General features: G+C 62.8%; 212 protein-coding genes, 1 tRNA gene and 2 pseudogenes (2 of these 215 cut by a window edge). 134 read left to right on the top strand and 81 right to left on the bottom strand.

Features of this window, described 5'->3' with window-relative positions; translation table 11 throughout:
- From ureE to JQ600_RS06905, 4 genes are all read left to right on the top strand, one after another.
- Positions 1–453, top strand: partial view of an urease accessory protein UreE gene (ureE, locus tag JQ600_RS06920; RefSeq protein ID WP_212390163.1) — the 3' portion only. It extends 132 nt beyond the left edge of the window; the window shows 453 of its 585 coding nt (coding positions 133–585); the start codon falls outside the window, past its left edge; the stop codon is at positions 451–453.
- Positions 434–1,162: an urease accessory protein UreF gene (locus tag JQ600_RS06915; RefSeq protein ID WP_212390169.1), complete on the top strand. Its 729-nt coding sequence runs from the start codon at positions 434–436 to the stop codon at positions 1,160–1,162. Before ureE ends, JQ600_RS06915 begins: the two co-directional genes overlap by 20 nt.
- A gap of 239 nt (positions 1,163–1,401) precedes the next feature.
- Complete coding sequence (ureG, locus tag JQ600_RS06910) at positions 1,402–2,040, top strand: urease accessory protein UreG (protein ID WP_212206340.1); 639 nt, start codon at positions 1,402–1,404, stop codon at positions 2,038–2,040.
- Positions 2,041–2,417: 377 nt separating this feature from the next.
- Positions 2,418–4,076 carry an HWE histidine kinase domain-containing protein gene (locus JQ600_RS06905; RefSeq protein ID WP_212267088.1) on the top strand — a complete coding sequence of 553 codons (1,659 nt, stop codon included), beginning with the start codon at positions 2,418–2,420 and terminating at the stop codon, positions 4,074–4,076.
- Positions 4,077–4,456: 380 nt separating this feature from the next.
- Here JQ600_RS06905 and JQ600_RS06900 read toward each other — a convergent pair whose 3' ends face one another.
- Together JQ600_RS06900 and JQ600_RS06895 are read right to left on the bottom strand one after the other, a co-directional pair.
- Positions 4,457–5,002: a sigma-70 family RNA polymerase sigma factor gene (locus tag JQ600_RS06900; RefSeq protein WP_211999750.1), complete on the bottom strand. Its 546-nt coding sequence runs from the start codon at positions 5,000–5,002 to the stop codon at positions 4,457–4,459.
- Positions 5,002–5,205: a NepR family anti-sigma factor gene (locus JQ600_RS06895; RefSeq protein ID WP_212267284.1), complete on the bottom strand. Its 204-nt coding sequence runs from the start codon at positions 5,203–5,205 to the stop codon at positions 5,002–5,004. Before JQ600_RS06895 ends, JQ600_RS06900 begins: the two co-directional genes overlap by 1 nt.
- 283 nt (positions 5,206–5,488) lie before the next feature.
- Here JQ600_RS06895 and JQ600_RS06890 point away from each other — a divergent pair, with 283 nt between their 5' ends.
- Positions 5,489–6,295: a response regulator gene (locus tag JQ600_RS06890; protein ID WP_192737177.1), complete on the top strand. Its 807-nt coding sequence runs from the start codon at positions 5,489–5,491 to the stop codon at positions 6,293–6,295.
- A gap of 223 nt (positions 6,296–6,518) precedes the next feature.
- Here JQ600_RS06890 and JQ600_RS06885 read toward each other — a convergent pair whose 3' ends face one another.
- Positions 6,519–7,565, bottom strand: a complete 1,047-nt coding sequence (locus JQ600_RS06885) for a low specificity L-threonine aldolase (RefSeq protein WP_212390164.1) — start codon at positions 7,563–7,565, stop codon at positions 6,519–6,521.
- A 188-nt stretch (positions 7,566–7,753) separates the two neighbouring features.
- Between JQ600_RS06885 and JQ600_RS06880 the strand changes: the two genes are divergently transcribed.
- The gene (locus JQ600_RS06880; RefSeq protein ID WP_212390165.1) at positions 7,754–8,707 is read left to right on the top strand and encodes a hypothetical protein; all 954 of its coding nucleotides are present in this window, start codon (positions 7,754–7,756) and stop codon (positions 8,705–8,707) included.
- Between the two features lie 263 nt (positions 8,708–8,970).
- Positions 8,971–9,381, top strand: a complete 411-nt coding sequence (locus JQ600_RS06875; protein ID WP_212267098.1) for a hypothetical protein — start codon at positions 8,971–8,973, stop codon at positions 9,379–9,381.
- Between the two features lie 739 nt (positions 9,382–10,120).
- On the opposite strand, the gene JQ600_RS06870 is transcribed toward JQ600_RS06875, so the two are convergent.
- A complete protein-coding gene (locus JQ600_RS06870) occupies positions 10,121–11,023 on the bottom strand; it encodes an alpha/beta fold hydrolase (protein WP_312010866.1) in 903 nt (300 codons plus the stop codon).
- Between the two features lie 221 nt (positions 11,024–11,244).
- On the opposite strand from JQ600_RS06870, the gene JQ600_RS06865 reads away from it, so the two are divergent.
- The 6 genes from JQ600_RS06865 (at position 11,245) to JQ600_RS06840 (ending at position 18,969) form a co-directional block, all read left to right on the top strand.
- On the top strand, positions 11,245–12,633 hold the full coding sequence (locus JQ600_RS06865; RefSeq protein WP_192740448.1) for a class II 3-deoxy-7-phosphoheptulonate synthase: 1,389 nt from the start codon (positions 11,245–11,247) through the stop codon (positions 12,631–12,633).
- Position 12,634: 1 nt separating this feature from the next.
- Entirely contained in the window at positions 12,635–12,988 is a 354-nt protein-coding gene (locus JQ600_RS06860; protein WP_192740447.1) for a diacylglycerol kinase, read from the top strand.
- Positions 12,989–13,032: 44 nt separating this feature from the next.
- Positions 13,033–14,784 (top strand): NAD+ synthase, encoded by a 1,752-nt coding sequence (locus JQ600_RS06855; protein WP_212489757.1) that lies wholly within the window; start codon positions 13,033–13,035, stop codon positions 14,782–14,784.
- A 93-nt stretch (positions 14,785–14,877) separates the two neighbouring features.
- Positions 14,878–15,825 carry a helix-turn-helix domain-containing protein gene (locus JQ600_RS06850; RefSeq protein WP_212386094.1) on the top strand — a complete coding sequence of 316 codons (948 nt, stop codon included), beginning with the start codon at positions 14,878–14,880 and terminating at the stop codon, positions 15,823–15,825.
- Between the two features lie 110 nt (positions 15,826–15,935).
- The gene (locus JQ600_RS06845; protein WP_212386093.1) at positions 15,936–17,354 is read left to right on the top strand and encodes an aldehyde dehydrogenase family protein; all 1,419 of its coding nucleotides are present in this window, start codon (positions 15,936–15,938) and stop codon (positions 17,352–17,354) included.
- 58 nt (positions 17,355–17,412) lie between these two features.
- Positions 17,413–18,969, top strand: coding sequence for a GMC family oxidoreductase (locus JQ600_RS06840; protein WP_212386092.1), 1,557 nt, complete (start codon positions 17,413–17,415; stop codon positions 18,967–18,969).
- 62 nt (positions 18,970–19,031) lie between these two features.
- On the opposite strand, the gene JQ600_RS06835 is transcribed toward JQ600_RS06840, so the two are convergent.
- Positions 19,032–20,234, bottom strand: a complete 1,203-nt coding sequence (locus JQ600_RS06835) for a DUF2865 domain-containing protein (protein ID WP_212269522.1) — start codon at positions 20,232–20,234, stop codon at positions 19,032–19,034.
- A 168-nt stretch (positions 20,235–20,402) separates the two neighbouring features.
- On the bottom strand, positions 20,403–20,711 hold the full coding sequence (locus JQ600_RS06830; protein WP_212386091.1) for a hypothetical protein: 309 nt from the start codon (positions 20,709–20,711) through the stop codon (positions 20,403–20,405).
- 286 nt (positions 20,712–20,997) lie between these two features.
- On the opposite strand from JQ600_RS06830, the gene cysS reads away from it, so the two are divergent.
- The 4 genes from cysS (at position 20,998) to JQ600_RS06810 (ending at position 25,139) form a co-directional block, all read left to right on the top strand.
- Complete coding sequence (gene cysS, locus JQ600_RS06825) at positions 20,998–22,413, top strand: cysteine--tRNA ligase (RefSeq protein ID WP_212489756.1); 1,416 nt, start codon at positions 20,998–21,000, stop codon at positions 22,411–22,413.
- A 117-nt stretch (positions 22,414–22,530) separates the two neighbouring features.
- The gene (locus JQ600_RS06820; protein ID WP_211996606.1) at positions 22,531–23,040 is read left to right on the top strand and encodes a GNAT family N-acetyltransferase; all 510 of its coding nucleotides are present in this window, start codon (positions 22,531–22,533) and stop codon (positions 23,038–23,040) included.
- Entirely contained in the window at positions 23,037–24,635 is a 1,599-nt protein-coding gene (cimA, locus tag JQ600_RS06815; RefSeq protein ID WP_212386089.1) for a citramalate synthase, read from the top strand. Before JQ600_RS06820 ends, cimA begins: the two co-directional genes overlap by 4 nt.
- Before the next feature lie 126 nt (positions 24,636–24,761).
- Positions 24,762–25,139, top strand: coding sequence for a VOC family protein (locus JQ600_RS06810; RefSeq protein ID WP_212386088.1), 378 nt, complete (start codon positions 24,762–24,764; stop codon positions 25,137–25,139).
- A 10-nt stretch (positions 25,140–25,149) separates the two neighbouring features.
- On the opposite strand, the gene JQ600_RS06805 is transcribed toward JQ600_RS06810, so the two are convergent.
- Positions 25,150–25,755, bottom strand: a complete 606-nt coding sequence (locus JQ600_RS06805) for a TIGR00730 family Rossman fold protein (RefSeq protein ID WP_212269529.1) — start codon at positions 25,753–25,755, stop codon at positions 25,150–25,152.
- 213 nt (positions 25,756–25,968) lie between these two features.
- On the opposite strand from JQ600_RS06805, the gene JQ600_RS06800 reads away from it, so the two are divergent.
- The 9 genes from JQ600_RS06800 (at position 25,969) to JQ600_RS06760 (ending at position 37,604) form a co-directional block, all read left to right on the top strand.
- The gene (locus JQ600_RS06800; RefSeq protein WP_212386087.1) at positions 25,969–27,915 is read left to right on the top strand and encodes an ABC transporter ATP-binding protein/permease; all 1,947 of its coding nucleotides are present in this window, start codon (positions 25,969–25,971) and stop codon (positions 27,913–27,915) included.
- A 57-nt stretch (positions 27,916–27,972) separates the two neighbouring features.
- Positions 27,973–28,677 carry a phosphatidylserine decarboxylase gene (locus JQ600_RS06795; protein ID WP_212269531.1) on the top strand — a complete coding sequence of 235 codons (705 nt, stop codon included), beginning with the start codon at positions 27,973–27,975 and terminating at the stop codon, positions 28,675–28,677.
- 79 nt (positions 28,678–28,756) lie between these two features.
- Positions 28,757–29,641: a phosphatidylcholine/phosphatidylserine synthase gene (locus tag JQ600_RS06790; protein ID WP_212269532.1), complete on the top strand. Its 885-nt coding sequence runs from the start codon at positions 28,757–28,759 to the stop codon at positions 29,639–29,641.
- Between the two features lie 97 nt (positions 29,642–29,738).
- Complete coding sequence (locus JQ600_RS06785) at positions 29,739–30,506, top strand: RraA family protein (RefSeq protein ID WP_249135727.1); 768 nt, start codon at positions 29,739–29,741, stop codon at positions 30,504–30,506.
- Positions 30,507–30,559: 53 nt separating this feature from the next.
- Positions 30,560–31,528: a tripartite tricarboxylate transporter substrate-binding protein gene (locus tag JQ600_RS06780; protein ID WP_212386086.1), complete on the top strand. Its 969-nt coding sequence runs from the start codon at positions 30,560–30,562 to the stop codon at positions 31,526–31,528.
- A 296-nt stretch (positions 31,529–31,824) separates the two neighbouring features.
- Positions 31,825–32,598: a motility protein A gene (locus tag JQ600_RS06775; protein ID WP_212031723.1), complete on the top strand. Its 774-nt coding sequence runs from the start codon at positions 31,825–31,827 to the stop codon at positions 32,596–32,598.
- Positions 32,599–32,631: 33 nt separating this feature from the next.
- On the top strand, positions 32,632–33,459 hold the full coding sequence (locus tag JQ600_RS06770) for a flagellar motor protein MotB (protein ID WP_212268907.1): 828 nt from the start codon (positions 32,632–32,634) through the stop codon (positions 33,457–33,459).
- 160 nt (positions 33,460–33,619) lie between these two features.
- A complete protein-coding gene (locus JQ600_RS06765; RefSeq protein WP_212268906.1) occupies positions 33,620–35,518 on the top strand; it encodes a potassium transporter Kup in 1,899 nt (632 codons plus the stop codon).
- Between the two features lie 154 nt (positions 35,519–35,672).
- The gene (locus JQ600_RS06760; protein ID WP_212386085.1) at positions 35,673–37,604 is read left to right on the top strand and encodes a potassium transporter Kup; all 1,932 of its coding nucleotides are present in this window, start codon (positions 35,673–35,675) and stop codon (positions 37,602–37,604) included.
- Between the two features lie 172 nt (positions 37,605–37,776).
- Here the strand turns inward: JQ600_RS06760 and JQ600_RS06755 are convergent, their stop codons facing one another.
- Positions 37,777–38,214, bottom strand: a complete 438-nt coding sequence (locus JQ600_RS06755) for a hypothetical protein (RefSeq protein ID WP_212489755.1) — start codon at positions 38,212–38,214, stop codon at positions 37,777–37,779.
- A gap of 329 nt (positions 38,215–38,543) precedes the next feature.
- Between JQ600_RS06755 and JQ600_RS06750 the strand changes: the two genes are divergently transcribed.
- From JQ600_RS06750 to JQ600_RS06730, 5 genes are all read left to right on the top strand, one after another.
- Positions 38,544–38,996 carry a GNAT family N-acetyltransferase gene (locus JQ600_RS06750; RefSeq protein WP_212386083.1) on the top strand — a complete coding sequence of 151 codons (453 nt, stop codon included), beginning with the start codon at positions 38,544–38,546 and terminating at the stop codon, positions 38,994–38,996.
- Between the two features lie 168 nt (positions 38,997–39,164).
- Positions 39,165–39,494 (top strand): rhodanese-like domain-containing protein, encoded by a 330-nt coding sequence (locus JQ600_RS06745; RefSeq protein ID WP_312010863.1) that lies wholly within the window; start codon positions 39,165–39,167, stop codon positions 39,492–39,494.
- A gap of 25 nt (positions 39,495–39,519) precedes the next feature.
- Entirely contained in the window at positions 39,520–40,689 is a 1,170-nt protein-coding gene (locus JQ600_RS06740) for an aminotransferase (RefSeq protein WP_192740427.1), read from the top strand.
- 5 nt (positions 40,690–40,694) lie between these two features.
- Positions 40,695–41,801 carry a polyamine ABC transporter substrate-binding protein gene (locus JQ600_RS06735; protein ID WP_212386081.1) on the top strand — a complete coding sequence of 369 codons (1,107 nt, stop codon included), beginning with the start codon at positions 40,695–40,697 and terminating at the stop codon, positions 41,799–41,801.
- A gap of 135 nt (positions 41,802–41,936) precedes the next feature.
- Positions 41,937–42,857, top strand: coding sequence for a threonine/serine dehydratase (locus JQ600_RS06730; RefSeq protein WP_283814646.1), 921 nt, complete (start codon positions 41,937–41,939; stop codon positions 42,855–42,857).
- A gap of 601 nt (positions 42,858–43,458) precedes the next feature.
- On the opposite strand, the gene JQ600_RS06725 is transcribed toward JQ600_RS06730, so the two are convergent.
- The 8 genes from JQ600_RS06725 to JQ600_RS06690 all read right to left on the bottom strand — a co-directional run bounded on the left by JQ600_RS06725 (position 43,459) and on the right by JQ600_RS06690 (position 50,951).
- Positions 43,459–44,394 (bottom strand): lipid A biosynthesis lauroyl acyltransferase, encoded by a 936-nt coding sequence (locus JQ600_RS06725; protein WP_212386079.1) that lies wholly within the window; start codon positions 44,392–44,394, stop codon positions 43,459–43,461.
- An 82-nt stretch (positions 44,395–44,476) separates the two neighbouring features.
- Positions 44,477–45,754, bottom strand: coding sequence for a beta-ketoacyl-ACP synthase (locus tag JQ600_RS06720; RefSeq protein ID WP_212268898.1), 1,278 nt, complete (start codon positions 45,752–45,754; stop codon positions 44,477–44,479).
- Positions 45,755–45,857: 103 nt separating this feature from the next.
- On the bottom strand, positions 45,858–47,060 hold the full coding sequence (locus tag JQ600_RS06715) for a beta-ketoacyl-ACP synthase (RefSeq protein ID WP_212268897.1): 1,203 nt from the start codon (positions 47,058–47,060) through the stop codon (positions 45,858–45,860).
- The gene (locus tag JQ600_RS06710; RefSeq protein ID WP_212268896.1) at positions 47,053–47,526 is read right to left on the bottom strand and encodes a 3-hydroxyacyl-ACP dehydratase FabZ family protein; all 474 of its coding nucleotides are present in this window, start codon (positions 47,524–47,526) and stop codon (positions 47,053–47,055) included. The genes JQ600_RS06715 and JQ600_RS06710 overlap by 8 nt, the downstream gene beginning before the upstream one ends.
- A gap of 9 nt (positions 47,527–47,535) precedes the next feature.
- On the bottom strand, positions 47,536–47,829 hold the full coding sequence (locus JQ600_RS06705) for an acyl carrier protein (RefSeq protein WP_192740419.1): 294 nt from the start codon (positions 47,827–47,829) through the stop codon (positions 47,536–47,538).
- 180 nt (positions 47,830–48,009) lie between these two features.
- Entirely contained in the window at positions 48,010–48,372 is a 363-nt protein-coding gene (locus JQ600_RS06700) for a hypothetical protein (RefSeq protein ID WP_212386078.1), read from the bottom strand.
- A 130-nt stretch (positions 48,373–48,502) separates the two neighbouring features.
- Positions 48,503–49,081, bottom strand: coding sequence for a peroxidase-related enzyme (locus JQ600_RS06695; protein WP_212386077.1), 579 nt, complete (start codon positions 49,079–49,081; stop codon positions 48,503–48,505).
- Between the two features lie 124 nt (positions 49,082–49,205).
- Positions 49,206–50,951: an ATP-binding protein gene (locus JQ600_RS06690; protein WP_212386076.1), complete on the bottom strand. Its 1,746-nt coding sequence runs from the start codon at positions 50,949–50,951 to the stop codon at positions 49,206–49,208.
- A gap of 462 nt (positions 50,952–51,413) precedes the next feature.
- Between JQ600_RS06690 and JQ600_RS06685 the strand changes: the two are divergent.
- A pseudogene (locus JQ600_RS06685) lies at positions 51,414–53,294 on the top strand (putative bifunctional diguanylate cyclase/phosphodiesterase); the annotation flags it as partial.
- On the opposite strand, the gene JQ600_RS06680 reads toward JQ600_RS06685, so the two are convergent.
- Positions 53,291–54,310, bottom strand: coding sequence for a helix-turn-helix domain-containing protein (locus JQ600_RS06680; RefSeq protein ID WP_212268893.1), 1,020 nt, complete (start codon positions 54,308–54,310; stop codon positions 53,291–53,293). The pseudogene JQ600_RS06685 and the gene JQ600_RS06680 sit on opposite strands and share 4 nt — an antisense overlap.
- A gap of 17 nt (positions 54,311–54,327) precedes the next feature.
- Positions 54,328–55,332: a transporter gene (locus tag JQ600_RS06675; RefSeq protein ID WP_212386075.1), complete on the bottom strand. Its 1,005-nt coding sequence runs from the start codon at positions 55,330–55,332 to the stop codon at positions 54,328–54,330.
- 457 nt (positions 55,333–55,789) lie between these two features.
- Between JQ600_RS06675 and JQ600_RS06670 the strand changes: the two genes are divergently transcribed.
- From JQ600_RS06670 to JQ600_RS06605, 14 genes and pseudogenes are all read left to right on the top strand, one after another.
- Positions 55,790–56,281: a hypothetical protein gene (locus tag JQ600_RS06670; RefSeq protein WP_212386225.1), complete on the top strand. Its 492-nt coding sequence runs from the start codon at positions 55,790–55,792 to the stop codon at positions 56,279–56,281.
- A 90-nt stretch (positions 56,282–56,371) separates the two neighbouring features.
- Complete coding sequence (locus JQ600_RS06665) at positions 56,372–57,289, top strand: formylglycine-generating enzyme family protein (RefSeq protein ID WP_212386202.1); 918 nt, start codon at positions 56,372–56,374, stop codon at positions 57,287–57,289.
- Positions 57,286–57,795: a hypothetical protein gene (locus JQ600_RS06660; RefSeq protein WP_212386074.1), complete on the top strand. Its 510-nt coding sequence runs from the start codon at positions 57,286–57,288 to the stop codon at positions 57,793–57,795. Before JQ600_RS06665 ends, JQ600_RS06660 begins: the two co-directional genes overlap by 4 nt.
- A gap of 14 nt (positions 57,796–57,809) precedes the next feature.
- The gene (locus JQ600_RS06655) at positions 57,810–58,271 is read left to right on the top strand and encodes a YidH family protein (RefSeq protein WP_249132885.1); all 462 of its coding nucleotides are present in this window, start codon (positions 57,810–57,812) and stop codon (positions 58,269–58,271) included.
- A 147-nt stretch (positions 58,272–58,418) separates the two neighbouring features.
- Positions 58,419–59,960: an arylsulfatase gene (locus tag JQ600_RS06650; protein ID WP_212386073.1), complete on the top strand. Its 1,542-nt coding sequence runs from the start codon at positions 58,419–58,421 to the stop codon at positions 59,958–59,960.
- Between the two features lie 106 nt (positions 59,961–60,066).
- Positions 60,067–60,435 (top strand): DUF1622 domain-containing protein, encoded by a 369-nt coding sequence (locus JQ600_RS06645; protein WP_212386072.1) that lies wholly within the window; start codon positions 60,067–60,069, stop codon positions 60,433–60,435.
- A gap of 58 nt (positions 60,436–60,493) precedes the next feature.
- Positions 60,494–61,442 (top strand): annotated as a pseudogene (locus JQ600_RS06640) (HAD family hydrolase).
- A gap of 10 nt (positions 61,443–61,452) precedes the next feature.
- The gene (locus JQ600_RS06635) at positions 61,453–61,962 is read left to right on the top strand and encodes a hypothetical protein (RefSeq protein WP_212489754.1); all 510 of its coding nucleotides are present in this window, start codon (positions 61,453–61,455) and stop codon (positions 61,960–61,962) included.
- A gap of 11 nt (positions 61,963–61,973) precedes the next feature.
- Positions 61,974–63,395 carry a DUF1254 domain-containing protein gene (locus JQ600_RS06630; RefSeq protein WP_212386070.1) on the top strand — a complete coding sequence of 474 codons (1,422 nt, stop codon included), beginning with the start codon at positions 61,974–61,976 and terminating at the stop codon, positions 63,393–63,395.
- A 79-nt stretch (positions 63,396–63,474) separates the two neighbouring features.
- Positions 63,475–64,995 (top strand): DUF1254 domain-containing protein, encoded by a 1,521-nt coding sequence (locus JQ600_RS06625; protein WP_212386069.1) that lies wholly within the window; start codon positions 63,475–63,477, stop codon positions 64,993–64,995.
- 9 nt (positions 64,996–65,004) lie between these two features.
- Positions 65,005–65,250 carry a DUF3302 domain-containing protein gene (locus JQ600_RS06620; protein ID WP_212386068.1) on the top strand — a complete coding sequence of 82 codons (246 nt, stop codon included), beginning with the start codon at positions 65,005–65,007 and terminating at the stop codon, positions 65,248–65,250.
- Positions 65,247–66,188 (top strand): HlyD family secretion protein, encoded by a 942-nt coding sequence (locus tag JQ600_RS06615; RefSeq protein ID WP_212386067.1) that lies wholly within the window; start codon positions 65,247–65,249, stop codon positions 66,186–66,188. Before JQ600_RS06620 ends, JQ600_RS06615 begins: the two co-directional genes overlap by 4 nt.
- A gap of 179 nt (positions 66,189–66,367) precedes the next feature.
- Positions 66,368–68,281, top strand: a complete 1,914-nt coding sequence (locus JQ600_RS06610; RefSeq protein WP_312017243.1) for an adenylate/guanylate cyclase domain-containing protein — start codon at positions 66,368–66,370, stop codon at positions 68,279–68,281.
- Positions 68,282–68,393: 112 nt separating this feature from the next.
- On the top strand, positions 68,394–69,653 hold the full coding sequence (locus JQ600_RS06605) for an MFS transporter (protein WP_212386065.1): 1,260 nt from the start codon (positions 68,394–68,396) through the stop codon (positions 69,651–69,653).
- Positions 69,654–69,672: 19 nt separating this feature from the next.
- On the opposite strand, the gene JQ600_RS06600 is transcribed toward JQ600_RS06605, so the two are convergent.
- Both JQ600_RS06600 and JQ600_RS06595 read right to left on the bottom strand, forming a co-directional pair.
- Positions 69,673–70,650, bottom strand: coding sequence for a tripartite tricarboxylate transporter substrate binding protein (locus tag JQ600_RS06600; RefSeq protein WP_212386064.1), 978 nt, complete (start codon positions 70,648–70,650; stop codon positions 69,673–69,675).
- 54 nt (positions 70,651–70,704) lie between these two features.
- On the bottom strand, positions 70,705–71,505 hold the full coding sequence (locus tag JQ600_RS06595; RefSeq protein WP_212386063.1) for a transporter substrate-binding domain-containing protein: 801 nt from the start codon (positions 71,503–71,505) through the stop codon (positions 70,705–70,707).
- 150 nt (positions 71,506–71,655) lie between these two features.
- On the opposite strand from JQ600_RS06595, the gene JQ600_RS06590 reads away from it, so the two are divergent.
- The 7 genes from JQ600_RS06590 to JQ600_RS06560 all read left to right on the top strand — a co-directional run bounded on the left by JQ600_RS06590 (position 71,656) and on the right by JQ600_RS06560 (position 77,599).
- Positions 71,656–72,369, top strand: coding sequence for a TetR/AcrR family transcriptional regulator (locus JQ600_RS06590; RefSeq protein ID WP_212464580.1), 714 nt, complete (start codon positions 71,656–71,658; stop codon positions 72,367–72,369).
- A 7-nt stretch (positions 72,370–72,376) separates the two neighbouring features.
- Positions 72,377–73,246: an amidohydrolase family protein gene (locus JQ600_RS06585; protein WP_249135724.1), complete on the top strand. Its 870-nt coding sequence runs from the start codon at positions 72,377–72,379 to the stop codon at positions 73,244–73,246.
- Positions 73,247–73,256: 10 nt separating this feature from the next.
- Positions 73,257–74,261 carry a tripartite tricarboxylate transporter substrate binding protein gene (locus JQ600_RS06580; protein WP_212386060.1) on the top strand — a complete coding sequence of 335 codons (1,005 nt, stop codon included), beginning with the start codon at positions 73,257–73,259 and terminating at the stop codon, positions 74,259–74,261.
- Between the two features lie 26 nt (positions 74,262–74,287).
- Positions 74,288–75,013 (top strand): PIG-L deacetylase family protein, encoded by a 726-nt coding sequence (locus JQ600_RS06575; RefSeq protein ID WP_212207387.1) that lies wholly within the window; start codon positions 74,288–74,290, stop codon positions 75,011–75,013.
- On the top strand, positions 75,010–75,702 hold the full coding sequence (locus tag JQ600_RS06570; RefSeq protein ID WP_212268861.1) for a 4-carboxy-4-hydroxy-2-oxoadipate aldolase/oxaloacetate decarboxylase: 693 nt from the start codon (positions 75,010–75,012) through the stop codon (positions 75,700–75,702). The genes JQ600_RS06575 and JQ600_RS06570 overlap by 4 nt, the downstream gene beginning before the upstream one ends.
- Before the next feature lies 1 nt (position 75,703).
- Positions 75,704–76,558, top strand: a complete 855-nt coding sequence (locus tag JQ600_RS06565) for a hypothetical protein (protein ID WP_212386058.1) — start codon at positions 75,704–75,706, stop codon at positions 76,556–76,558.
- A 90-nt stretch (positions 76,559–76,648) separates the two neighbouring features.
- On the top strand, positions 76,649–77,599 hold the full coding sequence (locus JQ600_RS06560; RefSeq protein ID WP_212386057.1) for a catechol 2,3-dioxygenase: 951 nt from the start codon (positions 76,649–76,651) through the stop codon (positions 77,597–77,599).
- A 25-nt stretch (positions 77,600–77,624) separates the two neighbouring features.
- Here JQ600_RS06560 and JQ600_RS06555 read toward each other — a convergent pair whose 3' ends face one another.
- A complete protein-coding gene (locus JQ600_RS06555) occupies positions 77,625–78,764 on the bottom strand; it encodes an acyl-CoA dehydrogenase family protein (RefSeq protein ID WP_212386056.1) in 1,140 nt (379 codons plus the stop codon).
- A gap of 83 nt (positions 78,765–78,847) precedes the next feature.
- Here JQ600_RS06555 and JQ600_RS06550 point away from each other — a divergent pair, with 83 nt between their 5' ends.
- Genes JQ600_RS06550 through JQ600_RS06530 form a run of 5 tightly spaced genes read left to right on the top strand, consistent with a single transcriptional unit; the run spans position 78,848 to position 85,063 of the window.
- Positions 78,848–79,714: a FadR/GntR family transcriptional regulator gene (locus tag JQ600_RS06550; RefSeq protein WP_212386055.1), complete on the top strand. Its 867-nt coding sequence runs from the start codon at positions 78,848–78,850 to the stop codon at positions 79,712–79,714.
- 50 nt (positions 79,715–79,764) lie between these two features.
- On the top strand, positions 79,765–80,574 hold the full coding sequence (locus JQ600_RS06545; RefSeq protein WP_312010862.1) for an enoyl-CoA hydratase-related protein: 810 nt from the start codon (positions 79,765–79,767) through the stop codon (positions 80,572–80,574).
- 45 nt (positions 80,575–80,619) lie between these two features.
- Positions 80,620–82,818, top strand: coding sequence for an acyl-CoA dehydrogenase (locus tag JQ600_RS06540; RefSeq protein ID WP_249135723.1), 2,199 nt, complete (start codon positions 80,620–80,622; stop codon positions 82,816–82,818).
- Between the two features lie 12 nt (positions 82,819–82,830).
- Positions 82,831–84,036, top strand: a complete 1,206-nt coding sequence (locus JQ600_RS06535; RefSeq protein ID WP_212386053.1) for a CaiB/BaiF CoA-transferase family protein — start codon at positions 82,831–82,833, stop codon at positions 84,034–84,036.
- 58 nt (positions 84,037–84,094) lie between these two features.
- Complete coding sequence (locus JQ600_RS06530) at positions 84,095–85,063, top strand: tripartite tricarboxylate transporter substrate binding protein (RefSeq protein ID WP_212386052.1); 969 nt, start codon at positions 84,095–84,097, stop codon at positions 85,061–85,063.
- Positions 85,064–85,093: 30 nt separating this feature from the next.
- Here JQ600_RS06530 and JQ600_RS06525 read toward each other — a convergent pair whose 3' ends face one another.
- The 9 genes from JQ600_RS06525 to JQ600_RS06485 all read right to left on the bottom strand — a co-directional run bounded on the left by JQ600_RS06525 (position 85,094) and on the right by JQ600_RS06485 (position 92,440).
- The gene (locus JQ600_RS06525; RefSeq protein ID WP_409363259.1) at positions 85,094–85,801 is read right to left on the bottom strand and encodes an SDR family oxidoreductase; all 708 of its coding nucleotides are present in this window, start codon (positions 85,799–85,801) and stop codon (positions 85,094–85,096) included.
- Positions 85,802–85,887: 86 nt separating this feature from the next.
- Positions 85,888–86,748: a VOC family protein gene (locus JQ600_RS06520; protein ID WP_212268852.1), complete on the bottom strand. Its 861-nt coding sequence runs from the start codon at positions 86,746–86,748 to the stop codon at positions 85,888–85,890.
- Positions 86,745–87,641, bottom strand: coding sequence for a VOC family protein (locus JQ600_RS06515; protein WP_212268851.1), 897 nt, complete (start codon positions 87,639–87,641; stop codon positions 86,745–86,747). The genes JQ600_RS06520 and JQ600_RS06515 overlap by 4 nt, the downstream gene beginning before the upstream one ends.
- The gene (locus tag JQ600_RS06510) at positions 87,638–88,321 is read right to left on the bottom strand and encodes a TetR/AcrR family transcriptional regulator (protein ID WP_212386050.1); all 684 of its coding nucleotides are present in this window, start codon (positions 88,319–88,321) and stop codon (positions 87,638–87,640) included. Before JQ600_RS06510 ends, JQ600_RS06515 begins: the two co-directional genes overlap by 4 nt.
- A 2-nt stretch (positions 88,322–88,323) precedes the next feature.
- Positions 88,324–88,638, bottom strand: a complete 315-nt coding sequence (locus JQ600_RS06505) for a non-heme iron oxygenase ferredoxin subunit (protein WP_212386049.1) — start codon at positions 88,636–88,638, stop codon at positions 88,324–88,326.
- Positions 88,639–88,646: 8 nt separating this feature from the next.
- Positions 88,647–89,408 (bottom strand): SDR family oxidoreductase, encoded by a 762-nt coding sequence (locus JQ600_RS06500; protein WP_212489752.1) that lies wholly within the window; start codon positions 89,406–89,408, stop codon positions 88,647–88,649.
- 14 nt (positions 89,409–89,422) lie between these two features.
- Positions 89,423–89,929, bottom strand: a complete 507-nt coding sequence (locus tag JQ600_RS06495) for an aromatic-ring-hydroxylating dioxygenase subunit beta (protein ID WP_212464565.1) — start codon at positions 89,927–89,929, stop codon at positions 89,423–89,425.
- A complete protein-coding gene (locus tag JQ600_RS06490) occupies positions 89,926–91,197 on the bottom strand; it encodes a Rieske 2Fe-2S domain-containing protein (RefSeq protein ID WP_212386046.1) in 1,272 nt (423 codons plus the stop codon). The genes JQ600_RS06495 and JQ600_RS06490 overlap by 4 nt, the downstream gene beginning before the upstream one ends.
- 31 nt (positions 91,198–91,228) lie before the next feature.
- Entirely contained in the window at positions 91,229–92,440 is a 1,212-nt protein-coding gene (locus JQ600_RS06485; RefSeq protein ID WP_212386045.1) for an NAD(P)/FAD-dependent oxidoreductase, read from the bottom strand.
- A gap of 214 nt (positions 92,441–92,654) precedes the next feature.
- On the opposite strand from JQ600_RS06485, the gene JQ600_RS06480 reads away from it, so the two are divergent.
- From JQ600_RS06480 to JQ600_RS06470, 3 genes are all read left to right on the top strand, one after another.
- Positions 92,655–93,650, top strand: a complete 996-nt coding sequence (locus tag JQ600_RS06480; RefSeq protein ID WP_212386044.1) for an amidohydrolase family protein — start codon at positions 92,655–92,657, stop codon at positions 93,648–93,650.
- Between the two features lie 104 nt (positions 93,651–93,754).
- Positions 93,755–94,153 (top strand): hypothetical protein, encoded by a 399-nt coding sequence (locus tag JQ600_RS06475; protein ID WP_212386043.1) that lies wholly within the window; start codon positions 93,755–93,757, stop codon positions 94,151–94,153.
- Positions 94,154–94,302: 149 nt separating this feature from the next.
- A complete protein-coding gene (locus JQ600_RS06470; RefSeq protein WP_212386042.1) occupies positions 94,303–95,520 on the top strand; it encodes an ABC transporter substrate-binding protein in 1,218 nt (405 codons plus the stop codon).
- Positions 95,521–95,545: 25 nt separating this feature from the next.
- Here the strand turns inward: JQ600_RS06470 and JQ600_RS06465 are convergent, their stop codons facing one another.
- The gene (locus JQ600_RS06465; RefSeq protein ID WP_212386041.1) at positions 95,546–96,556 is read right to left on the bottom strand and encodes an NADP-dependent oxidoreductase; all 1,011 of its coding nucleotides are present in this window, start codon (positions 96,554–96,556) and stop codon (positions 95,546–95,548) included.
- Positions 96,557–96,737: 181 nt separating this feature from the next.
- Between JQ600_RS06465 and JQ600_RS06460 the strand changes: the two genes are divergently transcribed.
- Together JQ600_RS06460 and JQ600_RS06455 are read left to right on the top strand one after the other, a co-directional pair.
- On the top strand, positions 96,738–97,709 hold the full coding sequence (locus JQ600_RS06460) for a tripartite tricarboxylate transporter substrate binding protein (RefSeq protein WP_212386040.1): 972 nt from the start codon (positions 96,738–96,740) through the stop codon (positions 97,707–97,709).
- Positions 97,710–97,813: 104 nt separating this feature from the next.
- The gene (locus JQ600_RS06455) at positions 97,814–98,716 is read left to right on the top strand and encodes an SDR family oxidoreductase (RefSeq protein ID WP_212386039.1); all 903 of its coding nucleotides are present in this window, start codon (positions 97,814–97,816) and stop codon (positions 98,714–98,716) included.
- 59 nt (positions 98,717–98,775) lie between these two features.
- On the opposite strand, the gene JQ600_RS06450 is transcribed toward JQ600_RS06455, so the two are convergent.
- Positions 98,776–99,294, bottom strand: a complete 519-nt coding sequence (locus tag JQ600_RS06450; protein ID WP_212268837.1) for a MarR family winged helix-turn-helix transcriptional regulator — start codon at positions 99,292–99,294, stop codon at positions 98,776–98,778.
- Positions 99,295–99,598: 304 nt separating this feature from the next.
- Between JQ600_RS06450 and JQ600_RS06445 the strand changes: the two genes are divergently transcribed.
- Complete coding sequence (locus JQ600_RS06445) at positions 99,599–100,480, top strand: SDR family oxidoreductase (protein ID WP_212268836.1); 882 nt, start codon at positions 99,599–99,601, stop codon at positions 100,478–100,480.
- 85 nt (positions 100,481–100,565) lie between these two features.
- Positions 100,566–101,366, top strand: coding sequence for an enoyl-CoA hydratase/isomerase family protein (locus JQ600_RS06440; protein ID WP_212386038.1), 801 nt, complete (start codon positions 100,566–100,568; stop codon positions 101,364–101,366).
- Between the two features lie 3 nt (positions 101,367–101,369).
- Here the strand turns inward: JQ600_RS06440 and JQ600_RS06435 are convergent, their stop codons facing one another.
- Positions 101,370–102,173, bottom strand: a complete 804-nt coding sequence (locus tag JQ600_RS06435; protein WP_212386037.1) for an enoyl-CoA hydratase/isomerase family protein — start codon at positions 102,171–102,173, stop codon at positions 101,370–101,372.
- A 222-nt stretch (positions 102,174–102,395) separates the two neighbouring features.
- On the opposite strand from JQ600_RS06435, the gene JQ600_RS06430 reads away from it, so the two are divergent.
- The 4 genes from JQ600_RS06430 (at position 102,396) to JQ600_RS06415 (ending at position 105,836) form a co-directional block, all read left to right on the top strand.
- A complete protein-coding gene (locus tag JQ600_RS06430) occupies positions 102,396–103,265 on the top strand; it encodes an SDR family oxidoreductase (protein WP_212268833.1) in 870 nt (289 codons plus the stop codon).
- A 68-nt stretch (positions 103,266–103,333) separates the two neighbouring features.
- A complete protein-coding gene (locus tag JQ600_RS06425) occupies positions 103,334–103,786 on the top strand; it encodes a MaoC family dehydratase (protein WP_192734589.1) in 453 nt (150 codons plus the stop codon).
- The gene (locus JQ600_RS06420; protein ID WP_212386036.1) at positions 103,783–104,658 is read left to right on the top strand and encodes a CoA ester lyase; all 876 of its coding nucleotides are present in this window, start codon (positions 103,783–103,785) and stop codon (positions 104,656–104,658) included. The genes JQ600_RS06425 and JQ600_RS06420 overlap by 4 nt, the downstream gene beginning before the upstream one ends.
- Entirely contained in the window at positions 104,655–105,836 is a 1,182-nt protein-coding gene (locus JQ600_RS06415) for an acyl-CoA dehydrogenase family protein (RefSeq protein ID WP_212268830.1), read from the top strand. The genes JQ600_RS06420 and JQ600_RS06415 overlap by 4 nt, the downstream gene beginning before the upstream one ends.
- Before the next feature lie 163 nt (positions 105,837–105,999).
- On the opposite strand, the gene JQ600_RS06410 is transcribed toward JQ600_RS06415, so the two are convergent.
- From JQ600_RS06410 to JQ600_RS06390, 5 genes are all read right to left on the bottom strand, one after another.
- Positions 106,000–107,145 carry an acyl-CoA dehydrogenase family protein gene (locus JQ600_RS06410; protein ID WP_212268829.1) on the bottom strand — a complete coding sequence of 382 codons (1,146 nt, stop codon included), beginning with the start codon at positions 107,143–107,145 and terminating at the stop codon, positions 106,000–106,002.
- 62 nt (positions 107,146–107,207) lie between these two features.
- Entirely contained in the window at positions 107,208–108,185 is a 978-nt protein-coding gene (locus tag JQ600_RS06405; protein ID WP_212386034.1) for a 3-keto-5-aminohexanoate cleavage protein, read from the bottom strand.
- Between the two features lie 38 nt (positions 108,186–108,223).
- Entirely contained in the window at positions 108,224–109,018 is a 795-nt protein-coding gene (locus JQ600_RS06400; RefSeq protein WP_212268827.1) for an enoyl-CoA hydratase-related protein, read from the bottom strand.
- Positions 109,019–109,036: 18 nt separating this feature from the next.
- Positions 109,037–109,795, bottom strand: a complete 759-nt coding sequence (locus JQ600_RS06395; protein WP_212268826.1) for a glucose 1-dehydrogenase — start codon at positions 109,793–109,795, stop codon at positions 109,037–109,039.
- Positions 109,796–109,884: 89 nt separating this feature from the next.
- Entirely contained in the window at positions 109,885–111,057 is a 1,173-nt protein-coding gene (locus JQ600_RS06390; RefSeq protein ID WP_212386033.1) for an acyl-CoA dehydrogenase family protein, read from the bottom strand.
- Positions 111,058–111,304: 247 nt separating this feature from the next.
- On the opposite strand from JQ600_RS06390, the gene JQ600_RS06385 reads away from it, so the two are divergent.
- The 8 genes from JQ600_RS06385 (at position 111,305) to JQ600_RS06350 (ending at position 119,965) form a co-directional block, all read left to right on the top strand.
- A complete protein-coding gene (locus JQ600_RS06385) occupies positions 111,305–112,603 on the top strand; it encodes an enoyl-CoA hydratase-related protein (RefSeq protein WP_212268824.1) in 1,299 nt (432 codons plus the stop codon).
- A 61-nt stretch (positions 112,604–112,664) separates the two neighbouring features.
- Positions 112,665–113,855, top strand: a complete 1,191-nt coding sequence (locus JQ600_RS06380) for a CaiB/BaiF CoA-transferase family protein (RefSeq protein WP_212268823.1) — start codon at positions 112,665–112,667, stop codon at positions 113,853–113,855.
- A gap of 31 nt (positions 113,856–113,886) precedes the next feature.
- Complete coding sequence (locus JQ600_RS06375) at positions 113,887–115,059, top strand: phosphotransferase family protein (protein WP_212268822.1); 1,173 nt, start codon at positions 113,887–113,889, stop codon at positions 115,057–115,059.
- Positions 115,060–115,418: 359 nt separating this feature from the next.
- Positions 115,419–116,276 carry a branched-chain amino acid ABC transporter permease gene (locus tag JQ600_RS06370; protein WP_212268821.1) on the top strand — a complete coding sequence of 286 codons (858 nt, stop codon included), beginning with the start codon at positions 115,419–115,421 and terminating at the stop codon, positions 116,274–116,276.
- Positions 116,273–117,322 (top strand): branched-chain amino acid ABC transporter permease, encoded by a 1,050-nt coding sequence (locus JQ600_RS06365; RefSeq protein ID WP_212386032.1) that lies wholly within the window; start codon positions 116,273–116,275, stop codon positions 117,320–117,322. The genes JQ600_RS06370 and JQ600_RS06365 overlap by 4 nt, the downstream gene beginning before the upstream one ends.
- Before the next feature lies 1 nt (position 117,323).
- Positions 117,324–118,022, top strand: coding sequence for an ABC transporter ATP-binding protein (locus JQ600_RS06360; protein WP_212386031.1), 699 nt, complete (start codon positions 117,324–117,326; stop codon positions 118,020–118,022).
- Positions 118,019–118,714, top strand: coding sequence for an ABC transporter ATP-binding protein (locus JQ600_RS06355; RefSeq protein ID WP_212489751.1), 696 nt, complete (start codon positions 118,019–118,021; stop codon positions 118,712–118,714). The genes JQ600_RS06360 and JQ600_RS06355 overlap by 4 nt, the downstream gene beginning before the upstream one ends.
- A 33-nt stretch (positions 118,715–118,747) precedes the next feature.
- A complete protein-coding gene (locus JQ600_RS06350; protein ID WP_212386029.1) occupies positions 118,748–119,965 on the top strand; it encodes an ABC transporter substrate-binding protein in 1,218 nt (405 codons plus the stop codon).
- Between the two features lie 83 nt (positions 119,966–120,048).
- Here the strand turns inward: JQ600_RS06350 and JQ600_RS06345 are convergent, their stop codons facing one another.
- The gene (locus JQ600_RS06345; protein ID WP_212489750.1) at positions 120,049–121,068 is read right to left on the bottom strand and encodes a zinc-binding dehydrogenase; all 1,020 of its coding nucleotides are present in this window, start codon (positions 121,066–121,068) and stop codon (positions 120,049–120,051) included.
- 232 nt (positions 121,069–121,300) lie between these two features.
- Here JQ600_RS06345 and JQ600_RS06340 point away from each other — a divergent pair, with 232 nt between their 5' ends.
- From JQ600_RS06340 to JQ600_RS06310, 7 genes are read left to right on the top strand one after another with little or no spacing between them, the layout of a single operon-like run.
- Positions 121,301–122,959, top strand: a complete 1,659-nt coding sequence (locus tag JQ600_RS06340) for an AMP-binding protein (protein WP_212386027.1) — start codon at positions 121,301–121,303, stop codon at positions 122,957–122,959.
- Complete coding sequence (locus tag JQ600_RS06335) at positions 122,956–123,717, top strand: SDR family NAD(P)-dependent oxidoreductase (protein ID WP_212386026.1); 762 nt, start codon at positions 122,956–122,958, stop codon at positions 123,715–123,717. Before JQ600_RS06340 ends, JQ600_RS06335 begins: the two co-directional genes overlap by 4 nt.
- Before the next feature lie 10 nt (positions 123,718–123,727).
- Positions 123,728–124,513 (top strand): SDR family NAD(P)-dependent oxidoreductase, encoded by a 786-nt coding sequence (locus JQ600_RS06330; protein WP_212268813.1) that lies wholly within the window; start codon positions 123,728–123,730, stop codon positions 124,511–124,513.
- A 38-nt stretch (positions 124,514–124,551) separates the two neighbouring features.
- Positions 124,552–125,802: an acyl-CoA dehydrogenase family protein gene (locus JQ600_RS06325; protein WP_212386025.1), complete on the top strand. Its 1,251-nt coding sequence runs from the start codon at positions 124,552–124,554 to the stop codon at positions 125,800–125,802.
- Complete coding sequence (locus JQ600_RS06320; RefSeq protein ID WP_212386024.1) at positions 125,799–126,839, top strand: phosphotransferase family protein; 1,041 nt, start codon at positions 125,799–125,801, stop codon at positions 126,837–126,839. Before JQ600_RS06325 ends, JQ600_RS06320 begins: the two co-directional genes overlap by 4 nt.
- Positions 126,836–127,522, top strand: coding sequence for a nitroreductase (locus JQ600_RS06315; RefSeq protein WP_212386023.1), 687 nt, complete (start codon positions 126,836–126,838; stop codon positions 127,520–127,522). Before JQ600_RS06320 ends, JQ600_RS06315 begins: the two co-directional genes overlap by 4 nt.
- An 18-nt stretch (positions 127,523–127,540) precedes the next feature.
- A complete protein-coding gene (locus JQ600_RS06310; protein WP_212489749.1) occupies positions 127,541–128,692 on the top strand; it encodes a CaiB/BaiF CoA-transferase family protein in 1,152 nt (383 codons plus the stop codon).
- 138 nt (positions 128,693–128,830) lie between these two features.
- On the opposite strand, the gene JQ600_RS06305 is transcribed toward JQ600_RS06310, so the two are convergent.
- Positions 128,831–130,498: a hypothetical protein gene (locus JQ600_RS06305; RefSeq protein WP_212489748.1), complete on the bottom strand. Its 1,668-nt coding sequence runs from the start codon at positions 130,496–130,498 to the stop codon at positions 128,831–128,833.
- Between the two features lie 354 nt (positions 130,499–130,852).
- Positions 130,853–130,926, bottom strand: a tRNA-Gln gene (locus JQ600_RS06300).
- Positions 130,927–131,128: 202 nt separating this feature from the next.
- On the opposite strand from JQ600_RS06300, the gene JQ600_RS06295 reads away from it, so the two are divergent.
- The gene (locus tag JQ600_RS06295; RefSeq protein WP_212386020.1) at positions 131,129–131,872 is read left to right on the top strand and encodes a spermidine synthase; all 744 of its coding nucleotides are present in this window, start codon (positions 131,129–131,131) and stop codon (positions 131,870–131,872) included.
- Positions 131,873–131,894: 22 nt separating this feature from the next.
- Here JQ600_RS06295 and JQ600_RS06290 read toward each other — a convergent pair whose 3' ends face one another.
- From JQ600_RS06290 to JQ600_RS06280, 3 genes are all read right to left on the bottom strand, one after another.
- Positions 131,895–132,473 (bottom strand): invasion associated locus B family protein, encoded by a 579-nt coding sequence (locus JQ600_RS06290; RefSeq protein WP_312010861.1) that lies wholly within the window; start codon positions 132,471–132,473, stop codon positions 131,895–131,897.
- Between the two features lie 125 nt (positions 132,474–132,598).
- The gene (locus tag JQ600_RS06285) at positions 132,599–135,745 is read right to left on the bottom strand and encodes a multidrug efflux RND transporter permease subunit (RefSeq protein WP_212386019.1); all 3,147 of its coding nucleotides are present in this window, start codon (positions 135,743–135,745) and stop codon (positions 132,599–132,601) included.
- Positions 135,742–136,911, bottom strand: a complete 1,170-nt coding sequence (locus tag JQ600_RS06280) for an efflux RND transporter periplasmic adaptor subunit (RefSeq protein ID WP_212386018.1) — start codon at positions 136,909–136,911, stop codon at positions 135,742–135,744. The genes JQ600_RS06285 and JQ600_RS06280 overlap by 4 nt, the downstream gene beginning before the upstream one ends.
- A 92-nt stretch (positions 136,912–137,003) precedes the next feature.
- Between JQ600_RS06280 and JQ600_RS06275 the strand changes: the two genes are divergently transcribed.
- From JQ600_RS06275 to JQ600_RS06245, 7 genes are all read left to right on the top strand, one after another.
- Entirely contained in the window at positions 137,004–137,318 is a 315-nt protein-coding gene (locus JQ600_RS06275) for a hypothetical protein (protein ID WP_212489747.1), read from the top strand.
- Positions 137,318–137,557 carry a hypothetical protein gene (locus JQ600_RS06270; RefSeq protein ID WP_212386016.1) on the top strand — a complete coding sequence of 80 codons (240 nt, stop codon included), beginning with the start codon at positions 137,318–137,320 and terminating at the stop codon, positions 137,555–137,557. Before JQ600_RS06275 ends, JQ600_RS06270 begins: the two co-directional genes overlap by 1 nt.
- A gap of 260 nt (positions 137,558–137,817) precedes the next feature.
- A complete protein-coding gene (locus tag JQ600_RS06265) occupies positions 137,818–140,364 on the top strand; it encodes a TonB-dependent siderophore receptor (protein WP_212386015.1) in 2,547 nt (848 codons plus the stop codon).
- 24 nt (positions 140,365–140,388) lie between these two features.
- Positions 140,389–141,078, top strand: a complete 690-nt coding sequence (locus JQ600_RS06260; RefSeq protein ID WP_212268803.1) for a Fe2+-dependent dioxygenase — start codon at positions 140,389–140,391, stop codon at positions 141,076–141,078.
- The gene (gene exbB, locus JQ600_RS06255; RefSeq protein WP_212386014.1) at positions 141,075–142,064 is read left to right on the top strand and encodes a tonB-system energizer ExbB; all 990 of its coding nucleotides are present in this window, start codon (positions 141,075–141,077) and stop codon (positions 142,062–142,064) included. Before JQ600_RS06260 ends, exbB begins: the two co-directional genes overlap by 4 nt.
- Before the next feature lie 3 nt (positions 142,065–142,067).
- On the top strand, positions 142,068–142,544 hold the full coding sequence (gene exbD, locus JQ600_RS06250; RefSeq protein WP_212386013.1) for a TonB system transport protein ExbD: 477 nt from the start codon (positions 142,068–142,070) through the stop codon (positions 142,542–142,544).
- A gap of 14 nt (positions 142,545–142,558) precedes the next feature.
- Positions 142,559–143,353: an energy transducer TonB gene (locus JQ600_RS06245; RefSeq protein WP_212386012.1), complete on the top strand. Its 795-nt coding sequence runs from the start codon at positions 142,559–142,561 to the stop codon at positions 143,351–143,353.
- A 73-nt stretch (positions 143,354–143,426) separates the two neighbouring features.
- On the opposite strand, the gene JQ600_RS06240 is transcribed toward JQ600_RS06245, so the two are convergent.
- From JQ600_RS06240 to JQ600_RS06185, 12 genes are all read right to left on the bottom strand, one after another.
- Positions 143,427–144,632, bottom strand: a complete 1,206-nt coding sequence (locus JQ600_RS06240) for a serine hydrolase (protein WP_212489746.1) — start codon at positions 144,630–144,632, stop codon at positions 143,427–143,429.
- Between the two features lie 352 nt (positions 144,633–144,984).
- Positions 144,985–145,164 (bottom strand): hypothetical protein, encoded by a 180-nt coding sequence (locus JQ600_RS06235; RefSeq protein WP_212268799.1) that lies wholly within the window; start codon positions 145,162–145,164, stop codon positions 144,985–144,987.
- Positions 145,165–145,451: 287 nt separating this feature from the next.
- On the bottom strand, positions 145,452–146,315 hold the full coding sequence (locus JQ600_RS06230; protein WP_212386010.1) for a tetratricopeptide repeat protein: 864 nt from the start codon (positions 146,313–146,315) through the stop codon (positions 145,452–145,454).
- 1,141 nt (positions 146,316–147,456) lie between these two features.
- On the bottom strand, positions 147,457–148,677 hold the full coding sequence (locus JQ600_RS06225; RefSeq protein ID WP_212388798.1) for an ABC transporter substrate-binding protein: 1,221 nt from the start codon (positions 148,675–148,677) through the stop codon (positions 147,457–147,459).
- Between the two features lie 344 nt (positions 148,678–149,021).
- Positions 149,022–149,225: a hypothetical protein gene (locus tag JQ600_RS06220; protein ID WP_212270317.1), complete on the bottom strand. Its 204-nt coding sequence runs from the start codon at positions 149,223–149,225 to the stop codon at positions 149,022–149,024.
- Positions 149,226–149,250: 25 nt separating this feature from the next.
- Positions 149,251–149,679, bottom strand: coding sequence for a hypothetical protein (locus JQ600_RS06215; RefSeq protein ID WP_312010971.1), 429 nt, complete (start codon positions 149,677–149,679; stop codon positions 149,251–149,253).
- 48 nt (positions 149,680–149,727) lie between these two features.
- Positions 149,728–150,408 carry a site-2 protease family protein gene (locus JQ600_RS06210; RefSeq protein ID WP_212388797.1) on the bottom strand — a complete coding sequence of 227 codons (681 nt, stop codon included), beginning with the start codon at positions 150,406–150,408 and terminating at the stop codon, positions 149,728–149,730.
- Positions 150,409–150,460: 52 nt separating this feature from the next.
- Complete coding sequence (locus tag JQ600_RS06205; protein ID WP_212388796.1) at positions 150,461–150,859, bottom strand: GFA family protein; 399 nt, start codon at positions 150,857–150,859, stop codon at positions 150,461–150,463.
- Between the two features lies 1 nt (position 150,860).
- Positions 150,861–151,607, bottom strand: a complete 747-nt coding sequence (locus JQ600_RS06200; RefSeq protein ID WP_212388794.1) for an SDR family NAD(P)-dependent oxidoreductase — start codon at positions 151,605–151,607, stop codon at positions 150,861–150,863.
- Between the two features lie 26 nt (positions 151,608–151,633).
- On the bottom strand, positions 151,634–152,365 hold the full coding sequence (locus JQ600_RS06195) for an SDR family oxidoreductase (RefSeq protein ID WP_212270313.1): 732 nt from the start codon (positions 152,363–152,365) through the stop codon (positions 151,634–151,636).
- Positions 152,366–152,484: 119 nt separating this feature from the next.
- Positions 152,485–154,305, bottom strand: a complete 1,821-nt coding sequence (locus tag JQ600_RS06190) for an IlvD/Edd family dehydratase (protein WP_212388793.1) — start codon at positions 154,303–154,305, stop codon at positions 152,485–152,487.
- Positions 154,306–154,500: 195 nt separating this feature from the next.
- Complete coding sequence (locus JQ600_RS06185; RefSeq protein WP_212388792.1) at positions 154,501–155,532, bottom strand: LacI family DNA-binding transcriptional regulator; 1,032 nt, start codon at positions 155,530–155,532, stop codon at positions 154,501–154,503.
- Between the two features lie 198 nt (positions 155,533–155,730).
- Between JQ600_RS06185 and JQ600_RS06180 the strand changes: the two genes are divergently transcribed.
- From JQ600_RS06180 to JQ600_RS06105, 16 genes are all read left to right on the top strand, one after another.
- Positions 155,731–156,798, top strand: a complete 1,068-nt coding sequence (locus tag JQ600_RS06180) for an ABC transporter ATP-binding protein (RefSeq protein WP_212034178.1) — start codon at positions 155,731–155,733, stop codon at positions 156,796–156,798.
- Between the two features lie 40 nt (positions 156,799–156,838).
- Positions 156,839–158,158 (top strand): ABC transporter substrate-binding protein, encoded by a 1,320-nt coding sequence (locus tag JQ600_RS06175; protein WP_212270310.1) that lies wholly within the window; start codon positions 156,839–156,841, stop codon positions 158,156–158,158.
- Positions 158,159–158,262: 104 nt separating this feature from the next.
- Positions 158,263–159,222, top strand: a complete 960-nt coding sequence (locus tag JQ600_RS06170; RefSeq protein WP_212270309.1) for a carbohydrate ABC transporter permease — start codon at positions 158,263–158,265, stop codon at positions 159,220–159,222.
- A complete protein-coding gene (locus JQ600_RS06165) occupies positions 159,215–160,150 on the top strand; it encodes a carbohydrate ABC transporter permease (RefSeq protein ID WP_212270308.1) in 936 nt (311 codons plus the stop codon). Before JQ600_RS06170 ends, JQ600_RS06165 begins: the two co-directional genes overlap by 8 nt.
- 205 nt (positions 160,151–160,355) lie before the next feature.
- The gene (gene denD / locus JQ600_RS06160) at positions 160,356–161,339 is read left to right on the top strand and encodes a D-erythronate dehydrogenase (protein WP_212388791.1); all 984 of its coding nucleotides are present in this window, start codon (positions 160,356–160,358) and stop codon (positions 161,337–161,339) included.
- Positions 161,340–161,486: 147 nt separating this feature from the next.
- Positions 161,487–162,389, top strand: a complete 903-nt coding sequence (locus JQ600_RS06155; protein ID WP_212388790.1) for a sugar kinase — start codon at positions 161,487–161,489, stop codon at positions 162,387–162,389.
- Positions 162,390–162,434: 45 nt separating this feature from the next.
- Positions 162,435–163,085, top strand: a complete 651-nt coding sequence (eda, locus tag JQ600_RS06150; RefSeq protein WP_312010970.1) for a bifunctional 4-hydroxy-2-oxoglutarate aldolase/2-dehydro-3-deoxy-phosphogluconate aldolase — start codon at positions 162,435–162,437, stop codon at positions 163,083–163,085.
- 55 nt (positions 163,086–163,140) lie between these two features.
- A complete protein-coding gene (locus JQ600_RS06145) occupies positions 163,141–164,310 on the top strand; it encodes an acetyl-CoA acetyltransferase (RefSeq protein ID WP_212388788.1) in 1,170 nt (389 codons plus the stop codon).
- 245 nt (positions 164,311–164,555) lie between these two features.
- Positions 164,556–165,758 (top strand): CaiB/BaiF CoA-transferase family protein, encoded by a 1,203-nt coding sequence (locus tag JQ600_RS06140; protein ID WP_212388787.1) that lies wholly within the window; start codon positions 164,556–164,558, stop codon positions 165,756–165,758.
- 11 nt (positions 165,759–165,769) lie between these two features.
- Complete coding sequence (locus JQ600_RS06135; RefSeq protein ID WP_192739714.1) at positions 165,770–166,936, top strand: acyl-CoA dehydrogenase family protein; 1,167 nt, start codon at positions 165,770–165,772, stop codon at positions 166,934–166,936.
- 145 nt (positions 166,937–167,081) lie between these two features.
- Positions 167,082–168,218 (top strand): thiolase family protein, encoded by a 1,137-nt coding sequence (locus JQ600_RS06130; protein ID WP_212388786.1) that lies wholly within the window; start codon positions 167,082–167,084, stop codon positions 168,216–168,218.
- Complete coding sequence (locus JQ600_RS06125; protein ID WP_212489745.1) at positions 168,215–168,565, top strand: Zn-ribbon domain-containing OB-fold protein; 351 nt, start codon at positions 168,215–168,217, stop codon at positions 168,563–168,565. Before JQ600_RS06130 ends, JQ600_RS06125 begins: the two co-directional genes overlap by 4 nt.
- A gap of 310 nt (positions 168,566–168,875) precedes the next feature.
- The gene (locus JQ600_RS06120) at positions 168,876–169,118 is read left to right on the top strand and encodes a hypothetical protein (RefSeq protein ID WP_212388783.1); all 243 of its coding nucleotides are present in this window, start codon (positions 168,876–168,878) and stop codon (positions 169,116–169,118) included.
- Between the two features lie 3 nt (positions 169,119–169,121).
- Positions 169,122–169,649, top strand: a complete 528-nt coding sequence (locus JQ600_RS06115; protein ID WP_212388781.1) for a carboxymuconolactone decarboxylase family protein — start codon at positions 169,122–169,124, stop codon at positions 169,647–169,649.
- Between the two features lie 12 nt (positions 169,650–169,661).
- Positions 169,662–170,114, top strand: a complete 453-nt coding sequence (locus JQ600_RS06110; protein WP_192739710.1) for a nuclear transport factor 2 family protein — start codon at positions 169,662–169,664, stop codon at positions 170,112–170,114.
- 60 nt (positions 170,115–170,174) lie between these two features.
- Positions 170,175–170,894, top strand: a complete 720-nt coding sequence (locus tag JQ600_RS06105) for a class I SAM-dependent methyltransferase (RefSeq protein ID WP_212388779.1) — start codon at positions 170,175–170,177, stop codon at positions 170,892–170,894.
- A 2-nt stretch (positions 170,895–170,896) separates the two neighbouring features.
- On the opposite strand, the gene JQ600_RS06100 is transcribed toward JQ600_RS06105, so the two are convergent.
- Complete coding sequence (locus tag JQ600_RS06100) at positions 170,897–172,153, bottom strand: Hsp70 family protein (RefSeq protein ID WP_212264948.1); 1,257 nt, start codon at positions 172,151–172,153, stop codon at positions 170,897–170,899.
- Between the two features lie 234 nt (positions 172,154–172,387).
- Here JQ600_RS06100 and JQ600_RS06095 point away from each other — a divergent pair, with 234 nt between their 5' ends.
- Positions 172,388–174,724, top strand: coding sequence for a Tex family protein (locus JQ600_RS06095; protein ID WP_212388771.1), 2,337 nt, complete (start codon positions 172,388–172,390; stop codon positions 174,722–174,724).
- Here the strand turns inward: JQ600_RS06095 and glsA are convergent.
- The 4 genes from glsA to JQ600_RS06075 form a co-directional block, all read right to left on the bottom strand.
- Complete coding sequence (gene glsA, locus JQ600_RS06090) at positions 174,721–176,568, bottom strand: glutaminase A (protein WP_212388769.1); 1,848 nt, start codon at positions 176,566–176,568, stop codon at positions 174,721–174,723. The genes JQ600_RS06095 and glsA overlap by 4 nt on opposite strands.
- Before the next feature lie 22 nt (positions 176,569–176,590).
- Positions 176,591–178,837, bottom strand: coding sequence for a TRAP transporter permease (locus JQ600_RS06085; protein ID WP_212264945.1), 2,247 nt, complete (start codon positions 178,835–178,837; stop codon positions 176,591–176,593).
- 62 nt (positions 178,838–178,899) lie between these two features.
- On the bottom strand, positions 178,900–180,063 hold the full coding sequence (locus tag JQ600_RS06080; RefSeq protein WP_212388767.1) for a TAXI family TRAP transporter solute-binding subunit: 1,164 nt from the start codon (positions 180,061–180,063) through the stop codon (positions 178,900–178,902).
- 158 nt (positions 180,064–180,221) lie between these two features.
- Positions 180,222–180,443: an acetyl-CoA carboxylase biotin carboxyl carrier protein subunit gene (locus JQ600_RS06075; RefSeq protein WP_192739703.1), complete on the bottom strand. Its 222-nt coding sequence runs from the start codon at positions 180,441–180,443 to the stop codon at positions 180,222–180,224.
- A 130-nt stretch (positions 180,444–180,573) separates the two neighbouring features.
- Between JQ600_RS06075 and JQ600_RS06070 the strand changes: the two genes are divergently transcribed.
- Both JQ600_RS06070 and JQ600_RS06065 read left to right on the top strand, forming a co-directional pair.
- On the top strand, positions 180,574–181,551 hold the full coding sequence (locus tag JQ600_RS06070) for an IclR family transcriptional regulator (protein WP_192739702.1): 978 nt from the start codon (positions 180,574–180,576) through the stop codon (positions 181,549–181,551).
- Positions 181,481–183,040 (top strand): acyl-CoA carboxylase subunit beta, encoded by a 1,560-nt coding sequence (locus JQ600_RS06065; protein WP_212264943.1) that lies wholly within the window; start codon positions 181,481–181,483, stop codon positions 183,038–183,040. Before JQ600_RS06070 ends, JQ600_RS06065 begins: the two co-directional genes overlap by 71 nt.
- Positions 183,041–183,172: 132 nt before the next feature.
- Here JQ600_RS06065 and JQ600_RS06060 read toward each other — a convergent pair whose 3' ends face one another.
- Positions 183,173–184,336: a patatin-like phospholipase family protein gene (locus tag JQ600_RS06060; RefSeq protein ID WP_212264942.1), complete on the bottom strand. Its 1,164-nt coding sequence runs from the start codon at positions 184,334–184,336 to the stop codon at positions 183,173–183,175.
- 226 nt (positions 184,337–184,562) lie between these two features.
- Here JQ600_RS06060 and JQ600_RS06055 point away from each other — a divergent pair, with 226 nt between their 5' ends.
- The 3 genes from JQ600_RS06055 (at position 184,563) to JQ600_RS06045 (ending at position 187,890) form a co-directional block, all read left to right on the top strand.
- Positions 184,563–185,345 carry an acetoacetate decarboxylase gene (locus JQ600_RS06055; RefSeq protein WP_212388766.1) on the top strand — a complete coding sequence of 261 codons (783 nt, stop codon included), beginning with the start codon at positions 184,563–184,565 and terminating at the stop codon, positions 185,343–185,345.
- A gap of 138 nt (positions 185,346–185,483) precedes the next feature.
- Positions 185,484–186,512 carry a transporter gene (locus JQ600_RS06050; protein ID WP_409363296.1) on the top strand — a complete coding sequence of 343 codons (1,029 nt, stop codon included), beginning with the start codon at positions 185,484–185,486 and terminating at the stop codon, positions 186,510–186,512.
- A gap of 25 nt (positions 186,513–186,537) precedes the next feature.
- Positions 186,538–187,890: a carbohydrate porin gene (locus JQ600_RS06045; protein WP_212388764.1), complete on the top strand. Its 1,353-nt coding sequence runs from the start codon at positions 186,538–186,540 to the stop codon at positions 187,888–187,890.
- 3 nt (positions 187,891–187,893) lie between these two features.
- Here the strand turns inward: JQ600_RS06045 and JQ600_RS06040 are convergent, their stop codons facing one another.
- From JQ600_RS06040 to JQ600_RS06025, 4 genes are all read right to left on the bottom strand, one after another.
- Positions 187,894–189,192: an MFS transporter gene (locus tag JQ600_RS06040; RefSeq protein ID WP_212264938.1), complete on the bottom strand. Its 1,299-nt coding sequence runs from the start codon at positions 189,190–189,192 to the stop codon at positions 187,894–187,896.
- Between the two features lie 114 nt (positions 189,193–189,306).
- Positions 189,307–190,500: an acetyl-CoA C-acyltransferase gene (locus JQ600_RS06035; protein WP_212388763.1), complete on the bottom strand. Its 1,194-nt coding sequence runs from the start codon at positions 190,498–190,500 to the stop codon at positions 189,307–189,309.
- Between the two features lie 177 nt (positions 190,501–190,677).
- Complete coding sequence (locus JQ600_RS06030; protein WP_212388762.1) at positions 190,678–190,863, bottom strand: hypothetical protein; 186 nt, start codon at positions 190,861–190,863, stop codon at positions 190,678–190,680.
- Positions 190,860–192,530, bottom strand: a complete 1,671-nt coding sequence (locus JQ600_RS06025; RefSeq protein ID WP_212388761.1) for an FAD-dependent monooxygenase — start codon at positions 192,528–192,530, stop codon at positions 190,860–190,862. Before JQ600_RS06025 ends, JQ600_RS06030 begins: the two co-directional genes overlap by 4 nt.
- A gap of 121 nt (positions 192,531–192,651) precedes the next feature.
- Between JQ600_RS06025 and JQ600_RS06020 the strand changes: the two genes are divergently transcribed.
- Complete coding sequence (locus JQ600_RS06020) at positions 192,652–193,467, top strand: enoyl-CoA hydratase/isomerase family protein (RefSeq protein ID WP_212388760.1); 816 nt, start codon at positions 192,652–192,654, stop codon at positions 193,465–193,467.
- Between the two features lie 53 nt (positions 193,468–193,520).
- Here the strand turns inward: JQ600_RS06020 and solA are convergent, their stop codons facing one another.
- Both solA and JQ600_RS06010 read right to left on the bottom strand, forming a co-directional pair.
- A complete protein-coding gene (solA, locus tag JQ600_RS06015) occupies positions 193,521–194,687 on the bottom strand; it encodes an N-methyl-L-tryptophan oxidase (RefSeq protein ID WP_212388759.1) in 1,167 nt (388 codons plus the stop codon).
- Between the two features lie 14 nt (positions 194,688–194,701).
- Positions 194,702–195,472, bottom strand: coding sequence for an enoyl-CoA hydratase (locus JQ600_RS06010; RefSeq protein ID WP_212489744.1), 771 nt, complete (start codon positions 195,470–195,472; stop codon positions 194,702–194,704).
- A 158-nt stretch (positions 195,473–195,630) separates the two neighbouring features.
- Between JQ600_RS06010 and JQ600_RS06005 the strand changes: the two genes are divergently transcribed.
- Positions 195,631–196,170: a PaaI family thioesterase gene (locus tag JQ600_RS06005; RefSeq protein WP_212388758.1), complete on the top strand. Its 540-nt coding sequence runs from the start codon at positions 195,631–195,633 to the stop codon at positions 196,168–196,170.
- A 66-nt stretch (positions 196,171–196,236) separates the two neighbouring features.
- Positions 196,237–196,851 carry a TetR/AcrR family transcriptional regulator gene (locus JQ600_RS06000; RefSeq protein ID WP_212388757.1) on the top strand — a complete coding sequence of 205 codons (615 nt, stop codon included), beginning with the start codon at positions 196,237–196,239 and terminating at the stop codon, positions 196,849–196,851.
- Positions 196,852–197,020: 169 nt separating this feature from the next.
- Here JQ600_RS06000 and JQ600_RS05995 read toward each other — a convergent pair whose 3' ends face one another.
- On the bottom strand, positions 197,021–197,935 hold the full coding sequence (locus JQ600_RS05995) for a LysR family transcriptional regulator (protein WP_212388755.1): 915 nt from the start codon (positions 197,933–197,935) through the stop codon (positions 197,021–197,023).
- A gap of 99 nt (positions 197,936–198,034) precedes the next feature.
- On the opposite strand from JQ600_RS05995, the gene JQ600_RS05990 reads away from it, so the two are divergent.
- The 8 genes from JQ600_RS05990 (at position 198,035) to JQ600_RS05955 (ending at position 207,340) form a co-directional block, all read left to right on the top strand.
- Positions 198,035–199,531 (top strand): CoA-acylating methylmalonate-semialdehyde dehydrogenase, encoded by a 1,497-nt coding sequence (locus tag JQ600_RS05990; RefSeq protein ID WP_212388753.1) that lies wholly within the window; start codon positions 198,035–198,037, stop codon positions 199,529–199,531.
- 21 nt (positions 199,532–199,552) lie between these two features.
- Positions 199,553–200,698 (top strand): isobutyryl-CoA dehydrogenase, encoded by a 1,146-nt coding sequence (locus JQ600_RS05985; protein WP_212489743.1) that lies wholly within the window; start codon positions 199,553–199,555, stop codon positions 200,696–200,698.
- The gene (locus JQ600_RS05980) at positions 200,695–201,768 is read left to right on the top strand and encodes an enoyl-CoA hydratase/isomerase family protein (protein ID WP_212388751.1); all 1,074 of its coding nucleotides are present in this window, start codon (positions 200,695–200,697) and stop codon (positions 201,766–201,768) included. The genes JQ600_RS05985 and JQ600_RS05980 overlap by 4 nt, the downstream gene beginning before the upstream one ends.
- Before the next feature lie 33 nt (positions 201,769–201,801).
- Positions 201,802–202,689, top strand: coding sequence for a 3-hydroxyisobutyrate dehydrogenase (mmsB, locus tag JQ600_RS05975; RefSeq protein ID WP_212388750.1), 888 nt, complete (start codon positions 201,802–201,804; stop codon positions 202,687–202,689).
- Positions 202,690–202,699: 10 nt separating this feature from the next.
- A complete protein-coding gene (locus JQ600_RS05970; protein ID WP_212388749.1) occupies positions 202,700–204,433 on the top strand; it encodes an AMP-binding protein in 1,734 nt (577 codons plus the stop codon).
- A 3-nt stretch (positions 204,434–204,436) separates the two neighbouring features.
- Positions 204,437–204,916 carry a MaoC family dehydratase gene (locus JQ600_RS05965; RefSeq protein ID WP_212264923.1) on the top strand — a complete coding sequence of 160 codons (480 nt, stop codon included), beginning with the start codon at positions 204,437–204,439 and terminating at the stop codon, positions 204,914–204,916.
- A 116-nt stretch (positions 204,917–205,032) separates the two neighbouring features.
- The gene (locus JQ600_RS05960) at positions 205,033–205,950 is read left to right on the top strand and encodes an SDR family NAD(P)-dependent oxidoreductase (RefSeq protein ID WP_212264922.1); all 918 of its coding nucleotides are present in this window, start codon (positions 205,033–205,035) and stop codon (positions 205,948–205,950) included.
- A gap of 151 nt (positions 205,951–206,101) precedes the next feature.
- A complete protein-coding gene (locus JQ600_RS05955) occupies positions 206,102–207,340 on the top strand; it encodes a TIGR03862 family flavoprotein (RefSeq protein ID WP_212388748.1) in 1,239 nt (412 codons plus the stop codon).
- 92 nt (positions 207,341–207,432) lie between these two features.
- Here the strand turns inward: JQ600_RS05955 and JQ600_RS05950 are convergent, their stop codons facing one another.
- The 3 genes from JQ600_RS05950 to JQ600_RS05940 all read right to left on the bottom strand — a co-directional run bounded on the left by JQ600_RS05950 (position 207,433) and on the right by JQ600_RS05940 (position 210,942).
- Entirely contained in the window at positions 207,433–208,512 is a 1,080-nt protein-coding gene (locus tag JQ600_RS05950; RefSeq protein ID WP_212388747.1) for a D-TA family PLP-dependent enzyme, read from the bottom strand.
- Between the two features lie 124 nt (positions 208,513–208,636).
- Positions 208,637–210,448 carry an ABC-F family ATP-binding cassette domain-containing protein gene (locus tag JQ600_RS05945; protein WP_212388746.1) on the bottom strand — a complete coding sequence of 604 codons (1,812 nt, stop codon included), beginning with the start codon at positions 210,446–210,448 and terminating at the stop codon, positions 208,637–208,639.
- 8 nt (positions 210,449–210,456) lie between these two features.
- A complete protein-coding gene (locus JQ600_RS05940) occupies positions 210,457–210,942 on the bottom strand; it encodes a YaiI/YqxD family protein (protein WP_212388745.1) in 486 nt (161 codons plus the stop codon).
- 175 nt (positions 210,943–211,117) lie between these two features.
- Here JQ600_RS05940 and JQ600_RS05935 point away from each other — a divergent pair, with 175 nt between their 5' ends.
- Complete coding sequence (locus JQ600_RS05935; protein WP_212388743.1) at positions 211,118–211,918, top strand: hypothetical protein; 801 nt, start codon at positions 211,118–211,120, stop codon at positions 211,916–211,918.
- Positions 211,919–211,920: 2 nt separating this feature from the next.
- Entirely contained in the window at positions 211,921–212,529 is a 609-nt protein-coding gene (locus tag JQ600_RS05930; protein ID WP_212388741.1) for a 2-hydroxychromene-2-carboxylate isomerase, read from the top strand.
- A 10-nt stretch (positions 212,530–212,539) separates the two neighbouring features.
- Here the strand turns inward: JQ600_RS05930 and JQ600_RS05925 are convergent, their stop codons facing one another.
- Positions 212,540–213,928, bottom strand: coding sequence for an FAD-binding oxidoreductase (locus JQ600_RS05925; protein ID WP_212264915.1), 1,389 nt, complete (start codon positions 213,926–213,928; stop codon positions 212,540–212,542).
- A gap of 1 nt (position 213,929) precedes the next feature.
- Entirely contained in the window at positions 213,930–216,305 is a 2,376-nt protein-coding gene (locus JQ600_RS05920) for a xanthine dehydrogenase family protein molybdopterin-binding subunit (RefSeq protein ID WP_212388740.1), read from the bottom strand.
- Positions 216,306–216,500: 195 nt separating this feature from the next.
- Between JQ600_RS05920 and JQ600_RS05915 the strand changes: the two genes are divergently transcribed.
- The gene (locus tag JQ600_RS05915; RefSeq protein WP_212264913.1) at positions 216,501–217,544 is read left to right on the top strand and encodes a Ppx/GppA phosphatase family protein; all 1,044 of its coding nucleotides are present in this window, start codon (positions 216,501–216,503) and stop codon (positions 217,542–217,544) included.
- Between the two features lie 212 nt (positions 217,545–217,756).
- Positions 217,757–218,443, top strand: a complete 687-nt coding sequence (locus tag JQ600_RS05910; RefSeq protein ID WP_212388739.1) for an RlmE family RNA methyltransferase — start codon at positions 217,757–217,759, stop codon at positions 218,441–218,443.
- Between the two features lie 213 nt (positions 218,444–218,656).
- On the opposite strand, the gene JQ600_RS05905 is transcribed toward JQ600_RS05910, so the two are convergent.
- The 4 genes from JQ600_RS05905 to JQ600_RS05890 form a co-directional block, all read right to left on the bottom strand.
- Positions 218,657–218,818, bottom strand: a complete 162-nt coding sequence (locus JQ600_RS05905) for a hypothetical protein (RefSeq protein WP_212034131.1) — start codon at positions 218,816–218,818, stop codon at positions 218,657–218,659.
- A gap of 30 nt (positions 218,819–218,848) precedes the next feature.
- Positions 218,849–219,016 carry a hypothetical protein gene (locus JQ600_RS05900; protein WP_212264911.1) on the bottom strand — a complete coding sequence of 56 codons (168 nt, stop codon included), beginning with the start codon at positions 219,014–219,016 and terminating at the stop codon, positions 218,849–218,851.
- A gap of 165 nt (positions 219,017–219,181) precedes the next feature.
- Complete coding sequence (locus JQ600_RS05895) at positions 219,182–220,804, bottom strand: ABC transporter substrate-binding protein (protein ID WP_212489742.1); 1,623 nt, start codon at positions 220,802–220,804, stop codon at positions 219,182–219,184.
- A gap of 320 nt (positions 220,805–221,124) precedes the next feature.
- A complete protein-coding gene (locus JQ600_RS05890) occupies positions 221,125–221,301 on the bottom strand; it encodes a hypothetical protein (protein ID WP_212034130.1) in 177 nt (58 codons plus the stop codon).
- Positions 221,302–221,475: 174 nt separating this feature from the next.
- Here JQ600_RS05890 and JQ600_RS05885 point away from each other — a divergent pair, with 174 nt between their 5' ends.
- Positions 221,476–221,814 (top strand): hypothetical protein, encoded by a 339-nt coding sequence (locus JQ600_RS05885; RefSeq protein WP_212388734.1) that lies wholly within the window; start codon positions 221,476–221,478, stop codon positions 221,812–221,814.
- 5 nt (positions 221,815–221,819) lie between these two features.
- Here the strand turns inward: JQ600_RS05885 and JQ600_RS05880 are convergent, their stop codons facing one another.
- On the bottom strand, positions 221,820–223,295 hold the full coding sequence (locus tag JQ600_RS05880; RefSeq protein WP_212388732.1) for an MFS transporter: 1,476 nt from the start codon (positions 223,293–223,295) through the stop codon (positions 221,820–221,822).
- Between the two features lie 136 nt (positions 223,296–223,431).
- Here JQ600_RS05880 and JQ600_RS05875 point away from each other — a divergent pair, with 136 nt between their 5' ends.
- From JQ600_RS05875 to JQ600_RS05860, 4 genes are all read left to right on the top strand, one after another.
- Entirely contained in the window at positions 223,432–223,680 is a 249-nt protein-coding gene (locus JQ600_RS05875) for a hypothetical protein (protein WP_212264908.1), read from the top strand.
- A 196-nt stretch (positions 223,681–223,876) separates the two neighbouring features.
- Positions 223,877–225,367: an IMP dehydrogenase gene (guaB, locus tag JQ600_RS05870; RefSeq protein WP_212264907.1), complete on the top strand. Its 1,491-nt coding sequence runs from the start codon at positions 223,877–223,879 to the stop codon at positions 225,365–225,367.
- A 139-nt stretch (positions 225,368–225,506) separates the two neighbouring features.
- A complete protein-coding gene (locus tag JQ600_RS05865) occupies positions 225,507–226,130 on the top strand; it encodes a hypothetical protein (protein ID WP_212388731.1) in 624 nt (207 codons plus the stop codon).
- A 161-nt stretch (positions 226,131–226,291) separates the two neighbouring features.
- Positions 226,292–227,311 (top strand): NADP-dependent oxidoreductase, encoded by a 1,020-nt coding sequence (locus JQ600_RS05860; protein WP_212489741.1) that lies wholly within the window; start codon positions 226,292–226,294, stop codon positions 227,309–227,311.
- 11 nt (positions 227,312–227,322) lie between these two features.
- Here the strand turns inward: JQ600_RS05860 and JQ600_RS05855 are convergent, their stop codons facing one another.
- Together JQ600_RS05855 and JQ600_RS05850 are read right to left on the bottom strand one after the other, a co-directional pair.
- On the bottom strand, positions 227,323–228,387 hold the full coding sequence (locus JQ600_RS05855) for a LacI family DNA-binding transcriptional regulator (RefSeq protein WP_212388729.1): 1,065 nt from the start codon (positions 228,385–228,387) through the stop codon (positions 227,323–227,325).
- A 150-nt stretch (positions 228,388–228,537) separates the two neighbouring features.
- Positions 228,538–229,224: the 3' portion of a succinylglutamate desuccinylase/aspartoacylase family protein gene (locus JQ600_RS05850; RefSeq protein ID WP_212388727.1), read on the bottom strand. 342 nt of this gene lie beyond the right edge of the window; the window shows 687 of its 1,029 coding nt (coding positions 343–1,029); the start codon falls outside the window, past its right edge; it ends in the stop codon at positions 228,538–228,540.

Here is a 229,224-nt window from a genome sequence, read left to right as displayed (position 1 = left end):
CTCGACCTGGAACACGCGATCGCGCTTCGCGGCGGTGACGCGCTGGTGCTGGAAGACGGTCGCCTGATCGAGGTGGTCGCCGCCCCCGAGCCGCTGATCGAGATCCGCGGCGCCGATCCGCTGCATCTGGTTCGCGTCGCCTGGCATCTCGGCAACCGCCATCTGCCGACCCAGATCATGCCGAAGGGCCTTCGCATTCGCCGGGATCATGTGATCGAGGCGATGGTGAAGGGCCTCGGCGCGCGCATCATCGAGATCGAGGCGCCGTTCGATCCCGAAGGCGGCGCCTATGCGGGCCACGCGCATGCGCCGGAAGCCGCGCATGGGCATGCCGGCCACGACCATTCCTCGCACGGTCACTCACACGATCACGACCACCACCATCATCATGATGAGCATTGCGACCACGATCACCACCACCACGATCATTCCCATGCTCATGACCACAAGTGAGCCCGTCCCGGCTGACGGGATGACGGCAGACGAGGGAGCGGCGCTGTACCGGCTGATGACGTGGCTGTCGCCGGCCTTTCCCGTCGGCGCGTTCTCCTATTCCAGCGGCATCGAATGGGCGGTGGAGGCCGGCGACATCACCGATGCCGCCTCGTTGCGCGAGTGGCTGACGGCGATGCTGGCCGACGGCTCGGGCTTTTGCGACGGCGTGTTTCTGGCGCAGGCGCACCGGGCGGCGACTGCAAACGACAAAGCCGCGCTGCGCGAGATCGCGGAGCTTGCCGCGGCCTTCGTGCCGTCGCGCGAGCGCCAGCTCGAAACCTCGACCCAGGGCCGCGCCTTCATCGACATCGCGCGCGCGGCCTGGACCTGCGACGGCCTCGACGGGCTGGTTTCAGCCTGTGGCGGTGCCACCATCTATCCCGTCGCGGTCGGTCTCGTCAGCGCCGCGCACAAGATTCCCCTGGCGCCGGCGATGCATGCGTTCCTGCATGCGGTGGTCTCGAACTGGATTTCCGCAGGCGCGCGGCTGGTACCATTGGGGCAGACCGACAGCCAGCGCATCCTGGCCGCGCTGGAGCCGGTGGTGGTCGCGACCGCGTCGCGCGCGCTGCAGGCCTCGCTCGACGATCTCGGCAGCGCGACGTTTCGCGCCGATCTCGCCAGCCTCCGGCATGAGACGCAGTATACGAGGCTGTTCCGGTCATGATGTACGACCGCTCTTCGCATCCGTCGTCCCCGCGACCCGTCTCCGCCAAGGCTTCGCCGGGGTTGTGGTATGAGGCTCGCCGAAGCTTTAGCGAAGGCGGCAGGCGGGGACCCATAACCACAAATGTTCGCGGTTATGCCGGGCTGGAGCTCCAGCTTGATACAACAACTGAATTCGGTGGTTATGGGTCCCGGCTCGCGCTTCGCTTGGCCGGGACGACAATTGAGGGAATTTTTTAAATGTCCAAATCTCACGGCCCGCTGCGTGTCGGCGTCGGCGGTCCCGTCGGCTCCGGCAAGACCGCGCTGATGGACCTGCTCTGCAAATCGATGCGCGAGCGTTACGACATCGCCGCGATCACCAACGACATCTACACCAAATGGGACGCCGAGTTCCTGGTGCGCTCGGGCTCGCTGACGGCGGACCGCATCGCCGGCGTCGAGACCGGCGGCTGCCCGCACACCGCGATCCGCGAGGACGCCTCGATGAATCTCGCGGCCGTGGCCGACATGCGCGCCAAATTTCCCAATCTCGATCTGGTGCTGATCGAGTCGGGCGGCGACAATCTGGCCGCCACGTTCTCGCCCGAACTCGCCGATCTCACGATTTACGTCATCGACGTCGCCGCCGGCGACAAGATCCCGTCCAAGGGCGGGCCGGGCATCACCCGCTCGGACCTGCTGGTCATCAACAAGATCGACCTCGCGCCGCATGTCGGCGCGTCCCTGGAAAAGATGGATACCGATGCAAAAAGGATGCGGGGTGAGCGCCCCTTCGTGATGACCAATCTGAAGAAGAGCGAGGGGCTCGAGCGCATCATCGGCTTCATCGAGACCAAGGGCGGCCTGCGCCCGGCGCCGAAGGCCAAGGCAGGTTAGAGGCAGGGTAGCGGCAGGTTAGAGGCGGGTTAACGCCGCCGGATTTGGTTAACGGCCGCGGCCCACGGCCCTGCGTCGGCGCGCCTTCTTAAATCCGCCATCACGGGGCGCGACGGTGGCGGGATGTCGCTTCTTGGATATTGCTGGGATGCCTGGAACCAAATTGGTCCGACTTCATTAGCATCTTCTGGCCCCGCGAAATCAGCGTTAACGGCGGCCACGTGTTGCCCGCTGCCAACCAGTTAGTTGCGTGCTGATGATCGCTCATTCATATTCGCCCGCGATCGGCCGTCGTCCGGTTTCTATTTCTTGCCGCCCCGGCAGACCTCGAATGCTTCCTTCACGTTTACGCCAACACTTCATTCCCGAGTAAGCGAGTGGTCCGGCTGGGTTTCATTATCGGCTTCATCGCGCTGATTGGAGGTCTGCTCTCCGGTCTTGCGGCCTATCGCGTCCATGAACAGGAAGTGACCCTTGACGGCATCGCGCTGGCGCGCGCCATCGACGTCCACGCCAGCCTGGTGCAGGACCGGCTGACCGAACGCGAGCTGCTGGCGCGCGTCGCCTCCGGCCTGTTTCGCGCGCCGTCGGTGCTCAAGGCCAACATGCTGCAGCCGCTGCGCGCGTCGATCTACGCCTTCAAGACCGATTTCGTGGTCGCCAACTGGATCGCGCGGCTCAAGCCGGATGAGCTGGAAGCGGCACGTGCGGTGCTGAAGAGCTCAGGGTTCACCGATCCGACGATTCGCGATTTCGACGACCGGCCGCTGGATATGAAGGCGATCGACAAGCCGATCAACGTGCTGATGGACCTCGAGCCGCGCAGCGCGGATACGCTGAGCTTTCCGGGCCGCGCTTACGACCGCCACTCGATCATCGGGCCGGTGCTGACGCAGGTGATGGAGGGCGGCAAGCCGGTGGCGTCTGACCCGATCCCGCTGTTGCGCAAGGATGGTCCGGTCGGAATCGTGCTCGCCGCGCCGGTCTATCAGGAAGGCTCCAGCGAGGCCGCAGGCTTCGTCACGTTCTCCTACGAACTGGCGACGCTGATGCTGACCAATGACGACCGGTCGCTGTTTGCGGTGGTGCTGAAGGACCCGAGTGACGCCAATGACGAATTCGTCGCCAACGACCAGGGTGCGGTCACATTGCAGCCGGTCAGGCCGGAGGGCCCGGCGCCGTCGATGGTTCGCACCGTGACCTTCGGTGGCCGCGACTGGTCGCTCGGCTATTACGCCAAGACCAACGTGGCCGTGCGGGCGCAGCAGACGGCGGTGATCGTGGCGGCGATCGGGCTGGCGCTGACCGGCATCGTGTGCGGCCTGTTCGGCTATGTCGCCTACAACAATTTGCGGCTCAGCCGCGAGATCCAGGTGCGGATCGGCTTCGAGCGGCGGCTGACGGCCGTGATCGACGAGCTCAACCACCGGGTCAAGAACATCCTCGCGGTGATCCAGTCGATCGTGACGCGAACGCTGCGCCACGGCTCCGACATCGACGTCTCGCGCGAACTTTTGATCGGGCGCATCCATGCGATGTCGAACGTGGTCACGCTGCTGAGCGAGAGCCAGTGGCAGGGCGTCAAGCTGAAGGGGCTGTTCGAGGCGCGCGCGATACCGCATGCCGATCGCATCGCGGTCAACGGCCCGGACATCGCGGTGAGCGCGCGCGCCGCGCAATCGCTGTCGCTGTTGTTCTTCGAACTGGCGTCGCATTCCGACGAGGGCCTGTCGCTGGTCGGCAAGCATCCGCATATCGTCGCGAACTGGGAAATATCGGGCGAGGAGCCGGATACGGTTTTCCATTTCCGCTGGGAGGAGTTCAACACGTCAGCGGCGACCCGGCGCGAGGACAGTGATTTCGGCCTGATCCTGCTCGACCGCGTGGCGCCGGAAGCGCTCGGCGGCACCGCCAAGCGCTTCTTCACCGATGTCAGCTACGTCTATGAGCTGACCGCGCCCATGGTCACCGTCGTCGACATGACCGAACGCGACCGCACCGAACAGCTCTCCGCCCCGGTGCGGCCGGTGAAGTAAGCGCTCCCTTTTGCGTTCGTGTACGCAAGAATTCTCCCCGTCATTGCGAGCGAAGCGAAGCAATCCATCTCGCCGCGGAAAAGCAGAAGTGGATTGCTTCGTCGCCGCGCTCCTCGCAATGACGGTGAATGTTGTCTCGTTCCAACGCGTCATCCGGAACCACTCCCGTCCCCCACGCATTTATTCGTATCAATCAGATGACGGACGGAGACCATCCATGGGACGCTATCTGCTGTTATGGGTGCTCGGCATACCTCTGCCGATTCTCGTGCTGATCTACGCCTTCGGCGGCCTGAATTAGACTGGAAACCCGGAACTTCCCGACAACAAAAAAGGCGGCCCGGTCGGGCCGCCTTTTGCGTCATGCGAACCGATGCATGTCAGCTGTTGCCGCCGATCACCGCGCGCACCGTGTTGTCGGGGCCGAAATCCTCGGCGCCGTCGACATAGAGCAGGGCGGAAAGCTTCGAGCGCGCGCGGTTGACGCGGCTCTTGATGGTGCCGACAGCGCAGCCGCAGATGGCCGCCGCGTCCTCATAGGAGAAGCCGGAGGCGCCGACCAGGATCAACGCTTCGCGCTGGTCTTGCGGCAGTTTGTCGAGCGCGACGCGAAACTCCTCGAACTCCAGATGCGCGTTCTGCGCCGGCTGGGTCTTCAGGGTTTTGGCGTAATTGCCCTCGGCGTCCTCGACCTCGCGCCGCCGCTTGCGATAGTCGGAGCGGAACAGGTTGCGCAGGATCGTGAACAGCCAAGCCGGCAGGTTCGATCCGGGCTGGAACGAATCGATGTTGGCGATCGCGCGCAGCAACGTTTCCTGCACCAGATCGTCCGCACGGTCGCCATTACCACTGAGCGAGATGGCGAACGCGCGCAAGGACGGTACCGACGCCAGGATGTCGTCGCGAAGTGAATCTGTGAGAGGCATTAGCTACCTCCATTGTTTTTGTCAGGTTCGCCGCCGCCCTGAGCGGCGGTCGCCGCCTCGGGCCCGTCGAGCTTCCGGATCAGCTCCGCAAAGCGGTCTGGTACCCCTTGGCGCACCACGTCGTCATACATGGCGCGCAGCTGGTGGCCGATTCTAGACTGGATCTCGGCATTGAGACCGCCCTGCTTCTTTACTTCTTTCATGATGTCATCCACGCTTCCCCGAGTGTTAAGTACCTTGTATTTCAAGACTTTTCCTCGAAATTAGGCCTTGGCCGCCCGCGCTCTTGGTCAAACCTAATGCGATGGGTTCAGAAAAGTTCCGAAATTAGGGAACTGTTTGAAGGAACTTTTTTGCCCCTCAGGCGTATTCCGGGATGACAGGGGAACCGGGTCGCCCCGTTTCAGGATAGGTTACGCCGGACCAGGCGTTCAGGTTCGACCCAGATGTGGCCCGCACAGGGCCTCAGACAAGGATGGAGTGGGGATGTCCCGATCACAGCTCGTTGCTGAACATTTGCCGCTGTTGCGGCGCTACGCCCGCGCGCTGACCGGAAACCAGTCGTCAGGTGACGCTTATGTCGGGGCCATGCTGGAGGCCCTGCTGCAGGATGGCTCGCTGCTCGACGAAAAGCACGGTCCGCGCGCCGGACTGTTCCGGCTGTTCACGCAGATCTGGAATTCAGTCTCGGTCAACGAGAACCCGGATGTTGCGACGCTGGCCCTGCCGTCGGAGCGCCGGCTCTCGAACATCACGCCATTGCCGCGCCAGGCCTTCCTCCTGCTGTCGCTGGAAGGCTTTTCCGAGGAGGAAGTGGGTTACATTCTCGGCACCGACATCGCCGAGACCCGCAAGCTTGCCGACGCCGCCGGCCGCGAGATGGCGGCGGAAATCGCCACCGACGTGCTCATCATCGAGGACGAGACCTTCATCGCGATGGACCTCGAGAGCCTGGTGAAGAATCTCGGCCACAACGTCATCGGCGTCGCGCGCACCCATGCCGATGCGGTCGCGCTGGCCAAGAACAAGAAGCCGGGCCTGATCCTCGCCGACATCCAGCTCGCCGACGGCTCTTCCGGCCTCGATGCGGTCAACGAGCTGTTGAAGGTGTTCGAGGTCCCCGTGGTGTTCATCACCGCCTATCCCGAGCGCTTCCTCACCGGCGAGCGCCCCGAGCCGGCGTTCCTGATCTCAAAACCGTTCCAGCCCGCGATGGTTTCGGCGGTGGCGAGCCAGGCGCTGTTCTTCCAGCGCAACTCCCGCAACCGCGCGCCACGGGCGGCGACGGGTTAGGTAGCAAAGCTATCGCTTGAATCGAAAACGGCGCGCTTCACGGCGCGCCGTTTTTCTTTGCGTCGTCCCGGCTTTCTTTCGTCGTCCCGGCGAAGGCCGGGACCCATACGCCGCGGCCCGAATTGTTGGAAACAAAGATAACGACTAGCGCGCGAGACAATTGTCGCCGGTGGTTATGGGTCCCGGCCTTCGCCGGGACGACAATAATTGTGAGCCGCGCGCCTTAACGACGCGCCCCGCTCACCTCCATGATATCGCGCACCAGCGCATCGACCCGTGCCGGATCGGCGTCCCAGGCGAACATGAAACGCGCGCCGCCGCCGATGAACGTATAAAATTGCCAGCCGCGCTGGCGCAACGCTTCCAGTCGGTCGGCGGAGGCGCGCAGGAAGACCGCATTGGCTTCGACCGGAAACATAGGCTTGAAATCCGGCAAGTCGGCCACCGCGGCGGCGAGCCGCGCGGCGCCGGCGTTGGCGTGCTGCGCATTGCGCAGCCACGCGCCGTCCTGCAGCAGCCCGACCCAGGGGGCCGCGAGGAAGCGCATCTTCGAGGCAAGCTGCCCCGCCTGCTTGCAGCGATAGTCAAAATCCTCGGCCAGACGCGGATCGAAAAACAGGATCGCCTCGCCGACCGCCATGCCGTTCTTGGTGCCGCCGAAACACAGCAGATCGACTCCGGCCTTCCAGGTCATCTCCGCCGGCGAACAGTTCAGCGACGCGCAGGCGTTGGCAAAGCGCGCGCCGTCCATATGAAGGCGCAGGCCGATTTCGCGGCAGGTCGCCGCCAGCGCCCGGATTTCACCCAGCGAATACACCTGGCCGGTCTCGGTCGGCTGCGTGATCGTGACCACGCGCGGTTTCGGGAAATGGATGTCGGATCGGCCGGTGGCCAGAGAGCGCACCTGCTCCGGCGTCAGCTTGCCGTCCTCGCTCGCCGCGATCAGAAGTTTTGAGCCGTTGGAAAAGAATTCCGGCGCGCCGCATTCGTCGGTCTCCACATGCGCCGACGAGGAGCAGATCACGCTGTGATAGGACTGGCACAGCGACGCCAGCGCCAGCGAATTGGCGGCGGTGCCGTTGAAGGCAAAAAACACTTCGGCGTCCGGCTTTTCGAACAACTCCCGGAACGCGTCCGACGCGCGCTGGGTCCAGGGATCGTCGCCATAGGCGGTCGCGTGCCCCTGATTGGCCTCCGCCATCGCCGCCCACGCCTCCGGGCAAATGCCGGCATAATTGTCGCTCGCAAACTGCTGGGGATTGGGGGGCATGGCGGGTCGCTTTCCTGATGTCATGGGCGCCATCGCTAGCATGAGGCCGCAACAGGCGCGAGGTTTGCCCCCCGAAAATCGCCAGAGAAAACAACGACTCGCAGGCGATGAACGCTTTGCACGGCTGGCGCCACTAAGCTCAGGACGGGCACTTGAGCCCAGCCCTCTCAACACCGGAAATCCATCCAATGAAGCGTCGAACGAAAGTTGTTTTGCTGGTCAGCGGCCTGCTGGTTGCGGCGGCCGCTTCCACGGTAGGCGTGCTGACGGTGGCGCTCGCGAAAGTGCTGGATCCCTATGATTATTGCGCGACCGGCTATTCACCGCTGGTCGTCCCGTGCGCCCTTCATTGGTCATCGCGGACCACCACTCAGGGGACTCCGGCAATCCCGTCGAACACGCCGCGCAAATTCCAGGCGAGCTATACCGACAAGACGGCATGGGCCATTGCTGACTGTCCGCAGAATGCCATCGGCAGGCGGCTGCTCTGCAGCGTCAGCTCGGACGCCAAGCCCGCAGAGGCCGCGAGCGACGATCTAGTCTCCGGCTTGCCGCGGCCCAAGCCCTGGGTTGTCACGACGGGCAAGAGTTCACGGTTCATTGACGCGGTTCACGTCGAAACGCCGCTCGATCTCGCAGGCACACTCCGCTTCTATCGCGAGGCACTCGCCAAGCGCGGCTGGACGGAAAATGAAGGCGCGGTCATCGAGCGAGACAAGGCCACGATCACGTTCGCCACCAAGGATGGACCGGCGCAGCTTCGGCTCACCCGCCAGGGCGACAGGACGATCGCCGATTTGTCGCAGCGCAAGCCTGCGGACGCGGATGGCGACATCCTGCCGATGCCAGGGCAAATGCGGCTGCGGCTTGGCAACGGCGCGAAGGAAGCGGCCGTCATCACCGTCAACCAGCAGACCATCAATTTGGCCGCTGGCGCCGGAGAAAGTTTGACTGACGATGCCCATAGCGGACGCAAATCGCCCAATGGTCAGGAAGTCAATCTGCCGCCCGGCAAATACAAGGTCAGCCTCAAGCTCGCGAGCGGCACGGCGCACAACCGGGAGTTCGAGTTCGCTGCCGGCGAGACCTGGGGCCTCGTGGTCGGCAAGGACGGCACCCCGCTCCCTGTGCAGCTTTATTGACGTGGGTGGCTCGGCTCGCGCCGATGTTCCTGAATTTTCAAAAAAAAGCGGGGCGCGACCGGCATCACCACGGTCGCGCCCCACATCACCGGTCTATGGGGCAGGGGGAATGACCGGCTTTTGGAAAGACTCACAAGCCGGGGAGTCGTTCCAGGCGCCGTCAAATATTTTCGTACACGGTTAAGTGATCGGTTGTCCGCCGAACCCGCACGGCCTGGTTCGTGTTGTGTTCATGATCGCCATGGGGCGAGGGACACACCAACATGTCACAGATTCATAAGGGAATTTTCGGCTCGCTCGCGATCGCTTTGACCCTTGGCGCGGGCGCGGTCCAGCTCGCATTCGCCCACGACCTGATCGGCAGTCGCCAGGCTACGGCCGCGGCGCCCGAAACCGGCGTCAATCGCGCCGGCAAGTCCGACCGCGCATCGGTTCCCGCGGCGGCCGGGCAGACCCAGACCATTGCGCTGCGCCACGACGGCGTCGCCGATACCTCGGTGCTGGTCCGCGTGCCTGTTGCGAAAGCGGTGCGCAACGAAACGCGCAATGGTCCGGCGCCGACACCGCCGGCGACCAAGCCCGCGTCCAAGAAAATCGCCATCGCCTGCGAGCCGCCGGTCAGCGTCCTGACCGACGTGGCCAAGCTGCTCCAGCCCGGGCGGTGCGTGACGTAAGGGGTTCTTGAGTCGTCTCTCCCCCTCGTCATTCCCCGATGCGCAATTGCGCATCGGGGAATGACGGCTGAGTGCCCGACGGGCAAATCAGTTCGGAGTTTCAGAAATCGTGTCAAGTAGAAAATTTCTGTAAATCAAAAATATTTCTGTTGTCGGCCGACCCAAATCAGTGCGCATCTATCGCCATCCCGTCCCACTCAGAGGGCGTCGGCCGTCGTCACGGACGTTGGACGGGTTGCGGTGGACGCTGGTTTACGCCTCGACGACGGCGTGGATAAGCGTACGGCAAAACCGTGTGGTCCTGGCACCCGTTGCAGGTGTCAAGCTGTCGGAGAAGCGCAAGCGGGAACGGCAGCGACGGAGTCAACCAAGAACTCGTCTCCGGGGAGATCACGGCATAAGCCGTAAAGCCATTGCGCAGGGAAGGCCGGGTGTTCTCCGCTGCCCTGTATGCTCGTGTGCACTTTGTTTTGTGCAAACCGCACGCGAGACCGCGGGTGCAGCGCGCACCCGGTCTTCCCTGCGCCCTCTCATTGGAGGGCGAGGAATTTCTGGCAAAGCTCGGGCGCAATGCGTCGCGAGAATGCGAAGCTATATCTACGTCGTCCCGGCGAAGGCCGGGACCCATAACCACAGGGAGACGTTTTGCGAAAGGTCTCTGCTACCGAGCTTCTATTGAGAGATCACGCGGTATGGGTCCCGGCCTTCGCCGGGACGACGAGTGGGACGACATCAACAACTACTCCGCCGCCTCGATCCATTCCGCCGCCCCACGCCACAACGTGTCGCGATGCTCAGGGCGGAAGAAACCAAAATGGCCGATCCGGCTGGCGCCGGTGTCCTTGGGTGTCACCGTGATGATCTCGGGCTTGATCGACGTAAATCCCGAGCACAGCAACTCCACCGCCGGCCGCGTCGCCCAGGGATCGTCAGACATGCTCAGCGCGCGCAACGCGCCTTTGTAGTTCGGAAAATTTTGCAAGGCCGCCAGATTCTTGTCGTCGAACATGTAGCGCGGGCTCATCACCCAGGAGACCCATTGCAGGAATACGTCCTTCGGCATGTCCATGCCGAGCCCGAGCCAGCCCGGCGTGTAGCCGAACGCGCGGGTGAGGAGGACCGCGGCATTGAGCATCGCATAGACGCGATAGCGCTCGGGCACCGCGATCAGTTTCCAGGTGCCGGCTTGGGCGGCGATAAACAGCGCGCGCGAAATCTCGGTGTTGTTCGGCAGCAGACCCAGCGCCTGGCCGCCAAAGGAATGCCCGACATAGGCAAACGGCAGCGCCTTGTAGCGCTCGCGCATCCAGGCCACCGCGGAGGTTACATCCTGCGCGGCCCAGTCCGACATCGAGGCCTTGAAGCCGACCAGCGATTTCGGCTGGTTGTAGCCGGTCATCGACTTCTGCCGCGAGTCGCCGGTGCCGCGGTAGTCATAGGTCAGCACCGCGCAGCCGCGCTTGGCGAGGTAGCCGGCAAAGCCGCGATAGACCTTGCGGTGGACCGCGGTCGCCGAATTGATCAGCACGGCGTGGCGCTTGGCTCCGCGCGGCAAGAACAGCGTAGCTCCCAGCGGATAGCCATCCGCCGCGGGAAGCGTGATATCGTCGATGAATACGTCGTCCAGCCCCAGCTCGGCCACCCGCGATTTCCTTCCTCGCTTTTCGCGATTTGGCCCTAACAAATGCGAATTCGGCTTTTGCTGCAAGGGCTTGACGGGGAGACCCGCAAGGCTTGACGGGGACACCCGCAAGGGCTTGACGGGGCAGGTGGAAATCTCATGGCGGTTGGCCATCGCCCTGTGTATAACCCGGCCCTTCGTAACTGCGGGTAAGTCGCGGTTTTTGCTCAGGAGTTAACGTCATGTCCGAGCGGTGGACACCCGATAGCTGGCGCGCCAAACCGGTGCTGCAGGTGCCCGATTATCCCGATGCCAAGGTATTGGCTGATGTCGAGGCGCAGTTGGCTACCTTTCCGCCGCTGGTGTTCGCCGGCGAGGCCCGCAATCTGAAGAAATCGCTCGCGCGCGTCGCCGCCGGCGAAGCCTTCCTGTTGCAGGGCGGCGATTGCGCCGAGAGCTTTGCCGAGCACGGCGCCAACAACATCCGCGACTTCTTCCGCGTGCTGCTGCAGATGGCCGTCGTTCTCACCTATGCCGGCGCGCTGCCGGTCGTGAAGGTCGGCCGCATCGCCGGGCAATTCGCAAAACCGCGCTCGTCGAACACCGAGAAGATCAATGGCGTCGAGCTGCCGAGCTATCGCGGCGACATCATCAACGACATCGCGTTCACGCCCGAGGCGCGCATCCCCGATCCGCAGCGCCAGTTGATGGCCTATCGGCAGTCGGCGGCGACCCTCAACCTGCTGCGTGCGTTCGCGACCGGCGGTTTTGCCAATCTCGGCAGCGTGCATCAGTGGATGCTGGGCTTCCTGAAGGACTCGCCGCAGTCACGCCGCTACAAGGAACTGGCCGACCGTATTTCGGACGCGCTGAACTTCATGCGCGCCTGCGGCCTCGACCTCGAAAGCCACCCCGAGCTTCGCGCCACCGATTTCTACACCAGCCACGAGGCGCTGCTGCTGGGCTACGAGCAGGCCTTTACCCGCGTCGATTCCACCACCGGCGACTGGTACGCGACTTCGGGCCACTTCATCTGGATCGGCGACCGCACCCGCCAGCTCGACCACGGCCATGTCGAATATTTCCGCGGCATCAAGAACCCGATCGGCCTGAAATGCGGCCCGTCGCTCAAGCCCGATGAACTCTTGAAGCTGATCGACATCCTCAATCCCGACAACGAGCCGGGCCGGCTGACGCTGATCAACCGCTTTGGTTCGGACAAGGTCGGCGATCATCTGGCGCCCTTGATCCGCGCGGTGCAGCGGGAAGGGCGCGTCGTGGTCTGGTCGTGCGATCCGATGCACGGCAACACCATCAGCTCCAATTCAGGCTACAAGACCCGTCCGTTCGACCGGATATTGTCGGAAGTGAAATCGTTCTTCGCCATCCATCAGGCGGAAGGCACCCATGCCGGCGGCATTCACCTGGAAATGACCGGGCAGGACGTCACCGAGTGCATCGGCGGCGCCCGCGCCATCACCGACGAGGACCTCAACGACCGCTATCACACGGTCTGCGATCCCCGTCTGAACGCCGAACAATCGATCGACATGGCCTTCCTGATCGCCGAACTGCTCAAGCAGGAACGCGCCGGCAAGGTCAAACCGATACCGGCAGCAGCGGGTTTCTGACTTGCTGCGACTCTGGCGCGCCACGATCAATACGCGTAACGGCCTCGCTTTTGCGATCCGGTCGGAGCAGGCCGTCCGCGAGGAACTGTTTGCGCTGGCGCTGTCGGTGCCGCTGGCCTGGCTGATCGGCGCCACCGTGATGCGCCGGGTGGAACTGGTCGCGGCGGTGGCGTTCGTCCTCGTCGTCGAGATCCTCAACACCGCGATCGAAAAGCTCGCCGACCGGCTCACCACCGACCATGATCCGCAGATCGGACGGGTCAAGGACATGGGATCGGCCGCGGTCGGCGTGGCGCTGTTGATGTCCGGCGCGTTCTGGCTGTTTGCCATCGCCGAACGCATAGGCGCGTTCTAAAGGCGGCGATTGAAGTTTCGGCGTGTGCAAGGCACCATTGGCGTATGAGCGAACCGAAATTCACAATTACACTCGCCCAACTGAACCCGACTGTGGGCGACGTCCCCGGCAACGCCGCGAAAGCGCGCGCCGCGCGTGAGCAGGCGAAAGCCGCCGGCGCCGATCTGCTGGTGCTGCCGGAGTTGTTCATCACCGGCTATCCGCCGGAAGACCTGGTGCTGAAACCGGCGTTCCAGGCGGCTTGCCGCGCGGCGGTCGAGGAACTGGCGCGCGAGACCGCGGGCGGTGGCCCGGCGGTGCTGATCGGCACGCCCTGGGTCGAGGACGGCAAGCTCTATAACGCCTGCGCGCTGCTCGATGAGGGCCGCATTACGGCTCTGCGCTTCAAGGCCAATTTGCCGAACTACGGCGTGTTCGACGAAAAGCGCCTGTTCGCACGCGGGCCCGCCGCAGGGCCGGTGACGGTGAAGGGAGTCCGGGTCGGCGTCCCCATCTGCGAGGACATCTGGCTCGAAGAATCAGAAGAATACGAAAATGTCGTCGAGTGCCTCGCCGAGACCGGCGCAGAAATTCTGGTGGTGCCGAACGGCTCGCCATACGCCCGCGACAAGAACGATCTGCGGCTGTCGATCGCGGTCGCCCGTGTCACCGAGAGCGGGTTGCCGCTGGTGTATCTGAACCAGATCGGCGGGCAGGACGAACTGGTGTTCGACGGCGCATCGTTCGCGCTCAACGCCGACCTTTCGGTCGCGACGCAACTGCCGGCGTTCGAGGAAAACATCACGACGCTGGTTTGGACCAAGGGCCCGGACGGGTGGCGCTGCAATGGACCGGTAGTGCCGCTGATCGAAGGCGACAAGGGCGATTACGCGGCGTGCGTGCTGGGCCTGCGCGATTACGTCCGCAAGAACGGCTTTCCCGGTGTGCTGCTCGGCGTCTCCGGTGGCATCGACTCGGCCTTGTGTGCGGCGATCGCGGTCGATGCGCTCGGCGCGGAGCGTGTTCGCGGCGTGATGCTGCCGTTCCGCTTCACCGCGCAGGTGTCGCTGGACGACGCGGCAAAGCTCGCGGCTGCATTGGGCTTCCGCTACGAGGTGTTGCCGATCGCGGACGCCGTGAACGGGTTCGAGAAGATTCTGTCCGGCACCTTCGCCGGCCTGCCGCGCGACATCACCGAAGAAAATCTGCAGGCGCGCACCCGCGGCACGCTGCTGATGGCGATTTCGAACAAGACCGGCGCGATGGTGGTCACGACGGGCAACAAATCGGAAATGTCGGTCGGCTACGCCACACTCTATGGCGACATGAACGGCGGCTTCAATCCGATCAAGGACATCTACAAGACCGAAGTGTTCCGGCTGTCGAGCCTGCGCAACGAATGGAAGCCGGACGGCGCGCTGGGCCCGTCGGGCGAGGTCATTCCGGTCAACATCATCGTCCGCCCGCCGACCGCGGAATTGCGCGAGAACCAGACCGACCAGGATTCGCTGCCACCCTACGAGATACTCGACGGCATCCTGGAACGGCTGGTCGAACGCGAGGAGCCGCTGGCTTCCATCATCGCGGCGGGTTTCCCGGCCGATGTGGTGACGCGGATCGACCGGCTGCTCAACATCGCCGAATACAAGCGCCGTCAGGCGGCGCCGGGCGTCAAGGTCACGGAAAAGAATTTCGGCCGCGACCGCCGCTATCCCATCACCAACCGTTTTCGCGACAACGGCAAGGCATTGCCGGCGCCTGACGAGAAACTGGTCGCCCGCGCGGGGCGCGCCTCGGCGGACGTGTTCGACGGCTAAGGCTTTGACTCCTCGTCTTCATCTTGCCTAGGATGGTACGCCTTTTGCTTGCCGGAAGGTTGTGGCCGTCCTGCACGAAGAAGGCCTTGGCTGATGATGCCGCCGTTTACGTCACGCTCCTATTTGGATGTCGACTCTTTCCAGGCCGACATCACCAGCGTTTGCGGTCATTTCAACGTCAGCCCGGCAAGCCGAAGCGGGCAGATGAAGGGGCGGATCGCACTGGACCGGTTTTGCGGCGTCGAGATCGCCTCCATCGGTCTCGATGCGGATCGCGTGGTGCGCGACCAGCGCGATATCAGGACCGATGACGCGGACTATTTCTTCCTGATCATTCAGTCCAGGGGCAGGGTTTTGATGCGCCAGGGCGGCTATCGCGCGCTGCTGCGCGAGGGCGACATGTTCCTGGTGGATTCGGCTGAGCCGGCGAGCTTCGAGTTTCAGGGCCGCTACGGCGAACAGATATCGTTGCATCTGCCGCGCGACGAAGTCATCAGCCGCTTCGGAGACAGCGTCCATGGCGGGATCGATCTCAGACGCGAAGATGCGCTGAGCCTTGCGATGCGCTCGGTCCTCGAGCGCATGCTCGATGGCCAGTCGGGCGGCAGCAATCGTCTCGCCGAAGCATTCTTTAGCGTGTTCGGCGCGTTTCTGTTCGAACGCCGCAATGGCGCGCGTCCGCAAATCGCAGATGATCGAAGCCTGATTGCCGCGGCGGTGCGTGCCATCGACTTGTACGCCAGCGACCCGGAATTCGGCCCCAAGCAACTTGCCGGTCATCTTGGCGTGTCGCTGCGCAAGCTGCAGCGTGAATTCAGGCAGATCGAGGAAACGCCGGGCCGGAAGCTGATGTCGACGCGGCTGGCGCGCGCCCATGAGGCGTTGCGGCGGCGATCGCCCGCGGCCGGACCGCGGACGGTAAGCGAGATCGCGTATGAGCAGGGTTTCAACGATCTCTCATATTTCTATCGCGAGTTTCGCAAGCGCTACGGCGTCGCGCCCGGCTGTGCCGCGCGCCCGGGGGGCAGCGCCGCGGATTGACGTTTCCGTCCATATCGCGCTGTCGCGTAGCTCCAAGACAGTCCCGCAAGCCGTTTTCCAATGTGCGTCATGCCGGCGAACCGCCGGCGGGCCACGGGGGAAACGACGGGATGCCCGAGACTGCAACAACCTATTCGATGGTCATCGACGGCAAGGCCGTCGCCGCCGCCTCAAGTTTCCCGGTGTCCAACCCGGCGACGGGCAAGATCGTGGGCCTTGCACCTAACGGCACCGCGGCCGACCTGGACAAGGCGGTCGCGGCCGCCGAGCGCGCCTTTCCGGGCTGGTCGGCAAGCCCGGATTCCGAGCGTGCAGCGGCCTGCGTGGCGATCGCCCGGAAGATCGGCGAGCATGCCGAAGAACTCGCCGCCCTGGTTACCCAGGAACAGGGCAAGCCGCTGAACGGCGTCGGTTCGCGCTTCGAAATGGGCGGGGTGCAGGCGTGGGCCGGCTATACCGCCTCATTGTCCCTGCCGATGCAGCTTCTCCAGGACAACAATGAGGGGCGGGTCGAGATGTACCGCAAGCCGCTCGGCGTGGTGGGCTCGATCACGCCCTGGAACTGGCCTGCCTTGATCGCCACCTGGCACATCCTGCCCGCCGTCCGCACCGGCAACACCGTCGTCGCCAAACCCTCGCCTTACACGCCGCTGTCGACCCTGCGCATGGTCGAATTGATCAATGAGGTCCTGCCGCCGGGCGTGGTCAACGTGGTTTCCTGCGACGATGCGACCAACAATCTGGGCGGCGCGATGGCGTCGCATCCCGGCATCCGCAAGATCGTCTTCACCGGCTCATGCGCCACCGGCTCGAAGGTGATGATGTCGGCGGCGGAAACCATGAAGCGTCTGACGCTCGAGATGGGCGGCAACGATGCGGGCATCGTGTTGCCGGACGTCGATCCAGAGGCCATCGCCGAAGGCCTGTTCTGGGGCGCCTTCATCAATATGGGCCAGACCTGCGCCGCGATGAAGCGGCTTTACGTGCATGAGGACGTGCACGACGCCGTCTGCGAGGCCCTGGTCGAATACACCAGGAAGATCCCAATGGGCGACGGCATGGACGAGAGCAGCATTCTCGGACCGGTCGCAAACAAGATGCAATTCGACAAGGTCAGCCGTCTGGTCGAGGACGCCAGGGGCAGGGGACGCGTCCTCCTCGGCGGCGCGCCGGCCGACGGGTTGTTTTTCAACCCGACCATCATCGCCGGCCTGACCAACGGCGATGCGCTGGTCGACGAGGAGCAGTTCGGCCCTGCGTTGCCGATCATCAAATACCGCGACGTCGAAGACGCGATCGCACAGGCCAACGCCTCCGAAAACGGACTTGGCGGCTCGGTCTGGTCCGCCGACATCGACAGGGCGCGCGAGATTGCCAGGCGCATGGAATGCGGTTCGGTCTGGATCAACAAGCACGGCATGATTCAACCCAACGCGCCATTTGGCGGGGTCAAGAAATCGGGTCTGGGCGTCGAGTTTGGCGAGGAAGGCCTGCAGCAATACACCGATATCCAGGTTGTATTCAGTTGAGTTCTCGCCGCCGATCGCCATTCACCAGCTCTCGTTTCGCTTGAGGAAGCACACGCCGATGACCAACAAACCGAACGGTAATCATGCACTCGACGGCACATTCGACTATGTGATTTGCGGCGCCGGCTCGGCCGGCTGCGTGCTCGCCAACCGGCTGACCGCCGATGGCGCCAGCGTGCTGCTGATCGAGGCCGGACGTCCGGATAATTCCGACATGATTTCGACGCCGCTGCGCCTGATCGAGTTGTGGCAGACGGAATACGACTGGGGCTACACTACCGCGCCGCAGCGGCACTGCCACCAACGCCGGATCTATTGGCCACGCGGCAAAACGCTTGGTGGTTCGTCATCGCTGAACGGCATGATTTATGTCCGAGGCCACGCCAGCGACTACGACGCATGGGCTTATGCCGGCAATCCCGGATGGGACTACGTCAGCGTGCTGCCCTATTTCAGGAAGTCCGAAGACTACCAGCGCGGAGAGCACAGCTTTCACGGCGTCGGCGGGCCGCTGCACGTCACGGCGGACTTCGAGCCGCATCCGCTGACGAAAGCCTTTGTCACTGCCGCGGTCGAGGCCGGCCATCCCGCCAACGACGATTGCAACGGCGCCGACATCATGGGCGTCGGCTACACGCATCTCACAACAAAGGACGGCCTGCGCCATTCCACCGCTGCGGCCTTCCTGCGTCCGGCGCTTGGGCGCAACAATCTCAGCGTGGTCACGGGCGCGCTGGTGCAAAGGATCGAGATCGATGGCCTTAGGGCGGTCGGCGTGAGCTACATGCAGGACGGCGCGTTGCATACGGTCAGGGCCAACCGTGAAGTGATCCTGTCGGCGGGAGCGCTGGAATCGCCCCGCTTGCTCATGCTGTCGGGCATCGGCGAGCGCGCACAACTCGAGGAATTTGGCATTCCCGTGATCAAGGAACTGCCGGGCGTCGGCAAGAACCTGCACGACCACACGCTATGCGCCATGATCTTCGAGGGCTCGAAGGAGATTCCGCCGCCGACCAACTTGGCCATTCAGCCGCTGCACGCCCACGCGTTCATGAAAACGGACGCGGCGCTGCCGGGCCCAGATCTGCAACCGCTGTTTTTCCACGTGCCCACCTATTTGCCCGAGCAGGAGGCGGTGACGCCGAATGCCTACACGTTGAACGCCGCCGGCATTCGCCCCACCAGCCGAGGTGAATTGCGTCTGACCAGTGCGGATCCACAGGCTCCGCTGATGCTCGATCCCAACCTTCTCGCGACGGATTACGATGTCGCGGCTCTGGTCAAGAACATGCGGATCAATCGCGAAATCGTAAAGCAGCCGGCGCTGGCCGAATGGACCGCCCGCGAGATCTATCCCGGTCCGGACAAGCAGACCGATGAAGAACTGGCCGACTACGCACGCAGCGCCGTGACCACCTATCACCATCAGGTCGGCACCTGCAAAATGGGGAGGGACGCCCTATCGGTGGTGGATCCATGTCTGAAGGTTCACGGCATTGCGGGTCTGCGGGTTGCTGATGCCTCGATCATGCCTCAGGTCACGTCGGGAAATACCAACGCGCCGACGATCATGATCGCCGAGAAAGCCGCCGACATCATCTTGTCCGGTTCGTGACGTGTGAGGTTGCGCACCGGCATCATCCCGTGATCCCGGTGCGGGACAGGATTACGCTGCAATTACTGTTTCGGCGGGATGAAGGTCGGCCCGACGGTGCGGATCGGCTTCTTCTCGTCCGTCGCGCCGGTTGACTCGGCGGCAGGCGCCGGAGTTGCAGGAGCGGGCGCGGCGGCCGTCGTGCCTGCCGGTGCCGTGCCTTTCTTGGCGACGGGGGCCGTCTTCTGCTGAGGCATCGCGCGCTGCTGCATCCTCTTCGCGCTCTCTTCGGTGACGATGATGTCGCCCTGCTGTTCGGCGGCGGCTTTCTCGTCGATCGATTTCAGCGCATCCGACCAGGTCTGGCCCGCGGCCTTGCAGGCGCAGGACGGATTGAACTCGGTGCGGAATTTGAACGCGTTGGGCAGCGACGAGTAGGGCTGGCCGCTGACCGAGACCGCCTGGTTGATGTCTTCGCCGGGATTACGAAAGGTGAACAGCGATGCTTCCGTTGCCGGGCACAGCGCCTTGCAGGTCTTCTCATCGTCCTGGAAGCGCGCCTGGTAGGTGGCGAACGAGACCGGGAAATAGGCGCCGTCGCAGGTGCGCACGCACACCGTGCGGAACGTGCCGGACGGCGCACCAAGATCGGCGCTCGGCGGAGGGATGGTGTTGTTGCCGAACAGATTGTCGATGAAGCTGCCCCCGCTGCGCGCGGCGGCGGCGTATTGCGGGCCGCAATTGTTCTGCGCGAGCGCCGTCAGCACCGAACGGCGCTGGTTTTCGCGGTCGGCGCCGCCGATGCCGCCTGAGCGCAACCGCTCGAGGCTGGTCGTCATCTGCTCGAGATTGCCGCGCATCTGCTGGATCTGGTTATTGACCGGTCCGCATTGTGCGGACTGGCCGTTGAACAGCGAGAAGAAGCCGGAACTTTCGCAGCCCATTCGCTTTGCTTGCATCGTGACGCGGTCAAGCTCGGCCTGCTGTTTGGTTGCCGCTTCCTGATAGCGGCGGATTTGTTCTTCCTTGGCGGGATCGCCGCCGCTGGCACCGCGGTCGACGGCTGCCAATTGTCCTTCAAGCCGGATGCAGATCGGGTTGGCTTGCGCGCCCTGTTGCTGCGGAGGCGGCGCTGCTCCGGGGGGCATTTGTGCGAGCGCGTCCATATTGGATTGCGCGGGATCGGCTTGTGCGGTCGCAGCCGAATTCGTCGCGGCGATGCCAGCAAGCAGCACGGCGCAGGTCAAAATCCACCGGGAGAAGGGAGTAGTCAGCGTCAGGGGCATGTCCAGCCATCAGAAACGAATCCGCGCGGCTTTGTAGCCGAAAAGGCGCGGCCAGGGCGGCATGGTGCGGCCGAGGCCGCATCCCATAGCTGCTTCTCGGGGCAGCGTCACGTCGTTTCCGCGGCGCCGGTGTGGCAATGCAGCAACGGCCCGTTGTGGCGATCCGGCTCAGCGCTGGCAGGTAATGGCGACGTATTCGTCACAACCGCTGCCGGTACACCTGTCGTTTCCGCCCCTCGGAACCGATCCGGTGATTTCATCGGGATCGACGCGGCGGTAGGCGGTGGCGGAAGCAAATTCGCGTGACTGGCAATAGGAGCGGGCGGCATGGGCGCCGCATTTGTCGCCCTTGGCGAGGCACTGGTCGATGCCGTAGCCATCGGCCTGGTTGGCAATGATGAAAACGCGGCTGTCGGCGTAAGCGGACGAGGCAGCGAGCAGAAATGCGCTGGAAATGAATGCTGATAAAAATCGCATGGGGCACCCAATAAGGGAAAGGGATCGCCCCTCTCAGATAAGCCCAAATGGTTAATAATGATTAACCATGAGCGTCTTGCCGGGCGTTTAGCGGCCAATTTGGCTCAAAAACGGGCGCTGGCGGCCTTGACGGCGTCCCCCGGGCTGGGACATGGTGGAACCATGAACGGTTTCCTCGCCATCTGCAGCATTTGCCGCGAGATTATTAGCTAGCGATTCGCTGGCTGAGGCCGTCTTTTCTCAAAATGAGATCACTGGACGCCCGGCCGCAAGGTACGGGATTCCCATGCAACTACGCCTCTACGATACGTTGACCAAGGAGAAGCGGCCGTTCACGCCGCTCGATTCCGATAACGTCCGCATGTATGCCTGCGGACCGACGGTCTATGATTTTGCCCATATCGGCAACGGTCGCGCCGCTGTTGTCTTCGACGTGCTGTTTCGCGTGCTGCGCCATCGCTTCGGCGCCGATCATGTGACCTATGTCCGCAACATCACCGACGTCGACGACAAGATCAACGTGCGCGCCGCGCGCGACTATCCCGGCGTGCCGCTGAACGAGGCGATCCGCAAGGTCACGGAAACCACCTATCAGCAGTATCAGGACGACGTCACGGCACTCGGCTGCTTGGCCCCGACCGTGCAGCCGCGTGCGACCGAGCATATCCCGGAGATGCGGGCGATCATCGAGAAGCTGGTTGCCGGCGGCTTTGCCTATGCCGCCGAAGACCACGTGCTGTTCTCGCCGCAGGCCATGAATGCCGCAAATTCGGTGATGCCGCGCTATGGCGCATTGTCGAGGCGCTCGCTCGACGAGATGATCGCGGGCGCCCGCGTCGACGTCGCGCCCTACAAGCGCGACAACACCGACTTCGTGCTGTGGAAGCCGTCCAAACCGGGCGAGCCGTCGTGGCCGTCGCCGGCCGGTATCACCGTGGAAGGTCGCCCGGGCTGGCACATCGAGTGCTCGGCGATGGCCTGGAAACATCTCGGCGAGAAATTCGACATCCATGGCGGCGGCATCGACCTGGTGTTTCCGCACCATGAGAATGAACTGGCGCAGACCTGCTGCGCCTTTCATTCCGACCGCATGGCTGAGGTCTGGATGCACAACGGATTCCTGCAACTCGAGAGCGAGAAGATGTCGAAGTCGCTCGGCAACTTCTTCACGATCCGCGAGATGCTGGCCGATTGGCCGGGCGAGGTGCTGCGCTTGAGCATGCTCAAGACGCATTACCGGTCGCCGCTCGACTGGACCACCAAGGGGGCGGAAGAAAGCGCCAGGACGCTGGACGATTGGTACGCCGTCGCAGCCGACGCCGACGCCGGTGAGCCGTCGCCCGCCCTGACCGAAGCCCTCTATGATGACCTCAACACGGCGCAGGCCATGGCAGTTTTGCACGGCCTGCGCAACGCAGCGGCGTCCGGTGGCGATCGCGAACGAAGCGAGTTCGCCGCGTCCCTTCGGCTGCTCGGTTTCCTGTCCGTGAGTGCGGCAGACTGGAAAGGTCGGAAACAGCAGGCGAGCGGCATCGATGCAGCGCAGGTCGATCGGCTGATCGTTGAACGCGCCGCCGCGCGGGCGCGTAAGGACTTCAAGGAGTCCGATCGGATCCGTGACGAACTCGCCGCGATGGGCGTTGTCATCAAGGACGGTAAAGACGCCGACGGCAAACCTGTGACCACGTGGGAGATTGTGTGATGACCAGACCCGATACGCCTTTCCCAAAACACTGGCGCTACTACATCTTCATCAAATGGGCCGTGATCGTTGCGGCGGTCGTGCTCGTGCTGAGATTGTTCGGAGTGTTTTGACGCGATGGGACAGTCGTTGCCCAAACCCGCACTACGGCCGTTTCTTGCGGCGGATACCCCTGTCGTGGCGGCGATCTTCGTTGCCGCGATCCAGGAACTGACCGGCGACGATTACAGCGAGGCGCAGCAGGAGGCCTGGGCGTCGGCGGCCGATGATGAGGAACAATTCGGCAAGAAGCGGGCCGGTGAATTGACCCTGATCGCGACGCTGCAGAATTCGCCGGTCGGGTTTGCCTCCCTGAAGGGCGCCGATCACATCGAGATGCTCTTCGTGCACCCCAGCGCGGTGGGGCAGGGCGTCGGCGCCATGCTGTGCGATGCGCTGGAAAAGCTTGCCGGTGCGCGTGGTGCCAAGATTCTTACCGTTGACGTCAGCGACAACGCGCAGGAATTCTTCCTGAAGCGCGGCTACGTCGGCAAGCAGCGCAACACCGTCACCATCAACGGTGAATGGCTCGCCAATACCACGATGCAGAAGACGCTGGCCGAGGCCGCGCCAGGAGCGCCACAATGAGCCGCGAACGCCTCTATCTCTTCGACACCACGCTGCGCGACGGCGCGCAAACCAACGGCGTCGACTTCACGCTGCATGACAAGCAGATCATCGCCGGCATGCTCGACGACCTCGGCATCGACTATGTCGAAGGCGGCTATCCCGGCGCCAATCCGACCGATACCGAGTTCTTTGCCACCAAGCCGAAGCTCGACCATGCGCGCTTTACCGCGTTCGGCATGACGCGGCGTCCGGGCCGCTCGGCTTCGAACGATCCGGGGCTGGCGGCACTGATCGAGGCCAAGGCGGATGCGATCTGCTTTGTCGCGAAAGCCTCCGCCTATCAGGTGCGCGTCGCGCTCGAAACCACGAACGAAGAGAACCTCGCCTCGATCCGCGACAGCGTGAGTGCCGCCAAGGCCGCCGGCCGCGAGGTGATGGTGGATTGCGAGCACTTCTTCGATGGCTACAAGGAGAATTCCGAGTTCGCGCTAGCCTGCGCCAAGGCGGCTTATGAGTCCGGCGCGCGCTGGGTCGTGCTGTGCGACACCAATGGCGGTACCATGCCGCATGAAGTCGAGACCATCGTCGGCGACGTGATCAAGCTCATTCCCGGCGGTAACGTCGGCATCCACGCCCATAACGACACCGAGCAGGCGGTCGCCAACTCGCTCGCGGCGGTGCGCGCCGGGGTGCGGCAGATCCAGGGCACGCTGAACGGGCTCGGCGAGCGCTGCGGCAATGCCAATCTCTGTTCGCTGATCCCGACCTTGCGCTTGAAGAACGAATTTTCGGACGCCTTCGAGATCGGCGTCACCGATGAAAAGATGGCGACCTTGATGAAGGTGTCGCGGACGCTCGACGACATGCTGAACCGCGCGCCGAACCGCCACGCCGCCTATGTCGGCGAAAGCGCCTTCGTGACCAAGACCGGCATCCACGCCTCCGCTGTCATGAAGGACCCGCACACCTATGAGCACGTGCTGCCCGAACTGGTCGGCAACCATCGCAAGGTGCTGGTGTCCGATCAGGCCGGCCGTTCCAATGTGATGGCCGAGCTCGACCGCGCCGGCATTCCTTACGAGAAGAGCGATCCGAAGCTGGCGCGGCTGGTCGAGGAGCTGAAGGAGCGCGAGGCGGCGGGTTACGCCTACGAATCCGCCAATGCGTCGTTCGATCTGTTGGCGCGGCGTACGCTCGGGCGGGTGCCGGAATATTTCCGGGTCGAGCAGTTCGACGTCAATGTCGAGCAACGCTACAATTCCAACGGCCAGCGCGTCACGGTGGCGCTCGCGGTGGTGAAGGTCGATGTCGCCGGCGAGCGGCTGATTTCGGCCGCGGAGGGCAACGGCCCCGTCAACGCGCTCGACGTCGCGCTGCGCAAGGACCTCGGCAAATACCAGACATACATCGAAGGCCTGAAGCTGATCGATTATCGCGTTCGTATCCTCAATGGCGGCACGGAGGCGGTGACGCGGGTGCTGATCGAGAGCGAGGATGAAAACGGCGATAGCTGGATCACGGTCGGCGTGTCGCCCAATATCATCGACGCCTCGTTCCAGGCGCTGATGGATTCGGTGGTCTACAAGCTGGTGAAATCAGGCGCGCCGGTGTGAGGTTTACTGTCGTTCCGGGGCGCGAAGCGAACTACGATGTGCAATGGCACATCTGAGAATCTCGAGATTCCGGGTTCGATGCTTCGCATCGCCCCGGAATGACGAGGCAGCAATCGAAGGTGCCGTATGCTCGATCACGTCTCCGTCGGCGTTGCCGATCTCGAACGCGCGGCGCGCTTCTATGAACCGACACTTGCCGCGCTCGGCCTGACCCGGCTGGTGACGCGCCCCGCGACCATCGGCTTCGGTAAAACCTATCCCGAATTCTGGATCAACCTGCGCGCCGGCATGCCGCCGGTCGCGCCGGAGAGCGGCGTGCACATCTGCCTTCGCGCGCGGTCAGCTGATGCGGTCGATGCCTTCCACGCCGAGGCGCTCAGCGCCGGCGGCCGCTCCGACGGCGCGCCAGGTGTCCGCCCGCACGACCGCGTGAAATACTATGCGGCGTTCGTCATCGATCCCGACGGCAATCGCATCGAGGCGGTGACGTTTCCGAGTGAATGAAGGCGCAAACCTACAGCCGTCGCGCGACGTCCGGCGCCATCTCCTGGGTGCCCGCGGGCGCAAGGGCTGCGGCGGCGCGCAGGCGAGGCAGGACGTCCTCGACGCGTTCGGCCTTCAGGACCTCGACGTCCAGGGCAGGGCGGATGAACTGATTGGCGCGCATATGCGTCAGCAACGCGATCAGCGGCTCCCAGAAATCGTCGATGTTGGCGAGCAACACCGGTTTGGTGTGCCGGCCGAGCTGTTGCCAGGTCATCTGCTCGACCAGTTCCTCCAACGTGCCGACGCCGCCGGGAAGGGCGACGAATGCGTCGGAGCGTTCGAACATCAGCCGCTTGCGCTCGTGCATGTCAGGCGTGACGACCAGTTCGGTAAGGTTCGGATTCATGCGCTCGCGGTTGGCGAGAAAATCCGGAATGATCCCGGTAACGGTGCCACCGTGATCCAGCACGGATTTGGCAACCGCGCCCATCAGGCCCACCGATCCGCCGCCATAGACGAGGCGGATACTGTTCTCGGCGAACACCTTGCCCAGCGCGATCGCAGCTTCCACGAAACGGGGGTTCGAGCCGGAGCCGGAGCCGCAATAGACGCAGACGGTTTTGATTTGGTTCATGCAATTTATGTGGCACTGCAGCGTAGAAAGCTCAAGTCCGAGATTATACTGCCACAGTGGTTTTGAACCCGAAATACGGGCAAACCGGAGAAAGTTTTGCCTTTCAAGGCTGTACGCGGCGTTTAAACGCTCTATATGACGAGCAGAATGACGATCAATGGAAACCATGTAACGGCGAACGGGCGCGCCATCAGACTTTTGGGCGCTTGATCCATGGCCGATACTGATTCGCGAGCCGACGAAGCGCCACTGCCCGATAGCTCCTCCCTCGAAAAGGCGACCCTGGTCGGGACGCTGGCGCATCTGTGGCCCTATATCTGGCCCGGCGACCGCGCCGACCTGAAAATGCGCGTGGTCTGGTCGATGGTGCTGCTGCTCGTCGCGAAGCTCGCGACGCTGACGGTGCCCTTCACCTTCAAATGGGCGATCGACGCGCTCAACGGCCACGGCAGTGCGCCGGTGGAACCGTCGAACTGGACGCTGTGGCTGATCGCGTCACCCTTGCTGATGACCGCAAGCTACGGCGCGGTGCGGGTGCTGATGGCGGTGCTGACGCAGTGGCGCGACGGCATCTTCGCGCGCGTTGCGATGCATGCGGTACGCAAGCTCGCCAACATCACCTTCGTACACATGCACGAGCTGTCGCTGCGCTTCCACCTCGAGCGCAAGACCGGGGGACTGACCCGCGTGCTGGAGCGCGGCCGCACCGGCATCGAAGTGATCGTGCGGATGGTGATCCTGCAACTGATCCCGACCATCGTCGAGGTGTCGCTGTTGATGGCGGTGCTGCTGTGGCAGTTCGACTGGCGCTACGTGCTGGTCACCGCGGTCACGGTCGTGATCTATATGTACTACACCTACATCGCGACCGAATGGCGGATCGAGATCCGCCGCAAGATGAACGATTCCGACACCGAGGCGAACACCAAGGCGATCGACTCGCTGCTCAACTACGAGACCGTAAAATATTTCAGCGCCGAGCAGCGCGAGGCCGCGCGCTACGACCGCTCGATGGAGCGCTACGAGCACAACAGCGTGAAGACCTACACGTCGCTCGCGGTGCTCAACACCGGGCAGGCGGTCATCTTCACGCTCGGTCTCACCGCGACCATGCTGATGTGCGCGATCGGCGTGCGCAACGGCACCAACACCGTCGGTGACTTCGTCATGGTCAACGCCATGATGATCCAGTTGTACCAGCCGCTCAATTTCATGGGCATGGTCTATCGCGAGATCAAGCAGGCGGTGATCGACATCGAGAAGATGTTCAGCGTGCTGTCGCGCAACCCCGAGATCAAGGATATCCCGAGCGCCGTGCCGCTGGTCGTCGGTTCGGGCAATGTGCGTTTCGAAGACGTGCGGTTTGCCTATGACCCCGAGCGTCCGATCCTGAAAGGCCTCAGCTTCGAGGTGCCGGCGGGCAAGACGGTTGCGATCGTCGGGCCCTCGGGGGCGGGCAAGTCGACGATCTCGCGGCTGCTGTTCCGCCTTTACGACGTTTCCGGCGGTCAGATCCTGATCGACGGCCAGGACATCAGGAACGTCACCCAGGCGTCGCTGCGCGCCTCGATCGGCATGGTGCCGCAGGATACCGTGCTGTTCAACGACACCATCCGCTACAACATCCGCTACGGCCGCTGGGACGCCAGCGATGCGGAGGTGGAGGAGGCCGCGCAACTGGCGCAGATCGACAGCTTCATCCGGATGTCTCCGCTGGGATATGAGACCCAGGTCGGCGAACGCGGACTGAAATTGTCCGGCGGCGAGAAACAGCGCGTTGCGATTGCGCGCACCGTGTTGAAGGCGCCGCCGATCCTGGTGCTCGATGAGGCGACCTCGGCGCTCGATAGTCATACCGAGCATGAAATCCAGGAATCGCTCGAGCGCGTCTCGCGCGGCCGCACCTCGCTGGTGATCGCGCATCGGCTCTCGACCATCGTCGGCGCCGACGAAATTATCGTGCTGGATCAGGGCCGCATTGCCGAGCGCGGCACGCATGCCCGGCTTTTGGCTTCCGGCGGACTTTATGCCAGTATGTGGAACAGGCAGCGCGAAGCCGAGGAGGCGCGGGAGAAGCTCGCGCAGATCGACGACGACAACGAGGCGCCCAACCGCACCCCGCCGCCGGTCCAGGATCCTCTGGTCACCGCTGCGGAATAATTGAAATACAGCTCGATCCCGAAAGAACGGGACCGGGCCAGCCAATAGTGAGCCTTGATGTCGATTGCCAATTCCATCCGCGCGCAAATCCCGCCGATCCATCCCGAGGGCTATCCCTTCATCGGCGGCTTTGCGCTTGCAAGCCTGGTCCTGTTCTGGATCTGGACGCCGCTCGGCTGGATCGGCACGATCCTGACGGTATGGTGCGCGCTGTTCTTCCGCGACCCCGTGCGCGTCACCCCGGTACGCGAAGGCGTCGTGGTGTCGCCGGCCGACGGACGGGTCTCGATGATCTCTCAGGTGTTGCCGCCGGCCGAGCTTGGTCTCGGCGACCGGCCGCTGCTGCGCATCTCGATCTTCATGAGCGTGTTCAACTGCCACGTGAATCGCAGTCCGGTGGCAGGCCGGATCGACCGTATTGCCTACCGGCCCGGCACCTTCATCAATGCCGAGCTCGACAAGGCCAGCGAAGACAATGAGCGCAACTCGCTGGTGATCTCGACCGCCAGCCATGGCCGCATCGGCGTGGTCCAGATCGCAGGCCTGGTGGCGCGACGTATTGTCTCGTTCGTGCGCGAGGGGCAGACGATCGGCGCCGGCGAGCGGTTCGGCCTGATCCGGTTCGGCTCGCGGCTCGACGTCTATTTGCCCGAAGGCGGCAAATCGCTGGTTTCCGAGGGCCAAACCGCGGTCGCGGGCGAGACCGTGCTGGCCGATCTCGGCGGCGCCAGCGAGCAGGGGCGGACCTTCCGCGCCGATTAACCATCCGAATGGCTGAGGCGCCTGCCGGCCGCCACAATGGCGGTGCAGGCTGGCGCTTGCTATATATTGGCGAGCCATGATGATACCCGATCCCAAATCTCCGGAAATGCGCCGCCGCCGGTTTCGTCCGATTCCGATCCGGATGCTGGTGCCGAACTTCATCACGTTGCTGGCGATCTGCGCCGGGCTGACGGCGATCCGGCTGTCGATCGAAGGCCGCATGGAGCTCGCAGTTGCCGCGATCGTTTTCGCGGCGGTGCTGGACGGGGTCGACGGCCGCGTCGCGCGCATGATCAAGGGCCAGTCGAAATTCGGTGCCGAACTCGACAGCCTCGCGGACTTCGTCAATTTCGGTGTCACTCCCGGCCTGATGCTGTATTTCTGGCAGTTGCATGAACTCGGCAATGGCGGCTGGATCGCGGCCATGGTGTATGCGATCTCAGGCGGCCTGCGGCTGGCGCGGTTCAACGCCAGCATCGACGATCCGAACAAGCCCGCGTTCGCGGCAAATTATTTCACCGGCGTTCCGGCGCCACTCGGTGCGCTGACCGTGATGCTGCCGATCTATCTGGTCTTTTTGGGCGTCCCGCAGCCGCCGGCCATACTGACCGCGTTCTATACGCTGCTGATCGGATTCCTGATGGTGTCGCGGCTGCCGGTGCTTTCCGGCAAGACCGTGCGCATGCGCGTGCCGCCGGAAATGGTGCTGCCGGTTTTCGTTTCGGTGGTGTTCTTCATCGCGCTGCTCGTGAGCTATCCCTGGTACATTCTCTCGGTCGGGACGGTGCTGTATCTGTTGAGCCTGCCGTGGGGCTGGAAAACCTATCGCGATCACGAGCGAAACGCCGCTGCCGCGCTGGCGGCTGCGACCACCGATGCCGCGGCACCCGCCGGTCCGGCAACCGTATTCCCGGCGGCTCCGGCCGACGCCGAGCATGACGATCGGCCGGCGCGGCTGAACTGAGCCGCCTGCACGACCTCCGGATACGAGCCTTCCGTTATATCTGCCATGAGCGCTGGCCGAGTTGGGTTCGACCCCAATCTCGGCTATAGGGCTTACGATGTCCGGCTGTCCAGAATTCCGGCCCAAAAATCAGGAGAGAAACGCAGTGACCCAGTCCGCTTCCGCCCCGCTACCGGCTTCCGTGCTTGAAGCGTTGGCCCGCTACGACACGCCGACGATCTGCAATGCGATGGAGATCGTGGCGCCTGAGCGCCGGCTGATCGGCTATACCACCAAGCCGCTGGTCTGCCCGTTTCCCAATCTGCCGCCGATGGTCGGCTATGCCCGTACCGTGTCGATCCGCTCGGTGCTCAAGTCCGGCCTTCCGGCCGATGAGCAGGCAAGGCGCCGCATCGCCTATTATGAATATGTCGGCACCGGCTTTGGTCCGCGCATCACCGTGATCCAGGATATCGACGGCGCCGACGTCGGCTATGGTGCGTTCTGGGGCGAAGTGCAGAGCAACGTGCACAAGGCGCTCGGCTGCCTCGGCGTCATCACCGATGGTTCTATCAGGGACATCCCGCAATGGGCGCCGGGCTTCCAGGCGCTGGCCGGATCGATCGGTCCGTCGCATGCCTGGGTGCATGCCGAGAGTTTTGGCGGCGAAGTGCGCGTCGCCGGCATGACGGTGCATTCCGATGATCTGATCCATGCCGACCAGCATGGGGCGATCGTGATTCCGATCGATATCGCCGCCAAGATTCCGGACGCCGCCGAACTCTGCGGCCGCCGGGAGACGCCAATCCTCGATATTGCGCGCAGCCCGGACTTCACGCTCGAGAAACTGAAAGAGGCGCTGAAGCGTTCCGCTGAAATCCACTGACGAAAACAACCACCGGCAAAAGCCGGGGTCATCAACAGGCGAGGGGAAACGTCATGAGAGCCTTTTGGGCGGCGCTGTCATTGCTTGTCATTGCCGGCGTCGCGGAGGTCGAGGCGCAAACCTATCCGTCGCGCCCCATCACGCTCGTCGTTCCCTTTCCGCCGGGCGGATCCACCGACGCAGCCGCCCGGATCATGGCCGAGCGGATGCGCGCAACGCTCGGCCAGTCGATCGTGATCGAAAATGTCGGCGGTGCCGGCGGCAGCATCGGCGTCGGTCGTGTCGCCCGCGCGGCGCCGGACGGCTACACCTTCGACATCGGGCAATGGGACACCCATGTCGGCAGCATCATCTACAAGCTCGACTATGATCTGGAAAAGGATTTCGAGCCGATCGCGCTGATATCAAACAATCCGCAACTGATGGTCGCCAAGAAGGATCTGCCGGCGAACACGCTTGGCGAACTCGTGACCTGGATGAATGCCAATCCCGGCAAGATCAATTTCGTCAACCAGAATGCGGCCGCCAATGTCACCGGCGTGATGTTCGAAAACCTGACCAAGCAGAAGGTGCAGTTCATTCCCTATCGCGGCGCGGGACCGGCGATGACCGATCTCGTCGCAGGCACCGTCGATCTATTGGTGGTGCAGGGTGCGGTGGCGCTGCCGCAAATCCGCGCCGGCGCGATCAAGGCGCTGGCCAATCTGTCGGTGGCGCGCTCCGCCTCGATGCCTGACATCCCGACGGCGGACGAGACCGGCGTGCCCGGACTTTATATGTCGGGCTGGTTCGGCTTCTGGGCGCCGAAGGGGACGCCAAAGGACATCATCGCCAAGCTCAACGCGGCCACCGTCGAGGCGCTGGCCGATCCGGCGATCCAGAAACGCTTTACCGAGCTCGGGCTCGACGTCGCCCCGCGCGCGCAGCAGACGCCGGAAGGACTGGCCGCATTCCAGAAGGCCGAGATCGACAAATGGTGGCCGATCATCAAGTCCGCCGGCATCGGCGTACAGGCGCAGTGAACTGACCGAGCGAGCTGATCGATTGAACTAACTGCCCCTGCGGTCCGCGGTGGCCGGCGCATTATGGTTAGCGAAAGGTTGCGATCGCGCCAGGGCCCTTGATCCGGCAAATGGCGCCGATATTTTGACGGATTCCTGCGCCCGGGACGTCGGCCCTCGCAATTGTACGGCACAGCCGCGCTTAACCTTTACGCGTCTTTAACAGCGCCGACGTAGGGTTCAATTGGCGCGGCCCCCTATGGGGTGCGCCACCGTCCAGGACGGGCAGGTCGTTCGCGTACGCGTCGGAGTTCAGAATGGATATCACCACGCTCATTGGCCTGGTCGCCGGCGCCATCGTGCTGTGCACGCTGATTTTGATGGGTGGCGATTTCCGGATGTTCTACGACATCCACGCCGTCATCATCATTTTCGGCGGCTCGTTCGCGGCGACGCTGATCCGGTTTCCGCTCAGCGCGATCCTGCATGGCATGCCGCTCGGCGCCAAATTCGCCTTCACGATGAGCCGTCTGTCGGCGCGCGACCTGGTCGATGAACTCGCCCGTATCGCGGAAATCGCCCGCAAGCAGGGTCCGGTCGGGTTAGAAAAGGTCGATACCAACGAGCCGTTCCTCGCCAAGGGAATCCGCTACGTCGCCGACGGTTACGATCTCGAATTCATCCGCGACAACCTCGAGCGCGATCGCGACAATTTTCTGATGCACCTGAACGAAGGTTCGAAGATCTATCGCGCCATCGGCGACTGCGCGCCGGCGTTCGGCATGATCGGCACGCTGCTCGGCATGGTGCAGATGTTCTCGAACATGCAGGATCCTTCAAAACTCGGTCCCTTCATGGCCGTCGCCTTGCTGGCAACGCTGTACGGCGCGCTGGTCGCAAACCTGATCTGTCTGCCGATCGCCGACAAGCTGCATGGCAAGCTGCTCGACGAGGAGACCAATCGCACGCTGATCATCGACGGCATCCTGATGATCCGCGACTCCAAGAGCCCGGCACTGGTGCGTGAAATGCTGCTGGCCTATCTGCCCGAGAAACATCGCCACGAGGAAGGCGAACTGGCTCCCGCCTGATCCTCAGGCAGCATCCAGGCGCGGACATAGAGCATGGCCAAGAAAAAACGCGAAGAGGCACATGGCGGTCACGGCTGGTTCGTGACGTTCGCCGACCTGATGGCGTTGCTGCTGGCCTTCTTCGTGATGCTGGTCGCGTTCTCGAGCCAGGACAAGGATAAGCTGAAAATCGTCGCCGGCTCGATGCGCGAAGCGTTCGGCGTGCAGACCGAAGTACGCTATTCCGGCATCGTCGAATCCGATGGTCTGCCGACGCGGCCGAAGATGAAGAACACCGCCCACATTTCGCCGGAAGACTCCTCCGCCACGCCGACCCCGGACGACAAGGAGCGTTCCCGCGAAAGCGGCGCCCGCATCACGGTCGATCGTGAGTTCGCGCTGGCTTCGGCGTCGTTGCGCCAGGCGTTGCAGGACCTGCCGGAACTGACCGAGATGTCCAAGCACATCATGTTCGAGGAGACCAGCCAGGGCCTCAATCTCGAGATCGTCGATCAGGAAGGGCGGTCGATGTTTGCCGATGGCTCCAAGGTGCCCCATGACCGCACCCGCCGGCTGATCCAGAAGCTCGCGGTTCCGCTGAAGGCGACGCCACTGCGATTGTCGATCGTCGGCCACACGGCGGCAGGCTTCCTGCCGGCGCGAAGCGATTATGGCGCGTTCGATCTTTCGGCCGACCGCGCCAACACGGTGCGTCAGATTCTGGAGCGCGAAGGCCTGCCGCCATCGCACGTCTTTGCCGTATCCGGCAAGGCCGACAGTCAACCGCTGTTTCCCGATGATCCGACGTTGCCGGCAAACCGTCGCGTGACCATCACATTAATGCGCGAAAATCCACCGCTTCCACCCGGTTTGAAGCCGTAATTCGCCGCAACTACCATCTTACCTCTCCAATAGTGTGATGAAATTTGCTTTGCTTGGGTGCCGCATCCCCAGCGGTGCTATGCTCGGCGATGATTGACAGGCGACGCAGAAGCGTCGATAGCCGCCCGGATCAAATAATTGAGAGCGTGTTTCCCGCGTCATGACTGTCAGCGCCACATCCACCGAGGCCCATGAGGGGCAGGTCACCTCAGGCTTTTGGGCCCTGACACTGGGCAGCATCGGCGTGGTGTTCGGCGACATCGGCACGTCGCCGCTGTATGCATTCCGCGAAGCCGTAACCCATGCGGCAGCCGGCGGGCCGGTGTCGCGCGAGATCGTGCTCGGCGTACTCTCCCTGATCCTGTGGTCGCTGTTCATCGTCGTGACCGCCAAATATGTGCTGCTGCTGCTGCGCGCCGACAATCATGGCGAGGGCGGCACGCTCTCCCTGATGGCGCTCGGTCAACGGGCGCTGGGCCGGCGCAGCTGGGTGTTGATGGCGTTGGGCGTCGTCGGCGCCTCGATGTTCATCGGCGATTCCATGATCACGCCGGCGATTTCGGTTTTGTCGGCTGTCGAAGGTCTCAAGCTCGTCGCGCCGGCGCTCGACCATTATGTGGTGCCGCTGACGATCTTCATTCTGGTGCTGCTGTTCTCGGTGCAGAGCAGCGGCACCGCGCGCGTCGCGTCGGCGTTCGGACCGGTCATGGTGGTCTGGTTCGCCACGCTGACGATTTTGGGCCTCATCCACATCAGCGACGATCCCACCGTTTTGCAGGCGATCAATCCCTATTACGCGATCCAGTTCGTGCTTTCGCACGGCATGATCGGACTGGTGACGCTGGGCCTGGTGTTTCTGGCGGTGACCGGCGGCGAAGCGCTTTATGCGGACCTCGGGCATTTTGGACGCAAGCCGATTCAGGCCGGATGGTTCTATCTGGTGATGCCGGCGCTTCTGATCAATTACTTCGGGCAGGGCGCCTTGGTGCTGTCCAATCCGGCGGCGATCGTAAGCCCGTTCTACCGGCTGGCCCCCGAAATCCTGCTGCTGCCGCTGGTGGTGCTCGCGACGGCGGCCACGGTGATCGCGAGCCAGGCGGTGATCACGGGCGCCTATTCGCTGGTGCGGCAGGCGGTGCAACTCGGCCTGTTGCCGCGGTTCGAGGTTCGTTACACCTCCGAGACCCATGCCGGGCAAATCTACCTGCCGCGGGTCAACCGGATGCTGCTGCTCGGAGTGATCCTGCTGGTGCTGCTGTTCCGCACCTCGAGCGGATTGGCGTCGGCCTACGGCATCGCCGTCTCCACCACCATGGTCGTCGACGGCATCATGGGCTTTGTCGTGATCTGGAAATTGTGGAACTGGCGCGCGGCGACAGCGGCCGCGTTGATCCTGCCGCTCGTCGTGGTTGATATGGCGTTCTTCACCGCCAACCTGTTGAAGCTGCTCGAAGGCGCCTGGGTGCCGCTGCTGTTCGGGGTCGCGATGGCGGTGATGATCTGGACCTGGCGCCGCGGCGCAGCGATCCTGATCGCCAAGACGAGACGCATCGAGGTGCCGCTGATCGACCTGATCAAGAGTCTCGAAAAGCGTCCACCGCACATCGTCAAGGGCACTGCGGTGTTTTTGACCAGCGATCCGAATTTCGTGCCCACGGCGCTGCTGCATAATCTCAAGCACAACAAGGTGCTTCACGAGCACAATGTGATCGTGACGATCGAGACCGCACAGACGCCGCGCGTCGATCCGGCCGAACGCGTCAAGATGGAGACCATCAGCGAAAAATTCGCCACCGTGCGGCTGCGGTTCGGCTTCATGGAATCGCCGAACGTGCCCAAGGCGCTGGTGATCGCCCGCAAGCTCGGCTGGCAGTTCGACATCATGGCGACCTCGTTCTTCGTCTCGCGGCGCTCGCTGAAGCCTTCGGCGCAGTCGGGAATGCCGCAATGGCAGGACCACCTGTTCATCGCGATGAGCCGGTCGGCCAACGATGCCACCGACTATTTCCAGATCCCGACCGGACGCGTCGTCGAGGTCGGAACTCAGGTAACTATCTGATTACCTAACGAAATTTCGGTCCGCTAAGCCCCCTGGAACCCATGCGCTGAATGCATATCGGAGGCCTGAATTCAGGCTAACCTATGCATTCACGACAGGAGTATAGGCCTGCACTTCCTGATTGTGCAGTGCGGCAAAAACCGAGGCCTGTCTGATGTCATCCCAGATTGCGATTACCGCGGCGGAAACGCCCGCGGCCAACGGGCATGGGGAAGCGCACTGCACCGCCGGCTTCAAGGCCCTGATGCTGGGCTGCATCGGCGTGGTCTATGGCGACATCGGCACCAGCCCGCTCTACGCGCTGCGCGAGGCCATTGTGGCGGCGAGCGGCAGCACAAGCAGCGCCGATCCTCAGGCGGTCCTCGGCGTTCTCTCGCTGATCCTGTGGGCGCTGGTCGTCGTGGTGACGCTGAAATACGTCGTAATCCTGCTGCGTGCGGACAACAACGGCGAAGGCGGAACGCTGGCGCTGATGGCGCTGGCGCAGCGCGGCGTCAGCAACAGCAAGGGCGCCGCCGCGATCGTGCTGCTCGGGATCATCAGCGGCGCGTTGTTTTACGGCGATGCCGTCATCACGCCGGCGCTGTCGGTGCTGTCGGCGATCGAAGGCATCAAGCTCGTCACTTCGACATTCGACCACTATGTCGTGCCGCTCACGGTGATCATTCTGATCGTGCTGTTCGCGGTTCAGTCGCGCGGCACCGCGCGGGTCGCCACGTTCTTCGGGCCGGTGATGTGCGTCTGGTTCGCGGTCATCGCCGTTGCCGCTCTGCCGCAGATCATGCGTCATCCCGAAGTGCTGCTGGCGCTCAACCCGCTCCATGCGGTTTCCTTCATGACCCATCATGGCGTGATCGGCTTCGTGACGCTCGGTGCGGTGTTTCTCGCCGTCACCGGCGCGGAAGCGCTCTACGCCGATCTCGGCCATTTCGGCAAACGGCCGATCCAGACCGCCTGGCTCTCCATCGTGCTGCCGTCGCTGGCGCTGAATTATCTAGGGCAGGGCGCGCTCCTGATCGGCGATCCCAAGACCATCGAAAACCCGTTCTTCCTGATGTTCCCGGATTGGGCGCTGATCCCGATGGTGGCGCTTGCTACGCTCGCGACCGTGATCGCGAGCCAGGCCGTCATCACCGGCGCCTATTCGCTGACGCGCACCGCGATCCAGCTCGGCCTGATGCCGCGGTTTGAAATCCGCCATACCTCGGAGTCGCATTCCGGCCAGATCTACATTCCGCGCATCAATCTGCTGCTGTTCATTTCGGTGATTCTGCTGGTGCTGCTGTTCCGCTCCTCCAGCGCGCTGGCCTCGGCCTACGGGATTTCCGTGACCGGGACCATGGTGGTCACGGCGATGATGGGCTTTGTCGTGGTCTGGCGGGTCTGGAAATGGTCGGCGGTGGCGGCCGCCGCGCTGATCGCGCCGTTCCTGTTCCTCGATCTCACCTTCCTTGCGGCCAATCTGCTGAAGGTGTTCGAGGGCGGTTGGGTGCCGCTGGCGCTGGGCGGCATCGTGATGCTGCTGATGTATACGTGGCGGCGCGGCAGCCGGCTGTTGTTCGAGAAATCGCGCAAGCTGGAATTCCCGCTGGTCGAACTGGCGGCGATGCTGGAAAAACGGCCGCCGCAGCGGGTCCCCGGTACGGCGGTGTTCCTGACCAGCGACCCCGAAAGCGCACCGACGGCGCTGATGCACAGCCTGAAGCATTACAAGGTGCTGCACGAAAAGAACGTCATTCTCACCATCGAAACCGCGCCGACGCCGCGGATCGATGATTCCGAACGGATCCGGATGGAGCAACTGAGCGAGACCTTCTCCAAGATGACGCTGCGGTTCGGCTTCATGGAATCGCCCAATGTGCCGAGAACGCTGGCGCTCGCCCGCAAGCTCGGCTGGCAGTTCGACATCATGGCGACGTCGTTCTTCCTGTCCCGCCGCGCGCTCAAGCCGGCCGCGCATTCAGGCATGCCGCGCTGGCAGGACCATTTGTTCATCGCGCTGAGCCGCAGTTCCAACGACGCCACCGATTATTTCCAGATCCCGACCGGGCGCGTGGTCGAGGTGGGAACGCAGGTGACGATCTAGGACGTGAACTCATATATCGAGATTGGCGGACGTCCGCTTTGTGCGCGCTACGGACTTAACTTGGACATCGCACCAGGCCCGAAAAGTGCCAAACTCGGACGTCGCAGCGCTATTGCAGAGAGATTCTATTGGGGCATCAACGCAGAAAAGTGTTTGCACTCGTGTCGGGCGGCTAGAAAGAAATGTTCCACATCGCGACGCCTACTTCGCTCAACCGCCCATCGGCATCGAATTCCAAGTCTACGATCCACTGTTTGTGTCCAAGGACGTTGGGCGTCGTCGTTTGACAATCGACAAAGTCTTTTCTGGTCCGACCGCTGTTCGGCATATTCGTCGATCCACGAGCCTCCGGAAAGCGTTGCCGCAGCCGGGTGTCTGTGATCGGCTCAGCGATAGTCTGGCAGCCGAGTCCCTCCCTGCGGAGCACTGCGATGGCTGATTCTCTTTCTGTTCTTAATGGCAATACTTCCAATAGCGCCTCACGTGCTGCTGCGGAGTCGTTTGTGCTGCTCTTTTGCCGGGCGCGCATTTCGCCAAGTAGGCGCTTTTCTTGATAAAAGCTCTCAACTTGAGCACTCTTGAACCAAGTCCAGAGCGACAGTGATGCCACCAGTACGGCTATGACAGCCGTTACTACAAGGCAGACCAGCAGCGCGCCTCTAACGACTTTCCGCACAGAGCTACCCATTTTGCGACAGACCGCGAGAAGACTATTTGGCAATTCCTAACAGTTTTTTGCCGATAGTTCCGGCAGGGTAACGTCCGAGTTGGGTCAATCGCGTCGATTTTGGCATTTCCACCGTATGTCTGGGCACGGGTCCAATCCCGGAAATGCCGTCGGTTTCGCCGGCTCGCATTAGGCTGCATTTGGTTGCATGAGTCCGCGCGCTGGAAGAACATAGGTGTATTTCACGTCTCATTGTAGGATCACTAGTCGACATGGGTGCAGTCGTTCACCGCTTGGCAACCCACGACGACGCGCCCCGTTTGTTCGAGGTACGGCGCCGATCGATCCTTGAACTGGCACCGCGGGGAATGTCGATCGCAAATGCCGAGGCGTGGGCGGCCCAGCTCAACCTCGCCGGAATGGAGCGGAAGCTTCGCGAACAGGAAATATGGATTGCGGAGGCAGAAGGTGTTGTGGCCGGGTGGGGCGGCATCCGCGGCGACACTCTCGAGTCGCTGTACACGGCCCCCGAATATGCCGGGCAGGGCGTCGGTGCCGCGTTACTCGACCGGCTCGAGGGACTGATGCGTGGACGGGGCTTTGAGACAGTTCGCGCGGAAGCCAGCCCAAATGCCATGGGGTTCTATCTGCGGCGGGGTTACAGGGTGACCGATTCGCTGACCCCGGTCGGCGCCTGGCCCATAGCAAGGCAACTTTCGACCTGAAAACACCGCCGCGAGAGAATATATGGCGCCATGCGCGGTGGCCGCGCGGCCCCGTTTGGTGGGCCCATTAAACCGTTCGCAGCGCTTGATTTTCGCCGCGCCAGAGGCGACTTTGGCGCCCGGCTGGCGGGCGGGACCCCTCAAAGCAGGATGTCGGGAGGATATTACGTGGCGGACCATCAGGTGCACGATTTGACGCCGGAAGAAGTCGCAAAGGGGATGGCGGAGGGACGCTATCTGCTCGTCGACGTGCGCGAGCCGAATGAGGTCGCCGTGGAAGCCTATCCTGGCGCCGTGGTGGTTCCGCTGCAGTCGTTCGATCCGGCGGCCATTCCGGACCCCAAAGGCAAGCAGGTGGTTTTCGCCTGCCGCTCCGGCAAGCGCTCGGTGACGGCGTCGCTGGCGGCGCAGGCCGCGGGGCTTCCCTATGACAAGCATTTGGCGGGCGGCATCATTGGCTGGAAGGCTGCGGGATTGCAGACCAAGGCCGGCGGTTGATTTTTCCAGGGACTGCTTTGAAAAAATGACCTCCATGAACAAGGTCTTCGCCGACCTTCCCGTCACCGTCTTCGAGGCGATGTCGCAAGCCGCGCGCGACAACAACGCCATCAATCTCGGCCAGGGTTTTCCTGATGATCCCGGGCCTGAGGATATCAGGCGCGCCGCCGCGGACGCGTCGATCAATGGCTATAACCAATACCCGTCGATGATGGGCATTCCGGAACTGCGGCAGGCGATCGCGTCTCACTATGGACGCTGGCACGGCCTCTCGCTTGATCCGATGAGCGAAGTGATGGTGACGTCGGGCGGCACCGAGGCGTTGACGTCTTCCATTTTGGCCGTGGTCGAGCCCGGCGATGAGGTCGTCTGCTTCCAGCCCGTCTATGACAGCTACCTGCCCATCATCCGGCAGGCCGGCGGCATCCCGCGGCTGTTGCGCCTCGAGCCGCCGGACTGGCGGCTCAGCGAGGAGATGCTGCGCAGCGTCTTCAATCACAAGACCAAGGCGGTGCTGTTCAACAATCCGCTCAATCCGGCCGCCGTAGTCTATCCGCGCGAGGACCTCGAATTGCTGGCGCGGTTCTGCCAGGAGTTCGACACCATCGCGATCTGCGACGAGGTCTGGGAACATGTCACCTTCGACGGCCGCGAGCATATTCCGCTGATCACGATCCCGGGCATGCGCGACCGCACCATCAAGGTCGGCAGCGCGGGCAAGATCTTTTCGCTGACGGGGTGGAAGATCGGCTTCGTCTGCGCCGCGCCACCGCTGCTGCGCGTGGCAGCGAAGGTGCACCAGTTTCTCACCTTCACGACCGCGCCAAATTTGCAGGCCGCCGTCGCCTACGGTCTCGACAAGCCGGCCGAGTATTTTTACGACATGCGCAAGGAGCTGGCGCGGAGCAGGGATCGCCTGACGAAGGGGCTCGAGAGCATCGGCTTTCCCGTCCTTAAATCACAAGGCACTTATTTCCTGACCGTCGACCTGTCGCCGCTCGGACTCAACGAGACCGACGTGCAATTTTGCCACCGCATCGTGAACGACTACAAGGTCGCCGCGATCCCGGTGTCGGCCTTCTACGAACAGGATGCCGTGACGTCGGTTGTGCGTTTCTGTTTCTCCAAGAAAGACGCCACCCTGGACACGGCGCTGGAGCGTTTGTCGGACGCGGTGCATCGCCGGAAGAGGTAGACGAGATGCACGACCGGACCCGCAATGTTGTTGGTTTCATTGGCGCGGTTGCCGCGATCCTGTTGTTGTCGCCGGCGCGAGCCGAAGAGCGCACGGTCAATTTCTACAATTGGTCGAACTACATGGCGCCTGGCGTGCTGGAGGATTTCACCAAGGAAACCGGCATCAAGGTAACTTACGACACCTTCGACGCCAACGAGACGCTGGAGACACGGCTGCTCGCTGGAAAATCCGGCTACGACGTCGTCGTTCCCACCGGCTATTTCCTGCAGCGCCAGATCACGGCAAAGGTTTTCCTCAAGCTCGACAAGTCGAAACTGCCCAACCTCGCCAACGCCTGGCCGGTGGTGACGAAGCAACTCGCGACCTACGATCCCGGCAATAATTACGGCGCCAATTTCATGTGGGGCACCACCGGGATCGGCTACAACGTCAAAACGGCGCAGAAGATTTTGGGCGCTGACGCCAAAATCGACAGCTGGGATATCGTCTTCAAGCCGGAGAACCTCGCAAAATTCAAGGATTGCGGCATCCACATGCTGGATTCCGCCGACGACATTCTGCCCGCGGCGCTTAGCTATCTCGGCATCGATCCGAACTCGACCAAGCAAGCCGATCTGGAAAAGGCCGCCGATCTCGTTACCAGAATCAGGCCCTATGTCCGCAAGTTTCACTCGTCGGAATATCTGGGCGCGCTGGCGTCGGGTGAAATCTGCTTCGTGGTCGGCTGGTCGGGCGACATCATGCAGGCGCGCAGCCGGGCGGCGGAGGCCAGGAACGATGTCGAGATCGGCTACACCATCCCGAAGGAGGGCGCGCAGATGTTCTTCGACAATCTCGCGATCCCGGCCGACGCCAGGAACGTGACGGAAGCCTATCAGCTGATCGACTATCTCTACCGGCCGGAGATCGCCGCCAAGAACTCGGATTTCCTGTCCTACGCCAACGGCAATCTGGCGAGCCAGAAGCTGGTCGATCCCAAAATCCTGGGCGACAAGAACATCTATCCGGATGAGGCGATCCAGAAAAAGCTGTTCGTGATCAACGCCCGCGATCCCGCGACCCAGCGCATCATCAACCGGCTCTGGACCCGGGTGAAGACCGGGAAGTAGAATCTATAGGCACGATCGCGCGGCGCAATATTCCAGGTCAGCATTCACGAGAAAAGTCGGACCGTCACAACAGCTGATTAGACACAGATGTGAATTCGCCCGATAAGTGGCGATGTTCATTCGCATTTGCCGCTAATGCCTGATCCTTCGGCCGTTCCTTCCGCCAGCGATCTCCAATTCATTGCTCGCCAAGTCTTAGAGACTCCTGTGCGATCCTCGCCCGTGCTGGACGCGCAGGTCGGGCGGATGATCCACGTCAAGGACGAGACCGTTCAACGCAGCGGATCGTTCAAGTTTCGCGGTGCCGTACTTGGGTTAAGAAACGCCGAGCGAGGTGTTGTTGCTGCCGGAGCAGGAAACTTTCCAATCGCGGTTGGTTTGGCGGCTCAGGTGCTCGACAAACCGGCCTGTCTGATGATGCCCGGCGACGCACCAGATCTCAAAAGAGAACAGGCGCGCAAAACCGGAGCTGAGATAAAGATTGCCGAGCGGTCGGAGTTGACTGCACGTGCGCAGGCGGAAGCGCGAGGACGCGGTTGGCGTAACCTGCATGCCTTCGAAGACATCGAGATGATTACGGGAAGCTATACGCTTGGTTCTGAGGTGGCAGCCGCCATTGAGGCGAGCAGTACTGCTTCCGATGCGGTGGTCGTGGCCTGCGGTGGTGGCGGACTGGCTGCGGGTGTGGCTCTTGCCCTGCGGTCGCGGTCTATTTCCGCTGCGATCTATGTTGTCGAGCCGGCCACCCACCGACGATATGCCCGGGCACGCGAAGCGGGGATGCCGGTCCGGATCGAACCTTCAGGGGATACGATATGCGATGCGCTACGCTCGCGTCAGATCGGGACGCGCGCATTCGAAATCCTGGAACGGTCGAATGTCCGGGTGTGCGCGGTCGACGACGAGCTTGTGCAGGGTGCAATGACGCTGCTCCACGAGACATGCGGCATTCGGGCGGAGCCAAGCGGAGCGTTGGCGATGGGAGCGGTCCTCGCAGGCGCCGTCGACAGCGAGCATTCGCGCGTGTGGGTCATTGCTTGCGGAGGAAACGTGTAGGTGCCGTCGGTAATGGACGGGATACACGCGCGTGGAAATACATGCCGTTGTCGGCAAGATTTTCCGGTGTGAAACTCCTTTCGCGGACAGGACACCAGCCGTTTCAGGCATTTCAGCTTGGTACAATGATTGCTTCCACCCTTGTCGCTGCGGAAGGGTATCGATGATTACGAGTATGGCGGGTGCCGGGAGTTATTTGCGTCCCGCGCAAACCTCATCGACGACGGTGTTGACGCGGGCCGACGCGTTACCCGTTCCCCAGGCAGATGCAAGCACCACCGTAAGATCCCGGATGTTGGTGCGCTACTGTTGCCGGAACCCGAGGCAGATTCTATAGCTGCCGCCGGGAGCATCACATGACCAACATCCTCACGTTCTTTTCAACGCGCACGCTGCTGCAGATCATCCTTGTCCTGGGGGCGACCGTCGCGATGAAGGCGTGGAACCTCGGCTTGGTGTTCGGCGGCTAAGCCAGCCTGCAGCCCGGATGAGTGAAGCGATATCCGGGGACACCACTGAGACCGGTCCTGGATATCGCGGAGCCTGTCATCGGGCGCGCATTCGCGCGACCCGTTGGCTCATCCGGGCTACCAGAGATGCGCTACCGCCACCTTCGGTGCAGCCACAGCCACTGGTCCGGATACTCGCGCACCCAGCCCTCGATGACAGAGGTCACGGCCTGCATCGTGCCGGCGATGTCGATCTGCCCCGATGCATCGCGCACTGGCTTGACCTCTTCGGAGAGTTCGGCGCGGAAGCGATGGTTGGGCAGGCGGATGATGCGCACGCCATGGATCGGGCATTCGACCTGGCGCACCAGGCGGGCCAGCGTCGGATTGGCCTTGGTCTTGCGGCCGAAGAAGGTGACGTCGACGCCGTTGGTCAAATACTGATCGACCAGCATCGCGACGTGCTGGTTGTTCTGCAGCGCTTCGGCGAGCTTGAGCGGCGCCTCACGGCCGGCCGGAATCAACGTGCCCATTTTGACGGCGCGGATCCGCTCGATCGCGCGATCGGCCGATTCGCTGTTGGGCCGCCGGAACAGGATCGCGCAATCGAGCCCGTGCGCGACGGCGCCGAGCGCCGGTATCTCCCAATTGCCGAGATGGCTCGCGAAGATGATGGCCGGCTTGCCGTCGTCCCTGAGCTGATCGAAGATCTGCTTGGTCCGCGCGCCGAATTCGACGCGGCTCGGCTTGTCCGGAAGATCGACGTCGTAATCCCAGATGTGATCGAGATGGGCAAATTCGGCGCCGATGCGGCCAAGATTGTCCCAGACGCCGGCCAGGATCTTCTCGATCTCTTCCGGCGATTTTTCCGGGAAGGCGGCCGTGAGGTTCTCGCGGCCGATCCGGTCCTCACGCAGCCTGCGGCCAATGAAGCGCGTGACGCGGCCGAAGAAATTGGCGGTCTTGTCCGGATCGAAATAACGCGTGGTGCGCAGCAGGGCGATCGTCAGCGCACCCACGGCGGCTTCCGTGGCCGGCTTGGCGGCGTCGCGCAGGCGCGCCTTGGTGCGAAGGAGCAGGCGGTTCATGGGGACTACGATAGCGTTTTCAAGCGAAGTGGATCCCGGTTCGCGTCAAGAAAACGCGTCAAAACAAGAGGCCACGCGGCTGCTAGGCCGGTTCACGCGTCAGGATCAGCGAGGCATTCTGCCCGCCGAATCCGAACGAGTTGGACATCACGGCGGTGACGCGGGCGTCGCGCGCTTGGTTGGCGACCACGTCGAACAAAATGGCCGGATCCGGAACCTCGTAGTTGATGGTCGGCGGAATCCGCTGATGCTCGAGCGTCAGCAGCGAGAACACGGCCTCGACCGCGCCGGCGGCTGAAATCGTGTGCCCGACCATCGACTTGTTCGACGACACCGGGATCTTCGGCAGATGATCGCCGAACACGACGGCGGTGGTGTTGTACTCCATCTTGTCGTTTTCCGGCGTCGCGGTGCCATGCGCGTTGATATGGTCGATCTGCTCCGGCTCGAGGCCGGCATCCGCCAGCGTCTTGCGCATGCAGCCGATGATCGGCTTTCCATCCGGGCTGGAGCGGGTGCGGTGGAAGGAGTCGGTCAGTTCGCCGCAGCCGGCGACGACGCCCAATATCCTTGCGCCCCGCGCCATTGCGGACTCATAGCTTTCCAGCACCATCGCGCCGGCGCCTTCCGCCATGACGAAACCGTCGCGGTTCTTCGAGAATGGTTTTGAAGCTGCTTGCGGCGGATCGTTCTGCGTCGAGAGCGCCGACAGCAGCGAGAACCGTACCAGGGCTTCCGGATTGACCGAGCCGTCGGTCGCCACGCACAGGGCGGCATCGGCGTCGCCGCGGCGGATCGCTTCGACGCCGAGCTGGATCGCGGTCGCGCCGGACGCGCAGGCGGTGGAGAGCGAGATCGGCGAGCCCTTGGTGCCGTAGGTCTCGGCCAGATGGCTTGCCACCGAGCCGAACATGAAACGGTGATGGAACGCCGAGAACCGGCCGCCGCCGCTGACCCGCAGCATGTCCTCATAGCCGAAATCGGTCTTTCCGATCGCGCGCCCGAGTTCCAGCCGCTGCGGCCACTCGACCTCGACAGGCGCCACCGCGAGGAACAGTGGCCCGGGGAAGTCGGCCTTGCCGCCGATGGCAGCCTGTTCAAGCGCTTCCTCGGTCGCCAGTTTAGCCAGTTGCTCGGTCAGTCCCGTCGAGGAGACGGGATCGACGCTGACGAAGTCGACCGTGCCCGCCATGGTCGACTTCAGGCCGTCGATCGGAAAGCGCGTCACGGTGCGAATGCCGGATTCGCCCGCGGTCAGCCTGGTCCAGTTGTCCTTCTTGCCGGCGCCAAGCGACGTCACGACGCCCATGCCGGTGACGACGACGATCGGCCTGCCGAATTTATCGCGTGGTGCTGACATGTTTCCCCCGTCGATGCTGCGCCGCAACTGCAAGCGCTCGCGCGCTCATTTCATGGTCTCGGCGTGATCCCGCCCGAACAGCGATATGGTTCCGGATCACGCGCTACTTGATGGCCTCGACCAGCGCCATGCCTTCGCCCTGCCAGTGACCGGCCCCGAGCACCACAATCTGGTCCGGCACACCAGGCTTTTCAACCTCGAGCCCGGTCGGATCGTTGGGCGGAAACAGCGCGCCGCGCGACAGCGACAGTGCCGCCAGCGCCAGTCCCAGCGGAAACTGGGTTTCCAGCGTGTGGCCGAACATCGTCCCGGTCGCGCGGACGGCAAAGCCGGGATGCTGGCGCAGGAATTCCTTTTCTTCCGACGTCACCGGTCCGACGCCGGTCGCGCCGGTAATCAGGTTGCCGGTATCGCCGGTGACGCCGAGCTTCGGCCACAACGCTTCCAGCGATTTCGTCACCGCGCCGGCTTGCTTGCGCTGGGCGAGGTCGGCGACCACCTTGGTCAGCCGGGCGTAGGGCTTGGCGCCGCGGGCTTCGGCGTGCTCGCGGGATTCCATCACCAGGAAGCAGCCGGCGGAACCAAGCGCGAAACCGCCTTTATCGTCGCGCTGCCACACCGGGGCGTATTTCTCGGTCAGATTGAAATCGCCGAATTCATAGAGGATGAGCAGATCGGGGCGCTCGCCATTATGCGCGGCGCCGACCAGTGCGATCTCGCTCTGCCCGGATTCGATCCGCGCCAGCGCGATCCGCGCCGCATCGATGGAGGCTGCTTCCTCGCCCATGAAGGTGCGCGAAGTTCCCGACACGCCATGGACGATGGCGATGTTGCCGGCGAGCAGGTTGGAGAGCTGGGCCAGAAACAGCGTCGGCCGCAAATCATTCATCAGCCGTTCGTTGAGGAAGGCCGGACTCGAATTACCCTTGGCGTCGGCGTTCATGATCGCGAGGTCGACGGCAATGTCGCGCTCGCCGCCGCCGGCAGCCACGATCATGTCCATCCGTCCCAGGATTTCCTGGTTGCCTTTGACGCCGGCGGAATCCAGCGCCAGCCCGGCGGCATAGGTGCCGATGCGCTGCCAGGCTTCCATCTGGCGCTGGTCGCCCTTTTTCGGGATCTGGGCGTCGAAGCTGACCGGGGCGAGGGGGTGGACGATGTAAGGCGCGAAGCGCTTGTCGTCGACATTGATGCGCTTCTGGTTCAGCGCATCCCAATGCGCGTCCAGTCCCTCACCGAGCGAGGACACGATGCCGATGCCGGTGATCCAGACTTCCTTGGCACCCGGTGCCGTGGGTTCAGTCATGCTTCAGCACCTGCATGGGGAACCCGATCTTTTCGGCCATCGCGTCCATGTGGACGCGAAAGGCAGGGTCGGGGAATGGGGTAAGGCCGAAGGTTATTTCAGCGCTGCACTTCAGTTCCTTGCCGATGCGGCCCTTCGCCTTGGTGACCGCAAAGCCGGAACCTTCGTGCTCGACCTTGGCTTCGATCGTCAGTAACTGACCGGGACTGACGAACCCCCGCATCTTGGCTTCCTTGACGATGGCCAGGAACGGCATGCGCTCGAACTTCAACACGCCGAGCAAAAGCCAGCCCGAACTCTGCGCCATCGCTTCGGTCAGCAGGACACCGGGCATGATTGGGAAGCCGGGGAAATGCCCCTCGAAAATGGTGTGCTTTTCCGGAACCTGGGCTTCGACCACAATCGTCCGTTCGCCGAGATTGAGGTCGACGATCCGATCGATCAGCTGGAAATAATCAAGGTCCATGGTGGGCGATTACGCGCCCGTGCCCGCGTTCTTGGCTGCGACCAGTTCGTCGATACGATCGGCGAGGTTCTTCAGCACGAAGTACTGTTCGGTCGTGGCCTTGCCGTCGTTGACCTCCTGGGTCCATTTTTCGAGCGGCATCTTGATCCCGAACGCCTTGTCGATGGCAAAGGCGATGTCGAGAAAGTCCAGGCTGTCGATGCCCAGATCGTCGATGGCGTGACTCTCCGGCTTGATCGTGTCGCGCGGAATGTCGCAAGTCTCGGCGATAATGTTGGCGATCTGATCGAATGTAGAAGACATCATTAAGCCTTTGATATATTGGAGATAAATCCGGGACGGCTTGGAGGAGGCGGGCGCGGCGTTTTTCCCCCGGCCGGAGTCGAGAGCCCGTATATCGGAGCGCAGCCCTGAGTTCAATGGAGGTTGGCAACCCCTGTGGGGACCGATTTATCGGCGAAAATGGCCGTTTAGGCCAGCATTCTAGGTGTGCGGCATCGCGGAAATCCGGGCGCAGTCCCGGCGTCCCATCAGCACGCAATCCTGGGTCTTGCGCAGATCGGCAATGCTGATCGCAAGCCATATCCCGATTACCGTCAGCGCCATCGTGAAGGCCAGGGCCGCAATGTTGGCCAGCATGCGATGACGGAAGTCGTCCAGCTCGTCACGGGACCGTTCGTAGCGGGACAGATCGTTTGCCGCCGGTTGGCCATTGGTCGGGGCGGGCGGCTGGGCATTGGCCGCGGCAGGCTCTTCCCGCCGGCTGGGGGGATGGGCCGAGGTGCGCGGCCGGAATTTGACCACGACGTGCTCGTCATCCCTTTGTATGGGCAGCTGGGGCTTCACTGCAGTCGGTCCGCAAAGGTTGTGGTGCTGTTTAGCATGCCGGCCGTGCTTCCAACATAAAATGTTGGTGCGCATTCACGCAGGCCCATCCCGGCAGAGTCTCATGGAACCTGCGTTTCACGACAGGGGCCTATTTCGGCAGCCGCCCCATCATGTAGAACTCGTCGTTCGGCCGCATCGCGGTGACGTTGGCCAGCCGGTTCGACAGCGCAAAGAACGCGGAAATCGCCGTCATGTCCCAGATGTCGTCGTCGGAGAATCCGTGGCCGGCGACTTCGGTAAAATCCTGTTCGGAAACCGTGTTCGCCTCCTGGCTCACCTTCATGGCGAAGTCGAGCATGGCGCGCTGGCGCGGCGTGATGTCGGCCTTGCGGTAGTTGACGGCGATCTGGTCGGCGATCTGCGGGTTCTTTGCCCGGATGCGCAGGATCGCGCCGTGAGCGATCACGCAGTAATGGCACTGGTTGGCGCTAGACGTCGCCACCACGATCATTTCGCGCTCGGCCTTGGTCAGGCCGCTGTCCTTTTCCATCAGCGCATCGTGATAGGCAAAGAACGCGCGGAATTCGTCGGGACGGTAGGCCAACGTCAGAAAGACGTTGGGAACGAAGCCCGATTTCTCCTGCACCGCCAGGATACGGGTGCGGATATCCTCCGGCAGCTCGTCGAGGGAGGGCGTCGGAAATCGCTTTGCAACAGGCTGCGTCATGGAATGGTTCCGGCTTTGGCCGCGCGATGCGGCGCTCGTGCCGGAACCATATCGCGTTTTTGAAGGATGTGGATACCGGTTCGCGCCGGGAAAATGGGCGGGAACGCGAGACCCGCCGAAGCTGTTAGCGCAACGGCTTCTTCAACAGCGAGAAGCGGTCGGGATCCAGGCCCAGCGACGGCTGCAGCATCGGCGCTTCGACAGAACGCGGTTCCAGCGTTCGTGCGGCCGGCCGTTCGTTGATCATGGGATCGTTGGGAACGTCGCGATGCGAGGTGGCGCCGCGCCAGCGGTCCAGCACGGCGCTGACGAAATGCATGTCGTGACCGGCGGCGACCGACGGCGCGGTCGCGATGGTGGCCTCGCTGCGCGGCAATTGATGGATCGGCACTTCCTTGAAGCGCAGCCGCGTCGGCAGTGCCACGCCTTCGCCGAACGCCAGCACTTCGCGGGTGCCGAGCGAGGGCACGAACGACAACAAATTGGCGGCGGCGTCCGAGACGGCCGAGCGCAGCAAGGCCTGATCGCGGTCGTTGGCAAGGCGCATCGCAAACAGTGTGTTGCACTGGGAGATGATGGTGGCGTCGAGTTCGGCCGGACGCTGCGTGACCAGGCCGAGATAGACGCCGTATTTGCGGCCCTCCTTGGCGATACGCGAGACCGCCTTGCGGGTCGGGCCGAAGCCGATATTGCGGTCGGCGGCGGCGTAACGGTGCGCCTCTTCGCAGACGAACAGCAGCGGCGAGACGCCGTCGCTCCAGAGGCCGAAATCGAACGCCATGCGGCACAGCACCGACACCACGGAATCGACGACTTCGGCGGGGAAGCCGGCGAGCTGCATGATGGTCATCGGCCGGCCATTGGCGGGCAGGCGGAACAGATGGCTGATGACTTCCGCCATGGTGTCGCCGCCGACATTGGCGTTGTCGAACATGAACGCGTAGCGCGGGTCGTTGCGCACGGTTTCGACGCGCGAAATCAGCTTGTGATAGATGATGCGCGACGAGCGATTTTCCAGCTTGCCCATCCGCTCGTCGATCAGCGAAATCAGATCGACCAGGCGATAGGGCACCGGCGTATCGACGGTGTAGCCGATCGCCTTGGGATCGATCCGTTTCAAGCCGACGCGGTCGGCGTTCTGGTATTGGGTGTAGATGCCCTTCGCCATCGGAATGACTTCGGCAAGAATATCGAGCTCTTCGGGCACGCCGGGGCGGCCGGCGAACAGGACGTCGACGATCTCTTCGAAATTGAACAGCCAGAACGGCAGTTTCAGGTTCCGCGGGTTGAGCACCAGCGCCCGGTCACCGAAGCAGCGGCCGTATTCGTTGTGGACGTCGAGCAGGAAGATCCGCAGGTTCGGCCGCGATTTGAGGATTTCGTTGAGCAGCAGCGAGACGCCGGTCGACTTACCGACGCCGGTGGAGCCGAGCACCGCGAAATGCTTGGAGAGCATTTCCTCGACGTCGACATAGGCGATGACCGAGCGGTCCTGTTGCAGCGTGCCGACATTGATCTGGTCCGAACCGGTCGGCGCATAGACCGTGCGCAATTCCTGATTGGTGATCAGCTCGACGGCATCGCCGATGGTCGGATAGTTGGTGACGCCGCGCTGGAATTTCGGGCGATCGCCGCCGAGGATTTCGCCGAGCAGGTCGACGCCCGCGCTGGCAATGTAATTATCGGAGCTCGGCAGGTCCTCGCAGGTTACGTCGGTGATCATGGCGACGATGGTGGAAGTTGCGCAGCGGATGCTGATGAAGCGGCCGACAGTGGCGCGTACTTCCGAGGTAGCCATCTGGCTTACCGCGAGAAGTCCGACCCGGGCGAGGGAGCCGCGCACCGAAATCACACGTCCGAAGGATGTCACGATGTTGAACCTGGCATGTCATGAGATTGGTCTGGCCGCATTATGGGCGGCCGGGACTAGCAAAACGGTTAAACCGCCGCCGTTCCAGATTGGCTAAATCTGTTGCATCCCGCTCAGGCTTCGTTTTGCAACAGGCGCCTGCCACGGCCACGACACGCCAGTTGTGCAGGAAAATCAGCGCTTTTCTGCATTTGTACGCCCGCGTGCGATCGGCTCTGGATTAATCATTCGTTTACCACATCGGGGGAGAGGCCGGATTTGATCGGGGGGCCGGCAACGTCCGGTACCGGACTCGAGATCAAGTGTCAGTCCGTGTATCGCGGTAACCGATTGCTAACCGCAAGTTGTAACCCGCCTTCCATTTGTCGTGCGTAACGATGTCACGCTGGGACGGACCAGGTGACTTTCGATAGCGGCCATTACATGCCGGGCGATTCTGCGAATCCTGTAGAGAAGACCGGGACGGTGAGGCGCCTGGCGCTTTGTGCTGTCCTGATCGCGGTGGCGATTTCGGCTGGCGTGGCGACATCGGCGTGGGAGCTTCGCGAACGCGTACTGCTTGCCCTCGTCGTGATCCTCGCACTCGTCGTCGCTCTGCTGCTGAGGCGCCATCGATTGTCCGACCAGCGGCTCGCGGCCGAACGGCGCCAGCTCACAGTTGCCGTGAACAATATCCCGCAAGGTCTTGTTCTCTATGATGCATCGGCGCGCATCGTCATTTGTAACCAGCCCTATATCGATATGTTTGGCCTGTCGCCGGATGTAGCGAAGCCCGGCTGCACGATGCATCGCTTGATCGAACACCGCAAAGAAACCGGCTCCTTTGACGGCGATGTCGACGCGTTCTGCAATGCCATCATCCGCACCGTGTCGCTCGGCAAAGCCACGCGGCAACTCACGGAAGCGCCCGGCGGCAGGGCGATCGAGATCGTCAACCGGCCGCTGAATGCGGGTGGCTGGGTGGCCACGATCGAGGACATCACCGAACGCACCCGCGCTGACGAGAAAATCGCCCATCTGGCGCATTATGACGGGCTGACCGACCTGCCCAACCGGCTCCTGTTTCGCGAGCGACTGGAACAGGCGCTGAAGGCGGTCCGACCGGGCGAACAGCTGGCGGTATTCTATATCGACATCGACGAATTCAAGAGCGTCAACGATGCCCTTGGCCATGCGATCGGCGATGAGTTGCTCAAAGGCGTAGGCGAAAGGCTGCGCTTGTGTCTGAAGGATACAGATGTGGCGGCGCGGCTGGGCGGTGACGAGTTTGCCGTGATTCAAACCGGTATCAAGAAACAGACGGAAACCACTCAACTTGTTGAAGGAATTTACGCGGCGATCAGGGCGCCGTTCGAGTGCGCGGGCCACCTGATCACAACAGATGCCAGCATCGGCATCGCGCTCGCCTCCGGCGATGGGCTCGATCTCGACCAGTTGCTCCGGAACGCGGACCTCGCGCTGTACGGCGCCAAAGGCGACGGACGGCGGACCTACCGCTTCTTCGAGGCCGGCATGGACGCCCGCGCCAAGGCGCGACGAGTCCTGGAACTCGAATTGCGCCAGGCGATATCAGATGGCGGCCTCGAGGCCCATTATCAGCCGGTGCTCAATCTGGAGGACGGCAAGGTCTCCTCCTGCGAAGCGCTGCTGCGATGGCGCCACCCCGAACGCGGCATGATTTCGCCCGTGGAGTTCATTCCGGTCGCGGAAGAGACCGGCCTGATCAACGAGCTCGGGCACTGGGTGCTCAATACGGCGTGCGCCGAGGCTGCCAGCTGGCCGGCGGAGGTCCGCGTCGCGGTCAACGTTTCACCGGTTCAGTTCCGGAGCCAGACGCTGGCGCTCAACGTGGCGGCGGCCCTTGCTGCCTCGGGCCTCGCCGCATCCAGGCTCGAGCTCGAGATCACCGAGGCGGTGCTGATCCGCGACGACGACGGCGCGCTTCAGATGTTGCATCAGTTGCGCAAGCTGGGGGTACGCATCGCGCTGGACGATTTCGGCACCGGGTATTCCTCGCTGAGCTATCTGCAGCGGTTTCCATTCGACAAGATCAAGATCGACCGCTCTTTCATCAGGGATCTGGCCGGCGCAGGCGCGTCGTCGTCGATCGTCCAGGCGGTGGTGAACATTGCGGCCGCGAGCGACATGACGACGACAGCGGAAGGCGTCGAGACCGAGCAGCAGCGAAACCTGCTGTACATTCTCGGCTGCACCGAGATACAGGGATTTCTGTTCAGCCCCGCGATACCAGCCGCGGACATTCGGCGGCTGTTGCTCTCGCACCGCGGCAAGGTGGTATCCGGGAATTTGACGCCGGCGGGTTTCGCGGAAGCGGCCGGTTAATTGGTGTTAGTCCTCATCGGAACCGCTTCGGAAAAATCTTGATCGATCTCCTTGCGCGCGCGGAACCCGCGGCCGCCAAGCGTTTCCGAAGGATACTCCCCGAACAGCGAGTGATAGTAGTGAGAGAAGCGTCCAAGCTCGATGAAGCCGTGCCGGATCGCCACCTGCGCGACGGTGACCGTCGCAGGATTGCTTTCCCTCAGAACGGAATGAATGGCGCAAAGCCGCTTGTGACGCAGGAACGATATCGGTCCCAAACCGAAAACGTCGTAGAATGCGCGATGCAGAGTCCGTCGTGACACGTTGAGGTGGGCGCAGATTTCGGAAACGTGCACGGGGCGAAGGCCGGCGGCTTCGAGATAGTCGTCGACTTTCCCGACCAGCTGCATCGCCGAGGGCAGAAGCCCTCTGGTGTCAGGCGGTAATGATTGCGCGATGGTTCCGGTGACGGCATCGATGATCGAGCGCTTCCAGAAATCAGCGACGGCATCGGACAAGGCGCTCTGTTGCCGTGCCAACCGGGAAATGATCAGTGGCAATCGGTGCGTCGCCGCAATCCCGATCGAAGGGTCCGCCTGATAGACGTTTTTGTTGAGCCATGCGGCGGGGTCGCTCAATCTTGGTTCACCCTTGAACAGCGACATGACCTCGGCAAGATCGAGACGGATCGCGGCATAGGATGAGGCGCCATGAAAAATTCCGTCATGCTCGGTGCTGGGCGGCATGATCAGGACATCCGCCGGACGCATATCGAAGGACCAGTGGGTGACCCGGTCTTCCGAATTCAGCAGCATCCCGACAACGAGCTTGTCATCGGTCGAGACGCGCTGGGTGCGAACGCCGACGGAAAACGAGCCGATGCTGAGCGAAAAATCTCCGATCCCGACATGGCTCAATGAGCCTCGAAACTTTCCGCGGCCGAGTTGCGTCACCTCGACATGCGATCCTCTGATCGCGTTGTGAAGGCCTTCGAAGCTGTCCAGACTGGAGGTGTTGACCGCAAGCTGCCCGCTCATGGTTCGGCATCCCGCTGCTAAAACTTTGCCTTGATTGGCTTCAGGGGCGCAGCTTGGCTGCTGCTGTCGATCGCGAGCGGGACGGCCACGGTGAAGAAACCCGCGGTGCCTTCCATGCGGTTCCGCACGTCAAACTCGCGATAGACCTTGATGCGTGTCGATACCGGCAGCTTTCCTATCTCGAACATATAGCCGATCGATCCGCCGAGCGCGACCACGCGCCCTTCGAACGCACCGAGGAGCGCGCCGGTGCCGCTGTCCGGCGTCAGTTGCTGATAGAAGTAGCCGACCAGGCCGATCGTGAATTCCTTGGTCAGATATTTGGTCGCGGCCCATTCGAGGTGGAATTCGTCGCCGGTCTTGTAGTCGGTGGCGGTGTTCGTCTTGTTGAACGTGAACCCTGCGGCTGCGGAGAGATCCCAGCCGATCGCGGGATCAAGCCACGTGATCGCACCGAACACGTCGATGGCAGGCCGGTTCAGGGATACGTTGGACAACTGGCCAGGCACATAGGTGCCGGATGGAATGACGCCTCCGACACCGAGCTGCCAGTGGAAATTGCCGGCGTGCCATCCGATGAACGAGTTCACGAAGAAATCGCTCACGTTGAGCTGTGCATCAGTGGCGTTGACGCCGATCGGCCCGAACCGCGGCGAGTTCACCAGGAGATTGGCGTTGACGCGCGGTTCGCCGAACGGCGTGGTGAGGGAGACGGCGAGGTCACCGCCGAGAATCTTCGCCGGCGTGACCCACATCGTGGTCGGCAGATTGATCCAGCTCTGTGCGGAGACATTTGCGACCAGCAGGCCGCCCAGCGGCAGCGTACGCCCGCCGCCGATCTTGCCGCTGTAGAAGTAAGTATCGTCGTTGAAGTAGAGGCCCGGCGGCGGCGTGATGCCGGCTCCAACGGAGCGCGAACCAAGAAGGTAGATGCCGGTCGCGGCCTCGGCGGCTTCCGCGCGCTTCTCGAACGCGTGGAGCGTTGCCGCAGCGAGAAGTAACGAACACAAACCATAGCGCATCGACAACTCCCCAAGGAAGCGATGCCCCATCCCCGACTCGATCTAGCCACAACTCCCGCGCGATCACAATGAATTTCAGTGATCCGCTGTGATCAGGTTTGCTCTGATGCACAGACGCTCAGCGCAGACTCGAGAGCCGGCGAGAATATTTGTCTAAAGTTTTGGACAGTACGAGATGCAGTTCGGTCAATGCGTTGATCGATTTGCGAAGTTGTCCATTAAGGCTGAAATCGAGCCGATGCAGATTGGCACAAACTGCACATCACAGAGCTTCGAGATTCGTTTAGCCTGCAAGTGCGCCAATGCTTCGTGTCTCGTAAGCCTTTGAAGAGGCTGAGGCTGTGCGCCAATGAGCCGCGCCAAAAATTGGGCGGAAAAAGGGAAGAGGGGCTGACTGATCTACGTCTGCCGCGCGCAACCCAAACGCGAGCGGCCGCAATAAGAAAAGGGTCCGCCTATGCGTTCAACGAGAACCCGCTTTGTCGATCTGGCCAACGCTCGCAACGAAATGCTCTACGCGCTGGCCTTCTCCGCCTTCGTTGTTCTGACGCCTTCGCCGGTAACGGCGACGGTCATCGTGCCCTCCGGTTCGCTGCAGCAGCAACTCAAGCAAGAACGCACGCAAGACAGTCTGGTGACTGAAGTCCACGCGCGAGCCGGAGGCTCTGTACGCCGGACCACCGTCGTCGGTCCGCGAGGCAACGCTGCCAGTCGGACCGTGGTGCGTGGGGGTGCGGTGGTGGGGCCGGGTGTCGCGCGCACCGGCCGCTGGGTCCGTCCGGCCAATTACTATTGGCGTCCGGACGGCGCGATCGCGGCCGGTGCGGCGATCGGATTCGTCGCCGCTGCCTCCGCAGCAGCCTATGCCGGCTCACCGCCGGCGCCGGGTTACTGCTGGTACTACTCCGATCCGAGCAAGACGCAGGGCTTCTGGGACGTTTGCCCGTAACCGCGCACGTCAGGAGTCAGTGCCATGACGCTGCTGCAAACCGACGTCCGGCAGGGCGACAAGCCGTCGGAAGATGGCCGGACCGCCGACATGATCCGCATTCCCGGCGGCACATTCCGAATGGGCTCCGACAATCATTATCCCGAGGAAGCGCCGGTACATCGCGTGACGCTGGAGGGCTTCTGGATCGACCGCACGCCGGTGACCAACCGTCAGTTCAAGCGGTTTGTGATCGCAACCGGTCACAAGACCTTTGCCGAAATCCCGCCTGACCCAAAGCATTATCCGGGTGCTTTGCCGCACATGCTCTACGCGGGCTCGCTGGTGTTCGAGCGGCCGCACTCGACCTACGATCTGCGCGACTGGAGCCAGTGGTGGTCGTTTATGAAGGAGGCTGACTGGCGGCATCCCTACGGGCCCAAGAGCAACATCAATGTCCTGAACGATCATCCCGTCGTACATGTCGCCTATTCGGACGCGCTGCTCTATGCGCGATGGGTGGGCAAGGACCTGCCGACTGAAGCCGAGTGGGAATTCGCCGCACGTGGCGGTCTCGACGGCGTTGAGTTCGCATGGGGTAACGAATTTGTGCCCGATGGCGTGCATATGGCCAATACCTGGCAGGGTGAATTCCCGCTGCACAATCGCCATGAGGATGGCTACGACCGCACTTCGCCGGTGACGGCGTTTCCGCCGAACGGTTATGGCCTGCACGACATGATCGGCAATGTCTGGGAATGGACCTCGGACTGGTATTCGCCGAAACATGAGGCCGACGCGCCAAAGGCGTGCTGCATTCCCGAAAATCCGCGCGGCGGGCGCGAGGAGGGCAGCTACGACCCGCGTCAGCCGAACGTCAGAATGCCACGCAAGGTCATCAAGGGTGGTTCGCATCTGTGCGCACCGAATTATTGCCGCCGCTATCGCCCGGCGGCGCGGCATGCCGAGGCGATCGACACCTCGACCAGCCATCTTGGGTTCCGGTGTGTGGTGAGGGACGTCAAATGACATCAGCTCCGACATCGGCGTTTGCGCGTGCCCTGACCTGGCTCGCGGTCGCCGTGTCGGTCGTGCTGCTTGGCCTCGGGATCGCCTGGTACGGATGGTCGATCGAAATCCATCGCCGGTTCTGGGCGGACATCTTCGAACGCATCCACGGACCGATGACGTTCCGCTTCTATCTGCAGCCGGTGATGGCCGCGCTGGCGGCGTTGCCGGACGGCATCAGGGATGCGCGGCTCGGCCACAAATCATTCTTCTGGTCGGCGTGGTGGGACAACAACGCGTCAGCCGGGCGGCTGCGCGAGGGTGCCATTTCCACAGCGCGGGTCGTGCTGCTCGGGCTCAGCATGGACGTGATCTATCAATTCAAGGTGCTCGACCGCTTCTATCCCGCGGAAGCGTTGATGATGGCGATCCTGCTCGCCGTCATTCCCTACTTTATCTTTCGATGGATCGTCGAGCGCGCCGCCATCTGGTGGTTCGCGCGAAAGGGTACCGGCGCGTTGATGTAGTTAAGAGGCGTTCAATGGCTGAAGGCGTAACCTCAAAATCTGCTGCCGACCAGATCTCGGTCGAGTTGTCGTCGCGCCGCACCGGCATGTCCTTCCAGCGCACCCGCATGAGCGCCGACCGTACCCTGATGTCGGTGATCCGGACCTCGCTTTCGCTGATCTCGTTCGGCTTTACGATCTATCAAGTGTTCGAGAAGCTGCGCGACCAGAACATAGTCACGCATGGCGCGCCCGCGCGCAATTTCGGCTTGACGCTGGTGGCACTGGGAGTCCTGATGCTGCTTGGCGGCATCGGCTATCACCTTCAGTTCATGGCTCACCTGCGCGAAGAGCGCAAATCCATGGCGGAATCCGAACTGATTCACGCCCAGAGCGGCTTTCCGGTTTCGCTGACGCTGATCACCGCAGCGATTCTGCTGTTCATCGGCATCGCCGCCATCGTCAGCATGCTGTTTCAGGTCGGTCCGTTCGGGTGAGGAGATCAAATGGCAAAGAAGTCGGCAAAGAAAGGTCCAACGAAGAAGGCTGGCGGAAACACGGCTTCGGAGAAGGTCGCGTCAGTGAAGCAAAGAACAACCCAGAAAACTGCAGAACCAAAAGCATCAAAAAATGGGAGCGCGAAAATGGCCAAAGTAAAGAAGCCCAATATCCTCGTGATATGGGGCGACGATATCGGCATCTCCAATCTGAGTTGTTACTCAATGGGTCTGATGGGATACAAAACGCCCAACATCGATAGACTGGCGAAGGAAGGAATGATTTTTACGGATTCCTACGGCGAGCAGTCCTGCACCGCGGGCCGATCGTCATTCATTACGGGCCAGAGCGTAATGCGCACCGGTCTGTCCAAGGTGGGCATTCCGGGCGCGCCGGTCGGCATGAACGAAAAGATCGTGACGATTCCGGCGCTCTTGAAAAACGAGGGCTACACGACCGGCCAGTTCGGCAAGAATCACCTCGGCGATCTCAATCACATGCTGCCCACCAACCACGGTTTCGACGAGTTCTACGGCAACCTCTACCATCTCAACGCCGAGGAAGAGCCGGAGATGTATGACTACTTCCCCAAGGAAGAATTCGGCGACTTTATCGAAACCGTCAGGCCGCGCGGCGTCATCCACAGCTTCGCGACCGATAAAGACGATCCGACGGTCCAGCCGCGCTGGGGCAAGGTCGGCAAACAGAAGATAGAAGATACCGGACCGCTCAGCACCGAGCGCATGTTGACGTGCGATGACGACTTTGCCGAAAGGGCAAAGGGTTTCATCAAGAAGGCCGTGGACGGCGACAAGCCATTCTTCGTCTGGGTCAACTTCACCCACATGCATATGTTCACGCACACCAAGAAGGAAAGCCTCGGACAGGCAGGGCGCTGGCAGTCGCCGTATCATGACACCATGATCGATCACGACAAGAACGTCGGCTCGCTGTTGGACTACCTCGACGAATTGGGCATCGCCGAGGACACGTTGGTGATCTATTCGACCGACAACGGCCCCCACCGCAATTCATGGCCTGACGGCGGGATGACGCCGTTCCGCAGCGAAAAGAACACCAACTGGGAAGGCGCGTTTCGCATTCCGCTGGTCGTGCGTTACCCGGGCAAGATCAAGCCAGGCTCCGTCTCGAACGAGATTGTCCAGCATCACGACTGGTTGCCGACCTTCCTTGAACTGGCCGGCAACAAGACCGTGGTCGAAGACCTGAAGAAGGGCGTGAAGGCGCTCGGCCGTACCTACAAGAATCACATCGACGGCTTCAGCCTCCTAAGCTACCTGACCGGCAAGACGGAAAAGTCGCCACGCCAGATGTTCATGTACATCTCCGACGACGGCGACACGTTGGGGATTCGCTACGACAACTGGAAGATCGTCTTCATGGAGCAGCGCCTCAAGGGCACCATGGGAGTGTGGGCGGAACCGTTCACGGCGTTACGCGTGGCCAAGCTGTTCAATCTCCGGACCGATCCTTTCGAGTTCGCGGATGTCACGTCCAACTCATACTACGACTGGTTCCTACGTCACGCTTTCATCATCTATGGTGCGATCGCAGTGATGATGAAGTTCAACGAGACGTTCGTCGACTTTCCGAAGATTCAGAAACCGAACACCTTCACCGCCGATCAGGCGATCGACAAGCTGCATGCGACGGCCGCAGGAAGCTGATGGGTTTCTGGAACACCGGGAGCCGGTGGCGTTGACGACCGAGCGAATACGGAAGGGCGGCACTCGCGCGGCCCTTCGCTACTGAGGATCTGAACTGGGGTCGCCCGTGAAGCAATGGCTGGTCTTCGCCACCGAGAACGCCATCGTCTTCATCGATGCGCTGGCGCTCGTCATCATCGTGGTCGGTACGGTCGAGGCATTCTTCGGCGGCCTGCGGGCGATGCTGGGTTCGCCGTCCGGGCACGAACGTCGGGACATCTGGCTGCGCTATGCGCGATGGCTGGTTGCCGGGCTTACGTTCCAGCTTGCCGCCGACATCATCGAGACATCGATCACGACGAGCTGGGAAGCGGTGGGGCGCATTGCTGCGATCGCACTAATCCGCACCTTCCTAAATTACTTCCTTGATCGCGATCTGGAAGAAGTGAACCGGCGGCAGCGCGAATTCGATCAACCGCCGCCGAGGCCGGCATGAGGTATCAGCGATGTTGAACCGACGCTGCCTGTTAGCGCTGCTCTTCGCCGTATCAGCCATGGGCGCTGTTGAAGCCCAGCCGTCGCCGGACCCATTGCCGTCGTGGAACGACGGCGCAATCAAGAAATCCATCACCGATTTCGTCACGCGCGTGACTGCGCAGGGTGGCGCTGACTTCGTTCCCATCCAGCAGCGCATCGCCACCTTCGATAATGACGGCACGCTGTGGTGCGAACAGCCGGCCTATTTCCAGCTCGTGTTCGCCTTCGATCGCATCAAGGCGATGGCGCCGCAGCACCCGGAATGGAAGACGACGCAGCCGTTCAAGGCGATCCTGGACAAGGACGTGAAGGCGCTGGCCGCCTCCGGCGAGAAGGCGCAGCTGCAAATCTTGGCCGCAACTCACACCGGTATGACCATAGATGAATTCAGCAACGCGGTGCTCGACTGGACCGCGAGTGCGCGGCACCCGCGCTTCAACCGTCCTTACACCCAGATCGTCTATCAGCCGATGTTGGAGCTGCCGGCCTACCTGCGCGCCAACGATTTCAAGACCTTTGTCGTGTCCGGCGGCGGCGTCGAGTTCATGCGGCCGTGGATGGAGAAGATCTACGGCATTCCGCCTGAGCAGGTGGTCGGTTCGTCCGGAATGGTGAAATTCCAGATGGGGTCCAACGGCAGGCCGGAACTTATGAAACTCCCAAGATCGAATTCATCGATGACGGCCGGGCAAGCCGGTCGGCATCAACCGCTTCATCGGGCGGCGGCCGATCTTCGCATTCGGAAATTCCGACGGCGATCTGCAGATGCTGCAATGGACCGCCGCAGGCGAGGGCGCGCGCTTCGCCGGCATCGTGCACCACACCGATGCGGCGCGCGAATACGCCTACGACCGTCAATCGAAGATCGGCAAGCTCGATAAGGCGTTGGACGAAGCGAAGGCAAAGGGCTGGACCGTCGTCGACATGAAGCAGGACTGGAAGAAGGTCTTCGCGTTCGAACCGTAAGGGTGGCGCATTGATTATCGGTGCACGATTCGCAAGATGGGGACTCGGCCTCTTCATCTTCGGTGTGTTCCTTACCTTCGGGATCATCGCGCACTACTGCGCGGGCTCTCGCTGGCCGAACGGTGCGCTGTTCATGCAGAATATCACGCTGTGGTGGGCCTGCCCGTGGACGCTGTCGGTCGCGGCCGTGCAAGCTGGCGGGCTCGGCATGGTGGCAATTGGTCTCACGCTGATGCTGGCCGCACGAGTATCGCCAATACGCCCAGCGGCCGAAGGCTCGGCGGCGCTGTGGCTTTGCATCGTCGGGCTGTTGGGTGTCTTCGCCGTCGGTTATCCCGGTTACTTCGTCTTCGATGCGATATGGCCGAGCTACTACTACTCGCCAATAGCAACCGGAAAGAATGCGTGGCTGCTCGGTCAGGCGCTTTTCATCGCGATCTATTTTGCAGGCCTCATGATCGCGTTCGGAGACGTTCGTCAGGCACTTTCGCTTGCGACACAAACAGCAACCAGAGCTTGAGGAGAACAACGATGAGCAAGAAACTGTTTGTCGCACTTGCGCTTTTCTGCCTTGCGGGAAATGCGGTCGCGCAATCGACACCGCAGGAACGGTTGCTCCGCAGCCGCGCCGTCGAAGCGGCGATCTGGGGCATGCCCGTCGTCAATTACGACCTGATGCTGCAGGAGATGCTGACCAAGACTCCGGGCAAGGTGAACCAGGTGATCTATTGGGGCAAGCCGCTCGACTGGAAGAACCAGACGCTGACGCCCAATCCCGACACGCTCTATTTCATGACGTTCCTCAACACCAAAGATGTCGGGCCGATCGTGATCGAGATCCCGCCTGCGGACGCGACCGGATCGCTCAACGCCAACATTGTCAATGTCTGGCAGATGCCGCTGGAGGATGGTGGCCTGCTTGGCGTGGACAAGGGTGCTGGGGTCAAACTGCTGATGCTGCCGCCCGGTTACAAGGGGCAGGTGCCGGCGGGCTATGAAGCGCTGCAGCCGAATACCTGGGGCAGTTACGCCCTGATCCGCTCCAACCTGAAGAGCCACAGCGAGACGGACGTCGCGAACTCCGTGGCCTATGCCAAGCGGCTCAAGGTCTATCCGCTGTCGCAGGCATCCAACGCGCCACCGACCGTCTTTACCGACGTCAAAGACGTCCTGTTCGACACAACCATTCGCTACGACGAGAGCTTTTTCGTAAACCTCGACCGCATGGTGCAGGGCGAGCCATGGCTGGGTCGTGACCGCGCGATGATCGACCAATTGCGTACGATCGGCATCGAGAAGGGCAAGCCGTTTGCTCCGGACGCAAAGACGAAGCAGGCCATGAAGGCGGGTATCGCCGACGCCCATGCGTGGATGGCCGCCAAATACGACGCCGCCCCGCCTCAGTTCTTCGAAGGCACGCATTGGACGTTTCCCACGCATCCTGAATTGCTCAAGGGAGCAAGCGAGGAGTTTGAGGGAGCGAACGACTATCCCGTGGATTGGCGCGGGATCACCTATCACTATGCCTATATCGGCATCAAGCGGCTGGGTGCCGGCCAGTTCTACCTCATCAACATCAAGGACAAGGACGGCGCCGATTACGACGGCTCAAAGACGTATCGTCTCCGTGTTCCCGCGGGTGTGCCGATCGAGCAATATTGGTCGTTGACCGCCTATGACCGGGATACGCATGCGCTGATCAAGAACGTCGACCGCGCCAGCCGCGCGTCGAACGCGACCGACATAAAGAAGAATTCCGACGGCTCCGTCGACATCTTCCTTGGCGCCAAGGCACCCGCCGGACAGGAGACGAACTGGATACCGACCGATCCCGCCCGCAAGTTCGAGCTGATGTTCCGCCTCTACGGTCCGAAGAAGGAGTTCTTCGACAAGGTGTGGAAGCTACCGGACGTGGAAGCGATCACTGCATCGACGATAGGGGGCAGCAAATGAGGGCATAAGCTATTGCAGCATCTGCATTCGGTGAGCTGAAGGCTGCGTCACAAGGACAACGCTTACGGGAATTGAAACAATGATCACCAACGCAAATCCCGATCGCAGAAATATCCTGCTCACCGGGACGACGCTCGCAATCGCGTCAGTACTGGCGGGGAGTACTTCGTCCGGCGCCAACGCTGAGTCCTCGTCGCTCAATCCGCAGCCGCTGCCGCCATCGCCTGGCTGGGCTCGCGCGCTGCCATCCGGTCCGGATGCGCGTGTGAAGATCACCGAGGCCTATGCCGCCCACGTCGCGCGCGACGCCTTCTTCTGGGCCTGGCCGCTGGTCAATATCTATAACCGCCGGCTTGCGTTCTCGAAGATGACGGAACAGAGGTATGTCGGCCCGTTGCTCGAGGCGCCGCTCAACCGCCTCACGATGCTGACGGACTATGTCGATCCGGAAGAGCGCAATGTCGCGTGCCCGAACCAGGACGTCGTCTACGGCCTCGGCATGATCGCACTGGATGTTTCTCCGGTGGTGGTCCAGGTGCCGGATTTCGGCGATCGCTTTTGGGTGTATCAGATTGTCGATCTGCGCACTGACAGCTTCGTTCAGCTCGGCAAGATGTACGGCACCGTGCCCGGCTTTTACCTCCTTGTCGGACCCAACTGGAGCGGTGAGGTACCAAAGGGAATCACCCGCGTATTCCGGGCGTCGAGCAATACCGGCCTTGTTGCGCCGCGCGTTTTTCAGGACGACACGCCGCAAGACAAGCGTACGATTCAGGGCGTGCTGACCGGTATCGCTATGTATCCGCTCGCTGACTATGACGGGCGGATGAAGAGCACGGAGTGGAGCAAGCTGCCCAAGGTAGCCGGCGCGTCTCCCGGCGAAGAGGAAACGCGATGGGTGCTCCCTGAGAAGTTTTTCGATGAGCTTCCGATCGTAATCGCCGATGCGCCGCCGCTGCCGGGCGAGGAAGCGCGCTATGCACAGCTGCTCGCGGTACTGGCTGCCGCCAAGGATAATCCAAAAATAAAGCAGGCGATGATCGAGGCCGCCAAGGATGCGGAAGAGAAGCTGGTGAATCCGTTGTTCCAGTTCCGCAACTACGGTCAGCAATTGCCGCATAACTGGAGCACCATCTCCAACGAGTCGGCGTTTGGGACGGACTATTTCACCCGGACGGCGGTGGCCAAATCGAACATCCTGGTGAATTCGCCAAACGAAACCAAATATTTCTATCAGGACCTCGACGCCTCGGGGGCGCGGCTTAACAATTCCAACCGCTACGCCGTGACGTTCGCGAAGGACGGCACGCCTCCCGTGAATGGCTTCTGGTCGCTCTCGATCTACAACCAGCACCATTTCTTTGTCGCAAACCCGATCAACCGCTTCTCGGTCGGAACCAAGAACAAGGATCTCAAACCTGCCGCAGACGGTTCGCTCACCATCTACGTGCAGGCCGATGCGCCGGCCGATCCCACGCAGCGCGCCAACTGGCTGCCGGCTCCGAAGGGCGATTTCTCACTCTACGTGCGCGCGTACTGGCCGAAAGCGCCCGTTCTGGATGTCTCCTGGACGCCGCCGCCGGTGCAGCGCGTCAGTTAGCGAGGCATCATGAGCGGCCTCGATATCTTCGCCTGGATTGTCCTGATCATCCTCGCCGCCTGTGTGGTCGGCGTGTTCTGCATCGCCGGCTGGCTGCCCGGGCATATCGCCAAGAGCCGCGGGCATCCCTGGGCCGAGGCGGTGACGGTGGCAGGTTGGGTGACGCTGATCTGCGGCTTTGCAGTGTGGCCGCTGGCGCTGATCTGGGCTTACGTTGACGTACCGGCGCGGCATTCGCAGGAGCGTGCGCCATGATCGTGGCGATGCTCTGCGTCTACCTCGTCCTGCTGTTTGCGCTGGTGAGATTTGGCGTCATCAGCTTCAATCTGTTCTGGAAGGTGTCGCCGTTCATCGTCCTGCTGCTGCTCAATCTCGGTCTGTTCATTCCGATGGGGTGGGGCGCACCGCAGGGACCCGTGCTGGTGGTGCGCAATTCGGTCGCGGTTGTGCCAAGCGTGGCCGGCGAAGTGATCGACGTTCCCGTCGAGGCGAACAAGCCGCTGAGGGCGGGCGATGTGTTGTTCCGCATCGATCCCGTACCTTTCGAGGCGCAGGTCAAAGCAATCGAAGCGCAGCTGAAGCTGTCGGCGACGCGTCTCGCCCAGATGACGCAATTGTTCGAGCGTGATTCCGGCCGCGGTTTCGACGTCGAGCAACGCCAGTCCGAAGTCGACCAGCTCAAGGCGCAACTCGAAGGCGCGAAATGGAATCTGGACAAGACGGTTGTGCGCGCGCCCGGCGATGGCTACGTCACCAACGTCGCGCTGCGCAAGGGCGCCCGCGTCGCCAACCTGCCGCTGGCCCCGGTGATGGCCTTCATCGATACGTCCGACAGTATCGTTGGTGTCGAAATCGCGCAGATCGATGCCCGCTACATTGAACCAGGCCAAGCCGTCGAGGCGACGTTCAAGTTCAAGCCGGGGCAGATCTACAGCGGCAAGGTCGAGAGCGTCCTTCAGGCGGTCGCGACCGGTCAGGTGCAGACCTCGGGACTGGCCGTGACGCCCAAGAATATTGCCTCCGTGCCGTTTGTTGTTCGTATCCGGCTCGACGACGCGCATCTGGTCCGGAGTTTGCCCGCCGGCAGCGCCGGCGATGCCGCCATCTTCACCGAGCACGTCAAGCTGGCGCACGTCATCCGCAAGGTGCTGCTGCGCCAGATTGCGATCACGAATTACGTCAATCCGTTCTGAGTGGAGTGATTGATGGTGCTTCGATGACGAACAACAGAAGCCTACGGCTCGGGTTCAAGACCTCCGTCATCACGCTGTTCGTCGCGATCGTTCTCGTCATCGGTCTGGCGCTGGTCTATCTCAGCTTTGAGCGGATCACCGCGGTCACTAATGCGGCCGCCAGCCAGTTCATCGGCAAGGTGGCCGAATCGTCGGCGGACCGGATCGGCTCGCAACTGAAACTGGTGAGGGACAATCTCGAAATTCTCAACGCGCTGCCGCCGATCCAGTCCGCGGAAATCGAGGATAATCCGCGCCTGTATGCTCTGCTCGCGGCCATGGTGAGGAACAACACACAGCTCTTCAGCCTGTATGTCGGTTACGACGATGGCTCGTTCATCGAGATGGACGATATCGGCGGTACCGGTCGGGACTCGCGCGCGCGGCTGGAGGCACCCGAACAGGCCGCGTTCCGGCTGGTCGTGATCTCGCGGTCCGATCCTGCTCGCGTCAAGTCAAGAAGGCTGTTTCTGTCAGAGACGCTCGAGATAATCAGGGAGTTGCCGGGGCCGCTCGATTACGATCCGCGCCAGCGCCCTTGGTACAAAGATGCTGAGCGCCGCGATGGCAGCTGGCTGACCGGACCGTACATTTTCTTCGCGACCGGAAAGCAGGGCTATACCGTGCAGTCCGCGCTGAAAGCGGGCAGGGGCGGCGTGATCGCGGGCGACCTGCTGATGGATGCGACGCAGGAGGTGTTGAAAAGGGAGAAGCTGACGGACTCCGGCGTCGCCTTCCTGTTTGACGATGACGATCGCATTCTGGCCCATCCCCGGATGTCGGAAATGCTGGGAAGAGAGGTGTCGGGTACTGTTCCGAGCCTGCGTGAGACCGATATGGCGGGTGTTCTCAAGGCGATCCGTGCCTGGCGCGCGAACGGGATTTCCGAACAGTTCTTTAACGACCCGGCGGGCCGGCTGTATGCCGCCGCATTCCAGACCATCCCCCGTTCGGGTCCGGCCAACCTCCGCGTCGCGGTGGTGGCGCCGGTCGATGAGTTCTTCGCCAGTATCCTCTCCGAGCGCCGACGGCTGTTTGTCGCCACGCTTGGATTCGTCGCAGCCATGGTGCCGATTGTCTTCGTTATCGGTTCGATTCTGTCCAAATCGCTGCGGGCGCTGGCGGACGAGACCGACCGAATCCAGCGGTTCCAGCCGGCGGTCGGGTCATCCCTGCATTCCACGATCCGCGAGATCGACGATCTCGGCCGGTCGGTCTCCACCATGCGCACGCTGGTGCAGACCTTCTCGAACTTCGTCCCTAAGCGCCTGGTGCAGCAACTCGTGGAAACCGGCGACGCGATGACGCTGGGCGGCGCGCGTCGGGAGGTAACGGTCCTGTTCACCGACGTCGTCAACTTCACCGGGCTGACCGAAAACAGGGACCCCACTCAGGTGATGCAGTACACCTCGCGCTACTTCGGGGCCATGTCCGAGGCGATCATGGCGAACGAGGGCACGGTCGACAAATTCATCGGCGATGCCGTGATGGGGATATGGAACGCGCCGATCGAGGATGATGATCATGTTGCCAATGCCTGCGTGGCGGTGCTCGCCTGTATCGAGGCCAACGGTGAGCTCAATGCCGCGTTCCAGCGCGAAGGATGGCCGCTCTACAACACGCGCTTCGGCCTGCATGTCGGCGATGCCGTGGTCGGAAATATCGGATCGTTGGACCGGATGAACTACACCGTTCTGGGGGCAACGGTGAATCTCGCCGCGCGCCTCGAAGGGTTGAACAAGAATTACGGGACATCGATACTGGTAAGCTCGGCTATTAAGCAGCGTGTCGACGGCCGGTTTCATTTCCGCAGCGTTGACCGTATCAACCCGAAGGGATTCGCGGAGGCATTCGAAATCTACGAACTGAGATCGGAGCGGGCGGACGTGCCGAGCGCGGATGCGGAATTCTGCCTGGAATGGGAGATGGTCTACGTTGCGCTTCGCAACGGCCCGCTGGTTACGGCGGAAGAGCTGCTCGGGGCTTTCCTTGCGAAGTATCCGTGGGACGGCATTGCCGGCTATCACCGGCGACTGTCGGCAAGAGCAGGGTAGCCATGCGCTGGGGCTATCATAATTGACACAAGCGATCCCTGCACGCTATCCAAGCACAGGCAAGAACAAGAAACAGGGCAGGGTGGAACGCGATGAACCGCGACAGCGAGTCTTGAGCGATTTCGCGCGGCCTTCCGCGCTCGCTCCATTCCGGATCCGGAATTATCGTTTCCAGTGGCCCGCCGATCTGCTCACCTCGTGGGCGTTCGAGATGGAGATGATCATCCTCGGCTGGTACGTGCTGGTCGAGACCGGGTCGGTGCTGCTGCTCACCGTGTTCGCCTCCCTTGGTTATATCGGCACATTGGTTGCGCCGATGTTCGGCGTCGTCGGCGACCGCATCGGTCACCGCGATCTCCTGGCGATGATGCGCGCGAGCTACGCGGTGCTGGCGACCGTGCTGATGACGCTGGCGCTGACAGGCCATCTCAGTCCACTCTTTGTTTTTATCGTCGCGGCGCTGATGGGGGTGGTCCGTCCGTCGGACCTCGGCGTGCGTGGCGCGCTGGTTGCGACCATCATGCCGCGCGATCAATTGATCGGCGCGATCAGCATCTCCCGAACCACGATGGATACCGCGCGCATCGCCGGCGCGCTGAGCGGCGCCGGATTGTTCGCTGCGCTCGGGATGGGGCCAGCCTATGTGGCGATCGTCTGCCTCTATCTCATCGCGACCGTGCTGACGCTGTGCGTGGTGGTATCGGCCAAGCCGCATCCGACCGGCGACACCGAAGGCGAGGCGCTGCGGCCCTCGCCATTGCGCGACCTGATGGAGGGCGTGGCCTATTGCTGGACCACACCGCGCATGCGCGCTGCGCTCTGGGTCGCGTTCCTTGCCAACCTCACGGCTTATCCGCTGACCAACGGATTGCTGCCCTACGTCGCCAAGACGATCTACGGCACCAACCAGACCGGGCTCGGCTATCTCTCGGCAAGTTTCGCCATCGGCTCGCTGGCCGGCTCGATCGTGCTGAGCCTGATCCACGGTATAAGGGTGGCGCGGCTCATGATTGCCTCGACCGTGCTGTGGTACGCGACGCTGCTGCTGTTCGTGCAGATGCAGACGGTGCCGACCGCGATCGTCTGCCTTGTCATCGCCGGTTTTTCGCAGAGCCTCGCGATGATCTCGATCGCCGTCATCCTGATGCGCACAGCAGCCGAGAATTTCCGCGGCCGGGTGATGGGCGTGCGCATGATGGTGATCTATGGCCTGCCGTTCGGCCTTCTGGCCGCCGGCAGCCTGATCGACGAGATCGGCTTCGCCGCGACGGGAACGCTGTACGCAGCGGTCGGTCTCGCCTTGATGCTGGCGATCATGCTGCACTGGCGCGCCGATTTGTGGCCGGCGCATGCCCCGGCCAATGCGCGATAGGCGTCGCGTTGGCGGCGCCTCACTGCATCTTGATGTTGGCTTCCTTGAGCACCGGCTCCCACTTGGCGGCCTCCGCGCGCATGAACGCGTCGAATTCCTGCGGTGAGTTTCCGACCGGCGTCGCGCCCATCTTTTCCAGCGCGGTCAGAACCACCGGGTCCTTGAGAGTGGCCTTGAGATCGGCGTTGATCTTGCTCAGCAGTTCCGGCGCCATGCCCGCGGGTCCAAGAAAGCCCCACCACACCGACGCGTCGTAGCCGGGCAAGCCGGACTCTGCGACCGTCGGGACATTCGGCAACGCCTTGGCGCGCTGCGCCGTCGTCACCGCAAGTGCGCGCACCGTAGAGCCCTCGAGCTGGCCGACGACCTCCGGCAATGGGTTGACGCTGATCGGAATCTCGCCTGATATCACGGCGGTGAGGGCGGGCGCACCGCCCTTGTAGGGAATCGCGAGGATCTTCACCTTGGCCATGTAGTTGAGCAGTTCGCCGGCAAGGTGCGCGGACGTGCCGTTGCCGGACATGCCATAGGACAGGGCGTCGGGCTTCTCGCGGGCGATCGTCAGCAACTCCCCGAGATTCTTCACGGGGCTGTCCCTGGAGACGACGATGGCAAGCGGCGACGCGGCGATCTCGCTGATCGCGGTGAAATCCTTGAAAGTGTCGTAGGGCAGCTTTGGATAGAAGAATTGATTGAGCGGATGGCCGCTGGCGACCAGGATCAGGGTGTAGCCGTCGGGCGCGGATTGGGTCAGTGCCTGCGAAGCGATAGTGCCGCCGGCGCCGGGCCGGTTTTCGATCACGGGCTGCTGGCCCCAGATCTTCGACAGCGACTGGCCGACCGTGCGCGCGAGGACATCAACCGCGCCGCCGGCGGCATAGGGCACCAGGATGCGCACCGGCTTGCTTGGGAAACCCTCGGCGTGTGCCAGCGTACCGGCCAGCGAGAATAGTGCCGCGGCCAGAACGGAACGGATGAGTTTTCGTGGGGCAGGCATGGCAGGAAATCCTTCTTGTCCGGATCGATGGTTGGAAGTGGGCTGCGTGCGCCGCTAATTCTGTGTTTCCGGCGCAACCGCGCCGCGCAGCCCCGCGCGCGCAATCGCTGCCTTGACCAGGCCTTCCGACTTCGCGGCTTCGGTGAACTGCCGGATGAACGCCATCCCGCCGTCGCGTCCTTTTGGGACGCCGATTGCGAAACGCTCGACGCCCCAGCGGCCGTCGAGCACTTTTGACCCCGGCAGCTTCTCCGACATCTCGTACAGCGAGGCCTTGTTGGTGGCATAGGCGTGGAGGGTGCCGGCCGTCAGCATCTCGATGGCGGCATCGAAATTTGCCGCGCGCACGATCTCGGCCTTCTTCAGGTCGCGCGTAAGGGTGCCGTCCGAGGAGCTTCCTGCCGTGACGCCGACGCGCATGCCTGCTGCATCCACCTCGATCAGCGCTGTGAGCGCCGAGCCCTTCGGCACGAGATAGCCGAGCTCGACTTCAAAAACGGGCGGGCCGAAATCCAACTCCCGTGCCCGCGCGGCCGTGGCGTTGGTGAGGGCGATGTCGGCCTTGCCCGTCTTGACCGCTTCGAGGACCTCGGCGTTCACGGAGAAAATCACCGGCTCAAAGGGTACGCCGAGCCGGCTCGCGAGTTCCTTGCCGAGATCGTAGCCGACGCCCTTTGGTCCGCCCGACTTCGGATCCGGCAGGATCGAGGTCGGTGTTCCCGGATACAGCGCCACCCGCAGCGCACCGCTCGGCGCGAGGATCTGCCGAATCTCGGTGTCGGCCGCAATGGCGCCACCGGCAAAGAGCGCGGCAACCGCCAGCACCGCAACAATGATCTGGCGCCTTCCAGCCATATCGCTCTCCCGTGCCTTCCGCTCCAGTCGCGTCGGCGTCGGGTTTTTCCGGCGCCACCGATATATTTGTTGACTGGACCTGATAATTTGTACATCTGTACAAAAGAAAAAGCGGAAAGCAAACCCCAAAGAAAAGCCCAAAGAAAACTCATGACGCGCAATCCCAATATGCGGGAAGCAATCCTCAGCGCGGCCGAGAGCCTGTTCTCGACCCGGGGCTTCAACGCGGTCTCGATCCGCGACATCGCGCTGGAGGCGGGCGCCAATCCCGGCAGCGTCACCTATCATTTCAAGAGCAAGGACGGCCTGCTGCTCGAAATCTACAAGCGGCATTGCGGTCCCATGAACAAGCGCCGTATCGAGTTATTGGTGGCGGCGCGGCGCGTGCGCGACGTGCAGGACCGGCTCGAGGCCGTGGTGCGCGCCTATGTGCAGCCGGCGTTTTCGTCGAGCAGCGATCTGGCGGGCGGCGGCGCGCGGTTCACGCGGCTGCGCGCTGTCATGTCGGCGGAAGGCAACGCCGTGGTCGGCCGCATCATTGCGGAGATCTTCGACGACACCACCAACGCCTTCATTGAAGCGATCGAGCAGAGCCTGCCGCATCTGCCGCGCAGGACGCTGGTCTGGCGCTCCCAGTTCCTGCTCGGCGCGCTCTATTACACCCTGGTCAACCCGGAACGGGTGACGCGGTTGTCGCGTGGCGAGGCCGATGGCGCCGACATGGCCGAGGCGATCGAGCAACTGGTTTCTGCCACCGTCGCCGCACTGCAGGCGCCTGACATTAACGGCCAGGCGGCCGCCGAGCCCGCTGCGAAAGCCGGAGCCAGGAAAGCCCCGGCCGGTTCCCGCTCACGCACCGCATGAGAGCATGATGTCGAAGCCAACGATTCCCGGCCCGGATCGCAATACGCGGACGCCGAAATTCCGCCTGCCGCCGCTGGCGTGCGACGCGCACACCCATATTTTCGGGCCGGGCGACAAATATCCGTATGCGCCGGGGCGACCGTACACGCCGCCGGACGCACCGCTGGAGGATTTCAGGGCGCTGCATCAGAAGCTCGGCATTGGCCGGGCCGTCATCGTCAATGCCAGCGTGCACGGCACCGACAATCGCGTTGCGCTCGACGCCATCGCCGTCAGCAACGGGACCTTTCGCGCCGTCGCCAATATCGACGATACCATCACTGAGCGCGGCCTTCAGGAGCTTCACGACGGCGGTTTCCGCGGCTGCCGCTTCAATTTCGTGCGCCATCTCGGAGGTGTGCCCGACATGGCGGTGTTCCACAAGATCGTCGCGATGGTGGCGCCGCTCGGCTGGCACATCGACCTGCATTTCGATGCGATCGACTTGCCTGAATATGCCGACCTGCTGGCAAAACTGCCGGTGCGCTACACCATCGATCACATGGGACGGGTCAAGGCTGCTGACGGACTCAACCAGTTGCCGTTCCGGACCCTGATCGACCTGATGCAGCGCGACGAGAAATGCTGGGTCAAGGTCTGCGGCTGCGAGCGGGTGTCCTCCAGCGGACCGCCGTTCCACGACGCGGTGCCGTTTGCGCGCCGCATCATCGAGACGGCGCCGGATCGCGTGATCTGGGGAACCGACTGGCCGCATCCCAACGTCAAGGCGATGCCGAACGACGGCGATCTGGTCGACCTCATTCCACTATTCGCGCCGGAGCCCGAGTTGCAGCAAAAGATACTGGTCGATAATCCCGCGCGGCTGTTTGAGTTCTGATGGATCAACCATGACGGTCAGGCCCGAGGGTTTTGGTTTGAGCGGCCGCTGCGCATCGATCGCAGGCGCATTTGTGTTGGCAGTGTTGCTGCTGACGCCGCAGATCGCCTGCGCCCAGAATTATCCAAACCGGCCGGTGCGGCTGATCCTCCCCTTCGGTCCGGGCGGGGTTGCCGACGTCACCGCGCGGATCGTCACCGAGAAGCTCGGCGAAAAGCTCGGGCAGCGCTTCATCATCGAGAACATGCCGGGCGCCGGCGGCATCACCGCCGCTCGCGCGGTGCTGTCGTCGGCCGCCGACGGCTATACGCTGGCGCTGCTGAGCAATGGCACCGCGATTTCGGTGTCGCTGTTCAAGAACCTGAGATTCGATCCGGTCAGGGATTTCGTTCCGGTCTCGAGCATGGGTTATTTCGACTTCATCCTCGTCACTCAGGCCGGCTCGCCGTACCAGACATTGGCGGACCTGATCAAAGCGGCCAAGGCAAGGCCCGGTGCGCTCAATGTCGGCACCATCAATGTCGGCTCGACGCAAAACCTCTCGGCGCAATTGTTCAAATCCACTGCCGGCGTCGAAATCACCATCGTGCCGTTCCGCAGTTCGCCCGATGTCCTGATCGCGCTGCTGCGCGGCGATATCCAGATGGCGATCGAGAATTACACCGCGGTGCAGTCGCACATATCAGATAAGGCGGTGACTGCGGTCTCGACTTCAGGTTCGGTCCGCACGCCGTTCCTGCCTGACGTTCCGACGGTAAAGGAAGCCGGCGGCGGCGATTTCGAGGCGCAGTCCTGGAACGCGATTTTTGCGCCCAAGGGCACGCCGCCGGAGGTGATCAAGACGCTCAATGCGGCGCTCCGCGAGGTGCTCGACACGCCCGACTTGAAGAAGCGCGCGCTCGAGCTGGGCATCGAGGCCAAGGCCTCCACGCCGGAGGAAATCGCGCAGCGGCTGAAGGACGATATCGAGAAATGGGCTAAAGTGATCGAGCGGGCGGGCATCGAGAAGCAATAGCCGGAAAACCGAAAGAGGAAACAGCAATGACCAATGCAAACAAGACCGGCCTCGTGGTCACGGCGCATCCCGGCGATTTCGTCTGGCGCGCGGGCGGGGCGATCGCGCTTCACGCCAAGAAGGGGTACCGCATCAAGATCGCCTGCCTGTCGTTCGGTGAGCGCGGCGAGAGCCAGTTCGCCTGGAAGGAAACCGGTGCCACGCTTGAAAAGGTCAAGGCGGGACGGCGCGACGAGGCGCAGCGCGCAGCCGAGATGCTGGGAGCGGAAATCGAATTCTTCGATGCCGGCGATTATCCGCTGCGCACCACCGAAGCGCATTTCGATCGCATGGTCGATATCTACCGCGAACTCAATCCGTCCTTCGTGCTCACCCACGCGCTGGAAGACCCCTACAATTTCGATCATCCCAACGCCGCGCATTTCGCGCAGGAGACCCGCGTGGTGGCGCAGGCGATGGGCCACAAGCCCGGCGCTAAGTACACCTACGCCGCGCCGCCGGTGTTCCTGTTCGAGCCGCACCAGCCCGAGATGTGCAATTTCAAGCCGCAGGTGATCCTCAACATCGACGAGGTTTGGGAGCAGAAGCGCAAGACCTTTGAAATTCTCGCCGCGCAAAAACACCTGTGGGCGTACTATGAGCGCGTCGCATTGCAGCGGGGCATGCAGGGCGGCCGCAATTCCGGCAAGGCCATGACCTATGGCGAGGCCTATCAGCGGCTGTTCCCGATGGCGATGGAGGAACTGGCATGAAAACCGTTGTTGTCCGCAACATCAAGCGCACCGATGCCGACCTCGTGAACCGCCTTGGCACGCTCGGCGTCGCCACCGCGCACGAGGCCTATGGCCGCTTCGGCCTGATGAAACCATATTTGCGTCCGGTATGGGCCGGCGGCGAGGCGGCAGGCACGGCGGTGACCGTGCTGGCGCAGCCCGGCGACAACTGGATGATCCATGTCGCGGTGGAGCAGTGCAAGCCCGGCGACATTCTGGTGGTCGGCTGCACCACCGACAATACCGACGGCATGTTCGGCGATCTGCTCGCGACCTCGCTGATGGCGCGCGGCGTCAGGGGCCTGGTGATCGATGCCGGCGTCCGCGATGCCAAGGCGCTGCGCGAGATGGGGTTTCCGGTGTGGTCGAGGGCGATTTCCGCCAAGGGCACGGTCAAGGCGACCTTGGGCGCCGTCAATGTGCCCGTGGTCTGCGCCGGGATCAACGTGGTGCCGGGCGACGCTGTCGTCGCCGATGACGACGGTGTTGTGGTCGTCAGGCGGAAAGATGCCGCCGACGTCGTTGCCAAGGGAGAAAAACGCCACGCCGACGAGGACGGCAAGCGCAAGCAACTCGCCGCTGGTGTGCTCGGCCTCGACATGTACAACATGCGCGAGCCCTTGGCGAAAGCAGGCCTTGTCTATATCGATGAGCCGGAGAGCGACTGAGATGGCAATACGCCTGCGCACCTTGCTCGGCGACCATCCCGGCGCCGCGGCGCTGAAGAGCGGCGCGATTAAATCCGATCTGGTCGAGTTCGACTTTGTCGACTATTCGCCGACCAACAAGGGCTTCAAGCCGATGGTCCGCGAGGCCGCGTTCGACGTCTCCGAGATGGCCATCGTCACCTATCTGATGGCCAGGAGCTTTGACAAGCCGATGGTGCTGCTGCCTGATGTGGTGATGGCGCGCTTTCAGCATGGACATGCGCTGTACAACGCAAAGCGGGGCGCGCTGACCCCTACCGATCTGAACGGCAAGCGCGTCGGTATCCGCTCCTTTACCACCACGACCGGCGCCTGGCTGCGCGGTATCCTCGCCAATGATTACGGCGTCGATCTCAATTCGATCGACTGGGTGACCTTCGAGGACGCCCATGTCGCCGAATTCAGGGACACGACCAAACGAGCGCCGGCCGGCAAGCCAATCATCCAGATGCTTGTGGATGGTGAACTCGATGCGGTGCTCGGCGAGAAGTCCGAGCATGCGGATTTCAAACCGCTGTTCGCCGACGTCGCCGCGGAGGAGAAGGCCTGGGCTGCCAAGCACAAGGTGGTGCCGATCAACCATATGGTGGTGGTAAGCCGGGCCCTGTGCGAGAAAAATCCGGACGTAGTGCGGGAAGTGCATCGGTTGCTGGCGGAGTCGGCCAAGGCGTCAGCCGCTGCGCCACGTTTCTCTGCAGATGAGATGCGTCGTTCGCTGGAGCTGATTATCGGCTACACCGCCCAGCAAGCCCTCATTCCGCGTGCTTTCAGCGTCGATGAGCTGTTCGACGACATAACGCGTGCGCTGCAATTGTAGGGAGGGCAAAGGCGCGTAGCGCCGTGCCCACCATCCGATCTGAACTGGTGGGCACGCTACGCTTTGCCCACCCTACGAGAGAGACCGCCTATGACCCCCGAACCGATCTTCGATCTCGCCCATCTCGGCCACATGGAAATGTTGACGCCGAAGCCGGAGGAGAGCGAAAAATTCTTCGTTGACGTCATGGGCATGACCGTCAGCGGCCGCAAGGGCGAGTCGGTCTATTTGCGCGGCTGGGACGATTACGAGCGCTATTCGCTGAAGCTGACGGCTTCCAAAACCTCAGGGATGGAGCATATGGCGCTGCGCGCGCGCAGCCCTCAGGCGCTGGAGCGCCGCGTCGCCGCGCTGAAGCGGTCCGGCTTCGACATCGGCTGGGTCGATGGCGACATGGGGCAGGGGCCGTCGTTCCGTTGCCGCGATCCGGATGGCCATATTGTCGAGCTCTATTACGAGACCGAATGGTATCAGGCGCCGCCCGAATTGAAGCCGGCGCTGAAGAACCAGGCGCAGCGGTTTCCGGCGCGCGGCGTCAATGTCCGCCGGCTCGACCATCTCAATTGCCTGGCGGTCGACATCAAGGCCAACCGCCTGTTCTTCGAGAACTATCTAGGCTTGCGCACCACCGAGCAGATCGTGCTCAACGACGGCACGGAAGCCGCGATGTGGATGACGATGTGCAACAAGAGCTACGACTTTGCCTACACCCGCGATCACTACGGCAAGATGGGCCGCTTCCATCACGTCACCTACGCGCTCGACAGCCGCGAGGAGATATTGCGCGCCGCCGACATCTTCCTGGAGAACGGCATCCACATCGAGACCGGCCCGCACAAGCACGCGATCCAGCAAACCTTCTTCCTCTATGTCTACGAACCCGGCGGCAACCGCGTCGAGGTCGCCAACGCCGGCGCCCGCCTCATCCTCGCGCCCGACTGGAAACCGATCGTCTGGACCGAGGAAGAGCGCAAGAAAGGCCAGGCCTGGGGGCTGAAGACGATCGAGTCGTTTCACACCCACGGCACGCCGCCGGTGTGACGGGGAAAAGCCTGTCAGCACGCTTCTACCGAAGCAGCTCCCGAGCGATCACCACGCGCTGGATCTGGTTGGTGCCTTCGAAGATCTGGGTCAGCTTGGCGTCGCGCATCATCCGCTCGACCGGATAGTCCATGGTGTAGCCGTAGCCGCCGAAGATCTGGACGGCGTCCGTTGTCACCTTCATGGCCATGTCGCTGCCGACGCATTTGGCCATGCTGGCCAGCACGTTGAGGCGTTTCCAGTCGCCGGCATCGCCGGCCCGGGCGCATTCGTAGACGAGGGCACGTGCGGCCTCGATCTGCATGGCCATGTCGGCCAGCATGAATTGCACGCCCTGAAACTCCGCGATCGCCTTCTTGAACTGTTTGCGCTCCTTGGCGTAGGCAACGCACGCGTCGAGCGCGCCCTGGGCCAGGCCGACGGACTGGGCGCCGATGGTCGGCCGGTTGAGGTCGAGCGCGCGCATCGACGCCCGGAAGCCCTTGCCTTCTTCTCCGACGAGGTTCTCCGCAGGGACGCGGACATTGTCGAAGAAGATCGGAGTATTCGGCGCGCCGCGGAAGCCCATCTTGCGCTCGTGGCGTCCAAACGAGATGCCCGACATCGTCTTCGGTTCGACGATGAAGGCACTGATCCCGTCGGCGCCCGGGGCGTCGCTGGTCCGGGCCATCACCACGATGTAGTCGGCGACGACGCCATAGCTGCACCATTGCTTGCGGCCGTTGAGGACGTAGCTGTCGCCGTCCTTCCGCGCGCGCGTGTTGATTGCGGTGACGTCGGAGCCGGCCTGCGGCTCGGATATCGCGATCGCCGTGACGACGCCGCCCTTGGCGATAATGGGTAGGTATTTGGCGCGCTGCTCCTCGGAACCGAAGTGAAGCAGCGGCATGATGAACATGGTGTTGAGGGCTGCGATCGAGGCGCAAGCCGGCGAGACCCTGGATATCTCCTCCCGGGCGAGGCAGGCCAAGGTCAGGTTGCCGTTCGGACCGCCGTAGCGTTCCGGCACCCAGAGCTGCATCAGCCCCATCTCGCCGAACAGCTTCACGAGTTCGAGCGGGAAGCGGTCGGTCTCGTCGATTTCGGCCGCGACAGGCGCGACGTGCTTTGCGACCATCTTCCGCACGGTGTCGCGGAACGCGATCTGCTCCTCGGTGAAGCTCATGTTGATCCCTGGGTCATCTTTTCTTGCCGGAAGTTTGAAAAGGGACTTCCATTGAATGGGTGAGCCATTTAATAATTCACCCCATGAGCACCAAGTCAAGCCCTCGCACGCCCGCCCGCCCCAGGTCATCGACGCCCAACCGGCGCGAACGGGTCCCCGATCACCGCGCGGCTGGAGCGCCGGCCGCGCCGGCATTCCGCCCGATCCACACACGGCGTGCGTTCGAGGAAATCTGCGAGCGCATCCGCGAGCAGCTCGCGCTCGGCGTCCTCAAGCCGGGCGACAAGCTGCCGCCCGAACGAGACCTGGCCCAGCAGCTCGGCGTCAGCCGCAACGTGCTGCGCGAGGCCTTGCGCAGCCTCGAAATGGCCGGCGTGCTTCGGCTGCAGAAGGGCGTCAAGGGCGGCGCCTTCATTCAGGAGGGCGACACCAGCCGCATGAACGGCGTGATGCGCGATATGCTGTCGCTCGGCACGATTTCCGTCCGGGAATTGTCGGAAGCGCGCGTTCACGTTCTCGATCTCGTGGTGCGGCTGGCGTGTGCCAATGCACGAAAAGCCGATCTCGACGCGCTCGAGGCCAATATTCGGCGCACCGAGGATGCGACGCGGGAAGGGCGGCTGCTGGACCGCGTCGAATGCTCGCGCGAATTCTACAAACTGCTCGCGGCGTCGACCGGTAACAAAGTGATCGCCATGATCATGGATTCGGTCACCGAGATTCACATGCGCTTCGTCTACGCCAAGGTCTCGTCGAGCGGCGTCGCGATGGCGCGGCTGGCGGAAAAGCGACGGCAATTCCTGGCGGCGCTGGGTGAACGAAATGTTGCGTCGGCGACGCGCCTGATGCGTACCCATCTGGAATCCGTGCAGCGGATGCTGGAGCAGGACCCCGGCGCGATGTCGCTTCACGTCGCGTTGGCGGAGGTGCAGCCCGGAATGCGCAGATAACAGAGAGTGGCTCGATCCACGCTCGAACAATTATAACAACGGAGGAAAATGTGTCCCAATATGCCAGATACGAATGCCTGACGGTCGAGGTCGCGGACAAGGTCGCGACCGTGACTTTGAACCGGCCGCAAGCACGCAACGCCATCAATCAGAAGCTGATCCGCGAACTGCGGACCATCTGGGACGACCTGGCCGACGATCACGCCGTCCACGTCGTGGTGCTGACGGGCGCGGGTGATTTCTTCAGCGTCGGTGGCGACGTGAAGGCGATGTCGGAGCGGCCGGGCGGCGACGTTCTCGAGGAGGGGGAAGTCCACGACCCCATGATCAGCCGCCGTGGCGTGACGCGCCAGCTCGAACTCGACAAGCCGATCATTGCGGCGATCAACGGCGACGCCATCGGCCTCGCCGCAACGCACGCGCTGCTTTGCGACATCACGGTGATGGCGGAGGACGCGCGCATCGGTGACACCCACGTCTCGCGGGTCGGGCTGGTCGCCGGTGACGGCGGCACCGTGATCTGGCCGCTGCTGATCGGCATCAACAAGGCCAAGGAGTACCTGATCCGCGGCACCCTTCTGAAAGGTGCGGAGGCTGAGCGGATCGGGCTGGTCAATCATGTCGTGCCGCGCGCGGAGGTGCTCGCCAAGGCCCGCGAGATCGCGATCGAGCTCGCCAACGGCCCGACCTGGGCCATTCGCTGGACCAAGCTGTCGATCAACCAGATCGTCAAGGATCGCGTGAATATGATGCTGGAGGCCTCGATGGCGCTCGAGCAGGTGACATTCGAGACCGCCGACCACAAAGAGGCGACGATGTCGTTCAAGGAGAAGCGCAAGCCGAAATACGGCAAGGCCTAGTCTCCCATGGATGCGGCCGCGCCTCCGAGCGACGACACCGCCAAAATGCTTCGGGATTCCCTGCGCGGGTTTCTCGAAGCGCATTGGGCTGCGGGCGGCGGCAAGGAGCGGCCGTCCCCGGACGATACCTCGGCGGTCTGGCGCAAGCTCATCGGGCAGGGGGTGGCTGCGCTCGGCTCCGGCCGCGATGAAGGCGGCCTTCGCGAGATCCTGGTGGTGATGGCGGAACTTGGCCGTGCCGCATGTCCGGCGCCGATGTGGTCCGTCGCGCTGGCCAACTTTTCCCTCTCGGGCTCGCGGACCGACGCCGCCGTGGAGCTGCTGGAAAAGCTGCATGCCGGCACAGCGGTGGCTGCTTTCTCCTTCGGCGCCCGCGACCCTGATGTGGGTGCAGGATCGATCCGGATTGACGGCTCGCGCGCAACAGGCGTGCTTCGTTTCGTCGAAGCCGCTGGTGCCACACATCTTCTCGTGGCCGTTGACGCGTCCCATCTTGCCCTCGTCCAACTGGATGCTCCCGGCATTGTCCTCACGCCGACGCGCGCCATGGGCGCATGGGGGCTCTGCGAGGTGCGGCTGAATTCGGCGCCGCTGACGCTTCTTCCGCTGGAGGCGGTCGACCTCGATGATATCAGCCTCAAGGCCCAGGTCGCATTGCTGGCGAGGGCACATGGCGCCGCCCGGCGCGCGTTCGAGCTGGCCACGGACTACGCCAGGGAGCGTCACCAGTTTGGGCAACCCATCGCAAAGTTTCAGGCGATCCAGCACAAGCTCGCCAATGGCCTGATCGCGCTCGAAGGCGTCCGCCTGATCCTGGATCATGCGGCCAGGCTGCACGACATTGGTGATTGCAACTGGCGCTATTTTGCCGATTGCGCGGTTGCCTTTGGCGGGCATGCGCTGCGGCGCGTGTCGCTCGAGACCCAGCATATTTTCGGCGCCATCGGCTATGCCGAAGAGCACGAGGCCACGCGACATTTCAAGCGCGTGCACCTGGACACGGTCGCGCTCGGCGGGGCGCCTGATGCACGGCGGCGGCTGGCTTCGTATTTGCTGGATCGCGGCGGCGCGCCGTTGCCGCAATACGATCTCGGTCCGGCCGGCAACGAGCTGCGCGAACAGGTGCGGCGGTGGCTCGATCAAAACTGGTCGGGAGACCGGAAGGCGAGGTTCGACCAACAGCCATTTGAAAAGCGTGAGTTCGACGCCGAGTTCGCGCGCGATATCGGCAAGACCGGATGGATCGGCCTCGGATGGCCAAAGCAATTCGGCGGGCAGGGCCGTTCCCCGTTGGAGCAGATCGCATTCATGGAGACGATGGAGCAGGGCGAAGCACCGCGGATCGGCGCGTCGATCCAGGCCAACGCCCTGATGATGTTCGGCACGCCGGAGCAGCAGCAGAACTACCTGCCGGAAATTCTCCGGGGCGAGGCCATGCACGGCATGGGCTACAGCGAACCGCAGGCCGGCTCCGATCTCGCCGCGCTGCGCACCAGCGCGGTGCGGGACGGCGAGCACTGGGTCATCAACGGCCAGAAGATCTGGACCACGACCTGGTGGGGCAAATACATGTTTCTCGCAGCCCGGACCGACAGGAATGCCAAGCCGCCGCACGCCGGCATCAGCATGTTTATCGTCCCGATGAATGCGCCGGGTATTACGGTCCGGCCGGCGAGCACGATGTATGACGGCACGTTTGCCAACATCTTCTACGACGACGTTCGCATTCCCCTGGAAAACATTGTCGGCGAGGTCAATGGCGGCTGGAAAGTCCTGACGGGCGCACTCGCCTTTGAGCGCGGTCTGGTCGGCGGCGGCATCGTGTGGAAGGTGGCCCACGCCTTCGAGCAACTGCGCCGGCATGTGATGGCGGCCGAGGGCGATCGGCCGCCGCCCGCTCAGGATGCGATCGTGCGCGACAAGATGGCGACGCTTGCCTGCGAAATCGAGGTTGGCCGGCAACTGATGATGCATTGCGCCGAACTCGCGGCCGATGGCGTGACGCCGCCGGAATATGGCGCGATCAGCAAGGTCTATTCCGGCGAACTGATGGAAGGGTTCGGCGAGGCGGCGCTCGACATTCTCGGGATGCGCGCCGCGATTTCCGAGCAGATGCCGGGCGCGATCGACAATGGCCGGTTCGAACAGAACCTGCGGCATTCGCTGATGTGGGTGATCAGCATCGGGACCAACGAGATACAGCGCAGCCTGATCGCCCAGCGCGGGCTCGGGCTGCCGAGATAGGAGGCAGGCAGTATGCAGGACCAAACATCGACATCGGCCCTCGAGGGCGTACGGGTGCTGGATTTCTCCATCATGCTGGCCGGGCCCTATTGCGCGCGGCTGCTGGCCGATGTCGGCGCGGAAGTGATCAAGATCGAGCCGCCGGAAGGCGACGAAATGCGGCTGCGCGCGCCGGTGCGTGACGGCCACAGCGCCTATTTCGGCCAGCTCAATGCCGGCAAGCGGAGCATCGCGCTCGACCTGAAATCGTCAGATGCGATCAAGCTCGTCCATCGCATGGTCGAAGACACCGACATCCTGGTCGAGAATTTCCGACCCGGTGTGATGGAGCGCCTGGGTCTCGGATATGAGACGCTGCGAAAGATCAATCCGGGACTGATTTACTGCTCGATCTCCGGCTACGGTCAGACCGGTCCGCAGGCTGAGCGCGCCGCCTATGCGATGATCGTTCATGCCGAGAGCGGCTTCGATCGCACGCTGATGCGGTATGCCGGAGACCGCGACCGGCCGGCGGCAGGTGCGGTGTTCGTCGCCGATGTTCTCGGCGGCATTTTCGGCTTCTCGGCAATTCAGACTGCAATGGTGCAGCGCTCGCGCACCGGCGAAGGACAGCGCATCGATGTCGCCCTGATGGATTGCATGCTGAATCTCTTGGTGTATGAGCTGCAGGAAGCGCAATTCTCCAAGCCGATGCTGCGGCCGACTTACGGGCCCGTGCGCACCATGGACGGGGACATCCTGATCGCGCCGGTGTCGGCGCGCAACTTCGCGGCCCTTCGCGACCTGACCGGCCTGCCGGAGCTTTTATCCGACCCGCGCTTCACATCGGTGCCGAAGCGCGGCGCGAACTGGACCGCGATGATGCAGGTCATCGAAAAATGGGCCATGCAATACACAATGGACGAATGCCTTGCCATGCTCGACCAGGCCGGCATTCCCTGCGCGCGCTTTCGTGACCCGGCCGAAGCGCTGGACGATCCCGATCTCGCTGGTCGCGGCACATTTGCGCCGATCGCTGACGCCGCCGGCGAATTCAAGGGCGTCAACGCCCCGTGGCGAATGTCGGGTGCGCGTAGTGCGATCGGGCGGGAAATTCCGTCCATAGGGTCGCACCGCGACGACGTGCTCGAACGCGTGCTTGGACTGTCCGCGGATGAAATCGCAAAACTAGCCGCCTCCGGCGCGTTCGGAAAGGTCGCCGGAACGGCAGCGGAATAAGGCCGGCCGGAGAGAAAGACTGCATCAAAAAAAGAGACGACCTGATGGGAGGATCGACGTGAAACGACTTCATTTCTTCGCGTTTGCGCTCGGGCTTGTGGTTCTTGCCGGAACTGCCGCCGCAGACAATTACCCGTCGCGGCCGATCCGGCTCATCGTGCCATATCCCGCCGGCGGTTCGACCGACATCATGGCGCGCGCGCTGCAGGAGCCGATGGCAAAGATCCTCGGCCAGCCGCTCGTCATCGACAATCGCGGGGGCGCGGCGGGCACGACCGGCGCCAACGAAGCCGCCCGGGCGGATCCGGATGGCTACACCCTTTTGTTTGCAAACAACGGCCCGATCTCGATCGCCCCACTGCTTCAGAAGGGTGTCGATTTCGATCCGTTGAAGAGCTTTGCACCGGTCTCGCTGGTCTCCAAGGCGCCGCTGGTTCTGGTTGCGAGTGAAAAGGTGCCGGTGAACGATGCCGCCGGCCTGATCGCCTACGCCAAGGCGCAGGGCAAGCCGATGCTGTATGCGACCGCCGGACCTGGCTCGCTCGGACATCTCAGCACAGAGCGCTTTCTCAACCAGGCCGGGCTGCAGATGGTCCACGTCCCGTACCGCGGCCAGGCACCGACAACGCTCGCGATCTTTGCCGGCGAGGTCGACATCCTGCTCACGACAACATCCGACACGCTGAACGAACATATCCGCTCCGGCAAGGTGAAGCTGCTCGGCGTTTCGTCGCCTGAGCGCTCCGCCGTTGCTCCCGGGGCCACGCCCATCGGGAACGTCTTGAAGGGGTATTCAGTCGAAACCTGGTTCGGGCTGTTGGCTCCCGCGGGTACGCCGCCTGAGATCGTCAGCAAACTCAACGCCGCTATCAAGACGACGCTGGCGATGCCGCAATTGCGCGACCGCTTTCTGGCCTACGGCGTGGAGGCCACGACCAGTACTCCCGCCGAACTGTCCGCCATCATCGCGGCCGAAATTCCCGTGTGGCGCAAGGTGATCGAGGAGCGCCATGTCAAGACCGAGTAATGGCCGGCAGATGATCGAGCTTTGTTCGAATCAGAACGTGCCGGGATAGGCGCCGCCGTCGATCAGAATGTTTTGCCCGGTGATGTAACCGGCTTGCGACGAGCACAGGAACGCGCAGGCAGCGCCGAATTCATCGGGGTGGCCGAACCGCTTGGTCGGGTTGGCCGTTCTGATCTCCTCGGTCACGGCGCCGACCTCGCGCGACGAATTCCGGGCCAGCGCCGTCAGATTAGACTTGAGGCGGTCGGTATCGAACGTGCCGGGCAGCAGGTTGTTGACCGTCACGTTGTGTTCGGCGACCGACCGGGCCAGTCCCGCGACAAAACCCGTCAAGCCGGTGCGCGCGCCGTTGGAAAGCGCAAGCATCGCTACCGGCGCTTTCACGGCATGCGAGGTGACATTGACGATGCGACCGAACTTGCGCGCGATCATGCCGTCCAGCGTCGCCTTGATCAGCGCGATCGGCGCCAGCATGTTGCCATCGAGCGCCTTGATCCAGTCCTCACGCTCGAATTTGCGGAAATCTCCGGGCGGCGGCCCGCCGGCATTGTTGATGAGAATGTCGGGAGCCGGGCAGGCGGCGAGAATGGCATCGCGGCCTTCGTTGGTGGTGACGTCGGCAATGACCGCTTTGGGCCGGTTGGCGGTCGCAGATGCGATCTCCTCCGCGGCACTTTCCAGCACATCCCCACGGCGGGCTACGATGATGAGGTTGACTCCTTCGCGGGCGAGCGCCATCGCGCTCGCCTTGCCAAGGCCCTGGCTTGCCGCGCACACGATCGCGGTGCGTCCCTTCAATCCCAGATCCATTTGCTCTGTTCCAATCAGGAGTTTGGCAAAGCCATGCCCGCGGGTTTCGAACCCCACATGCAGAAACTGGTCGGCTCAAAACCGAATTGCCGCGGCCGGTGCGTCGCCTCGTCTTCGATCTCGTCGACGCCGACCGAGTATTCGAAGATCATGCCGTCCGGGCCTTTGAAGTAGAGGAAGCGCGCGCCCGAGGTCGGATGCCGGCCGGGGCCGAACACGATCGGCACGCGCCGCTCATTGAGGAAGTAATAGGAGCGCAGCACGTCGTCGCTGGTCTCGACCTGGTGGTTGATGTGCTGGATGCCGGCCTTGGGCGCCCGAACCAGCGCAATGGTGTGATGGATCGCATTGACGCGCATCAGCGGAATGTCGCCGATCCGGTCGCTGACACGGGCGTTGCACACTTGCGTCCAGAACCGCTCATCGCGCGCCGGATCGGTCGAGTTGAGGCCGATATGGCTGAAGCCGGTGATCCCGGCATCGCGGCTGGCGAAATAGCGCCGGCCGCTGCGTTCCGGCCGTACCACCAGCTCAATGCGATTGCCGGTCGGATCGCGAAAGCCGATGAAGGCTCTTACCTTGCGCCGCTCGGCTTCCTGCGCAGTTCCTGCATGGACGGCATGCCCGAGCGCTTCCAGCGTGGAGGCCGCCTCCTGCAGGCTCGCCTCGTTCTCGACCTCGAAGCCGACGGTCTGGTCGTCAGGGTCGCCTTCCGAATAGCACAGCGTATGAGCGCGTTCGTCGGAGCGCAGATAGAGATCCTTCTTGCCGCGCTCGGCAATCTGCAGGCCGAGACAGGCGGTCGCGAAATTCTCGGCCGATTCGAGATCGGGCGAACCGAGGCGGACGTAGCTCACATCCTTCAGCTGGATCATGTTGTTCTCCTGTTCATCGGCCCGGCGCTAAGTTCCGGTACGTCCTTGTTTTCGCTGCCCCAGTCGCAGAGCGAGGCGGCAGCAAGCGGGAATTGCCGCGCCAGCCGCGGCTTGCCGTCGAGTTCGGTCATGCCGTTCACATAGGAGAAGATCAGGCCGTCCGGGCCTTCGACGTGCAGGAACATCTGGCGTGAGGCGGCCTCGCGGCCCGGGCCCTGCACGATCCTGATCTGGCTTTCCTGCATGAAGTAGCTGTTCTGCATGATCTGATCGAGCGCCTCGACTTCGAACGCCGCATAGAGCAGCCCATTGCGGTTCGATGGATAGAGCGCGATGCGGTGATGCAATCCGTCGATCCGCAAATAGGCGATGTCGCCAACCCAGTCGCTGACTTCGGCGCCGAGCGCGCGCCAGAATGCTAGGTCGCGTGCGTGATCGGTGCTGCGAAGGCCGACGCCATGAAACGCGACAATGCCGGCATCGCGCGGCGGAAAGTAGCGGCGGCCGCTCCTGGTTGGACGGACCACCAGATCAATCCGGTTGCCGGATGCGTCTTGGGTCAGCAGCGCCGACTGCACGTACCGGCGTTTGCACTCGCTGGCTGAGGCCTCTTGAACCGTGAAGCCGAGTGCGCGCAATCGCCCGCCGATTTCTGCTAGCGCCGTATCATCCCAGACCTCGATCCCGACGCTGGCGCCATCAGCAAAATTCTGGCCAAGGCTTACCGTGCGAAACCGGTCGTCGGAACGAAAGGCGATCTCGCCATCCTGATCGGCGACGCGCTGCAGCCCGAAAATATCGGACACAAAGCGCGCGCTGGCGCTCGGCTCGCTGACGGCGAGGCGCACGTAGCAGACCGAGGTGATCAGAGGGGTGGCGCGGCCGTTGTTCATCGCGCCCGCGCCTTCGGATGCTGGGATTCCAGGAAAATCTTGATCATCCGCCGCCACACCGCGAACAGCTCGTCGAACCATTTTGGGTCGTTGTCCCAGAGCGTGCGCAGCGCCATGCCGCGGACGAGGCTTAATGTCAGGGCCACGATGTCGGCCGACAGGGAAGGCGGCACGCCGCTCGCGGCCAGCGCTTCGGTCCAGGCCGTCTCGACCGGCCGGCGCGCTTTGCGGGAGATATCCAGGATCTGCTTGCGGACGGCCTGATCGGTCGACGTCGACAGCACGATGTCGATCGCCACCATGAAATGTTCGCTGAAGAAGAACTCGCGTGCGTCCTCGATCACGGCCTCGATCAGATCACGCGGCCGGTTCACCGCCGCGGCGCGGCGCCGGCTTTGGATCTGCGCCTGCTCGAAGACGTATTCCAGGGTGGCGACAACAAGCGAATCCTTGGTCGGAAAATGATGAAGCTGCGCGCCACGGGACAGGCCCGCTTCGGCGGCGACGTCGGCGGTTCGAAAGCGGGCGTAGCCGCGCCGGCGAATGAGTTCCGATGCGGCCTTGAGGATGCGCGTGCGCGTTTCCTCGGTTCGTTCGGCCTGGGTGCGCCGCCGGGCTGTGCCAAGCGGTCGGCGCGCGGATTTCAGCGGGGCGGGGACACGGTCAGGACGGCTCGCCATTTCTAGACCTCGATCTGAACGTTGCCGTCAACGATGGTGACGGGGTAGGTTTTCAATGCAATTTCGCAGGGCATGCCGGTCGGCTCGCCGGTGGTCACGTCGAACGTGCCGAAGTGGAACGTGCACTCCACGGTTTTGCCGGTAATGATGCCTTCTTCCGCTAGCGATGCCTCTCCGTGAGTACACATGTCGGCGGTGGCGTAGATCGCGCCGTCGACCCGGTAGAGCGCCACGTTGGAGCCATCGGGCAGCGGCGCCTGCTTGATTTCGCCTTCGACCACTTCACTGGCGGCGCAGATGACGAGTGTCTTAGCCATATCAAGACCTAGAGCATGGTGCTGCCGCCGTTGACGCTGATGACCTGTCCGGTCACGAACGATGCTTCGGCGGAAGCGAGATAGGAAACCATCGAGGCGACTTCCTCCATTTCGGCCGGACGGCCCATGGGGATAACGCTGACGAATTTGGCGGCGAGCGCGGGGTTGCTCTTGGTGATCGCCACCATCTGCGGCGTGTTTACCGCGCAGGGGGCGACCGTATTGACCGTGATGCCGTCTCGGGCAAACTCTCGCGCCATGCCTGTCGTGAGGCCATGAACGCCGCCCTTGGCCGCGTTATAGGCGGCATGATCCCACAGGCCGTTGCGGACTGAATCGGCGCCGAGGTTGATAATGCGGCCATAAGCCTGCGCGCGCATCCTGGGGACCGCGTACCAGGAACACCACAGCACGGTCCAGAGATTGCGATCGATGGTGGTTTTCAGGGTTTCCGGCGTTTGCTCAGTAAACGCCCTGATGATGCCGCCGCCGGCGTTGTTGACGAGGATGTCGAGCCGGCCGAAGCGCTCGCTCGCGAGATTGATGGTCTTCTCCGCCGTGCCTTGATCAGAGAGATCGCCGGCATGGCTGGCGACCTCAGCGCCGAACTCCTTGCTGAGATGAGCGGCAGCCTGTTTCAACCCGGCCTCATCGAGGTCGGCGAGCACGAGCTTGGCGCCGTCCCGCGCCAACCGCTCGGCGATCGCAAGGCCGATGCCCTTGGCCGCGCCCGTGACGACGGCAACATTATCCCTGAGCTTCTTGTCCATTACCTGCTTTGCTTTCACAGAATGATGCTGACGCGGCCCTGGGCGCGGAGGCCTTCGCTGTCGAGAAGGCAGCGCTTTTCCTTGATCCGGAACGTGCCGTTGCCGGGGACGAGACGATAACGGTTGCTGCCGAAATAGGTGTCCGTCACGCCGTCCTTGGTGCGATAGGTGATAAAGGCCGAACTCACCTCGATATCGTCGCCGATATGCTTTCTGATGCGGACGTTGCTGACGAGGTGTCGCGTCCTCGAATGCGGGAACTCGGCATGCGCGGTTCGTTTCATCAAGCGCTTGACCCGCTCGCTGAGCCGGAAGCGGTCGTCGGCGACATAGAACAGGTTGTTGTCGGGCGAAGCGTCGACGGCCAGGTCCGTCGCCGGGACGTAATAAATCGCGTCGTCAGTGAACAGCTCCAGCCATTCCGGCAGCCGCCATTCATCCAGCAGTTCGGCTTCGGCAAACAGGAAATCCTCGACGTCGGTACGGGCTATGGCGTGCATCGCGGTTACTCCGTCGCTCATGCCGGCACCCTGAAAATATGCTCGTTCCAGTTCGACCAGAACGCGCGCATCTGCAATTCGTCGTCGTAGGACGGGTTTTCCTTGCCCATGCCTTTCGAAATGTCGTTCCACTGCGCCTCGGCGGAGTTGCGAAAACCGCGCTGGCACTGCTCGAGCGCCTCGACGTCGTCAGGCGTTGCAAAGCCGCCGGGCCCGAGAAATTCGAGGAAGTTGAACAGCCGGTATTTCCGTGCCCATTCGGTCTCTTCCTTGGGGGCCAGGGCCCAGGCGCTGATGTTCATGAAGTCGGGCGCGGCGGGATAATAGGTTCGTACCGTCACGGCCATGATGTCGTTGATCACCAGGTTCGGAAAGATAAACAGATTGCGGTTGAAGGTGGCGATGCGATCGGCGCGCTCCTTGCCGAACCGCTTCACCAGGCCATCATAAAGACGGGTAAGCTCGTGTTTTCCTTCCTCGCCCCATGAGGGAATCCATTGCGCGACGGGGCGGCCCCAGGGCGCCTTGTATTCGAGCACGGCATGGCCTTTGCCGAGATCGCGCGCAGAGCCCTCAAAGGCGACCTGAGCCAGCGCGCCGCTCGCCGACTTCAGGTAGTCCAGATAGGTCGCATGCGTCGTCAGCGCGTGGTAGCCGTCGATGCTGTTCTCGGTCAGCAGCTTCCAGTTCGCCCGCATCGAGTATTCCTGCGTGCCGCCGACGATGGTCATTCCCATCTCGGCCTGATCGCAGATCACATCGAGATACTCCTTCACCGGACCGAGATAGTCCGAAAGGCTCTCGACGCCCTTGTCGAAGCAAATGAAATTGAGATCGCGGTAGCTCTCGAACCGCGCCACCTGTTGCATGTTGGAGGTCGAGCGCTCCTTGAAATCCGCGGCGTAGGAGGACTCGCCAGGCTGGCTGCGCAGCGTTCCATCGAGCCCAAATACCCAGCCGTGATAGAAGCATTGGAAGGATTTGGCGCTGCCGTGCTTTTCGCGGCAGACCTGCGCGCCGCGATGCGGGCAGGTGTTGAGCATCGCCTTGAGATTGCCCTTGCCATCGCGCGCGAACAGAATGTTCCGCCCCCCGACCGAACGCGTGACAAAGTCCCCCGGCTTGGCGAGTTCGGAACTATGGCCGAGGTAGAGCCAGCATTTGTCGAAGATCTGCGCCCGCTCGGCCTCCAGAATATCAGGATCGACAAAGGCCCGGCGCGAAACCTTGAATATCTTCTTGCCTTCATCGATCATGAGCGCGGTATTCATCCGTTGGAACGCGTTCATTGCTGTTTCTCCCTGGAAAGTTCTTTGCTTTTCATTTCAAGGCGGCCCGCAAATCGTAGGCGGGCGATTCAAGATCGGCACGTGACGGCTTGGTGTTCGCCGCGATCACGCGCTTGAGCATCGCCATCTCCTTGGCGGCATTGACCGACAACGCGCCGACCACTTCCGAGCCGCGCATCGCTACAACCGAGAATTTCCCAGAACGTTCATCGCCGCGGACGATGTGGTCGCTGTCGAGCATATCGCCGGCGACCTGGATGTTCAGGTCATATTGGTCGGTCCAGAACCAGGGCGGGTCGCTGTACTCTCTGGCCTCGCCGATCATGTTCGCCGCGACCGAAATCGCCTGGTTCTGCGCGTTGGCCCAGGTCTCGACCCGGATCGCGCGGCCGTGACAGCGGCTCCATTGCAGAGCGGCATCGCCGGCGCAGAACACGCCTGACGCCGCGGTGCGGCCGCAGGCATCGACGGCGATCCCATCCGCCGTTGGCAGGCCAAGCCGTTCGGCGACCGTCGGCACCGGTTCAACGCCAATGCCGATCAGCACCAGATCCGCCTCGACCTCTTCGTCGTTGCTGAGCTGAACGCCATCGGGCGTACTTCCGGTGACGGTCGCGCCAAAGATGAAGTTGACTCCATGGTTGCGATGCTTGGCGGCGACGATGTCGCTGACGAGCGGCGGGAATGCCCGGGCCAGCAAGCGCGGCTCGCTCTCGATCACTGTAACGCGACATCCGTTCTTTGCGGCTGCGCAGGCCGCCTCGAGCCCGATCACGCCGCCGCCGACGATCGCGATCCGGGATTGATGCTGAACGGATTTGCGAAAGCGCAGCGCATCCTCGACGTTGCGCAGGTACTGAATTTCAAGGCCCGGGTGTTCCAGCGCAGCAAGCCGGCGAGGCCGCGTTCCGGTCGCGATCAGCAGGCGATCGTAGGCGAACGAACGGCCATCGGCTGTGGTAACCGTGCGGCGGTCGGCGTCGCAATCAGTCACTGCCGCGCCGGTTTCGAGCCGAACGTTCAGGACGTCGCTCCAATCCCGGGCCTGCTTGATGTAGGCTACCGGCGCGTCCGGGCTGCAGAGCATCGCCTTGGACAATTGCGGCCGCTCGTACGGCGGATGGGGCTCTTCGCCGAGGATGGTGATGGCGCCCTGAAAGCCGCGGGCGCGCAACGCTTCCGCCGCACGGCCGCCGGCCTGGCCTGCTCCTGCAATCACGATGTTTTCGACTGGCGCCGTCAATTTTCCGCTTTCACTCCCTGACGCGATCTTGATCGTCGCGTCCTTTCCGCAAGTCGGTTGAGCGGAGGTCCGCAAAACCCTGCAATTCGTTTCTTTGATTGCATCCATATTAAAAACAGTCCAACCTGCTTGTAAAGTAGCATCGCAGGTTCCGCCCGGAGAATGTGGGCGGGGAACACTGGTGCGGTGCATAACAATATCGAGGAAGCGCGTTGTGGCCGAGGCCATCGATACCCATACCCATTTCGTTCCCGGCAGCATTCCGCAGCAAGCCGGGCGCAATCCGCTTTGGCCGTCGATCGAACGCAAGGGGGCAGATAGCGCCGCGGTGATTGTCGACGGCAAGGTGTTCCGCGTCATCGATTCCCGAAGCTGGGACGCCAGGCGCCGCATCGACGACATGGCAGCCGACGATGTCGACGTGCAGGTCGTCTCGCCGATGCCGGAACTGCTGTCGCACTGGTTTCCGGCCGCGGATGCCGACGCGCTGTGCCGGCATATCAATGAGGGTATCGCCGAACTCTGCAATGCGAACCCCGGGCAATTCATCGGCATCGGCATGGCGCCGATGCAGGATGCGTCTCTCGCCGTCAAGCGGTTGGACGAGATCAAATCGCTTGGCCTGCGCGGCATCGAGATTGGCAGCCACATCAACGGTATTCCGCTCGGCGATATCAGGCTGCACGATATCTATGCCGCGGCCGAACAGGCGGGCTTGATGGTGATGGTCCATCCGCTGCATCCGCTCGGTCTCGACCGCATGGGCGGTCGGCCCGAGCTGGCGGCGGTTGCGGCATTTCCGCTCGAAACCGCGTTTGCCGCGGTGTCGCTGATGACCAACGGTGTGACTGAGCGTTTCCCAAATCTGCGGATCCTGCTCAGTCATGGCGGCGGCGCGCTGCCCTGGATCCTGCCGCGGCTGCGGCACGCCCGGAGCATTGGACCGCCCTTGGATAGCCTGTTTCCGCGCGATCCCGGCGAGATGGTAAAGTCGTTCTTTTACGACACCATCCTCTATGACGATGTCGCGCTGGACTATCTGGTGACCAAGGTCGGGAAGGACCGCATTGTGGCTGGGTCGGACTATCCGTTCACGATCAAGCAGGATCGGCCGGCGGAGTTTGCCGAGCGGGCGCTGGGCCTCGCGCGTGAAACGTTTATGAGCAATGCGAAGGGCTTGTTGGGTCTCGACATCAGGGCCCCAGCTTGAAGCAAACCTGAAGGGAGGCTGTTCTGGCTACCTGCTATTCCTATCGTCAATTCTGTTCGCTTGGGCTTCTCCCACCGCGTACGCCGGCAAGGCCGGACCCGCAGGTGCCGCGCGACCGCGCATTGGGACCCTGCGCGCATGGCAAAATCGGTGCATTTTATTTCTATGCGGAGGGCTCGCGCGACGATCCCGCGTTCGGCTTTTGCGACATCGAGGTTTCGATCCAGGCGGTATCGACCGGGAAGGTGCGGGTCGAACTCTATTGCATCGCCGATGGCTACCAGACCGCGCGCGGTGTCGGCGCCAGGCATCCGCTCAAGATCGCGGTGATGGCAAAGGACCGGGTGGTGGCCGTGGCGGCCTGGCATTTCGCCGACGTGATCTGCGGCCACGCCGATCCCATGAACTTCGCAACCGATCTTGATATCGCGGATGAATTGTTCGCGCAGATCGACCGGATTGAACTGCAGGAAACCAAAGGCGAATCCAGGGCGTGCGAGTAGAAGGGTAGGCCGTGCTGATGCGTGCCGACGACGCTACCTGCGGGCCCACGACAAAAGAAACCGGCCAACTTGCTTGTAAGCCAAAAATTAGTATGCTAGTGTACCGTTAAATCGAGATCCGTTCAAGCGGGCTTAACGGGGAGGGAAGCATGATCCGGAAATTTGGATGGACGGCCGCGGTTGCCATGATGGCCGTTGCAACGATCGGTGACCTGTCGGCCGCCGAGAAGAAATACGGGCCCGGCGTCACCGACACCGAGATCAAGCTCGGTCAGACGGTTCCCTATAGCGGGCCGGCGTCGGCGTTCTCCAGCTACGGCCGGGTGATGACCGGCTATTTCAAGATGGTCAACGAGGCCGGCGGCATCAACGGCCGCAAGATCAACATGATCTCGCTCGATAACGCCTTCAGTCCGCCGAAGGCAATCGAACAGACCCGAAAGCTGGTCGAGAATGACGAGGTGCTGGCCGATGTCGGTACCGTCGGCACGACGCCGAATGTCGCGATCCAGAAATATCTGAACGGCGCCAAGGTGCCGCACATCTTCGTGTCTGCCGGTGGCCGGCGTTTCGCCGACCCGCAGAACTTCCCCTGGACCGTGCCGATGTATCCGGGCTTCGAGATGGAGGGAAAAACGTTCGGGCAGTACATCCTGAAGCACAAGCCGACCGCCAAAATCGGCGTGCTCTATCAGAACGATGATTACGGCAAGGACTTTCTGGTCGGCCTGAAGGCTGCGCTCGGCGACAAGATCAAGATCGTTGCCGAAGTGACCTATGAAATAACCGAGCCGACCATCGACTCCCAGATCGTTCGTCTGAAGGATTCCGGATCCGACACGTTGCTGTACTTCTCGACGCCAAAATTCACCGCGCAAGGACTGCGCAAGGTGAAGGAGACGGGCTGGACGCCGCTGCAGTTCCTTGCCAGCCCGACCAATTCGGTCAAGACGGTGCTGGAGCCGGCCGGCTTCGATAACGCGCAAGGCATCATCACGACGCAATTCACCAAGCAGGCTGGTGATCCGGCCTGGGCCGATGACCCCGAGGTGAAGGAGTATGTGGAGTTCATGAAGAAGTGGGCGCCGAACGACAATCCCGGCGATTTCGTCGCCCTGTCGGGCTATGTCAACGTGCAGGGCATCGTCCAGGCGATTACGAAGTGCGGGGACGACCTGACGCGGGAGAATCTCCTGAAGCAGGCGACCAGCATGAAGGGCACGCGCCTCAAGATGATGCTGCCCGGAATCCAGCTCAACACCACGCCGCAGGACTATGCTCCCTATGAATCGCTGCGCATGGCAAAGTTCGAAGGCGCTTCGTGGAAGCTGATCGACGAGGCTGCAACGTCGGCCTCGGCCAAATAGCGGCATTGGTCCGGAGTACCGGCCGTCACCTGATCCTGATCAGCCGCTTGCCGGTGTTCTCACCGCGATAGAGTCCGGCGATCGCTCCCGGCGCGTGTTCGATGCCTTCGAGCACGTCTTCGGAATAGCGCAGTCGTCCATCGCGGATCCACTGGGCCAGACGGGTGACGGCCTCTTCGAACCGGGGCGCGTAGTCGAAGATGACGAAACCCTGCATGCGTGCGCGTTTGACCAGCAAATGGCGCTCGGTGCGCGGACCGTTGGGCCACGGATTCCAGCTCGACACCGACGCGGTACCGCAAATCACCACGCGGGCACCGACGGCGAGATGGCGAAGCACAATGTCGCTGATAGCGCCACCGGTGTTGTCGAAATAGAGGTCGACACCCCTTGGGCAGGCCGTGGCAAGCGCGGTCTCCAGACTGTCGCTCTTGTAATCGATCGCCACGTCGTAGCCGAACAGTTCACGACACTGGGCGACCTTGGTCGGCCCGCCGGCAATCCCGACCGTCCGGCAACCCGACAGTTTTGCGATCTGGCCGACCGCTGACCCCACCGCGCCGGCCGCGGTCGACACCACAACGGTGTCGCCGGGGCGCGGCTGGCCAACGTCCAGCAGCCCGAAATAAGCAGTGATCCCGTTGAGACCGGTGACGCCGAGCGAGAGCGAAAGCGGCAGTCCGTCTTCCCCGATTTTTCGCGTGACGGCGGCAGGTCCGACGATGGCGAACTCCTGCCATCCGAACATGCCCATCACCTTGTCGCCCGGCTTGAAGTCGGGATGTGCCGATTGCAGCACCTCGCCGGCGGCGAATGAGCGCATCACTTCGCCGATGCGCACCGGCTCCGAATAATTGGCGACATTGCTGACCCAGCCGCGCATGGCAGGTTCGACCGAAAGATAAAGGTTCTGCACCAGGATTTGGCCCTCCCGCAGATCGGGAACGTCGGACTCGATGATTTCGAAATTGTCGGCCTGGGGAATATCGGCCGGCCGGGATTTCAGGATGACCTGACGATTGCGATTGTTGTTCATGGCCAACGGTTCCTGTTGGGAGGGTATGCGGTGCGCGCACGCGACGAGCTGATGGGCTCACCGATCCGCTTGCATTAGTCCGCAAAGATAGTACGTATGTGTACTATATCGGACAAGGCCCATATGTCGAGGTCGATCCGGAAGGCGATGCCGCCCAAACGCCAACAGGGGAGAGATCAGCTTGAGGGCCAATTTAGTGCGGGCTATCGCTGTCGTCGTACTTCTCCTGGCCGCTTGCTTCCCGGCGGCTGCTGCGGAACCCTATCCCTCGCAGCGTCTCACCCTGATCGTTCCATTCCCGCCCGGCAGCGCGACCGACAGCGTGACGCGGCATCTGGCCGAAAGCATTCGTGCAACGACCAACGCCACCGTTGTGGTCGAGAACAAGCCCGGCGCCGACGGCAATCTTGCGGCGCTCGCGGTCCTGAAGGCGGAGCCCGACGGCTATACGGCTTTTGTGACGACGAATTCGACGCAGGCGGCGAACATCAGCCTGTTCAATTCGCTGCCCTACGATCCCAAAGCGGACTTCGCACCGGTCGCAGGTATCATGACGATACCGATGATGCTGACGGTAAGGGCTGATTTTCCGGCCAGGACCGTTACCGAATTCGTCGCGCTGGCGAAGCAGCGCGAAAAACCCTTGTCCTTTGGCAGCGGCAATACATCGAGCAGGGGCGCGGCCGAGCTATTCAGGTTTCGCCAGGCCATCGAAATGCAGCACGTGCCGTATCGCGGCATGCCGCAGGCCTTGACGGACGTGATGGGCGGGCAGATCGATTGTGTCTTCGCTGATCCCGCGAGCGCGCAAGGCCTGGTCCAGGACGGCAAACTGCGGGCTTTGGCCGTGACCAGTGCAAAGCGGCTGGAGACGATGCCGGAGCTACCGACCATCGCGGAAAGCGGATTGCCGGGTTACGAATTGACGGCCTGGGTTGGCGTCTTCGTCCGGGCAAAGACGCCAACCGAAATCATCGCAAGGCTCAACACGCTGGTCACCGGCTTCGTCAACAGCGCTGAGGCGAAAAAGTACCTGACCACGATTGGTGCTGCGCCATTTCCCTCGACGCCGCAGGAGCTCGGAGCCTTTCAGGAAGCGGATACCAGGCGCTGGGCCGAGATCGTCGCGACCGCGAAGATCGAAAAGAAGTGAACGGCACTCTGCTGTTCGTCGACGTGCGCAAATGGCGCTGCGGCGATGGCGAGTTCCCCTGAGTGTACGTGTCAGTGAAACGAAACGATCCAGGAACAATGAAAATGGGAAATCTGTGTGCGGGACGTGTTGCGATCGTGACGGGTGCGGGCCGCGGCCTCGGACGCGAATACGCGCTGATGCTGGCCGAGCAGGGGGCGAAGGTCGTCGTCAACGATCTCGGTGCCACCGCGGCCGGTGAGGGCGCCGATCTGACGCCGGCGCAGTCGGTGGTCGAAGCGATCAGAGATGCCGGCGGCGAGGCGATCGTGAACGGCAACGACGTCAGCGACTGGGGCGGCGCGAAGGCGCTGATCGACGAAGCGGTTGGGACATTCGGGCGCCTCGACGTCCTGATCAACAATGCCGGTATCCTGCGGGACCGCATGATGGTCAACATGACGGAGCAGGAATGGGACAGCGTCATCAAGGTGCATTTGAAGGGGACGTTCGCGCCTTCGCACCATGCGGCACAATATTGGCGGCAGGAAGCCAAGCGGCGCGGTTCCCCGGTGGGCGCGCGGTTGATCAATACGTCTTCCGCCTCAGGCCTGTTCGGCAATGTCGGCCAGACCAATTACGGGGCGGCGAAGGCGGGCATCGCCGCCTTCACCATCATCAGCGCGACCGAACTCCGGCAGTATGGAATAACCGTCAACGCCATCGCGCCGCGCGCGCAGACCCGGATGACGGAAGGATTGAGGGAGCGCACCGAGGAAGACATCAAGCGGCGCAATCCGCGCTGGGTCGCGCCGATCGTCGTCTGGCTGGCCAGCGAGGAAGCCCGCGACGTCACGGGCCGCGTGTTCGAAGCGGGCGATGGCATTCTCAAAATTGCCGAAGGCTGGCACGCGGGGCCGGGGATAGAGCCGGTCGAGGATCCCAATGAGTTGGGTCCAAAGGTTGCGGAGTTGCTGAAGCAGGCACGCCCCAATGCCGATATTTGGGGGCGAGACATCGTGTCATAGAGCGCCACCGCATCGCTAACGATCGATGCGGTCTGCTCAGCACGTAAAGGGATGAGCGGCTACGCCGCTTTCCTGCTCTTCCGTGGTTTGCCCTTCTTGCCGACGTCTGCTTCGCTCTCATCCGGCAGGGCGCTTCCGTCGGACATCGCCAGCAGATTGTGCTTCATCGCCAGCAATGCGTCCGAAGCCGCCTCCAATGCCTGCCTGTCAATCCCGTTGGTCAGTTGGGCATTGAACTTGTCGGTCTCCTTGCGAAGTTTTTCCAGGAAGCCGCGCGCCTGCTTGGTGACAAAGACGCGCTTGACGCGGCGATCGACCGGGTCCGCCTGCCGAAGCACGAATCCGGAAGACTCCAGACGATCGATCAGCGCTCCCACGCCGACCTTGCCGACGTCGAGCTCATTGGCTAGCTGAGTCTGCGGCAGTCCGTCTTTCCGCGAGATGAAGGCAAGCACCCACCACTGCGACCGCGTGATGCCGAGCGGCGCCAGGGCGCGGTCAAACATCATCCGGCGCAGCCGGGAAACGTCGTGGATGAGGTAGCCTAGTCGGAGATCCCAGTCGGGCCGGTCGACCATTCGATTTTTTCCTCGTCAGGAGCTGATACCGATTGCGTGTCCATCACCGGCGATTCAACTGATATCATACACAAGCGTATTTTAAAAGGAACGCGCCGCGGCGATCCCGTCCGCGGCGATTCATGGCCGTGCGTATCCCCAAGAATCGGCTCTATTTGCTGGGGATTAGGCCGGATCGAGCTCCCGGGGACATCCTTGAGTCGGGACGATCGCGATTTACAGATGAAGTACATTAGTGTATTAATTTGGCTTGGCGGCCTGGCTTGGCTGTAATGTAAGCTTCGAATAGCGGGATTTGCCGTTCATGTTCAGCCGTGACGTCCTCAAGGGAAAGCGCATCCTCGTGACCGGCGGCGGCACGGGGCTCGGCAAGGAGATTTCCTTGGGCTTTGCCGCGCATGGCGCGCATGTCTTCATCTGCGGCCGCCGGCCGGAAATTCTCGAGCAGGCGGCGGGCGAAATTCGTGCGCGATCGGGCGGGCAGGCCGAGGCGCTGGTCGCCAACGTTCGCGATCCCGACAGCATTGAAAAGATGATGGCGGAAATCTGGGCTACCGGACCTCTCACGGGCCTCGTGAACAACGCCGGCGCCAATTTCCTGGCGCCGACCGAGACGTTGTCGCCTCGCGGTTACGAGGCGATCAGGTCGACCATCATGGACGGCTCGTTTTACGCGGCGCAGGGCTGCGGAAGACGCTGGATTGCGGCGGGGCTTCCCGGCGTGATCATCAGCAATCTCGTCACCTGGGTCTGGACAGGATCGGCCTATGTGGTGCCGGCCGCGATGGCCAAGGCCGCCGTCCATGCGATGACGATGTCGCTCGCAGTCGAATGGGGACCGAAGGGCATCCGCGTCAACGCGGTCGCGCCCGGTCCGTTTCCGACCGAGAATGCCTGGGACAAGCTCAATCCGCTGGCGGAGACCGGCGTGGGGGCGACCCAGGCGGACGAGGTTCCGCTGCGCCGGTTCGGCAAGATGGATGAGCTGCGCAACCTCATGATCTTCCTGATGTCGGATGGCTGCAGCTACATCACCGGCGACACCATCAGCATCGACGGCGGGCATCATCTGGCGGCGCCAAGCACGTTTGCCGGGCTCTCAAAACTTTCGCCTGACGATTGGCAGCGGGCGCGCGAGGCCATTCAAGCCTCCACGCGCAAGGAAAAGGAAGGCCGGTCAGCCTGACGCCAGGCCGGCGACGAAAAGCCGTTCCATGCTGGCCGCCTCGAACGCATTTCCAAGAAGGTCCGAACACCCTGGGAGAGACGCAATGGGTCTGGCAATCGCTACCACCAGCTTCGAATGCACGATCGACGGTGGCCTCGCGCATATCATTCTCAATCAGCCCGAGCGGGGCAACCCGATCGACGGCGACTTCTGCCGCGAGTTCGGCCTTTGCATGGCAGAATTGAGCGAGCGCGACGATGTGCGGTCCGTGCTGATCTCCGCACGCGGAAGGCTGTTCAGTGTCGGCGGCGATCTCGCAGCGCTCGCCTCCCGTGGCGCCGCGTTGCCCGTGACCATCAAGTCTTGGACAGCCGATTTGCATGCCGCCATCGTGCGGATGGTCCGCATGCGTGCGCCGGTCGTCGTGGCCGTGCAAGGCAACGTCGCGGGCGGCAGCGTCTCGCTGATGGCAGCGGGCGATCTGGTGGTGATCGGCAAATCGGCGCGCATTTCATCCGCATTCGCCAGGATCGGCTTCACGCCGGACAGCGGCTCGACGACAACCGTGACGCGGCGCATCGGGGTCGCCCGTGCCCGGCGGTTTTTCCTGCTGGCGGAGACGATGGACGCCGACGCCGCGCTGGCGACGGGGCTGGTCGACTATGTCGTGAACGACGACGCGGTTGTCGCCGAGGCCGAGAAGATCGCGCGCGAGCTGACTTCGGGTCCCACCGAAGCCTATGGTGGGATCAAGCGCCTGTTCCTGCAGACGCTCAACCGTTCCATCGAGAGCCAGTTGGAGGATGAGGCACAAACGCTCGCAGCGATCTCGCGAACGGCGGATGCCCAGGAGGGGATAAAAGCCTTCAGGGAGAAGCGCAAACCGACATTTGCGGGAAGATAGGTTCTATTGATCCCTGTAGGTCGGATCGCGCTTCTCTCGAAATGCCGCGACAGCCTCCTGGTGGTCGCTGGTTTCAAGCAGCATCACCTGCTGGCGGTCCTCGATCATCAGCGCGGCATCGATGCCGGGAGCGTCGATCAGCGCGTTCAGCGTTTGCTTGGTCATGCGCAAACCCATTGGCGAGGCGCGGGCCATTTCAGCGGCGAAAGCAAGGCCGGTCTCGAGCAATTTGTCGTCGTCAACGACGTCGCTGACGAGTCCTACCGCCTTGGCCCGGTCCGCACCCAGAAACCGCCCGGTCAGCAACAATTCCGACGCCACCGAAAGACCGATCAGCCGCGGCAGCAGATAGCCGGACCCCATGTCGCAGCCGCCGACGCCGACGCGTATGTAGGCGGCGTTCATCCGCGCCGCCGGCGTCGCGAAGCGAACATCGGAGGCCAGCAGCAACGAAAACCCGGCGCCGCATGCCGCTCCCTGAACAAGTGCGACGATCGGCTGCGGGCAGCTTCGCATCAGGCGGATGATCCGCGAATAGCGCTGCTGCATGTCCAGCTGCCGCTGCGGACGCCCCGCGCCGGGCGCTGCGAACGCATCGGACCCGAGCTCGGCCCCGGCGCAAAACGCCCGCCCATTGCCGCGGAAGATGACGATGCGCGTGGTCAGGCGTTCGTGCAGACCCGAAAAGTAGGCGATCAGCTCGTCGGCCATCGCTGGTGTCACCGCATTGAGGGCATCCGGCCGATTGAGGGAGAGAATCTCGATGGCGTCGCGCGCTTCGACGGTGATGGTCGTGAATTTGTCCATGTCGTGCGTTTCCAAGGGCATCATTCGGCGCCGGGACAACACAATGTCACGGGGCGACGTGGATGGCCATAAGCGGCCGGTTGTTCCAATCGTTCGGCCTCCGGCCTTGTGGCGAGGCCCGCCGCAAAGCGCTTGCGAAACAGAATACACCATATCATAATATAGTGTACTAATTTTGGCAATGCGGCGTGACCCGCCAGTCCGTCACTCTCGGAGAGCACGATGCCGTATCAATCGGTTTTCAGGTCCGATCTGTTCAAGGGCAAGACGATTATCGTCACCGGTGGCGGCAGCGGTATCGGCCGTTGCACCGCACACGAACTGGTTGCTCTCGGTGCCAATGTCGCGATCCTCGGCCGCACTGCCGAAAAGCTGGCGGAGGTGAGGGCGGAGATTGAAGAGGATGGCGGACGGGTCCTCACCCATGTTTGCGATATCCGCGACGAAACGATGGTAATCGCTGCGATCGACGCGGTGCTCGGCACTTATGGCCGCATCGACGGGCTGGTGAACAATGCCGGGGGGCAATATCGCGCGCCGATGAAAACCATCTCGACCAAGGGCTTTGAGGCCGTGGTCCGCAGCAATTTGACCGGTGGCTTCATTTTCATGCGCGAGGTCTACAACCGCTGGATGGAGGCCAATGGCGGGGCCATCGTCAACATCATTGCCGACATCTGGCATGGCTGGCCCGAGTTCGCCCACTCCGGCGCGGCGCGCGGCGGAATGCTGACGCTCACCGAAACCGCGGCGTGCGAATGGTCCGCTTCGGGAGTCCGTGTCAATGCGGTCGCGCCGGGCGGCATCGTGTCCAGCGGGTTCGATACCTACACGCCGGAAATGCAAAAGAAGCTGCATGATTTCACGGCCGGTGTGCCGCTGCAGCGGTTCGGCACCGAGGCCGAAATTTCGGCCGCGATCGTTTATCTGTTGTCGCCGGCTGCCGCCTACGTCACCGGTTCCTGCATTCGGGTCGATGGCGGCACACCGAATGCGCGGACGACGTGGAAGCTCGAACCGCACAATCGTAGCGCGCCCTTTGAAGGCTTTCATCGCTCCAGGCTTCCGGAGGCGTTGAAGAAAGCGCCCTGACTCCTGTCGGGCAGCGTCAATAAGAAATAGTATGCATGTGTACGAATGCAGAAAGGCGAGGAAACGGGATGGCGGGACTCTATTTCGAGCAGTTTTCGGTCGGGCAAACTTTCGTTCATGAAATCCGGCGGACGGTCACCGACATGGACAACATCCTGTTCTCGTCGCTGACCTATAATCCGGCGGCCGTGCACATCGATCACGAATACGCCAAATCGACCGAATTCGGCAAACCGCTGATGAACTCGATCTTCACCCTCGGCCTTGTCATCGGCCTGTCGGTGCAGGACACCACCCTGGGCACGACGGTTGGAAACCTCGGGATGGAAGACACCAAATTTCCACGCCCGGTCTTTGCCGGTGATACGATCAGGGCGGAAACGAAGATCCTGGCGGTGCGCGAGAGCAAGTCCCGCCCGACCCAGGGCATCGTCACGTTCGAGCATCGCGGCTTCAACCAGCACAACGAGGAAGTCGCCTATTGCCGCCGCACAGGCCTGATGATGAGGCGTCCCGCATGAGATTGCGCTCCCTTCTGTTTGTGCCTGGCGACAGCGAGCACAAATTCGCAAAGGCATCCGGTATCGGCGCCGACGCGCTGATCCTCGATCTTGAGGATGCCGTAGCGCCGCCGCGCAAGGCGCTGGCGCGCGAGATGGTGAAAAACCTGCTGGGTGGTCCGGCGCGCGGCTGGGCGTTTCTGGTGCGCATCAATCCGCTCGGCAGCGGGCTGACGCTCGAAGACCTCGCGGCGGTTGTTCGTCCGGGCCTCGACGGCATCCTGATCCCGAAGGTCAACGGCACGCAGGATATCGAACTGATTTCGAACTACGTCGACGTGCTCGAGGTGGCTACCGGGGTCACGCCGGGGCATGTGAAGTTACTCGTGGTGGCGACCGAGACACCGGCTGCGATGATCGGCTTTGCGAGTTATGCAACGCCGAGCAGGCGCCTGGTTGCGATGACGTGGGGCGCCGAGGATTTGGGTGCGGCGCTCGGCGCACTGTCCAACAAGGAAGCCGACGGAAGCTGGACGTTCCCGTATCAGGTCGCGCGGGCGCAATGCCTGTTCGCCGCGGGTGCTGCGGGTGCCATGGCGCTGGACACGCTGTATGGGGATTTCAAGGACGAGAAAGGGCTGGCGGAAAGCTGCCGGATCGCACGCCGCGACGGCTTTGTTGGAAAGATCGCCATTCACCCCGCTCAGGTCGCGACGATCAATCAATGCTTCACGCCGTCGGAGGCCGATCTGGCGCATGCGCGCCGCGTGGTGGCGGCGTTCGCGGCGCAGCCCGATGCGGGGACGCTCGGTATCGACGGCAAGATGTATGACATGCCGCATCTGATCGCGGCCAAGCGCGCGCTCGCGTCGGCCGGGGAGGACGTCACATGAGTGCATTGGCCAACGAGTTCGAGCCGGGAGACGATCAGGCGGCTATTCGCGAGGGCGTACGCTCAGTCGTCACGCGCTTTGGCGACGATTACTGGCTGGCGCGCGATGACGACGGCAAGTTTCCGTTCGAGTTTCATCGCGCGATGGCCGACGCCGGCTGGCTCGGCATCACCATGCCGGAAGAGTATGGCGGTTCCGGCCTCGGGGTGACCGAGGCTGCGATCATGATGCATGAAGTCGCCAGCCATGGCGGCGGTATGTCCGCGACATCGGCGGTGCATATCAACCTGTTCGGACCGCATCCGATCGTCGTGAAGGGCACGCCGGAACAGAAGGCGCGCTGGGTGCCGCGGCTGGTCGCCGGCGAAGATCAATGCTGCTTCGGTTTTACCGAGCCGGATGCCGGGCTGAACACGACCAGGATCAAGACTTTCGCGCAAAAGGTCCCCGGTGGCTATCTCGTGCACGGCCAGAAGGTCTGGACCTCGACCGCACAGGTCGCCAACAAGATCATGCTGCTGACCCGGACCACCAAGTATGAAGATTGCGCGCGGCCGACCGATGGCATCACGATCTTCTACACCGACCTCGACCGGTCCAAGATCGACGTTCATCGCATTCCCAAGATGGGCCGCAAGTCGGTTGATTCCAATGCCATCTTCATCGACGGCCTGTTTATTCCGGAAGCCGACCGGATCGGCGAGGAGGGCAAGGGCTTTTCCTACATCCTGCACAGCCTCAATCCCGAGCGTATCCTGATTGCGGTCGAAGCGATCGGGATCGGCCAGGACGCGCTGCGCCGGGCGGCGAAATATGCAAGGGAGCGCGTGGTGTTCGACCGGCCGATCGGCCAGAATCAGGGCATCCAGCATCCGCTCGCGGAAAACTGGATGTATCTGGAGTCAGCCTGGCAAATGGCGATGCGTGCTGCCTGGCTCTACGATCACGACAGACCCTGTGGCGCCGAAGCCAACGCCGCCAAATTCCTCGGCGCCCGCGCCGGCCACGACGCGGCGTGGCAGGCGATCATGACCCATGGCGGCTTTGGATACGCCAAAGAGTATCACGTCGAGCGCCTGTTCCGCGAAGTCTCGATCACGCGGCTGGCCCCGATCACCGAACAGTTGATCCTCAGTTTTATTGCCGAGAAGGTGCTGGAATTGCCGAAGAGCTATTGAGGAATTCTGAAAATGATTCGCTTTTTCGTCATCGCCGGGCTTGTCCCGGCCATCCACGTCTTTCTTGCCTAAGGAAGCCAGGATGTGGATGCCCGGCACAAGGCCGGCATGACGACGTGAGAGCCGCGAAGCGGCTTCTCGAACGATGCAGCCCCGATCTGCCCTACAGATTGCGCGAAATCAGCTCACGCATGATTTCCGAGGTGCCGCCGTAGATCCGCAGCACCCGCGCATCCGCGTAGAGGCGGCAGATCTCATACTCGCGCATAAAGCCGTAGCCGCCGAAGAATTGCAGGCATTGGTCGACAAGCCGGCCATGCATTTCGGTGATCCAGAGTTTTGCCGTCGACGCCGCGTAGGTGGTTAGTTCGTGGTTGATATGGTCGTGCAGACACTGGTCGGCATAGGCCCATCCCACCGCAAGATCGGATTTCAGGTCGGCCAACTTGAACCTTGTGTTCTGGAAGCTGCCGATCGGCGATCCAAAAGCGTTGCGCTGCTGCACGTAGTCCTTGGCAAGATCGAAGGCCTTCTGCGCCGCGGCGATCGAATGCAGCGCGATGGTCAAACGCTCCTGCGGCAGCTCGCTCATCAGCGCGCCCATCGCGCCACCTTCCGCTCCCAGCAGATTGCTGACGGGGACGCGCACGCCGTCGAAGAACAGTTCTGATGTATCGGAGGAGAGGTGTCCGAGCTTTTCGAGGTTGCGGCCGTGGCGAAAGCCGGGACGGTCGGTCTCGACAAGAACCAGACTCATTCCTCGTGAACCACCTTCCGGGTTGGTCCTGACAACGACGATGACGAGGTCGCACATCTGCCCGTTGGAGATGAAGGTCTTCTGGCCCGAGATCACGAACTCGTCGCCTTCGCGTAACGCGCGGGTGCGGATGCCCTGCAGGTCGCTGCCGGTGCCGGGTTCGGTCATCGCGATCGCGCAGACGGTTTCACCCGTCACCATGCGCGGTAGCCATTTCTTCTTTTGTTCGGGTGTGCCGTAGCTGAGCAGGTACCCGCAGCAGACGTCGTTGTGCACGGAGAAGTCGGTGGCCGGGCCTGCGAAGCCGGAATAACTCAATTCCTCGATCACGACCGCGTTGTGCCGGAAGTCGCCGCCGGCGCCGCCGAACTCTTCGGGAACCTGCGGGCAGAGCAGGCCGGCCGCGCCGCCGGCGCCCCAGAGCGACCTGTCGATGATCCCGGCTTCTTCCCATCGTGCGAAATCGGGCGCGATCTTCGATGCCGCGAAGCGCCGCACGGTTTCCCTGAACTGTTGATGTTCTTCGTCGTAAACCCTGCGATGGGGCAGCATTGAGGCCTCCCGTTGATTGCTTTTGGCGATCCGGCCGCTACATCATTCCGATCGATCAGCGGTCAGAACGCGACCTTGTCGCCGCCCTTGAGCTCAAGGATCTCGCGCGCCTCGTCGGCCGTCGCGACGTCCAGTCCCAGCCCTTCGATGATCTTTCGAACCTGCGTCACCTGATCGGCGTTCGACGCCGCAAGTTGGCCGGCGCCGATCCACAGGCTGTCTTCGAGGCCGACCCGCACATTGCCGCCGATGGCCGCCGCAATCGCCGCGACCGGCATTTGTGCGCGCCCGGCGCCCAGCACCGACCAGCGATAATTGTCACCGAACAGGCGATCGGCGGTGCGCTTCATGTGCATGACGTCTTCCTGATGCGCGCCGATCCCGCCCAGGAGGCCGAACACGGTCTGGATGAACAGCGGCGCTTTCACCAGACCCTCGGTCCAGAAGTAATGCAGATTGTAGAGATGACTGGTGTCGTAGCACTCGAACTCATAGCGCGCGCCGGTCGAGTTAAGCGTTTCCAGCGCGTAACGGATATCCTTGAAGGAATTGCGGAACACGAGGTCGTGGGAGCCCTCCAGCATCGCGGGCTCCCAGTCATGCTTGAACTGCTTGTATCGCTTGAGCATCGGGAACAGGCCGAAATTCATCGATCCCATGTTCAGGCTGGCGACCTCCGGCTTCCAGACTGCCGCGGGCTTGATCCGCTCTTCGACGGTCATATAGGGCGAGCCGCCGGTCGTCAGATTCACCACCACGTCGGATCGCTGCTTGATGACACGAAGAAACGGCTCGAAGGCTTCCGGCGACTGATCCGGCCGGCCGTCTATCGGATTGCGGGCGTGAAGGTGCACGATCGCGGCGCCTGCCTCGGCCGCCCCGAGAGCGGATTCCGCGATCTCCGCCGCCGTCACCGGGAGGTGAGGCGACATCGAGGGCGTATGGATCGAGCCCGTGATCGCGCAGGAGATGATGACCTTACGTGCCGGCACGGTGTTTTCCTCTTGCGGAGCGCGTTCGGCTGATGCCGGAGAGGGCATCAGCAAGGCGAGGGAAGCGACGCGTTCATTGTCGAAGCTTAAGTGAACTTGTGGAAGTCCGGCGTCCGCTTCTCGTTGAAGGCGGCGACACCTTCCTTCGATTCCGCAGTATCGTAGAAGAGCTTCACGGCGTGTAGGGCGAGGTTGCTGATACCGCGAATGTTGTCGCTGTCGGCGTTGAACGAGCGCTTTGCGAGCGCGATCGCGGTCGGTGACCGCTGCGCAAGCTTGTCGGTCCAGTCCTTGACCGCGGCATCGAGTTCGGCGGCCGGAACCACCTTGTTGACCAGCCCCATTTCGCGCGCCTGTTCGGCGGTGTAACGGTCGTTGATGAACCAGATCTCGCGCGCCTTCTTGTCGCCGACGTGGCGGGCCAGCAAGGCGGTACCCCAGCCGGCGTCGACGGAGCCAACCTTCGGTCCGACCTGCCCGAATTGCGCGGTGTCGGCGGCAATCGTCAGGTCGCACAGCGTCGCCAGCACGTTGCCTCCGCCGATCGCAAAGCCATTGACGCGTGCAATGACAGGCTTCGGAACATCCCGGATCAGTCCCTGCAGCTCGTCGATCGGCAGCCCGACGACGCCGCGGCCGTCATATTGTCCTTCATGCGCGGACTGATCGCCGCCGGTGCAGAAGGCCTTGTCGCCGGCGCCGGTCAGCACGATGCTCGAAACGTTGCGGTCGTTGGCGGCAATCTGGAACGCCTGAATCAGTTCTTCGAGGGTCTGGCCGCGAAAGGCATTATAGACCTTGGGCCGGTTGATGATGATCCATGCGGCACGATCGCGGACTTCGTAGATTACGTCGGTGAATTTGGTCGGATCTGCTATCATCGCTAAACCTCACATCTGCTAGATCATGTTCATGCCGCCGGAGACCGAGATGGCCTGTCCGGTGATGAATTTGCCGTCGTCCGACGCCAGTAAAGCGATGATCCCGGCATAGTCGTCGGGCTCGCCCATGCGCTTTAAGGGAATGCCGCGAACCATCGCGTCCTTCCATTTCACAGCCTGTTCGCCTTCGCCCAGCACCGCCGCCATCATCGGCGTGTTGGTGGGACCCGGACACACCGCATTCAGCAGCACGTTCTTGCGGGCGAGTTCGCGGGCGATCGATTTGGTGAAGGAGATCAACCCGCCCTTGCAGGCCGAGTAGACCGCCTCGTCGCTGGTGCCGACGCGGGCCGCGTCGGAGGCGATATTGATGATACGGCCGCCGCCATGTTCGACCATCAGCGGCGCGATGGCGTGGTGGGTATTGAGCGGACCATACAGATTGATGCGGATGATCTTGTCCCAGAGTTCCTTGTCGGTCTTCAGGAACGGCATCGGCCGGTCCCAGCCGGCGTTGTTGACGAGAACCCAAATGGGGCCGATTTCGGCCTCGACCTGCGCGACCGCGCGATCGACCGAGGCGCGGTCGCCGACATCGACGGTGTAGGTCGTGATCGCCGACTGCGGCGCCAGTTTCGCCGTCTCATGTCCGGCGTCGGGATTGATGTCGAAAATCGCGACCTTGCAGCCTTCTTCCGCGAGCCGAAGGGTGATGGCGCGGCCGATGCCCTGGCCGCCGCCGGTAACGATCGCTACCTTGCCTGATAAGCCTCTCAAATCTCACTCCCTTGGTTTGCGACGCTTCGGTCGTCTGTTCTGTTTCGGCGGATACCTTGGCGTCCGCCGGCCGTGTGGCATCAATGCGATCAACCGCTCTTGGTGAGCGCAAAACCACATTGCGCGAACATCTGGCGGGCGATGATGGTTTTCATGATCTCGATCGATCCGCCCGCAATCTTGACGATCCGGGCGTCGACATAGGCGCGCGCGATCGGGTACTCCGTCATATAACCCCAGCCGCCGAATAATTGCAGGCATTCATCGACCGCTTCGCAGTGAAGTTCGGAAGTGAACATCTTGGCCATCGCGGCGTCGACCGGATCGAGCTTTCCTTCCATGAAGAGCGAGATGCATCGATCGGTAAAGACACGGGCGACCGTTGCCTTGGTCTTGAGATCGGCGAGCTTGAACTGGGTATTCTGGAAGTTGGCGAGCTTTTGACCGAACACGCTGCGGCCCGACGTGTATTCAACGGTCCAGTCAATCACGGTTTCGGTGACGGTGGCGGATCGGATCGCCTGGGCGAGCCGCTCCTGCGACAGCTTCGTCATCATCAGGGCAAAACCCTTACCCTCCTGTCCGAGCATATTGGTCGCGGGAATGCGGATGTTCTCGAAGAACAGTTCGGAGGTATCCTGGGCCTTCATCCCGATTTTTTCGAGGTTTCTTCCGCGCTGAAAGCCGGTCCGGTTGCTCTCGACGATGAACAGCGTCACGCCCTTGGCGCCGGCGCTGCCGTCGGTCTTGGTCGCCAGCACGACGAAATCGCAGAGCTGGCCATTCGAGATGAAGACCTTCTGGCCGTTGATGACGAAATCATCGCCATCGCGCACCGCGCGGGTCCGGATCGCCTTGAGGTCGCTGCCGGCGTGCGGTTCCGTCATGCCGAGCGAGCCGATCGCTTCGCCCGACACCATCTTCGGCAGCCATTGCCGCTTTTGCGCTTCGGTGCCGAACGAAAGCAGATAGGTGGCCACGAGATCGGTGTGGATCAGAAACCCCGGGCCGCTCGCGCCGGAACGCCATAATTCCTCGAACACGACCACGTCGAACAAATAGTCGAGGCCCATGCCGCCATATTCTTCCGGAACGGTACAGCAGAGCAGCCCCTCGGCGCCGGCCTTGAGCCACAGTTCCCGTGGCACGATGCCGTCTTTTTCCCACTGCGCATGAAACGGCACGATCTCGCGATCGACGAAGCGCCGGACCGATTCCCGGAAAATATGATGTTCCTCGCGGAAAATGGTGCGCTCGATCATCGACATCCGTCCACATCAATTTAGTTAGGTAGTGTACTATATGTTCGAGGATGGTAAAAGGCAAGCTGGCGCCGCGGGCTTTTTGCATCAGCGGTAAATAACGTCAGTGTCAGAACTTTCGCGCCCTGCGGCATCATCGCTGCAACCGAAGTAGAGCATTTTTCAAGGCGGCAAAGCTGTTGGTTTAAACTAGTACACAGATATACGATATGCTATAGGGCAAAAAACAACGGCGGAGAGGAAGCCCATGGACGAACTGCGAAAGTTGCAGCAATTCCGCGCCGAACGCCGCGAAAACAATGTCCTGCATCTTGTTTTCGACATGCCCGGCCGTCCGATGAATGTGTTCTCCAACGCCGCGATTGCCGAACTCGCCATTTTCAGCCGGTGGCTCCGCGACAGCGACGTCAAGGGCGTGGTGATCCGCTCGGGAAAGCCATCGGCATTCTGTGCCGGCGCCGATCTCGCCGAACTGGGATTGGCCTACGACATGATCATGGCAGCGCCGGCCGAGACGCGGGATCGCGTGGCGTTCGACCATTTCTTCCGCCTCAGTCAGGCGCTGCGTGGAATCGAAACCGCGGGCAAGCCGGTCGCGGCGGCAATCGCGGGCCTGGCGCTCGGCGGCGGCGGCGAACTGGCGCTGGCGACCCACCACCGGGTCATGGTCGATGATCCCAAGGTCGCGTTTGGCTTGCCGGAGTCTCTGGTCGGGCTGTTGCCGGGAGGTGGGGGAACCCAACGGCTGCCGCGTCTGACCGGAATCGAAAAGGCATTTCCGATCCTGCTGGACGGTGCGCGGCTGTCCGGCCAGGCCGCTATTGCCGCCGGCGTGGTCGATGAGTTGGTTCCTGCCGGCGAAGAGGTGGCGGCGGCGGAACGATGGGTGCTGTCGCATCCATCGGCGTCGCAGCCTTGGGACCGTTCCAGTTGGCGGCCGGTGGATGTCGATGATGCAGCTTCAATCATCGAGCGGAAACGCGAGGGTGTTCTGGCAGAAACACTTGGGCACTATCCGGCGCCGCTCGCTATTCTCGATTGCGTCGCGCAAGGGCTGCCGCAACCCTTTGATGCGGCGATCCGCAGCGAGATGCAGATATTCTCAAAGCTCATCCAGCGGCGCGAGCCGCGCAACATGATCAGGACGCTGTTTCTCGGGCGGCTCGATCATGACCGTTTTCGCAAGGCGGGAGGCATTCCGGCGCCCGTCGAACAGGCCGTGGCGGCGGTATCCGAGGCGCTGCAGGCCGGAGCAGATGCAACGCTTGCAAACGCGTTCGCCCGCGCCGGTTTTCACGGCCCGGGCAAGGCGCCGGCATTCGATGGCGTCATTGCGCAATCCGCATTCTGGCTGGAGGCGGAGCCTGTCACCGACGGCAAATGCGCGCTGCGTGAGCGGCTGGCGCGGGCGTATGCCGTGGCAGACCAATGGCGGGCCTCTTTCTCCGAGGATCAGCGCCGCGCGGCGGATTATCTGCTGGTCACGAAATACGGCTTTCCCGCCTACATGGCAGGTGCCTTCTCGTCCGCTCAGCCGGGCGCCTGACTGATGCCGGCGTCGAAACTTCATCTACCGCGGCTCGCGCAACTCAATTGAGAGAACGACAGTGTCAAAACCCCTGACCGGCATCCGCGTCCTCGACCTGTCGAAGGTCCTGGCAGGTCCGCTATGTGCGCAATATCTCGGCGATCTCGGCGCCGACATCATCAAGGTGGAGACCGTCGGCCAGGGGGATGAGACGCGCGGCTGGCCGCCGTTTCCGGCGCCGGGCCTCGGCACGGTCTTTCTCAGCGCCAACCGGAACAAGCGTAGCATCGCCGTCGATATGAAAACGGAGAAGGGCCGCGAGATCGTCCACGCGCTGGCCAAATCCGCCGACGTCGCCATCGAAAGCTTTGGAACCGGAGTGGCCGAGCGTCTCGGCATCGACGCGGCAACGCTGCGCACCCTGAATGACCGCCTGATTCATTGCAGCATCTCCGGGTTTGGCCGCGCTGGGCCGCTGAAAAACTCGCCCGGCTATGACGTGATCCTGCAGGCATTTTGCGGGGTCATGTCGATGACCGGCGACGAGGACGGCGGCTATATCCGCAGTCCGATCTCGCCGATCGACCAGATGACCGGTGTGCATGCCTTCAGCGGCATTCTGGCGCTGCTGTATGCGCGGGAAAAAACCGGGAAGGGCGGCGAGATCCAGGTCTCGCTGTTCGAAACCGCACTGGGCCTGCTCGGTTACAACCTCCAGACCTTCTGGGAGCGCGGCGTTCAGCCGCCGAAATGCGGATCGAGCCATGAATCGCTCTGTCCCTATCAGGCCTTCGAGGCGGCCGACGGGCCGATCATGATCGGGGTCGCCAACGACAATCTCTGGCGCAAATTCTGTGCGGTCACCGGATTGAGCGCAATCGTCGATGATATCAGATTCAGGACCAATGCGGATCGCGTTGCGCACCGCAAGGAAACCCTCGGCCATGTCCAGGCGGCGCTGCGGCAAAATTCCGTCGCGCACTGGAACGAGGTGCTGACCGGCGTCGGCGTGCCCTGCGCGCCGATCAATTCGATCGCGCAGTTGCTCGACCATCCGCACACCAAAGCGAGCGGCATCATTGTCGATTACGAGCACCAGACCGCGGGTAGGCTGAAGGGTGTCGGTCACCCTGTTCTGATCAACGGGGCGGAACGTCGCGCAGGCAGGCCGCCGCCGGTGCTGGGACAGCACACCGACGACGTGCTGGGTGAAATAGGTCTGTCATCCGAAATAATCGGCGAATTGCGTCGGGAACGTGTGATCGGTTGAGGTTTGCGCCGCTTAAGGGGAAATTGAGAAGATGGGACAATCAACAGATACGGCCTTGGCCGCGCTGAAAATCAGTGGACGTGTCGCTTACGAGCGCCTGGCGCGGCCAATGGCGCGCCGGTTCGACGATGTGCCCTGCACACCTTACGCTGTTACGCCTGAATGGCTGACGGCGGTCCTCTGCGGCAAGGTCCCGGGAGCCATTGTCACAGACGTTGAAATCAAGCCTGCGAGTGCAGGCACCCACGAGCGGCATCAGTTAAGAGTGTCCTACAACGAGGAAGGTCGCCGCGCCGGCTTGCCGGTCTCGATCTTCACCAAGTCGCTGCCGAGTATCGTCACCCGCATGATCGGCGGCTTCAACGGCACGGCGCGCGTGGAGGGCAGTTTCTTTACGCAGATCCGCGCCCAGCTCGAGATCGAAGCCCCGCTGTGCTATCATTCCGCCTATGATCGGCGAACGTTTGCGGCGATCCATCTGCTGGAAGATTTGGTCGCAACCAAGTCAGCGACGTTCTGCAATCACAAGACATACGTCACCCGCGCCATGGCCGACGACATGATCGATCTCTTGGCGTCGTTGCACGGCCGCTTCTACGGCGATCCGACGCTGGCCGAACGCTACCGCTGGCTCGCCAGCTATCCCCGATGGTTCACCATCGGTGCGGCGAAAATGGGCACCGAGTATTACACGAGGAAAGCGTTTGACGCCGCCGCTCACGTCATTCCAGCTGCGGTCATGGCGCGCCGCGACGATGTCTGGCCCGCAACAATGCGCGCACTTGCGCTGCATGACAGCGAGCCGCAGGGCCTCATTCACTCCGACGTGCACATCGGCAACTGGTACCGGACAGGTTCGGGCCAAATGGGGTTGTGCGACTGGCAATGTCTGTCGCGCGGCCATTGGTCACGCGACTTCGCCTACGCCGTGACGGCGTCGCTGACGCCGGATGATCGCCGGAGCTGGGAGCGCGAACTGCTGGCCCGCTATATCGAGCGGTTCGCGGAGAAGACCGGCGTCAAGCCGGACTTCGACCTCAGCTTCCGGCGCTATCGGCAGCAGATCGTGCACGCGCTCGCAATGTGGACGATCACGCTATGTCACTCGCCGCTGTTGCCGAACATGCAGCCCGAGGCCACCACGCTGACGATGATCGGGCGGATGACGACGGCGATGGCCGATCTGGACGCGCTCGACAGTTGATCTTCGTTGGCTTGCAGTTTGTGCGCCGAAATCCGCCGCGTCGTTGCGCTTGTGTACTAGTTCATCGAGCAAACTCCCGGCGTGTGACGGCATACGTGTGGCAGAGCAGCGCAGGTTGGTTGGCGTTTTGCGTTTGCGGGGCATAGAAGTATATGATAAACACGTGTACTAAATAGCGGGCATAGACCCGGTCCGCCGGCACGGCGGGAAAAGAAGCAGTTCGGCGTCACGCCCGCGATCGGATCGTTGGCGCACGCCTAACGTGGCGGGGAGGGTCCTTTGCGGAAGCGGGTGCGCAAGTTGACGGCGTATCGGACGGACGCGTTTCGTCCGCGGACGCATGACGAGAGGGCGCCGGCGTGATCGCGCTGCTGATCGCCAATTCGCTGGCGCTTGCCTCGCTGTTGATCATGCTCGCCAGCGGCCTTGCGCTGATCTACGGGCTGCGCGACGTCATCAATTTCGGTCACGGCGCGATTTACATGCTCGGCGCCTATCTCGGCTACACGGTCTCGCTGGTGGGTGGATTCTGGCTGGCATTGATCGTGGTGCCGATCCTGCTCGCGCTGCTCGGAATAGCCTTTGAGTATCTGGCGCTGCGGCCCCTGCAGGGCAGGTCGCATATCGAGGTCGCGCTGGTCACGCTCGGGCTCGGCATCATCCTCGGGCAGATCATCATCTTCTTTTATGGCGGCGTTGCGCGCAGCGTCGATGCGCCGCAAATCCTGTCCGGTTCGGTCACGGTGCTGAACCTGTCCTATCCGGTCTACCGCATTTTCCTGATTATCATGGGGCTGGGGTCGTGCGCGCTTCTTGCCCTGTGGCTCAGATACACTTCCTCGGGGCTCTATGTCCGCGCGGTGAGTCAGGATCCGTCCGTTGCGCGCATGATGGGCATCAATGCCGACCGGCTCAGCTTGCTGGTGACCAGCCTCAGCACCGCGTTCGCCGGTGTCGCCGGCGTGCTGGCAGGTCCCTATCTGTCGATTGACCCGGGAATGGACGTGACGATGATCGTCAACTGCCTCATCATCGTGGTGATCGGCGGCACCGGAAGCATTGGTGGCGCGATCGTCGCAGCGTTGCTGTTCGGGTTCATGCAGGTCGCGGGATCGGTTTTCCTGCCGAATATCGCTGCCCTGGTTCCCTACATCTTGCTGATGATCGTGCTGCTGGTCGCTCCCCGCGGCATCGGGCGCGGCAGGGTGCTCAATTGAGTAACCGGACAACGACCGCGGCAAGCGAGCGCGTTGCCCCGCTTGGCGCGATGGGCGGATCGTCCCTGCGCGTGCCGCTGACCCTTGTCGCGGTTGCGATCGTGTTCGTGGTGGGTGCGGTGGCGCCAACCCGCTTCGCCGGCGATTTCGTGCTCCGGTTGGCCAATGAAGGCTTGCTGCTCGGCATGCTCGCCCTCAGCGTCGCGTTCCTGATGAACCAGGCCGGACTGGTGGCGCTGGGCGCGGCGAGCATCTATGGCGGCTCCGGTTTGCTGTTCGCCATCGCCATGAACGACTGGAATCTGACCCCGGTGTGGGCGTTGTGCGCCGCCTTTCTCATCATTGTCGTCTACGCCACCGTTCTTGGCGCGCTCATTGTGCGCACCAATCCGCTCGCCTTCATGATGCTGACGCTTGCCGCCGGCGAGATGATCAGCCACGCCGTCATGCTGGAAGCATTGCGCGACTATACCGGAGGCGCCGACGGGCTCGTCGTCAGCTTCAAGGGGACGGTATTCGGCATGGAGGCCGCGGACTTTGCCAGCCCGGCGCGGTTCTGGGTGGTGATGTGGGTCGCCGCATGGCTTTCCGGCTTGGCGCTGTGGGCCGTCGGCCGCTCCCGCCTCGGTGCCATCCTGCGCGCGGTGCGGGAGAACGAGGAACGCATGCGGTTCTCGGGATTCGACACCTATCTGCCGCGCCTGATCGCCTATGTGCTCGTCAACATCGTCGCCGCCGTTGCCGGCCTGCTGCACGTGCTCAACGCCGGCTTCGTCTCGCCGGAGAGCCTCGGAATTTCGGTCAGCACCAATTCGCTGGTCGCGGCCCTGATGGGCGGCATCGCCGGCTCCGTGGGACCGCTGCTGGGCGGCGTGATCTTTTCCTTTGCGCAGGATGAATTCGGCGCGCGCGGGCTGACGCAGCTTTTGACCGGCATCGCCATCGTCGTGTTCATCGTGGTTTTCCCGCGCGGTGTCGTCGGCGGATTGTCGAGCATGGCATGGCTGCGGAAGCTCGGTTTCGGCGGACGACGGGAGACGTCCTGACATGCTCAAGATCGAGAATCTTTCCGTGAGCTATGGATCGGTCCGGGCCCTGTCGGACGTCGATCTGGAAGTCCTTGGCGACGGCATTCTTCACGGTGTGATCGGTCCCAACGGCGCCGGTAAATCCACGCTGCTCGACGCGGTTTGCGGCCGCCGCCGTCCGGTCGCGGGAACCGTCCACTATCGCAACGAGGATATCACGCGGCGCTCGGTGGCCTGGCGGCGCCGGCAGGGCATGGCGCGCTCGTTCCAGCGCACCAGCGTGTTCCAGGATCTGACCGTTCACGAACAGCTCCATTTGGTTGCGCAGCATCTTGGCGATAACAGGCTCGACGACGTGATCGAGGTGATGGATCTCGCCGGCTATCTGCACCAGAAAGCCGGCCGCATCGCCTACGGCGTGCAGCGCAGGGTGGACGTCGCCCTGGCCTTGATCGGCCGCCCGCATTTGCTGTTGCTGGACGAACCGGGCGCCGGCCTTTCGGCGGCGGAGACCCTGCACCTGTTCGAGCATCTGCGCGATCTCGTGCGCGAGCGGAAGATTGCGGCGGTCGTGGTGGAGCATGATGTCGACGCGGTATTCGCGTGCTGCGGCAAGGTCACCGTGCTCGACCTCGGCCGCCACCTCGCCACCGGCACGCCCCAGCAAATTCGCGCCGACCATCGCGTCGTCGCCGCCTATCTCGGAACCGCGGCATGAGCGCGCTCCGCATCGAGAAGCTGGTTGCCGGCTATGGCGCCTCGACGGTGCTGCATGGGATCGACCTCACGGTCAATGAAGGGGAATCGGTGGCCGTGGTGGGCCGCAACGGGGCGGGCAAGTCCACGCTGCTGCTCTCGGTTTTTCGCGAGACCAACATCATCTCCGGCGCAATCTGGGTGCATGACAGCAGGGTCGATCATCTGCCCGGCTATATGGCGGCGAAACTCGGCATTTCGATTGCGCCGCAGGGCCGTCGCATCCTGCCCAATCTGACCGTCAAGGAGAACCTGCTGCTCAGCAAGGCGACGGGCAGGGCGGGGTATTGGGATCTCAAAGCCGTCTACGAACTGTTCCCGGTGCTCGAAGAGCGCGCGAACCGGCCCGGCACCATGTTGAGCGGCGGCCAGCAGCAGATGCTGGCGATCGGCAGGGCGCTGATGGCCAATCCGAGTCTCGTCTTGCTCGACGAGCCGTCGGAGGGCCTTTCGCCGGTGCTGATCGACGGGCTGGTCGGCGCGCTCAATACCATCCGCCAGGCCGGAACCGGCGTGCTGGTGGTCGAGCAGCATTTGAATCTGGTCAAGCGTGCGACCGATCGCTTCATCATTCTGGCCAAGGGAGAAGTCGTCGGCTTAGGACCGACACCGGCGATCGGTGCGCCTGAGAACCAGGCACTGATGGCGTTGTAAGAAAATTTAAAACCAGGCGTAGGGAGAGCAAATATGAGGAAGGCACTTACCAGTACGGGCTTCGGCGCGCTGCTTTCGGCGGCCCTCGCCATCGCGATGGCAACGACGGTGTCGACCACGGCTTCCGCCAACGATACCGTCAAGATCGGCGTGCTGCTGATTGACAGCGGGCCATTGGCCGGCCTGAAGGAAACCCAGACCAAGGCGGTCAATCTGGCGATCGAGCGGATCAATGCCGCCGGCGGCGGCGCCGGCAAGAAGCTTGAAGCCGTCTTCATCACCTATCCCGGCACGCCTGATACCGCCGTGGACGGCGCCACGCGCGCCGTCCAGAAGGATGGCGCGTTGTTCATTACCGGAATGGACACCTCGTCCGTCTCGCCGGCGCTACAGGCGAAACTTCCGGCATTGAAAGCCCTGATGGTCGAAGTGATGGCCAATGCCGATGGTCTGACCGGCAAGGGCTGCTCGCCGAATTACTTCCGGGTCAACGCCAACGACTCGATGATCATGGGTTCCTACAGGGAATTCCTGAAGGACCAGGGCGTCAAGAAATGGGACATCATTGCGGTTGATTACGCGGCAGGGCGCGACTCCGCCGACAAGTTCAAGGGCTTGATTACCTCGCAGGGTGGAACGATCGCGAAGACGTTGTTCACCCCGTTCGGAACGCCGGACTTCGGCGCCAAGATTTCCGAGCTCGGCGCAGAACCGGCCGACGGCCTGTTCGTGACGATCTTCGGCAGCGACGCCATCAACCTCGCCAAGCAGCAACAGCAGTTCGGCCTGTTCAAGAAGTACAAGATGGTGCTGGGAAATTCCTTCGTGATCCCGCAAACGCTGCCCGCTCAGGGCGACACGGTGCTGGGCGTCTATCAGAACATCGGCTTCGTTGCCGGTTTTCCGGGCGCACAGGCCGAAGACTTCGTGAAGGCCTACAGTGAAAAGTACAACGGTGAACTGCCGCCTTACACCGGCGCTGACCAGTACGCCGCCATTCAGCTGATCGCGGCCGCACTCAACAAGGCGAATTCGACCGACATCAACGCCGTGCGGACGGCGCTGTCGGGCCTGAAGGCCGATACGGTGCTTGGCGACGTGGAGATGCGCGCGGGCGATCATCAGGCCGTGCGGCGGATGGCCATCAGCCAGATCCTGCCGGGTAAGGATGGCAAGCCGACCTACCACATCAAGAAGATCGAGCCGGGCCCGGACATCATTCCCCCAGTCGATCCCGCCTGCAAGAAGTGAGCGGTCCGGCGCCGATGTCGATCAAGTTTCGACACCGGCGCCGAATTGTCTGCGTCAGGCCGCGCCTGTTTGCGGCCTGCCTGTCACGGCACCAGCGACACCTTGCCGAATTGCGCCCCGGACGCGAGATGGTCGAATGCGGCGCGTATGTCCGCCATGTCAAATGTCGCATCGATGACCGGTTTCACCAGATCGCGATTGAATACATCGAGCAGTTGGCGGAATTCACTGAGGCTGCCGCCGGTCGATCCGTAAATCTCCAGCTGGCGGATGAACACGCGTTGCAGATCGGCCGGCGGGTTGGAACCCGTCGTCGCGCCGCAGGTGACAAGCCGCCCGCCGCGCCGCAGCGACCGCAGCGATTCACCCCAACTCGCTTCGCCGACGCTGTCGATCACCATATCGACGCCGCCATTGCTCATTTGCAGGATCGCGTTCGACACCCGGTCTTTCTGGTAGTTGACGCCGCCGCTGGCGCCCAGCGCGATCGCGCGCTCGATCTTCGCATCGCTGGACGAGGTGACGAAGACCCGCGCGCCCACCAGTTTTGCAAGCTGCAGGCAGGCGACCGCGACACCCCCGCCGATGCCGACGATCAGGACGCTCTCGCCGGGCTGCAAGGTCTTCTTGCCGAACAGCATGCGCCAGGCGGTGAGGTGACCCGTCATCAGCGCGCCGGCCGCGACCAGATCGGCGTCGTCGGGCAAGGGGAAGAAACAGCGGCTCGGCATCGCGATATATTCGGCAAAGCCGCCATGGCGATGCTCGCCCATGATCTTCACGTTCTCGCACAGCGGCTGGTCGCCGGCGAGGCAATAGCGGCAATTGTTGCAAAACGCCTCGGAAAACAGAATGGCCTTCATGCCCGGCTTCAACCCGCTGCCGGGCTCGGCCTCGACGATCTCGCCCGCGGCCTCCACGCCCATCACCTGCGGCAAGGTGTGCGTGATCCCCGCACCGTTGTCGCGCATGTAGAGATCGACGCGATTGAGCGACGAGGCCGCGACCTTGAGCACGGACTCGCCGGGGGCAGGGGCCGGATCGGGAAAATCCCGCCAGCTGACGCCGTCGGCTCCGCGCCGTTCCAGGACCGCCGCTTTCATGCTGCCTTCTCCTTCGCCCGTCGCGCGTTCCGGTATTCGGACACACGTTTATCATATGTGTCCTGTGCTTGTTCCCTCAAGGCGCGCTCGCCCCCGCCGCGGTCGGTACGCGGTCCAGTTTCGATAGGTGAACGGGCCGGTAGATTTTTGAGTTGCGGTTCATCGGAAAACTAGTACACTAGCGAACGAATAGGCCGTCAAGCGCCGCGATATGATTTCAGGGAGAGAACGCATGAGCGGAAATCGATTTGATCCCGTCGCCCACGCACGGTCGATGCGCGCAGGCGGCTTCTGGATCGACAAGAGCTTCGACGAATTTCTGCAAGCGACCATCGCGGCCACGCCGGGAAAGCTCGCCCTTCTGGCCGACCGCGCCGATCGCCCCGAGGCGAAGCGCTTCACCTATGCCGAACTCGGCGATCTGATTTCGCGCGCGGCGGCCGCCTTGAAGCGCCTCGGTGTCGGCCCTCGCGATGTCGTCTCCGTTCAGCTTCCCAATTGGTGGGAGTTTGCCGTGATCGCGCTCGCCGCCTTCCGGGTCGGCGCCGTCGTCAACCCCCTGATGCCGATCTTCCGCGAACATGAACTGAGCTACATGCTCGACTTCGCGGAAACCAAGCTTTTGATCGTGCCAAAACTGTTCCGCGGCTTCGATCACGAGGCGATGGCGCAGTCGCTGCGGCCCAAACTGCCAAAACTTCAGCACATCATCGTCGTCGACGGCGAGGGGGCCAGCAGCTTCGACCAGGCGTTGCTCTCCGGCAGCGATCGTCTCGCGCCGCCCCCGAACGGAGAGATCGGCGCGCTTCCGGCCGATCAGATGGCCGTGCTGATGTTCACCTCGGGCACGACAGGGTCGCCCAAAGGCGTCATGCATTGCCTCAATACGCTGCTGGCTTGCAATATCGCGCTGGCCGGCCGCTTCGGCCTCGATACCAACGACACGATGCTGGTCTGTTCGCCGCTCGGCCATATGACCGGCTTTGCGGCCGGCATGCTGCTCGGCCTCAAGATCGGCGCCTCCGTCGTGTTCCAGGACGTGTGGGAGCCGAAGCGCGGTATCGCCATCATGGCCAATGAAGGCGTTACCTACTCGGCGGGTGCCGCGACGTTTCTCGCCGACATGTGCGAGGCGGTCGCCGGCGGCGCGGCAAAGCCTGCGCGGCTGCGCAAATTCCTGTGTGCCGGCGCGCCAATTCCGCCGGCATTGATCGATCGCGTCTATCGCGAGCTCGATCTCAAGGTCTGTTCGCTGTGGGGCATGACGGAATCGCTGTCGAGCACGTTGACCGAGCCGGAACGCGCGCTCGAAAAATCGTCGAAGACCGACGGTCGCCCGCTGGAGGGCGTTGCCGTAAAGGTGCTTCGCATGGACGGATCGCCGGCGCCGGTCGGCGAGAAGGGGTTGCTCAAGGTGCGCGGCGCGCAGATGTGCCTCGGCTACTACAAGCGCGCCGACATGGAGCCGTTCGACGCCGAGGGGTGGTTCGACACCGGCGACATGGCCTACATGGACGACGAGGGCTACATCCGCATCGACGGTCGCATCAAGGACATCATCATTCGCGGCGGCGAGAACGTGCCGGTCTTCGATATCGAGAACCTGCTGTTCAAGCATCCCGCGGTGCTTTCGACCGCGATCGTGGGTTATCCGGATCCGAGACTGGGCGAACGCGCCTGCGCGTTCGTGGTGCTGCGTCCCGGCCAGACGCTCGATCTGGCCGCCGTGCAGGCCCTGATGGCGGAGCACAAGGTCGCGAAACAATATTGGCCGGAACGCATTGAGATCGTCGCCGATCTGCCGAAGACCCCGGCGGGCAAGGTGCAGAAATTCCAGTTGCGTGAGATCGCAAAGGCCTTCGCCGAACCGCCGCACAAGGCCAGCGCATGAACTCCCGCCTCAGGGATCGCGTGTGCGTCGTCACCGGCGCCGCGCGCGGGATCGGCCTTGCGATCGCCGAGCGCTTCGGCCAGGAGGGCGGTCGTATCGCCTGTGTCGACGTCAGCGCGCGCCGTCTGGAGCCTGCGGTCGCGGGATTGAAGAGCAAGGGGTTCGACGCCAAGCCCTATGAAGTCGATGTCGGCAAGCGCGACGATGTTCACGCCCTGTTTGCGAGGATCGAGAGCGAGTTTGCTGCGCCGGTAGCCGTGCTCGTCAACAATGCCGTCTTTGCGCGCTTCGAGCCGCTGGCGCAGATCGAAGTCGAGACCGTCGACCGCATGTTTGCGGTCGGCGTGCACGGCCTGATCTGGACCACGCAAGCGGCGGCGCCGCAGATGGAGCGTCGCGGCGGCGGCTCGATCGTGAATTTGAGTTCCGTGTCGGCGTTCAACCCCGCCAAGGACTCCATTGCCTATTCCGCCCTGAAGGCCGGCGTCGTCGGCCTCTCCCGGGCATCGGCGATCGAGCTCAGTGCCAAGAAGATCCGCGTCAACGTGATCGCGCCGGGCATGATCGGCACGCCGGCTTCGATCGCGCAATTCGATGAAGCGACGATTGCCACGCGCCAGGCCGAGATGCCGGCCGGACGCTTTGGCGAGCCGGAAGAGATCGCAGCCCTTGCCGCATTCCTCGCCAGCGACGACGCGAGCTACATCCAGGGCGCCGTCATCACCGCCGACGGCGGTTGGACCATTCCTGCCAGATAGGAGAAGCGCGATGAGGCGACTGGAGGGCAGGCGCGCGGTCGTTACCGGCGGTGGCAGCGGCATCGGCCGCGCCAGCGCGATCCGTTTCGCGCGCGAAGGCGCTTCCGTGCTGGTGGTCGGCCGGGCCGGCAATACCGAGGAAACGGCAGCAGCGATCCGGGACGAAGGCGGCATCGCATCGGCGTTGATCACGGACGCGGCGGTCGAGGAAAACGTCGCCGAGATCGTCCGGCGCTGCGTGGCGGAATTCGGCGGTCTGGAAATCTTCTTCGCCAATATCGGCGTCACCGGAACCAACACGCCGCTGCTGGAGCAGACGGTCGAGGAATGGTCGGACGTCTACCGCATCAACACCATCAGTTGCTTTCTCGCCATCAAATATGCCGGCCGGCACATGACGGCGCAGGGCTACGGCTCGATCATCCTCACCTCGTCGGCCGCATCGCTGCGCGCCAATGCCGGCGCCATCTCCTACAGCGCGAGCAAGGCGGCGGTGAACAATCTGGCGCAGACGGCGGCCAACGCCTTTGCCGGCACCGGCGTGCGCGTCAATGCCGTGCTGCCGGGGCTGGTCGAAACGCAGCTGACCCGAAAAGTGTTCGAAGATGCGCGCGCGCGGGGCGTCGAAGCCAAGCTCGGCCATGTGACGCCGATGAAGCGACCCGGGCGTGCCGAGGAGATCGCGGCCGCCGCGGCCTTCCTGGCCAGCGATGATTCTTCCTACGTGGACGGACAACTGCTCTCCGTCGATGGCGGCGTCAGCAGTACCCACCCTTATGGGCGGATCGCGCTCTAGCAGCGGCCTAAAACAAAGAGAGCACCGGGAGAGGCGCCATGGACTTCGAACTGCCCAAGGAAATCACCGACAAGCTTGCTGAGCTGGACGCCTTTATCGAGGCCGAGATCAAACCGCTCGAGCGCGACAATATCAAGTTCTTCGATCATCGCCGCGAGAATGCCCGAACCGACTGGGATGATGACGGACGCCCGCGCACCGAATGGCGCGCGCTGATCAGCGAAATGGAGCGCCGTGCCGACAAGGCAGGGCACCTGCGCTATGGCCTGCCGAAATCATGCGGCGGCCAGGCCGCATCCAATCTTGCGATCGCAGCGATCCGCGAGCACCTCGCCGCCAAGGGACTCGGCCTGCACAACGATCTGCAGGATGAATCCTCGATCGTCGGCAATTTCCCGATCATTCCGGCGCTCGCCGACTACGGCACCGAGGAACAGAAAAGCTATATCGAGGGCATCATCACCGGAAAGAAACATCTTTCCTTCGCCCTGACCGAACCCGGACATGGCAGCGACGCGACCTGGCTGGAGACGACAGGCGTGCGTGACGGCGATCATTGGGTCATCAACGGCCGCAAGCGCTGGAACAGCCAGGTTGCCCGCGCCCATGCCAATCTGGTGTTTGCGCGCACCTCCGGCAAGCCGGGCGAAGCCAGGGGCATCACCGCCTTCATCGTTCCGACCGACACGCCCGGCCATCACGTGCTTTACAATCACTGGACCTTCAACATGCCCAGCGATCACGCGGAGACGGAACTGCTCAACGTGCGCGTGCCCGACAGCGCCATTCTGCACAAGGAGGGGGAGGGCCTTGTCGTCGCGCAGCGCTTTGTGCACGAGAACCGCGTGCGCCAGGCCGCGGCGAGCGCGGGCGCCGCGCGCTACTGTATCCTGAAGGCGGTCGAATACGCCAAGACACGCGTCGCCTTTGGCGAGCCGCTCGCCCGGAAGCAGGCGGTTCAGTTTCCGCTGGTCGAGCTGTGGTCCGAATACGAACTGGTGCGCAACTTCATCTTCCGCACCGCCTGGCAGATGGACCGCCAGAATCCGCTTGAGATCAGCGATATGGTCTCGATCTGTAACTTCCGCGCCAACCGGCTGTGCTGCGAGGCGGCTGATAGAGCGATGCAGGTGCATGGCGGCATGGGCTACAGCCGGGCGCTGCCGTTCGAGCACATCTACCGGCATCACCGCCGCTATCGCATTACCGAGGGCACCGAGGAAGTGCAGATCCGGCGCGTCGCGCAATACCTGTTCAACTTCAGCGGCAAGCGTGCGAGCAGCGGATGACCGGGGCGGACGCGTCCGGCCGCGGCATCGATTTTGACGTTGCGCGGCTCGATGAATATCTGAAGGGCTGGCTCGGCGGCACCGCTCCGACCCGGGTGGAACGCACGCACGGCGGCATGTCGAACCCGACATATTTTGTCAGCCGCGGCGGGTGGCGCGCGGTGCTGCGCAAGCAGCCGAAGAACGTGCTGCCGTCGGCACATGCGATCGACCGCGAATTTCGTGTCTTGACGGCGCTGCAAGGCAGTTCCGTACCGACACCAAAACCCTATCGATACTGCGAGGATCGCGAGATCGTCGGGACGCCGTTCTATCTCATGGAATGGCTTGACGGCCGCGTCTTCAACGAGTTCGGAACGCCCGGACTCGCCCGCGCCGAGCGCACCGAGCTGTTCCGCTCGATGTGCGCCGCGCTGGCCGCCATCCACAGGCTGGATTACCGGGCGCTGGGCCTGGGCGATTTCGGCCGGCCCGGAAACTATTTTGCCCGCCAGCTCAAGCGCTGGTCGGAGCAATGGTCGCAGTTCCGCCGCGGCGACGATGATAACCCCGCGCTCGACAGGATGGTGCGCTGGCTTGCCGAGCGCTTGCCCGAAAGCGAGACCGTCGCACTTTGTCATGGCGACTTCCGTATCGCCAACGTCATGTTTCATGCAACAGAGCCGCGCGTGGTCGGCGTGCTCGACTGGGAGCTCTCGACGCTCGGTCATCCCCTCGTCGATCTCGCCTTCAACAGCCAGGCCTGGCTGATGGCACCGGACGAAAACGGCGGATTGCTCGGCCTGCCGCTGGAGGAGCTGGGCATTCCATCCGAGCGCGATTATCTGGAACTCTATTACGAACTGTCCGGCGCGACCGAGCGCCTCACCCGATTTCACCAGGTGTTCGCGATGTTTCGCGGTGCGGTCGGCAGCGCCGGCGTCGCCGCGCGCGGGGATCTCGGCACCGGGGTGTTGCCGGACGCGGCGCGCGTCGGACGGCATCTGGCGCGGGCCTATGCCGCGCGAGGTGTCGCGTTGATCGAGGAAGAACGATGAGCATGCGCGAACGGCCCGCCATCACCATCGACGAGGCGATCCGGCGCCGCCGCTCGGTCCGTGGCTTTCTGCCCGACGAAGTTCCGGAGGCGACTTTGCGCGAGGTATTCGAGCTTGCGCAATGGTCGCCGTCCAATTGCAACGTGCAGCCCTGGACGCCGCATGTCGTTTCGGGTGAAGCGTTGAAACAACTTCGCGCGGCGCTGGTCGCGGCCGGGATGCGGGACGAGCCGATCAAGCCGGACTGGCCGGCTGACGGCAAATTCACTGGTATCTACCGCGAGCGGCAGGTGGACGCGGCGCAGAAATTATATGGCGCGATGGGGGTCGAGCGGAGCGACGTGGTTGGCCGCAAGATGGCCTATATCCGCAACCACGCCTTCTTCGATGCGCCGCACGCCGTACTGATCTTCATGCCGACGCCGTTCGATACGCGCGAAGCGGCCGATATCGGCATGTATGCGCAGACCCTGATGCTGGCGCTGACCGCGCGCGGCATCGCGTCCTGCGCGCAGGGCGCGCTTGGGCTGTTTCCTGAGATCATCCGCGAACAGCTCGGCATTCCCCGGAATTACAAACTGCTGTTCGGCGTTTCGTTTGGCTACGAGGATCACAGTATCAAGGCCAATGCCGCGCGCGTCGGCCGGGCTGATATTGGCGATGCCGTCCGATTCCATCGCTGAGACAGAGGAGACTTCATCGTGACGGGACCGTTGAACGGCTTTCGCGTCGTCGAGATGGGCGGGATCGGCCCGGCGCCATTCGCCGGAGCGCTGCTCGGCGATCTCGGCGCCGACGTGCTGCGGATCGACCGCATCGCCAGGCCGGGCGTCGAGCCGGATTTGCCGCCGCGCTTCGACTTCTACAATCGCAACAAGCGCTCCGTAGCGCTGGACCTCAAGCAGCCGCAGGCTGTGGCGACCGTGCTGGATCTCCTAGCCGGAGCGGACGCCCTGATCGAAGGGTTTCGTCCCTCGGTGATGGAGCGGCTCGGGCTCGGTCCCAACATCTGCCACGGGATCAATCCGCGGCTGGTCTACGCGCGCATGACGGGCTGGGGGCAGGAGGGGCCGATGGCGCAGGAGGCCGGCCACGACATCAACTACCTCGCGCTGACGGGCGCGTTGCATTGCCTGGGCGATGCCGATCGGCCGCCGCCGCCGCCGCTCAATCTGGTCGCCGATCTCGGCGGCGGCGCAATGTATCTGGTGGTGGGCCTGCTCGCGGCGTCGATGGAAGCGCGTCAATCGGGCCGCGGACAGACGATCGACGTCGCCATGATCGACGGCGTCACGCATTTGATGTCGGCGTTCCAGGCTTTTCGCCAGCAGGGCAGCTGGACCGGGCGGCGTGCCGATAACATCGTCGATGGCGGCGCGCCGTTTTACGGCAGCTATGCCACGCGCGACGACAAGTTTATCGCGGTGGGCGCCATCGAACCGCAATTCTACGCCAGTCTCCTGAAGGTGATGGGCATCGACGGCGAACGCCTGCCGGACCAGAATGATCGTGCGGCGTGGCCGGAGATGCGCAAGCGCTTTGCTGAGATTTTCGCAACGCGCACGCGCGATGAGTGGGTCGCGAAAGCTGCGGGGCGCGACGCCTGCCTTGCGCCCGTGCTGACGATCGACGAAGCGCCGCAGCATCCGCAGATGCAAAGCCGCGATGTCTACACGGCGTTCGACGGTCTCCGGCATCCCAGCCCTGCGCCCCGTTTTTCCCGCACGCCTTCCGACCTTCGCCGGCCGACGCCAGCCGCCGGACGTGACAGCCGGGAGGCTCTCGCAGATTGGGGGATTTCTGCGGCGCAAATCTCTGAATTGGAAGCCGCCGGCGCCATGGGGCAGGTTTGACGTGGTCGATCGGGCAGCCTGGTGAATGGTCCGACGCGCAGCACGCGTCGGCGGCTTTTCGGTTTAAGCGGCTCCAACTGGCGCTTGCGTAGCTTGCGATATGACGCGAGCGGCGCACGAAGCGGTCACCTCGTTGGTTCAATGCGAACGGCGATTCTGGACGAAGAACCCCGGCTTAAGCCGCTGCGCTTCTCGATCATCTTGAATCTGGGATATCAGGCCGCCAGTCGTACCCGCGCCCAGCGGCGCGGTCTGCGGCGCGAGAGCGCGAATTGATTGTTGCAATCGCAGAATTGAGCGGTCTCGCGCCTGGACCTCGGCAGTGGCGACAAGCTGCTCTACAGTTATCGGAGCCGAAGGCTTGCAAACGAGCTTCTCAAGCTGCTCTCTGCGAAACGGAATAAAGAATTCCGTTAGAGCCGGCGAGAGCGCTGCCTTCTCATCGATGTGAACAAAGTTGAGGCTAGCAGGCCAAAGGATTTCTTCCGCTCCAAGTTTGGCTATTGGTGCAGTTCCTGCAGGCGGCCCCGCCTTGAAGAAATTGTGACATCCGGCGCATGTAACGGCTGCCGCGCGAGCAACCAACTGTGTTGAATCCACACCAACCTTGGCCAGCCTGGCAGCTTCTGGATCGACAACTGTTTGCTTGAAGGCCGTGTTATCTATGGCTGGGCCCATGGGATTGTCGATTGGCGAAACTGAACTCTGGAACTCGTTGAACTTGTCGTCGAAACGAGCACCAAGCTTGCTAAAGAGGTAGCTTTTGAAAACTTTGAGATCGAATTCCGGAGCGGTTCTATCTAAGCGTTTATCATAGTTTTTGTGGTTTTTATCCGTTGCAACTTCATCGAACTCAATCAACTGCCCCAGGTAGCTGCCCTTGAACTCCCTCCAAAACTCGTCTTTGACAGTTGCCGCACGCGCCTGCGGAGCCGCCGTAGCGGGTACGCCGGCACCGTAGAGTTCGGCAAGCGGATTTGTCTTCACCGTTACCGGAACGAAACTGCTCGAGTTGCCATCGACGCTTGTGATGATCCACTCTCGCAAATTCCACTGGACCGGCCCGGTGGACGTGCCGACCTTGTTTACAAAAAGATTGCCCCGAACCTGTCCAAAACGATAATTGTCGGCATGTACCACGGGACCAATGTTGGCGGACAACCCCGTATAGTAAAAACGATCCAATTCGTCGGCTATGACCCCACCATCCGCGAGTTTTGACAAATTGGCCCAGAACTCTGCTACGGGTTGGCAGCCGATCTGGCCTCCTAGTGGATTTCGAAGACGGGCTTCAAAGATTATCGTCATCCGGCTGGCTGGCGGACTGTTGCCGTGATCGATTGCCTTGTTGAAAGTGTAGACGATACGATGCTCTCCGCAGTCCGACCAATCCTCGGGTACTAGATCCAGCCTATTGAAGAGGCCAACAGGAACCATGGCAAAAGGGTTGTCTGGCTTATCCGCATCCAACAAATCGGACGCTTTCAAAACGGACTCCATGGGCCGTTCTGATACCTGCATCCGAAGCTGACTGTTGCGATTTACGAAGTCATCGGCCACAAACGACGACAACATTGTCGAAACAAGTTTTTCGGCGGCCTCCTTAGTCACCGCAATACCTTGCGACTTCAACACTGCGTTGATCGTTTTTCGAAAACTAAACCGGTCGGCCAAAGCCGCCTTATCGTTGAAAACGATCGAATGCTGCTTTAACGGCTCAGGACAATATGGCTGGGCGTACGCCGATGAATGCGTAGCGATTAGAATGACTGCAGTACTCATCCGAAGTTTAGCGACGGAAATCATGACCGATTACCCCTCAAACTAAACGTGCAATAGCTCGAACTTCAACCTTATTATGCATACTCGCTTGGCGTGTGCAACCTGCCTCGTGCTACAGGCGGAGTCCGGGCGGCTTCAGGTTTCGACGCATTGGCGACCTAGAGGAAGGTGTTCGACCTGGCCTGCAAGGCAGAGAGGTTGTTTAGGGTGAACGTCGCGCGCGAAGAGAGGCGGCTTTTGGAATTTGTCCCCGCTGGTTCGACGTAGAAGGGCGAGGAGCTATCGGCGACGGTCCGTCAGCCTTCGATTTGCTTGCGGAAACAGCCCCCTCGCGGCGGCTAGGGGATAAACGGGTAAAATACGTCTGAGCATCCAAATTGGCTGGGGAACTAGGATTCGAACCTAGACAAACAGAGTCAGAGTCTGTTGTGCTACCGTTACACCATTCCCCAAGAATTGCCTAGCGACATCAAAGGCTTAGTGAGCCGGTCGGCAATTGCTCGCGTCCGGATCCTGAGAATCCGGCGAACTGGCGCCCTTCTACTCGCTACCTTGCGCCCTTGGCAAGCGCGCGGGGAGGGCGTTGTTGCAATGGGGGCCCGCCAAATCGGGTCATTTACGGCGCGGTCGCGCCGCAGTCAGGGGCCTTGGCCGATGAGCCTTTCATTCGAAGAACTGGACTTCCGCCCGACGCCGATGGGCGTGCTCAGCCTGCGGCGCCGGCGGCGGCCGATGTCCGACGTCGATGTCTACGAAATCAAGCTCGGCGACGAGTTTCTGATGTCGAGCCAGTTCACGTTGGCCGAGATCGAACTGGCTCGGCTTGGCCTCGCGGCGCTCGATCGCGCGGATCTGGACGTGGTGGTCGGTGGCCTCGGGCTCGGCTACACCGCACGCGCGGTGCTCGAAAACGCCGGCGTGCGATCGTTGATCGTGGTCGATGCGCTTTCGGAGGTGATCGAATGGCACGAGCAGGGATTGCTGCCGCTCGGCAAGGAACTCACCGGCGATCCGCGCTGCCGCCTTGCCCATGGCGATTTCTTTGCGATGTCGGCCTCCGCCGAAGGGTTCGACGCGCGTTCACAGGGGCGCCGTTTCGATGCGGTGCTGGTCGATATCGATCACTCGCCGCGCAAGCTGCTGCATCCGCGGCACGCCGCGCTGTACGAGCCGGAAGGGCTGGCGCGGCTTGCCGGCCATCTTCAGCCGGGCGGCGTGTTCGCGCTGTGGTCGAACGATCCACCGGACGATGCGTTCGAACGCGTGCTGGCCGGCGCCTTTGCGACCTCGACAACCCATGTCGTGACCTTCGACAATTGGCGCGGGGATCACGATGCCAGCAACACCGTCTATGTGGCCGTGAAAGCGGAGTTGCCGCTGTCTGGGGCCGTCGCCTGAGCAGAGCAGCCGACGCGCGCCGTTACTTGATCTTGTCGTAGGCCGAGGCGAAGTCGGCGAGCGGCATCGGAATGGTGATGCTTTCCTTGGCCATGTTCTGGAACGACACTTTCAGCTGCTTGCCGGATTTCATCGCCGCCAGCATATCCGCCGGGATCGGGCTGTTGGCGTAGCAGCCGCGCTGCTCGCAGGTCTGGATCTGCAAATCCGAAACCTTGCCGTCGTCGACCTGGAGCTTGGCGCCCGCCGGCAGGTTCAATCCGAGCGGCAGCTGGATGATGGCCATCGGCTGACGGGTGTCGCCGGCGACCCGGATGTTGAGCAGCACGATCACCTGTCCGGTCTTGGTGAGGACCGCTGTCTGTTCGACCGCGCATTCGAGCGGCGCGTCGCGGCTTGGGCTGGAGCAGCGCGCGACCCAGCCGGGAGGGGCGGGGGTGTTGGCCGGCGCAGCATCGGCCTGCGGGGCCGGCGTCGGCGACGGCGTGGCCTGGGCTGCACGCGGCCCCGCCTTGGCCTTGGGTGCCTGCGGCGCCTGGGCGAAGCCGGGCGAGGCAAACGTAACGGCGACGACGAATGCGAGCGTTGCTGAAATTTTCACTGTGGATCCGGCTCCGAAATATGTCGCTCTCGGATGTGCCGTCGGACGCTCAAAGTCAAGTAACTCGCCAGGCCAGATCGCCTGCAGGGTTAAATCACTGGCAATCCATCACGCGCAAAGCCAGTTCACTCGGCGGCTTGCTTGACCGCGCCCTGTTGTTCCGGATCGGCTTCGCGATCGGGATGCGCCGGTCGCCCCCAGCGCGCAAACGCGTTCGAGAGCCGGTCGAGATAGAGATAGATCACCGGCGTCGTGAACAGCGTCAGCGCCTGGCTGACGATGAGGCCGCCGACCATGGCATAGCCGAGCGGCTGGCGGATTTCCGATCCGGTACCGGTGCCGAGCATCAGCGGCACGCCGCCGAGCAGGGCGGCCATCGTCGTCATCATGATCGGGCGGAAACGCAGCAGCGCCGCCTTTCGGATCGCGGCCTCGGGCTCCAGCTGCTCGTCGCGCTCGGCCGAGATCGCGAAATCGACCATCATGATGCCGTTCTTTTTCACGATGCCGATCAACAGCACGATGCCGATCAGCGCGATCAGGCTGAAATCGAATCCGAACAGCATCAGGATCGCCAGTGCACCGACGCCGGCCGAGGGCAGCGTGGACAGGATCGTGATCGGGTGGATGTAGCTTTCATAGAGAATGCCGAGGATCAAATAGACGACCACGAGGGCCGCGAGGATCAGCAGCGGCACGGTGCCGAGCGATTGCTGGAAGGCCTGCGCGGTGCCCTGGAAACTCGAGTTGAGCGTCGTCGGCGCGCCGATCTCGACCATCGCCTTCTGGACGGCGCTGGTCGCCTGGCCCAGCGCCACGCCCTGGCCGAGATTGAAGCTGATCGTGATCGCCGGGAACTGGCCCTGGTGGCTGATCGACAGCGGCCGCACCGGCACGCTGGTCCATTTCGCGAAGGTCGATAGCGGCACCTGGTCGCCGGTGGTCGGGGATTTCACATAGATCTTGTTCAGGGTGTCGATGCTGCCCTGCAGTTCCGGCAGCACCTCGAGGATCACGTGATAGCTGTTGAGCTGCGTGAAGTATTGCGTCACCTGGCGCTGGCCGAAGGCGTCGTACAGCGTGTCGTCGATCAATTGCGGCTGGATGCCGTAGCGCGAGGCGGTGTCGCGATTGATCTTCAATTCCACCGTGGTGCCATTGGTCTGCTGGTCGGTCGCGACGTCGCGCAGTTCGGGCAGCGTCTGCATCTTGGCCAGGATCTTCGGCGCCCATTCGTTCAGTTCGGCCAGATTGGCGTCCTGCAGCGTGAATTCGAACTGGGTTCGCGTCGGCCGGCCGCCCAGCCGCACGTCCTGCGCCGCCTGCATATAGAGCCGGGCGCCCTCGACCTTTTCCAGCTTGGGGCGCAGCCGCGCGATGATCTCCTGCGCTGACGCCTTGCGCTCGTTGCGCGGCTTCAGCGTGATGAACATGTTGCCGTTATTGCCGGCCCTGCCGCTGCCGCCAATGTTCATGGCGATGGTCGCGACATCGGGATCGGCCATCACGATCTTGCCGAGCTCCTCCTGGTGGCGCTTCATGTCGGCGAACGAAATATCCTGGCTGGCCTCGGACGTAGCGGTGATCAGACCGACGTCCTGTTGCGGGAAGAAGCCTTTCGGGATGATCACGAACAGGTAGACCGACAATCCGAGCGTCGCGAAGAAGATCATCAGCGTCGTGAATTTCCAGCGCAGCGCCAAATCGAGGCCGCGCTCATAGGCGCGAAGCATGGCGTCGAACGCGCTTTCGCTCCATTGGTAGAAGCGCCCATGCCTGGTCTCATGATGCGACCTGAGGAAGCGTGAGGCCATCATCGGCGTCAGTGTCAGCGACACGATCATCGATACGAAGATCGTCATCGCCAGCGTGACCGCGAACTCGCGGAACAGCCGGCCGATGATGCCGCCCATCAACAGCAGCGGGATCAGCACCGCGACCAGCGAGATCGAGATCGAAACGATGGTGAAGCCGATTTCGCTGGCGCCCTTGAAGGCGGCGGCCATCGGCTTTTCGCCTTCCTCGATGTAGCGGGTGATGTTCTCCAGCATCACGATGGCGTCGTCGACGACGAAGCCGACCGCGATGGTGAGCGCCATCAGCGACAGATTGTCGAGCGAATAGCCGAATACCCACATCAGCGCGCAGGCGCCGAGCAGGGCAAGCGGCACCGTGATGGTCGGGATCACCGTTGCCCAGAAGCTGCGCAGGAAGATGAAGATCACCATCACCACCAGCGCGATGGTCAGAAGCAGCGTGAATTGCACGTCCTCGACCGCGGCGCGGATGGTCTGGGTGCGGTCGCTGATGACCTCGATCTTGATCGCAGGCGGGATTGCCGCGACCAGCCGCGGCAGCGTCGCCTTGATCTTGTCGACGGTCTCGATGACGTTGGCGCCGGGCTGCTTGAACACGACGAGGAACACGCCGCGTTTGCCGTTGGCCCAGGCCGCCTGCTTGGCGTCTTCCGGGCCGGTGACGGCCTGGCCGATATCGCGAACCCGCAGCGGTCCGCCATTGCGATAGGCGATGATGACGTCGTTCCAGTCCCTGGAATCGAGCAGCTGGTCGTTGGCGTAGATGGTGTAGGCGCGGGTGGCGCCGTCGATATTGCCCTTCGGGCTGTCGACGGTGGTGATCGTGATCTGGCTGCGCACGTCCTCCATCGACAGGCCCTTGGCGACGAGCTTGGCGGGATCGATCTGGATGCGGATCGCGGGCTTTTGTTGCCCGCCGATGATGACCTGCGCAACGCCGGAAATCTGGCTGATCTGCTGCGCAAGCTGGGCGTCGACGCTGTCGCTGACGGTGGTCAGCGGCAACGTATCCGACGTCGCCGACAGCAGCAGGATCGGCGAGTCCGCCGGGTTGACCTTGCGATAGGTCGGCGGCGAGGGGAGGTTCTTCGGCAATTGACCGCCGGCGGCGTTGATCGCGGCCTGCACGTCGTTGGCGGCGCCATCGATCGAACGGTTGAGATCGAACTGGATGGTGACCGCCGACGTGCCGAGATAGCTGGTCGAGGTCATCTGCGCGATGCCGGGAATTTGCGCGAGCTGGCGCTCCAGCGGCTGCGCCACCGACGAGGCCATGGTCTCCGGACTGCCGCCCGGCAGGCTGGCGGAGACCTGGATGGTCGGAAAATCGACCTGCGGCAGGGGGGCCACCGGCAACAGCGGATAGGCGACGAGACCGATGAACAGAATGCCGGCCATCATCAGCGAGGTGCCGATGGGGTAGCGAATGAAGGGCGCGGAGATTCCGCCGCTCATTTTCGGCCGACCTTGGCCGGCACCGGATCCGAACTTGCGACCGCGGTCGAAACCAGCGTGCCCGGCTGAACCTTGTATTGGCCAGCCGTGATCACCTGCTCGCCGGGCGACAATCCCTCATCGATCACGGAGCGCCCGTCGATCGACCGCGTCACCTTGATCTTGCGCAGGGCGGCCTTGTTGTCCTGGTCGACCGTGAACGCGTAGAGGCCGTCGGACCCATGCTGAACCGCATCGTCGGGCACCACGGTGGCGTCCTTCAGCGTCGCAATCAAAAGCCGGGTCGAAACCGACTGGCCCGGCCACAGCGCATGGTCCTTGTTGTCGAACAGCGCCTTGAGCCGGATCGTGCCGCTCGTGGTGTCGACCTGGTTGTTGATCAGCGCCAGCGTTCCCGTCGACAGCACCCGCTTGCCGTCGGTTGACAGCGCGATCGTCTCCGGCGGCGCCACCGCAAGTGCAGCCCTGATATCGGGCAGTTGATCTTCGGGGGCCGTGAAGATCACGGCGATCGGTTCGATCTGCGCGATGGTCACAATGCCGGTCTGGGTTGCGGCATTGACGATATTGCCGACATCGACCTGGCGCAGGCCCGCAACCCCGGAGATCGGCGCCTTGATGGTGGCGTAGTCGAGCTGGGTTTGCGCATTGAAAATCGCCGCCGCGTCGGCCTCGATCTGCGCCGTCAGCTGCGCGACGGTGGAGCGCTGGGTATCGGTTTGCTGCCGGGTTGCGAATTCGCCGAGCTTGGTAAAGCGCTGCAAATCGAGACTGGCGTTGGCGAGATTGGCTTCGTCCTGGGCTTTCTTGGCCTTGGCCTGATCGAGCGTCGCCTGGAACGGCCGCGGATCGATCTCGACCAGCGTATCGCCCTGCTTGACGAACTGACCTTCCTGGAAGGCGATCCGGTTGATCTGGCCATCGACGCGGGTGCGGACCAGGACAGTATTAAAGCCTTGCACCGTGCCGAGGCCGGTCAGATAGACCGGGAAATCGGCCTTCTCGACGGCTGCAGTCTTGACGGCGACGCGGGCCGGTACGCGCTGCTGGGAACTGGCAGCCTGCGCGGCGTGGTTTTCGCCATGGAAGCGCTGCCAGCCGAAATAGCCGAGCCCGGCCATTGCACCGATCAGCAATAACAGACGGATCGCGCGCGATTTGGACATGCAGGCTTCTTGGGTTCGGGAGGGTATTCAAACGAGTCCCCAGCGAAGACCGGTGTAATATGCGCGCCGTTTGGCTGTAAACACACTAAGACTTGAAGAATCCTAAACAATTGGAAAGGTTTGAAGCCTCGCAGCTTGATCGAGAATGTTGCTTCGCAATGCCTGCCGATTGCGCAACTCGCCGGGCGTTCGCGCGCCGCATCGCGGTGGATGAATGCATCAACAAACGTCGTGGCGAGACGAGTTCTGTTGAAGCCGGACAACATCGCCTCAACGCCTCGCGCGACGCGATCGACGGCTCGTCGAGCTCCCGCACCTCTTTTGGTTGCGTCATTTCGAAATGGTTGAAACACGATTGGATGTCGTCCATAGCGCGCGAGCAACGTTGCGACATCGGGAGCAAGTGATGGATGAGTTGAACGGACGTATGATGGCCTGCGAGATCCTGGTCACGGGATTGATCGCGCGCGTCGCCAACAGCTCGCCCGATCCGTTGCGGTTTCTCACCGACTTCCGCGACGAGATCAAAGCGGTGGTCAAGGGCGTCAACATCGCCGGGATGGAAAACACCGAGCGGGTACGACAGGTCGCGCAGGCGAAGGTCGATGAGTTGTTTTCGCTGATGAAGCCGCCGACTTCGGATTGATCAAAACAGAAATGAGAGGAGGCCTGATTTCCAAGCCACCATTTTTTCAAGCCGCTATCTGCATCATTTTAGAACGCTTCAAATCTCAGTTTAGAACGGTTTCAAACTACAGATTAGAATTACTTTTAACTCGATCGATTCAAGCACTCTGTTGCCGTAATCGCATTGACCGGAAATTCCCCACTGGATAGCACCACAATGGGACGGATCGTCGCGCGTCAAAATTGCGCACGAACCAAAGTTTTTCAGGGGCGCGTTTCATGAACAAAGCTAAAGCACCGAAATCGCTGCGTTTCGGGGCGGCGATCAACTCGGCCAATCAAACCATCGAAAACAATTCCGGCAAGACGGTCACGGCGGTCGCGGGTCTGATCGCCGTTGCTTCGTTCTCCGGCGCCGAAGCCCAGCAATCCAGCCTCCCGCCGGTGACGGTCGATGCCCCGGTCGCTCGCCCGCGTCCTGCTGCTGCGAAACCTTCGGCGGACCAACTCCGTGCCCGTTCGGCGCTGCGGCGTGCGGCGCGCCGCGCGCAGCCCACGGCGGCTGCGGCGGTACCGTTCCCCAATGCCGGTGGCTTGCGCGCGGACCGCAATCCCTATGCAAATCCGGATGCGCCCTACATGGCCACCCGGGTGCAGGCGTCAGGCAAGTTTCCCGAGCCGATCCTCAATACGCCAAAGACGATCACAGTGCTGACAAAGGAAGTGCTGGAAGACAAGAACGCCACCACGCTCAAGCAGGCGATCCTGAGCACCGCGGGCGTGACGCTGGGCACGGGCGAGGGCGGCAACGCCTTCGGCGACCGCTTCTTCATCCGCGGCTTCGACGCTCGCAACGACATATTCATCGACGGCGTGCGCGACTCCGGCGTCAGCGTCCGCGAGAATTTCTTCACCGAGCAGGTCGAGATTCTCCGCGGACCCGGTTCGTCCTTTGCCGGCCGTGGTACGACCGGCGGCGCGATCAACATCGTGACCAAGCAGGCGACCACTGAGAAAAGCTTCTACAACATGGACACCACGTTCGGCACCGACCACGCCAAGCGGGTGACGCTCGACCTCAACCAGGTGATCAGCCCGACGCTGGCGCTTCGTGCTGGCGGGCTGTTCCAAGACGCGGACGTCGCCGGCCGCAGCTACGTCACCGATAACCGCAATGGCGGCTTTGTCGCGGCAACCTGGAAGCCGGTCGATGCGGTGAAGGTCACCGGCAACTATATCCATACCGAGCTGACCGGTATCCCCGATTTCGGCGTGCCTTACTACCGGCCGAGCACGGCCACCACGGCCGGCGGCCCGTTCACGGATTTCGGCGTCAATCGCAACAACTGGTACGGAGCGATCAACCGCGACTTCTACAGGACCGGCCAGGACATCGGCACGATCAACGCCGAGGTTCAGATCACGCCCGACCTGATGATCAGTAACAAGTTCCGCGCGTCTAGCTCGACCCAGAATTACATCGGAACGCTGCCGGAATCGCCAGTACTAGCCAACCCGCTCTCGGCTTCGACGCTGACGTCCAACCCGCAGAGCCGTTTTCAGATCACCGACGTGCTCGCCAACCAGACGGAAGCGATCTACAAATTCCAGGATGCGGTCGGGTTCAAACATACTGTGCTGGCGGGTATTGAAGTCGCTCGTGAAAGAACGTCGATCGACAAGTATTTGGGGCTTACCTCGGAGGCAAACGGAATTCCTGTAAGCCCGTCTGGCTCGCCAACGAACACCAGCGTCTTCTATCCTCAAAACACGAATTTGCCTCACGGAATCCCGTCGCTTTCGGGATTCCCGACAAAGGTCGCGATCGACACCACGAGCGGATATGTCATGGATTCCGCCAATTACCGCGACCTCGTGATCGTCAACGGTGGTTTCCGCTACGATGACTACAGCATCAAGACGTCAGGATACGGGGCAAATAGTGCCTTCGGCCAGCAGTCGGCGGATTTCCAGATTCCCAACTTCAACCTCGGTGTCACGCTGAAGCCGTTGCCGAACGGCAGCGTCTATGTGGCTTACGCGACCTCGGCGAACCCCGTCGGCGCCGAGTTCGACGGCACCAGCACGGCCTATGGCGGCATCAATCCGGTCCTGCCCGGTGGCAATACCCAGATCTTCGGACCGGAAAAGAACAAGGCCTTCGAAATCGGAACCAAATGGGAGCTGTTCGATCGCCGCCTGCTGGTGACCGCGGCGCTGTTCCAGACCGAGAAGGAAAACGCCCGCGAAGCGCAGAATGTGAGCAGCGCCAGCACCGCGACCGCGCTTGGGTGTGTCTATCCGACCGGTACGACGGGCAACATTTCCTGTATCACGGCCGGTGCCGCTTACCGCATCCGCGGCATCGATCTCGGGGTGGGCGGCAAGATCACCGACAAGTGGAGCGTGTTCGGCGGGCTCGTGCTGATGCAGTCGGAGGTCACGAAGTCGCTGGCGCCGTCACCCAACACGGTGCTGTTCCCCACCAACGTCGGACTGAAGCTTGCCAACGTCGCGCACCAGTCCTTCAGCCTGCTGACCAAATACCAGCTCACGGACGTCTGGGAGCTCGGCGGACAGGCGGTGTACCGCTCGGAGATCTACGGCGGCACCTTGCTGGCCGCCAACCAGGGCACGTCGATCCCGAGCTACTGGCGTTTCGACACCTTTGCCGAAGCGAAGATCAACCAGAACTGGAAGGTCAAACTGTTCGTCAACAACATCTTCGACAAGCGCTACTACGACGCGCTGTATCAGAGCGCAGCACCGTTCGTGCTGGAAGCGCCTGGCCGCGCGGCCTATCTGGTGCTTTCGGCGCGGTTCTAGACAAATTCTAAGGATGCAGGTGGCATGCTGATCTGCATCCCCGCGGTGCTTGATAAGGCTGATGTGGCGGACTTCCGCCGCATCATGGATGAGAGTGCGTGGGAGGATGGTCGTTCCACCGCTGGCGCGCAGTCCGCGTTGGTCAAGCGCAACGAGCAATTGCCGCCGGACAGCGAGGTCGCCCGCAAGCTCGGCCATCGCGTGCTGTCGGCGCTGACGGCGAGCCCGAGATTCATCTCGGCGGCGATCCCGCTGCAGATCTTTCCGCCGCTGTTCAACCGCTACGCCGCCTCCGACGGACATCATTTCGGTGTCCATGTCGACAACGCGGTGCGGGGCGACACCCTGACCGGCTTGCGGATCCGGACCGACCTGTCGGTTACGTTGTTTTTGTCGGAACCCGACGAGTACGACGGCGGCGAACTGGTGGTCGAGGACCGCTATGGCTCCCAGGAAATCAAGCTCCCGGCCGGGGACATGGTTCTTTATCCTGCTTCTAGTTTGCATCTGGTGACGCCGGTCACACGAGGTATGCGCGTCGCATCTTTTTTCTGGCTGCAGAGCATGGTACGGGATGCTCACGCCCGCAGCCTGATCTTCGATCTCGATACCGCGATCCAGGCATTGGTAGAGCGACTTGGGCGGGATGACCCTGAAACGGTCAAATTGACCGGTATCTATCACAACCTAATCCGCTACTGGGCCGAAGTATGAATTCCATAATTGTTCGCACCACCGTTGCCGTGATCGCCGCCCTGGCGATGCTTTCGTCGACCGTGTCTTCGTCGGCCCAGCAGAAGATGGCGCCTGCAGCGCCGCCCGCGCCTGTGGTTCAGCAAGCTCCGGCGGCGGGGCAGCAGCCCGCCGCGCCGGCCGCACAACCTCCGGCCGTTCAGGCTCCCGCGCCGTCGGCGGCCGCAGCGCCAAACGCCGCATCCCCGGCGGCAGAAGCCACCGCGGCGCCGGCCGAGCGTGACAAGCTGCTGAAGGCCGCCGCTGCGGAACTCCGCGAATTGTCGCCGTGGTCGATGTTCAAGTCGGCGGACGTGCTGGTCAAGGCCGTCATGATCGGTCTCGCCTTTGCTTCGCTGCTGACCTGGACCATCTTCATCGCCAAGATGATCGAGATGACCGTCATTCAGCGCAAGCTGCGCAATGCGCTCAAAAAGATCAGCGACTCCCGCTCGCTTGCGGAAGCGCAATTCGCGCTGGGCGCGAAGGGTAGCGTGCTGTCGTCATTGCTCGCGGCCGCGATGCGCGAAGCGCGCCTGTCGGCGGGTATCTCGAGCGACGCCGGCATCAAGGAGCGCGCGGCGTCGAGCTTTGCCGAGATCGTGCGCGCCGAGGCGCGGCGGATCCGGCTCGGCATGGGCCTGCTCGCCACCATCGGCGCAACATCGCCCTTCGTCGGACTGTTCGGCACGGTCTGGGGCATCATGAACAGCTTCATCGGCATCTCGAAATCGCAGACGACGAATCTGGCCGTGGTGGCGCCCGGAATCGCCGAAGCGCTGCTGGCGACCGCGATCGGTCTTGTCGCCGCGATCCCCGCCGTCATCATCTACAATCACTTTTCGCGCGTGACCAAGGGCTACCTGGAACTGGTCGGCCGTGCGTCGGGCGCCGCGGGACGGCTGCTGTCGCGCGATCTCGATCGTACCCATGTCGGCGGTTCGCATTCCCGCGCGGCGGCGGAGTAGGCGATGGGCGCTTCGATCGCAGACAACGACGACGACGACAGCGATTTTGCGGAATCGCACGAAATCAATGTCACGCCGTTCATCGACGTCATGCTCGTCCTCCTGATCATCTTCATGGTGGCGGCGCCGCTGTCGACCGTCGATCTTCCAATCGACCTGCCGACATCGACGGCGACCCCGCAGAAGAAACCGGACAAGCCGACTTACGTGAGCATCAAGCCGGATCTGGCGGTCGCGATCGGCGAGAACCTGGTCAAGCGGGTCGACCTGGTGCGCTCGCTCGACGCGATGCCGGATATGAGCAAGGATAAATATGTGTTCCTGCGCGCCGACCGCGCGGTGCCCTATGGCGAGTTGATGGACGTGCTGGAGATCCTGCGCGCCGGCGGTTATTCCAAGCTCAAGCTGGTGACACTCGAAGGCGTTCCGGATGCGGCGGCCTTGCCGGCAGCGCCGGCGCCGGCCGAAGCGAAACCTTGAACGGCTGATTGCCGATGACTGACCTCGACGAACAAACGACGTCCCGGCGGCTCTGGGTTTTCGCAGGCGTCTGCGCGCTCGCGCTCCACATCGGCGGCGCGGCGCTGGCGATCTCGCATCTGCAGACCGAAGAGGCCGACGATGCGCTCGGCGCGACCGCGATCGAGATCGGGCTCGAAATGGCCTCGGTCCATCGCGAGGTGACCGATCTGCCGCCAGGCCCCGATACGGATGCGTCGACGGCGTCACCTCAGCTCGCCGAGCAGAAGGCCGAGGTCAAGGAAACCGAGCTGCCGCAGGACAAGCCAACCGAACCCGAAGAAGCGGACCGGGTGGTGACGGAGACCGAGTCGAAAAAACCCAAGGAAGACGATCCGAAGATCGCGGCGGTGCAGACCGCGGCCTCGACGGAGTCAGTCGCGTCAGAAGCAACCGCCACCCCCAGTTCCGAGGCGATCCCGGAGGGGCCGCGCTCGATCGCACCGGCCATCGGCAGCGGCGAGACCGCGCGCCGCGTGCGTGCGACCTGGCAGAAGGAACTGAGCGCCCATCTCGACAAGCACAAGAAATATCCAAAGGATCGCACACAACAGGCCGCCGAAATCGCTGTTCGTTTCACGCTGGACCGGATGGGACGCGTGCTTTCGGTCAGCATCGAAAAAGGATCCGGCGACGCGGCGTTCGACGAGGCCGCACTCTCAATGGTGCGGCGCTCCGACCCCGTGCCCGCGCCGCCGCCATTGATCGCGGACGAGGGGTTGAGCTTTACCGTGCCGGTGATCTTCCGCGTCAAATCGAAGAAGGGCTGAGCGGGGTAGGGCGCAGCGGAGTGATGTTTCCACCAGTTGGCCAGGATAGCCAGGGAAGTCGCCGCTCCGGGGCCTACGACGCTGGCTCCGTTTGGAGCGCGCGCACCGCAGCTCTGATCATCGCGACGATTTCGAGCCCGGCGGCGCCGTCCTCAGGCTGACGCCACGCGCTCTGGATTGCGACGACCACCTGCTCGGCCGGATTGACGACGATGATCTGGCCATAGTCGCCATTCGCCGAAAAGACACCGTTGTTGACGCCGCCCGGCAAGGGCGGCATCGCCCACCAGTGGTAGCCGTATCCCAACGGCGAACCGGGCATGAGCCGACCGAAGCCGGTGGGGGCGCTGTCGGGCTGTCCGGCGAGATCGCGCCAGCCGGGCGGAAGGACCCGCCGGCCAATGAAGGCCTCGCCGTCCTCCAGCACCAGCTGGCCGAAGCGGCCGAAGTCGCGCAGGCGCGCGCTGACGCCAAACCCGCCGAGCTCCATGCCGCCTTCGGAGTCAAGTTGCCAATACCCGTCGGCCTCCATGCCGGCGGGTCCCCAGATCGTCTCGGTGCAGTAGTCGGCCAGGGGCCGGGATGTTGCGGCCGCGACCAACGCGCCAATCAGGTAACTCTCGCCGGTCGAATAGTTGAAGACTGTGCCCTGCGGCTCTGCGCGCGGCAGTTTGCACAGGAGGTCGAGGACGGAGTCTGACCGCCGGCTCACCATGGCCTTGACCAGGCGAGTGCAGTCTGACCGTCCGTCTGCATCGTCGTGCTCGCGCCAGGCCACGCCGGAGCACATCCGCAGGAGGTTACGAATCGTGACGCCCTCGTAAGCCGAGCCGCGCAGCCGCGGCAGGTATTGCTCGCAGCGATCGTCAAGGCTGCCGATCGCGCCATCGTGGAGTGCCGCCCCGGCGAGCGTCGCGGTGATCGACTTCGCGGTCGACATGCTGATCCACCGGCTCTCCGGGCCGTTGCCCATGCCGTAGCGCTCCAGCGCAATCTCGCCGTGCTTCAGGATCAGCAGCCCGGCCGTGCGGCGGCGGGCCAAGTGGTCGCTGAGGCTGAGGCGTACCCCGCCCACATCAAAGGTCAGGTCCGCGAGCGAACGGGCGTGCGGTGGGAGCGGCCGTACCGCGTCGCCGCGCCGGATGACGCGCACCGGCCAGACCTGGTCCTGGTTGCGGAAGGTCGGCGCCTGGTTTTCGGGTGTCGTGTTCCAGTGGTTCGGAGCCGCCCGCTCCGGAGCGGCGTCATCAGCGGCATTCGTCGGTGCAGGATTGGCCATGACTACGCCCTCGTTCGTTGAGACGACGCCAAATCGCCCGGGAATGGCGCGTTTGCAAAGCAAATCAAGTTGGTTTGACCTGGCCTGGCCCCGCTGGCATGCTGACGGCCGACGATACGGAGACATAGCCCCGTCAGGGGATGTGCGAATGTCCGCCCAGGGGCAAACTGAGAAGTCCAGACCGGCGCGCGGGAAGTCGGGTATGCCTGCGGGACCGGACATCGTCGTGCCGTTCACCACGTCGCAAAAGTGCCATTAGCCGCTGTGAGCAATCGCAGCACAGCGGCCTCCCGAGCCGCCGCCGCTTCCACGCGGGTACCACCCGTCCTTGTGGAGGGGGTTCTCCTTTGATTTAGATCTGACCCGCTTGCTGGAGTACCTGGGCGAATGTCTTCATCGCCTGCAGCTGCTCTCGGTTTTCCTGTTCTTTGACCTTCACCTTGTTGCCGCCAGACGCCGCATCGAGCTCCTCGGAGGACAACTCGTGCAGTTCCAGAGCTTCGCTCTTAGCGTTGATTGCATTTCCAGTCATCGCATTTCCCCTTTGAATTAGCCGCCGCGATCATCCGCGCCGATGCGGCCATATCTGGCATCACCGCTCTCGTCGGTATGTGACGGCCATCACAAAATGTCTGATTTAACCGGGGCGCTCGCCTATAAGCTTGGGCGTGGCAGCGAAATCTTCCCGCTTATGTCGGCTTGGGTTCAGTCGCGTCACTTTGACTGCGTGCTGCGAACTTCCGCTCGTCAACAATCAGCGGGCATCACCGATCGTGTATGTCAGGTCCGACAAGTGCCACTTCCAGACGTCAAACCATGTCAGCGCCGCCCCGTCATCTTGCTCAATTCTTTCGATACGCGCTTCACAGCCTTCAGGCCGTCTGGATCGGCCGGAGCGAGTTGAGAGTGCATCTTGAAGTCAGCCAATGCCGCTTGCAGACTGCGTTTCTTCTCCCACGCAATGCCGCGGTTGTAATAGGCTTTGGCAATTTTCGGATCGAGCCGGATCGCCTCGTTGTAATCCGCAATGGCCCGGTCGAGGTCGCCCCTGTTGCCCCAGGCGCTGCCGCGGTTGACGTAGGCGCGCGCATATTTCGGATCGAGTTGGATCGCCTGGTTATAGTCCGCGACCGCCCGGTCGTATTTGCCCCCGGCGCCCCAGGCGCGGCCGCGGCCGTAGTGCGCTTCAGCATCTTTCGGATCGATCTCGATCGCCCGGTTGAAGTCCGCGATGGCCCGGTCGAGGTCACCCTTGGCCCCCAAGGCGCTGCCGCGGTTGGCGTAGGCGACCCCATATTTCGGATCGAACTGGATCGCCTGGTTATAGTCCGCGATGGCCCGGTCGAAGTCGCCTTTGTGGAACCAAATGTTGCCGCGGTTGCTGTACGCAGCCGGATACGTCGGATCGATCCGCATCGACTCGTTGTAGTCAGCCACTGCGCGGTTGACGTCACCCTGTGCCTGGTACGCCCCGCCGCGACGCGTATGCAGCCGCGCAAGGCTTCGACCCGTGTATTGTTGCGAGTCGATGGCGCGCGAGCACCCTGTGACCGCGAGGTCATCTGACAGCTTTATGCAGAAATCCAACTCGTCTGCGGCTGCGGCGGCCACTCTCGGCAACCCGGCGAGAACCACCACGGCCATGCAAGCTAACAACCGGTATGTTGAGAAGCGCATCTGCATCGCACGTGGTCTCCGCACGTTGGTCGCAGCAGCCGGAACAACCGACCGCCATTCTCCGGACGTTCATTTGTCCTTTAGTCGGGTCGCAGAACAAATGGTTCATCAGCGATGATTGGACGCTCGGTTTCCGGTTTGGGTCGTTCGCGTCGCTTCCGGCATGCCGGTCGACGTCCGCTCAGCGGGAATCACCGGACACGCGCCGCACCATTCGCAGACTGTCGTTGATCCTCTCTAGTGTGTATTCTGAGGTCAGAGCGAGGTTGCTGCGTCGCTTCGCGAGCAAGCGCTATTTTGCGGCCCGGGTGCGACAAATCAACCCGACGGGCAAATCAGTTCTGATAGTCGGAAATCATGTCAAGCCCTGAAGTAAAAAAGATTTCTGTTTACCAGAATCCAAATCAGAGGCATATGTTTGGCCATCCCGTCCTGGTCAGAAGGGCGTCGGCCGTCGTCACGGACGTTGGACGGGTTGCGGTGGACGCTGGTTTGCGCCTCGACGACGGCGTGGATAAGCGTACGGCAAAACCGTGTGGTCCTGGCGCCCGTGGCAGGCGTCAAGCTGTCGGAGAAGCGCAAGCGGGAACGGCAGCGACGGAGTCAACCAAGAACTCGTCTCCGGGGAGAGCACGGCATAAGCCGTAAAGCCATTGCGCAGGGAAGGCCGGGTGTTCTCCGCTGGACCTGTATGCTCGTGTGCACCTTGTTTTGTGCAAACCGCACGCGAGACCGCGGGTGCAGCGCGCACCCGGTCTTCCCTGCGCCCTCTGTCTTCGAGGGCAAGGAATTTCTGGCAAAGCTCGGGCGCAATGCGTCGCGAGATCGCGAAGTCGCGTTTGGATGATGGTGCAATGACAAACACCGCTGTCGTCCCGGCCTTGAGCCGGGACCCATAACCACAGGAGGAAGTTTTGCGGATGGTCTCTGCTACCGAGCCTTCACCGAGAGATCACGCGGTATGGGTCCCCCGATGCGCAATTGCGCATCTGCGTTCGCCGGGACGACGAATAGGGTTAGCTGTTTGAAAATAGAATCAGAATATCTTGCGATGGACGCCGTCGCGAGGGAAGGGATCGAACCGATCGCCCAACAAAAATGCCGGCGATCGCTCGCCGGCATTTTGCACTTTGGACGATCCGCCGGATCAGGTCTTCTTCAGCATCGGGCAGACGCTCTTGTCGAGTGGAATGAAGGCTTCCTCGGCCGGGATGGTGGCGACGAGGTTGTAATAGTCCCACGGATATTTCGAATCCGCCGGCTTCTTCACCTCGAACAGATAGGCCGGATGGATCTTGCGTCCATCGGCACGGACCGTGCCCTTGCCAAACAGGTCGTCGTCGGTCGGCATTTCCTTCATCTTGGCGACCACCGCGCGGCCGTCATGCGGGTTGCCGCCGAGCGCTTCCAGTGCCTTGAAGTAATGGATCAGCGAGGAATAGACGCCGGCCTGCACCATGGTGGGCGGGCCCTTCTTGTGCTTTTCATTGAAGCGCTTGGTGAACGCGCGGGTCTTGTCGTTGGCGTCCCAATAGAACGTCTCGGTGAAGTTCAGGCCCTGCGCGACCTTCAGCCCGAGCGCATGAACGTCGGTGATGAACATCAGCATGCCCGCGAGCTTCTGCCCGCCGGAGACGATGCCGAACTCCGCCGCCTGCTTGATCGAGTTGGTGGTGTCGCCGCCGGCATTGGCAAGGCCGATGATCTTCGCCTTCGAGCTCTGCGCCTGCAGCAGGAAAGAGGAGAAGTCGGCATTGTTGAGCGGATGCTTGACGCCGCCGAGCACCTTGCCGCCATTGGCGGTGACGACCGCCGCCGTATCGCGTTCGAGCGCGTGACCGAAGGCGTAGTCCGCCGTCAGGAAGAACCAGCTGTCGCCGCCCGACTTGACCAGCGCCTTGCCGGTGCCGTTGGCCAGCATCCAGGTGTCGTAGACCCAGTGAATCGTGTTCGGCGAGCATTGCGCGCCGGTCAGGTCCGACGACGCCGAACCGGAGTTCAAATTGACGACGTTCTTGTCCTTGGCAAGGTTTGAGATCGCAAGGCCAACGCCGGAGCTGGCGAGATCGACGAACACGTCGACCTTCTCGACGTCGATCCACTGCTTGCCGATGTTGACGCCGACATCAGGCTTGTTCTGGTGATCCGCCGAGATCAGTTCGATCTTCCAGCCTTTCGCCAGCAAACCGGAATCATCGATCGCCATCTGCGCGGCGACGCTGGAGCCGGGGCCGCCGATGTCGGCATAGAGGCCGGATTGATCTCCGAGGCTTCCGACCTTGACGACCTTGTCGAGCGTTTGCGCAAACGCTCCCCCTGCAAATACCAGGCTCGTGGTCATCACCAAAGCTGCAATGGATCGCTTCATTTCCCCTCCAAGGAATCGTTCAAGGATATTTTTGCAAGGATATTTTGAATGTTTGCAAAACTCGCCGAGCCATTATGCCCCGCATCGTGTTCGCCGCCTAGCTGTTGCGATGGATCGTTCGTGAAGGGAATATTCCATGCCGCGGTGAATTCGGCGCACGCGCCGGCGCTGCATGCCACTGAAACGCGAAAATGTCGCGAAGACGTATCGCGTCGATCAGCGCCAGATTCAAAATCATCCCGCCCAGGAATAGAAAGCCGTAGCTCGGAGGCATCGTACGGCAGCGAAGGTCACCGTCATCCAGCAATCACGCGTTACGCCTGCAACCGTATGCGGCGCCACGGTCAGCTCTCTTTCCCCCATGCCGCATTCTGCCCGATTGGCGTCAGGTACGGAGCGTCTCCGCGCATTGCGACGAGGCCAAGCTCGATCAGCTTCGCCAAATGATCCTTGTTGAACGATCGCCTTCCGGCAATGTCCCGCAACGTCCATCTGAGATCGACCGCGTCGATCCCGAACTGTGCAAGCGGATCTGCGTCGTTGCTCATTTCGCTTTCTTGCGCGAGGGTCGGGCTATCGCCAGTAATAGCGGATGCCGACATAGACGACGACAAGGCACGCAAAGATCAGCGCCACCGGAAGACGCGGTTTTGCCTGTGGTCCTGATGCGGCGACCTTTGGCTTGGCAGGCGGCCTGCGAAAGGCGGTGACGTTGCCGGTGTCGGCGGCGGGATCGCTGGATCGCGCTGGGATTTCCGGTGCGGTTCCGGCGCCGCCCATCTCCGCATAATAGCTCTTGTACATGAGCTGGATGGTAGCCTCGGAAGCATCCGCATCCGTCATCTTCTCAAGCAGCTGCTTGTAGCTGACGAGAAAACCTTGCGCCTCGGCGGGCAGGGCGGAAGCGCCATTAAGCTTGGCGAGCATTCTCCAGGTAGCAAAATCCGCCCTCGCGCGGGTGTCGGCGCGTCGTGCGATCAACATATCGGCGGCTTTGATCACCATGGCTCCAAGCCAACTCCTCCTTGTCCGGCGTTCTCTATCTCAGGTTTAAGCGTTGCCTGTGATAAAGAGAAGCGCGCGGATCACATAGCCGGTCAGTGTCCGCAGTATTGCCGAAATAACATCAAGATTTAGGCCGAGCTGGCTGCCCAGGATCGGCAGCAGGATCAGCAGGCCGATCAGGATCAGCATGCCATAGGGTTCCAGCCGCGACAGCGGGTAAGCCAGCACCCGCGGCAGTAGCCCCACCGCGACCCTTCCGCCATCCAGCGGCGGGATCGGCAGCATGTTGAAGATCGCCAGCACGATGTTGATCAGGAACGCATTTTTGAGGTTGTCCGCGGTCCATTGCGCCGCATTCGCGGGCACCAGGGGCATGATATGGAAGGCAAGGGCCACCAACACGGCCAGGACGATGTTGGTGGCCGGGCCCGCCAGCGCCACCCAGACCATGTCGAGCCGGGGATGGTTCAAATTGCGGAAATTCACCGGCACGGGCTTGGCGTAGCCGAACAGGAACGGCGAATGCGAAAGCAGCAGCAATCCGGGGAGAATGACGGTCCCGAACGGGTCGACATGCTTGAAGGGGTTGAGGCTGACCCGGCCGAGTTGCCAGGCCGTGTTGTCGCCGAGGCGATAGGCGGCAAAGGCGTGGGCGGCCTCATGCAGGGTGATGGCGAGCAGGACCGGCAGTACCCAGACCGATACGGCGTACAATGAGATGTTCAATCGATCGGCCCCGATTCACGCGCTGTGCTGGGCTCAGCCTAGCACGTCGGCGTCACTGGGGAACCGTCTCCTGGTATTGCGGTAGGCCGTCGTCGAGCCGTACCCAATCGATCTTTTCCGAGACCCAGATGTGCTCGGTCGGCGCAAAGGTGTTGCGGTCGTCGAAGGCGGCAAGCGCGACGCCAACCACCGTGCCGTTGGTCCGCCGGGAAAACAGCCGGGTGCCGCAGGCCTTGCAGAACATCCGGTCGAGTGCGTCCGAGGATAAATAACCCGCCGTGTCGCCCTCGACCGTCAGCGCGCGCTGGTCGAACAGCGCGCGGGCAAAGAACGGTGATCCCATCGACTTCTGGCAGTTGCGGCAGTGGCAGATCCGGATATTGACCGGCTCGCCGTCGGTCTTGAACCGGACCGCGCCGCACAGGCATCCGCCTTCCCGGATCGTGCCCATTTCAATACGTCGCCCGGCCGCCGGAGATGTCGAACACCGCGCCGGTCGAGAACGCGCAGTCTTCTGACGCCAGCCAGGCCACCATCGCGGCGAGTTCTTCCACCAGCACGAAGCGGGCCTTCGGGATTTTCGACAGCATGAAGTCGATATGCTGCTGCGTCAGCTGGTCGAAGATCGCGGTCTTGGCGGCGGCCGGCGTCACGGCGTTGACCAGGATGTCGTGCGCCGCCAGTTCCTTGCCGAGCGATTTCGTCAGCGCGATCAGGCCGGCCTTGGACGCCGAATAATGCGCGGCGTTGGGATTGCCTTCCTTGCCGGCAATCGAGGCGATGTTGATGATGCGGCCGTATTTGTTGGCGAGCATCGCCGGCACCACGGCCTTGCAGCAGATGAAGGGGCCGTCGAGATTGATGCGCATCACCTTGCGCCATTCGTCGAGGTCGGTTTCCCACACCGTCTTGTTGATACCGGCGATGCCGGCATTGTTGACCAGGATGTCGATCTTGCCGAACGCCTTCAGCGTCGCATCGCGGGAGTCTTCGACGGCGGCGAGGTCGGAGACGTCGACCTTGAACGCGGTGACATTCTCGCCGATCTCCTTCGCGGTTTTTTCCGCAAACGGCAGGTCATGGTCCCAGATCGCCACCTTGGCGCCGGACGCCACAAAGCGTTCGGCGATCGCGCGCCCAAAACCCTGCGCGCCACCGGTAACGATCGCGCAGCGGCCGTTCAGATCGATCTTGTTCATGCTGGAATCCCTTGATCGCGTGGCCGTTAGAGCATGTAGCCGCCATCGACGACGAGGTCGACGCCGGTGGTGAATGCGCTTTCGTCGCTCCCAAGATAGATCGCCATGGCCGCGATTTCCTCTGCGGTACCCAGTCGGCCCATCTTCTGGCGGGCAACGAACTTCTCGCGTCCATCCGGGCCAGCGGCGGCCGCGCGATCGAGCATCGAAGGCGTCTCCACGGTGCCGGGGCAGATGCTGTTGCAACGGATGCCCTGATTGATGAAGTCGAGCGCTACCGCGCGCGTGAGCAGCGAAACCGCCGCCTTGGACGCACTATAGACATAACGGTTGGCCGGTGGCCGGAGCGCTGCGCAGGACGAGATGTTGACGATGCTGCCGCCGCCGCCTGCGATCATGGCTGGCAGAAACGCCTTGATGGTCCGGTGCATCGATTTGACGTTGAGGTCGAACGAGAAATCCCAATCTTCTTCGGAACACTCCATGATGGTTCCGTGGTGCACGAAGCCCGCCGCATTGAGCAAGATGTCGATCTTTCCAACGCGCCTGGCGAAGGCGTCGACGTCGGCGGTGCTGCGAACGTCGAGCCGAGCCGTCTCGGCGACGCCTTCCTTGCCCAGCGTGGCGATGCCGCTTTCATTGATGTCGGTGGCGATGACAGTGGCGCCTTCACGCGCGAATGCTATTGCACAGGCACGCCCGATGCCCGCCGCCGCCGCGGTGACGACAGCGCGCTTTCCCTTCAGTCGATCAGACATCTTCTTCTTCCTTTGAACCTTAGCGAATTATCTTCGGTGTCATACGCGGGCTTGACCCGCGTATCCATCTTCTCAAGAGGGATGGATTGCCGGGTCAAGCCCGGCAATGACATTGCAGCCTAATGATTATCCCGCGCCACACCGACTGTGCCGGCGATATCCTGATAGCGCGTGGCGAGTTCCATGCAGGCGCCGGTGGCCTGCTGGCCGACGGTCGAGCGATAGAGTTCCTGCCACGGCGTCTGGTGCGCCGGGTATTTGAAGCCGCCGCCCGCCTTGAGGTCGGCGTGACGCTGCTTCAGTTCCGCATCCGAAATGAGGATGTTCGCCGAGCCCTTGTTGAGGTCGATGCGGACCTTGTCGCCGGTCTTCAAGATCGCGAGTCCGCCACTGGCGGCGGCTTCCGGCGAGGCATTAAGGATCGATGGCGAGCCCGAGGTGCCGGATTGCCGGCCGTCGCCGATGCAGGGCAGGGCCAGGATGCCGCGTTTGATCAGCGCCGCCGGCGGCTGCATGTTCACGACTTCGGCGCCGCCGGGATAACCGATCGGGCCGGCGCCGCGGATGAACAGCACGCAGTGCTCGTCGATATTGAGCGAGGGATCGTCGATCCGGTCGTGATAGTCCTCCGGGCCCTCGAACACGATGGCGCGGCCCTCGAATGCGTTCAGGTCCTTGGCGTTGCTGAGATAGCGGTCGCGGAATTCCTTGGAGATCACGCTGGTCTTCATGATCGCGGAATCGAACAGATTGCCGCGCAACACCAGGAAGCCGGCCTCCTTGACCAGCGGCTTGTCGTAGCTCCAGATCACGTCGCCGTCGGGTTTTGTCGCCTCGCTGCAATTCTCGCCCATGGTGCGGCCGTTGACCGTTTTGACGGCTTCATGGATTTTCTTGTGCGCCATCAATTCGCGAACCACCGTCGGCACTCCGCCAGCGCGGTGAAATTCCTCGCCAAGATAGAAGCCGGCCGGCTGCAGGTTCACCAGCATCGGGATTTCGTGGCCGTGTTTCTGCCAGTCATCGATCGAGAGCTCGACGCCGATGTGGCGCGCCAGCGCGTTGATGTGGATCGGCGCGTTGGTCGAGCCGCCGATCGCCGAGTTCACCACGATGCAGTTCTCGAACGCCTCACGGGTCAGGATGTCGGACGGTTTGAGGTCCTCCCAGACCATCTCGACGATCCGCTTTCCGGTCTCGTAGGCGATCTGGCCGCGCTCGCGGTAGGGAGCGGGAATCGCCGCGCAGCCCGGCAGCGACATGCCGAGCGCCTCGGCCAGCGAGTTCATGGTCGAGGCCGTGCCCATGGTGTTGCAATGGCCGACCGACGGCGCGGAGGAGGACACGATCTCGATGAATTCGTTGTAGTCGATCTCGCCGGCGGCAAGCCGTTCGCGTTGCTTCCAGACGATGGTGCCGGATCCGGTGCGCTCACCGTTGAACCAGCCGTTCAGCATCGGGCCGCCCGACAGCACGATAGCTGGCAGATTGACGGTCGCTGCCGCCATCAGGCAGGCCGGGGTGGTCTTGTCGCAGCCGGTGGTCAGCACCACGCCATCGAGCGGGTAGCCGAACAGAATTTCGACGAGACCGAGATAGGCGAGGTTGCGATCGAGCGCCGCGGTCGGGCGCTTGCCGGTTTCCTGGATCGGATGCACCGGGAATTCCATCGCAATGCCGCCGGCCATACGGATGCCCTCGCGCACCCGGTGCGCCAGTTCGAGATGGTGGCGGTTGCAGGGCGACAGATCATTACCGGTCTGCGCGATACCGATGATCGGCTTGCCGGACTGCAATTCTTCCCGGGTCAGGCCGTAATTCAGATAGCGCTCCAGATAGAGCGCGGTCATCCCCGGATTGTGCGGGTTGTTAAACCACTCGAGGGAGCGAAGCTTCCGTCCCTTGCCATTGCTGGCACCATTATTGTCATTTTTTTTCATTGGTTCCTCCCGCACTGCAAACTGCTTAGGGCGGCTCAAATCACGGCAGCGGTTTCCACCATGCTCAAAATTTCATCCGCTGCAAACGCGGCCGCGCATCCAATTCCTGACTCTCTTGTTCGATCCTAGTTCGCGCCAAAAGACAGCGCTACCATTTTCTGTGCAACCCTGCATGAGCCCTGTGACACAAGGCTTTCAAGCCGTCTGCGGCGTCGAACTTTCGCGGATCATGAGTTGAAAACCAAGGTCGAGGACCGGTTCCCGCGGCCGGCGGCCCTCGATCGCGTCGATCACCATGGTGATGGCGTGACGGCCCATCTCGTAGCGATTGGTCCGCACGCTGGTGAGCGAGGGGACGGCGGAGGCCATGAATTCCAGATCGTTGAAGCCGACAATCGCCATCTCGCCGGGAACCGATATCTGGCGGCGCTGGCATTCGAACAGCACGCCGAGCGCAAGGTCGTCATTGACGCAGAACACCGCGTCGATATCAGGCGTCTTCGCAATGAGATCGGCGAACAGCGTACCGCCAAGCGTCACGGTGGTCGGCACCGTCGTTGTGACGACGAGGTTTGGATCGAACAGCGAGGCCGCCTTCATGGCGTCGCGATAGCCGTCGAACCGCCGCTGGACGCGGGGATCCATCCGCGCGCCGAGGAAGCCGATGCGCCGGCGCCCTTGCTCGAGAATATGCGAAATAGCCGCAAAACCGGCGTCGTAATGCGAAAAGCCGATCATCATGTCGACCGGGCTGTCCCCGATCTCCATGATCTGCGCGACCGGGCAATCCATGGTCTCCAGGATGACGCGGGATTCCGCGGTCTGGTTGATGCCGGTCACGATCAATCCGGCCGGCTTCTGCGCCCGGAACAGCCGCAGCATCTTCTCTTCCTGCAGGATGCTGTAGCGCGTATTGGTCAACTGGATGCTGTAGCGGCTCAGCTCGGTCGAATCGTAAATGCCACGCAAGACGTCGGCGAACACGCTGTTGGTCAAAGACGGAATGACGACGCCGATGACTTCGGTGCGATGCGAGGCCAGCGCGCGCGCCGCCAGATTGGGCACATAGCCCAGTTCCTTCACGGCGCTGTCGACGCGTTCGCGTTTGGCGAGCGACAGCGCATCCGGGTTTCTGAAGAAGCGGGATGCGGTGATTGGCGACACGCCAGCCAGCTTGGCGACCTCGGTGAGGCGGATTTTGCCAGACTTCGTCGGTTTTCGTGCCATTCCGCGCTCTTACCATAAGAAACCAGACAAATGAACAATTATTGACAGCGCTACCATCGCATTGCTAAAAACCGCCAAACTGCGGATGATAATGCTTGGCTGAATTCGGCTGGATGGCATTAGAGTCGAACAAGACAGCGTGGCGCCGGCCTCCGTCCGATGGCGTCAGAAAACAGAAAATGAGGGGAGAGAAGTCCGATGTCGTCGGTACAGATTCGCGACGTGCGAAAGTCGTTCGGTAATTTTGAGGTTTTGCACGGCGTTTCGATTCCGATCGAGGACGGCGAGTTCGTCGTGCTCGTCGGCCCCTCCGGTTGCGGCAAGTCGACCTTGCTGCGGATGCTCGCGGGCCTGGAAAACATCACCTCAGGCACGATTTCGATCGGCGACAAGGTGGTCAACAATGTCCAGCCGAAAGAGCGCGACATTGCGATGGTGTTCCAGAATTATGCGCTCTATCCGCATATGACGGTCGCCGACAATATGGGCTTCTCGCTCAAGCTGCGCGGCGCCAAGCCTGAGGAAATCTCCAACGGCGTCAAGCGCGCCGCGGAAATCCTGGCGCTGACCCCATTGCTCGAGCGTTATCCCCGGCAGTTGTCCGGCGGACAGCGTCAGCGCGTCGCGATGGGCCGCGCCATCGTGCGCGATCCGCAAGTGTTCCTGTTCGATGAGCCGCTGTCCAACCTCGACGCCAAGCTGCGGGTTGCGATGCGCACCGAAATCAAGGAACTGCATCAGCGCCTGCGCACCACGACGGTCTACGTCACCCACGACCAGATCGAAGCCATGACCATGGCCGACAAGATCGTGGTGATGCATGACGGCATCGTCGAGCAGATGGGCACGCCGCTCGAACTGTACGACACGCCGGCCAACCAGTTCGTGGCGGGCTTTATCGGTTCGCCGGCGATGAACTTCCTCAAAGGCAAGGTGAAGTCGAACGGCAGCGCCGGGTTCGAAGGCCCGAACGGTGTCAAGCTGCCGCTGATGTCGGCGCCCGCCAACTCCGAAGGCAAGCCGGCGGTCTACGGCGTCCGGCCCGAGCATTTCACCATCGCTGATGACGGCGCCGAAGCCGAGATCGTGGTGGTCGAACCGACCGGCTCGGAAACCCAGGTCTTCGCCAAGCTCGGCGGCGAACAGGTCGTCGCAGTGTTCCGCGAGCGACATCAATTCAATCCGGGCGACAAGATCCGGCTGAAGCCGGATCCTGCGCTCGTCCATCTGTTTGACGAGACCACAGGAAAGCGACTGAACGCCTAAAAAACATAATCAAAATCAAATTCACAGGGGAGGATCTACGATGCACGATTTTACTCGCCGCTCGCTGCTTCAAGGCGGCACTGCGCTGGCCGCGGCTGGCGCGCTGACCGGGCCTGCACTGCTGGATTTCGCCAAGGCCTGGGCGCAAGCCTCGCCTTGGAAGGCGGAGCCGGGCGCCAAGCTGACGGTGATGCGCTGGAAGCGTTTCGTGCCGGCGGAAGACGACGCGTTCAACGCCATGGTCGCCGCCTTCAAAGCCGCGACCGGCACCGAGATGAACGTGTTCAGCGAGTCCTTCGAGGACGTGCAGCCGAAGGCGTCCGTCGCTGCGAACACCGGCTCCGGACTCGATGTCGTCTGGGGCCTGCATACGCTGCCGCAACTGTTCCCGACGCAGGTGATGCCACTGAACGACGTCGCCGACTATCTCGGCAAGAAATACGGCGGGTGGACCGAAGCGGCGGCTGTTACCTGTAAGCAGGGTGACAACTGGCTGGGTATCCCGGTCGCCACCATTGGCGGCTACATGACTTACCGAAAGTCTGCCGTGGACAAAGCGGGCTTCAGCGAGTTTCCCAAGGACTTTCCCGGCTTCCTTGAACTGTGCAAGGCGCTCAAGAAAAACAATACCCCGGCGGGCTTCGCGCTTGGCCATGCGACCGGCGACGCCAACGGCTGGCTGCACTGGATCCTTTGGGGTCACGGCGCCTATACCGTCGACAAGAGTGACAAGGTGATCATCAACTCGCCGGAGACCCTGAAGGCGCTGGAATACACCAAAGCGCTTTCGGATACTTTCATTCCGGGCGCCGCGTCGTGGAACGATGGTTCCAATAACAAGGCGTTCCTTTCGGGCGAACTTTATGTCACCGCCAACGGCATCTCGATCTACGTCGCGGCCAAGGATGACCCGACCAAGAAAGAGCTCACTGAGGACACCTACCACGCGCTGTATCCGGTCGGTCCGATTGGCAAGCCAACCGAACTGCAGCTGTGTGTCCCGATCCTTGCGTTCAAGTTCACCAAGTACCCGAACGCTGCGAAGGCCTTCATCGCCTTCATGCTGGAGAAGGAAAACTACGACAAGTGGTTGTCCGGCGCGCGCGGTTATCTGACCCACACGCTCAACGCTTATGACTCGTCGCCGGTGTGGACGGCAGACCCGAAGAATGCGGTGTTCGCCCAGGCCAGCAAGCGCGCGCTCCCTGCGTCCGGCATCGGTACGCCCGGCGAGAAGGCGGCGACCGCGATCGCCGACTTCCTGGTGGTCGACATGTTCGCGAACTATTGCACCGGCCGTGAGACCGCCGCCGGTGCGATTGCGATCGCCGAACGGCAGCTGAAGCGCATCTATCGCTGATGACAACAGCTACGGGCGGCACGCAATGCCGCCCGTAGTTGCCGGATGCTTCGCTATCGAGGACGAGACGGCACCACGGCCGTTACACTTGCGGGATTTTGCCAATGGCTGACATCGCCCTCCAACCCCGGACTGCCAGACGGCCGATTCGCGAGGCGTCGAGGTGGGACCTGATCAAGGCCAACCGCAACTATCTCGGCTTCTGGTTCATGCTACCCGCAATGGTGTTCCTGGTTCTCTTCCTGGCTTATCCGCTGGGGCTGGGAATCTGGATTTCGTTCACCGACGCACGCATCGGCAGGCCCGGCGCGTTCGTCGGGCTGGAAAACTATGAGTGGCTGTGGGGCGACTCGATCTTCTGGCTGTCGGTATTCAACACGCTGCTCTACACATCCGTCGCCAGTGTCATCAAGTTCGCGATCGGTCTTTATCTCGCGCTGCTGCTGAACGAGAACATGCCGTTCAAGGCGATGCTGCGAGCCCTGGTGCTGATCCCCTTCATCGTGCCGACGGTGCTGTCTGCACTGGCGTTCTGGTGGATCTTCGATTCGCAGTTCTCGATCATTTCCTGGTCGCTGAAGCAGATGGGATTGATCACCGACAATATCAATTTCCTCGGCGATGTGACCTGGGCGCGGATCTGCGTGATCTTCGCCAACATCTGGCGCGGCGTTCCCTTCGTTGCGATCACGCTGCTGGCCGGCCTGCAGACGGTCTCGCCGTCGCTTTACGAAGCCGCGACGCTCGATGGCGCGACCAGCTGGCAGCGGTTCCGGTTCATCACCTATCCGCTGCTGACGCCGATCATTGCCGTCGTGATGACCTTCTCGGTGCTGTTCACGTTCACCGATTTCCAGTTGATCTGGGCGATGACGCGCGGCGGTCCGGTCAATGCCACGCACTTGATGGCGACGCTGTCCTATCAGCGGGCGATCATCGGCGGCGTTCTCGGTGAGGGGGCCGCGATCTCGAATGCGATGATTCCGTTCCTGCTGGCGGCGATCATGGTCTCCTGGTTCGGACTGCAGCGCCGCAAGTGGCAGCAAGGTGAAAACAATGACTGATCTGCCCACACAGAGGCTCGACCTCAAAGGGGTGTTGTCGGGATCGGCGCGAACCGCGGCTGCCGACGATCACACCGTCGGCATGAGCTATCTGGAGTCGCTGCCGCGGCGCCTGGTGACGCTTTATCTGCCGCTCGGGATCATCGTCGTTGTGCTGTTGTTCCCGTTCTACTGGATGGCGCTCACCGCCATCAAGCCGGACGAGCAGTTGCTCGACCTCAACACGTACAACCCGTTCTGGACCTGGAACCCGACGTTCAAACACATCCACAAGCTGCTGTTCGGAAGCTACTATCCGCTTTGGCTGTGGAACACGATGTATGTGGCGGTCTGCTCGACCGTGCTGTCGATCTTCGCCAGCGTGCTGGCGGCCTACGCCATCGTGCGACTGCGCTATCGCGGCGCGCAATGGGTTGGCGGGCTGATCTTCCTGTCCTATCTGGTGCCGCCCTCGATCCTGTTCATTCCGCTCGCCACCGTGGTGTTCCAGTATGGTCTGTTCGACACGCCGTTCGCGCTGATCCTGACCTATCCGACCATCCTGATCCCGTTCTCGACCTGGCTGTTGATGGGCTATTTCAAGACCATCCCGTTCGAGCTGGAAGAGTGCGCGCTGATCGACGGCGCCAGCCGGTGGCAGATCCTGACCAAGATCGTGCTGCCGCTGGCGATCCCGGGATTGATCTCGGCCTTCATCTTCTGCTTCACGCTGTGCTGGAACGAGTTCATCTACGCGCTGACCTTCCTGACTTCGGTGCAGAACAAGACGGTGCCGGTGGCGATCGTCAACGAGTTCGTCGATGGCGACGTCTACCGCTGGGGATCGCTGATGGCCGGCGCGCTGGCGGGTTCGCTGCCGCTGGTTATCCTTTACGCCTTCTTCGTCGAGCATTATGTGTCGGCCATGACGGGAGCCGTGAAAGAGTGATCGCGCAGGCCCGAAGCAAGAAATAACAAAAGCCATCGCTGTCGTCCCTGCCTAGGGCGCAATTGCGCTCCGGAGCAGGGACCCATAACCACCGGCAGCAATTGTTGAAACGAAGTCGTCAACCATTTCGTCTCAGTCACATCGGCCGGGGTGTATGGGTCCCGGCTCGAGGCCGGGACGACCAAAAATGAAGAAGGAGTAGGTCTTGCACATTCTTATTCTGGGTGCCGCCGGCATGGTCGGCCGCAAGCTGACCGAGCAGCTGCTGCGCGACGGCCGCCTCGGCAAGCAAGACATCACCCGCATGACGCTGCAGGACGTGGTGGCGCCCACCAAGCCGGCCAGCTCGATCCCGGTCAACGTCGTTGCCTCCGATTTTGCCGATGCCGGTGCTGCCGGGCCGCTGATCGCCGAGCGGCCTGACATGATCTTCCATCTCGCCGCCATCGTGTCTGGCGAGGCGGAGGCCGAATTCGACAAGGGCTACCGGATCAATCTCGACGGCACGCGGCATTTGATCGACGCGATCCGTGCGATCGGCGGCGGCTACAAGCCGCGGCTGGTATTCACGTCCTCGATCGCCGTGTTCGGCGCGCCGTTCCCCGAAAAGATCGGCGACGAGTTCTTCCATACGCCGCTGACGAGCTACGGCACCCAGAAGTCGATCTGCGAACTCCTGATCAACGACTACACCCGCAAAGGCCTGCTCGACGGCATCAGCATACGCCTGCCGACGATCTGCGTGCGGCCGGGCAAGCCGAACAAGGCGGCGTCTGGATTCTTCTCCAACATCATCCGCGAGCCGCTGGCGGGCGAGGAGGCGGTGCTGCCGGTGACCGAAGACGTGCGCCATTGGCACGCTTCGCCGAAATCGGCGGTCGGCTTTCTCATGCACGCCGGCACCATGGACCTCAACGCCATGGGCGCGCGGCGCAATCTCAGCATGCCCGGGATGTCGGTGACCGTCGGTGAACAGATCGCCGCCCTCGACCGTGTCGCCGGCAAGAACGTCACCGCGCGCATCAAGCGGGTGCCCGATCCGACCATCATCAGCATCGTCAGCGGCTGGCCGCGCGATTTCGTCACCGACCGCGCGCTCAAGCTCGGCTTCACCACGGCCGAGAAGACTTTTGATGACATCATCCGGATTCACATCGCAGATGAACTCGGCGGCAAATTCGCCGGCTAAAGCATGATCCGGAAAAGTGGAAACCGGTTTTCCCTCGACAAACGCGAAGCGTTTGCTCGGAGATCATGCTCAAACAAAAGGATAGAGCGAGATGACGAAGTCATCTTGCTCTAGCGTGCGTTCCGGCGATCCCGTACAGATGCGGTCATGATCAGGGTAGCCTGTATCGGCGAATGCATGATCGAGCTGAAGCAGGCCGAGCACGGCCTGTTTTCGCGCGGCTATGGCGGCGACACGCTCAATACCGCCGTCTATCTGGCCCGGCTTGGTGCCGGCACCGACTACATCACGGCACTCGGCGACGATACGCTGAGCGATGAAATGATCGCGGGCTGGGAGGCCGAGGGTGTTGGCACGGCGCGGGTGTCCCGGCTATCGGGCAAATTGCCGGGCCTCTACATGATCCAGACCGACGACAAAGGCGAGCGTCGTTTCTTTCACTGGCGCGAGAGCGCCGCCGCGCGCAGCCTGATGGATTTGCCGGAGACGGCGGATATCCTGAATTCACTGGCGAGTTACGACATCGTTTATCTCTCGGCGATCACGCTATCGCTCTACAATGACGTTGGCCGGGCGCGGTTGTTCTCGGGGATCAAGCGCGCCCGCGAAGCCGGGGCGCGGTTTGCCTTCGATACCAATTTTCGTGCCCGCGGCTGGCCCGACCTGAATGTGGCCCGCGCCGTCTATCAGGATGCATTCGATCTCGCCGATATCGTGTTGGCCTCGACCGAGGATTTGCTGCCGCTCTATCCCGGTGAAAGCCACGATGGCTTGCTGGCGCGCATTCCGGGCGGGGAGGTCGTGCTAAAACTTTCCGAACCCGCGAGCATCCTCCGTCTCGACGGCGCGTTGCATCGGACCCGGGCCGAGCCGCTGACGAAACCCGTCGTCGACACCACGGCGGCCGGCGACAGTTTTGCGGCTGCCTACATCGCCGCACGGCTTGCGGGTGCTGGGCCAGTTGAGGCCGCGCGGGCCGGGCATCGTCTTGCCGGCGTTGTGGTATGTCACCCCGGTGCGATTATCCCGCGCAACGCAATGCCGGCCTGATATCGTTGGCCACCAGCAACCTCTCGCAAGGCGTCCCTAATGAGCGTGAATGTAACAGCAAGGCAGGAAAAGCTCGCGGCTTTGGTGAAATCCGCCACCGTCATACCGGTGCTGACCATCGAGCGGCTGGAAGACGCGGTGCCGCTGGCCAGGGCGCTGGTTGCCGGGGGCGTGCGCATGCTGGAAGTGACGCTGCGCACGCCGGTAGCGATCGAGGCCGCCAAGGCCATGATTGCTGAGGTGCCGGACGCCATTGTGGGGATTGGCACCATCCTGAACGGCGATGATCTCAAGCGGACCGAGGCGCTCGGCGCCAAATTCGGCATTAGCCCCGGAGCGACGCCAGAACTGCTGAAGGCTGCTGCGGCCAGCGACCTGCCGTTTGCGCCGGGTATCGCGACCGCGTCCGAACTGATGCAGGCGCTGGCGCACGGTTTTGACCTCGTCAAATTCTTTCCGGCGGAACAGTCCGGCGGTATCAAGGCACTGCGTGCGCTCGCAGGTCCGTTCCCGAACATCAGGGTTTGCCCGACCGGCGGCATTGGCGAGGCCAATGCCGCGGCGTGGCTGGCCGAACCGAATGTGCTGGCCGTGGGCGGTTCCTGGCTCTGCCCGGCGGCGGATATACGGTCCGGCAACTGGGCCGGCATTTCAGCCATGTGCGCGCGGGCGATGAAAACGCTGAAACCGGCGTGAAGTATTTTTTCCGATAGGGTACAAAACCGTCCGAACCGGAACAGGGAGAACGACCATGACAGCCAGCATCGTGGGATGGGCGCACACGCCATTCGGCAAATTCGACGCGGAGACCGTTGAAAGCCTGGTGGTGAAGGTAGCGACCGACGCAATGGCCGATGCCGGCATTTCCGCTGAAGACGTCGATGAAATCGTGCTCGGCCATTTCAACGCCGGCTTCTCGCCGCAGGATTTTACCGCCTCGCTGGTGCTGCAGGCCGACCCCAAATTGCGCTTCAAGCCGACCACGCGGGTCGAGAACGCCTGCGCCACCGGTTCGGCCGCAGTGCATCAGGGCATCCGGGCGATCGCCGCGGGCGCGGCCAAGATCGTGCTGGTGGTCGGCGTCGAGCAGATGACGCGCACACCGGGCCCGGAGATCGGCAAGTACCTGCTTAAGGCGTCGTATCTGCCCGAGGATGGCGACACCGTCGGCGGTTTCGCCGGGGTGTTCGGCAAGATCGCGCAGAGCTATTTCCAGAAATATGGCGACCAGTCCGATGCGCTGGCGATGATCGCGGCGAAGAACCACAAGAACGGCGTTGCCAACCCCTATGCGCAGATGCGCAAGGACTTTGGCTATGAGTTCTGCCGCGCCGAGAGTGAGAAGAACCCGTTCGTCGCGGGGCCCCTGAAGCGGACCGATTGCTCGCTGGTGTCGGATGGCGCAGCAGCGCTGGTGCTGACGGATTCGGAGACCGCAAAGACCATGGGCAAGGCGGTGAATTTCCGCGCCACCGCGCACGCGCAGGATTTTCTGCCGATGTCCAAGCGCGACATCCTGCAGTTTGAAGGTTGCACGGTCGCCTGGCAGCGCGCGCTGCAGCAGGCCGGCGTTAGCCTTTCCGACTTGTCGTTCGTCGAAACCCATGACTGCTTCACCGTCGCTGAGCTGATCGAATATGAAGCGATGGGCCTGACGCCGCGCGGGCAGGGCGCCCGTGCCATCAAGGAAGGCTGGACACAGAAGGACGGCAAGCTGCCGGTCAATCCGTCCGGCGGGTTGAAGGCGAAGGGCCATCCGATCGGCGCCACCGGCGTCTCCATGCATGTGATGAGCGCGATGCAACTGGTCGGCCAGGCGCCCGAGGGCATGCAGCTGAAGTATCCAAAACTCGCGGGCATCTTCAACATGGGTGGCGCCGCGGTGGCGAACTACGTTTCAGTGTTGGAGCCGGCGAAGTAAGACGGTAAATTCCGTGTCGTCCCGGCGCAGGCCGGGACCCATAACCACCGTCGTTCGTTGTTTTGCCGAGCCGTAGGCTCCGTCTTTCGACTGCAACTTCACGGCGTATGGGTCCCGGCCTGCGCCGGGACGACGCGGAGTATTGAGCTTCGCCACGCATACGCCCATACCCCTGACGCCCTTGCTCTTCGTTTCACCCTGCCGTTACTAGATGGGGAATAACCACATCCGGGAGCGAATTGGGCATGGGACCGCTAAAAGGCATCAAGGTCGTCGACATGACGTCCGTGCTGATGGGGCCCTTTGCCACCCAGACGCTCGGCGATTACGGCGCCGACATCATCAAGGTGGAATCGCATGATGGCGACGTCACGCGGCAGATCGGGCCAACGCGGCATCCAGGCATGGGGCCGGTGTTCCTCAACACCAACCGCAACAAGCGCAGCATCTGCCTTGACCTGAAGAAGCCGGCCGGGCGCGACGCCGTGCTGCGGCTGATCGCGAAGGCCGACGTGCTGGTCTACAACGTGCGCCCGCAGGCGATGGCGCGGCTGCAGCTCGGCTACGACGTGGTCTCGAAAATCAACCCGCGTTTGATTTATGCCGGCGTGTTCGGCTTCGGTCAGGACGGGCCTTATGCAGCCAAACCCGCCTATGACGATCTGATCCAGGGCGCCACCGCGCTGCCGGCGTTGATGGCACAGACCGGCGACGGCGTGCCGCGTTATGTTCCCAATGCCCTGGTCGACCGCATCGTCGGGCTCACCGCGGTCGGCGCGATCTGCGCCAGTCTTGTGGATCGCGACCGCACGGGCCGCGGCCAGCGCGTCGACATCCCCATGTTCGAGACCATGGCGAGCTTTGTGATGGGCGACCACATGGGCGGGCTCACCTATGAGCCGCCGCTCGACAAGGGCGGCTACGCCCGGCATCTGTCGCCGGACCGGCGGCCCTACAAGACGTCCGACGGCTACATCTGCGTGATCGTCTACAACGACAAGCAGTGGGAGAATTTCTTCCATGCCACCGGCCGCGACGATTTGCGCAGCAATCCGAAGTTCGCAACCTTTGCCGGCCGCGCCACCAATATCGACACCGTCTATGCCGAACTGGCGCGCATCCTTGAGACCAAGAGCACGGCCGAGTGGACCGCCATCCTCGAGAAGGCCGACGTGCCTGTCATGCCGATGCATGACCTCGAAAGCCTGCTGCAGGACCCGCACATAACAGCGACTGATTTCGCTCCCGTGATCGATCATCCGACCGAGGGACGGATTCGCAACATGCGGTCGTCGGCGCGGTGGTCGGAGACACCGGTGGAGATGACGCGATTGGCACCGCGCCTGAGCGAGCACAGCGCCGAGATTTTGCAGGAAGCAGGCTTCTCGGTCGACGAGATTGCCGCCCTGGTTCGCGACGGCGTCACCAAGGCCGTATCAAACACCTGAGGACTGAGACCATGGATTTCGCGCTGTCGGCCAACCAGGAATCGATCCGCGACGCGATCGGGAAAATCTGTTCGCGCTTTGACGACGCCTATTGGCTGAAGAAGGACAAGGAAGGCGGCTATCCCGCCGATTTCCACCGCGCGCTGGCCGATGCCGGCTGGCTCGGCATCTGCATTCCCGAGGAATATGGCGGCTCAGGGCTCGGCATCACCGATGCCGCGATCATGATGCGCACGATTTCGGAGTCCGGCGCCGGCATGTCGGGCGCGTCGGCGGTGCACATGAACGTGTTCGGGCTCAATCCCGTGGTCGTGTTCGGCACCAAGGAACAATGCACGCGCATGCTGCCGCCGATCATCGACGGCCGCGACAAATCCTGCTTTGCGGTGACCGAGCCCAACACCGGGCTCAACACCACGCAGCTGAAAACCCGCGCTGTGCGCAAGGGCGACAAATACATCGTCAACGGCCAGAAGGTCTGGATCTCGACCGCCCAGGTCGCCAACAAGATCCTGCTGCTGGCGCGCACCACGCCGCTGGAAGAGGTGAAGACGCCGACGCAGGGCTTGAGCCTGTTCTATACGGATTTCGACAAGCAGCGCGTCGCCGTGCACGAAATCGAGAAGATGGGCCGCAAGCCTGTCGATTCCAACGAATTGTTCTTCGAGAATTTTGAAATCCCGGTCGAGGATCGGCTCGGCGAGGAAGGCCGCGGCTTCGAATATATCCTGCACGGCATGAATCCCGAGCGCATCCTGATCGCAGCCGAAGCCGTCGGCCTCGGCCAGGTCGCGCTGTCGCGCGCGTCGGCCTATGCCAAAAACCGCATCGTGTTCAATCGTCCGATCGGCATGAACCAGGGCATCCAGCACCCGCTCGCCAAGAACTGGATGGAGCTGGAAGCCGCATGGCTGATGGTGCTTTCCGCCGGCTGGCAATATGATCAGGGCATGCCGTGTGGCCCGGCGGCCAATGCCGCGAAATATCTGGCGGCCGAAGCCGGCTTCCATGCCTGCGAGCAGGCCGTCATGACCCATGGCGGCTTTGGTTACGCCAAGGAATATCACGTCGAGCGTTACTTGCGGGAATCCCTGATCCCGCGCATCGCCCCGATCAGCCCGCAGCTTATTCTCAGCTTTATCGCCGAGAAGGTGCTGGGGTTGCCGAAGTCGTATTGAGGATGGCCATACGATTACCCCACGTCGTCATTCCGGGATGCGCCGTAAGGCGCAGGCCCGGAATCCATTGGGCCACTTGCGACGGCGGCGAAATGGATTCCGGGCTCGCGCTTCGCGCGCCCCGGAATGACAATGGGGGACGACCATGAGCTTCATCACCGGTGTCGGACTGACGTCATACGGCAAGCACGAAGGCTCGTCCTCGCTCGATCTCATGAGCAAGGCAGCCGAGATGGCGATTGCCGATGCCGGGCTGAAGCGCTCGGAAATTGACGGCATCCTCTGCGGCTACAGCACGGTTTCGCCGCACATCATGCTGGCAACGGTGTTCGCCGAGCATTTCGGCATCCGGCCGTCCTACGCCCACGCCGTACAGGTCGGCGGTGCGACCGGGCTCGCGATGACCATGCTGGCGCATCACCTGGTCGATGCGGGAATCGTAAAACATGTGCTGGTGGTCGGCGGCGAAAATCGTCTCACCGGGCAGAGCCGTGACGCCTCGATTCAGGCGCTGGCGCAGGTCGGCCACCCCGACTATGAGGTGACGCTGGGGCCGACGATCCCGGCCTATTACGGCCTCGTTGCGTCGCGCTACATGCACGAATATGGCGTCACCCAGCAAGACCTCGCCGAATTCGCGGTGCTGATGCGCGCCCACGCGCTGACCCATCCCGGCGCCCAGTTCCATGAGGCGATCACGGTCGCCGACGTGATGGCGTCGAAGCCAGTGGCGATGCCGCTTAAGCTGCTCGACTGCTGCCCGGTGTCCGATGGTGGAGCGGCATTTGTGATCAGCCGCGAGCGCACAGGTTCAGCCGGCGTTAAGGTGCGTGGCGCCGCCCAGGCACATACCCATCAGCATGTCACCGCGGCACCAGCCTTGAGCGAGCTCGGCGCCGAGATTTCGATCGCGAAAGCCAAAGCCGCATCCGGCCTAACGATCTCCGACGTGCGCTATGCTGCCGTCTACGACAGTTTCACCATCACGCTGGCGATGCTGCTGGAGGACCTCGGCCTTGCCAAACGCGGCGAGGCGGCGGCAAAGGTGCGGGCAGGGTACTTCGGCCGCGACGGTGAGATGCCGCTCAACACCCATGGCGGTCTGCTGAGTTACGGCCATTGCGGCGTCGGCGGCGCGATGGCGCATCTGGTCGAAACCCATCTGCAGATGACGGGGCGCGCTGAAAATCGCCAGGTTCGAGATGCCTCGATCGCGCTATTGCACGGCGACGGCGGCGTGCTGTCGTCGCATGTCAGCATGTTCCTGGAGCGGGTGCGATGAACGCGGATTGGACCAAGGGCGGCGAGGGCATCGTCTACCAATCCTGCGCGGCTTGCGGGACGGTGCAATATTTCCGTCGCAGCTTTTGCGCGGCCTGTGGCGCGCCGGATCCGGCGGAGAAGTCCGCAAGTGGAGCAGGGACGGTCTACGCGACCTCGCTGGTATGCCGCGCCGCAACGCCGGAGACCCGCGCGCACGTTCCCTACAATATTTTGCTGGTCGATACGCCCGAAGGGTTTCGCATGATGGCCCATGGCGACCACGATCTGGCCATTGGCGATCAGGTCAGCGCGACCTATCAGCCATTTGCCGGGCGGCTGATTCCTTATTTCGCAAAGGCAAAATGAAGCATAGCGTTTTCGAGCGAAGCATGCCCTCGGACTTGATCCGGGGGTGGACACCGGTTCGCGTTAAGAAAACGCGTCAAAACAAAATGCAAAGCTCCGAAGCAATCCAGAGTGACGCGGAACGGATGTTTTCTGGATTGCTTCGTGACGCCTTTACTCACAAGCCGCGGTTTCACCGCGCGTAGAAGATGACGCTGGCGATGACGAGCATTGCCGTCACCGCCAGCATTTGCGCAAGCGCCTCCGAGGCCGCCCTCTTGGTGGCTTCCTTCATGCTTTCTCCCTAGACTTGGGCAAGACTCATCGCTGCGTGACAAGCACGCTGGACGGCCGTTTATTTTTACTCGGAACACCCCGCGACGATCGTTCGCTTCGATTGAGTCCCCACTCAGCGAACATCGACCGTACCAAGTTTGAACAGCAATGCGGCGGCATTTTGGCTCAGGCGCAGCCGGATTTTGCGCGCGTGGTGGCGATTTCCGAGCATAGTCTGGTTGATCCGCAGGGAACCGCAAGGCATGATCCGCCTGCAAAATCAAAGAAAACAAGGTGAGAAATGGCCCGTATCGAATACAGCGATCCCGCTAAACACAACGATCGTACCCGCGAAATCCTCGGCAAGAACCGCAATGCCAATATCTTCAGAATGATGGCGCATTCGCCGAGCTATTTCGAGCAATATTGCCGGCTGGGCGGCGCCATCAGGCACAAGGGTGAGCTTGATCCGGTCGTGCGCGAACTTGCCATCACCCGCACCGGCATCCTGTGCGAGGCGCCTTACGAGATCGTCGCGCACAAGCGTATCGGCAAGAACGTCGGCGTCAGCGACGAGCAGAACGAGGCGTTGGAAAACTGGCAGTCGGCCACATGTTTCAACGACGTGCAGCGTGCCGCGCTCGCCTTTACCGATGAAATCGTCAAGCTGCACAAGCCGACCGATGCGACCTTCAACGCCATTGCCTCGAAACTGACGCCGGCCGCGCTGATCGAGCTGCAGCTTTCGGTCGGCTTCTACATCATGACGTCGAAGTTTCTGGAAACCTTTGCCATCGACCTGCAGCCGGCGACCGAAGTGATTCCATAGGTGGGCGAGAGTATGACTGAAGAGGAACTCGATGCCTCGGTAAGCGTGGCCATCGCCCGGCTACATCAGGCGATGGCCAGAGTTGCCAATGGTGATGTGTCCGCGATCAAGGCGCTTTATTCGCACACCTCGGAAGCGACCAGCTTCTACGGCTGGGGCGGCTACGAGAAGGGATGGGAAGCGGTGTCTCGGCGGTGGGACTGGGCCGGCGCGAGGTTCAAGGGCGGAACCGTCCGTCACGAGAATATCTCCAAGGTCGTCACCCCTGCGATGTTCTACGTGACCGATATCGAGACCTTCGAAAACCAACGCGTCGCCGACGTCGAAGGCATCACCGGCTGGTCCAATCGGGTTACGCATATCTTTTGCCGCGAGGCCGGCGAATGGCGCCTCGTTCACCGCCACGGCAACCGGCTGGAATCGCAGCACGAGCCATCCACCAAACTTGGCGAAGTTGGCCGCTGAGGCGATGGTTTGCCGTCGGCTTCCATTCAATAACGACTGTGTTCGGATGCGGGTGCCCTCATGAGCAACGGATGGGAGCTTTCAGCGCAAGCCTGGATCGACTCCATGGGCGAGCGCGGAGATTGGGGCCGCGAGCACGTGCTCGATCCGGTCATACTCAGTCGCGTGGCGGCAGGCCGGTTCGAGCGTGCGCTGGATGTCGGCTGCGGTGAGGGCCGCTTCTGCAGGATGCTGAAGGCCGCCGGCATCGCAGCGACAGGGATCGATCCGACCCGTCAACTGCTCGAGGTAGCAAGGCAGCGCGATCCATCCGGTGACTACCGGTCCGGCAATGCCGAGCAGCTTGAATTCGAGGCGGCCAGTTTCGATCTCGTTGTCAGCTACCTCACGCTGATCGATATCGTCGATTTCAGAACGGCGATCAACGAGATGGCCAGGGTTCTGAAACCCGGCGGCTCGCTGCTGATCGCAAATCTCACCGGCTTCACGTCGGCCGCTGCCGATCGGGGGTGGGTGAAAGATGCCGAAGGACGCCATCTTCACTTTCCCGTCGATCGTTACCTCGAAGAGTTTCCATTCTGGTTCGAATGGGCGGGAATACGCATCCAGAACTGGCACCGGCCGCTTGCCGCCTACATGACGGCCTTTCTCGAAAGCGGTCTGCATCTGACGTTTTTCGCGGAGCCCGGACCCGTATCCGGCGAGGCCGCGCATCAGGAACGTGCCCGGCGGGTGCCCTGGTTCGTCGTGATGGAGTGGCAGCGGCCTTCCGTGGGATGATTTCAGGCCCGCGGCCCGTATCTCCGCAGCGCCTCCAGCGTCAGTCCTTTGCCGACCGCGCCGAACGTGTCGCCTTCGACGAGACGGGCCGCCGGCACCGCCTTCCTGATCGCATTGCGGACATGGGCGAGCTGCACCGAACCACCGGTCAGGAAGACAGCGTCGATGTCCTCAGGCCCAAGCCCGGCCTGCGTGAGGCAATTCTTGATGCGGGCGGCGATACGCTCGGCCAGTTGACCGGTATGGCTGACCAGATCGGGGCGGCTGATGCCAGCGTTGAGGCCGGGCATCACCCATTCCAGCGGAATGTCGGCGCGGCGCTTGTCCGACAGGGCGATCTTGGCTTCCTCGACCTCCATCAACAGCGTGTGGCCGCGCTGTTCCTCGACCACGCGCGCCAGCCGGTCGAGCAATTCAGGCTCGCTGGCCTCGCGCCGGACCTGGCGGATGTCCGCGAGCACGCGCGGCTCATACATGCGGTTGATGCTCGACCAGGTCGCGAGGTCGTGGAAATAGCTTGAGGGCACGTCGAGCCCGGCGCGGCTCATGGCGCTGCCGAAGCCGAACAGCGGCATCACGACGCCGAGGCTGAGCTGGCGGTCGAAATCGGTGCCGCCGATCCGCACGCCGTCATTGGCGAGAATGTCGCTTGAGCGGTTGGCCTTGGCGTGGCGTTCGGGCCCGAGCCGCACGATCGAAAAATCCGACGTGCCGCCGCCGATATCTGCGATCAGGGCAACTTCTTCGCGTTCGATCTGGCGCTCATAATCCAGCGCCGCGGCAATCGGCTCGAATTGGAAGGTGACGTCGTCGAAGCCGACTTCTCGCGCGATCTGGCGCAGCGTCTCTTCCGCCTTGCGGTCGGCGTCCGGCGCATTGTCGACGAAATGCACGGGGCGGCCGTGCACGACATCGCGCAGTTCTAGGCCGGTAGCTTGTTCCGCGCGCCGCTTCACCGCGCCGAGGTAATAGGCGATCACGTCGCGAAAGCCGGTCCGCTGGCGCCCGAGGCGGGTGGTTTCGTCGATCAGCGAGGTTCCGAGCACCGATTTGAGACTGCGCATCAGGCGGCCGGGGGCGCCGTCGACATAGGCGGCGATGGCCTTGCGCCCGATCAGGACCGCGCCGTCCACCTCATAGAAGATCGCGCTGGGAATCGTGGTGTAGCCGGCTTCCAGCTCCGCCAGGACCGGCGCTTCGCCTTCGATGGTGCCGAGCGTCGTATTCGACGTTCCGAAATCTAGACCGCAAATGGACATGGACGCTCCCAGGGGAAGCGTCCGTCTACACATTACCGGGCCGTCGATCCACACATATATTGGCCCGTTAATAGGGACTTGACCCAACGATTCCGGCAATCCGGCCACGCTGATCCACAGATCAATTTCTTTGCGTTTTCGCGGCCCTGGCGGGTTGATGAATCGATCCGTGGTAGTCCATAAGCGGCGTCCCGCGGCCATCATTCCGCCGCGGCCAGTCTGGAAAGAGGTTGCGTGGCAAACATCAATCGACAGATCGCAGAAGAGCTTGGCGTTCGCGAGCAGCAGATCGAGGCGACGGTCACGTTGCTCGACGGCGGCGCCACGGTCCCGTTCGTGGCGCGCTATCGCAAGGAAATCACCGGCGGGCTCGATGACGCCCAATTGCGCACCCTGGAAGAACGCCTGACCTATCTGCGGGAGCTGGAAGAGCGCCGCGTTGCGATCCTTAATTCGGTCCGCGAGCAGGGCAAGCTCGATGCCGCGCTGGAAGCTGCGATCATGGCCGCCGACAGCAAGGGACGGCTGGAAGACATCTATCTGCCGTTCAAGCCGAAGCGCCGCACCAAGGCGGAGATTGCCAGGGAAGCCGGGCTTGAGCCGCTGTCCGAACTGCTGCTGACACAGCCGCAGAACGATCCGCAGGTGGTGGCCGCCGGTTTCGTCGATGCCGAAAAGCAGGTGGCCGATGTCGCCGCCGCGCTCGAAGGTGCGCGCGCCATTCTGGTGGAGCGGTTCGCTGAGGACGCCGATCTGATCGGAAAACTGCGCGAGGAAATGTGGTCGAATGGGGTAATGACCTCGACCGTGCGCAAGGGCAAGAAGCTCGAAGGCGAGAAGTTCAAGGACTATTTCGAATACAACGGAGCGCTGCACAAGCTGCCGTCGCACCGCATCCTCGCGCTGTTTCGCGGCGAAAAGGAAGAAATCCTCGAGCTGCAGATACTGCCCGACGCGCAGGTCCCGGTCGCCAACGTGCCGAGCGCCTATGAGCTGAAGATCATGCAGCGCTTCCTGATTTCGGACCAGGGCCGCCCCGGCGACCGCTGGCTGGTCGAGACCGCACGCTGGGCGTGGCGCACCAAGATCCAGGTGCATCTCAACATCGACCTGCGGATGCGGCTGTGGACCAATGCCGAAACCGAAGGCGTGCGGGTGTTCGCCTCGAATTTGCGCGATTTGTTGCTGGCGGCGCCCGCAGGCGCGCGCGTCACCATGGGGCTCGATCCCGGCTACCGTTCCGGCGTCAAGGTCGCCATCGTCGATGCCACCGGCAAGGTGGTGGCGACCACGGCGGTCTATCCGCACGAGCCGCAGCGGCAGTGGGACGCGACGCTGGCAACCCTCGGCAAGCTCGCGGTCGCGCACCGCGTCGATCTGATCGCGATCGGCAACGGCACCGCCTCGCGCGAGACCGACAAGCTCGCGACCGAACTGGTCAAGCTGCTGCCGGACCTGAACATGTCGAAGATCGTGGTGTCGGAGGCGGGCGCTTCCGTTTATTCGGCCTCGGCCTTTGCCTCCGAGGAGTTGCCGGAACTCGACGTCACCCTGCGCGGCGCGGTCTCGATCGCGCGGCGTCTGCAGGATCCCTTGGCTGAATTGGTGAAGATCGATCCCAAGGCGATCGGTGTCGGGCAATACCAGCACGATCTCGGCGAATCCAAGCTGGCGCGTTCGCTCGATGCCGTGGTCGAGGACTGCGTCAACGCCGTCGGCGTCGATGCCAACACGGCGTCCGCGCCGCTGCTGGCGCGGGTGTCGGGCATCGGCGCGGGTCTGGCGCAAAGCATCGTGCAGCACCGCGACGCCAACGGCCCGTTCAAATCGCGCAAGGGGCTGAAGGAAGTGCCGCGGCTGGGGCCGAAGGCGTTCGAGCAGTGCGCCGGCTTCCTGCGCATCCAGGGCGGCGAGGATCCGCTCGATGCCTCCGGCGTGCATCCGGAAGCCTATCCGGTGGTGCGCAAGATTTTGACCGCGACCAAGAGCGACATCAAGGCGCTGATCGGCAATGCCGAGATCGTGCGCCAGTTGAAGCCGCAGAGTTTCGTCGACGACACCTTCGGTCTGCCCACGGTGACCGACATCCTGCGCGAGCTGGAAAAGCCGGGCCGCGATCCACGCCCGGCGTTCAAGGCGGCGGTGTTCAAGGAGGGCGTCGAGGAGATCAAGGATCTCAAGCGCGGCATGATCCTCGAGGGCACGGTGACCAACGTCGCGGCGTTCGGCGCCTTCGTCGATATCGGCGTGCACCAGGATGGATTGGTGCATATCTCGGCGATGTCGAAAACCTTCATCAAGGATCCGCGCGAGGTGGTGAAGCCGGGTGACATCGTCAAGGTCAAGGTGCTGGAGGTCGAGGTCGCCCGCAAACGCATCGCGCTGACATTGCGTCTCGATGACGAGGTCGGCGACAAGGGCCCAAAGCTGTCGGACAGCAAGATGCGCGAATACTCGAAGGCATCGATGACGTCGTCAGCGCCGCGCAAGGCCCAGGAATCTGGCGGCGGCGGTGCGCTCGCTGAGGCCTTGAAGCGTGCCGCGGAGAAAAGCGGGCGCGGAAAGATCTAATTCGACGTCAGCAGATTCACCTTGGCGTTGGCGAGGATCAGGCGGTCGGCGAGCAGTTGCGCGAGGTTGCGCATGATCCGCTCGCCGGCGCGGGGATGCTGCCCGCGAAAACGTTCGAAATCGCGGAGCGGGACCTCAAAGGCGGTGGCCGACATATCGGCCAGCACATCGGCGGAGCGGCGCTGTTCCAGTAGGGCCATCTCGCCGAACGGCATTCCCGCGGTCAGCGTCGCCAGCCGGATGCCGTCGGGCAGGGTGACGTGAACCACGCCGCTGCGCAGGAAAAACAGCGAGGTGGCGGGATCGCCTGACGCGATGATCTTTTCGCCGGGCTGGTAGGTCGTGATGCTGCAGAGCGAACCCAGATCGGTCAGTTCCTCGTCCGTCAATCCCACCAGCAGCGGCTGTTCGGACAGTTCCGTCGTCTCGAAAAAATCGATCGAACCGCCATGGCGAAACACCACCTGGTCTTCCGCCCATTCGATCGCGGCGTCGAGCAGGAAATAGTACCGCATGTTCGGCAGGGTGCCGGTCCGCCCCGCGATCGGCTGCCATTCCGCGTCGGCCCGCTTGATGCCGGACACGATCACGGTGACCTGATAGGCCGCCAGCTCGCGAAACTCCTCGGCGAGCAGCCGGGCGCCCGCCGGGGTCATCGACGTGACCCGGCGAAAATCAAAGATGACGAATTGCGGGCGCGGCTTGGCCACGAGCCGGCGCGCAATATAGTCGACATTCGATAGCGACAGCGTGCCCATCAGTTCGATGACGCGGACGTCCTGATAATGCGCGGCGAGAATCGTTTGCTCGTGCGGGCGGCGGCTGCGCCGCGACGGATTTTCGCCGATATCGTAATCGGCAATAATGGCATTGCGCGCATTGTCGCTGCGGTTGAGCATGTGCAGGTCGTAATGCGCCGACAGCGCCTCGCAGACCTTGATGCCGCGCACGCTGTTGCCGTGCTTGTCGAGTTTGGGCGAATAGCTGCCGAGCCCGATCCGCGCCGGCAATGCGGCCAGAATGCCGCCGCCGACGCCGCTCTTGGCGGGGATGCCGACGCGGTAGATCCATTCGCCGGCGTAGTCATACATGCCGGAACTGGTCATGACGGACAGCGTCCGCGAAATCGCGTAAGCGCTCATCACCTGTTCGCCGGTGACCGGATTGATGCCGCGATTGGCCAGTGTCGCCGCCATCACGGCGATGTCGCGCGCGTTGACCAGGATCGCGCATTGGCGGAAATAGACCTCCAGCACCGAGCTGACATTGTCCCTGATGACCGCGTTGGTACGCAGGAGATAGCCGATCGCCCGGTTGCGGTCGCCGGTCAGGCTCTCGGAGGAATATACGGCGTCGTCGACGCCAAGCTCGCGCCCGGCAAAACGTCCCAAAGCCTGGCGGATGTACTCGAACGCGCCGTCGCCCTTGGCCTCATAGATCAGCCCGGAGCAGGCGATGGCGCCGGCATTGACCATCGGATTGAACGGGTGGTTCTCGGCGTTGAGACGGATCGAGTTGAAGGGATCGCCAGAAGGCTCGACGCCGATCACGCTCTCCACGCGCGCGGCGCCCAGCGTGTCCAGCGCCAGCGCGAACACGAAGGGCTTTGACATCGACTGGATCGTGAAGGGGACCTGTGTGTCGCCGACCTCGTAGACATGGCCGTCGAGGGTCGCGAGGCTGATGCCAAAATGGGCAGGGTCGGCCTTGCCGAGCTCAGGGATGTAGTCGGCAACCGCCCCGCTGGTCTCGGGCAGGTATTCGGCGTGACAGCCGTCGAGAAACCGCAGCAATGGCGGTTTCGAACTGGTCCAGGCCGGGGCGCCGGTGGGCGATACTTTCATCGCCTACCGTTTTGCCGCGCAATCACGGGGCGCGCAACTGGTTCGGCAACAGACTTTGGCGCCGGCACAACAGGAAGGCGACCAGCACGGTCGGGATCAGGATGGCGAGGCCAAGGCAGGTGATCTGCAATTGCGAGATCGGCATGATGCCGCCGCCGGGTGTCGCGATCACGAAGCCGCCGATCACCAGCAGCACGCGCAGCGGCCATTCCAGTGCGCCGGCGCCGCGGAGGTCGCCGACATAGGCCTGATAGCCCTGGATGCCGCCGCATATGAAGATGATGCCGAAACAGGCCAACCCCGTCAGCCCGATCGCTTCCAGATAGGGGTTGTTCCCCTGCAGCAGCAATGCGGGGTTCAGCACGAAGAAGAACGGGATGAAATAGATGATGCTGCCCACCCACATGCTCTCCCAGCCCGTCTTCATCGCGGGCGCACCGGCGATGCCGGCCGCGGCAAACGAGGCGATGGCGACCGGTGGCGTGATCGCCGACAGCATGCCCCAGTAGAAGATGAACATGTGCACGGCCATCTTGTTGAGCCCGAGCTTTTCCAGCGCAGGGGCCACCAGGATCGCGAGGAAGATGTAGCAGGACGTCGTGGTCAGCCCGAGCCCGAGGATCAGGCTGGTGAACGCGCACATGATGAGCAGGAGGAACGCGTCGCCGCCGGCGATGTTCAGCAAATCGTTGGCAAGGCTTGAAATCACGCCGGTGAGCGAGAACGCACCGATCAGGAGACCGCAGCCAGCGAGAATGGCGATCAGCTCGACGAAGGTCTTGCCGTTCAGTTCGAGGAACTGCAGCCAGCGCGCGCCGCCCCAGTTCTTGCCCGGAAAGAATTCGTTGAGCGCGGCGAGCAGGCACATGCCCCAGAGGATCGCGTTGAGCACGTCGAACCAGAACATCAGCCCGGTCGCGACGATCGAGAGGACGAGCACCGCCGTATTGCCGCGCTTCCATGGCGCCGGTCCCGACCATTGATGCAGGATCACCAGCAGCACGGATGCGTAAAACGGCGCGTGACTTTCGCGCTTGAAGTGCAGCAGCATGACCACGAGGATCGCGATGACAAAGAGGTAGTACCAGCCTTCCTTGAAGGCATCCCAGAAGCGCGGGAGCTCCTCCCGCGGCAGCCCCTTCAGCTTGTGACGCGCGGCGTAGGCGTCGACCTGCGCGAACAGGCCGACATAATACAGGATCGAGGGGATGGTCGCCGCCAGCGCGACGTCGGCATAGCTGGTGTTCATGAACTGCGCCATCACGAACGCGGTGGCGCCGAGCACCGGCGGCGCCAGAACGGCGCCGGTCGAGGCGCAGGCTTCGATCGCGGCGGAGTAGGATGGTGTAAAGCCGGTCTTCTTCATCGCCGGGATGGTCATCGTGCCGGCCGTCAGCACGTTGGAGACGATGCTGCCGCCGACGGTGCCGAGCAGGCCGCTGGCAAAGACACAGACCTTTGCCGCGCCGCCGCGGAACGTTCCGCACATCGCGAATGCGATATTGATGAAGAACTTGCCGGCGCCGGTCATCATCAACGCGGTGCCGAACACCAGGAAGCCGATCACCGTGTCGGCGAAGGCCTGGACCGGAATGCCGAGCAGGCTTTCGCCCGACAGCGTGTGATAGGCGGTGGTCTGTTCGAGGTTCGATTGGGTGCCGCGAAACGGTCCAAGCCATTTGGAATCGGCGAACATCGGATACAGCGTGAAGGGAAGCACGCTGAGCAGGAGGCTCCAGCCGCCGGTGCGCCGCAACGCCTCCATCAGCACGAACCACATCACCAGGCCGGCTGCGATCACCGGCGTCGGCGCGCCGCCGAATTCCCAGCCTGCCGACGCCGCCTTGCGGACGTTCATCATCAGGTAGATCGCCGCACCGAATGTCAGCAGGAACAGCGCGATGTCATACCAGGGCATTCGCTCGATGCTTGCCTTCTCCGAACCTGGAAATATCAGGAACGTAAAAGGCAGCATCAACGCGATCAGCAGATAGAAATATTCGGTGTTGAGCTGCGTGTAGTCGATGAAGAACCGCAATGAGAATTGCTGGTTCACGCAGAGCAGGATCGTCACCGCGGTCAGGACGATCAGCAACCAGCGCCAGCCGCCTTTCAGCGTTCGGATGCGCGAGACCTCGGCTTCCTGCAGGTCGGCTACCGCGACCAGCGGATCGGCCAACTCGACCTTGGCCGGCTCGGCCGGGCCGCCGCCGGTCGGCGACGACACGGCGCGCGGCTGCTGCGCTCTATCGGATGGAGGAAGCGTCATTCATCTGTTCCAATAGTTGCGGGTAGTTGCGGGCGATCGGTCGTGCGCGGGTTTGCGATGGTCTATTCGAATCCGTTCGGCATGCCGGCTTTGGCAAGGGCTGCGGCGCGAGCCTTCATCCAGCCATCCAGGAATGCCTTCTCATCCGACGGCGGGCTGGCTTTGCCGTAGTCGGCCCACGCCGCGGCCAGAACGGCCTGCCGCTTGAACAGCGCATTGTTGTGCGCCTCCTGGTCGTCGCTCCATTGGCCGGCTTCCTTCATCGCCTTCACCGCGCCGGGATGGAGGGGCACCGCCCAGTTTTTGGTCTGGCGGTCGGCCGCTAGACCGGCGGCGCCGGCAGCAGCGTCCTTGTAAAGGTCGTAGCCCGTGATCATCGCCTTGGTCACGGCATAGACCTGATCAGCCGGCTGCGATCCATAGACGACGAAAATGGGATACGGATAGTTTCCGAGTTCGATCGGCTTTTCCTTCGTAATGCCGGCGCCGCAGGTGGCGACGTGCGGGAAGAAGAACGAACCGACTTTCTTGACGCGTTCCCAACCAGCCTTGTCGTTGTGCGGGAGCGGGGGCCAGACGATGCCGCGCGGCGAGGTCTCGGCTTCCTTTGCAGGGGCGGTGATGGTGGTCGCGAAGGCAGCGTCGACGTCGTTGTTGATCAAGCCCTTCCACATCGCGCCATAGCTGGAGAATTCCACCGCCTTGACGTCGCTCTGCTTGAGATCGCCGAACGCCAGGATCGCAAGCGCATTCTGGTTCAGCGCCGGGGAGCCGACGACGAATCCGACCCGCTTTCCGCGGAGATCCTTGACCTCCTTGACCCCGGTATCGCGGGCGACGCCGAGCGAACCTGCGTTGCAGTCGACCGACGAGAGCACCAGTTGCAAGGCTTGCGGCCCCCATTCCTTGGCGCCGAATTCAAACACGCCTTCCTGCGCGAAATAGGTGCCGGACCCCATCGCCGAAGACATCGCGCGACCGGCGCGCAAGGGCGCGAGGCGCGCCACGTCATTGCCTGCCGGGAGAACCCGCAGGTCGGTGCCGTATTTGTCCTTCATCATCTTGCCGACGGCGACCGCAATGTTGAATCCGGCGGTACCGGTGTCATAGGCGGTGAACGTCATGGTCGGCGGCAGCTTGACGTCCTGGGCCAGCGCCGGCGCAAACGCCATGAGCGAGATGCCTGCGAGTGCGGCAGGCGCAAAGTTCGACAGTCGACGGTTCATGTTTCCCCCAAATTGTTTCGCTAGATGAAACTTTTTCTGATTAGGATGATGTCATCGCAGCATTGCTATGGCAACGTCCGAGCACGTTCACGTCCACCATTATGCCAGTTGCACTGGCGGACAGATCGTCACGCATCAAAAGTATGAGCGCGAAAGAGCTAAGCTTCGACGATCGCGACCACCTGTCCTTCAGCGATCACGTCGTCGAGTTTGACCAGAATTGCCTTGATTTTCCCGGTAATTGTCGACGTTACCGGGATTTCCATTTTCATCGCTTCGACGAATGCAATCTCGTCGCCGTCACCGACACTCGCTCCAGCTTCTGCAGCCAGCGCGCACACGCGTCCGGCGACTTCGGTCACAATCTTGATCTCTGGCATGCCACCCTCCGGTACCGTGTGACGTGACAATTTCGTCCCGCGAACGGCTTTTTGTTGTGGCTGCAGATTGCCTGAGGTAGCTTGATCTGCAAGTGGAATTTTATTCCGCAGGGCGGAACGGAGCCAAAATATGGGAAGACGCTCAGAGCGGCTTAGCAAACAGGGAATGCTTGCCAGCGATCTGGCGGGCGAGGGCGATGTGATCCAAGTGGTGTCGCGGGCGTTCGATGTCCTGCGCTGCTTCGAGGGTCACGAAGCCCGACTCGGCAATCTCGAAATTTCCAATCGCTGCGGTCTGCCGCGATCGACGGTGTCGCGGTTGACGCACACGCTGACGCGGATGGGTCAGCTGGTCTATCTGCCGCGCGACCAGAAGTACCGCATCGGCCCGAGCGCGGTGGCGATGAGCACCTCGATGATGAAGGGATTGCAGCTGCGCAATCTGATCCGGTTGCGGTTGCAGGATGTCGCCGAGCAATTGCCGGGCACCGTCGGTTTCGTGATCCCCGATCGTTTTCAACTGGTCTATCTCGAGTTCGCCCGCGCCGCGAATGCGCTCGGCCTGCACGAGACCACCGGCAGCCGCATTGCGATGGCGAGCACGGCGGCGGGCCACGCCTACACCGCGGCGCTCGACGACGATGTCGGCGATGCGCTCATCGTGGAAATGGAACGCGAGATGCCGGATAGCGCGCGGATGCTGAAGTCGCGCATCGAGGACAATCGCCGTCATCTGCGCGAACACGGCTATGTCGTGGCCTGCGGCACCTGGAGCCCGCACATCAACGGTTGCGCCGTGCCGCTGTGGTCGCCGCAATATCAAACCTACGTCGTCGCGACGATCGGTCTGTTGTCCGCGATGTTCGATGAAAAGCGGGTGCACCGCGACGTGGCGCCGGTGATGGTCGAACTGGGGGCTGCGCTCGGCGGTCTGCTCGAAGGCGCCGACGGCGACATCTTCACCAACCGGCTGGAAAGAAAAGCGCTTCCGGTGTCAGTGCATAACAATAATAAAATCATCAAGGCGGAGGATACGAATGAACTGGAAGCCGGAACTCGACGACCTCGCCCGGCGCGAAGCGTTCGCGCGCGAGATGGGAGGCGTTGACAAGGTCAAGCGTCAGCATGACCAGGGCCGGCTCACCGTTCGGGAGCGCATCGACAAGATCGTTGACCAGAAGTCCTTCCACGAAATCGGCGCCATCTCCGGCATCGCCGAATATGACGAGAACAGCGAACTCAAGCACCTGACGCCCGCGAACTGCGTGTTCGGCCGGGCCAAGGTCGAAGGCCGTCCGGTGGTCGTCGTTGGCGACGATTTCACCGTGCGCGGCGGCTCGGCCGACGCCTCGATCTCCGCCAAGCCGCTGATGGCCGAGGAGATGGCGCATGATTTCCGCCTGCCGATCATCCGCGTGATCGAAGGCTCGGGCGGCGGCGGCTCGGTGAAGACGATCGAGACGCGAGGGGCCGCTAATCTGCCGGGCGGCGTCGGCGGCACGCGCTGGTACTGGTTCACGACGGCGAACATGGCGCGCGTGCCGGTGGTGGCGCTCGGCCTCGGCTCGGTCGCGGGCCTCGGCGCGGCGCGGCTGGCGGCGAGCCATTATTCGGTCATGACCAGGAACTCGGCGATGTTCGTCGCGGGGCCGCCGGTCGTGAAGCGTCTCGGCCAAGACCTGACCAAACAGGAACTCGGCGGCGCTGACATCCAGACCCGCGCCGGCGGTGTGGACGATGCCGTCGATACCGAGGAAGAGGCGTTCGAGCGCGCCCGGCGCTTCCTGTCCTATCTGCCGTCATCGGTCTACGAGCTGCCGCCGACCACGCCCTGCACCGACGATCCGGAGCGCGCCGAGGAAGCGCTGATGAAGGCGGTACCGCGCAACCGCCGTCAGGTCTACAAGATGCGCCCGATCATCGACGCCGTCGTCGACAAGGGCTCGTTCTTCGAGGTCAACGCCAATTTCGGCCGCCCGATCATCACGGGCCTCGCGCGTCTCGAAGGCCGCGCGGTGCTGCTGCTCGCCAGCGATCCCTTCCACTATGGCGGGTCGTGGACGGCGGAGGCCTGCCAGAAGGTGGTGCGCTGGGTCGACTTCGCCGAAACCTTCCATCTGCCGGTGGTCTATCTGATGGATTGCCCGGGCTTCATGATCGGGCTCGAGGCCGAGAAGTCGGCGACCATCCGGCACGGCGTGCGCGCGATGGCCGCCGTCAACCAGAGCACCGTGCCCTGGTGCACCATCATCGTGCGCAACGCCTTCGGCGTCGCCGGCGTCGTGCACCAGCCGGCCAACCGCTATTCGATGCGTTACGCCTGGCCCTCGGCCTATTGGGGCTCGCTGCCGCTCGAGGGCGGCATCGAGGCCGCCTATCGCGCCGACATCGATGCCGCGGAAGACCCGGCGGCAAAGCTGAAAGAGATCGAGGACCGTCTCAACAAGCTGCGCTCGCCGTTCCGCTCGGCCGAAAAATTCTGGGTCGAGGAAGTGATCGATCCCCGCAAGACGCGCTCGCTATTGTGCGAATTCGCGCGGCTGGCTGAACGGGTCCTCACGACGGGGCCGGCGACGAACATGGCCATCAGGCCGTAGGTGGTTGCCGCGCACTCAACTCGTCATACGCGGGCTTGACCCGCGTATCCATCGCCCGCGCTAGCGGACAATCGCGATTCATTCGAAGAAAGATGGATTGCCGGGTCAAGCCCGGCAATGACGATAGTCGAGCTACGCCTCGTTCTCCCGATGCACGTCGTGGATCACAATACCCATGCCTTCGTCGGGCATCCGGATCCAGTCGCGGCGCTTCAGGGTGCGTTTGGTGTCCTCGTGGCCGCTCATCCAGTGCTCGCGCATCGAGGTGCCCGAGAATTCGTGGTCCTTGGCGTCGCCTTCATAGGCCTTCTGCTGGTAGATCAGTTGCAGGATCGCGATCTCGGGCAGATTGCCGATGCTGGCCTTGATCTGACGCTCTTCGTCGGACAGCTGATCGTCGGGAATTCGTGACAGCGCCTTGTGCAGGCGCGCTTTCAGATTGTGCGTCTTGCGGTAGACGTCGGTATTGTGGCGCGTGCGCGAGGAATACATGATGTCCTTGTGCCGGGCCATCACGTCCTGGATGTCGCGCGGCAAGGCTCCGCGGGCGCTGAACAGGTCGACCTGGAACACCAGCGAATTGAGGCTGTCCTCCTGGTCCAAGAGATGCTGCAGCGGCGTGTTCGAGACGATGCCGCCGTCCCAGAAATGGTCGGTGCCGACCTTCACCATCGGCAGGGCCGGCGGCAGCGCGCCGCTCGCCATGATGTGCTCGGGAATGATCTCGTCATGGGCGTTGTCGAAATAAATGAAATTGCCTGACAGCACGTTGACCGCGCCCACCGCAAACCGGATCCGCTTGTCGTTGATCATGTCGAAATCGACGAGCTCGAGCAGCGTCTGGCGCAGCGGCTCGGTGTCGTAATAGCTCGTCGCCGTCCGGGCGCCGGTGGCGCTGAGCCACGGGTTGGTCATGTGCGGGGTGAAGAAGCCGGGCTGGCCCAGCGACGTCGTCATGAGCGAGCTCGCGAAATTGCGCGCCTTGCGATAGATGTCGCCGTCCGGCGTGTAGTGCCAGATCTTGCGGCTGGTGATGCGGTCCCAGAAAATCTGCAAGCGTTCGAGCCGGCGCTCCGGCGGGTTGCCGGCGATGATCGCCGAATTGATCGCGCCGATCGACACGCCGCACACCCAGTCCGGCTCGATATGGGCCTCGTGCAGGGCCTGATAGACGCCGGCCTGATAGGCGCCGAGCGCGCCGCCGCCCTGCAGCACCAGCGCAACGCGGTCGCAGCGCTCCGGCCGCCAGCCGCGCGCATGGATGGTCTGTTCGAGATGTGGGGTTCGCGCGTCCATGTTCATTACTCCAAAACTGCCCGACAATTCCGCGCGCTGGTGACGCGATGATGACAAATGTGTCGATCGGCTTTTGCCGCCTCGCGTTTTGCCTGCGCCTGAAGCATTGACGTGTTCGAAAAACGGAGGCCGAAATTTGCGGTCATGACGCTGAAGGAAATCCCTCACATCCCTGTCAATTTCGGCCGCTAGCAATCGGCAGGACGATTTTCAGCAGGGGATTGCAATGCGCAGGGAAGACTTGCTCAAGTTTCCGTCGATGCCGGCCGCAGGGCCAAGCTATCCCGCCGGTCCGTATCGTTTCGTCAACCGCGAATTCCTCGTCATCACCTATGAGACCGATCCCGAACTGATCCGTGCGGGATTGCCCGAGCCGCTGGAGCCGGTCGATCAGCCGATCGTGCACTATGAATGGATCAAGATGCCGGACAGTTCCGGGTTCGGTAGCTACACCGAATCCGGGCTGGTCATCCCGGCGCGGCTGCATGGCGAGGAAGTCAATTTCGTCTCGCAAATGTATCTCGACGACGATCCGCCGATCGCAGCGGGGCGCGAAATCTGGGGCTTTCCGAAGAAATACGCACACCCCAAACTCGAGATCGTCAAGGACACCTTCACCGGCACGCTGGAATATGCTGGCCAGCTCGTGGCGATGGGCACCATGGGCTACAAGCACGAAAGCATGGCCGGCAATGGTGAAATCACGCGCGCCACGCTGTCGAAGACGCAGATCAATCTCAAGATGATCCCGGGCGTCGATGGCCGCCTCGAGATCTGTCAGCTCGTCGCGATCAATCTCACCGACATCGTCGTCAAGGGCTCATGGATCGGGCCGGGGCGGTTGCATCTGGTGCCGCACGTCAACGCGCCGGTGGCGGATTTTCCGGTGCGCCGGGTGGTCGGCGCCCATCATTTCCTGGCCGACCTGACGTTGCCGTTCGGCCGCGTGGTTCACGACTACAACAAGGAAGTCGAACAGGCAGCGGTAACCGGTCTCGCCGCGGAGTAGGCGGCGAGAGCGATCTCTTCGGTGACATCAAACTGTAACAATAGTGCAATTGAATCGCCTGGCATGCACGAGGGCCGCTGCGGCTGAGTTCTCCTATGGCCGCTGCGCAGGGTTTGGCGGGGGCTGCTGATGTCTTCGATGGATACGTTGGCCGAGCCTGCAATAGGTGTCGGCATGCCGATAGCTGATGCCGCTTCGGCTATCCCGGGACTGGTGTGGGTGTTTCGCCTGCACAGCGATGGCAGCGCCGAGCCGCTGCCGATCAACGTGCCGATCGAATTCAGCCATGACGGGCGGCTGTGGCTGCACTTTAATCTGACCGACGCAAGGGCGCGGTCGTGGCTGGCGGGTGTGGACGTGCCACTGCCGGCGCGCGAGCTGCTGCTGTCGAAAGACAATTATCAGCAACTCCACATCTCGGACCATTGCGTCTACGGCGTGTTCTCCGATCTCGTCCGCGCCATCGACACCGCGACCGAGGAAACCGGATTTCTTCGTTTCGCGATGACCGAACGCTTTCTCATCAGTGGCCGGCATCAGGCGCTTTGCGCCGTCGATGCCACCCGCCGTGTGCTGGAGAGCGGTCATCGCGTCGATACCGTCGCCGCGTTGCTGGAGAAGATCGTCGACGAGGTCGCCGATACCATGGACCGCATGGCCGACAAGATCGGCACCGCAATCGACAATATCGAGGAGCGGATTCTCGCAGGCGAGACAAGATCGGAAATGCGCGCAGCACTTGGCCGGTCGCGGCGGACCTGCGTGCGTTTGCACCGGCAGCTGGCGGGATTGCGCGTGCTGTTCCACCGGCTCGAGCAGAAGAGCGTTGAACACCTCAGCCCGGCGCTGCGGCTTCAGGCCGGAAAACTGGCGCAGCGGCTCGATGGCCTCGACCACGATATCGTCGAACTGCGCGAGCGCAGCCGCCTGCTGGAGGAAGAAATACATTTCAAGATGGAGGAGGAGAGCAACCGGCACCTCCACACGCTGTCCATCGTCACGACGATGCTGCTGCCTCCGACGCTGGTGACCGGCATCTTCGGCATGAACACCAAGGGCCTGCCGCTCACCGACACCGAAACCGGATTTTTGTGGGCGGCGGCGATCATGGTTGGCGTCGCCAGTGCGGCCTATCTCGCCATGCGCCGCTCAGGCTTCTTCAAATAGAGCAGTCGGCGGCGGTATCGACACCATGTACAGCGTTCTTTCCCGCGCCGTCACCTTGCTCGCGACGGCGGCCTGTCTTGTACTCGCACCGGTCGCGTATGCCGACACCGCTCCGGCGAAGCCAAAGGAAACGCCACAGGACGCGCGCGAAGCCTTGGCGGATGCCGGCTATCAGTTCAGTCTGATCTACATCGGAGAGGGGCTCGCCAATATCTCCGGCGGCATGCGGACGGGGGCGATCTACACCGGCCGTCTCGATTTGGGCACCACGATCGATCTGGAGAAGGTGGCGGGTTGGACCGGCGCCAGCTTCCACGCCAACATGTTCCAGATCCACGGCGACGGGCTGTCCCGCAGCTATATCGGCAATCTGATGCTGGCCAGCGGCGTCGAGGCGTTGCCGGCCACGCGGCTCTACGAATTCTGGGTCGAGCAGAAGCTGCTTGGCGGCAAGCTCGCCGTCCGTGTCGGGCAGCAGGCGTCCGACATCGAGTTCATCGACAGTTCCTATGACGACATCTTCGTCAATTCGGCGCTGGGCTGGCCGGGCCATGCCGGCATCAATTTGCCGAGCGGCGGGCCGTCGCCACCACTCTCGGTGATGGGCATCAGGGTGAAAGCCGAACTCACGGACCGGCTCACGGCGTACTTCGCGCTGTTTAACGGCGACTCGGCTCCACCAGGGCCGGAAGATCCGCAGATCAAGAATCCCCACGGGCTGTTGTTTCGCGTCAGCGATCCACCGTGGTGGATCGCCCAGCTCAAATACAAAGTTGAACTTGGTGAAAGCCGGCTGCCCGGGACGATCACCGGCGGCGGCTGGTACCACATAAAGTCGTTTCCGGATCAGCGGTTCTCCGCCGATGGCCTGTCGCTGGCCGATCCCAACAGCAATGGCGAGACCGCATGGCGGCGGCGGAATCCCGGCGTGTTCATGGTCTACGAGCAGTTGTTGATGCGCGCGTCGCCGGGCTCCGACAAGGGCATCGCCTTCTTCATGCGTGCCTCGATGAGCCCGTCGGACCGCAACCTGGTCAGCGCCTATATCGATGGCGGCTTCCTGTTCACCGGCTTCAGCGCGCAGCGCCCGAACGACAGGTTCGGGATCGCCGCGACCTATGCGCGGATCTCCGATCGCGCCCGCGCGCTCGACCGCGACACGCAGATCTTTACCGGCACGCCGTACCCGGTGCGCGATTATGAGGCGATCCTGGAGATCACCTACCAGCACGAAGTGCGGCCGGGCTTTCTGCTGCAACCGGTGGTGCAGTACATCGCCCATCCCGGTGGCGGCATACCCGATCCGAACGATCCGACGCAGTCCAAGCGCATCAAGGACGGCGTGATGGTGGGTGTTCGCGCCACCATCACGTATTGAGCTTTACGCCGGCGCCACTGCCGCCGCCGGCTTCGGCGCCGGCCGCGAGATCGCCAGCGTGATCAGGGCCGCGACGATGCAGAGCGCACCGGCGGCGAAGAACGCGTGCAGGTAGGTCCCAGAGACCGTCCGCCACAGGCCCGCACCGAAGGCCGCGACGCCGGCGCCCAATTGGTGGCCGGCGAAAATCCAGCCGAACACCAGATTGGCGCGTTCCGCTCCGAACCGCTGCGCGGTCAGGCGTACCGTCGGCGGCACCGTGGCGATCCAGTCCAGTCCATAGAACACCGCGAACACCGACAGGCCGTAGAACGAGAAATCCGTAAAGGGTAAGAACAGCAGCGAGAGCCCACGCAGGCCGTAATACCAGAACAGCAGCCAGCGATTGTCGTAGCGGTCCGACAGCCAGCCGGACACGATGGTGCCGACGAAGTCGAAGATGCCCATCGCGGCAAGCAGGCTCGCGGCCTGGACCTGCGGGATGCCGTAATCGAAGCACATCGGAATCAGATGCACCTGGATCAGGCCGTTGGTGCTGGCGCCGCAGATGAAGAAGGTGCCGAACAGGATCCAGAACACTTTCGTCTTCGAGGCGTCGCGCAAGGTGCCGAGCGCCGCGGCCATGATTGGCGCGTTGCTCGGCGGCGGCGCTGCGATCGGCTCGGTGCCCGTATCGCCGTATGGACGCAAACCGAGGTCGCTCGGGCGGTCGCGCATGATCATCGCCACGGCAAAGGCCGCGACGCCGAGCATCACGCAGATCAATCCCAGCGCGGTCCGCCAGCCGTAATGCTGCGTCAGCGTGGCGAGTAGCGGCAGGAACACGAGCTGGCCCGTCGCCACGCTCGCGGTGAGGATGCCGACCACCAAACCGCGTCGCGCCACGAACCAGCGAGCCGAAATCGTGGCGCCGAGCACCAGCGCGGTCATGCCGGTGCCGAGACCGATCACGACGCCCCACAGCAGCATCAGGTGCCAGACCTGGGTCATGAACAGCGACGCGATCAGCGCTGTGCCGACGATCAGCAACGACAACAGCGACATGTTGCGCAGGCCGTAACGGTTCAGCAGGGCTGCCGCGAACGGCGCCATTAGCCCGAACAGGATGAAGCGGATCGACAGCGCCGAGGAGATCTCGGCAGCGCTCCAGTGGAATTCCTCCTGCAGCGGCACGATGAACACGCCGGGCGCGCCGACGGTGCCGGCCGAGATCAGCGCGGTGAAGAAGGTCACGCCGACCATCGCCCAGCCATAATGGATGTTGCGGCGGGCGAGGGCGGCGGACAGCCAGTTCGAAATCATTGGGCCTCTGGAAAATTCAATTGGAAGGTTGGCAGGATGTGGCCGAGCACCACATCCTGACACAAACGCTCTGCGACATAAATGCTTGAACTTCCCTCGTTTTCGGACATCCAGCTAATGCACGATGCGCTCGACCGCGATCGCGGTGGCTTCGCCGCCGCCGATACAGAGCGCCGCGACGCCGCGCTTCAGGTTCTGCGCTTCCAGCGCATGCAGCAGCGTGACGATCAGGCGCGCGCCGGTGGCGCCGATCGGATGACCGAGCGCGCAGGCGCCACCGTTGATATTCAGCTTCTCGCGGGGAATCCCGAGGTCGCGCTGCGCCGCCATCGCCACCACTGCAAACGCCTCGTTGATCTCGAACAGGTCGACATCGCCGACGCTCCAGCCGACCTTGTCGAGCAGCTTCCGGATCGCCGGGATCGGCGCCGTGGTGAACCATTGCGGCTCCTGGCTGTGGGTGGCGTGGCCCTTGATCTCGGCGAACGCCCGCAGGCCTTCGCGATCGGCGAGCGAGCGCCGCGCCAGGATCAGCGCCGCGGCACCGTCGGCATTGGCGGAGGAGGCGGCGGGCGTAATCGTGCCGTTGGCGCGGAACGCCGCCTTCAGCCCGGGAATTTTGGCGGGATCGACCTTGAGCGGATGCTCGTCATTGGCGATCACGCGCGGACCGGTCTTCTCGCTGACGGTAATCGGCACGATCTCGGCCCTGAACGCGCCGCCTTCGACCGCCTTGCGGGCGCGCGTCAGCGTCTCGATCGCGTAGGCGTCCTGATCGGCGCGGGTGAACTGATAGGCTTCCGCGGTGGCCTCGCCGAAATCACCCATCGAGCGGCCGGTCTCGTAGGCGTCCTCAAGCCCGTCCATCATCATGTGGTCGATGATCCGGTCATGGCCGGCGCGGTAACCCGCGCGCGCCTTGCTCAGCAGATAGGGCGCGTTCGACATGCTCTCCATGCCGCCCGACAGCACGATCTCGGCCGAACCGGCCTTGATGATGTCGTGCGCCAGCATGGTGGCCTTCATGCCGGAGCCGCACACTTTGTTGACGGTTGTGGCGCCGGTGGCATCCGGCAGCTTGGCGCCGCGCGCGGCCTGGCGCGCCGGGGCCTGGCCCTGGCCGGCCGGCAGCACATTGCCCATGAACACTTCGTCGATCCGCTCCGGCGCCAGTTTCGCGCGTTCCAGCGCCGCGCCGATCACATGCGAGCCGAGCTTGTGGGCGCTGAAGGGCGACAACTCGCCCATGAATCGGCCAAGCGGCGTGCGGGCGGCGGACAGGATGACGACGGGATCGGAGGCGGCCATGGCGGAACTCCCAGGGATGTTCGAATAATAAGATTATGAACATCATATGATGCGCTGCAAAAATTGCAACGGATGATCTCATGAAAATGAGTGGATCATTCCATGAGAAAATCTCGCGTTCGGATGAGCTGAATTGATCCGTTGATCGGGGCAGGACGTGTGGAGCCGCGTCGCGCGCTATTCCAGCCCGTCGAGCGCGGTCTTGATGGCGTTCTGGAACACGCTGATGTCGCCGAGCTCGTGGCCGAGCACCAGCGCCAGCCGGGTCAGGAACAGTGCCTCGCGCTCGGGCCCGGCCGAATCGATGGCCGTTGCGAGCGTCTCATAGGCGGTTTCGAAATCCGCTGATGGCATCGTGCTCATGCTCTGGCCCTCCCGAGGCACAAGGCGGCGGTCCGCAGCACCTCATTTGCGGCGATCGTTTTCCATCGCCCGGCGATATGCAGGTCGGGACGCAGCAGATAAAGCGTGCCAGGAGCCGCCGCATACAGGCGAGCAATCTCGCCGTCGGCGTCGCTGACGTGACTGGTTCCAATCAAGAGTGCGGCAAGGCGCTTGTCCGTGTTGCGAAGCCGGTCGAGGAGCATGATGTCGTCGGTGGACGGCGCGCCCCGGCAGAACAGGATTGCCGTCATGCCAATGCCGGCCTGATCCAGCAAATGACTGCCGTCGGGAAGCTTCGCGTTCGGCGCAACGCTGCCGCAGACGGGGCCGCCCGTAAACTCGGCATCGCGGCCGGCATAGGGCGTCAGCGGGCTCTCGGAATAGGTGTAGGGCTGCATCTGCCTGGGATTGGCGAGGCCGCGCGGAAATTCGTGCTTCAGGCTCAGCGACAGCGCCGCCTCCCGCGCCAGCCGCCAGCCACGCGTCGGCGGCGTCATGAAGCGCGTGCTCTTGGTGGCGTTGGCGAACACGTCCAGCGTGGCGCCGCGGCGCTCCGGCGAATAGCTGTCGAGCAGGACTTCATCCGCCGCGCCGTTGAGGACGAGCGCCAGCTTCCAGCCGAGATTTTCGGCATCCGCGAGGCCGTTGTTGAGGCCGCGCACGCCAAAAATCGGCACGATGTGCGCGGCGTCGCCGATGAAGAACACCCGGCCGTGCCGGTAGTCGTCGAGGCAGAGCGTGTTGGCGGAATAGACGCTCCACCATTCCAGCTCCCACGGACTGTCGTGGCCGATGTCACCAAGGATGGCGCCGACGCGGGCGCGGATGTTTTCCTCGCGCATCGCCTCCTGTTCGCTTTCGCCTTCGCGAAGCTGGTAGTCGACGCGCCAGATCCTTTCCGGCTGCTTGTGGATCAGCACGGTGCCGCCGGGATTGCCGCTTGGCTCGAAGAAGGCGCGGCGCTCGGTCGGGAAATCGTGATCCATGCGGATATCCGCGATCACGTAACGGCCTTCGTAATTGTCGCCCTTCATCCGCAAGCCGAGCTGTGACCGAATCGGCGAACGCGCGCCGTCGGCGGCCAGGACATACCCGGCATCGAGGCGGTAGTTGCCGGCGGGCGAGGTGACACCGATCGAAACGCCATCCGCGTCCGGCTTGATGTCGGAAAGCTCGCTCTGCCAGCGCATGTCGATGAGATCGCAAGCCGCGACCGCGTCATGCAGATATTGCTCGATATACTGCTGCTGCAGATTGTACATCGGCAGATATTTTTCATTCGGCGGATGCGGCATCTCGAGCCGGAAGATCTGCTCGCCGCGGTAGTAGCTGCGGCCGTAGCGCCATCCCAGTGATTTCTGGAGGAAGGGCGCGACCGCGCCGATCCGTTCCAGGATATGCATGCTCGGCCGGGCGATGCAGAGTGCGCGGCTGCCGTCGTTGAAGGTGTCCTTGCGATCGATCAGCACGCTGCGAATACCGTACCGCGCCAGCACCAGCGCTGCCGTCATCCCGATCGGGCCGGCGCCGACGATCGCAACGGGATGGCGAGCGGCCACACCGTCCAGTTCGGGCACGCGCCGCGCCGGAAAGATCGGATAGTTGAAGTAGAGCGAATCCAGCGGCCCCTTGCCGGCAGGTCTCATGCGTTTCCCGCTTTGTTCATCCGGTTCCTTGTTCACACCGACTACAGCTTGAAAGAAGCGAGATGGCAAGGCAGCATGTGTCGAACGCGAACAACCTTCACGATTGAAAGAAGGCCGTACGATGAATCAGCCAGCCCGCAGCGAGCAGACCGAATCCAACGAAGTTCTCTACGAGGCCGACGAGGGCATTGCGGTCATCACGCTCAATGCGCCTGAGCGTATGAACACCATCTCCGGGCCGATGCTGAACGACCTGACGCGCCTCCTGATCAGGGCCAATGAGGACAAGGCCGTGCGCTGCGTGATCCTGACCGGCAAGGGGCGCGCCTTTTGCGCGGGGCTGGATTTGCGCAAGGAGCGCAGCGGGGATGGGCTCAGCTCGGCCTCATCGAGCACCTCGCTCGACCTGCGCAACACGCCGCCGACGGTGATGCAGGCGATGGACAAGCCGACGATCTGCGCCGTCAACGGCGGCGCTGCGGGCTACGGCATGGATACCGCGCTCGGTTGCGACATCCGCATCATGGCGGAATCCGCCAAATTGGCTGCCGCCTTCGTCAAGCGCGGGGTGGTACCGGAGTCCGGCGGCACCTGGTTCCTGCCGCGCATGATCGGTTGGGCCAAGGCCTCCGAACTGATCTTTACTGGGCGCACGCTGAGCGCGCGCGAATGCCTCGAATGGGGACTCGCCAACGAGGTGGTTCCTGATGCGGATCTGATGGGGAGGGCGCGTGCGGTGGCGCGGGAGATTGCCGCCAATGCGCCCTTGGCGGTGCAGGCCGCCAAGCGGATGATGCGGATGGGGCTGAACGAAACATTCTCGGACCATGTGCACCACGTCTATCTGCAGCTCCTGCCGCTGTTCAAGACGCAGGACATGCAGGAAGGCATCAATGCCTTCATGGAGAAGCGCGAGCCGAAATTCGAGGGCCGCTGAGGCGGGGGATAAATTGTCGTGGCCGCCTTTTTGCAGCGAAGCGCGCCGGGATCTCAGATAGCGCCTGAAAACGAGAACTTGCTTACGTCCAGATGTGATTGACCAAGCGCCATCTGCGCAAGGGTTTCTCCAACAGCGGCGGAATGTTTGAACCCGTGTCCCGAGCACGGCGAGGCTATGATGACGTTCTTCATGTCGGGGTGATGGTCAATGATGAACCGGGCGTTCTTCACACAGGTGTAAAGGCACACCTTCGTCTTCACGCACGTTTCGTCGAGGCCAGGGAAGAACGGCCCGACATAGGTTCTGAACATCCTGGTGATTTCGTCTGGACAAACGCTCCGGCGAACCGTGTCGGGCGTCGTCGTATCCTCATACTGCTCGGTGGCGATCTTCACCCCCTGTTCGGGATGGCCAATCAAGGGAAAGCCGTAGATGCTCTGGGGTGCCGGAAGTTGCCAGATGTAGACCGGAAATCGCTCTGGAAGAAATTCGGCGTATTGGTTCTGGTTTTTCAGGCCAAACCAATAAAGCACCTGCCGTGTTATGCTGAATTGCCGATCCAGGCCTAATACCTGGTTGATCCATGGACCAGCGGTTACGATGAGTTTTTTGGCGCGATAGGTGCTGACGCCTGTCGTCACCTGCACGCCGTCGCCATCGGGTTCGAATTTGAGCACCTTCTCGTAAAAGCGCAGCACGGCGCCCGAGGTGGCCGCGAGCTGAAGCTGTGCCTCGACGCATGATTCAGGTCGCACAAAGCCGCTGACCTCGTCGAAATAGGCTTCGTCGTCGTCGTTGACATTGAAGGCGGGAAAACGTTCCTTGATCGTTTTGCCATCCAGAATTTCGTAGTGGATCCTGGCCTCGTCGGCCGCTGCCACCGTGGTCTTGAGGAATTCCGGATTTTCATGTCCAGCTGCACGCTGACCCTTGCCTGAGATCACCAGCAGTCCATTTTGGGTGAAAAGATCCCGACCGGTTCGGCTCTCGATGTCGCGCCATATCTCGTGCGACCGCTGGGCAAATGGCGAATACTCGGGACCCTCGCCGCAGGCGATACGCGTAATTCGGGTATCGCCGTGCGTCGAACCCAACTCATGAGGCGGCTTGAACTGATCAATCCCGAGAACGGAGGCGCCTCGACTGGCCAGCTGGTAAGTCGCGGCGGAGCCCATTGCTCCCAAACCGAGTACGATTGCGTCGAACGACCGTTCCATTTCTTCTCCTGCGCCTATCGCTTCCGGTCGAGAAATCCCTGCATCATCCGCTGCGGTTCGCCGGTCAGGAAGGACTGCCCGAATACGCCAACGCTAAGATTGACAGATTCCGTCAGCGGCAGCTCTTCCCATTGTCGCATGAGCGCCTTCTGCGAACGCAGCGCTTCCGCTCCGCATTCGAGCAGCGCCTTGACCGTATGCTCGACCGCGTCATCGAGGCCGCCGGCCGGCGCGACCTTGTCGACCAGTCCCCAGGCCAGCGCCGTCGGCGCGTCGATGTTTTCGGCCGTCATGACAAGCCAGCGGGCGCGGCCCCAGCCGATCAGCCGCGGCAAGAGTGCTGCGTGGATCACCGAGGGAATCCCGACCTTGACCTCCGGCATGCCGAAATGGGCGTCGTGCGCGGCAATCCGGAAATCGCAGGCAGCCGCGACTTCAAGGCCGCCGCCGAGACACCAGCCCGGCAGCCGCGCGATCACGGGCGCCGGGAATTGGCGCACGGCTTCGCAGAGGTCGCGCAGCCGCGTGATGAAGGCTTCGGCGGATTTCTGGTCGAGTTTCGCCATTTCCTTGATGTCGGCGCCGCCGATCATGCTCTTCTCGCTTTGGCCGGCCAGGATCACCGCGCGAATGGTCCGATCGGTGGCGAGTTTCTCGAAGCCTTCGCGTACGCCTGATGTGACGGCCGAACTCAGGATGTTCAGCGAACCGGCGTTGCAGATCGACAGCCGCACCACGCCGCGCGGATCGCGGTCGATACCGCAATGGGGATTGATCATTTCCATCTGATTTTCTCTGATTGGTTTTGGTTTTTGGGTTCAATGGCACGGTTCACGCCACTTCCCGGACAATGCGCTGAATTGTCAAGGGCAGGCAGGCGAGAGGCGTTGCGCGGCGACGGTCGGCCATATAATATGATAATCGTCATCTAAAAGGAGTTGCCATGAGCGCGATTGATACCGCCGACCTGTTTTCTTCAGCCATGCGCCGGGAGCGCGTGGTCGACTGGCAGACGCCGGGGCCGGCCGCGAAGGCCGCCGCAGGGATGACGGGCATGGAGGCGATGTGCGCGATCCGCGACGGCGTGCTGCCGGAACCGCCGATGGCCCGCCTGATCGATTTCCGCCTTCGCACGGCCGAACCGGGGCGGATCGTGATGGAACTCGAACCGCACGAAAGCCTGGAAAATACCATCGGTCTGCTGCACGGCGCGACCGCGGCGGCTCTGCTGGATACCGCCATGGGTTGTGCGATCTCGACCATGCTGCCGGCCGGGCAGGGCGCGGTGACGCTCGATCTCAAGCTGACCTATCTGCGGCCGCTCTCGGTCAAGTCGGGCAAGATCTCGGCCGAAGGCAAAATCATAAAACTCGGCCGCCAGACCAGCTATACCGAAGGCTTTGTCCGCGACGGCGCCGGCAATCTTGCAGTGCACGCGACCGCCACCTTCTCGATGATCGGCGGCGAGGCTAAAACGAAATAGTTGCAGCTATTTTTACGCGCAACTGCTATTATATGACTGCAAACATCTAATGGTTATGGGATTACGATGCGGTATTCCAAGGAGCACAAGCAGGAAACCCACGCGCGGATCGTGAAGAAGGCTTCCGTGCGGCTTCGCGAAAAGGGCGCGCATGGCATCGGCGTCGCCGACCTGATGAAGGAGGCCGGCCTGACCCATGGCGGCTTCTACGCCCATTTCGATTCCCGCGAGGCGCTTGTCATCGAAGCCTTTGCCTATGCGATGGACCGCTCGACCGAGCGCTGGCGCAAGGTCGCCGACGAGACCCCGCCGGACAAGCGTCTCGCAACCATCGTCGAGAATTATCTGACGCCTGTTCATCGCGACGATCCCGGCCATGGTTGCGCGATTCCGACGCTCGGCGCCGAGATCGCGCGTGAGAGCGCGAAGACGCGGAAGGCTTTTGCGGCCAAGCTGGAAGCGATGATCGACATGATGGCCGATCAGATTCTCGACGTGCCGCGCAAAGTCGCGCGCAAGCAGGCGGTCGCGGCGCTCGCGACCATGATGGGCACGCTGGTGCTGTCGCGGATCGCCGGCAATGGCGAGTTTTCCGACGAAATGCTGGCCGCCGGGCGCGAGGCCGTGCTCGGTCGCGCGGCGGCGGCGAAGAAGGCCGCAGCGAAGTCGAAGCCGAATTAGAAGCCACCACCACCGCTGTCGACCCGGCGAAGGCCGGGACCCATACGCCGTGACGGCCGTGTTGGAAAAGAAAGCAATTAACAACGATCTCGGCAGACGATTGCAGCCTGTGGTTATGGGTCCCGGCCCCCGTGCGCAATTGCGCACTAGGCCGGGACGACACGTCGCTTCACCGCCCGCTGAACAGCCCGCGCTCGTTCTCCACCGTCTCATAGATGTAATCCGCCACCGCGCGGATCCGCGCCAGATCCTTGCTGTCTGCATGCATCAGCAGCCAGAACGTCCGCGATATCGTGATCTCGTCCGGCAGCACCGGGCGCAGCTCGGGATGCGCCGTCGCCATGAAATGCGGCAGCACGGCGATGCCGAAGCCGGCGATGGTGGCGTTGAGCTGGGCGATCAGATTGGCGCTGCGGAATTTAGCGGAGATCTTCGGGCTAACCTGCGGCAGATAATCCAGTTCCGGCGTGAACAGCAGTTCCTCGATGTAGCCGACGAAACGATGTGCGGCGAGGTCGCTGCGCCCGGTAATCCCGGGCGCGCGATCGAGATAGGCGGGGGCGGCATAAAGCCCGAGGCTGTAGTCGAGCAGCTTGCGCCCGACGATCCGGCCTTCCTTCGGCATCGTCAGGCTGATCGCGATATCGGCCTCGCGCTTGGAGAGGCTGAACAGCCGCGCGGTGGCGACCAGCTGCAGGTCGAGGTCCGGGTATCGCTCGACGAATTTTACCAGCCGCGAGGCCAGGAAGTGGCTGCCAAACCCGTCCGGCGCCCCGATCCGCACCGTGCCGGTCAGATGCGCGCGGGAGCCGCCGACCGCCTCCTGGTTGGCGACGATGGTCGATTCCATTGCTTCCGCGCTGTCGGCGACGCGCTGGCCGGCCTCGGTCAGCAAATATCCGGTTTTACGCCGATCAAACAGTTTTGCGGACAGATGCCGTTCCAGCCGGTCGACACGCCGGATCACTGTGGCATGATCGACGCCAAGCTGTTTTGCGGCAGCGGATACCGTTCCGCCGCGCGCAATCGCCAGCAGAAAACGGAAGTCATCCCAATCGATCGTACCGCCGCCTTGATCCAGCATTTCCGCACATCTATGGTGCAATTTATCGCACTTGTATCCTAGGAAATGCAGGTCAAAAAGGGCGGTAAAGCGATCTAACCGGGTCTAGGGAGAAGATTCATGCGTTCAATCGGACATTTCATCGGCGGCAAAGAGGTCAAGGGCAACTCGGGCCGCACGGCCGACGTATTCGAGCCGATGACCGGCGACGTCCAGGCCAAGGTGGCGCTGGCGTCCAAGGCCGAGGTTCGCGCCGCCGTCGAGAACGCCAGGGCAGCTCAGCCGGAATGGGCCGCGACCAACCCGCAGCGCCGCGCGCGCGTGATGATGAAATTCGTCGAACTGGTACAGCGTGATTACGACAAACTCGCTGATTGCCTTGCGCGTGAGCATGGCAAAACCGTTCCCGACGCCAAGGGCGATATCCAGCGCGGACTCGAAGTCGCCGAATTCGCCTGCGGCATTCCGCACCTGATGAAGGGCGAATACACCGAAGGCGCCGGCCCCGGCATCGACATCTATTCGATGCGGCAACCGCTCGGCGTCGTCGCCGGCATCACGCCGTTCAATTTCCCGGCGATGATCCCGATGTGGAAATTCGCGCCGGCGATCGCCTGCGGCAATGCCTTCATCCTGAAGCCGTCGGAGCGCGATCCCGGCGTGCCAATGATGCTGGCCGCCCTGATGATCGAGGCCGGCCTGCCGCCCGGCGTGCTCAACGTCGTCAACGGGGACAAGGAGGCCGTCGACGCCATCCTCGACGATCCCGATATCAAGGCGATCGGCTTTGTCGGCTCGACGCCGATTGCGCAGTACATCTACGAGCGCGCTGCACAGACCGGCAAGCGGTGCCAGTGTTTCGGCGGCGCCAAGAACCACGCCATCGTCATGCCCGACGCCGATATGGACCAAGCTGTCGATGCCCTGATCGGCGCCGGCTACGGTTCGGCCGGCGAGCGCTGCATGGCGATTTCGGTCGTGGTGCCCGTGGGCAAGACCGCCGCCGATCGCCTGATGGAAAAGCTGATCCCGCGCGTGGAGTCGCTCAAGATCGGCACCTCGATCGATCCCTCGGCCGATTACGGCCCGCTGGTGACGCGCGAAGCGGTCGAGAAGGTGAAGAGCTACATCGATATCGGTGTCAAGGAAGGCGCGACGCTCGCCGTCGACGGCCGTGGCTTCAAGATGCAGGGCTACGAGAACGGATTCTATCTCGGCGGTTCGCTGTTCGACAACGTCACCAAGGACATGCGGATCTACAAGGAAGAGATCTTTGGCCCCGTGCTGTCGGTGGTGCGCGCGCACGACTACAAGGAAGCGCTGGCTCTGCCGTCGGACCATGACTATGGCAATGGCGTTGCGATCTTCACCCGCGACGGCGACGCCGCGCGCGATTTCGCCGCCAAGGTCAATGTCGGCATGGTCGGCATCAACGTGCCGATCCCGGTGCCGATCGCCTATTACACTTTCGGCGGCTGGAAGAAGTCCGGCTTCGGCGATCTCAACCAGCACGGCCCGGATTCGATCCGCTTCTACACCAAGACCAAGACCATCACCTCGCGCTGGCCGTCGGGTGTGAAGGAGGGCGCGGAGTTCTCGATTCCGACGATGAACTAGCGCGCAGAAGCCGAGCGCAAAATGCATTTCGCTCTCAACGAGGACCAGATTGCGGTTCGCGATATGGCGCGGGAGTTCGCCGCGGAAAAAATCGCGCCGCATGCGATCCGCTGGGACGAGGAAAAGCATTTTCCCGTCGACGTGATGCGCGAGGCGGCGACGCTCGGCATCGGCGGGATCTATATCCGCGACGATGTCGGCGGCTCGGCGCTGACGCGGTTCGACGCCGCGCTGATCTTCGAGGCTCTGGCGCAGGGCTGCCCGACGGTGTCGGCGTTCATCTCGATCCACAACATGGCGTCCTGGATGATCGATGCCTATGGCAACGATACCCAGCGCCAGAAGTGGTTGCCAAAACTCTGCACCATGGAGCTGCTGGCGAGCTATTGCCTGACCGAGCCGGGCTCCGGATCGGACGCGGCTGCCTTGCGTACCCGCGCGGTGCGCGACGGCGATCACTACGTGCTCAACGGCCAGAAACAGTTCATTTCAGGCGCCGGCAAGGGCGATCTCTATGTGGTGATGGTGCGCACCGGCGCCGATGGCCCCGGCGGCATCTCGACCCTGGTGATCGAGGGCGATACGCCAGGGCTGTCGTTCGGCGCCAATGAGCGCAAGATGGGCTGGAACGCCCAGCCGACCCGCGCGGTGATTTTTGAAAACGCTCGCGTGCCGATCGAAAATCGCCTCGGCGACGAGGGCATCGGCTTCAAGATCGCGATGGCCGGGCTCGATGGCGGCCGCATCAACATCGCCGCCTGTTCGCTCGGCGGCGCGCAGAACGCGCTCGATAAATCGCTTAGCTACATGAAAGAGCGGAAAGCCTTTGGCAAGCGCCTCGACGAATTCCAGGCGCTGCAGTTTCGCCTCGCCGACATGGCGACCGAACTGGAGGCGGCGCGGACCTTTGTGTGGCGCGCAGCCGCCGCGCTCGACCGCAAGGATGCGGACGCAACCATGCTGTGCGCGATGGCCAAGCGCTTTGGCACCGATGTCGGTTTCGAGGTTGCCAACCAGGCGCTGCAACTGCATGGCGGCTACGGTTACCTCAGCGAATACGGCATCGAAAAGATCGTGCGCGATTTGCGCGTGCACCAGATCCTGGAAGGGACCAACGAGATCATGCGGTTGATTGTGTCGCGAAAACTGATCGAAGGCGCGCGATGACAGCAGTCGAATCGCCAGAGGGTGACCTGATCGCGCGGCGCGAGGGATCTTGCGGCGTAATCCGCCTCAACCGGCCGAAGGCGATCAATGCCGTGACGTTGGAGATGTTTCGCGACATCGACAAGGCGCTCGATCAGTTCGAGGCCGATCCAGCGGTCGCGGTGATCCTGCTTGAGGGGGCAGGCGAGCGCGGCCTCTGCGCCGGCGGCGATATCCGCGCGCTCTGGGAAAGCTCGAAGGTCGCCGGCGATCTCGGCAAAATCCTGTGGCGCGAGGAATACATCCTCAACGCCCGCATCAAGAGATTCCCAAAGCCCTATGTCGCCTTCATGGACGGCATCGTAATGGGCGGCGGCGTCGGGCTATCCGCCCACAGCAGCCATCGCGTGGTGACCGAGCGGACAAAGCTTGCCATGCCTGAAGTCGGCCTCGGCTTTTTCCCGGATGTCGGCGGCACCTGGCTGCTCTCGCATTCGCCGGGCGAGATCGGAACCTATTTTGGCCTGACCGGCCAGACCATGAACGGCCCCGACGCTGTCAACGCCCGTTTTGCCGATGCGGTGGTGCCGTCGGCCAAATTGGCCGCACTGCGCGAGGCGCTGACCAAGGTCCGGCCCGGAGCAACATCAGCCGAAATCAAGACCCTTATTGATGGCTTTGCGACCGGCGAGACTGCCGGTCCCGTCGCCGCGATGCAGGCAAAAATCGACAACTGGTTCGCCCATGACCGGATGGAAGATATCGTCGCCGCCCTGCAGCGCGACGGATCGGAACTGGCGCAGGCGACGCTGAAGACGCTCGGTGAAAAATCCCCGCGCGGCATGGTGGTCACGCTGAAACTGCTTCGGCTGGCGCGGGCGTCGTCCTCGCTGGAAGAATGCCTGATGCGGGAATATCGCGCGGCGCTGGAAGTCTTCGCCAGCGACGATTTCCGCGAGGGCGTGCGCGCCGCCGTGATCGACAAGGACCGCAGTCCAAAATGGTCGCCGCCGCGGATCGAGGACGTGACGCCGGCGATGCAGGCGCCTTATTTCGCCGAGATCGGCGCCGACGAACTCAGGTTCAACTGAAACAACAAGAACAGCTCACGCGGAGGATTCGAGATGGCTACTATCGCATTCATTGGCCTCGGCAATATGGGCGGACCGATGGCGGCCAATCTGGTCAGGGCCGGCCACAAGGTCATCGCCTTCGATCTGGTCGAGGCCTCCAAGAATCAGGCCAAGAGCGACGGCGCCACGATTGCGGAAAGCGCCGCGGCCGCGGTGAAGGGGGCGGATACCGTCATCACCATGCTGCCCGCGGGCAAGCACGTGGTCTCGGTCTGGACCGACGTGGTTCCGGCGATGGCCAAGGGCGCGCTGATCATCGATTGCTCGACCATCGACGTCGAGAGTGCAAAACAGGCGCATGCGCTGGCGGCCAAGCACGGCATGGCTTCCGTCGATGCGCCGGTGTCCGGCGGCACCGGCGGCGCCAAGGGCGCGACGCTGACCTTCATGTGCGGCGGCGAGGAGAAGGCGTTCGGCGCCGCCAAGCCGGTGCTGGAAAACATGGGCAAGAAGATCGTGCATTGCGGCGGCGCCGGCGCCGGGCAGGCGGCCAAGATCTGCAACAACATGATTTTGGGCATTTCCATGATCGCAGTCGGCGAGGCCTTCGCGCTCGCCGAAAAGCTCGGCCTGTCGCATCAGGCATTGTTCGACGTCGCCTCGACCTCATCGGGACAATGCTGGTCGCTGACGACTTATTGCCCGGTGCCGGGCCCGGTTCCGACCTCTCCGGCCAACAACGACTACAAGCCCGGTTTCGCCTCCAATCTGATGGTGAAGGATTTGACGCTGGCGCAGGACGCCGCCAATGCCGCGGGCGCCGCGACCCCTCTGGGCAAGCACGCGCAGGAGATCTACAAGGCGTTCGACGCCGCCGGCCATGGCGGGGTGGATTTTTCCGGGATTATCCAGCACGTTCGGAGTCTCGCCGGGAAATAACGGAGCGCCGATGACGAGTTTCCAGGAAGCGCGCGCCTTTTTGCTCAAGCACCGCACCGACTACGACACCGCGGTAAAGGGGTTCCGCTGGCCGGATCCGGTTCCGTTCAACTGGGCGCTGGACTGGTTCGATGCCGAACTGGCGCGTAACTCCGACAGCAAGGACCGTGCGGCGCTGTGGATCGTCGATGCCGGCAGCGACAAGGAGACAAAGCTTTCCTTTGCCGCGCTGTCGCGTCGCTCCAACCAGGTCGCCAATTTCCTGCGCGCGCAGGGCCTGAAGCGCGGCGACCATTTGCTGCTGCTGCTCGGCAATGTCGTGCCGCTGTGGGAGACCATGCTGGCGGCGATGAAACTCGGCGTCGTGGTCATTCCAGCCACCACGTTGTTGACACCAGACGAATTGCGCGACCGCCTCGACCGCGGCCGGGCCAAGGTGGTGGTGGCCTCGCAGGATCAGGTCGCGAAATTTGCCAGTCTCGGCGCCGAAGGCCTGGTGCGCATCGTCGTCGGCGCGACGGCGAAGCACGAGGGCTGGTTGCCGTTCGAAGAGGCCGCCGGCGCTTCGGAAACATTCGCAGCCGATGGTCCGACCAACGCCGACGACCCGATGCTGCTCTATTTCACCTCGGGCACCACGGCAAAGCCAAAGCTGGTGCGGCACAGCCAGCGCAGTTATCCCGTCGGCGCGTTGTCGACGATGTTCTGGCTCGGGCTGCAGCCGGGCGACGTGCATCTCAACATTTCCTCGCCGGGCTGGGCCAAGCATGCCTGGAGCTGCTTGTTCGCGCCCTGGAATGCCGGGGCCACCGTGTTCGTGGTCAACCAGCCGCGCTTCGACGCCAAGGCGTTGCTCGCGACCATCGGCCGTTGTGGCGTGACGACCTTGTGCGCACCGCCGACGGTGTGGCGGCTGTTCATCCAGGAGAAGCTTGCGGCCTTCAAAGTCTCCTTGCGCGAAGTCTGCGGCGCCGGCGAGCCGCTCAATCCCGAAGTCATCGATCAGGTCCGCACCGCCTGGGGCCTGATCATCCGCGACGGCTATGGCCAGACCGAAACTACGGCGCTCGCCGGCAACTCGCCGGGCCAGACCGTCAAGGTCGGATCGATGGGCCGGCCGTTGCCCGGCTACCGCGTGCAGATCACCGACAATGATGGCCACGCGACCAAAGAGGGCGAGGTGACGCTGGTGCTCGGCGCGGACCGTCCGGCCGGCCTGATGCAGGGCTATCAGGGCGAGGACGGCAAACTGAGCGGCGCCGATGGCGACCTCTATCGCAGCGGCGACGTGGTGTTCGCCGATGACGAGGGTTATCTGACCTTTGTCGGCCGCTCCGACGACGTGTTCAAATCCTCCGACTACCGCATCAGTCCGTTCGAACTCGAAAGCGTGCTGCTGGAGCATGAACTGGTCGCGGAAGCCGCCGTCGTGCCGAGTCCAGATCCGATCCGCCTCGCTATTCCAAAGGCCTATGTGCTGCTGGTGGCGGGAGTGGAGCGTTCGGCGGAAACCGCGCTGTCGATCTTCACGCATCTGCATACGCGGCTTGCACCGTTCAAGCGTATCCGCCGCATCGAGCTCGTCACCGAATTGCCGAAGACGATTTCCGGAAAAATCCGCCGCGTGCAGTTGCGCCGGCTCGAGCATGACGATAATCGCGGTGATGCGCTGCGCGGCGCCGAATTCCGCGAGGAACAGTTTCCGGGACTCCAGAAAGTGCGGACCGCCGGATTGGAGAGTTGATAGATGAATGAAGTCTGGAAGAAGCCGCCGGTGTCGTTTGAAGCCTATCAGGCCATGGTCGGCAAGGAGATCGGCGTCTCGTCCTGGCACCTGGTCGATCAAGCCAGGATCAACCTCTATGCCGACGTGATCGAGGACCACCAGTTCATCCATGTCGATCCCGAGCGCGCCAAGAAGGAAACCGCTTACGGCACCACCGTGGCGCACGGCTTTCTGACGATGTCTCTGCTGTCGATCATGTCCTACGAGGTGATGCCGGTCATCGAAGGCACCACGATGGGGGTCAACTACGGGTTCGATCGGCTGCGGTTCATGTCGCCGGTGCGCGCGGGCTCCCGCGTCCGCGGCCGTTTCACGCTGCTGGAGGCAATTTTGCGCAAACCGAAGGAGCTGCAGTCGCGCACCAATGTCACCGTCGAGATCGAGGGTGAAGCAAAACCCGCTTTGGTCGCCAACTGGCTCGGCTTGATCTATTTCGCGTAAGGTTTCGCCAGTCATGCCGGGCTTGACCCGGCAATCCATCACTGCTCAAAAACCTCTCGATTTTGGATGGATGCCCGGGTCAAGCCCGGGCATGACGAAGAGCAGGAACTGCAATCATGACAATCAGGTTTGACGGACGCGTCGCAATCGTCACCGGCGCGGGCAATGGTCTGGGACGGGCGCATGCGCTGGGGCTGGCCAGCCGCGGCGCCAAGGTCGTCGTCAATGATTTCGGCGGCGCGCGCGACGGCACCGGTGGCTCGCTGACCCCGGCCGAGACCGTGGTTGAGGAAATCCGCAAAGCCGGCGGTACCGCGATCGCCGACGGCGCCGATGTCTCCAATTTCGAGCAGGTCACGGCGATGGTCGAGCGCGCCACCAAAGAGTGGGGCAGTGTCGATTTGCTGTGCGCCAATGCCGGCATCCTGCGCGACAAGTCGTTTACGAAAATGGAAGTCGCTGATTTCGCAAAAGTGCTGGATGTCCATCTCACCGGCACCTTCTATTGCTGCAAGGCGGTGTGGGCCGGCATGCGCGAGCGCAATTACGGCCGCATCGTCGTCACCACCTCCTCATCCGGCCTGTTCGGCAATTTCGGCCAGGCCAATTACGGCGCGGCCAAAGCCGGCATGATCGGCCTGATGAACGTGCTGGCCGAGGAGGGCCGCAAGAACAACATCCGCGTCAACACCATCTCGCCGACCGCGGCGACGCGCATGACCGAGGAACTGCTGCCGCCGCAGGCGCTGGCCCTGATGCGCCCCGAGGCGATCACGCCGGCGGTGGAATTCTTGCTCAGCGAGGACGCGCCGACCCGCACCATCATGGGCGCCGGTGCCGGCTCGTTTGCGGTGATCAAGGTCGTCGAGACCGAAGGCATCAACCTGGCCCAGTCCGACTGGACGCCGGACGCGATCGCCGCGAACTTTGCCGCGATCGGCGATATGTCCACGGCGAAGGCGCTGCAGGGCGCGTTCGAGCAGACGCAGAAGTACGTGGGGCAGGCCGCGGCGAGAGCGGGGATCAAGCTGTAGCGCTCGCCGTCATTCCGGGGCGACGCGAAGCGTCGAGCCCGGAATCTCGAGATTCCCCAGGGCGCAATTGCGCCCCTGAGATCTGGTCCTTCGGACCATCCCGGAATGACGTTCTTTGTTGCGGTAGGCGAATCCGGCTTACACTCACGCCATGTCATCGCCTCGCGCCAACAACATCGCCATCATCGGTGCCGGCCCCGCCGGCCTGATGGCCGCCGAGGTGTTGGCCAATGGCGGCGCTGCCGTCACCGTCCATGACGCGATGCCGTCCGCCGGCCGCAAGCTGCTGATGGCCGGGCGGGGCGGGCTCAATCTGACGCACAGCGAACCGCTGCCCGCGTTTCTCGCGCGATACGCCGAAGCAATGCCGAACCTGAAGGCGGCCATCGATGCCTTTCCGCCACAGGCGCTGCGCGACTGGAGCGAGGCGCTGGGGCAGCCGACCTTCGTCGGCTCCAGCGGCCGGGTTTTCCCAAAGGCGTTCAAGGCCTCACCGCTGCTGCGGGCATGGCTGCGGCGGCTGGACGGGCAAGGCGTTCAACTCGCGCTACGCCATCGCTGGACCGGTTGGGACGAGAATGGCCGCGTCAAGTTTCAAACGCCCGACGGGCAACGCGCGATTGACGCCAGCGCGACGGTGCTGGCGCTCGGTGGCGCAAGCTGGCCGCGGCTTGGTTCGGATGGCGCTTGGGCCGAAATGCTCGCCGCCAGAGGCGTCACGATATCGCCGCTGCGCCCAGCCAATTCCGGCTTCAGCATCGCCTGGTCGGACATTTTTCGCGATCGGTTCGAAGGCCAGCCGCTCAAGGGCGTGGCGTTGACGTTTGGCGCACACAGCGTTCGCGGTGAGGCCATTATCACCCGCACGGGCATCGAAGGTGGCGCGATCTATGCGCTCTCGGCGGATTTGCGCGAAGCGATCCTCAGCGCAGGGAAGGCGCCGCTGCACGTCGTGCTACGGCCCGATCTGGCGATCGAGGAATTGACCGCGCGGCTCTCGGCGCCAAAGGGCAAACAATCCCAGTCGAATTTCCTGCGCAAGGCCGCGCATCTTTCGCCTGTTGCGATCGGGTTATTGCAGGAGGCGGTCAAGATATCCGGCGTGTCGCTGGCGTCGCTATCGCCACCTGATCTTGCCCGTCTGATCAACGCCGTGCCCATAGAACTCAACGGCGTCGCGCCGATCGCGCGCGCGATCTCGACCGCGGGCGGTATCGCCTTCGATGAACTCGACGACGCCTTCATGATCCGTCGTTTGCCAGGCGTATTCGCCGCGGGTGAAATGCTGGATTGGGAAGCCCCAACTGGCGGCTATCTGCTGCAGGCGTCGTTTGCCACCGGCGCTGCGGCGGGCAGGGGCGTATTGAAGTGGCTCAGCCTGGCTTCGTAGGGTGGCAAAGCGAAGCGTGCCCACCATTTCGTTGGATAGATAGATGGTGGGCACGGCGCGAAGAGCGCGCCTTTGCCCACCCTACGTGCGTATCACCGCAACTTCCCCCGCGCCGCGACCGGCAGCGTTCCAAGAATCTCGTCGCCGCGCACCATCACCACTTCGTCCATCATGTTGACGACGACGCAGACGTGGTTGGGCACGATCCGCACGACGTCGCCGACGTTCGGCCGCGTGTTGCTGCGGGTGAGGTCGAGGAAGCCATGCTCTTCGGCAAAACGCGCGATCTTGGCTTCGGGATGCTCGAGGATCAGGCCGTGGCCTTCGAGCCCGCCGGTGTCGGACGTCAGTGTCTTGGAGCCGGCATCGAGAATGCCGCGATCCGGGCCGGCGCGGCTGACAACCGTCGAATAGATGCTGAGCGCGCAATCGTCCCAGCCGGCGACGCCGGCGGCGACCTGCATGCGGTCGTTGTAGATGTAGGTGCCGGGCCGATGCTCGGTGGCGCCCTTGAGCTTGCCGACATTCTTCATGTTCGGCGAACCGCCGGTCGAGACCATGGTTGCATCGAGGCCGTGGGCGCGGACGCCTGCCAACGCCTCGTCAAAGAACTTCTGCGCTTCCGCCCAGCCGGTTTCGGTCGGGTACAGCATGAAGCCGGCGAATTTCAGCCCTTTTGACGCTGCGATCTCGCGTGCCAACGCAATGGCTTCCGCCGGGGTCTCGACGCCGGCACGCTTGCGGCCAGTGTCGCATTCAACCACCACCGACAGCGGCCGGCCGGATGCAGCGGCAGCCTGCGGCAGGCCCGCCACCACGACGGAATTGTCGCAGGCGACCGTCATGTTGGCCTTGCCCTGCAGCGCGCCGAGCCGGGCCATCTTTTCCTCGCCGATCAGGTTGTAGCTGATCAGGATGTCGTCGATCCCGGCGTCCGCCATCACTTCGGCTTCACCGAGCTTCTGGCAGGTGATGCCCTTGGCGCCAGCCTTGATCTGCATCGCGGCCAGCAGCGGGCTCTTGTGGGTCTTGATATGCGGCCGGTTGGCGACGCCAGCGGCATCGCACGCCGCCTGGATCCGCGCGATGTTGCGCTCGACCCGGTCCATGTCGATCACGGCGGCGGGGGTGCCGTATTCACGGGCGATCTTGGCGGCGAGGGGTGTGGTCATTTTTCACTCCAATTCAGCATGCTCGTCATTGCGAGCGAAGCGAAGCAATCCATCTATCCGAGGTGCAGAATGGATTGCTTCGTCGCTGCGCTCTTCGCAATGACGATGGCAACCATCCCACGCATCATGCCTGTTCTATCTCTTCGCGCAGCACCTCAAGCTCCAGCCACTTGTCCTCGGCTTCCTGCAATTCCTTCTGCGCCTTTGTAAGCGCATCGGAGGCGGAATCAAACTTCTTGCGGTTCTTCTTGTAGAGATCGGTATCGTCGAGGATGCGCTGCTGCTTGGCAATCTCGGCTTGCAGCTTCGCCATGGTCTTGGGTAGCGTTTCCAGCGCGTGCTTTTCGTTGAAGTTCAGGCGCCGTTTCGGTCCGGTCGAAGGCGATCCAGCGGCAACCCTCGCTTCCCGTTTCTCTTCGGCGACCTTTACCGCCTCGCGCTTCAGATCCGCGCCGCGCTGCGCCAGCATGTCGGTATAGCCGCCGGCATATTCGATCCAGATTCCGTCGCCTTCGGGCGCGATCACCGAGGTCACGACGCGGTCGAGGAAGTCGCGGTCATGGCTGATCAGGATCACCGTGCCTTCGTAGTCGCCGAGCATCTCCTCGAGCACGTCGAGGGTTTCGAGGTCGAGATCGTTGGTCGGCTCGTCCAGGACCAAGAGGTTGGAAGCTTTTGCCAATGAGCGCGCCAGCATCAGTCGGCCGCGTTCGCCGCCGGACAATACCTCCAGCGGCGTGCGCATCTGCTCCTGCGCGAACAAAAAGTCCTTCATGTAGCTGACGACGTGCTTCGGCTTGCCGCCGATCATGACGTGGTCGCTGCCGCCCCCGGTCAGGGCGTCGGCCAGCGTCGATTTGGGGTCGAGGCTTTCGCGGTGCTGGTCCAGCGTCGCCATCTCGATATTGGCGCCGAGCCGGATCGTGCCGCTGTCGGGCGGACTGCCGCCGGTCAGCATATCAATGAGCGTGGTCTTGCCGGCGCCGTTCGGGCCGACGATACCGATGCGGTCGCCGCGCTGCACCCGGATCGAGAATCCGTCGACGATCTTGCGGTCGCCAAAGGATTTGCCGATGTTCTTGGCCTCGATGACCAGCTTGCCCGATTTGTCCGCTTCGGCGGCGGCGAGGCTGGCATTCCCGGTCGCGCCGCGATAAGTGCGCCGCTGGTCGCGCAGGGCATGCAGATTGCCGAGCCGCTTGACGTTGCGCTTGCGGCGGCCGGAGACGCCGTAGCGCAGCCAGTGCTCTTCGTTGACGATCTTGCGGTCGAGCTTGTGCTGGTCGCGCTCTTCCTCGGCCAGCACTTCGTCGCGCCAGGCCTCGAATGCGGAAAAGCCGCGGTCGATCTGCTTGATCTGGCCGCGGTCGAGCCAGGCGGTAGAGCGCGACAGGTTGGAGAGGAAGCGGCGGTCATGGCTGATGATGACGAGCGCACAGCGGCGGCTCTCCAGCTCGCCTTCCAGCCATTCGATGGTGGTGAGATCGAGATGGTTGGTCGGCTCGTCCAGCAGCAAAATGTCGGGGGCGGGCGCCAACACGCGCGCCAGCGCCGCGCGGCGGGCTTCACCGCCCGAGACATGGGCGGGATCTTCATCGCCGCTCAAGCCCAGCTGCTCGATGAGATAGCGCGCCTGATAATGGTCGTCGCCCGGATTGAGTCCGGCCTCGACATAGGCCAGCGTCGTCTTGTGCGCGCCGAAATCAGGCTCCTGCGGCAGATAGCGGATGGTGGCGCCGGGCTGCACGAAGCGGCTGCCGCTGTCGGGCTCGACGAGTCCGGCGGCGATCTTCAGCAGCGTCGATTTGCCGGAGCCGTTGCGGCCGATCAAACACACGCGCTCGGCCGTCGATACGGACAGTTCCACGCCGGATAACAGCGGCGTGCCGCCAAAGGTCAGCGCGATATCTTTCAACTGGATCAGCGGCGGCGGCATCGTTCAGCTCAATTCTGGTTCGGCGCAGGCGGCAAAGCCCGCTGACGCTGGATGCGCCGGATGGTCTGGTCGAGCGCGGAGAGGAACGCCGAGCGGTCGCGCGGCGCAAAGGATCGCGGGCCGCCCGTCACTTCGCCGGATGAGCGCAGGTCGGTCATCAGGTTGCGCACCGCCAGGGTCATGCCGATCGACTGTTCGGTGAACGGCTTGCCGTTCGGTGCCAGCACCTCGGCGCCGGCTTTCACGCAACGGCTCGCCAGCGGAATATCGGAGGTGATGACGATATCGCCTCTGCCGGCGCGTTCCGCAATCCAGTCGTCGGCGGCATCCATCCCGGCGCCGGCGGCGATCCGCTCGATCAGCGGATCCTGCGGCACGCGGATGAAATTGCCCGCGACCACGCTGACGGGCAGGCCGTGCCGGCTCGCGACCTTATAGATCTCGTCCTTGACCGGGCAGGCGTCGGCGTCGACATAGATGCGGGGTGGGTTCAAGTCAGGCACTTCAGGTCAGTTCATCGGGGTGGATTCGGTCAGTTCGTCTCGTCCGCGCGTGGTACTCCATGGGGCGGAAAAATGCGAGGAAAACAGGCCGGGGAACACGCTTGCCACGACACTTTCTTTGCGTACGATAACGCCCGGAAACAACAAGAAAATAGAGGAAATGGGCATGACAAGCCGGATCGGGCCGTATCGCGTCTCGGCCTACAACACTTCCAAGCATTCCGAGAACAAGATGCACGATGACACGGTGGCGAAGCGCTATGGTTTTAGCGGCGGTCTGGTGCCCGGTGTCGATGTCATGGCCTACATGATGCACTTACCGGTCGCAAAATGGGGCCGGGCCTTTCTTGAGCGTGGACTGATCGAGGCGCGTTTCGTCAAGCCGGTCTATGACGGCGAGCAGGCCGATGTCGTGGGCGAGGAAAGCAACGGCGTGCTTGAGCTTCAGGTCGAGAGCCGGGGAGATCTTTGTGCGACCGGCACGGCATCGCTGCCAGCGGCGGAGCCATCATTCGCGCTTTCCGACTTTGTCGAGGTCGCAGCCGCAGGCGAGCGCAGGCCGGTCGATGCGTCGTCCTATGCACTGGGTAAATGGCTCGGCGCGGCGCCGCGCACCTGGGCGACGGACGCGGCAAAACAATATCTGGCGGATATTCGCGAAACCGAAGTGATCTACGCGCAGGAAGGACTCGGCCACCCCGGCCTGTTGCCGCGGGTGATGAACATGGTGCTGGTCGACAACGCCATCATGGGCCCATGGATTCATGTCGGCACAAGGATGCAGCTCCTGTCAGCGGCCCGCATCGGCGATGAATTGACCGCGCGTGCCAAAGTGATCGGCAATTACGACAAGAAGGGGCACCGTTTCGTCGAACTCGACGCGCTGGTGGTCGCCAACGGCAAGACGCCGCTGGCGCATTGCCACCACACCGCGATCTACCAGCCGCGCGAACAGGTGGCGGCATAATCATGGCCATCACCATCGACTATTACCTGTCGCTGAACTCGCCCTGGACTTACATGGGCAGCGGCCCGTTCGCCGAGATTGCGCGGCGCTATGGCGCGCAAGTCAACGTCAAGCCCGCCAAGTTCGGCCCGATTTTCGAGCAGACCGGCGGGCTGCCGCTGCCAAAACGCTCGCCGCAGCGGCAGGCTTACCGACTGATGGAGCTCAGGCGCTGGCGTGAGGTGCGGGGACTTCCGCTCAATGTCGAGCCTAAATTCTTCCCCAGCGATGACGCGGCGGCGACACGCCTCGTGATCGCGGCCAAGCTGCAGGGCAAGGACGCTCATAAATTGTCGCTGGAGCTGGCGCGCGCCATCTGGGAGCGCGAGGAGTCGTTTGCGGATCCCGCGGTGATGGCATCATCAGCGCAACGCGCCGGCCTCGATGCCGCCGCGCTGCGGGCCGGCGGCCCATCGGATGCGGAACTCGATGCGCTGTACGAGCAGTACACGCAGGATGCCCTGAAGGCGGGCGTCTTCGGCGCGCCCAGTTACGTCTTGCCCTCGGGCGAGATCTTCTGGGGCCAGGACCGGCTGGAGCTCCTGGAGCGCGCTTTGAAGCTCGCCGCCTGACCGGCGCGCTTCACATCTCGAAGACGCGACCGGGATTGAGGATGTGATGCGGATCAAGCGCGCGCTTCAGCGTGCGCATGGTCTCGATCTCCTCCGCGGTGCGGCTGAGCCTGAGATAGGGCCGCCTGGAGATGCCGATACCGTGCTCGGCCGAGATCGAACCGCCGAAGTCGCTGGTGAGGCCGAACACCAGCTTCTTCATCTCCTCATGCTTGTCGGCCGGAGGCGAGTATTTCGTGTTGACGTGCAGGTTGCCGTCGCCGACGTGCCCGAGCACGATGGTGTAGGCGTCCTTGTCGACCGCCTTGATCGCCTTTGCGACGGCTTCCGTGAACGGTTCCATCTGGTCGATGGCGAGGCTGATGTCGAAGCCGACCGTGGGCGCGGTCGCCCGGCTCAGCTCGACGCTGGAATCGCGCACCCGCCAGATCGCGGCTGTAGAAGCACCCGAATTGGCAATGATCGCATCGAGGATGATGCCTTCACCGAGCGCCTCTTCGAGCAGACTTTCAACGTCGGCGCGGAGTCGCTCGGCATTGCTGCCCGAGGATTCCATCAGCAGGTAGAAGGGATGGGTAACCGGCAGCGGCGCGGCGACGCCTCGCACCAGCTGGGTCACAAGGCGGTAATAGCTGTTCCACATCACCTCGAAGGCGGTCAGTTCGCCGCCAAGCCGCTTGCGCGCCAGGTCGAGCATCGCCCGCACCTTGTCGAAGCTCGGCAGCGCGCACAGCACCACCTGCTGTTCGGCCGGCGCCGGGAAAATCCGCAATGCCGCGCGGGTCACCACGCCGAGCGTGCCTTCGGTTCCGATGAACAATTGCTTGAGGTCGGTGCCGGTGTTGTTCTTGATGTATTTGCGCACGCCCTTGAGCACGGTGCCGTCAGCAAGCACCGCTTCGAGCCCGAGCACCAGATCGCGCGTCATGCCATAGCGGATCACCCGGTTGCCGCCGGCATTGGTCGAGATGTTGCCGCCGATCGTGCAGCTGCCGCGGGCGCCGAGATCGAGCGGGTACATGAAGCCGTCCTGCGCGACGCGCTCGTGCACGCGCTGCAGCGGCACGGCGGCCTGGGCAATGACGACCCCGCCGCCGGTGTCGACCTCTTCGATCGCGTTCATGCGCTCCATCGACAGCACGATCTCGCCGGCCATCGGCATCGTGGCGCCGACGAGCCCGGTCATGCCGCCCTGGGTCGTGACCGCAACGCGCGCCCGGTGGCAGATCGCCAGGAATCGCGAGACGTCTTCGGTCGAGCGCGGCCGCATCACCGCAATCGGCGGAGGAACGGGGATGCCGGCTATATCGGTGTAATAGCGCGCATCGATATCGGCGCCGGTCAGGACCGTTGTCGCGTCGAATGCTGCGCGGAGTTCACCGATGATGGCTGGTTGCATCCTATGCCGCCTTCCTCGCCTTGGCCTCCTGGATCGCACGCCAGACGCGTTCCGATGTCAATGGCATATCGATCTCTGAAATGCCGTACTCCGACAGCGCGTCGATAACAGCATTGACGATGCAGGCGAGGCTGCCGGCGCAGCCGGCTTCTCCGCAGCCCTTGGTGCCGAGCGGATTGGTTTTGGCCGGCGAGGGATGATCGGCGGTTGCCATCAGCGGGATGTCGCCGGCGCGCGGCATCGCGTAATCCATGAACGAGCCGGTGATCGGCTGGCCGCTGGAATCGTAGCTCACTTCCTCCATCAGCGCCTGGCCGATGCCTTGCGCGACGCCGCCATGCAGCTGGCCGTCGACGATCATCGGATTGACGATGGTGCCGAAGTCGCTGATCCCGGTGTAGCGCACGATTTTCGTAACCCCAGTGTCGGGATCGATCTCGACTTCGGCGACGTGGCAGCCATTGGGGAACGTCGACGGCGTGTCCTTGGTGGCGTGATCGACGTCGAGCGTATCGGGCACGCCCTCCGGCACCTTGCCGTCGCGCAGCCGCTGCGCCAGCTCCATGATGCCGATCGAGCGGTCGGTGCCGGCGATGGTGAATCGGCCATTGCCGAATTCGATGTCGCCCTCGCTGGCTTCCAGCAGATGCGCCGCCGCCTGCTTGCCCTTGGCGACCACGAGCGCCGCGGCTTCGACGATCGCCTGGCCGGTCGCGGTGATCGAGCGCGAGCCGCCGGTGCCGTTGCCGAAGCGCACGAGATCGCTGTCGCCTTGTTCGAGCGTGATCTTCTCGAAGGGCACGCCGAGCTCGGCGGACAGTACCTGCGCAAACGGCGTGGCGTGGCCCTGGCCGTAATCGAGCGTGCCGGTGGTCAGCTTCACCGAACCGTCAGGTTCGAAATTGATCTTGCCGAGTTCGCCGCTTGGCGGTGCGGTGACTTCGAGGTAGGAGCCGACCGCAATGCCGCGCAGTTTGCCCTGCTTCTTGCTTTCCTTCTTGCGCTTGGCAAAATTGGCGTGGTCGGAAAGCTCCAGCGCTTTCGCAAACACGCCCTGGAAATCGCCGCTGTCATAGGTGACGCCGGACGCCGCCGGGAACGGCAATTGCGCCGGCTTGATGAAATTGCGCTTGCGCAGGGTGAGCCGGTTGATGCCCATCTCGTCGGCGGCGCGGTCTATCAGCCGCTCCATGTAGTAATTGGCCTCGGGCCGGCCGGCGCCGCGATAGGCGCCCATCAGCGTGGTGTTGGTCAGCACCGTCTTGATGTCGACGCCGAGCAGCGGTGTGCGATAGACGCTCGCAAGGTTCTTGGCGGTGTTGAGCGACAGCGGGCCCGGCGCCACGCCGGTGATGTAGGCGCCGAGATTGCCGTAGCCTTTCAGGCGCACGGCGAGGAATTTGCCCTCGGCATCCAGCGCCAGTTCGCAATGCATGGTCTGCGCGCGGCCGTGGCTGTCGGACAGGAAGCTGGTCGAGCGCTCGTCGGTCCACTTCACCGGACGGCCCAGCACCTTCGAGGCATGCGCGATGCAGGTGTATTCCGGATAGTTCATGTTCTTCATGCCGAACGAGCCGCCGACATTGGCGGTCAGGATGCGAACCTTGTCGTTCGGCACGTTCAGGATTTTTGCAAACGTGACCTTGTTGCCGGAAACGCCCTGGGTCGGCACCTGGATCGTGAAGCGCTCGCTGGCCTTGTCGTAGGAAGCCAACGCCACGCGCGGCTCCATCGACACCACGGCGACGCGGGTGTTGACGATATCGAGCTTTGTTACATGCGCGGCGCCGGCGAATGCCGCATCGATCTTCGCTGCATCGCCATAGTGATAGTCGAGCGCTGTGTTGTTGGGGATGTGATCGTAGAGCTGCGGCGCGCCGGGTTGTGCCGCTTCCTCGGCACTGGTCACCGCGGGCAGCGGCTCGATATCGAGCTCGACGGCTTCCGCCGCATCACGCGCCTGCGCCAGCGTTTCGGCGACGACATAGGCCACGGGATCGCCGACGAAGCGCACCTTGTCGGTCGCCAATGCCATGCGGTTGGTCTGCAGCAGCGGCGAGCCGTCGCGGCTCTTCAGCGGCAGACCGCAGGTGAAGGGGTTGTAGCCGGCGGCCATAAGGTCCTGGCCGGTCCAGGCGCCGAGCACGCCCGGCATGGTCCGCGCGGCCTTGATATCGATGCCGCGGATGATTCCGTGGGCGTGGCTGGAGCGCACGATCCAGGCATAGGCCTGGCCCGGCAGGCTGAAATCATCGGTGTATTTGCCCTTGCCGCGGACCAGCGTGTCGTCTTCCTTGCGGCGCACAGGCTGCCCGACGCCGTATTTTTGCACTGCGATAGCGTTTTCCAGCGACGACGGCGACGTATGATCTTGCATCGAAAAATACCTGAAATGCTTGGATTTCCGCGACTTTCGCGGGCTCGGAACCAAATAACCCACCGATCCCCCAGCGACAACGCCTGTTTGGGCATGGTCCTATGTGATGGGATGTTGCGTAGGCCCTTGGCGCTGCTAAAGTTTCCGTGAGCGCTCATTCTTCGGCGGCAGCAAAGCCGCGGAAAGACAGTTTTGATGAACGAGGATACGCGGCTTGCCGATGGCCTTGCGGCCCGCGCAAGCCCGTCAGGGTCTGCTGTGGCAGGGGCGGAAAGCGGCGTCTACGCCGCGCTCGACCTTGGCACCAACAACTGCCGGCTCCTGATCGCCTGTCCGGCCGGCGACGGCTTCCGCGTGGTCGATTCGTTCTCGCGGATCATCCGGCTGGGCGAGGGCATCTCCTCGACCGGTTCCATCAGCGAAGCGGCGATCGACCGTGCCATTGCGGCCTTGAGTATCTGCAGCGACAAGATCCGCTACCGCAAGGCCCGGCGCCTGCGGTTGATCGCAACCGAAGCCTGCCGCGCCGCGGCCAATGCCGAAAGCTTTCGCGAGAGGGTGGCAAAAGACACCGGCATCCGGCTCGAGGTGATCGATCGCGAGACCGAGGCGACGCTCGCGGTAATCGGCTGCTCGCCGCTGCTCGACCCCAAAGGGCGAGGCGCCATCCTGTTCGATATCGGCGGCGGATCGACGGAACTGGTCCGGATCGAGCGCGATCCAGGGGAAGAAAACGCCGTCCCGCGGATCAAGGCCTGGATGTCGATCCCGCTCGGCGTCGTCACCATCGCCGAGCATTTCGGCGGCAAGGACGTCACGGCCGAATCCTATGCGCGGATGATCGCCGAGGTCGCGCAATACGTGGCGCCGTTTGCGGCCGAGCATGGCGGTGATCTGCGTGACATGCATCTGCTCGGCACGTCGGGCACCGTGACGACGCTGGCCGGCGTGTTTCTCAATTTGCAGCGCTACGACCGGCGCCGCATCGACGGCATCTGGATGAACAATTCCGACGTCACGTCGGTGATCCAGCGGCTGCTCGGCATGAGCTATCAGGAGCGCGCCAACAACAATTGCATCAGCATTGAGCGCGCCGATCTGGTGCTGGCCGGTTGCGCCATTCTCGACGCGATCCGCGACGCGTTCCCGCTGCCGCGGCTGCGCGTCGCCGACCGCGGCCTGCGCGAGGGCATGCTGGTCGAAATGATGCGGGAGGACGGCGCGCTAAGGTCGTGCTAAGGCGGCGCACGTGCGGCCTGGCTTACCTCGCCCCGCTTGCGGGGAGAGGTCGGATCACATCGCAGATGTGATCCGGGTGAGGGGGTACAGGTCCATCAACTGGAACCAATTTCGCGGATAGAGCCCCTCACCCCAACCCTCTCCCCGTGAAGAACGGGGAGAGGGAGAACCACTGTATCGCGTTTCAATAGTATCCAAAGGCAAGCATCCGTATGGCGAAAGACACCACCGGCCGGTTGCACGTCACGGTCAAGTCTGGTGGCAAGCGCAAGCTGTCATCAAAGCTCTGGCTTGAACGGCAGCTCAACGATCCCTATGTGGCGCAGGCCAAAAAGGACGGCTGGCGCTCGCGCGCGGCCTATAAATTGATCGAGATCGACGACAAGCATCGCTTTCTGAAGTCAGGCATCTCCGTGGTCGATCTCGGCGCGGCCCCCGGCGGCTGGAGCCAGGTCGCGGCCAAACGCATCGGGGCGGCCAACGGCAAGGGCAAGGTGGTCGCGATCGATCTGCTGGAAATGCCGGAAGTGCCGGGCGTCACCTTCGCGCAGCTCGACTTTCTCGCCGAAGACGCGCCGGAAAAACTGCTGGCGATGATGGGCGGCCGCGCCGACGTGGTGCTATCAGACATGGCCGCCAACACCACGGGCCATCGCAAGACCGATCAGCTGCGCATCATCGGGCTGGTCGAAACCGCGGCGGCGTTCGCCACCGAGGTGCTCAATCCCGGCGGCACCTTCGTCGCAAAAGTGTTTCAGAGCGGCGCCGAAGGCGAACTGCTGGCGCAGCTCAAGCGCGATTTTGCCACCGTCAAACACGTCAAGCCGGCCTCGAGCCGCCAGGACTCGTCCGAGCGCTACGTGCTGGCGATGGGCTTTCGCGGCGGAGCGAAGGCGTAGCCGATACGTTCCGCCGTCATTGCGAGCGAAGCGACCTGTCCGCCGTAGCTCAACGAGCGAAAGGCGGAAGCAATCCATCTCACGGCATAACAGCAGGTGGATTGCTTCGTCGCAAGTGCTCCCGTGCGCAAACGCTCTGCGTTTGTCGCAGGCAATGACGAAAAAAGAGGCCGCCTGACGGGCGGCCTCTTGCCGGTCTGATGCCGTGAAGGATCAGAAACGGAACGGACCAAGCGGAATAAACGGAATCGGGAACGGAAACGGGTCGGTCGGGAAGGTCGGGCCGGTCCCGGTCGGAAGTCGTGGGCAGGTCTGCTTGATCATGCCGCCGGCAACCTTGTTCAATTCATCGAGGCTCAGTTCATTCTTGTTCATGTCAGTCTCCTGTTGGTTTGGGATTGATGGTTAGCCGATGGTCCAACGCACGAAGACGTCCTTGAACGTCCAGTCGCCGGTCGGGTACGGCGGCTTCGGCACCGGGCGTCCCGGAATGCAGCCGCCTTCCTGCACGCCGCCAGCCACGATTTCCAGCGCAGCGTCGTCGAGCAGATCTGAGGTCTTGAACTCGGTCATGGTCGTCTCCCGTTTGTCTTTGAAGCGGGACCGTTCCCGCCATCCATGCTCACAGGGATACGGCACCGGCCGGGCCTTTGCCGTGACTGACATCACACAGCAAATCAGACGGGTTTCCATTGCAGATTGAAGAGGCTGGCTAGCCGGCGCCGATCGCTTGATCGGCTATCCCTTGACGAACTGCCTGAAGTCGGGCTCGCGGTGAAACCAGAATTCGTAGCCGCTGATGTTCTTTTGCATCGCGACGTCGTGGATCGGCTGGTTAAGCGGAATCACCGGAACGTCGCGCATGCACAGCGCAATGAACGCCTTCACGGTCGTTTCGTATTCCGCGGCATCGGTCGTAAAGCGCGCTTTGTCGATCAGCTTGTCCATCTCCTTGTTCTGGTACGAGGAGATGTTGAAGATCGAATTGTTGCCGTGGAAATTCCAGTAGAAGTAATATTCGGGATAATCGAGCCAGCCGCTGAAGCGGTTGAGCGCCAGCGGCAATTCCTTCTTGTTCAGCGTCGTCCGCCAGTTGGCGCCCGGAATCTTGTTGATGTCGGTCTTGATACCGATCTTTGCGAGGCTCTCCTGAATGAGCACGATGGTGGGCTCGCCGACCGTTGCCGTGCCGGTGTCGAGCGAGAGCGTCGTCTCGAACCCGGTCTCAAAACCGGCCTCCTTCATCAGCGCCTTGGCCTTGTCGAGGTCGGTGACATAGGGGAAAGGTTGTGGCCATACCGGCTTTGAGACCTCAGTGGGGCCGCCATACATCGGAACGGCGCGGCCGAAGAAGGCGCTGCTCTGGATCTGTTCGTAAGGCATCGCCCAGGCGAGCGCCTGGCGCAGTTTGACATTGTCGAACGGCGGCTTGGCGGTATTCAGCGCCAACGACCAAAGCGCATTCGGGATCGGCACGCCGGAGACCTTGACCTTGCCGTCCTTGATGACCTGATCGAAATCACGCGGGGCAAAGCCGCTCGAGAGATCGGCATCGCCGCGTTCCAGCGTGGCCCGCCGCGTGCCGGCGGAAGGGATGTCCCGCATGATAATGCGTTTGATTTTCGGAAGCGGGCCGCTCTTCCAGTCGTCGAAGCGCGTCAGGACGGTCTCGGTGCCGGGCTTCCAGCTGTCAAGCTTGTAGGCGCCGCCGCCGGCCTCGTTGTTCTTCAGCCAGCTCAATGCCCAGGGATCCTCTGGCGTCGCATTCTTCTTCGCCAGTTGCGAATTGATGATGAAGGGGACGACGACGGCGACGTTGAACAGCAGCAGTTTGTCCTTGCGGACATAGTCGATCCGGAAAGTGTGGTCGTCGACGACGACGAACTGTTCCGTTTTTTCCAGCGAGCCCGCTGACATCTGAAAGGTGGGAAAACCGCCGACCCTGACCGCGCGATCAAACGACCATTTGACGTCGCTGGACGTGACCGGCGTGCCGTCGTGAAACTTTGCGTCCTTGCGCAGCTTGAAGGTGCAGGACATGCCGTCGGCCGCAACTTCCCAGCCCTCGGCCAGTTCAGGCGCGAGTTTTTCGCGGTCGTAGGACAGCGTCCCGTCGGGCAGCGTTTTTGACGCGTAGGTCAGGAGCCGGTCGTAGCAATTCCAGGACAGCCCGTTGACGGTCTGGTTCGAACCGACGCCCTGCATATCAAGCGAATTGGGGCCGAGCTCCTGCACCACCAGCAATGTTTCCGAGCGGCCTTGCGCAGCGGCGTCCGAACCGTGGAAACCTACAGCTGTCGCGCCGGCCAGGGTGGTCTGCAGAAAGTGCCGGCGGCTGAGGAAAAACGATGAATGCGACATGAGCAGCGATCCCTCTGCAGAACAAAGATGCTCATTTGCAGGCAAGGTCTGTGCCACAGGTGGGTAAGCGCTTCGGTGCGTTGCGCCTTCATTGGGCCGGGTGCAAACATGCTGAAATCGACGCGATTGCCCGTCGACGAGGCGATCGGATGAAGCGCAGGCAGTTTCGCTGGCGGCGCGGCTTGGCGCGTCCGCAGAAGGCGTCGGTCCATGCGCGGCGTCGCGGCTCAGCTTCCAAAAACTCGCAATAACGGCCTCAGCGCCTTTCAAGCTTCGGCGCCGAGGCCGTTAGAGTCAGAAGCGCTATTCGCGCCAGCGTGTCAGCTGCAGTGCAACTGATCGCCCTTCACGGTCAGCGTACTGCCTGAGAGGACGCAGCTCGCCGCGAACCACAGCCGATGGAGGTTCTCGTAAAGGGTGCGTTCACCGCCGCTCACGAGTTCCAGATCGGTGTCGTCGAGACGATTGGTCGAAGCTTCCGTGTTCGCTTTGGTCATAGACGTTTCCCTCCTTGATTTCTGGCGAGCCCATCTCGCCAGGAGGGAAATTTTGCCAGTGTATCGATGGATCGCAGTGATAAAAATCACATACAACCGTATGTCACGACACGGCGCTATCGTCCCACGCCCGAACCCGGAGCAGGAGTTACCGGCGATCCGCTGGGGGAGGTATTGATTGCGGGATTTCCTGAGGGATTCCGCGCGCTGTTCGCGCCGGCGGCAGCGCTGCCGGCATCGTTGCTCAAGCCGGTGGTCGAACTGCCTGTCGTCGTGCTGTTGACCGACGGTCCCGTGGTGGAGCCGCTTGTGGTCGATCCGCCGGTTGCGGTGCTGCCACCGGTGGAACCAGTACCGGTCTGTGCGAGCGCGAAGCTGCTTGCAAGTGCAAGTACCGCGGCCAATCCAAGCGTTCCGAATTTTGCGAGTTTCATGGTGTCTTTCCTTTCGAGGTACGAAAGGAAAACGGTTGCGCCCGGATATGTTTCCGGCGCCGGGATCAACTGGGTGTGACGGATCTATCCCAGCCGCTGATCGCGCGTGTCCTCGGGGCCTTCGCTGGCGGCTTTTGTCGCGGCCTTTTCCGCGCCCTTGCGGCTGGAAATCTCGACCGCCTTGCGGCCCGAGATCTCGTGGCCGGCATCGTCAGGCATCTGCCAGAAGAACCAGCCTGACACCGCCGAGATGATCGCGACCACGATGAAGGCCGGGCCGAACATGGTTGCATCCAGTTCGGTGGCGTGATGCCACAGCATGGTCGATTCCACCGAGAACGCGCCGACGGCGACGCCGGCCGAGGTCGCCAGCTGCTGGTTGACGCTCACAAGCGTGGTGGCGCGGCTCATCTGCGCCGGTTCGACTTCTGCATAAGCGACGGTGTTGATCGCGGTGAATTGCAGCGAGCGGAAGAAGCCGCCGACCACGAGGATGATGAAGATCAGCATCAACGGCGTCGTGATCGTGAACAGGGCGCAGGCGGCGAGAAATACCGAGCTGATGATGGCGTTGACCGCCATCATGTTGCGAAAGCCGAAGGTGCGGATGATGCGCGCGGCCAGCGTTTTCATGCCCATGGCGCCGACCGCGGACGAGAACGTTACGAGGCCGGACTGGAACGGCGTCAGCCCAAAACCTTCCTGCATCAGCAGCGGCAGCAGGAATGGCAGCGCGCCGATGCCGAGCCGGAACAGGAAGCCGCCATAGATGCTGGCGCGCAGCGTCTGCAGCCGCAGCATCGAGAAGTCGAGGACCGGCGAACCCGTCTTCCGCGCGTGCACCACATAGAGCGCCATCGAGATCGAACCGACCGCAACAAGGCCCGCGACGACCGTCCACGGCAGGAGATTGAGCCCGGCGACCGAGAGGCCGAAGGCGATGCCGGCGAGGCCAATGCCCGCCAGCACCAGCCCGTAGAGATCGAACCGCTCCGGGTCTTCGCTGCGGATCGGATCGATGTATTTCATCGCCATGAAGATGCCGAGCAGCCCGATCGGAATGTTGATCAGGAAGATCCAGTGCCAGGAGAAATAGGTGGTGATGAAGCCGCCGAGCGGCGGCCCGATCACCGGGCCGATCAGCGCCGGCACCGTCACCCATGTCATCGCCTGCACCAGCCCGCTTTTGTCGATCGAGCGCAGCAGCACCAGTCGTCCGACCGGCGTCATCATCGCGCCGCCGAGACCCTGCAGGATGCGCGCGATCACGAAATGCGTGACCGACGTCGACATCGCGCAGCCGATCGATCCCAGCATGAAGACGCCGATGGCGATGGAAAACACCATCCGCGCGCCGAAGCGGTCGGCGGTCCAGCCGCTGGCGGGAATGAACACCGCGAGCGAAAGCAGGTAGGACGTGATCGCAAGTTTCAGCGTCAGCGGGCTGGTGCCGATGTCAGCCGCGATCGCCGGCAGCGACGTCGCAATGACCGTCGCGTCCATGTTTTCCATGAACAGGGCGGTGGCCACGATGAGCGGGATCAGGCGCTGTTTGTCCATCGGGAATCGGGGTGCGGGAGGGCAGGCGGGGTGAATTGGGCTGTATCACCCCGCTGTCGGACAAGCCATTGCGGAACCGTGCAAACCACCTAAATCCTGCGTGACGCCGCCAACTGGCGCCACCGGAGACCCGACGATGATCTACCTGCTCGCCGCGCTGTTGCCGCCACTTGGGCTGCTCCTGAACGGGCAGCCATTTTCGGCGATCTTCAACCTCGTTCTGCTGGTGTTTTGCCTGGTTTTCGGCCTGTTTTTCCACGTCCTGCTGCTGGTGCCGTCGGCGCATGCGCTCATCGCGGTTCACATGAGGCGGGAGGACCGCCGGCACCGGGAGGTGGTGGAGGCGATCCGCCAGCACGGCCCGCCGCCGGGATATCAACGTTAAGGCCCTTTAACTAAGGGCTTTTCGGGAAAAGCCTGTGCATAGCGGCCAAACGCTTTGATTCGGCCGCCTGCCATGCTATCGACCACCGTCAACCCCACCGATGGGCTTCGATTCGACGGCAGCGCCGCTCGCGCAGCCGAAGGCGACGTTCATCTTAAATAATATGCGGCGGAAGGCCGCCGAAAGGAGTTGGCAAATGGCGCAGGGACTTCAGGCTATCCGCGAAGCCTACACGTTCGACGACGTGCTGCTCAAACCCGGTCTTTCCGACATCCTGCCCTCGGAGGCGGATATCCGCTCCCGCGTGACCCGCGCAATCCCGCTCAACATCCCGATCATTGCTTCCGCAATGGATACGGTGACCGAAGCGCGGATGGCGATCGCGATGGCGCAGGCCGGCGGCGTCGGCGTCATTCACCGCAATTTCGATCCCGAAGGCCAGGCCGCCCAGGTGCGGCAGGTCAAAAAGTACGAATCCGGCATGGTGGTCAATCCGCTGACCATCGGCCCCGACGCCATGCTGTCGGACGCGATGACGTTGATGACCGATCATGGCTTCTCCGGCATTCCCGTGGTCACCGGTGCCTCCAAGGGCGTTCCCGGCAAGCTGGTCGGCATCCTCACCAACCGCGACGTCCGTTTTGCCACCGACCCCAGGCAAAAAATCTCCGAGCTGATGACGCATGAAGGCCTCGTCACGGTGCGCGAAGGCGTCAGCCAGGACGAGGCGAAGCGGATGCTGCACAAGCATCGCATCGAAAAGCTGCTGGTGGTCGACGAGCAATATCGCTGCGTCGGCCTGATTACCGTGAAAGACATGGAAAAGGCGGTCGCGCATCCGCTCGCCTGCAAGGACGCGCAGGGACGGCTTCGCGTCGCGGCGGCGACTACGGTCGGCGAGGGCGGCTTTGAGCGCACCGAGCTGCTGATCGACGCTGGTGTCGACCTCATCGTGGTGGATACCGCGCACGGCCACTCCTCGCGGGTGCTGGAAGCCGTCAATCGCATCAAGCGGCTTTCCAACGCTGTGCAGGTCATTGCCGGCAACATCGCCACCAAGGAAGGCGCGCAGGCGCTGATCGATGCCGGAGCGGACGCGATCAAGGTCGGCATCGGGCCGGGTTCGATCTGTACCACGCGCATCGTCGCCGGTGTCGGCGTGCCGCAACTGACAGCGATCATGGATGCGGTCGAAGCCGCCAAGAAATCCGACATCCCCGTGATCGCCGACGGCGGCATCAAATATTCCGGCGATCTGGCCAAGGCGCTCGCCGCCGGCGCCGACATCGCCATGGTCGGCTCCTTGCTCGCCGGCACCGACGAGACCCCGGGCGAAGTGTTCTTGTGGCAGGGCCGTTCCTACAAGGCCTATCGCGGCATGGGCTCGGTCGGCGCGATGGCGCGCGGCTCGGCCGACCGCTACTTCCAGCAGGACATCAAGGACACGCTCAAGCTGGTGCCCGAGGGCATCGAGGGCCAGGTGCCGTATAAGGGCCCGGTCGGCAACGTCATGCACCAGCTCGCCGGCGGTCTTCGCGCGGCAATGGGCTATGTCGGCGCGCGCAACCTCGCCGAATTCCACGAGAAGGCGCAGTTCGTGCGCATCACCGGTGCGGGCCTGCGCGAAAGCCACGTCCACGACGTTACCATCACCCGCGAAAGCCCGAACTATCCGGGCGGAGTTTGAGCTAAGGCCCGTCATTCCGGGGCGATGCGCAGCATCGAACCCGGAATCTCGAGATTCCGGGCCTGGTCTTTATGGACCATCCCGGAATGACGCTGCCTTCATGCGCTAGCAGCGCTGTTTTTGAAAGAAATTGAACATCATGGTCGATTGGTCGGACGACAGGATTGCCGCGCTTTCAAATCAGGATTTGAAGAATCTGCTCGTCAACGCCGAGCGGAAAGCCGCGGCTGATATCATCGCGCGGTGCAACGCCGAGCTGCAAAAGCGCAACGCGGCCAGGCCAGGCAAGGCATCGAAGCCGCGCACCGAGGCAAAAGAGTTCGAGCACGCGATGTCGGAGCAGCTCGCTGAAATCGGCAAGGCGATGGCCGCCAAATTCGATTTGTCGGAAGAGACCGCGAAAGCGAAGTCGGTTGGCATCAAGGGTTTCAAGGCCCACAAGCTGCTCGACTCCAAGGGCTTTGCAAAACTCGGCGGCATGCAGCGCGACGGTTCGGTGGCGGTCGACCGCTATATTTCCTATCGGCGAGGTACTGACATCGTCTCGCTCAGTGTCTTCCTGCTGAAGGATCAGCCGGTCGAAACCCATGAATTTCACGTGATCGCGCCGGCGGCCTTGCTCGATGGGGCAAAGCCGATTGCGGAAGTGCGTCCTACCGCGACCGCGGACCAGAAGCAGACCGCCGATAGCGGGCTTGCTTTCGCGGATTTGCCAAGCGCTGCGGCGGCGTTTGAGGCCGCGCTGGCAAAAATCGCGGCCTGATATTCGAGTACGGTAATATCAGCCGTCATTCCGGGGCGATGCGAAGCATCGAACCCGGAATCTCGAGATTCCGGGTCTGGTGCTTACGCACCATCCCGGAATGACGTAGCATCATCGCTACGCTCGCAATGACGACAAATAACAATCCGGAGGAAACAACCATGTCCGCAAAACGCATCGTTCTCGCTGCTCGCCCCGTGGGCGAACCGAAGCCATCCGACTTCCGCCTCGAGGAATATACCGCGCCGACGCCCGGTGAGGGCCAGGTCCTGCTGCGCACCATCTGGCTGTCGCTCGATCCCTACATGCGCGGGCGGATGAGTGACGGCCCGTCCTATGCGGCGCCGGTGCCGATCGACGGCGTGATGGAAGGCGGCACGGTCAGTGAGGTGATCGCCTCGAACAATCCCGGTTTTGCGAAAGGCGACATCGTGCTGTCGCGCGCCGGCTGGCAGACGCATGCGATTTCCGACGGCAAGGGTCTGGCCAAGATCGATCCGAAGCTCGCACCGATCTCGACCGCGGTCGGCGTGCTCGGCATGCCCGGCATGACCGCCTATACCGGCCTGCTCGATATCGGCAAGCCGCAGGCGGGCGAAACCGTCGTGGTGGCGGCGGCCTCCGGCGCCGTCGGGTCGGCCGTCGGCCAGATTGCGAAGATCAAGGGCGCGCGGGCGATCGGCATCGCCGGCGGCAAGGACAAATGCGACTACGTCAAAAAGGAACTCGGCTTCGACGATTGCCTCGATCACCGTGATCCCGATCTCGCGGCGAAGCTGAAGGACGCCTGCCCGAAGGGCATCGACGTCTATTTTGAAAACGTCGGCGGCGCGGTGTTCGAGGCGGTATTTCCGCAGCTCAATGCGTTCGCGCGCATGCCGGTCTGCGGCTTGATCGCCGAGTACAACAATTTCGGCGAGACCTCGCCGAAATGGGCCGGCAAGATGATGCGCGCGGTGCTGACCAAGCGCCTCACCATCCGCGGCTTCATCGTCAGCGATTTTGCTGCGCGCCACGGCGACTTCCTGCGCGACATGTCGGGGTGGTTCCGTGAAGGCAAGATCAAGCACAAGGAGTTCGTCACCGAGGGCCTCGACAGCGCGCCCGCGGCGTTCATGGGCCTGCTCAAGGGTGCCAATTTCGGCAAGCAACTGGTGCGCGTCGGGCCGGACAAGGCGTAGGGAGTAGGTCTTTAGATGCTGCCGCGCTCGACGAAGAAGAGTTCGACCGCGTGACGCTGCAGCGCATGCGGCGTACCGGCCAAACGCGCCAGCAGAAGTTCGCCGGCGATCCGGCCGATCGCCGCGGAATCAAATGCGATCGTGGTGAGGCCCGGCGTCATCTGATCCGCCACGTCGTTGTCGCCGAAGCCAAGCAACGCAAGATCGCGCGGCACGGACAGGCCGCGGGAGCGCGCTTCGATCAGCGCCCCCGTCGCCAACAGATCGTTGGCGCAGAAGACGGCGTCGACCGGATCGCCACGGGCGAGAAGGGCGCCGAAGGCGGCGCGGCCGTCGACAAGACCGGTGATCTCGTCGACGGCGATCTCGTGCACGATCTCGATGCCGAGTTTTCCAGCGGCTGCGCGAAAACCGTCGCGGCGCAGCGCGCCGCGGCCGCTGCTGCGACCGATGAAGGCAACGCGGCGATGTCCGGCGGCCGCCAGTCGCTGTGCCGCCATCGCTCCGGCGTCGGCGTTGGAGAATCCGACGAGCATGTCGATCGGATCACGCGGATAGGCCCATGTCTCGATCACCGGAATGGCCAGTTCCTGCAGGGCTGCCCGGTTCTCTTCGAGCTCGATCACGCCGGTAAACAGCACGGCCGCCGGCCGGATGCCGCGCAGCGACTGCAGCATCGCCACTTCCCGGGCATAGGAGTAGGAGGTCTGACCGACCAACACTTCGTATCCTTCCGGCTCGAGCGCCGCTGCGAAGCTGCGCACGGCCAAGCCGAACTGCTGGCTGAGGATGTTGGAGACGAAGGCAATGACGACGTTGGAGCGGCCCGAACGCAACGCCCGCGCGTGAGGGTTGGAAGCGTATCCGGTCGCCTCGATGATCTCGAGAATGCGGTCGCGGGTCTCGCGATTGACCTTCTCGGGATGACGCAGCACCCGCGACACCGTGATCGGGGAGACCCCGGCGCGTTCCGCCACCTCTTCGATGCGCGGCGGTCGCCCGACCGCAGTGCCGCGCCCGGGCGGCGCCGGAATTCGCACGACATCATCGAAGGTTGTCACGGTCGGATCGGCCATCGAACCCAAGTGCTGGCGTTGTCTAGAGCCTTTTCCGTTCCGATGGAATCGGAACGGGGCTCTAGATTCTTGATTTGACGCGTTTTCTTGACGCGAACCGGCGTCCACTTCGCTGGAAAACGCTCTAGAGTCGTTTCGCGCATCAAAATCTCATCGGCCCGAAACCTCACCCCGTGTCAACGGCCGGCCAACCTGGACCAGGCAATCACCGCTCTGGCAGTCGGTGTGGAGACGTTGCGAGATCACGATCCCGGCGGCGGGGAAGTGCAGCACTTCCTCCGGCGCCTCGGGTCGTTCGAAATCGTGGTACCAGCCCGCCACGTCGCCATCCCCAACCCGCGCGCCGACCACGACCGCCGGTTCGAACCAGCCGCGCCGTGTCGCGAACACCGCCTGGGCGTGGCTCTCCAGCGCCAGCAGTTCGGTTTGTCCTTCGATGGGGACGTGTGGGCCGAGCACCGGCGCATCAATGATGCCAAGCGCGAGCAGCAGGCGGTCCACGGCCCGGGCGGTCAGGGCCATCGTCTGCGGCGTGACGGTGCCGCCGGAGCCGAATTCGCCGGAGATGCCGATCGCTCGGGCCCGCGCGGCTGCTGCCATCGAGGTCGGCGCTTCGGCACCGTTTTCGGCGACGAAGGCGAACGGCATTCCGAGCCCCTCCATGAGACTGAGCGCGCGGGCGAACATGTCCGGCGGGCCTTGGCGCTCGATCAGGGCGCAAGGCAGATGCGCCATCGACGTCCCACCGGAATGGATGTCGAAGATCACGTCGTGGCGGGGGAAGAGTTCATGTTCGAGGAAATGAGCGAGCCGGAAAGTCGGCGTGCCCGAGGGGTC

Origin of the sequence: Bradyrhizobium sp. AUGA SZCCT0176 (assembly GCF_018130145.1) — a bacterium.
Taxonomy (GTDB): domain Bacteria; phylum Pseudomonadota; class Alphaproteobacteria; order Rhizobiales; family Xanthobacteraceae; genus Bradyrhizobium.
This window is presented reverse-complemented; position numbering and strand designations above follow the sequence as displayed.

Coding starts and splice junctions, on each gene's coding strand:
- JQ600_RS06410 (WP_212268829.1), bottom strand. CDS start 107,145: ATGCTGCCCCATCGCAGGGTTTACGACGAAGAACATCAACAGTTCAGG.
- JQ600_RS05935 (WP_212388743.1), top strand. CDS start 211,118: ATGACAAGCCGGATCGGGCCGTATCGCGTCTCGGCCTACAACACTTCC.
- JQ600_RS06535 (WP_212386053.1), top strand. CDS start 82,831: ATGCAGGACCAAACATCGACATCGGCCCTCGAGGGCGTACGGGTGCTG.
- JQ600_RS06510 (WP_212386050.1), bottom strand. CDS start 88,321: ATGGCGAGCCGTCCTGACCGTGTCCCCGCCCCGCTGAAATCCGCGCGC.
- JQ600_RS06055 (WP_212388766.1), top strand. CDS start 184,563: ATGCGCAGGGAAGACTTGCTCAAGTTTCCGTCGATGCCGGCCGCAGGG.
- JQ600_RS05980 (WP_212388751.1), top strand. CDS start 200,695: ATGACAGCAGTCGAATCGCCAGAGGGTGACCTGATCGCGCGGCGCGAG.
- JQ600_RS06405 (WP_212386034.1), bottom strand. CDS start 108,185: ATGCCCTCTCCGGCATCAGCCGAACGCGCTCCGCAAGAGGAAAACACC.
- JQ600_RS06900 (WP_211999750.1), bottom strand. CDS start 5,002: ATGCCTCTCACAGATTCACTTCGCGACGACATCCTGGCGTCGGTACCG.
- JQ600_RS06280 (WP_212386018.1), bottom strand. CDS start 136,911: ATGTCCAAATCGCGCGCGATCCGTCTGTTATTGCTGATCGGTGCAATG.
- JQ600_RS05930 (WP_212388741.1), top strand. CDS start 211,921: ATGGCCATCACCATCGACTATTACCTGTCGCTGAACTCGCCCTGGACT.
- mmsB (WP_212388750.1), top strand. CDS start 201,802: ATGGCTACTATCGCATTCATTGGCCTCGGCAATATGGGCGGACCGATG.
- JQ600_RS06130 (WP_212388786.1), top strand. CDS start 167,082: ATGAGCTTCATCACCGGTGTCGGACTGACGTCATACGGCAAGCACGAA.
- JQ600_RS06670 (WP_212386225.1), top strand. CDS start 55,790: ATGCGTTCAACGAGAACCCGCTTTGTCGATCTGGCCAACGCTCGCAAC.
- JQ600_RS05965 (WP_212264923.1), top strand. CDS start 204,437: ATGAATGAAGTCTGGAAGAAGCCGCCGGTGTCGTTTGAAGCCTATCAG.
- JQ600_RS06915 (WP_212390169.1), top strand. CDS start 434: ATGCTCATGACCACAAGTGAGCCCGTCCCGGCTGACGGGATGACGGCA.
- JQ600_RS06660 (WP_212386074.1), top strand. CDS start 57,286: ATGACATCAGCTCCGACATCGGCGTTTGCGCGTGCCCTGACCTGGCTC.
- JQ600_RS06445 (WP_212268836.1), top strand. CDS start 99,599: ATGTTCAGCCGTGACGTCCTCAAGGGAAAGCGCATCCTCGTGACCGGC.
- JQ600_RS06850 (WP_212386094.1), top strand. CDS start 14,878: ATGATGCCGCCGTTTACGTCACGCTCCTATTTGGATGTCGACTCTTTC.
- JQ600_RS06340 (WP_212386027.1), top strand. CDS start 121,301: ATGAGCGGAAATCGATTTGATCCCGTCGCCCACGCACGGTCGATGCGC.
- JQ600_RS06735 (WP_212386081.1), top strand. CDS start 40,695: ATGCACGACCGGACCCGCAATGTTGTTGGTTTCATTGGCGCGGTTGCC.
- JQ600_RS06140 (WP_212388787.1), top strand. CDS start 164,556: ATGGGACCGCTAAAAGGCATCAAGGTCGTCGACATGACGTCCGTGCTG.
- guaB (WP_212264907.1), top strand. CDS start 223,877: ATGGCGCAGGGACTTCAGGCTATCCGCGAAGCCTACACGTTCGACGAC.
- JQ600_RS06330 (WP_212268813.1), top strand. CDS start 123,728: ATGAGGCGACTGGAGGGCAGGCGCGCGGTCGTTACCGGCGGTGGCAGC.
- JQ600_RS06675 (WP_212386075.1), bottom strand. CDS start 55,332: ATGCGCTATGGTTTGTGTTCGTTACTTCTCGCTGCGGCAACGCTCCAC.
- JQ600_RS06720 (WP_212268898.1), bottom strand. CDS start 45,754: ATGTCAGCACCACGCGATAAATTCGGCAGGCCGATCGTCGTCGTCACC.
- JQ600_RS06590 (WP_212464580.1), top strand. CDS start 71,656: ATGACGCGCAATCCCAATATGCGGGAAGCAATCCTCAGCGCGGCCGAG.
- JQ600_RS06020 (WP_212388760.1), top strand. CDS start 192,652: ATGAATCAGCCAGCCCGCAGCGAGCAGACCGAATCCAACGAAGTTCTC.
- JQ600_RS06190 (WP_212388793.1), bottom strand. CDS start 154,305: ATGAAAAAAAATGACAATAATGGTGCCAGCAATGGCAAGGGACGGAAG.
- JQ600_RS06840 (WP_212386092.1), top strand. CDS start 17,413: ATGACCAACAAACCGAACGGTAATCATGCACTCGACGGCACATTCGAC.
- JQ600_RS06260 (WP_212268803.1), top strand. CDS start 140,389: ATGCTGATCTGCATCCCCGCGGTGCTTGATAAGGCTGATGTGGCGGAC.
- JQ600_RS06285 (WP_212386019.1), bottom strand. CDS start 135,745: ATGAGCGGCGGAATCTCCGCGCCCTTCATTCGCTACCCCATCGGCACC.
- JQ600_RS06420 (WP_212386036.1), top strand. CDS start 103,783: ATGAGATTGCGCTCCCTTCTGTTTGTGCCTGGCGACAGCGAGCACAAA.
- JQ600_RS05905 (WP_212034131.1), bottom strand. CDS start 218,818: ATGAACAAGAATGAACTGAGCCTCGATGAATTGAACAAGGTTGCCGGC.
- JQ600_RS06415 (WP_212268830.1), top strand. CDS start 104,655: ATGAGTGCATTGGCCAACGAGTTCGAGCCGGGAGACGATCAGGCGGCT.
- JQ600_RS06665 (WP_212386202.1), top strand. CDS start 56,372: ATGATCCGCATTCCCGGCGGCACATTCCGAATGGGCTCCGACAATCAT.
- JQ600_RS06820 (WP_211996606.1), top strand. CDS start 22,531: ATGGGACAGTCGTTGCCCAAACCCGCACTACGGCCGTTTCTTGCGGCG.
- JQ600_RS06065 (WP_212264943.1), top strand. CDS start 181,481: ATGAACTGGAAGCCGGAACTCGACGACCTCGCCCGGCGCGAAGCGTTC.
- JQ600_RS06135 (WP_192739714.1), top strand. CDS start 165,770: ATGGATTTCGCGCTGTCGGCCAACCAGGAATCGATCCGCGACGCGATC.
- JQ600_RS06710 (WP_212268896.1), bottom strand. CDS start 47,526: ATGGACCTTGATTATTTCCAGCTGATCGATCGGATCGTCGACCTCAAT.
- JQ600_RS06525 (WP_409363259.1), bottom strand. CDS start 85,801: ATGGCGCTCGCCCGCGAAGGAGTCAACCTCATCATCGTAGCCCGCCGT.
- JQ600_RS06060 (WP_212264942.1), bottom strand. CDS start 184,336: ATGGACGCGCGAACCCCACATCTCGAACAGACCATCCATGCGCGCGGC.
- JQ600_RS06770 (WP_212268907.1), top strand. CDS start 32,632: ATGGCCAAGAAAAAACGCGAAGAGGCACATGGCGGTCACGGCTGGTTC.
- JQ600_RS06550 (WP_212386055.1), top strand. CDS start 78,848: ATGAGCACCAAGTCAAGCCCTCGCACGCCCGCCCGCCCCAGGTCATCG.
- JQ600_RS05925 (WP_212264915.1), bottom strand. CDS start 213,928: ATGCAACCAGCCATCATCGGTGAACTCCGCGCAGCATTCGACGCGACA.
- JQ600_RS06010 (WP_212489744.1), bottom strand. CDS start 195,472: ATGGAAATGATCAATCCCCATTGCGGTATCGACCGCGATCCGCGCGGC.
- JQ600_RS06505 (WP_212386049.1), bottom strand. CDS start 88,638: ATGGCTAAGACACTCGTCATCTGCGCCGCCAGTGAAGTGGTCGAAGGC.
- JQ600_RS06050 (WP_409363296.1), top strand. CDS start 185,484: ATGGATACGTTGGCCGAGCCTGCAATAGGTGTCGGCATGCCGATAGCT.
- JQ600_RS06125 (WP_212489745.1), top strand. CDS start 168,215: ATGAACGCGGATTGGACCAAGGGCGGCGAGGGCATCGTCTACCAATCC.
- JQ600_RS06440 (WP_212386038.1), top strand. CDS start 100,566: ATGGGTCTGGCAATCGCTACCACCAGCTTCGAATGCACGATCGACGGT.
- JQ600_RS05945 (WP_212388746.1), bottom strand. CDS start 210,448: ATGCCGCCGCCGCTGATCCAGTTGAAAGATATCGCGCTGACCTTTGGC.
- ureG (WP_212206340.1), top strand. CDS start 1,402: ATGTCCAAATCTCACGGCCCGCTGCGTGTCGGCGTCGGCGGTCCCGTC.
- JQ600_RS06450 (WP_212268837.1), bottom strand. CDS start 99,294: ATGGTCGACCGGCCCGACTGGGATCTCCGACTAGGCTACCTCATCCAC.
- JQ600_RS06155 (WP_212388790.1), top strand. CDS start 161,487: ATGATCAGGGTAGCCTGTATCGGCGAATGCATGATCGAGCTGAAGCAG.
- JQ600_RS06775 (WP_212031723.1), top strand. CDS start 31,825: ATGGATATCACCACGCTCATTGGCCTGGTCGCCGGCGCCATCGTGCTG.
- exbD (WP_212386013.1), top strand. CDS start 142,068: ATGGGCGCTTCGATCGCAGACAACGACGACGACGACAGCGATTTTGCG.
- JQ600_RS06430 (WP_212268833.1), top strand. CDS start 102,396: ATGCCGTATCAATCGGTTTTCAGGTCCGATCTGTTCAAGGGCAAGACG.
- JQ600_RS06170 (WP_212270309.1), top strand. CDS start 158,263: ATGGCTGACATCGCCCTCCAACCCCGGACTGCCAGACGGCCGATTCGC.
- JQ600_RS06435 (WP_212386037.1), bottom strand. CDS start 102,173: ATGGACAAATTCACGACCATCACCGTCGAAGCGCGCGACGCCATCGAG.
- JQ600_RS06320 (WP_212386024.1), top strand. CDS start 125,799: ATGACCGGGGCGGACGCGTCCGGCCGCGGCATCGATTTTGACGTTGCG.
- JQ600_RS06325 (WP_212386025.1), top strand. CDS start 124,552: ATGGACTTCGAACTGCCCAAGGAAATCACCGACAAGCTTGCTGAGCTG.
- JQ600_RS06105 (WP_212388779.1), top strand. CDS start 170,175: ATGAGCAACGGATGGGAGCTTTCAGCGCAAGCCTGGATCGACTCCATG.
- JQ600_RS06585 (WP_249135724.1), top strand. CDS start 72,377: ATGTCGAAGCCAACGATTCCCGGCCCGGATCGCAATACGCGGACGCCG.
- JQ600_RS06790 (WP_212269532.1), top strand. CDS start 28,757: ATGATACCCGATCCCAAATCTCCGGAAATGCGCCGCCGCCGGTTTCGT.
- JQ600_RS06835 (WP_212269522.1), bottom strand. CDS start 20,234: ATGCCCCTGACGCTGACTACTCCCTTCTCCCGGTGGATTTTGACCTGC.
- JQ600_RS06730 (WP_283814646.1), top strand. CDS start 41,937: ATGCCTGATCCTTCGGCCGTTCCTTCCGCCAGCGATCTCCAATTCATT.
- JQ600_RS06350 (WP_212386029.1), top strand. CDS start 118,748: ATGAGGAAGGCACTTACCAGTACGGGCTTCGGCGCGCTGCTTTCGGCG.
- JQ600_RS06220 (WP_212270317.1), bottom strand. CDS start 149,225: ATGAGCAACGACGCAGATCCGCTTGCACAGTTCGGGATCGACGCGGTC.
- JQ600_RS06830 (WP_212386091.1), bottom strand. CDS start 20,711: ATGCGATTTTTATCAGCATTCATTTCCAGCGCATTTCTGCTCGCTGCC.
- JQ600_RS06810 (WP_212386088.1), top strand. CDS start 24,762: ATGCTCGATCACGTCTCCGTCGGCGTTGCCGATCTCGAACGCGCGGCG.
- JQ600_RS06800 (WP_212386087.1), top strand. CDS start 25,969: ATGGCCGATACTGATTCGCGAGCCGACGAAGCGCCACTGCCCGATAGC.
- JQ600_RS06560 (WP_212386057.1), top strand. CDS start 76,649: ATGACCCCCGAACCGATCTTCGATCTCGCCCATCTCGGCCACATGGAA.
- JQ600_RS05995 (WP_212388755.1), bottom strand. CDS start 197,935: ATGCTGGATCAAGGCGGCGGTACGATCGATTGGGATGACTTCCGTTTT.
- JQ600_RS05855 (WP_212388729.1), bottom strand. CDS start 228,387: ATGGCCGATCCGACCGTGACAACCTTCGATGATGTCGTGCGAATTCCG.
- JQ600_RS05895 (WP_212489742.1), bottom strand. CDS start 220,804: ATGTCGCATTCATCGTTTTTCCTCAGCCGCCGGCACTTTCTGCAGACC.
- JQ600_RS06235 (WP_212268799.1), bottom strand. CDS start 145,164: ATGACTGGAAATGCAATCAACGCTAAGAGCGAAGCTCTGGAACTGCAC.
- JQ600_RS06180 (WP_212034178.1), top strand. CDS start 155,731: ATGTCGTCGGTACAGATTCGCGACGTGCGAAAGTCGTTCGGTAATTTT.
- JQ600_RS06705 (WP_192740419.1), bottom strand. CDS start 47,829: ATGTCTTCTACATTCGATCAGATCGCCAACATTATCGCCGAGACTTGC.
- JQ600_RS05910 (WP_212388739.1), top strand. CDS start 217,757: ATGGCGAAAGACACCACCGGCCGGTTGCACGTCACGGTCAAGTCTGGT.
- JQ600_RS05990 (WP_212388753.1), top strand. CDS start 198,035: ATGCGTTCAATCGGACATTTCATCGGCGGCAAAGAGGTCAAGGGCAAC.
- JQ600_RS06195 (WP_212270313.1), bottom strand. CDS start 152,365: ATGTCTGATCGACTGAAGGGAAAGCGCGCTGTCGTCACCGCGGCGGCG.
- JQ600_RS06045 (WP_212388764.1), top strand. CDS start 186,538: ATGTACAGCGTTCTTTCCCGCGCCGTCACCTTGCTCGCGACGGCGGCC.
- JQ600_RS06580 (WP_212386060.1), top strand. CDS start 73,257: ATGACGGTCAGGCCCGAGGGTTTTGGTTTGAGCGGCCGCTGCGCATCG.
- JQ600_RS06455 (WP_212386039.1), top strand. CDS start 97,814: ATGGGAAATCTGTGTGCGGGACGTGTTGCGATCGTGACGGGTGCGGGC.
- cysS (WP_212489756.1), top strand. CDS start 20,998: ATGCAACTACGCCTCTACGATACGTTGACCAAGGAGAAGCGGCCGTTC.
- JQ600_RS05915 (WP_212264913.1), top strand. CDS start 216,501: ATGAACGAGGATACGCGGCTTGCCGATGGCCTTGCGGCCCGCGCAAGC.
- JQ600_RS06875 (WP_212267098.1), top strand. CDS start 8,971: ATGTCACAGATTCATAAGGGAATTTTCGGCTCGCTCGCGATCGCTTTG.
- JQ600_RS06650 (WP_212386073.1), top strand. CDS start 58,419: ATGGCCAAAGTAAAGAAGCCCAATATCCTCGTGATATGGGGCGACGAT.
- JQ600_RS06855 (WP_212489757.1), top strand. CDS start 13,033: ATGAGCGAACCGAAATTCACAATTACACTCGCCCAACTGAACCCGACT.
- JQ600_RS06265 (WP_212386015.1), top strand. CDS start 137,818: ATGAACAAAGCTAAAGCACCGAAATCGCTGCGTTTCGGGGCGGCGATC.
- JQ600_RS06230 (WP_212386010.1), bottom strand. CDS start 146,315: ATGCAGATGCGCTTCTCAACATACCGGTTGTTAGCTTGCATGGCCGTG.
- JQ600_RS05880 (WP_212388732.1), bottom strand. CDS start 223,295: ATGGACAAACAGCGCCTGATCCCGCTCATCGTGGCCACCGCCCTGTTC.
- JQ600_RS06885 (WP_212390164.1), bottom strand. CDS start 7,565: ATGCCCCCCAATCCCCAGCAGTTTGCGAGCGACAATTATGCCGGCATT.
- JQ600_RS06540 (WP_249135723.1), top strand. CDS start 80,620: ATGCTTCGGGATTCCCTGCGCGGGTTTCTCGAAGCGCATTGGGCTGCG.
- JQ600_RS06500 (WP_212489752.1), bottom strand. CDS start 89,408: ATGGACAAGAAGCTCAGGGATAATGTTGCCGTCGTCACGGGCGCGGCC.
- JQ600_RS05960 (WP_212264922.1), top strand. CDS start 205,033: ATGACAATCAGGTTTGACGGACGCGTCGCAATCGTCACCGGCGCGGGC.
- glsA (WP_212388769.1), bottom strand. CDS start 176,568: ATGAAAGTATCGCCCACCGGCGCCCCGGCCTGGACCAGTTCGAAACCG.
- JQ600_RS06495 (WP_212464565.1), bottom strand. CDS start 89,929: ATGAGCGACGGAGTAACCGCGATGCACGCCATAGCCCGTACCGACGTC.
- JQ600_RS06595 (WP_212386063.1), bottom strand. CDS start 71,505: ATGGCTGGAAGGCGCCAGATCATTGTTGCGGTGCTGGCGGTTGCCGCG.
- JQ600_RS06780 (WP_212386086.1), top strand. CDS start 30,560: ATGAGAGCCTTTTGGGCGGCGCTGTCATTGCTTGTCATTGCCGGCGTC.
- JQ600_RS06025 (WP_212388761.1), bottom strand. CDS start 192,530: ATGAGACCTGCCGGCAAGGGGCCGCTGGATTCGCTCTACTTCAACTAT.
- JQ600_RS06390 (WP_212386033.1), bottom strand. CDS start 111,057: ATGATCGAGCGCACCATTTTCCGCGAGGAACATCATATTTTCCGGGAA.
- JQ600_RS06490 (WP_212386046.1), bottom strand. CDS start 91,197: ATGAACGCGTTCCAACGGATGAATACCGCGCTCATGATCGATGAAGGC.
- JQ600_RS06035 (WP_212388763.1), bottom strand. CDS start 190,500: ATGGCCGCCTCCGATCCCGTCGTCATCCTGTCCGCCGCCCGCACGCCG.
- JQ600_RS06360 (WP_212386031.1), top strand. CDS start 117,324: ATGCTCAAGATCGAGAATCTTTCCGTGAGCTATGGATCGGTCCGGGCC.
- exbB (WP_212386014.1), top strand. CDS start 141,075: ATGAATTCCATAATTGTTCGCACCACCGTTGCCGTGATCGCCGCCCTG.
- JQ600_RS06205 (WP_212388796.1), bottom strand. CDS start 150,859: ATGGGCACGATCCGGGAAGGCGGATGCCTGTGCGGCGCGGTCCGGTTC.
- JQ600_RS06600 (WP_212386064.1), bottom strand. CDS start 70,650: ATGCCTGCCCCACGAAAACTCATCCGTTCCGTTCTGGCCGCGGCACTA.
- JQ600_RS06570 (WP_212268861.1), top strand. CDS start 75,010: ATGAAAACCGTTGTTGTCCGCAACATCAAGCGCACCGATGCCGACCTC.
- JQ600_RS06465 (WP_212386041.1), bottom strand. CDS start 96,556: ATGAACAACAATCGCAATCGTCAGGTCATCCTGAAATCCCGGCCGGCC.
- JQ600_RS06200 (WP_212388794.1), bottom strand. CDS start 151,607: ATGAACAAGATCGATCTGAACGGCCGCTGCGCGATCGTTACCGGTGGC.
- JQ600_RS06080 (WP_212388767.1), bottom strand. CDS start 180,063: ATGAACCGTCGACTGTCGAACTTTGCGCCTGCCGCACTCGCAGGCATC.
- JQ600_RS06630 (WP_212386070.1), top strand. CDS start 61,974: ATGAGCAAGAAACTGTTTGTCGCACTTGCGCTTTTCTGCCTTGCGGGA.
- JQ600_RS06225 (WP_212388798.1), bottom strand. CDS start 148,677: ATGAAGCGATCCATTGCAGCTTTGGTGATGACCACGAGCCTGGTATTT.
- JQ600_RS06240 (WP_212489746.1), bottom strand. CDS start 144,632: ATGGCCAATCCTGCACCGACGAATGCCGCTGATGACGCCGCTCCGGAG.
- JQ600_RS06795 (WP_212269531.1), top strand. CDS start 27,973: ATGTCGATTGCCAATTCCATCCGCGCGCAAATCCCGCCGATCCATCCC.
- JQ600_RS06470 (WP_212386042.1), top strand. CDS start 94,303: ATGATCCGGAAATTTGGATGGACGGCCGCGGTTGCCATGATGGCCGTT.
- JQ600_RS06845 (WP_212386093.1), top strand. CDS start 15,936: ATGCCCGAGACTGCAACAACCTATTCGATGGTCATCGACGGCAAGGCC.
- JQ600_RS06295 (WP_212386020.1), top strand. CDS start 131,129: ATGAGCCTTTCATTCGAAGAACTGGACTTCCGCCCGACGCCGATGGGC.
- JQ600_RS06005 (WP_212388758.1), top strand. CDS start 195,631: ATGAGCGCGATTGATACCGCCGACCTGTTTTCTTCAGCCATGCGCCGG.
- JQ600_RS06890 (WP_192737177.1), top strand. CDS start 5,489: ATGTCCCGATCACAGCTCGTTGCTGAACATTTGCCGCTGTTGCGGCGC.
- JQ600_RS05970 (WP_212388749.1), top strand. CDS start 202,700: ATGACGAGTTTCCAGGAAGCGCGCGCCTTTTTGCTCAAGCACCGCACC.
- JQ600_RS05955 (WP_212388748.1), top strand. CDS start 206,102: ATGTCATCGCCTCGCGCCAACAACATCGCCATCATCGGTGCCGGCCCC.
- JQ600_RS06880 (WP_212390165.1), top strand. CDS start 7,754: ATGAAGCGTCGAACGAAAGTTGTTTTGCTGGTCAGCGGCCTGCTGGTT.
- JQ600_RS06245 (WP_212386012.1), top strand. CDS start 142,559: ATGACTGACCTCGACGAACAAACGACGTCCCGGCGGCTCTGGGTTTTC.
- JQ600_RS06865 (WP_192740448.1), top strand. CDS start 11,245: ATGTCCGAGCGGTGGACACCCGATAGCTGGCGCGCCAAACCGGTGCTG.
- JQ600_RS06760 (WP_212386085.1), top strand. CDS start 35,673: ATGTCATCCCAGATTGCGATTACCGCGGCGGAAACGCCCGCGGCCAAC.
- JQ600_RS06375 (WP_212268822.1), top strand. CDS start 113,887: ATGGGACAATCAACAGATACGGCCTTGGCCGCGCTGAAAATCAGTGGA.
- JQ600_RS06100 (WP_212264948.1), bottom strand. CDS start 172,153: ATGTCCATTTGCGGTCTAGATTTCGGAACGTCGAATACGACGCTCGGC.
- JQ600_RS06085 (WP_212264945.1), bottom strand. CDS start 178,837: ATGACGCTTCCTCCATCCGATAGAGCGCAGCAGCCGCGCGCCGTGTCG.
- JQ600_RS05865 (WP_212388731.1), top strand. CDS start 225,507: ATGGTCGATTGGTCGGACGACAGGATTGCCGCGCTTTCAAATCAGGAT.
- JQ600_RS06040 (WP_212264938.1), bottom strand. CDS start 189,192: ATGATTTCGAACTGGCTGTCCGCCGCCCTCGCCCGCCGCAACATCCAT.
- JQ600_RS06110 (WP_192739710.1), top strand. CDS start 169,662: ATGACTGAAGAGGAACTCGATGCCTCGGTAAGCGTGGCCATCGCCCGG.
- JQ600_RS06400 (WP_212268827.1), bottom strand. CDS start 109,018: ATGATAGCAGATCCGACCAAATTCACCGACGTAATCTACGAAGTCCGC.
- JQ600_RS06385 (WP_212268824.1), top strand. CDS start 111,305: ATGGACGAACTGCGAAAGTTGCAGCAATTCCGCGCCGAACGCCGCGAA.
- JQ600_RS06270 (WP_212386016.1), top strand. CDS start 137,318: ATGGATGAGTTGAACGGACGTATGATGGCCTGCGAGATCCTGGTCACG.
- JQ600_RS05890 (WP_212034130.1), bottom strand. CDS start 221,301: ATGACCAAAGCGAACACGGAAGCTTCGACCAATCGTCTCGACGACACC.
- JQ600_RS06185 (WP_212388792.1), bottom strand. CDS start 155,532: ATGGCACGAAAACCGACGAAGTCTGGCAAAATCCGCCTCACCGAGGTC.
- JQ600_RS05900 (WP_212264911.1), bottom strand. CDS start 219,016: ATGACCGAGTTCAAGACCTCAGATCTGCTCGACGACGCTGCGCTGGAA.
- JQ600_RS06315 (WP_212386023.1), top strand. CDS start 126,836: ATGAGCATGCGCGAACGGCCCGCCATCACCATCGACGAGGCGATCCGG.
- JQ600_RS05860 (WP_212489741.1), top strand. CDS start 226,292: ATGTCCGCAAAACGCATCGTTCTCGCTGCTCGCCCCGTGGGCGAACCG.
- JQ600_RS06145 (WP_212388788.1), top strand. CDS start 163,141: ATGACAGCCAGCATCGTGGGATGGGCGCACACGCCATTCGGCAAATTC.
- JQ600_RS06625 (WP_212386069.1), top strand. CDS start 63,475: ATGATCACCAACGCAAATCCCGATCGCAGAAATATCCTGCTCACCGGG.
- JQ600_RS06805 (WP_212269529.1), bottom strand. CDS start 25,755: ATGAACCAAATCAAAACCGTCTGCGTCTATTGCGGCTCCGGCTCCGGC.
- JQ600_RS06740 (WP_192740427.1), top strand. CDS start 39,520: ATGACCTCCATGAACAAGGTCTTCGCCGACCTTCCCGTCACCGTCTTC.
- JQ600_RS06765 (WP_212268906.1), top strand. CDS start 33,620: ATGACTGTCAGCGCCACATCCACCGAGGCCCATGAGGGGCAGGTCACC.
- JQ600_RS06075 (WP_192739703.1), bottom strand. CDS start 180,443: ATGCCAGAGATCAAGATTGTGACCGAAGTCGCCGGACGCGTGTGCGCG.
- JQ600_RS06165 (WP_212270308.1), top strand. CDS start 159,215: ATGACTGATCTGCCCACACAGAGGCTCGACCTCAAAGGGGTGTTGTCG.
- JQ600_RS06695 (WP_212386077.1), bottom strand. CDS start 49,081: ATGACGCAGCCTGTTGCAAAGCGATTTCCGACGCCCTCCCTCGACGAG.
- JQ600_RS06680 (WP_212268893.1), bottom strand. CDS start 54,310: ATGAGCGGGCAGCTTGCGGTCAACACCTCCAGTCTGGACAGCTTCGAA.
- JQ600_RS06555 (WP_212386056.1), bottom strand. CDS start 78,764: ATGAGCTTCACCGAGGAGCAGATCGCGTTCCGCGACACCGTGCGGAAG.
- cimA (WP_212386089.1), top strand. CDS start 23,037: ATGAGCCGCGAACGCCTCTATCTCTTCGACACCACGCTGCGCGACGGC.
- JQ600_RS06895 (WP_212267284.1), bottom strand. CDS start 5,205: ATGAAAGAAGTAAAGAAGCAGGGCGGTCTCAATGCCGAGATCCAGTCT.
- JQ600_RS06515 (WP_212268851.1), bottom strand. CDS start 87,641: ATGAACAACGGCCGCGCCACCCCTCTGATCACCTCGGTCTGCTACGTG.
- JQ600_RS06335 (WP_212386026.1), top strand. CDS start 122,956: ATGAACTCCCGCCTCAGGGATCGCGTGTGCGTCGTCACCGGCGCCGCG.
- JQ600_RS06070 (WP_192739702.1), top strand. CDS start 180,574: ATGGGAAGACGCTCAGAGCGGCTTAGCAAACAGGGAATGCTTGCCAGC.
- JQ600_RS05875 (WP_212264908.1), top strand. CDS start 223,432: ATGATCTACCTGCTCGCCGCGCTGTTGCCGCCACTTGGGCTGCTCCTG.
- JQ600_RS06345 (WP_212489750.1), bottom strand. CDS start 121,068: ATGAAAGCGGCGGTCCTGGAACGGCGCGGAGCCGACGGCGTCAGCTGG.
- JQ600_RS06425 (WP_192734589.1), top strand. CDS start 103,334: ATGGCGGGACTCTATTTCGAGCAGTTTTCGGTCGGGCAAACTTTCGTT.
- JQ600_RS06715 (WP_212268897.1), bottom strand. CDS start 47,060: ATGACTGAACCCACGGCACCGGGTGCCAAGGAAGTCTGGATCACCGGC.
- JQ600_RS06355 (WP_212489751.1), top strand. CDS start 118,019: ATGAGCGCGCTCCGCATCGAGAAGCTGGTTGCCGGCTATGGCGCCTCG.
- JQ600_RS06565 (WP_212386058.1), top strand. CDS start 75,704: ATGGCAATACGCCTGCGCACCTTGCTCGGCGACCATCCCGGCGCCGCG.
- JQ600_RS06620 (WP_212386068.1), top strand. CDS start 65,005: ATGAGCGGCCTCGATATCTTCGCCTGGATTGTCCTGATCATCCTCGCC.
- JQ600_RS06000 (WP_212388757.1), top strand. CDS start 196,237: ATGCGGTATTCCAAGGAGCACAAGCAGGAAACCCACGCGCGGATCGTG.
- JQ600_RS05985 (WP_212489743.1), top strand. CDS start 199,553: ATGCATTTCGCTCTCAACGAGGACCAGATTGCGGTTCGCGATATGGCG.
- JQ600_RS06615 (WP_212386067.1), top strand. CDS start 65,247: ATGATCGTGGCGATGCTCTGCGTCTACCTCGTCCTGCTGTTTGCGCTG.
- JQ600_RS06725 (WP_212386079.1), bottom strand. CDS start 44,394: ATGAACCGCCTGCTCCTTCGCACCAAGGCGCGCCTGCGCGACGCCGCC.
- JQ600_RS06520 (WP_212268852.1), bottom strand. CDS start 86,748: ATGATCCAGCTGAAGGATGTGAGCTACGTCCGCCTCGGTTCGCCCGAT.
- JQ600_RS05950 (WP_212388747.1), bottom strand. CDS start 208,512: ATGACCACACCCCTCGCCGCCAAGATCGCCCGTGAATACGGCACCCCC.
- JQ600_RS06575 (WP_212207387.1), top strand. CDS start 74,288: ATGACCAATGCAAACAAGACCGGCCTCGTGGTCACGGCGCATCCCGGC.
- JQ600_RS06785 (WP_249135727.1), top strand. CDS start 29,739: ATGTCCGGCTGTCCAGAATTCCGGCCCAAAAATCAGGAGAGAAACGCA.
- JQ600_RS06305 (WP_212489748.1), bottom strand. CDS start 130,498: ATGATTTCCGTCGCTAAACTTCGGATGAGTACTGCAGTCATTCTAATC.
- JQ600_RS06750 (WP_212386083.1), top strand. CDS start 38,544: ATGGGTGCAGTCGTTCACCGCTTGGCAACCCACGACGACGCGCCCCGT.
- JQ600_RS06175 (WP_212270310.1), top strand. CDS start 156,839: ATGCACGATTTTACTCGCCGCTCGCTGCTTCAAGGCGGCACTGCGCTG.
- JQ600_RS06030 (WP_212388762.1), bottom strand. CDS start 190,863: ATGAGCACGATGCCATCAGCGGATTTCGAAACCGCCTATGAGACGCTC.
- JQ600_RS06655 (WP_249132885.1), top strand. CDS start 57,810: ATGGCTGAAGGCGTAACCTCAAAATCTGCTGCCGACCAGATCTCGGTC.
- JQ600_RS06115 (WP_212388781.1), top strand. CDS start 169,122: ATGGCCCGTATCGAATACAGCGATCCCGCTAAACACAACGATCGTACC.
- solA (WP_212388759.1), bottom strand. CDS start 194,687: ATGGAACGGTCGTTCGACGCAATCGTACTCGGTTTGGGAGCAATGGGC.
- JQ600_RS05920 (WP_212388740.1), bottom strand. CDS start 216,305: ATGCAAGATCATACGTCGCCGTCGTCGCTGGAAAACGCTATCGCAGTG.